The 226,629-nt window shown below is 60.9% G+C and carries 207 protein-coding genes, 1 tRNA gene and 5 pseudogenes (2 of these 213 running past the window's edge); 98 read left to right on the top strand and 115 right to left on the bottom strand.

The annotated features are described in order from the left end of the window. The 3 genes from PSH96_RS11625 to PSH96_RS11615 form a co-directional block, all read left to right on the top strand. Positions 1 to 639, top strand: the 3' portion of a protein-coding gene (locus PSH96_RS11625; protein ID WP_305459365.1) for a hypothetical protein. 591 nt of this gene lie to the left of the window's left edge; 639 of the gene's 1,230 nt are visible here — the last part of the coding sequence; its start codon lies off the left edge, out of view; the stop codon is at positions 637 to 639. Next, positions 620 to 1,045 (top strand): GNAT family N-acetyltransferase, encoded by a 426-nt coding sequence (locus PSH96_RS11620; protein ID WP_305459363.1) that lies wholly within the window; start codon positions 620 to 622, stop codon positions 1,043 to 1,045. The genes PSH96_RS11625 and PSH96_RS11620 overlap by 20 nt, the downstream gene beginning before the upstream one ends. A gap of 63 nt (positions 1,046 to 1,108) precedes the next feature. Beyond that, on the top strand, positions 1,109 to 2,002 hold the full coding sequence (locus tag PSH96_RS11615; RefSeq protein WP_305459361.1) for an AraC family transcriptional regulator: 894 nt from the start codon (positions 1,109 to 1,111) through the stop codon (positions 2,000 to 2,002). Here the strand turns inward: PSH96_RS11615 and PSH96_RS11610 are convergent. Together PSH96_RS11610 and PSH96_RS11605 are read right to left on the bottom strand one after the other, a co-directional pair. Then, complete coding sequence (locus PSH96_RS11610; protein ID WP_065931521.1) at positions 1,944 to 2,531, bottom strand: LysE family translocator; 588 nt, start codon at positions 2,529 to 2,531, stop codon at positions 1,944 to 1,946. The genes PSH96_RS11615 and PSH96_RS11610 overlap by 59 nt on opposite strands. A gap of 227 nt (positions 2,532 to 2,758) precedes the next feature. Next, the gene (locus PSH96_RS11605; protein WP_305459359.1) at positions 2,759 to 3,199 is read right to left on the bottom strand and encodes a helix-turn-helix domain-containing protein; all 441 of its coding nucleotides are present in this window, start codon (positions 3,197 to 3,199) and stop codon (positions 2,759 to 2,761) included. A 107-nt stretch (positions 3,200 to 3,306) separates the two neighbouring features. Here PSH96_RS11605 and PSH96_RS11600 point away from each other — a divergent pair, with 107 nt between their 5' ends. Beyond that, positions 3,307 to 4,005 (top strand): SDR family oxidoreductase, encoded by a 699-nt coding sequence (locus PSH96_RS11600; RefSeq protein WP_305459357.1) that lies wholly within the window; start codon positions 3,307 to 3,309, stop codon positions 4,003 to 4,005. 190 nt (positions 4,006 to 4,195) lie between these two features. Here the strand turns inward: PSH96_RS11600 and PSH96_RS11595 are convergent, their stop codons facing one another. The 3 genes from PSH96_RS11595 to PSH96_RS11585 form a co-directional block, all read right to left on the bottom strand. Next, positions 4,196 to 5,641, bottom strand: coding sequence for a mechanosensitive ion channel domain-containing protein (locus tag PSH96_RS11595; protein ID WP_305459355.1), 1,446 nt, complete (start codon positions 5,639 to 5,641; stop codon positions 4,196 to 4,198). A 298-nt stretch (positions 5,642 to 5,939) separates the two neighbouring features. Then, a complete protein-coding gene (locus PSH96_RS11590) occupies positions 5,940 to 6,806 on the bottom strand; it encodes a pirin family protein (RefSeq protein ID WP_305459353.1) in 867 nt (288 codons plus the stop codon). A 232-nt stretch (positions 6,807 to 7,038) separates the two neighbouring features. Beyond that, positions 7,039 to 8,241 (bottom strand): multidrug effflux MFS transporter, encoded by a 1,203-nt coding sequence (locus tag PSH96_RS11585; RefSeq protein WP_305459351.1) that lies wholly within the window; start codon positions 8,239 to 8,241, stop codon positions 7,039 to 7,041. A gap of 101 nt (positions 8,242 to 8,342) precedes the next feature. Here PSH96_RS11585 and PSH96_RS11580 point away from each other — a divergent pair, with 101 nt between their 5' ends. From PSH96_RS11580 to PSH96_RS11565, 4 genes are all read left to right on the top strand, one after another. After that, the gene (locus PSH96_RS11580; protein WP_305459350.1) at positions 8,343 to 9,449 is read left to right on the top strand and encodes an efflux RND transporter periplasmic adaptor subunit; all 1,107 of its coding nucleotides are present in this window, start codon (positions 8,343 to 8,345) and stop codon (positions 9,447 to 9,449) included. A gap of 2 nt (positions 9,450 to 9,451) precedes the next feature. Further along, positions 9,452 to 12,535: an efflux RND transporter permease subunit gene (locus PSH96_RS11575; protein WP_305459348.1), complete on the top strand. Its 3,084-nt coding sequence runs from the start codon at positions 9,452 to 9,454 to the stop codon at positions 12,533 to 12,535. Positions 12,536 to 12,681: 146 nt separating this feature from the next. Beyond that, positions 12,682 to 17,478: an RHS repeat-associated core domain-containing protein gene (locus PSH96_RS11570; RefSeq protein WP_305460045.1), complete on the top strand. Its 4,797-nt coding sequence runs from the start codon at positions 12,682 to 12,684 to the stop codon at positions 17,476 to 17,478. 25 nt (positions 17,479 to 17,503) lie between these two features. Continuing rightward, positions 17,504 to 17,902, top strand: a complete 399-nt coding sequence (locus PSH96_RS11565) for a hypothetical protein (protein ID WP_370694335.1) — start codon at positions 17,504 to 17,506, stop codon at positions 17,900 to 17,902. Positions 17,903 to 18,714: 812 nt separating this feature from the next. Here PSH96_RS11565 and PSH96_RS11560 read toward each other — a convergent pair. From PSH96_RS11560 to PSH96_RS11540, 5 genes are all read right to left on the bottom strand, one after another. After that, positions 18,715 to 19,944, bottom strand: coding sequence for a M20/M25/M40 family metallo-hydrolase (locus tag PSH96_RS11560; RefSeq protein ID WP_069785847.1), 1,230 nt, complete (start codon positions 19,942 to 19,944; stop codon positions 18,715 to 18,717). 47 nt (positions 19,945 to 19,991) lie between these two features. Next, positions 19,992 to 21,050, bottom strand: coding sequence for a diguanylate cyclase (locus tag PSH96_RS11555; RefSeq protein ID WP_305459344.1), 1,059 nt, complete (start codon positions 21,048 to 21,050; stop codon positions 19,992 to 19,994). Positions 21,051 to 21,129: 79 nt separating this feature from the next. Continuing rightward, positions 21,130 to 21,762 carry a LysE family translocator gene (locus tag PSH96_RS11550; RefSeq protein WP_017137772.1) on the bottom strand — a complete coding sequence of 211 codons (633 nt, stop codon included), beginning with the start codon at positions 21,760 to 21,762 and terminating at the stop codon, positions 21,130 to 21,132. A gap of 67 nt (positions 21,763 to 21,829) precedes the next feature. Further along, the gene (locus PSH96_RS11545) at positions 21,830 to 22,699 is read right to left on the bottom strand and encodes a sugar phosphate isomerase/epimerase (protein ID WP_305459341.1); all 870 of its coding nucleotides are present in this window, start codon (positions 22,697 to 22,699) and stop codon (positions 21,830 to 21,832) included. A 27-nt stretch (positions 22,700 to 22,726) separates the two neighbouring features. Next, a complete protein-coding gene (locus PSH96_RS11540) occupies positions 22,727 to 22,891 on the bottom strand; it encodes a rubredoxin (protein WP_016968943.1) in 165 nt (54 codons plus the stop codon). A gap of 158 nt (positions 22,892 to 23,049) precedes the next feature. Here PSH96_RS11540 and PSH96_RS11535 point away from each other — a divergent pair, with 158 nt between their 5' ends. From PSH96_RS11535 to PSH96_RS11520, 4 genes are all read left to right on the top strand, one after another. After that, positions 23,050 to 24,459, top strand: coding sequence for a PLP-dependent aminotransferase family protein (locus PSH96_RS11535; RefSeq protein ID WP_056857882.1), 1,410 nt, complete (start codon positions 23,050 to 23,052; stop codon positions 24,457 to 24,459). Positions 24,460 to 24,576: 117 nt separating this feature from the next. Then, the gene (locus PSH96_RS11530) at positions 24,577 to 25,317 is read left to right on the top strand and encodes a response regulator (RefSeq protein WP_056857883.1); all 741 of its coding nucleotides are present in this window, start codon (positions 24,577 to 24,579) and stop codon (positions 25,315 to 25,317) included. Then, entirely contained in the window at positions 25,314 to 26,621 is a 1,308-nt protein-coding gene (locus PSH96_RS11525) for an ATP-binding protein (protein ID WP_305459338.1), read from the top strand. The genes PSH96_RS11530 and PSH96_RS11525 overlap by 4 nt, the downstream gene beginning before the upstream one ends. Before the next feature lie 200 nt (positions 26,622 to 26,821). Beyond that, positions 26,822 to 27,904 carry an LLM class flavin-dependent oxidoreductase gene (locus tag PSH96_RS11520; protein WP_305459336.1) on the top strand — a complete coding sequence of 361 codons (1,083 nt, stop codon included), beginning with the start codon at positions 26,822 to 26,824 and terminating at the stop codon, positions 27,902 to 27,904. 147 nt (positions 27,905 to 28,051) lie between these two features. Here PSH96_RS11520 and PSH96_RS11515 read toward each other — a convergent pair whose 3' ends face one another. Both PSH96_RS11515 and PSH96_RS11510 read right to left on the bottom strand, forming a co-directional pair. Further along, positions 28,052 to 28,846: a class II aldolase/adducin family protein gene (locus PSH96_RS11515; RefSeq protein WP_065911077.1), complete on the bottom strand. Its 795-nt coding sequence runs from the start codon at positions 28,844 to 28,846 to the stop codon at positions 28,052 to 28,054. 1,164 nt (positions 28,847 to 30,010) lie between these two features. After that, the gene (locus PSH96_RS11510) at positions 30,011 to 30,916 is read right to left on the bottom strand and encodes a LysR family transcriptional regulator (RefSeq protein WP_305459334.1); all 906 of its coding nucleotides are present in this window, start codon (positions 30,914 to 30,916) and stop codon (positions 30,011 to 30,013) included. Between the two features lie 225 nt (positions 30,917 to 31,141). Between PSH96_RS11510 and PSH96_RS11505 the strand changes: the two genes are divergently transcribed. The 6 genes from PSH96_RS11505 (at position 31,142) to PSH96_RS11480 (ending at position 38,008) form a co-directional block, all read left to right on the top strand. Then, positions 31,142 to 31,753, top strand: a complete 612-nt coding sequence (locus tag PSH96_RS11505) for a cysteine dioxygenase (protein WP_305459331.1) — start codon at positions 31,142 to 31,144, stop codon at positions 31,751 to 31,753. Beyond that, positions 31,750 to 33,333, top strand: coding sequence for a rhodanese-related sulfurtransferase (locus PSH96_RS11500; protein ID WP_305459330.1), 1,584 nt, complete (start codon positions 31,750 to 31,752; stop codon positions 33,331 to 33,333). Before PSH96_RS11505 ends, PSH96_RS11500 begins: the two co-directional genes overlap by 4 nt. A 99-nt stretch (positions 33,334 to 33,432) precedes the next feature. Next, positions 33,433 to 34,407: an ABC transporter substrate-binding protein gene (locus PSH96_RS11495; protein ID WP_305459329.1), complete on the top strand. Its 975-nt coding sequence runs from the start codon at positions 33,433 to 33,435 to the stop codon at positions 34,405 to 34,407. A gap of 14 nt (positions 34,408 to 34,421) precedes the next feature. Further along, entirely contained in the window at positions 34,422 to 35,762 is a 1,341-nt protein-coding gene (locus PSH96_RS11490) for an LLM class flavin-dependent oxidoreductase (RefSeq protein WP_305459326.1), read from the top strand. Between the two features lie 121 nt (positions 35,763 to 35,883). Beyond that, the gene (locus PSH96_RS11485) at positions 35,884 to 37,047 is read left to right on the top strand and encodes an acyl-CoA dehydrogenase family protein (RefSeq protein ID WP_305459325.1); all 1,164 of its coding nucleotides are present in this window, start codon (positions 35,884 to 35,886) and stop codon (positions 37,045 to 37,047) included. A 13-nt stretch (positions 37,048 to 37,060) separates the two neighbouring features. Further along, entirely contained in the window at positions 37,061 to 38,008 is a 948-nt protein-coding gene (locus PSH96_RS11480) for a D-isomer specific 2-hydroxyacid dehydrogenase family protein (protein ID WP_305459324.1), read from the top strand. A gap of 133 nt (positions 38,009 to 38,141) precedes the next feature. On the opposite strand, the gene PSH96_RS11475 is transcribed toward PSH96_RS11480, so the two are convergent. The 5 genes from PSH96_RS11475 to PSH96_RS11455 form a co-directional block, all read right to left on the bottom strand. Continuing rightward, positions 38,142 to 39,023 (bottom strand): LysR family transcriptional regulator, encoded by an 882-nt coding sequence (locus tag PSH96_RS11475; RefSeq protein WP_236373760.1) that lies wholly within the window; start codon positions 39,021 to 39,023, stop codon positions 38,142 to 38,144. Positions 39,024 to 39,138: 115 nt separating this feature from the next. Beyond that, positions 39,139 to 39,756 carry an isochorismate family cysteine hydrolase YcaC gene (gene ycaC, locus PSH96_RS11470; protein WP_017137757.1) on the bottom strand — a complete coding sequence of 206 codons (618 nt, stop codon included), beginning with the start codon at positions 39,754 to 39,756 and terminating at the stop codon, positions 39,139 to 39,141. Between the two features lie 28 nt (positions 39,757 to 39,784). Then, positions 39,785 to 41,623 (bottom strand): amidohydrolase, encoded by a 1,839-nt coding sequence (locus tag PSH96_RS11465; RefSeq protein WP_305459321.1) that lies wholly within the window; start codon positions 41,621 to 41,623, stop codon positions 39,785 to 39,787. Further along, positions 41,620 to 42,210 carry an antibiotic biosynthesis monooxygenase gene (locus PSH96_RS11460; protein ID WP_056857895.1) on the bottom strand — a complete coding sequence of 197 codons (591 nt, stop codon included), beginning with the start codon at positions 42,208 to 42,210 and terminating at the stop codon, positions 41,620 to 41,622. Before PSH96_RS11460 ends, PSH96_RS11465 begins: the two co-directional genes overlap by 4 nt. A gap of 97 nt (positions 42,211 to 42,307) precedes the next feature. Beyond that, complete coding sequence (locus PSH96_RS11455; RefSeq protein ID WP_186617428.1) at positions 42,308 to 43,216, bottom strand: LysR substrate-binding domain-containing protein; 909 nt, start codon at positions 43,214 to 43,216, stop codon at positions 42,308 to 42,310. A 204-nt stretch (positions 43,217 to 43,420) separates the two neighbouring features. On the opposite strand from PSH96_RS11455, the gene PSH96_RS11450 reads away from it, so the two are divergent. Beyond that, positions 43,421 to 43,819 carry a helix-turn-helix domain-containing protein gene (locus PSH96_RS11450; RefSeq protein WP_305459318.1) on the top strand — a complete coding sequence of 133 codons (399 nt, stop codon included), beginning with the start codon at positions 43,421 to 43,423 and terminating at the stop codon, positions 43,817 to 43,819. A gap of 58 nt (positions 43,820 to 43,877) precedes the next feature. Next, the gene (locus tag PSH96_RS11445) at positions 43,878 to 46,640 is read left to right on the top strand and encodes a winged helix-turn-helix domain-containing protein (RefSeq protein WP_305459316.1); all 2,763 of its coding nucleotides are present in this window, start codon (positions 43,878 to 43,880) and stop codon (positions 46,638 to 46,640) included. On the opposite strand, the gene PSH96_RS11440 is transcribed toward PSH96_RS11445, so the two are convergent. Both PSH96_RS11440 and PSH96_RS11435 read right to left on the bottom strand, forming a co-directional pair. Further along, complete coding sequence (locus PSH96_RS11440) at positions 46,587 to 48,026, bottom strand: winged helix-turn-helix domain-containing protein (RefSeq protein ID WP_305459314.1); 1,440 nt, start codon at positions 48,024 to 48,026, stop codon at positions 46,587 to 46,589. The genes PSH96_RS11445 and PSH96_RS11440 overlap by 54 nt on opposite strands. A 147-nt stretch (positions 48,027 to 48,173) precedes the next feature. Beyond that, positions 48,174 to 49,124 (bottom strand): GlxA family transcriptional regulator, encoded by a 951-nt coding sequence (locus PSH96_RS11435; protein ID WP_305459311.1) that lies wholly within the window; start codon positions 49,122 to 49,124, stop codon positions 48,174 to 48,176. A gap of 179 nt (positions 49,125 to 49,303) precedes the next feature. On the opposite strand from PSH96_RS11435, the gene PSH96_RS11430 reads away from it, so the two are divergent. Further along, positions 49,304 to 50,026, top strand: a complete 723-nt coding sequence (locus PSH96_RS11430) for a pirin family protein (protein WP_305459309.1) — start codon at positions 49,304 to 49,306, stop codon at positions 50,024 to 50,026. A gap of 145 nt (positions 50,027 to 50,171) precedes the next feature. Beyond that, entirely contained in the window at positions 50,172 to 50,597 is a 426-nt protein-coding gene (locus PSH96_RS11425) for a hypothetical protein (protein ID WP_305459307.1), read from the top strand. A gap of 204 nt (positions 50,598 to 50,801) precedes the next feature. On the opposite strand, the gene PSH96_RS11420 is transcribed toward PSH96_RS11425, so the two are convergent. After that, positions 50,802 to 51,800 (bottom strand): quinone oxidoreductase, encoded by a 999-nt coding sequence (locus PSH96_RS11420; protein ID WP_305459305.1) that lies wholly within the window; start codon positions 51,798 to 51,800, stop codon positions 50,802 to 50,804. A gap of 102 nt (positions 51,801 to 51,902) precedes the next feature. On the opposite strand from PSH96_RS11420, the gene PSH96_RS11415 reads away from it, so the two are divergent. Next, on the top strand, positions 51,903 to 52,766 hold the full coding sequence (locus PSH96_RS11415; RefSeq protein WP_305459302.1) for a LysR family transcriptional regulator: 864 nt from the start codon (positions 51,903 to 51,905) through the stop codon (positions 52,764 to 52,766). Between the two features lies 1 nt (position 52,767). Here PSH96_RS11415 and PSH96_RS11410 read toward each other — a convergent pair whose 3' ends face one another. Continuing rightward, positions 52,768 to 53,724, bottom strand: a complete 957-nt coding sequence (locus PSH96_RS11410) for a GlxA family transcriptional regulator (RefSeq protein ID WP_305459300.1) — start codon at positions 53,722 to 53,724, stop codon at positions 52,768 to 52,770. Between the two features lie 106 nt (positions 53,725 to 53,830). Here PSH96_RS11410 and PSH96_RS11405 point away from each other — a divergent pair. Next, positions 53,831 to 54,367 (top strand): annotated as a pseudogene (locus PSH96_RS11405) (acyl-CoA thioesterase); the annotation flags it as partial. 47 nt (positions 54,368 to 54,414) lie between these two features. Here the strand turns inward: PSH96_RS11405 and PSH96_RS11400 are convergent. From PSH96_RS11400 to PSH96_RS11385, 4 genes are all read right to left on the bottom strand, one after another. Beyond that, positions 54,415 to 55,203, bottom strand: a complete 789-nt coding sequence (locus PSH96_RS11400; RefSeq protein ID WP_305459298.1) for an ABC transporter ATP-binding protein — start codon at positions 55,201 to 55,203, stop codon at positions 54,415 to 54,417. Further along, a complete protein-coding gene (locus PSH96_RS11395; protein ID WP_305459295.1) occupies positions 55,197 to 56,186 on the bottom strand; it encodes an ABC transporter permease in 990 nt (329 codons plus the stop codon). The genes PSH96_RS11400 and PSH96_RS11395 overlap by 7 nt, the downstream gene beginning before the upstream one ends. Beyond that, positions 56,173 to 57,231 carry an ABC transporter substrate-binding protein gene (locus tag PSH96_RS11390; RefSeq protein WP_305459293.1) on the bottom strand — a complete coding sequence of 353 codons (1,059 nt, stop codon included), beginning with the start codon at positions 57,229 to 57,231 and terminating at the stop codon, positions 56,173 to 56,175. The genes PSH96_RS11395 and PSH96_RS11390 overlap by 14 nt, the downstream gene beginning before the upstream one ends. Positions 57,232 to 57,384: 153 nt before the next feature. After that, complete coding sequence (locus PSH96_RS11385) at positions 57,385 to 58,716, bottom strand: LLM class flavin-dependent oxidoreductase (protein WP_305459290.1); 1,332 nt, start codon at positions 58,714 to 58,716, stop codon at positions 57,385 to 57,387. 195 nt (positions 58,717 to 58,911) lie between these two features. Between PSH96_RS11385 and PSH96_RS11380 the strand changes: the two genes are divergently transcribed. After that, on the top strand, positions 58,912 to 59,856 hold the full coding sequence (locus PSH96_RS11380) for an aliphatic sulfonate ABC transporter substrate-binding protein (protein ID WP_305459289.1): 945 nt from the start codon (positions 58,912 to 58,914) through the stop codon (positions 59,854 to 59,856). 78 nt (positions 59,857 to 59,934) lie between these two features. After that, positions 59,935 to 60,858, top strand: a complete 924-nt coding sequence (tal, locus tag PSH96_RS11375) for a transaldolase (protein ID WP_305459287.1) — start codon at positions 59,935 to 59,937, stop codon at positions 60,856 to 60,858. A gap of 191 nt (positions 60,859 to 61,049) precedes the next feature. On the opposite strand, the gene PSH96_RS11370 is transcribed toward tal, so the two are convergent. The 4 genes from PSH96_RS11370 to PSH96_RS11355 all read right to left on the bottom strand — a co-directional run bounded on the left by PSH96_RS11370 (position 61,050) and on the right by PSH96_RS11355 (position 64,163). Beyond that, entirely contained in the window at positions 61,050 to 61,406 is a 357-nt protein-coding gene (locus tag PSH96_RS11370; RefSeq protein WP_305459286.1) for a lysozyme inhibitor LprI family protein, read from the bottom strand. 13 nt (positions 61,407 to 61,419) lie between these two features. Further along, positions 61,420 to 62,604 (bottom strand): sugar transporter, encoded by a 1,185-nt coding sequence (locus PSH96_RS11365; protein ID WP_305459284.1) that lies wholly within the window; start codon positions 62,602 to 62,604, stop codon positions 61,420 to 61,422. Positions 62,605 to 62,715: 111 nt separating this feature from the next. Then, a complete protein-coding gene (locus PSH96_RS11360) occupies positions 62,716 to 63,078 on the bottom strand; it encodes a type 1 fimbrial protein (RefSeq protein ID WP_305459281.1) in 363 nt (120 codons plus the stop codon). Positions 63,079 to 63,164: 86 nt separating this feature from the next. Beyond that, positions 63,165 to 64,163 carry a bile acid:sodium symporter family protein gene (locus PSH96_RS11355; protein ID WP_056857922.1) on the bottom strand — a complete coding sequence of 333 codons (999 nt, stop codon included), beginning with the start codon at positions 64,161 to 64,163 and terminating at the stop codon, positions 63,165 to 63,167. Between the two features lie 85 nt (positions 64,164 to 64,248). On the opposite strand from PSH96_RS11355, the gene PSH96_RS11350 reads away from it, so the two are divergent. Then, positions 64,249 to 65,037 (top strand): helix-turn-helix domain-containing protein, encoded by a 789-nt coding sequence (locus tag PSH96_RS11350; RefSeq protein WP_305459279.1) that lies wholly within the window; start codon positions 64,249 to 64,251, stop codon positions 65,035 to 65,037. Between the two features lie 145 nt (positions 65,038 to 65,182). Here PSH96_RS11350 and PSH96_RS11345 read toward each other — a convergent pair whose 3' ends face one another. Further along, positions 65,183 to 66,196, bottom strand: coding sequence for an ABC transporter substrate-binding protein (locus PSH96_RS11345; RefSeq protein WP_065930233.1), 1,014 nt, complete (start codon positions 66,194 to 66,196; stop codon positions 65,183 to 65,185). A gap of 165 nt (positions 66,197 to 66,361) precedes the next feature. Here PSH96_RS11345 and PSH96_RS11340 point away from each other — a divergent pair, with 165 nt between their 5' ends. After that, positions 66,362 to 66,790 (top strand): hypothetical protein, encoded by a 429-nt coding sequence (locus tag PSH96_RS11340; protein WP_305459277.1) that lies wholly within the window; start codon positions 66,362 to 66,364, stop codon positions 66,788 to 66,790. A 134-nt stretch (positions 66,791 to 66,924) separates the two neighbouring features. On the opposite strand, the gene PSH96_RS11335 is transcribed toward PSH96_RS11340, so the two are convergent. The 6 genes from PSH96_RS11335 to PSH96_RS11310 form a co-directional block, all read right to left on the bottom strand. Continuing rightward, complete coding sequence (locus PSH96_RS11335) at positions 66,925 to 68,667, bottom strand: ABC transporter substrate-binding protein (protein ID WP_065930235.1); 1,743 nt, start codon at positions 68,665 to 68,667, stop codon at positions 66,925 to 66,927. A 232-nt stretch (positions 68,668 to 68,899) separates the two neighbouring features. Next, positions 68,900 to 69,172 (bottom strand): DUF2160 domain-containing protein, encoded by a 273-nt coding sequence (locus PSH96_RS11330; RefSeq protein WP_305460043.1) that lies wholly within the window; start codon positions 69,170 to 69,172, stop codon positions 68,900 to 68,902. Positions 69,173 to 69,183: 11 nt separating this feature from the next. Next, positions 69,184 to 69,984, bottom strand: coding sequence for a carbohydrate ABC transporter permease (locus PSH96_RS11325; RefSeq protein WP_003174634.1), 801 nt, complete (start codon positions 69,982 to 69,984; stop codon positions 69,184 to 69,186). Positions 69,985 to 69,994: 10 nt separating this feature from the next. Next, complete coding sequence (locus PSH96_RS11320) at positions 69,995 to 70,861, bottom strand: carbohydrate ABC transporter permease (RefSeq protein WP_017137728.1); 867 nt, start codon at positions 70,859 to 70,861, stop codon at positions 69,995 to 69,997. Further along, positions 70,858 to 71,955, bottom strand: a complete 1,098-nt coding sequence (locus tag PSH96_RS11315) for an ABC transporter ATP-binding protein (protein ID WP_177032265.1) — start codon at positions 71,953 to 71,955, stop codon at positions 70,858 to 70,860. The genes PSH96_RS11320 and PSH96_RS11315 overlap by 4 nt, the downstream gene beginning before the upstream one ends. Further along, a complete protein-coding gene (locus tag PSH96_RS11310) occupies positions 71,955 to 73,049 on the bottom strand; it encodes an ABC transporter ATP-binding protein (protein WP_305459275.1) in 1,095 nt (364 codons plus the stop codon). The genes PSH96_RS11315 and PSH96_RS11310 overlap by 1 nt, the downstream gene beginning before the upstream one ends. Positions 73,050 to 73,325: 276 nt before the next feature. Here PSH96_RS11310 and PSH96_RS11305 point away from each other — a divergent pair, with 276 nt between their 5' ends. Continuing rightward, positions 73,326 to 75,143, top strand: a complete 1,818-nt coding sequence (locus PSH96_RS11305; protein WP_305459273.1) for a sigma-54-dependent Fis family transcriptional regulator — start codon at positions 73,326 to 73,328, stop codon at positions 75,141 to 75,143. A 1-nt stretch (position 75,144) separates the two neighbouring features. Here PSH96_RS11305 and PSH96_RS11300 read toward each other — a convergent pair whose 3' ends face one another. The 3 genes from PSH96_RS11300 to PSH96_RS11290 all read right to left on the bottom strand — a co-directional run bounded on the left by PSH96_RS11300 (position 75,145) and on the right by PSH96_RS11290 (position 78,941). Beyond that, a complete protein-coding gene (locus tag PSH96_RS11300; protein WP_305459271.1) occupies positions 75,145 to 76,077 on the bottom strand; it encodes a FecR family protein in 933 nt (310 codons plus the stop codon). Next, positions 76,074 to 76,616 carry a sigma-70 family RNA polymerase sigma factor gene (locus PSH96_RS11295; RefSeq protein ID WP_065930239.1) on the bottom strand — a complete coding sequence of 181 codons (543 nt, stop codon included), beginning with the start codon at positions 76,614 to 76,616 and terminating at the stop codon, positions 76,074 to 76,076. Before PSH96_RS11295 ends, PSH96_RS11300 begins: the two co-directional genes overlap by 4 nt. Before the next feature lie 210 nt (positions 76,617 to 76,826). Then, entirely contained in the window at positions 76,827 to 78,941 is a 2,115-nt protein-coding gene (locus tag PSH96_RS11290) for a TonB-dependent receptor domain-containing protein (protein ID WP_305459269.1), read from the bottom strand. Positions 78,942 to 79,182: 241 nt separating this feature from the next. Here PSH96_RS11290 and PSH96_RS11285 point away from each other — a divergent pair, with 241 nt between their 5' ends. From PSH96_RS11285 to PSH96_RS11275, 3 genes are read left to right on the top strand one after another with little or no spacing between them, the layout of a single operon-like run. Beyond that, complete coding sequence (locus PSH96_RS11285) at positions 79,183 to 79,341, top strand: hypothetical protein (RefSeq protein WP_183144543.1); 159 nt, start codon at positions 79,183 to 79,185, stop codon at positions 79,339 to 79,341. A gap of 5 nt (positions 79,342 to 79,346) precedes the next feature. Then, positions 79,347 to 79,973, top strand: a complete 627-nt coding sequence (locus tag PSH96_RS11280; protein WP_056857934.1) for a helix-turn-helix domain-containing protein — start codon at positions 79,347 to 79,349, stop codon at positions 79,971 to 79,973. Between the two features lie 51 nt (positions 79,974 to 80,024). Next, complete coding sequence (locus PSH96_RS11275) at positions 80,025 to 80,534, top strand: hypothetical protein (protein ID WP_305460041.1); 510 nt, start codon at positions 80,025 to 80,027, stop codon at positions 80,532 to 80,534. Between the two features lie 240 nt (positions 80,535 to 80,774). On the opposite strand, the gene PSH96_RS11270 is transcribed toward PSH96_RS11275, so the two are convergent. Continuing rightward, positions 80,775 to 81,074, bottom strand: coding sequence for a hypothetical protein (locus PSH96_RS11270; RefSeq protein WP_305459266.1), 300 nt, complete (start codon positions 81,072 to 81,074; stop codon positions 80,775 to 80,777). 117 nt (positions 81,075 to 81,191) lie between these two features. Further along, positions 81,192 to 81,932 carry a hypothetical protein gene (locus tag PSH96_RS11265; RefSeq protein ID WP_305459264.1) on the bottom strand — a complete coding sequence of 247 codons (741 nt, stop codon included), beginning with the start codon at positions 81,930 to 81,932 and terminating at the stop codon, positions 81,192 to 81,194. A gap of 291 nt (positions 81,933 to 82,223) precedes the next feature. Between PSH96_RS11265 and PSH96_RS11260 the strand changes: the two genes are divergently transcribed. The 7 genes from PSH96_RS11260 (at position 82,224) to PSH96_RS11230 (ending at position 90,039) form a co-directional block, all read left to right on the top strand. After that, a complete protein-coding gene (locus PSH96_RS11260; protein ID WP_305459262.1) occupies positions 82,224 to 82,682 on the top strand; it encodes a (2Fe-2S)-binding protein in 459 nt (152 codons plus the stop codon). Next, positions 82,682 to 84,919, top strand: coding sequence for a molybdopterin cofactor-binding domain-containing protein (locus tag PSH96_RS11255; RefSeq protein ID WP_056857939.1), 2,238 nt, complete (start codon positions 82,682 to 82,684; stop codon positions 84,917 to 84,919). The genes PSH96_RS11260 and PSH96_RS11255 overlap by 1 nt, the downstream gene beginning before the upstream one ends. A gap of 16 nt (positions 84,920 to 84,935) precedes the next feature. Then, positions 84,936 to 86,273, top strand: a complete 1,338-nt coding sequence (locus tag PSH96_RS11250; RefSeq protein ID WP_305459260.1) for a cytochrome c — start codon at positions 84,936 to 84,938, stop codon at positions 86,271 to 86,273. Between the two features lie 510 nt (positions 86,274 to 86,783). Continuing rightward, positions 86,784 to 87,086, top strand: a complete 303-nt coding sequence (locus PSH96_RS11245; protein ID WP_305459259.1) for a hypothetical protein — start codon at positions 86,784 to 86,786, stop codon at positions 87,084 to 87,086. Positions 87,087 to 87,310: 224 nt separating this feature from the next. Continuing rightward, complete coding sequence (locus PSH96_RS11240; protein ID WP_305459257.1) at positions 87,311 to 88,258, top strand: ornithine cyclodeaminase family protein; 948 nt, start codon at positions 87,311 to 87,313, stop codon at positions 88,256 to 88,258. Positions 88,259 to 88,279: 21 nt separating this feature from the next. Then, positions 88,280 to 89,413, top strand: coding sequence for an FAD-binding oxidoreductase (locus tag PSH96_RS11235; protein WP_305459254.1), 1,134 nt, complete (start codon positions 88,280 to 88,282; stop codon positions 89,411 to 89,413). Then, on the top strand, positions 89,413 to 90,039 hold the full coding sequence (locus PSH96_RS11230) for a transcriptional regulator (protein ID WP_305459252.1): 627 nt from the start codon (positions 89,413 to 89,415) through the stop codon (positions 90,037 to 90,039). Before PSH96_RS11235 ends, PSH96_RS11230 begins: the two co-directional genes overlap by 1 nt. Positions 90,040 to 90,142: 103 nt before the next feature. Here PSH96_RS11230 and PSH96_RS11225 read toward each other — a convergent pair whose 3' ends face one another. Then, complete coding sequence (locus PSH96_RS11225) at positions 90,143 to 90,919, bottom strand: ABC transporter substrate-binding protein (RefSeq protein WP_305459250.1); 777 nt, start codon at positions 90,917 to 90,919, stop codon at positions 90,143 to 90,145. A gap of 211 nt (positions 90,920 to 91,130) precedes the next feature. Between PSH96_RS11225 and PSH96_RS11220 the strand changes: the two genes are divergently transcribed. The 12 genes and pseudogenes from PSH96_RS11220 (at position 91,131) to PSH96_RS11155 (ending at position 103,897) form a co-directional block, all read left to right on the top strand. Then, entirely contained in the window at positions 91,131 to 92,243 is a 1,113-nt protein-coding gene (locus tag PSH96_RS11220) for a serine hydrolase (RefSeq protein ID WP_305459248.1), read from the top strand. Positions 92,244 to 92,388: 145 nt separating this feature from the next. After that, positions 92,389 to 92,840, top strand: a pseudogene (locus tag PSH96_RS11215) (flagellar hook-basal body complex protein). A gap of 260 nt (positions 92,841 to 93,100) precedes the next feature. Beyond that, entirely contained in the window at positions 93,101 to 95,278 is a 2,178-nt protein-coding gene (locus tag PSH96_RS11205; protein ID WP_305459246.1) for a type VI secretion system Vgr family protein, read from the top strand. Positions 95,279 to 95,296: 18 nt separating this feature from the next. Continuing rightward, a complete protein-coding gene (locus PSH96_RS11200; RefSeq protein ID WP_056857956.1) occupies positions 95,297 to 95,743 on the top strand; it encodes a DUF6484 domain-containing protein in 447 nt (148 codons plus the stop codon). 16 nt (positions 95,744 to 95,759) lie between these two features. After that, positions 95,760 to 96,875, top strand: a complete 1,116-nt coding sequence (locus tag PSH96_RS11195; RefSeq protein WP_305459243.1) for a DUF2169 domain-containing protein — start codon at positions 95,760 to 95,762, stop codon at positions 96,873 to 96,875. Beyond that, entirely contained in the window at positions 96,872 to 97,909 is a 1,038-nt protein-coding gene (locus PSH96_RS11190; protein WP_305459242.1) for a hypothetical protein, read from the top strand. Before PSH96_RS11195 ends, PSH96_RS11190 begins: the two co-directional genes overlap by 4 nt. After that, a complete protein-coding gene (locus PSH96_RS11185) occupies positions 97,909 to 99,099 on the top strand; it encodes a PAAR-like domain-containing protein (protein ID WP_305459240.1) in 1,191 nt (396 codons plus the stop codon). The genes PSH96_RS11190 and PSH96_RS11185 overlap by 1 nt, the downstream gene beginning before the upstream one ends. Positions 99,100 to 99,344: 245 nt before the next feature. Then, positions 99,345 to 100,046, top strand: coding sequence for a hypothetical protein (locus tag PSH96_RS11180; protein WP_305459238.1), 702 nt, complete (start codon positions 99,345 to 99,347; stop codon positions 100,044 to 100,046). A gap of 42 nt (positions 100,047 to 100,088) precedes the next feature. Continuing rightward, positions 100,089 to 101,324 carry a TIGR02270 family protein gene (locus PSH96_RS11175; RefSeq protein WP_305459236.1) on the top strand — a complete coding sequence of 412 codons (1,236 nt, stop codon included), beginning with the start codon at positions 100,089 to 100,091 and terminating at the stop codon, positions 101,322 to 101,324. 239 nt (positions 101,325 to 101,563) lie between these two features. Then, the gene (locus PSH96_RS11170; RefSeq protein ID WP_305460037.1) at positions 101,564 to 102,313 is read left to right on the top strand and encodes a response regulator; all 750 of its coding nucleotides are present in this window, start codon (positions 101,564 to 101,566) and stop codon (positions 102,311 to 102,313) included. Continuing rightward, positions 102,310 to 103,371, top strand: a complete 1,062-nt coding sequence (locus PSH96_RS11165; protein ID WP_305459233.1) for an ATP-binding protein — start codon at positions 102,310 to 102,312, stop codon at positions 103,369 to 103,371. The genes PSH96_RS11170 and PSH96_RS11165 overlap by 4 nt, the downstream gene beginning before the upstream one ends. Positions 103,372 to 103,591: 220 nt before the next feature. After that, positions 103,592 to 103,897, top strand: coding sequence for a hypothetical protein (locus PSH96_RS11155; RefSeq protein ID WP_305459229.1), 306 nt, complete (start codon positions 103,592 to 103,594; stop codon positions 103,895 to 103,897). Between the two features lie 258 nt (positions 103,898 to 104,155). Here the strand turns inward: PSH96_RS11155 and PSH96_RS11150 are convergent, their stop codons facing one another. After that, on the bottom strand, positions 104,156 to 105,010 hold the full coding sequence (locus PSH96_RS11150; RefSeq protein ID WP_305459228.1) for a DNA/RNA non-specific endonuclease: 855 nt from the start codon (positions 105,008 to 105,010) through the stop codon (positions 104,156 to 104,158). Between the two features lie 408 nt (positions 105,011 to 105,418). Here PSH96_RS11150 and PSH96_RS11145 point away from each other — a divergent pair, with 408 nt between their 5' ends. Beyond that, complete coding sequence (locus PSH96_RS11145; RefSeq protein ID WP_305459226.1) at positions 105,419 to 106,315, top strand: LysR family transcriptional regulator; 897 nt, start codon at positions 105,419 to 105,421, stop codon at positions 106,313 to 106,315. 199 nt (positions 106,316 to 106,514) lie between these two features. Here PSH96_RS11145 and PSH96_RS11140 read toward each other — a convergent pair whose 3' ends face one another. The 3 genes from PSH96_RS11140 to PSH96_RS11130 form a co-directional block, all read right to left on the bottom strand. Next, the gene (locus PSH96_RS11140) at positions 106,515 to 106,814 is read right to left on the bottom strand and encodes a putative quinol monooxygenase (RefSeq protein ID WP_058421281.1); all 300 of its coding nucleotides are present in this window, start codon (positions 106,812 to 106,814) and stop codon (positions 106,515 to 106,517) included. Positions 106,815 to 107,053: 239 nt separating this feature from the next. After that, complete coding sequence (locus PSH96_RS11135; protein WP_305459225.1) at positions 107,054 to 108,124, bottom strand: FAD-binding oxidoreductase; 1,071 nt, start codon at positions 108,122 to 108,124, stop codon at positions 107,054 to 107,056. Positions 108,125 to 108,174: 50 nt separating this feature from the next. Further along, a complete protein-coding gene (locus tag PSH96_RS11130; RefSeq protein ID WP_305459224.1) occupies positions 108,175 to 109,029 on the bottom strand; it encodes a helix-turn-helix transcriptional regulator in 855 nt (284 codons plus the stop codon). Between the two features lie 158 nt (positions 109,030 to 109,187). Between PSH96_RS11130 and PSH96_RS11125 the strand changes: the two genes are divergently transcribed. Continuing rightward, on the top strand, positions 109,188 to 109,739 hold the full coding sequence (locus PSH96_RS11125; RefSeq protein WP_305459223.1) for a GNAT family N-acetyltransferase: 552 nt from the start codon (positions 109,188 to 109,190) through the stop codon (positions 109,737 to 109,739). On the opposite strand, the gene PSH96_RS11120 is transcribed toward PSH96_RS11125, so the two are convergent. Then, positions 109,703 to 110,194: a DUF2938 domain-containing protein gene (locus PSH96_RS11120; RefSeq protein WP_305459222.1), complete on the bottom strand. Its 492-nt coding sequence runs from the start codon at positions 110,192 to 110,194 to the stop codon at positions 109,703 to 109,705. The genes PSH96_RS11125 and PSH96_RS11120 overlap by 37 nt on opposite strands. A gap of 81 nt (positions 110,195 to 110,275) precedes the next feature. On the opposite strand from PSH96_RS11120, the gene PSH96_RS11115 reads away from it, so the two are divergent. Continuing rightward, positions 110,276 to 110,701 (top strand): helix-turn-helix domain-containing protein, encoded by a 426-nt coding sequence (locus tag PSH96_RS11115; protein WP_017137689.1) that lies wholly within the window; start codon positions 110,276 to 110,278, stop codon positions 110,699 to 110,701. 108 nt (positions 110,702 to 110,809) lie between these two features. Here PSH96_RS11115 and PSH96_RS11110 read toward each other — a convergent pair whose 3' ends face one another. After that, a complete protein-coding gene (locus PSH96_RS11110; protein ID WP_370694334.1) occupies positions 110,810 to 112,174 on the bottom strand; it encodes an ArnT family glycosyltransferase in 1,365 nt (454 codons plus the stop codon). A gap of 183 nt (positions 112,175 to 112,357) precedes the next feature. After that, entirely contained in the window at positions 112,358 to 113,143 is a 786-nt protein-coding gene (locus PSH96_RS11105) for a helix-turn-helix transcriptional regulator (RefSeq protein ID WP_305459219.1), read from the bottom strand. A gap of 96 nt (positions 113,144 to 113,239) precedes the next feature. On the opposite strand from PSH96_RS11105, the gene PSH96_RS11100 reads away from it, so the two are divergent. Next, positions 113,240 to 113,491 (top strand): hypothetical protein, encoded by a 252-nt coding sequence (locus PSH96_RS11100; protein ID WP_305459217.1) that lies wholly within the window; start codon positions 113,240 to 113,242, stop codon positions 113,489 to 113,491. Here the strand turns inward: PSH96_RS11100 and PSH96_RS11095 are convergent. Then, positions 113,445 to 114,293: a helix-turn-helix domain-containing protein gene (locus PSH96_RS11095; protein ID WP_305459215.1), complete on the bottom strand. Its 849-nt coding sequence runs from the start codon at positions 114,291 to 114,293 to the stop codon at positions 113,445 to 113,447. The two genes, PSH96_RS11100 and PSH96_RS11095, sit on opposite strands and share 47 nt — an antisense overlap. Before the next feature lie 126 nt (positions 114,294 to 114,419). On the opposite strand from PSH96_RS11095, the gene PSH96_RS11090 reads away from it, so the two are divergent. From PSH96_RS11090 to PSH96_RS11070, 5 genes are all read left to right on the top strand, one after another. Next, positions 114,420 to 114,608 (top strand): DUF1656 domain-containing protein, encoded by a 189-nt coding sequence (locus PSH96_RS11090; protein WP_305459213.1) that lies wholly within the window; start codon positions 114,420 to 114,422, stop codon positions 114,606 to 114,608. Between the two features lie 10 nt (positions 114,609 to 114,618). Continuing rightward, positions 114,619 to 115,527 carry an HlyD family secretion protein gene (locus PSH96_RS11085; RefSeq protein WP_305459210.1) on the top strand — a complete coding sequence of 303 codons (909 nt, stop codon included), beginning with the start codon at positions 114,619 to 114,621 and terminating at the stop codon, positions 115,525 to 115,527. Then, positions 115,527 to 117,437: an FUSC family protein gene (locus PSH96_RS11080; RefSeq protein WP_305459208.1), complete on the top strand. Its 1,911-nt coding sequence runs from the start codon at positions 115,527 to 115,529 to the stop codon at positions 117,435 to 117,437. Before PSH96_RS11085 ends, PSH96_RS11080 begins: the two co-directional genes overlap by 1 nt. A gap of 269 nt (positions 117,438 to 117,706) precedes the next feature. Continuing rightward, the gene (locus PSH96_RS11075) at positions 117,707 to 118,483 is read left to right on the top strand and encodes a hypothetical protein (RefSeq protein ID WP_305459207.1); all 777 of its coding nucleotides are present in this window, start codon (positions 117,707 to 117,709) and stop codon (positions 118,481 to 118,483) included. Between the two features lie 147 nt (positions 118,484 to 118,630). Beyond that, positions 118,631 to 119,086, top strand: a complete 456-nt coding sequence (locus tag PSH96_RS11070) for a GNAT family N-acetyltransferase (protein ID WP_305459205.1) — start codon at positions 118,631 to 118,633, stop codon at positions 119,084 to 119,086. Here the strand turns inward: PSH96_RS11070 and PSH96_RS11065 are convergent, their stop codons facing one another. Beyond that, the gene (locus PSH96_RS11065) at positions 119,087 to 119,572 is read right to left on the bottom strand and encodes a hypothetical protein (protein ID WP_305459203.1); all 486 of its coding nucleotides are present in this window, start codon (positions 119,570 to 119,572) and stop codon (positions 119,087 to 119,089) included. 261 nt (positions 119,573 to 119,833) lie between these two features. Here PSH96_RS11065 and PSH96_RS11060 point away from each other — a divergent pair, with 261 nt between their 5' ends. Then, the gene (locus PSH96_RS11060; protein WP_305459201.1) at positions 119,834 to 120,853 is read left to right on the top strand and encodes an alpha/beta hydrolase; all 1,020 of its coding nucleotides are present in this window, start codon (positions 119,834 to 119,836) and stop codon (positions 120,851 to 120,853) included. 12 nt (positions 120,854 to 120,865) lie between these two features. Here PSH96_RS11060 and PSH96_RS11055 read toward each other — a convergent pair. From PSH96_RS11055 to PSH96_RS11040, 4 genes and pseudogenes are all read right to left on the bottom strand, one after another. Then, a pseudogene (locus PSH96_RS11055) lies at positions 120,866 to 121,015 on the bottom strand (GABA permease); the annotation flags it as partial. A 71-nt stretch (positions 121,016 to 121,086) separates the two neighbouring features. Further along, complete coding sequence (locus PSH96_RS11050) at positions 121,087 to 122,454, bottom strand: glutamine synthetase family protein (protein ID WP_236369838.1); 1,368 nt, start codon at positions 122,452 to 122,454, stop codon at positions 121,087 to 121,089. A 72-nt stretch (positions 122,455 to 122,526) separates the two neighbouring features. Further along, a complete protein-coding gene (locus PSH96_RS11045; RefSeq protein WP_305459199.1) occupies positions 122,527 to 123,924 on the bottom strand; it encodes an aspartate aminotransferase family protein in 1,398 nt (465 codons plus the stop codon). A gap of 168 nt (positions 123,925 to 124,092) precedes the next feature. After that, entirely contained in the window at positions 124,093 to 124,884 is a 792-nt protein-coding gene (locus PSH96_RS11040) for an SDR family NAD(P)-dependent oxidoreductase (protein ID WP_305459197.1), read from the bottom strand. A 96-nt stretch (positions 124,885 to 124,980) separates the two neighbouring features. Between PSH96_RS11040 and PSH96_RS11035 the strand changes: the two genes are divergently transcribed. Beyond that, the gene (locus PSH96_RS11035) at positions 124,981 to 125,886 is read left to right on the top strand and encodes a LysR family transcriptional regulator (protein ID WP_017136660.1); all 906 of its coding nucleotides are present in this window, start codon (positions 124,981 to 124,983) and stop codon (positions 125,884 to 125,886) included. Positions 125,887 to 125,998: 112 nt separating this feature from the next. On the opposite strand, the gene PSH96_RS11030 is transcribed toward PSH96_RS11035, so the two are convergent. From PSH96_RS11030 to PSH96_RS11010, 5 genes are all read right to left on the bottom strand, one after another. Beyond that, a complete protein-coding gene (locus PSH96_RS11030) occupies positions 125,999 to 127,609 on the bottom strand; it encodes a gamma-glutamyltransferase family protein (RefSeq protein ID WP_305459195.1) in 1,611 nt (536 codons plus the stop codon). Positions 127,610 to 127,632: 23 nt separating this feature from the next. Further along, positions 127,633 to 128,412, bottom strand: a complete 780-nt coding sequence (locus tag PSH96_RS11025) for an amino acid ABC transporter ATP-binding protein (protein WP_065888097.1) — start codon at positions 128,410 to 128,412, stop codon at positions 127,633 to 127,635. Positions 128,413 to 128,414: 2 nt separating this feature from the next. Further along, entirely contained in the window at positions 128,415 to 129,191 is a 777-nt protein-coding gene (locus PSH96_RS11020; protein WP_003236553.1) for an amino acid ABC transporter permease, read from the bottom strand. A 12-nt stretch (positions 129,192 to 129,203) separates the two neighbouring features. Continuing rightward, positions 129,204 to 130,013, bottom strand: a complete 810-nt coding sequence (locus tag PSH96_RS11015) for an ABC transporter substrate-binding protein (protein ID WP_305459192.1) — start codon at positions 130,011 to 130,013, stop codon at positions 129,204 to 129,206. Positions 130,014 to 130,089: 76 nt separating this feature from the next. Continuing rightward, positions 130,090 to 130,758 carry a GntR family transcriptional regulator gene (locus tag PSH96_RS11010; protein WP_305459191.1) on the bottom strand — a complete coding sequence of 223 codons (669 nt, stop codon included), beginning with the start codon at positions 130,756 to 130,758 and terminating at the stop codon, positions 130,090 to 130,092. Between the two features lie 534 nt (positions 130,759 to 131,292). Between PSH96_RS11010 and PSH96_RS11005 the strand changes: the two genes are divergently transcribed. Then, complete coding sequence (locus tag PSH96_RS11005; RefSeq protein ID WP_305459189.1) at positions 131,293 to 132,354, top strand: aromatic ring-hydroxylating dioxygenase subunit alpha; 1,062 nt, start codon at positions 131,293 to 131,295, stop codon at positions 132,352 to 132,354. A 29-nt stretch (positions 132,355 to 132,383) separates the two neighbouring features. Then, positions 132,384 to 133,334, top strand: coding sequence for a PDR/VanB family oxidoreductase (locus tag PSH96_RS11000; RefSeq protein WP_305459187.1), 951 nt, complete (start codon positions 132,384 to 132,386; stop codon positions 133,332 to 133,334). A gap of 6 nt (positions 133,335 to 133,340) precedes the next feature. On the opposite strand, the gene PSH96_RS10995 is transcribed toward PSH96_RS11000, so the two are convergent. The 6 genes from PSH96_RS10995 to PSH96_RS10970 all read right to left on the bottom strand — a co-directional run bounded on the left by PSH96_RS10995 (position 133,341) and on the right by PSH96_RS10970 (position 141,412). After that, the gene (locus PSH96_RS10995) at positions 133,341 to 134,054 is read right to left on the bottom strand and encodes a GntR family transcriptional regulator (RefSeq protein ID WP_305459185.1); all 714 of its coding nucleotides are present in this window, start codon (positions 134,052 to 134,054) and stop codon (positions 133,341 to 133,343) included. A 55-nt stretch (positions 134,055 to 134,109) separates the two neighbouring features. Then, positions 134,110 to 135,852: an acyl-CoA dehydrogenase gene (locus PSH96_RS10990; RefSeq protein WP_305459184.1), complete on the bottom strand. Its 1,743-nt coding sequence runs from the start codon at positions 135,850 to 135,852 to the stop codon at positions 134,110 to 134,112. A gap of 35 nt (positions 135,853 to 135,887) precedes the next feature. Continuing rightward, the gene (locus PSH96_RS10985; protein ID WP_305459182.1) at positions 135,888 to 137,123 is read right to left on the bottom strand and encodes a thiolase family protein; all 1,236 of its coding nucleotides are present in this window, start codon (positions 137,121 to 137,123) and stop codon (positions 135,888 to 135,890) included. After that, positions 137,120 to 138,994 (bottom strand): feruloyl-CoA synthase, encoded by a 1,875-nt coding sequence (locus tag PSH96_RS10980; RefSeq protein WP_305459180.1) that lies wholly within the window; start codon positions 138,992 to 138,994, stop codon positions 137,120 to 137,122. Before PSH96_RS10980 ends, PSH96_RS10985 begins: the two co-directional genes overlap by 4 nt. A gap of 62 nt (positions 138,995 to 139,056) precedes the next feature. After that, on the bottom strand, positions 139,057 to 140,505 hold the full coding sequence (locus PSH96_RS10975) for an aldehyde dehydrogenase (RefSeq protein ID WP_305459179.1): 1,449 nt from the start codon (positions 140,503 to 140,505) through the stop codon (positions 139,057 to 139,059). Between the two features lie 76 nt (positions 140,506 to 140,581). After that, positions 140,582 to 141,412, bottom strand: coding sequence for a p-hydroxycinnamoyl CoA hydratase/lyase (locus PSH96_RS10970; RefSeq protein ID WP_017139056.1), 831 nt, complete (start codon positions 141,410 to 141,412; stop codon positions 140,582 to 140,584). A 213-nt stretch (positions 141,413 to 141,625) separates the two neighbouring features. Between PSH96_RS10970 and PSH96_RS10965 the strand changes: the two genes are divergently transcribed. Then, entirely contained in the window at positions 141,626 to 142,114 is a 489-nt protein-coding gene (locus tag PSH96_RS10965; RefSeq protein ID WP_305459177.1) for a MarR family winged helix-turn-helix transcriptional regulator, read from the top strand. 5 nt (positions 142,115 to 142,119) lie between these two features. Here the strand turns inward: PSH96_RS10965 and PSH96_RS10960 are convergent, their stop codons facing one another. Next, positions 142,120 to 143,445 (bottom strand): OprD family porin, encoded by a 1,326-nt coding sequence (locus PSH96_RS10960; protein ID WP_305459175.1) that lies wholly within the window; start codon positions 143,443 to 143,445, stop codon positions 142,120 to 142,122. Positions 143,446 to 143,748: 303 nt separating this feature from the next. On the opposite strand from PSH96_RS10960, the gene mhpT reads away from it, so the two are divergent. Further along, entirely contained in the window at positions 143,749 to 144,957 is a 1,209-nt protein-coding gene (gene mhpT / locus PSH96_RS10955) for a 3-(3-hydroxy-phenyl)propionate transporter MhpT (protein ID WP_305459173.1), read from the top strand. On the opposite strand, the gene PSH96_RS10950 is transcribed toward mhpT, so the two are convergent. The 3 genes from PSH96_RS10950 to PSH96_RS10940 all read right to left on the bottom strand — a co-directional run bounded on the left by PSH96_RS10950 (position 144,935) and on the right by PSH96_RS10940 (position 148,278). Continuing rightward, a complete protein-coding gene (locus PSH96_RS10950) occupies positions 144,935 to 145,882 on the bottom strand; it encodes a transporter (RefSeq protein ID WP_305459172.1) in 948 nt (315 codons plus the stop codon). The genes mhpT and PSH96_RS10950 overlap by 23 nt on opposite strands. Before the next feature lie 80 nt (positions 145,883 to 145,962). Further along, positions 145,963 to 146,730 (bottom strand): coniferyl-alcohol dehydrogenase, encoded by a 768-nt coding sequence (locus PSH96_RS10945; RefSeq protein WP_305459170.1) that lies wholly within the window; start codon positions 146,728 to 146,730, stop codon positions 145,963 to 145,965. Positions 146,731 to 146,802: 72 nt separating this feature from the next. Further along, a complete protein-coding gene (locus PSH96_RS10940; protein ID WP_305459168.1) occupies positions 146,803 to 148,278 on the bottom strand; it encodes a benzaldehyde dehydrogenase in 1,476 nt (491 codons plus the stop codon). Between the two features lie 270 nt (positions 148,279 to 148,548). Between PSH96_RS10940 and PSH96_RS10935 the strand changes: the two genes are divergently transcribed. Both PSH96_RS10935 and PSH96_RS10930 read left to right on the top strand, forming a co-directional pair. After that, entirely contained in the window at positions 148,549 to 150,303 is a 1,755-nt protein-coding gene (locus PSH96_RS10935) for a sigma-54-dependent Fis family transcriptional regulator (RefSeq protein ID WP_305459167.1), read from the top strand. Between the two features lie 98 nt (positions 150,304 to 150,401). Beyond that, positions 150,402 to 151,013: a TetR/AcrR family transcriptional regulator gene (locus PSH96_RS10930; RefSeq protein ID WP_305459166.1), complete on the top strand. Its 612-nt coding sequence runs from the start codon at positions 150,402 to 150,404 to the stop codon at positions 151,011 to 151,013. Positions 151,014 to 151,059: 46 nt separating this feature from the next. Here the strand turns inward: PSH96_RS10930 and PSH96_RS10925 are convergent, their stop codons facing one another. The 3 genes from PSH96_RS10925 to PSH96_RS10915 form a co-directional block, all read right to left on the bottom strand. Then, positions 151,060 to 152,163, bottom strand: coding sequence for a polyamine ABC transporter substrate-binding protein (locus PSH96_RS10925; RefSeq protein ID WP_305459164.1), 1,104 nt, complete (start codon positions 152,161 to 152,163; stop codon positions 151,060 to 151,062). Between the two features lie 40 nt (positions 152,164 to 152,203). Then, on the bottom strand, positions 152,204 to 153,541 hold the full coding sequence (locus tag PSH96_RS10920; RefSeq protein WP_305459162.1) for a hypothetical protein: 1,338 nt from the start codon (positions 153,539 to 153,541) through the stop codon (positions 152,204 to 152,206). A 117-nt stretch (positions 153,542 to 153,658) separates the two neighbouring features. Then, positions 153,659 to 154,921 (bottom strand): serine hydrolase, encoded by a 1,263-nt coding sequence (locus PSH96_RS10915; protein WP_305459161.1) that lies wholly within the window; start codon positions 154,919 to 154,921, stop codon positions 153,659 to 153,661. A gap of 487 nt (positions 154,922 to 155,408) precedes the next feature. Here PSH96_RS10915 and PSH96_RS10910 point away from each other — a divergent pair, with 487 nt between their 5' ends. The 6 genes from PSH96_RS10910 to PSH96_RS10885 all read left to right on the top strand — a co-directional run bounded on the left by PSH96_RS10910 (position 155,409) and on the right by PSH96_RS10885 (position 161,559). Then, entirely contained in the window at positions 155,409 to 156,134 is a 726-nt protein-coding gene (locus PSH96_RS10910; protein ID WP_305459159.1) for a gluconate 2-dehydrogenase subunit 3 family protein, read from the top strand. Between the two features lie 81 nt (positions 156,135 to 156,215). Next, complete coding sequence (locus PSH96_RS10905) at positions 156,216 to 157,994, top strand: GMC family oxidoreductase (RefSeq protein WP_305459157.1); 1,779 nt, start codon at positions 156,216 to 156,218, stop codon at positions 157,992 to 157,994. Next, complete coding sequence (locus tag PSH96_RS10900; protein ID WP_305459156.1) at positions 157,991 to 159,346, top strand: cytochrome c; 1,356 nt, start codon at positions 157,991 to 157,993, stop codon at positions 159,344 to 159,346. The genes PSH96_RS10905 and PSH96_RS10900 overlap by 4 nt, the downstream gene beginning before the upstream one ends. A gap of 59 nt (positions 159,347 to 159,405) precedes the next feature. Beyond that, positions 159,406 to 160,416, top strand: coding sequence for a LacI family DNA-binding transcriptional regulator (locus PSH96_RS10895; RefSeq protein ID WP_305459154.1), 1,011 nt, complete (start codon positions 159,406 to 159,408; stop codon positions 160,414 to 160,416). Between the two features lie 263 nt (positions 160,417 to 160,679). Next, on the top strand, positions 160,680 to 161,066 hold the full coding sequence (locus PSH96_RS10890) for a nuclear transport factor 2 family protein (protein ID WP_305459152.1): 387 nt from the start codon (positions 160,680 to 160,682) through the stop codon (positions 161,064 to 161,066). 43 nt (positions 161,067 to 161,109) lie between these two features. Then, entirely contained in the window at positions 161,110 to 161,559 is a 450-nt protein-coding gene (locus PSH96_RS10885; protein ID WP_305459150.1) for an SRPBCC family protein, read from the top strand. A 194-nt stretch (positions 161,560 to 161,753) separates the two neighbouring features. On the opposite strand, the gene PSH96_RS10880 is transcribed toward PSH96_RS10885, so the two are convergent. The 3 genes from PSH96_RS10880 to PSH96_RS10870 form a co-directional block, all read right to left on the bottom strand. Then, a complete protein-coding gene (locus PSH96_RS10880; protein ID WP_305459148.1) occupies positions 161,754 to 162,497 on the bottom strand; it encodes an SDR family oxidoreductase in 744 nt (247 codons plus the stop codon). A gap of 73 nt (positions 162,498 to 162,570) precedes the next feature. Next, positions 162,571 to 163,674 (bottom strand): alkene reductase, encoded by a 1,104-nt coding sequence (locus tag PSH96_RS10875; RefSeq protein WP_305459147.1) that lies wholly within the window; start codon positions 163,672 to 163,674, stop codon positions 162,571 to 162,573. Between the two features lie 51 nt (positions 163,675 to 163,725). Further along, entirely contained in the window at positions 163,726 to 164,307 is a 582-nt protein-coding gene (locus PSH96_RS10870; protein WP_305459145.1) for a TetR/AcrR family transcriptional regulator, read from the bottom strand. Between the two features lie 106 nt (positions 164,308 to 164,413). Between PSH96_RS10870 and PSH96_RS10865 the strand changes: the two genes are divergently transcribed. From PSH96_RS10865 to PSH96_RS10855, 3 genes are all read left to right on the top strand, one after another. Next, positions 164,414 to 164,749, top strand: coding sequence for a LysR family transcriptional regulator (locus PSH96_RS10865; RefSeq protein ID WP_305459144.1), 336 nt, complete (start codon positions 164,414 to 164,416; stop codon positions 164,747 to 164,749). Between the two features lie 109 nt (positions 164,750 to 164,858). Further along, entirely contained in the window at positions 164,859 to 165,491 is a 633-nt protein-coding gene (locus tag PSH96_RS10860) for a TetR/AcrR family transcriptional regulator (RefSeq protein WP_305459143.1), read from the top strand. 250 nt (positions 165,492 to 165,741) lie between these two features. After that, positions 165,742 to 166,413 carry an NAD(P)-binding oxidoreductase gene (locus PSH96_RS10855; RefSeq protein ID WP_305459141.1) on the top strand — a complete coding sequence of 224 codons (672 nt, stop codon included), beginning with the start codon at positions 165,742 to 165,744 and terminating at the stop codon, positions 166,411 to 166,413. Between the two features lie 60 nt (positions 166,414 to 166,473). Here the strand turns inward: PSH96_RS10855 and PSH96_RS10850 are convergent, their stop codons facing one another. Then, positions 166,474 to 167,055, bottom strand: coding sequence for a TetR/AcrR family transcriptional regulator (locus PSH96_RS10850; RefSeq protein WP_305460035.1), 582 nt, complete (start codon positions 167,053 to 167,055; stop codon positions 166,474 to 166,476). Between the two features lie 154 nt (positions 167,056 to 167,209). On the opposite strand from PSH96_RS10850, the gene PSH96_RS10845 reads away from it, so the two are divergent. After that, complete coding sequence (locus tag PSH96_RS10845; RefSeq protein WP_305459140.1) at positions 167,210 to 168,085, top strand: LysR family transcriptional regulator; 876 nt, start codon at positions 167,210 to 167,212, stop codon at positions 168,083 to 168,085. Positions 168,086 to 168,149: 64 nt separating this feature from the next. Here PSH96_RS10845 and PSH96_RS10840 read toward each other — a convergent pair whose 3' ends face one another. From PSH96_RS10840 to namA, 4 genes are all read right to left on the bottom strand, one after another. Next, positions 168,150 to 168,614, bottom strand: coding sequence for a nuclear transport factor 2 family protein (locus PSH96_RS10840; protein WP_235593080.1), 465 nt, complete (start codon positions 168,612 to 168,614; stop codon positions 168,150 to 168,152). A gap of 94 nt (positions 168,615 to 168,708) precedes the next feature. Next, the gene (locus PSH96_RS10835; RefSeq protein ID WP_305459138.1) at positions 168,709 to 169,728 is read right to left on the bottom strand and encodes an alpha/beta hydrolase; all 1,020 of its coding nucleotides are present in this window, start codon (positions 169,726 to 169,728) and stop codon (positions 168,709 to 168,711) included. A gap of 69 nt (positions 169,729 to 169,797) precedes the next feature. Next, complete coding sequence (locus PSH96_RS10830) at positions 169,798 to 170,181, bottom strand: nuclear transport factor 2 family protein (protein ID WP_305459136.1); 384 nt, start codon at positions 170,179 to 170,181, stop codon at positions 169,798 to 169,800. 74 nt (positions 170,182 to 170,255) lie between these two features. Then, positions 170,256 to 171,260, bottom strand: a complete 1,005-nt coding sequence (gene namA / locus PSH96_RS10825; protein ID WP_305459135.1) for an NADPH dehydrogenase NamA — start codon at positions 171,258 to 171,260, stop codon at positions 170,256 to 170,258. A gap of 149 nt (positions 171,261 to 171,409) precedes the next feature. On the opposite strand from namA, the gene PSH96_RS10820 reads away from it, so the two are divergent. Beyond that, complete coding sequence (locus PSH96_RS10820) at positions 171,410 to 171,805, top strand: helix-turn-helix domain-containing protein (protein WP_305459133.1); 396 nt, start codon at positions 171,410 to 171,412, stop codon at positions 171,803 to 171,805. On the opposite strand, the gene ggt is transcribed toward PSH96_RS10820, so the two are convergent. The 4 genes and pseudogenes from ggt to PSH96_RS10800 form a co-directional block, all read right to left on the bottom strand. Further along, positions 171,753 to 173,471 (bottom strand): gamma-glutamyltransferase, encoded by a 1,719-nt coding sequence (ggt, locus tag PSH96_RS10815; RefSeq protein WP_305460032.1) that lies wholly within the window; start codon positions 173,469 to 173,471, stop codon positions 171,753 to 171,755. The two genes, PSH96_RS10820 and ggt, sit on opposite strands and share 53 nt — an antisense overlap. Positions 173,472 to 173,717: 246 nt before the next feature. After that, the gene (locus PSH96_RS10810) at positions 173,718 to 174,977 is read right to left on the bottom strand and encodes a cation:dicarboxylate symporter family transporter (RefSeq protein ID WP_305459130.1); all 1,260 of its coding nucleotides are present in this window, start codon (positions 174,975 to 174,977) and stop codon (positions 173,718 to 173,720) included. 111 nt (positions 174,978 to 175,088) lie between these two features. After that, complete coding sequence (locus PSH96_RS10805; RefSeq protein ID WP_305459129.1) at positions 175,089 to 175,514, bottom strand: VOC family protein; 426 nt, start codon at positions 175,512 to 175,514, stop codon at positions 175,089 to 175,091. A gap of 287 nt (positions 175,515 to 175,801) precedes the next feature. After that, positions 175,802 to 176,327 (bottom strand): annotated as a pseudogene (locus tag PSH96_RS10800) (hypothetical protein). A gap of 102 nt (positions 176,328 to 176,429) precedes the next feature. Here PSH96_RS10800 and PSH96_RS10795 point away from each other — a divergent pair. Next, positions 176,430 to 177,305, top strand: coding sequence for a LysR family transcriptional regulator (locus PSH96_RS10795; protein WP_305459127.1), 876 nt, complete (start codon positions 176,430 to 176,432; stop codon positions 177,303 to 177,305). Between the two features lie 31 nt (positions 177,306 to 177,336). Here the strand turns inward: PSH96_RS10795 and PSH96_RS10790 are convergent, their stop codons facing one another. Further along, complete coding sequence (locus tag PSH96_RS10790; RefSeq protein ID WP_065931481.1) at positions 177,337 to 177,585, bottom strand: CsbD family protein; 249 nt, start codon at positions 177,583 to 177,585, stop codon at positions 177,337 to 177,339. Between the two features lie 494 nt (positions 177,586 to 178,079). On the opposite strand from PSH96_RS10790, the gene PSH96_RS10785 reads away from it, so the two are divergent. Continuing rightward, a complete protein-coding gene (locus PSH96_RS10785; protein WP_305459125.1) occupies positions 178,080 to 178,370 on the top strand; it encodes a hypothetical protein in 291 nt (96 codons plus the stop codon). 12 nt (positions 178,371 to 178,382) lie between these two features. Further along, positions 178,383 to 178,580, top strand: coding sequence for a hypothetical protein (locus tag PSH96_RS10780; RefSeq protein ID WP_305459122.1), 198 nt, complete (start codon positions 178,383 to 178,385; stop codon positions 178,578 to 178,580). Positions 178,581 to 179,092: 512 nt separating this feature from the next. Here PSH96_RS10780 and PSH96_RS10775 read toward each other — a convergent pair. From PSH96_RS10775 to PSH96_RS10755, 5 genes are all read right to left on the bottom strand, one after another. Beyond that, positions 179,093 to 179,168: transfer RNA gene (locus tag PSH96_RS10775), tRNA-Gly, on the bottom strand. Between the two features lie 63 nt (positions 179,169 to 179,231). Then, positions 179,232 to 179,792 (bottom strand): CDP-diacylglycerol--glycerol-3-phosphate 3-phosphatidyltransferase, encoded by a 561-nt coding sequence (pgsA, locus tag PSH96_RS10770; RefSeq protein WP_056858037.1) that lies wholly within the window; start codon positions 179,790 to 179,792, stop codon positions 179,232 to 179,234. Positions 179,793 to 179,824: 32 nt separating this feature from the next. Beyond that, positions 179,825 to 181,648 (bottom strand): excinuclease ABC subunit UvrC, encoded by a 1,824-nt coding sequence (gene uvrC / locus PSH96_RS10765; RefSeq protein WP_056858038.1) that lies wholly within the window; start codon positions 181,646 to 181,648, stop codon positions 179,825 to 179,827. A gap of 1 nt (position 181,649) precedes the next feature. Further along, a complete protein-coding gene (gene uvrY / locus PSH96_RS10760) occupies positions 181,650 to 182,291 on the bottom strand; it encodes a UvrY/SirA/GacA family response regulator transcription factor (RefSeq protein WP_003190387.1) in 642 nt (213 codons plus the stop codon). A gap of 151 nt (positions 182,292 to 182,442) precedes the next feature. Beyond that, the gene (locus PSH96_RS10755; RefSeq protein WP_305459120.1) at positions 182,443 to 182,808 is read right to left on the bottom strand and encodes a helix-turn-helix domain-containing protein; all 366 of its coding nucleotides are present in this window, start codon (positions 182,806 to 182,808) and stop codon (positions 182,443 to 182,445) included. Between the two features lie 81 nt (positions 182,809 to 182,889). On the opposite strand from PSH96_RS10755, the gene PSH96_RS10750 reads away from it, so the two are divergent. Continuing rightward, a complete protein-coding gene (locus PSH96_RS10750; RefSeq protein WP_305459118.1) occupies positions 182,890 to 183,129 on the top strand; it encodes a DNA-binding protein in 240 nt (79 codons plus the stop codon). Between the two features lie 35 nt (positions 183,130 to 183,164). Here the strand turns inward: PSH96_RS10750 and PSH96_RS10745 are convergent, their stop codons facing one another. Both PSH96_RS10745 and PSH96_RS10740 read right to left on the bottom strand, forming a co-directional pair. Continuing rightward, positions 183,165 to 183,611: an N-acetyltransferase gene (locus PSH96_RS10745; RefSeq protein ID WP_305459116.1), complete on the bottom strand. Its 447-nt coding sequence runs from the start codon at positions 183,609 to 183,611 to the stop codon at positions 183,165 to 183,167. 1 nt (position 183,612) lies between these two features. Next, complete coding sequence (locus PSH96_RS10740) at positions 183,613 to 184,362, bottom strand: carbon-nitrogen hydrolase family protein (RefSeq protein WP_305459114.1); 750 nt, start codon at positions 184,360 to 184,362, stop codon at positions 183,613 to 183,615. A 619-nt stretch (positions 184,363 to 184,981) separates the two neighbouring features. Here PSH96_RS10740 and PSH96_RS10735 point away from each other — a divergent pair. Beyond that, the gene (locus PSH96_RS10735) at positions 184,982 to 186,061 is read left to right on the top strand and encodes a 3-deoxy-7-phosphoheptulonate synthase (protein WP_305459112.1); all 1,080 of its coding nucleotides are present in this window, start codon (positions 184,982 to 184,984) and stop codon (positions 186,059 to 186,061) included. 122 nt (positions 186,062 to 186,183) lie between these two features. On the opposite strand, the gene PSH96_RS10730 is transcribed toward PSH96_RS10735, so the two are convergent. The 11 genes from PSH96_RS10730 to PSH96_RS10680 form a co-directional block, all read right to left on the bottom strand. Beyond that, positions 186,184 to 186,885, bottom strand: coding sequence for an NAD(P)H-dependent oxidoreductase (locus PSH96_RS10730; protein WP_305459111.1), 702 nt, complete (start codon positions 186,883 to 186,885; stop codon positions 186,184 to 186,186). 10 nt (positions 186,886 to 186,895) lie between these two features. Further along, positions 186,896 to 188,515 carry an ABC transporter ATP-binding protein gene (locus tag PSH96_RS10725; protein WP_305459109.1) on the bottom strand — a complete coding sequence of 540 codons (1,620 nt, stop codon included), beginning with the start codon at positions 188,513 to 188,515 and terminating at the stop codon, positions 186,896 to 186,898. Positions 188,516 to 188,517: 2 nt separating this feature from the next. Beyond that, positions 188,518 to 189,345 carry an ABC transporter permease gene (locus tag PSH96_RS10720; protein ID WP_305459107.1) on the bottom strand — a complete coding sequence of 276 codons (828 nt, stop codon included), beginning with the start codon at positions 189,343 to 189,345 and terminating at the stop codon, positions 188,518 to 188,520. A gap of 3 nt (positions 189,346 to 189,348) precedes the next feature. Continuing rightward, the gene (locus PSH96_RS10715; protein WP_305459105.1) at positions 189,349 to 190,308 is read right to left on the bottom strand and encodes an ABC transporter permease; all 960 of its coding nucleotides are present in this window, start codon (positions 190,306 to 190,308) and stop codon (positions 189,349 to 189,351) included. A gap of 165 nt (positions 190,309 to 190,473) precedes the next feature. Next, positions 190,474 to 192,060 (bottom strand): ABC transporter substrate-binding protein, encoded by a 1,587-nt coding sequence (locus PSH96_RS10710; RefSeq protein ID WP_305459103.1) that lies wholly within the window; start codon positions 192,058 to 192,060, stop codon positions 190,474 to 190,476. Between the two features lie 19 nt (positions 192,061 to 192,079). Beyond that, positions 192,080 to 193,687, bottom strand: coding sequence for a 5-guanidino-2-oxopentanoate decarboxylase (locus tag PSH96_RS10705; protein ID WP_305459101.1), 1,608 nt, complete (start codon positions 193,685 to 193,687; stop codon positions 192,080 to 192,082). Next, positions 193,677 to 195,785 (bottom strand): acetate--CoA ligase family protein, encoded by a 2,109-nt coding sequence (locus tag PSH96_RS10700; protein ID WP_305459100.1) that lies wholly within the window; start codon positions 195,783 to 195,785, stop codon positions 193,677 to 193,679. Before PSH96_RS10700 ends, PSH96_RS10705 begins: the two co-directional genes overlap by 11 nt. A gap of 18 nt (positions 195,786 to 195,803) precedes the next feature. Then, positions 195,804 to 196,964 carry an acyl-CoA dehydrogenase family protein gene (locus PSH96_RS10695; RefSeq protein WP_305459098.1) on the bottom strand — a complete coding sequence of 387 codons (1,161 nt, stop codon included), beginning with the start codon at positions 196,962 to 196,964 and terminating at the stop codon, positions 195,804 to 195,806. A gap of 31 nt (positions 196,965 to 196,995) precedes the next feature. Next, positions 196,996 to 197,787: an enoyl-CoA hydratase/isomerase family protein gene (locus tag PSH96_RS10690; protein ID WP_305459095.1), complete on the bottom strand. Its 792-nt coding sequence runs from the start codon at positions 197,785 to 197,787 to the stop codon at positions 196,996 to 196,998. A gap of 150 nt (positions 197,788 to 197,937) precedes the next feature. Beyond that, positions 197,938 to 198,576, bottom strand: coding sequence for a TetR family transcriptional regulator C-terminal domain-containing protein (locus PSH96_RS10685; RefSeq protein WP_069787296.1), 639 nt, complete (start codon positions 198,574 to 198,576; stop codon positions 197,938 to 197,940). Positions 198,577 to 198,617: 41 nt separating this feature from the next. Further along, positions 198,618 to 199,376, bottom strand: coding sequence for a class II aldolase/adducin family protein (locus PSH96_RS10680; protein ID WP_305459093.1), 759 nt, complete (start codon positions 199,374 to 199,376; stop codon positions 198,618 to 198,620). 132 nt (positions 199,377 to 199,508) lie between these two features. Between PSH96_RS10680 and PSH96_RS10675 the strand changes: the two genes are divergently transcribed. The 3 genes from PSH96_RS10675 to PSH96_RS10665 all read left to right on the top strand — a co-directional run bounded on the left by PSH96_RS10675 (position 199,509) and on the right by PSH96_RS10665 (position 203,168). After that, entirely contained in the window at positions 199,509 to 201,464 is a 1,956-nt protein-coding gene (locus tag PSH96_RS10675; protein ID WP_305459091.1) for an FAD-dependent oxidoreductase, read from the top strand. Continuing rightward, positions 201,452 to 202,030, top strand: coding sequence for a helix-turn-helix domain-containing protein (locus PSH96_RS10670; protein WP_305459090.1), 579 nt, complete (start codon positions 201,452 to 201,454; stop codon positions 202,028 to 202,030). Before PSH96_RS10675 ends, PSH96_RS10670 begins: the two co-directional genes overlap by 13 nt. 310 nt (positions 202,031 to 202,340) lie before the next feature. Beyond that, positions 202,341 to 203,168 (top strand): hypothetical protein, encoded by an 828-nt coding sequence (locus tag PSH96_RS10665; protein ID WP_305459088.1) that lies wholly within the window; start codon positions 202,341 to 202,343, stop codon positions 203,166 to 203,168. A 9-nt stretch (positions 203,169 to 203,177) separates the two neighbouring features. On the opposite strand, the gene PSH96_RS10660 is transcribed toward PSH96_RS10665, so the two are convergent. Beyond that, positions 203,178 to 203,573, bottom strand: coding sequence for a carboxymuconolactone decarboxylase family protein (locus tag PSH96_RS10660; RefSeq protein WP_058420656.1), 396 nt, complete (start codon positions 203,571 to 203,573; stop codon positions 203,178 to 203,180). A gap of 275 nt (positions 203,574 to 203,848) precedes the next feature. Between PSH96_RS10660 and dkgB the strand changes: the two genes are divergently transcribed. Continuing rightward, positions 203,849 to 204,667 carry a 2,5-didehydrogluconate reductase DkgB gene (gene dkgB, locus PSH96_RS10655; RefSeq protein WP_305459086.1) on the top strand — a complete coding sequence of 273 codons (819 nt, stop codon included), beginning with the start codon at positions 203,849 to 203,851 and terminating at the stop codon, positions 204,665 to 204,667. On the opposite strand, the gene PSH96_RS10650 is transcribed toward dkgB, so the two are convergent. The 8 genes and pseudogenes from PSH96_RS10650 to PSH96_RS10615 all read right to left on the bottom strand — a co-directional run bounded on the left by PSH96_RS10650 (position 204,664) and on the right by PSH96_RS10615 (position 213,795). Continuing rightward, complete coding sequence (locus PSH96_RS10650; RefSeq protein ID WP_305459084.1) at positions 204,664 to 205,086, bottom strand: chemotaxis protein CheY; 423 nt, start codon at positions 205,084 to 205,086, stop codon at positions 204,664 to 204,666. The genes dkgB and PSH96_RS10650 overlap by 4 nt on opposite strands. Before the next feature lie 134 nt (positions 205,087 to 205,220). Further along, positions 205,221 to 208,846 (bottom strand): annotated as a pseudogene (locus PSH96_RS10645) (transporter substrate-binding domain-containing protein). Between the two features lie 6 nt (positions 208,847 to 208,852). After that, positions 208,853 to 209,500 (bottom strand): response regulator transcription factor, encoded by a 648-nt coding sequence (locus tag PSH96_RS10640; protein WP_305459082.1) that lies wholly within the window; start codon positions 209,498 to 209,500, stop codon positions 208,853 to 208,855. A 260-nt stretch (positions 209,501 to 209,760) separates the two neighbouring features. Further along, entirely contained in the window at positions 209,761 to 210,477 is a 717-nt protein-coding gene (locus PSH96_RS10635; protein ID WP_056858056.1) for an MgtC/SapB family protein, read from the bottom strand. 574 nt (positions 210,478 to 211,051) lie between these two features. Beyond that, the gene (locus PSH96_RS10630) at positions 211,052 to 211,636 is read right to left on the bottom strand and encodes a GNAT family N-acetyltransferase (RefSeq protein WP_305459080.1); all 585 of its coding nucleotides are present in this window, start codon (positions 211,634 to 211,636) and stop codon (positions 211,052 to 211,054) included. Positions 211,637 to 211,649: 13 nt separating this feature from the next. Then, entirely contained in the window at positions 211,650 to 211,994 is a 345-nt protein-coding gene (locus tag PSH96_RS10625; RefSeq protein WP_305459079.1) for an FKBP-type peptidyl-prolyl cis-trans isomerase, read from the bottom strand. A 94-nt stretch (positions 211,995 to 212,088) separates the two neighbouring features. Next, a complete protein-coding gene (locus PSH96_RS10620; protein ID WP_017138992.1) occupies positions 212,089 to 212,709 on the bottom strand; it encodes a hypothetical protein in 621 nt (206 codons plus the stop codon). 117 nt (positions 212,710 to 212,826) lie between these two features. Then, positions 212,827 to 213,795, bottom strand: a complete 969-nt coding sequence (locus PSH96_RS10615; RefSeq protein ID WP_017138991.1) for a hypothetical protein — start codon at positions 213,793 to 213,795, stop codon at positions 212,827 to 212,829. Positions 213,796 to 213,966: 171 nt separating this feature from the next. Between PSH96_RS10615 and PSH96_RS10610 the strand changes: the two genes are divergently transcribed. The 3 genes from PSH96_RS10610 to PSH96_RS10600 all read left to right on the top strand — a co-directional run bounded on the left by PSH96_RS10610 (position 213,967) and on the right by PSH96_RS10600 (position 216,134). Beyond that, positions 213,967 to 215,463: a helix-turn-helix transcriptional regulator gene (locus PSH96_RS10610; protein ID WP_305459078.1), complete on the top strand. Its 1,497-nt coding sequence runs from the start codon at positions 213,967 to 213,969 to the stop codon at positions 215,461 to 215,463. 132 nt (positions 215,464 to 215,595) lie between these two features. Next, entirely contained in the window at positions 215,596 to 215,847 is a 252-nt protein-coding gene (locus tag PSH96_RS10605; protein ID WP_064451786.1) for a CsbD family protein, read from the top strand. 14 nt (positions 215,848 to 215,861) lie between these two features. Then, positions 215,862 to 216,134: a DUF1652 domain-containing protein gene (locus PSH96_RS10600; RefSeq protein WP_056858062.1), complete on the top strand. Its 273-nt coding sequence runs from the start codon at positions 215,862 to 215,864 to the stop codon at positions 216,132 to 216,134. A 119-nt stretch (positions 216,135 to 216,253) separates the two neighbouring features. On the opposite strand, the gene PSH96_RS10595 is transcribed toward PSH96_RS10600, so the two are convergent. After that, complete coding sequence (locus PSH96_RS10595; RefSeq protein WP_056858063.1) at positions 216,254 to 216,562, bottom strand: RcnB family protein; 309 nt, start codon at positions 216,560 to 216,562, stop codon at positions 216,254 to 216,256. A gap of 283 nt (positions 216,563 to 216,845) precedes the next feature. On the opposite strand from PSH96_RS10595, the gene PSH96_RS10590 reads away from it, so the two are divergent. The 4 genes from PSH96_RS10590 (at position 216,846) to PSH96_RS10575 (ending at position 221,892) form a co-directional block, all read left to right on the top strand. Further along, complete coding sequence (locus PSH96_RS10590; RefSeq protein WP_058420646.1) at positions 216,846 to 217,403, top strand: helix-turn-helix domain-containing protein; 558 nt, start codon at positions 216,846 to 216,848, stop codon at positions 217,401 to 217,403. A gap of 11 nt (positions 217,404 to 217,414) precedes the next feature. After that, positions 217,415 to 218,761 (top strand): glutamine synthetase family protein, encoded by a 1,347-nt coding sequence (locus tag PSH96_RS10585; protein ID WP_305459077.1) that lies wholly within the window; start codon positions 217,415 to 217,417, stop codon positions 218,759 to 218,761. A gap of 14 nt (positions 218,762 to 218,775) precedes the next feature. After that, positions 218,776 to 219,876 carry a DNA alkylation repair protein gene (locus PSH96_RS10580; protein ID WP_305459076.1) on the top strand — a complete coding sequence of 367 codons (1,101 nt, stop codon included), beginning with the start codon at positions 218,776 to 218,778 and terminating at the stop codon, positions 219,874 to 219,876. A 156-nt stretch (positions 219,877 to 220,032) separates the two neighbouring features. Further along, on the top strand, positions 220,033 to 221,892 hold the full coding sequence (locus PSH96_RS10575; protein ID WP_305460031.1) for a DUF3857 domain-containing transglutaminase family protein: 1,860 nt from the start codon (positions 220,033 to 220,035) through the stop codon (positions 221,890 to 221,892). Positions 221,893 to 222,025: 133 nt separating this feature from the next. Here PSH96_RS10575 and PSH96_RS10570 read toward each other — a convergent pair whose 3' ends face one another. Next, the gene (locus PSH96_RS10570) at positions 222,026 to 222,919 is read right to left on the bottom strand and encodes a LysR family transcriptional regulator (RefSeq protein WP_065911353.1); all 894 of its coding nucleotides are present in this window, start codon (positions 222,917 to 222,919) and stop codon (positions 222,026 to 222,028) included. Between the two features lie 129 nt (positions 222,920 to 223,048). On the opposite strand from PSH96_RS10570, the gene PSH96_RS10565 reads away from it, so the two are divergent. The 3 genes from PSH96_RS10565 to PSH96_RS10555 all read left to right on the top strand — a co-directional run. Continuing rightward, entirely contained in the window at positions 223,049 to 224,695 is a 1,647-nt protein-coding gene (locus PSH96_RS10565; protein ID WP_305459075.1) for a GMC family oxidoreductase, read from the top strand. A 65-nt stretch (positions 224,696 to 224,760) separates the two neighbouring features. Next, complete coding sequence (locus PSH96_RS10560) at positions 224,761 to 226,383, top strand: MFS transporter (RefSeq protein WP_305459074.1); 1,623 nt, start codon at positions 224,761 to 224,763, stop codon at positions 226,381 to 226,383. 171 nt (positions 226,384 to 226,554) lie between these two features. After that, positions 226,555 to 226,629, top strand: the 5' portion of a protein-coding gene (locus PSH96_RS10555) for a DNA topoisomerase III (protein WP_305459073.1). The gene runs 1,875 nt beyond the window's last position; 75 of the gene's 1,950 nt are visible here — the first part of the coding sequence; its start codon is at positions 226,555 to 226,557; its stop codon lies beyond the right edge, outside the window.

Below are 226,629 nucleotides of genomic sequence, written 5' to 3'. Positions count from 1 at the left end.
TCCGCCATATTCCCCGCCCTCCTGATCATCAAGGCGTATACCGGGGAAGACACGCCAGAGGCTGTCGGGCGGTTGATGACGCTGTCAATGTTCGCCGCCTGCATCGCCTTGTTGCCGGTGATCATTTTCTATTTCAGCAAGGCTGATCTGTTCAACCGCGTGGTTTTAACCTTGCTGGCAATCGTGGTCGTTGGCTTGGCGATTATTAATATGTCGCCAGGCAGCCCGGGGGCAATCGTTTACTCGGCAGCACAGCTCATGAAGGTTCGAGACCCTGTATCGGCCAATTTCATGCTGACAAAAACCTATGCCGCAGAAGATTTCGACAGCAAGGTGTGGGGCAGTGTCGAAAAAAGGCGCGGCCAGCCCGTGGTGTCAGCGTTCCCGCTGTTTTCCTTCGGCGATGTGCTGTTGTTGTGCCCAACCAGCCTGGTCGACAAGCAGCGCAAGGACTGGCCGCAAGCATCGGTTTACTGTGTGCTGACCCAAAGCAGCAACGCCATTCGCGTGCCGAAAAGAGAGACGCCAGCAGCGGCCCCGACCGCCAAGCAGGTAAAAAAAACCCGCAAAAGCCCGGCCAAATGTTCAGTGGTCGGCTCGCCTTCTGGAGCTTCCCACGATGCAGCCACCACGTGTTGAAATTAGCGACCAACCCAACCCCGAGGCCGAGCGCCTGCTGGGCGATGGCCTTGCCGCGTTCAATGAGGCCGTCACCGGCTGCAATGATCGTCGGCCGTTGATGGTGTTGCTCAAAGACCCGGACACTCAGCAGCTCCTCGGTGGCATCACGGGCAAAACCACCTTGGGCATGGCCTTCCTCGACCTGTTCCACTTGCCCGACGCCCTGCGCGGTTCGGGCCTGGGCAGCCAGTTGCTGCAGGCCTTCGAAGACGAGGCGCGGCGCCGGGGCTGCCAGCATGCGGTGCTGTACACCCTGAGTTTTCAGGCACCGGGGTTTTACGAGAAACAGGGGTGGGTGCGGTTGGGTGAAATACCCTGCCAGCCCGAAGGCAGCAGCCGGGTGTTTTTGTCCAAGCAGCTTTGAAGCTGACGACCCCGGCGGTCTGTGCAATGATCGCAACTCGTCTCAAGGGATGGAGCCACCGCCATGTCGCTGAACACCCCGCCTCACCCCGCGCACGCGCCACGCTTCTGGCGTGACGAGCGCTTGCCGTTCATCGAGGCGCGCACCATCGCCGACGGGCGCAAGGTCACTTACACCCGTCACGCCCACGAGCATTTTTCCATCGGCGCCATCACCAGTGGGCGCAGTTATTACCACTATGGCGCGCAGACCTTCGAGATCAGCGCCGGCACGGTGGTGTTGATGAACCCCGGCGATGTGCACGCGTGCAACCCGATCCACGACCAGCATTGGTCGTATCACATGATTTACCTCGACACGCCGTGGCTCACGGACCTGCAATACCAACTGGGCTTCAGTACCGAGCAGGGTTATCGGCCGTTCAATACCCCGCATACCCGCGACACTGTTTTGTATAACGGCCTGATCGAGCTGTACGCAATGCTGCTGGATGAACAGGCCGAGTTGCTGCAGAAAGAGAGTGCGCTGGTGAGTTATTTCACCGAGGTGCAGCAGCGCCTGAACCCGTCGTTGACGCCGCTGCGTGAGGTCAACCACAAGCTGGAGCGCGCCGCCGAGTACATCCGCGCGCACTGCACCGAAGCGTTGAAGCTGGAAGATATTTGCCTGGCGGCCGAGCTGTCGCCGTCGTACCTGATCCGCGCGTTCAAGCAGTATTACGGGCTCACGCCCCATGCGTTCCTGGTGAACCGGCGCATTCAGTTTGCCCGCACGCAATTGCGCAATGGCGAGCTGATCGCCGATGTGGCGCTGGCCGCCGGGTTTGCCGACCAGGCGCATTTTCAGCGCACCTTCAAACTGCATTTTGCCGCCACGCCGGGGCAATACCGCGACTTGCTCAAGCCATCAGCAAATAACCCACACTGGCCACCAGCAACGCGGCCATTGAGCGGTTGAACAGGCGCACACCTTGGGGGTTGCTCAAGTAGCGCCGCAAAAACGTGCCGGCGTAGGCCCAGCACGCCACCGACAGGTAGCAGATCACCAGGTACAGCGCCGCGAACAGCCAGACTTGGCGCGCATCGCCATCGGCCACGAACAAGCCCATACCCGCCACGCAGGCCAGCCAGGCCTTGGGGTTGAGCCATTGCATGATCGCGCCGTAGAGCATCGACGGCGCGGTGGCGGTGCCTTCGGCGTCAAGCCGGCCATCGTCGACCGCAAGTTTCCAGGCCATGTACAGCAAAAACGCGACCCCGCCCCACTGGATCAACTGGGTGAGGATCGGCCAGCGCACCAGCACTTCATGCAGGCCCAGGCCGATCAGCACCAGCAGCAAGGTAAAGCCCACGGCGGCGCCGAATACGTGTTTCTGGCTGGCGACAAAGCCAAAGCGCGCGCCCGAACTGAGCGCCACCACATTGACCGGGCCGGGAGTGATGGACGTGGCCAGAGCGAAGGCGGCCATGGAGATGATCAAGCTCATTGCAGTTCCTTTTGGTGATGCCGAGTGACGATGGCTTCACGGTAAAGGGCTGAACGGCGGTGGTATTGAAGAAAATGCCCCTGACGTATTGGAGACTTTGCCCGAGAGCGTTTCAGGTCGCCATGCCGCCTTTGTGGCGAGCCTGCTTATTGTGGCGAGCAGGCTTGCCACAACAAGCCTGCTCGCCACAACAGTCCATTTGCCACAGGTTCTGTGTAAATAGATACCTAGGCTAATGCCGCTGGCATCTGCGTGATGATGTCTTCCAGGCCCAGCACCCGGCCGTCTTCGGACACGATCTCAACCTTGCGCAGCGGCTTGAGCAAGCGCGCATCCAGCAAGTGGGTGCTGCCATCGGCCGGCTGCGTGAAGGTTTCGCCCCATTGCGCCAGGGTTACCAGCACCGGCATCAGCGCACGGCCTTTGTCGGTGAGTTGATATTCGCTGCGCGCACCCACTTCGCTGGTTTGCAGCAGGCCTTGTTCGACCATGTCCTTGAGGCGCGTGGCGAGGATGTTTTTCGCCACGCCCAGGTGTTTTTGGAAGTCACCGAAGCGCGTCACCCCGGCGTAGGCGTCGCGGATGATCAACAGCGTCCACCAATCCCCCACCACGTCGAGCGCGCGGGCGACCGGGCAACAGTCGCCTTCCAGGCATTTGCGTTTCATCGTCGGGCCTCCGGGCATGCTGAAATATTAGGTTGCATTATAGGACCAACAGGCCCAAGATAAAAACGGTTTCATTATTAAACCTAATTAGTCGCCTGGAGTGCATCATGGATATTCGTGGAAAAGTGGTGTTGGTTACCGGTGCCAATCGTGGCCTGGGCAAAGCGTTTGTCACCGCGCTGCTGGCAGCGGGTGCGGCCAAGGTGTATGCCGGTGCGCGTGACCCGGCCAGTGTGGATATCCCCGGCAGCACGCCGATTGCCCTGGACATTACCGACCCGGCCAGCGTGCAGCGCGCCGCCGAGCAGTGCGGCGATGTCAGCGTGTTGATCAACAACGCAGGCTGGCTCAAGTACGGTTCGTTGCTGGCCGAAGACAGTATCGAAAACCTGCAGCAGCACTTTGAGGTGAACACCGTCGGCACCTTGCGCCTGAGCCGCGCGTTTGCGCCGATCCTGGCCCAGCACGGTGGCGGCGCGTTGATCAATATCCTCTCGGTACTGAGCTGGCTGAGCCCGCCCGGCTCCGGCGGCTACAGCACTTCCAAGTCGGCGCAGTGGGGCCTCACCAATGGCCTGCGCGGTGAATTGCGCGAACAGAACACCTTGGTGATCGGCGTGCACCCGGCCTACATCGACACCGACATGGTGGCGGATGTGCAGGCGCCGAAAAGCACGCCGCAGGAAGTGGTGGCCATTACCTTGAAGGCATTGAGTGAAGACCGCGAAGAAGCGCTAATCACCGACATGACCCACGCGGTAAAAGCCTCGCTGTCCACCGACAGCCCGGTGTATTTGAGCCATTGAGCAAGCAGCAGTGCGTGCCGAACCCGGTGCGCATTTTCCAACTGAAACAACTCAGTCTGAATGTGGGAGCGGGCTTGCTCGCGAATACGGTGGGTCAGTCACCTTTGCATCGACTGACACACCGCATTCGCGAGCAAGCCCGCTCCCACATTTAGATCGCGTTACATCCCGACGATATGGCGTTACGGCCTCACAACCCGCGATTACGCAGCCATTGCAAAAAGCCTTTCTTGACCGGCACCACCGGCGCGTCCTGGGTCAGGACTTGCGCGGCGTGCAGGCGGAAATCCAGCAGCGCTTTCATCGCTTCGCTGATGTCATGCCGCGCGTCCAGGCAAGGTTTGAGGTATTCATTTTCGATGCGATACAGCGTGCAGAAGGTCTTGGCGGTAAAGTCCGCCAACGCCGCTTGCTCAGACAAAATACCCGACTCGCCAATCACTTCGCCCGGCCCCATGCGCCCGGCTTCGAACGTGTGGCCACCCTTGATCAACATCACCGAGACCACGCCGGATTCGACGATAAACAAATGGTCGCTGACCTCCCCGGCCGGCAGGATCATCTCGCCGGCGCGGTAGGTGTGAAGGGTCATGTTCTGGCTGAAGGTGTCTTTTTCTTCCTGGCGCAACGTGGAAAAAATCGACGAACGCTCCAGCAACGCCCGTGCAGGCGACATCAGCGGTGGCGCGCTGCTTTCGGTGGCCGACAGCACACCCACGCCCGCCGCTTGCAGGTGACGGAATGCCAGGTCGTAAAGCTGGTTACGCACTTCACGCTTTTGGCCCATGGCCGGCACGAACCCGCTGATCTCGTATTCCACACCGCCACTGGCGGAGGTCTTGAACGCCACACTGGGCGCGGGTTTGGCCAGCAAAGGGCGACAACCTTGCATCGCACGCTCCAGCGCTTCGATCACGGTTTGCGGGCGCGCATGCGGGCTGACTTGCAGGCTGACCGCCAGGCCGAACATGTCCGCCGGGCGTGAGAAGTTGATGATCTTGGCCTTGGCCGCCAGGGAGTTGGGGATCACCGCCATGCTGCCCTGGGAGGTTTGCAGGCGCGTGGCGCGCCAGTCGATGTCGGTGACGCGCCCTTCGGTGCCGTCGATGGAGATCCAGTCATCCACCTGATACGGCTTGGTGGTGTTGAGCACGATCCCGGAAAACACGTCGCTCAAGGTGCTTTGCAACGCCAGGCCGACGATGATCGCCACCGCGCCGGAGGTGGCGAGCACGCCCTTGACCGGCAGGTCGAGTACGTAGGCCATGGCGGCGATGATCGCAATCAAAAAGATCACCGCGCCCAGCAGGTCTTGCAACAGGCGCCCGCCGTGCCCGACGCGATTCATCATGACCGTGCCGAGCAATACCGTGAGGGTCCGCGCGGCAAACAGCCACCAGCCGATCTGTAACGCCGTGGCGGCCAGGTGCAAGGCGGTGTTGTCGCCATAGGGCGCGAGTTGCATGGGGTTCATGCCGTCGTTGAACAGCACGGCGCTGAACACCGCAAAGATCGCCAGGCGCGCCGCCAGTTTCCAGTTGGCGAGGTCGGCGGAAATAAGCCGCCACACGGCGATGTCGATAAAGATCAGCGCCACGGCGCACAGCATCGGGTGATCAGCGATAAATGAGGGCATCCAGGCGACTCCAGGGTGTGTGGCGAGAAGATCGCATGAATTGAAGTTAGCGGGTATAGCGCAGCACAAAATGTGTGTGGGCTTAATGTGGAAGCTGGTTTTGTGTGGGAGCTGGCTTGCCTGCGATGGCATCACCTCGGTTTATCAGTCATACCGAGGTGCCTGCATCGCAGGCAAGCCAGCTCCCACTCAGAGCCCGCTCACACAGGGGGTATGTGGCAAACCTTGGGTCTCGCGCTTGCTTGGCGCCAGTCAGCGCGTTATAGCGGGTGAACAGGTTGCGATAGTCCGGGGTGAATCAGTGATGCATCTGGCCGAACTGGCCGGACTGGAAGTCGGCAAAGGCCTGGTGAATCTCTTGCTCGGTGTTCATCACGAACGGGCCGTGGCCGACGATGGGCTCGTCGATGGGTTCACCGCTGAGCAACAGGAACATCACGTCGTTGTTGGATTCCAGCGCCAGCTGATCGCCGTCGCGTTCGAATAACGCCAGTTGCCCTTCGCGCACCAGTTCCTGGCCATTGACCTGCACCGTACCTTTGAGCACCACCAGCGCGGTGTTGCGCCCGGCGTGCAGGTCGAGGGTCACCGACTTGCCGGCATTGAGGCGCACATCCCACACGTCGATCGGCGTGAAGGTGCGGGCCGGGCCTTTTGCACCGGCAAACTCCCCGGCAATCAGGCGCAGGCTGCCGGCGTTGTCGGCCAGGGGCAGCGCCGGGATATCGCCGTCGAGAATGGTTTGGTAGCCGGCATCGGTCATTTTGTCCTTGGCGGGCAGGTTGACCCACAACTGCACCATTTCCAGCGCGCCGCCCTTTTGGGCAAACGCCTCGGAGTGGAACTCCTCATGCAGGATGCCTTTGGCCGCGGTCATCCATTGCACATCGCCTGGGCCGATGGTGCCGCCAGCGCCGGTGGAATCGCGGTGCTCGACTTCGCCCTTGTAGACGATGGTCACGGTCTCGAAGCCGCGATGCGGGTGCTGGCCGACGCCGCGACGGGTTTGAGTCGGGGTGAAATCGGCCGGCCCAGCGTGGTCCAGCAACAGGAACGGGCTGATGTGTTTGCCCATGGTGTCGTAGGAAAACAGCGTGCGAACCGGAAAGCCGTCGCCTACCCAATGGCTGCGTGGGCTGGTGTAGATACCGATGATGTTTTTCATGGTGTGTCTCCAAAGGCGTGAAAGCAGTGCATGAGCACAGCTTAAAACCGCCACCTTTACAGCGCTAGATGGCAAAAACAGCACGTAGCGTTCTATCTGGAGAACGACATGGCCTGATTCAACCACGGTTCAAATGTGGGAGCTGGCTTGCCTGCGATGCAGACACCTCGGTCTTTCAGTAGAAACGCGGTGATGCTATCGCAGGCAAGCCAGCTCCCACAGAAAAGCGCGGCTACGCCGCGGCCAGCACCGCCCGGCGCTGGCGCAGCAGCTGGAACGCCACAAACGCCGACACCGCAAAGCTCGCCTGGATCATGATCATCGGCGTGGCACTGCCATCGCGCAGCTGGCTCAACAACAGCCCACTGCACGTCGCGCCAAACATCTGCGAAAAGCCCATCAACCCCGCCGCCAGCCCTGCGCGATGGGCGTTGGGCATCACCCCGCCCGTCACCGAGCCCGGCAACACCAGGCCGCCGCCGAGGGTGACCAATGCCACCGGAATATCCAGGCCCAGCGTCGACAGGCCGAACAGCTCGTAAATCACCACCGCCAGAATCCCGCCGATGGCCACCAGCGTCACGCCCATTGACACAATGCGTTGCGGCCCCAGGCGCAGGATATTGCGCCGGGTGTAGGTAGAACCCACGATCAGCATCGACACGATCAGGCCAAAATTAAGCCCGTACTCCAGGCTGCTGAACCCTAGCAAGTTGATAAACACCGCCGATGAACCCGCAATCACCGCGAACATCGCGCCGTAGGTGCAAGCCAACGCCACCGCGTACGCCCGATACTGGCGGCCCTTGAGCAAATCCAGGTATTGCCCGCCGAGCGTGCGCCAATGCCCGGCCTTGGGGTCCAGAAAGTGATTGCTCTCGCGAAAGAACAGCAGCGCCAACACCAGCACCACGCTGCCGATCACCAGCGCCAGCACGATCGGCGCCTGCCAGCCCAGCAGCTTGATCAGCAACCCGCCAATCATCGGCGCCACCACGATGGCGTAGAGCATGCCGATCATGGTCAACGCCAGCGCCGGCCCCGCTTCAGCCTTCCACACATCGCGCACCACCGTGCGCGCCAACACCAACGCGGCGCAGGCGCCCAGGCCTTGCAGCACGCGGGCGGCAATGAACTGTTGAATGTCGCTGACCAGCAGCATCGACAGGGTCGCCAGCACATACAACGCCAGCCCGCCAAGCAGCACGGGGCGACGGCCGATGCGGTCCGACAGCGGCCCGAACAGCAACTGCCCAAGGCCAAAGGCGGCGACAAATGCCGACAACGCCAGCAACGCCGAACCCGCTGGCGCCGCCAGTGCCTGCTCGATAGCGCCCAGGCCGGGGATCAGCAATTGGGTCGAGACTTCACCGAGCGCGGTGAGCGCCACCAGTAAAAACAACAGGCTTCGCGACGGGGCCGGGGCGTTCGACATTAGGAATATCCGGGGGCTGGATTAATTTATATTTCGACCATAATATGAGCGAAAAATTATGTCCATAATTTTTTATCCATTGGCCACCCCTGGAGCCCGTCATGCCCCCTCTTCCCCTGCGTCTTCTCACGCCCCTGGCCCTGTTGATTATCCTCAGCGGCTGCAACAGCAAGGCCGACACCGCTGCTGAAGTGCCCCTGCCGCGTCCCGTTCTGGCCGCCAAGGTAGAAGCCGCCGGCACCCAGCAAAGCGCCTACACCGGTGTGGTCGCGGCGCGCACCGAAAGCGATTTGGGTTTCCGGGTCAGCGGTAAAGTCATCGAACGCAAGGTCGACCCCGGCCAGCACGTCGCCCGTGGTGACACCCTATTGGTGCTGGACATCGGCGACTTCGAACTGGCCCTGCGTTCGGCCAAAAACCGCGTCAACGCTGCCCAAGCGCAATTGCGCCAGCGCCGTGATGACGAAAACCGCTACCAGCGCCTGGCCAGTACCGGCGCTGTGTCGCGGCAGATCTTCGACCAGTCGGCGACCAACCTGCGCGTGGCCGAAGCCGAGTTGGCCGCGGCGCAATCGGATGCCAGCCAGATCGAAAACCGCCGCACCTACTCGGTGCTCAAGGCCGACGGCGACGGCATCATCACCGATGTGCGCGTGGATCGCGGCCAAGTGGTCGCCGAAGGCCAGATCGTGGCGCGCCTGGCCCATGACGGCGCCCGCGAAGCCATCGTCAACCTGCCGGAAAACCAGCGTGACCAAGCCGCGCAAAAAGCCCTGGCCTTCCCGTTCGGCGCACAGGACCAGGCCGTGACAGCCACGCTGCGCGAGCTGTCGGCCAGCGCCGACCCCACCACCCGCACCTACCGCGCACGCTACGTGCTGCATGGCGCCGTCGACCGTTTTGCCCTCGGCTCGACCATCACCGTGCGCCTGCAAGGCAATGGCCAGGCCCAGCAAACCCGCGTGCCCATCGGCGCGTTGCAGGATGCGGGGCAAGGCACCGGCGTGTGGGTGATCGGCGCGGACGACAAGGTCAGCTTCGCCCCCGTCAACGTGGCCAGCCTCGGCCAGGAAGACGCGCTGCTAGAGAGTGGCGTAACGCCGGGCCAGATCGTCGTCGCCCTCGGCGCGCACTTGCTGCACAGCGGCGACACGGTGCGCCTGCTGCCGGCCCAGACACTGGCCCTCAACCGTAAACAGGACCACTGAGCATGCGCGGCATCAACCTCTCCGAACTGGCGGTAAAGCACCGCGCCGTCACGCTGTTTCTGATCATTGCGATCCTCGCCGCCGGGATCTTCTCGTTCGGCAAACTGGGGCGCGCCGAAGACCCGTCGTTTACCGTCAAGGTCATGACCATCACCGCCGCCTGGCCCGGCGCCACCGCTCAGGAGATGCAGGAACAAGTCGCCGACCGCCTGGAAAAACGCCTGCAGGAACTGGACTACTACGACCGTGTAGAGACCATCGCCCAGCCGGGTTTCGTGTCGATGCGCATGACCTACAAGGAGTCCACGCGCCCCAGCGAGATCCAGGACCTGTTCTACCAGACCCGCAAAAAACTCAGCGACGAAGCGGCGAAACTGCCCAAAGGCGTGATCGGGCCGTTCTTCAACGATGAATATTCCGACGTGTATTTCGCCCTGTATGCGCTGGAAGCCGAACACCTGCCCCATCGCCAGCAAGTGCAGATGGCCGAAGACTTGCGCCAGGGCTTGCTCAACCTGCCGGGCGTGAAGAAGGTCAATATCCTCGGCGAGCAGGCGCAGCGGATCTTTGTCGAGTTCTCTTATGAGCGCCTGGCCACGTTAGGCATCAAGCCCGACCAGATCTTCGCCGCCCTCGCCGCGCAAAACGCGGTGGCGCCGTCGGGTTTTGTCGAAACCTCCGGCGCGCGTGCCTATATCCGTATCGACGGCGCCTTCGACAGCCCGGCGCTGATCGAAAACGTACCGCTGGAAGCCAACGGCCGCGTGCTGCGCATTGCCGATGTGGCGACCGTGAGTCGTGGTTATGAAGACCCGCCCAGCTACCGCATCCGCCATCAGGGCGACCCCGCGCTGATGCTGGGCGTGATCATGGAGAAACACTGGAACGGCCTGGAACTGGACAAAAGCCTCAAGGCCCAGGAAGCCAGAATCCAGGCGGACCTGCCGCTGGGCGTAAACTTCGCCAAGGTCTCCGACCAAGCGAAAAACATCAGCCTGGCGGTGAATGAATTCATGCTCAAGTTCTTCGTCGCCCTGGCCGTGGTGATGGTGATCAGCCTGTTGGCCCTGGGCTTTCGCGTCGGGCTGGTGGTGGCCGCCGCAGTGCCGCTGACCTTATCCGTAGTGTTTGTGATCATGCTGCTCACCGGGCGTGAATTTGACCGCATTACCTTGGGCGCGCTGATTATTTCCCTGGGTTTGCTGGTGGACGACGCGATCATCGCCATCGAGATGATGGTGGTAAAACTCGAAGAAGGGTTTGACCGGATTCACGCCGCCACGTTTGCCTGGAGCTCCACTGCGGCGCCGATGCTCACCGGCACCTTGGTGACCATCATCGGCTTTCTGCCGGTGGGTTTTGCGCGTTCCGGCGCAGGCGAATATGCCGGCAATATCTTCTGGATCGTCGGTTTTGCGCTGATCTCGTCCTGGCTGGTGGCCGTGGTGTTCACGCCGTACCTGGGCGTGAAGTTGCTGCCGCAGATCAAACCGGTGCCGGGCGGGCATGACGCGATTTACGCCGGCCGTTATTACCAGAAACTGCGCAGCCTGGTTGAAGCCTGCGTGCGCCAACGCTGGCTGGTCACGGGCCTGGTGGTCGGTGCCTTTGTACTGTGCGTGCTGGGCATGGGCGTGGTGAAGAAGCAGTTTTTCCCCAACTCCGACCGTTCCGAACTGATCCTTGAGGTGTACATGCCGCCCGGCAGCGCCTTCAAAAGCACCGAAGCGGTGGCGGCGCAGCTGGAAAAAGCCTTGCTGCAAGAGCCGCAAACCAGCCTGGTCGACACCTATGTGGGCGGCGGTGCGCCACGCTTTTTCCTGTCGCTGAACCCCGAACTGCCCGACCCGGCGTTTGCCAAGCTGATTGTGCAAACCCCGGACTCCCATGCCCGTGACGCATTGAAAGTGCGCATGCGTGAACGCATTGCCGCCGGTGAATTCCCGGCAGCGCGGGTGCGCGTCACGCAATTGCTGTTTGGCCCGCCGGTGCCGTTCCCGGTGGTGTTTCGTGTGTCCGGGCCGAACCTGGATGTGCTGCGCGGGGTGTCCGAAGACGTGCGCCGCGTCGTGGCGGCCAACACGCTGACCAAGGACGCGTTCCTCGACTGGGGCGAGCGCACCAGCGGCTATCGGCTGGTGCTGGACCAGGACCGCCTGCGCCTGCTGGGCTTCACGCCCAACGAGGTCAAATCCCAGCTCAACGCCTTGCTCAGCGGCAACCCGATCACCGAAGTGCGCGAAGGCAACCGCACCGTCTCGGTGGTCGCGCGCGCCCAGGGCAACCAGCGCGAAAACCTCGGCAACCTCAACAACATGACCCTCACCAACAGTGCCGGCACCTCGGTGCCGCTGGCCCAGGTCGGGCACTTCCAGGCGGTGATGGAAGAGCCGATCCTCAAGCGGCGCAACCGTGCAAGCACCGTGGAAGTGCGCGCCGACATCATCGACGGCGTGCAACCGCCCGACGTGGAAATGGCCGTGTACAAAGACCTGCAACCCTTGATCGCCAAGCTTCCCGCCGGTTACCAGATCGAGATCGGCGGCCCGGTGGAAGAAAGCGCCAAGGCCAACGTGGCGCTGGCGGCATTGTTCCCGATCATGATTTTGCTGACCCTCACGGTGATCATGTTCCAGGTGCGCTCGTTCGGCGTGATGTTCATGGTCTTCGCCACGGCGCCGCTCGGTTTGATTGGCGCGGTGCCGACCTTGCTGCTGTTCAACCAGCCGTTCGGCTTTAACGCGATTCTGGGCCTGATCGGGATCGGCGGCATTCTGATGCGCAACACGCTGATCTTTACCGACCAGATCCGCCAGAACCAGGACCATGGCATGGCGGTGCGCGAGGCGATTATCGAAGCCACCGTGCGCCGGGCGCGGCCGGTGATCCTCACCGCCTTGGCGGCGGCGCTGGCGTTTATTCCGTTGACGCTGTCGGTGTTCTGGTCGTCCCTGGCCTACGTGCTGATTGGCGGGGTGCTGGTAGGAACCGTGTTGACGCTGCTGTTCCTGCCGGCGCTGTGCAGCCTGGTGATTGGGCGGGAGCGCACGAAGGCCGTTGAAACTTCCCACGTAAACGCCGGATAAGCTCTACAGAGTTGTCCTGAAAACCTCTGCAAAGTCCTTCGCCTGATCACACAGTGCGAGGGATTGCAGATGGTTTTTCCGACTTACAAGGTTGTCTTTTGATCGCCGCCACCGGCCAGACCATTGGCCTGTTGGTGCTGGCGGCCATGGATTCGAAGACGCGGGACGTCGAGTCCGTTCTCGGCGATTTCAGACGCTGCCTCAATACCTACGATGCCTGGGCAGAAAGCTTTTTCAGCTTTTCAGCGCTGGACGTCGAACAGGTGTTCAAGGTCGGTGACGAAGTGGCGCTGGTGGCGCCGATCGACCGTTCGATCATTCCAAGCACTACCGTCGCCACCTGCCAGGCCAACGGTACGTTGACTCTGGTGCACATGTTCCAAAGCGCGCGCTTTGTGCCCATCGGCAATACGCCGGTGGTGCTGCAACGCGTCGCCCCCAACGGCGGCCCATTGGGCGAGCCGATCCACAAGACCATCGGCCCCAGCGGCATTCTCGAAATCACCGAGTGTGATCGCAACCAGCAGTACCGGGTCAATTTTTACCCCAACGTTTCCAGCGAACACTTCAAAGCGCTGTATGCCTCCTATCAGTCGGTGATCGCGCCGCTGGAAGGCTGGCTGCGCAGCGAGTGGAGCGGCACATTTGCACCACTGTGGCAGGACTACTCCGAGGCCAATGTCCTCAAGCGCTATCTCATGCTGGACCAGGCTTATGCCAAAGGGTTTGGCGAGGCGCTGTACTCACTCTGGGACAGCCTCAAGCAGCTGTTTGAGTGGCTTGCACACCCGCTGGACAACGCTGAAAAGCTGCTGAGTTACCTGTCCCAGGCCGAGTTTGAACAGCTGCTGAATGTCAGCGCCGAGGCGCTTGCAAAAGGCCTGTTGGTGCTCAGCGATGAGCCGCTGCTGTTTATCTACCTGTCGGCCATGGTCAGTTGGATGCGGTTGTTGCCGCCTGCCTACATGAACGAGTTGCTGGGTGAGATCAGCGCCGACGTGCTGATCAACCTGTTGCTGGCCCTGGCCACGGGCGGTATGGGGATTGCGATACGCATGAGCGCCCAGGTGCTGGGCGGCATCAAGTCTCGGCGTGCGCGTGAGTGGTTGGAGCGACTGGCCGGGCAATTCGGTAAATCTCGCTTGGGTGAGCATGTCGAGGCGGCCAAGCCGATCTTGCTGGGCAGTGGCCAGACGCCGATCAAGACCGTGCCGGTTGCCCCGTTGAAGGCTGGGGACCAGTTGGTTGCCAACCCCGTGCCGGCGGTGCGCGGCAAGACGCAACAGACCGCATTGGTGCGCCAGGAACCTGTGGATGATGTGCCGGCTTCGGGCAAGAACCTGAATGGCGATGCGGCGGCACCTGCGGACAAAACTGTCACCCACGGTTGCCCGGTGTCCATGGTTACCGGCGAGGAATTGCTGACCCTCACCGATGGCACGCTGGACGGGATTTTGCCGTTTGAATGGACACGGCTGTATCGCACCAGTGCGGTGGAAGTGGATTGCGGGCTTGGGTTTGGCTGGAGCCATTCGCTGGCGCACAGGCTTTCTGTTTCCGGTGAGTCGGTGGTGTGGACCGATCATGAGAATCGCCGCACTGAGTTTGTGCTGCCCTCCGCTGCTCGACCGGCGATTACCAATAGCTTGGCTGAAGCGGCGATCTATTTGGGTGAATTGCCCGATGAACTGGTGCTGGCCCAGGCGTCGCGGTTCTACCACTTTCAAGAGGGTGTGCTGACCGCCATCAGCGATGCATATGACAACCGGCTGCGAGTTTTTCACGATCGTTTGGGGCGGGTTGAGCGGCTGGATAACGGTGTGGGGCGCTCGCTGTTTCTGCGGTACGAGTTGGGCCGCATTGTGGCGGTGGACTATCAGGTTCATCGGGCCAAAGGGCATGAACCCTTCGAATGGGTGACGGAGCAGAAGGTTGTTTCCTACGCCTATGACGACCTTGGCCGACTGGTTTCCGCGACCAATGCTGTAGGCGAAAGCGAGGTTTATCGCTACGACGAGCAGCACGTCATTCTTGAACGCGGGCTGGCCGGTGGGGCGAGCTTCTTTTGGGCATGGGAACGGGCTGGCAAGGCGGCGCGGTGTGTTCGGCACTGGGCCAGCTTTTCGCAGATGGATACGCGCTATGCCTGGGGCGATGACGGCCGTGTCACGGTGCATAACGCTGATGGCAGCCGGGAAGTTTACGTCCACGATGACCGCGCACGCCTGGTGCAGCGCATTGATCCGGGCGGCGCTGAACACTTCAAATCCTATGACGCCAAGGGCCGGCTGACAGTTGAGCAGGATCCGCTCGGGGCGGTGACGGCGTATCAGTACGACGACGCCGGACGTTTGGTGGCGCTGTTTCCGGGGGACGATGAGCCGACGTCCTACGAGCATGACAACGGTTTCGTGCGGGTCGTAAGGCGTGGGCTCGCCGTTTGGAAATACGAGCGTAACGATCAGGGCGACGTCATTCGCAAGACCGATCCTGACGGCACTATTACGGACTACAGCTACAACAAATATGGGCAGCTGACGGGGGTTTGGTTTCCCGACAACAGTTGCCATCGGCTGGTCTGGAATGAGCGCGGGCAGTTGCTTGAGGAGCTGCTGCCCAATGGGGGTATCAAGCGTTATCGTTATGACGACCTTGGTCGGCAGGTTGCCCGCGAGGATGAACAGGGAGCGCTGACCCAGTATCAGTGGGACAGCGTGGGTCGGTTGATTCGCGTCGTACTTCCAGGCGGCGCAACACGCGAATACAGCTACAACGCCTACGGAAAAATCACCGCCGAACACGACGAACTCGGCCACGTCACCCGTTACGAATACGCCGACGGCCTGCACCTGATCAGCCGCCGTATCAACGCCGATGGCACCCACGTCAAGTACCGCTACGACAATGCGCGCCTGCTGCTGACCTCAATCGAGAACGAGGCAGGCGAAACCTACCGGCTCGATTACCACCCCAACGGCCTGATCCAGCAGGAAATCGGTTTTGATGGCCAGCGCACGGCCTACGTGTATGACCTCAACGGCAACCTGGCGGAGAAAACCGAACACGGCGACGACGGCAGTCAGCTCGTTACCCGCTACAAGCGAGACCACGCCGGCCGCCTCGTAAGAAAAACCCTGCCAGACGGCAATATTGTCGACTATGCCTACGACCGCCAAGGCAATCTCCTCAGCGTCAACGACGGCCACTGGGCGCTGGCCTACGAATACGATCCACAAAACCGCCTCACCGCCGAACACCAAGGCTGGGGCACTTTGCGTTATGGCTATGACGCCTGCGGCCAACTGCACAAACTGCGCCTGCCGGACAATAACCGGCTGGTGTTCAACCACGACAAAGGCGGCCACCTTTCCACCGTCGAACTGAACGGCGAAACCCTCACCTCCCACCTGTTCAAAACCGGCCGCGAACACCAACGCCAGCAGGGCCAGCTCCTCAGCCACTACCACTACGACGACCAAAACCGCCTGCACGCCCACGCCGTCAGCCAACAGCAACACACGCTCTACCAACGCCAATACGACTACGACAACACCGGCAACCTCACGCGCCTGCTCGACACCCGCAAAGGCGAACACCACTACCACTACGACCCCCTCGCCCGCCTGACCCGCGCCGATCACTCGCAAGACCTACAGGAACGCTTCGGCCACGACCCGGCCGGCAACCTGCTCATGCAAGACCGCCCCGGCCCGGACATCGTGGCCGGGAATCGGTTGATGATCCAAGGCGATCATCATTATGACTATGACGCCTTCGGCAATCTGATCCGCCAGCGGCGTGGCAAGGGCCATCAACTCGTCACCAAGTACCGCTACGACTGCCAGCATCGGTTGATAGGGATCACACAGCCCAATGGGCAAACCGCCAGCTATCGCTATGACCCGTTTGGGCGGCGGATCAGCAAAACGGTGGACGGAAAAACCACGGAGTTTTTCTGGCAAGGCGACAAGCTGGTAGCTGAACACCACGCGGATCGGCATCGCAGCTATATCTACGAACCAGACAGTTTTCGCCCGTTGGCACTGCTGGAAGGCTTTGGGCCTGAAGACACCAAGCCCTTCCACTACCAACTCGACCACCTCGGCACCCCGCAGGAACTGACAAACCCCGAAGGCGAAATCGTCTGGTCCGCGCACTACCGCGCCTATGGGGAAATAGCCCGTCTAGACGTCAGGAAAATCGACAACCCGCTGCGTTTTCAGGGCCAATATTTTGATGCGGAAAGCGGGCTGCACTACAACCGCCATCGCTACTACAATCCAGATATTGGTCGTTACCTGACGCCGGATCCGGTGAAGCTGGCGGGTGGGATTAACGCGTACCGGTATGTGCCTAATCCTACGGGGTGGGTGGATCCGCTGGGGCTGAGTAATTGTCCTGGCAGCGGTGGATGCAAACCCAATGCGACTGTAGAACCGCCCAAGCCAAACGTTGATGACGGAGTACCTGCTCTGCCTCACTTGGCGAGAGCTGAACGACAGGCAAGAATAGGTGAACTAACAGAGTCGAATGCCAAGCATAGAGTGTTGAGCTGGGAAAAAAAATACAACATGCATGCCACTGAAAAGCACGGCCCCGAAATACCAGACCACGCTTTAAAACAACGCTCTATAGACGGTACAAACCCAACCACAGGCAAGAAAGAGCCGATAAATTCAAGCTCTCAATTTAAAACTTGGAAAATGCAACTCCACGCTATAAACAAGGCCCTAGGTAAAATGCAGGGCGATTCGCCATCACCGACAGGTTTCGACAAACAGGGCAATCCTGTGGTTATAGTTGAATTGCCTGGAGCAGGTCGAGGTTACAAACCTAACAGCAAAAACCCAAAAAACCCAAAATATATAGAAAACATGGATAGAGCTGAAATCAGATTTGATAAAAACAACCCAACTCGACCATTCACCGCATTTCCTAAGTAAGCAGCCAATGTTGAAGTCTCCTTTCATGGACATACCCTACATTCCCAGCATTTCTCATATATTAGGAGCGCTATCGATTTACGACCTTGAAGACACCGTCGGCGAAGCACTATGGAAACATGATCCAAACGATGAAAAAGATAGAAAAACAATCATTATCGAGTTCATTTTAAAAGACCTAATGTATCTTTCTTACAGACATCGCTTCGTACTGATATCGACGCTCAAGGAAGCTCTAGATTCGCCTGATTTTAACTTCACTAGAGAATTTGAGAGTGATTATGACGAGTACATAACGATGGCCTGGGACGAAACAGAAATAGTAAACCCCCGCGGTTTCTTCGCAGACATTCACCGACTAGCCAACGAGGTATGGAAAGACGACCTCCAAAAAGCCAGCCTGGAAGACCCATCAACATGGTAGGCACACCACCTTTCTCACTGGCCCACTCCCCCTGTGGCGAGCGAGCTTGCTCGCGCTGGACCGCGAAGCGGTCCCAACGAGGGCGACGCGTTTTTCCTGGCATATCGGGGGTAACGGTTTTGGGGCTGCTGCGCAGCCCAGCGCGAGCAAGCTCGCTCGCCACAAAAACATCACTTACAACGAAAACCTCGCTCACCACAAAATAGCCTACGACGAATGAGTGTGGAAAATGCGACCTCCAAAAAGCCAGCCAGGAAGACCCATCAACATGGTAAGCACACCACCTTTCTCACTGGCCCACTCCCCCTGTGGCGAGCGAGCTTGCTCGCGCTGGACCGCGAAGCGGTCCCAATGAGGGCGCCGCGTTTTTCCTGGCATATCGGGGGTAACAGTTTTGGGGCTGCTGCGCAGCCCAGCGCGAGCAAGCTCGCTCGCCACAAAAACCTCACTTACAACGAAAACCTCGCTCACCACAAAATAGCCTACGACGAATGAGTGTGGAAAATGCGACCTCCAAAAAGCCAGCCTGGAAGACCCATCAACATGGTAAGCACACCACCGTTCTCACTGGCCCACTCCCCCTGTGGCGAGCGAGCTTGCTCGCGCTGGACCGCGAAGCGGTCCCAATGAGGGCGCCGCGTTTTTCCTGGCATATCGGGGGTAACGGTTTTGGGGCTGCTACGCAGCCCAGCGCGAGCAAGCTCGCTCGCCACAAAAACCTCACTTACAACGAAAACCTCGCTCACCACAAAATAGCCTAGCTTGCCAGCCACAAAGCCAGCTCACCCAGAGTAACCAGGTGAGCCGCCTTATTACCGCTTCGACAGCTCCATAATCATCCGACTCAACAAATAAACCCGTGGCGCCACGCTCTCCACCTCGGCATATTCCTCCGGCGTATGGATATTCCCACCCACAATCCCAAACCCATCCAACGTCGGCGTCCCGACCCCAGCCGACAAGCTCGCGTCTGCGGCCCCGCCGCTGCCTTCAATGGTCAACTTACGACCCAATTCGCCATAGATCCCCTGGGCAATCGCGACCAATTTGTCCGACTCCGGCGTCTGTGGCATCGGCGGCAGGCCGCGCAGCAGGCTGGTCTTCACTTCGGTGTCGGGGATCAACTTATTGGCTGACACCCGTGCCAGGTCTTTTTCGATTCGATCGAACTCTTCAGGCAGCGCTGCGCGCACGTCGGCTTTGGCGGTGGCTTGGTCGGGGATGACGTTGGTGCGGTCGCCGGCCTTGATCACGGTGAAGTTGATGGTGGTTTTCTTCTCTTCATCGCCGAGTTTGCCCAACTGCAGGATCTGGTGCGCCGCCTCCATCGCAGCGTTGCGGCCCAGTTCGGGGGCGACGCCGGCGTGGGCGGCTTTGCCTTTGACTTCGACCACCGCAGTGGCGCTGCCTTTGCGCCATACCACCAGGCCGTCAGCTGGGCGGCCGGGTTCCAGGTTCAAGGTTACGTCGTGGGCCTTGGCGGTTTTGCGGATCAGTTCGGAGGCGGCTTCTGAGCCGGTTTCTTCGCTGGCGTCGAGCAGGAAGGTGATTTGCGCGTAGTCCTTGAAGCCCTGGTTTTTCAGGACTTTGAGCGCGTAGATGCCGGCGACGATGCCGCCCTTGTCATCCATCACGCCGGGGCCGTAGGCGCGACCATCCTTGATATGAAACGGGCGCTCGGCGGCCGAGCCTTCCTTGAACACGGTGTCCATGTGCGCCATCAGCAGGATTTTGGCTTTGCCGGTGCCTTTGAGGGTGGCGATCACATGGCTGTTGTTGGCCGCTTTGTCCGGCACCAGTTCAATGCTGAAACCGAGCTGCTTGAGCTCATCCACGGCGATGTCGCGCACTTGGGTCAGGCCCGGCTCGTAGCCAGACCCCGAGTCAATATTCACCAGGCGCTCGAGCAGTTTCAGGGCCTCGGCCTTGTACTGTTCGGCATCCGCCTGGATTTGCTTGTGGGGTTCGGCGCTGTAGGCCGGCACGGCGAAGGACAAAGCCAGGGTGGCGGCCAGAAGGGTACGGGAGAAGGTGAAGAGCATGGACCGATCCTTGTTGTTGTGGGGAGGTGCTGCGCTACCCTACCCCACTAAACCGAGCGTAACCAACTGCCTTGCACCGAACTGACGCGGTTGCGCCCGCTGCTCTTGGCCTCATACAGCGCCTGGTCGGCATCGTTGAGCCAACGGGTGGAGTCGGCGTGCGCCGGCTGGTACAGCGCCAGGCCAATGCTCAAGCTGGCGCGCAGGGTCGGGTCTTGCGCATAGGCCAGTGCACTGAAGCGGTCACGCAAAGCGTCCATCACCTCGGTGGCGCGGTTGAGCGGCATGCCCGGCAAAATCACACAGAACTCGTCGCCACCATAGCGCCCGGCCAGGTCGGACGCGCGCAGGTTCTGGCGCAACACCTTGCTGAGTTGGCGCAGTACGATGTCGCCGGTGACGTGCCCGTAGGTGTCGTTGATGGTCTTGAAATGGTCGATATCGATCAGCGCAATGGCCGCGCCCACCTGTTCACGGCGGCAACGTTGAAACTCGATTTCCAGATGGTCCTTCCAGGCGCCGTGATTGAGCAGGCCGGACAGGCTGTCGGTGCGGCTCAAGGCCAATAACTCGCGCTTGTGGCGGGCCAGGGTCACGGCCTGGCGGTAGCAGATCCAGCCCAGCGCCAGGGGATACAGCATCAGGATCGGCAGGCACGCATACAACTGCGCCTCGCTGGTCACCGCGACAAACGCCGGCGCGAACAGCAGCAGCGCGGCGCCGATGCCCAGCCCCTGCGCCACCCAGCCGGCGAGCATAAAGCGCGGCCCGCCGATGGCGACGTTGTTCATGCTCATCATCGACAGCGTGGTCACGCTGGGCAGCGGGTTGAAGTGCATGGCACCGACCCAGAACCCGCCGCAAAACGAATCGAAGAGTAAATTACGCCGTTCGCTGCGCAGCGAGTTGCTCGCCCGGCGCGACCACTGGTAGGCCACGTGCGGCCACACAAAGGCGTTAATCAGCATCCAGGCCCACACCCACAGCGACGGGTGCAAGGGGTACATGCCAAAGACCACGCAGACAAAACCGAGCGTCAGCCCCAAGAGCCGCGATTTGAACAGGCGCGAAGCGAGCGGAAGTCCATTTCCTCCGGCGGCTGGCATGGTGGCGGCAATCCTGAATGATTGCCTGGAGTCTATCAGGGTAACGTCAAAGCGCCACTACTGCTTACCTGCTAATACTTCAGTGCGAAAACCCGCGCGCCAGCATCAAGGCAACACCCAATAGCAGCACCGCGGTGATCCGTTGCAACAGCACCCGGCGCTTGGGGTTTTCCAGCACGTGCTTGATACGCTGGCCGAAATAGCAGTACAGGCAGCCACTGGCAAACTGCAGGGTCAGAAACGTCAGCCCGAGGATGGCGATATCCGCCGCCGAGCTGTGCTCGCCTGCCCCTGCAAACTGCGGGAACACCGCGCTGAACATGATGATGGTCTTGGGGTTGGAAAACCCGGTGAGCAAACCCTTGCCGAACAGGCTGCGCGAGCCTTCCACGGCGCCGCCCTGGTTGATCGACACACCGCTGCTGGTCCACTGCTTGTAGGCCAGGTACAGAATATAAGCCACGCCGACAAACTGGATGGTCTGGGTAATGGCGAGGTTGCCCTTGATCAGTTCCGAAAAGCCTACGGCAAAGATCAGGATGGAAATCAGGTAGGACACACTCGCGCCGATCTGCGCCGGGATCGAGCTGCGCAAGCCGTCCTTCAAACCCAGGCTTAATAGCAGCAGGGTCATGGGGCCGGGGCTGAAGGTCATGGTGGCGCAAAACAGCAGGAAGTAGAGAAACGAAGACAGCGTTAACGCACTTGTCATGGGGCCAGAACCTTGGAGTGATAAAAACAACAACGGGGCGCGCTTAAAGCTCGCGCCCCTGGGCCTGTCAGGCGACGGCAATTTCAGTGGTCAGGGATTCGCGGTACATCAGCGCCAGGTCGGCCAGAGCGGCCTTGGCGGTCTGGTTGCGGGTTTCGAACGCCACCAGGCCCTTCCAGTTGGTTTCAACGATGGCCTGCACCACGTCGGCGTAATCACAGTTGCCGTCATGAATGCCGAAGTGCTGATCCTGCACGCCATTGTTGTTGCTGAAGGAAATGCCCTTGATCAAGTGGTGATACTTGCGCACCACTTCGGCCGGCAGGCCGTTCTCGATGTTGGCGTGGCCAGCATCCAGGAAGAAGTACACGTTGCCATGGGCCTGCAGGCGCTCGAACACAAAGGCGTATTCGGCCTCATGGGTAAAGATGTAGTGAAACGGCCGGTAGTTGACGTAGTTGGACAGGTTCTCCAGGTAGATATCCGTGCCCTTGGCCTCGGCGTAGCTCGCCAGTTCCTGGACCGACTTGAGGTAGTGTTCCAGCGCAACCTTCTTGGCCATCAGCACCATTTTTGGCTCGACGATGCAGCCGCCGTGGATGATCAACGGCGCGCCGAGGCGGCTGGCGATATCAATCTCTTTTTTCACGTAGTCCACCGCCGCCGCGCGGAACGCCTCGACATCACTGCCCAGCGGCGCCTTGAAGTTGCCGTGGAAGATCGGCGTGACGCCGGTGGCCGCGATTTGCGCCTGCAGGCTTTCAATGCGCGCATCGGTCCAGTCGTCGACCATCTCGCCGAACAGGCTGCCGTCGATGTACCAATGGGTGCAGTCGCCCTCGATGGCGGTTTGCAGGCCTTTTTCGGCGCTGAGGTATTTCTGGTGCGCCACGCCGGTGCAGAACGGTACGGTGGGGTTGATCAGTTTGCTTTCCATGGAGCGATTCCTTTCGTTGATGGAGGGTTAAAGTTCAATGGCCATGAAGTCGGCCTTGGTCACGCCGCAGTCAGGGCATGTCCAGTCTTCCGGCACCTCTTCCCAAGGGGTGCCAGCCGGGATTCCGTCCTCCGGAATACCCAATTCTTCTACGTACATAAAACCGCAGGGTGCGCACATATAAGTCTTCATGAGAATGCGAAATCCATTGCTCGCGTGTAAGAGACTTCGCCAATTTCCGGCGAGATGGCGCGCAGTCTAGGGCAGCGTCATTGCACAAGGCAGGTAAAGTGGTGCCTAATCCGGCCTAACTTCACCGGTAAAAGCACCGGCAAAGACAAGGAAGGTTTATGTTTGTATCCGCCATCGCTTTTGTGGAAGGCACGCCCAAGGTGCAGCAGATCGTCGACGCCTTCAGCCAGGCCATCGAGGGCGGTGAATGGGCACCCGGCAGCAAGTTGCCGTCGGTGCGTGAGCTGACCCAGACCCTGGGCGTCAGCAAGTTCACCCTCAACGAAGCGCTGGACCGCCTGCGCGGGCGCCACCTGCTGACCTCAAGCCAGGGCCGCGGCTATTTTGTGGCGATGGAAACCGCACGCCCGGCCGCCGCGACCTGGGTCGACCTGCTGCCCCAAGACCTGCTCAGCGTGCTGCGCCGCCCGCTGGTCACCGCCAGCGGCGAGCTGCGCCCCGGTGGCGGGCACTTGCCGGAGGACTGGTTGAACGGCGAGGCCATCCGCCAAACGATGCGCAGCGTGGTGCGTGCGCCGTCACTGCGAATTGCCGGCCTGGGCACACCGGCCGGGCTGCTGCCCTTGCGCCAGGCCCTGCAACAAAAGCTGCACGGCGAGGGCCTGTCGGTGCCGGTGGAACAGATCATCACCACACCCAACACCGTGCAGGGCCTGGACATGCTTATGCGCCTGCTCGCGCGCCCCGGCGACACGGTGCTGCTGGACGCGCCGTGCTACTTCAACTTCCACGCCAACCTGGCCCTGCACGGGGTCAAAGTGGTGACCATCGAGCGGCGCCCCGACGGCTTTGACTTTGCTGCCCTCGAACAGCTGCTGGCCGAACACCGCCCCAGCCTGTACCTCACCACCAGCGTGCTGCATAACCCCACCGGCCATTCCTTCAGCCCCGGCCAGGCGTTTCGCCTGCTGCAACTGACCCAGCAGTACCATTGCCACATCGTCGAGGACGACCTCTACGGCGACCTGCACCCCAACCCGCCGCCGCGCCTGGCCGCCCTCGCCGGGCTGGATCAGGTCACCTACCTGTCCGGGTTCTCCAAGATCCTCAGCGCCAACACCCGCGTCAGCTACGTGGTGGCCGCGCCGCAACTGGCCGCCAACCTCACCAACATGAAGCTGATGAGCGGCGGCGTGACCTCGGAGCTGTTCGAGCAAATCGTCTACCGCATGCTCAGCGAAGGCAGCTACGCCAAGCACCGCAAGCGTATGGTCCAGCGCTTGATGGAGTCTGGCGGGCGCGTCGAGCAATGGCTCAAGCGCTGCGGCTGCGAGCTGCCGATGGCGTATGAAGGCGGGATGTTTATCTGGGCGCGCCTGCCCGATGGGGTAAACGGTGAACTGCTGGCCCAGGAGGCGTTGAAACGCAGCCTGGTGCTGGCGCCGGGCGCGCTGTTCGGCTACGACCCGGCGCACCTCAATTCGATGCGTTTCAATGTCGCCCACACTGATGAGCCGCGCGCCCAGCGGGTGTTCGAGGCACTGTTGCTCAAGGCCGTGCGCCACTGATTTTTGCTTCGCCGTGTATCTGGTCAGCGCCAGATACACTGCAATACAAAGGGCACAAGGCAAAGCCTGCGGCGATGGCTAGACTGCGCCCCAAGAGTATTTAACGAGGAAGGCAGCATGGATCATGTCGATCACATTCTGATCGTCGATGACGACCGGGAAATCCGCGAACTGGTGGGCAATTACCTGAAAAAAAACGGCATGCGCACCACCGTGGTTGCCGACGGCCGCCAGATGCGCAGCTTCCTCGACACCACGCCCGTGGACCTGATCGTGCTGGATATCATGATGCCCGGCGACGACGGCTTGCAGCTGTGCCGCGAACTGCGGGTGGGCAAGCACAAAGCCACGCCGGTGCTGATGCTCACGGCGCGCAACGATGAAACCGACCGCATCATCGGCCTGGAAATGGGCGCCGATGATTACCTGGTCAAGCCGTTCGCCGCGCGTGAACTGCTCGCGCGCATCAACGCCGTACTGCGGCGCACCCGCATGCTGCCACCGAACCTGGTGGTGAGTGAAACCGGGCGGCTGATCCGCTTTGGCCGCTGGCGCCTGGACACCACCGCCCGCCATCTGCTCGACGAGGACGACACCCTGGTGGCTCTGAGCGGCGCCGAATACCGCCTGTTGCGGGTGTTTCTCGACCACCCGCAGCGCGTGCTGAATCGCGACCAATTGCTGAACCTGACCCAGGGGCGTGACGCCGACCTGTTCGATCGCTCCATCGACCTGCTGGTGAGCCGCTTGCGTCAACGCTTGCTGGATGACGCCCGCGAACCGGCCTATATCAAAACCGTGCGCAGCGAAGGTTATGTGTTTTCACTGCCGGTGCAAATCCTCGGGGCCGAGCAATGAAGCCATGGCGGGTTGGCTGGCCGCGCACACTGGCGTCCCAGCTGTCGCTGATTTTTTTGATCAGCCTGGTGTGTGCTCATGGGTTGTCATTCAGTGCGCAGTTCTACGAGCGCTACATCAGCGCGCGCACGGTGATGCTCGGCAATCTGGAAAACGACGTGTCCACCTCGGTGGCCATCCTCGACCGCCTGCCCGCCAACGAGCGCGCCAGTTGGCTGGCGCGTCTCGACCGGCAGAATTACCGCTACTTGCTCAACGCCGGCGAGGCCGGTGAACCGATGAGCAGCAATGACGTGCCAATGGCCGCCACCTCGATTGCGGACGCTCTGGGCGAGCACTACGCCCTGACCTTTCGCGATATTGCGGGCATCCAAAAACACTTCCAGGTGCACCTGACCCTGGCCGATGGCAACCCGATCACCCTCGACGTACGCCCCGCCGCCCCGACTGTAGCCTATTGGTTGCCGGTGGTGCTGGTGCTGCAACTGGCGCTGCTGCTCGGCTGCACCTGGGTTGCGGTGCGCCTGGCCGTGCGCCCGCTGACACGCCTGGCGCGTGCGGTCGAAACCCTCGACCCGAACGCCCACCCCACGCCCCTGGACGAAACCGGCCCGAGTGAAGTCGCGCATGCCGCCGCAGCGTTCAATGCCATGCAACAGCGCATTGCCGAATACCTCAAGGAACGCATGCAGATCCTCGCCGCGATTTCCCACGACCTGCAAACGCCGATCACCCGCATGAAACTGCGCGCCGAGTTTATGGATGACAGCGCCGACCGCGAAAAACTGTGGAGCGACCTGAGTGAAATGGAGCACCTGGTGCGTGAGGGCGTGGCGTATGCGCGCAGCGTTCACGGCGCCACCGAGGCCAGCCACCGCATTGACCTGGACGCCTTTCTCGACAGCCTGGTGTTTGACTATCAGGACATGCAAAAGCAGGTCAGCCTGCGCGGCAAAAGCGCGCTGATCCTCGACACTCGCCCCCACGCGCTGCGCCGCGTGTTGGTGAACCTGGTGGACAACGCCCTTAAATTCGCCGGCAACGCCGAGCTGGAAGTCGGCTGCGCAGCGGATGGGCAGCTGTCGATCAAGGTGTTGGACCGAGGACCGGGAATTGCCGAAGGCGAACTGGCGCAGGTGTTGCAGCCATTCTATCGGGTGGAAAGCTCACGCAATCGCGGCACCGGCGGCACCGGGCTGGGGTTGGCGATTGCCCAGCAACTGGCGGTGGCGATCGGCGGCTCGCTGACCTTGAGTAATCGGGCTGAGGGTGGCTTGTGTGCCGAGATTCGTTTAAGTTTTTAGCACACTGTTCTGTGGCGAGCAGGCTTGCCACATTGAATGCACAGCTTTAATAACATATACGCATGATAATTCTGTTTTTTTATAATTAGGTTAGAACCAACAGGCATTTTACAGACCCCGCCACTGCCCTTACTTTTGACCCGAGTGACCGACCCCACGCCCGGAGGAGGTGTTAATCGCGCAAACGACAAGGACAGACCATGAGCATCGAATTTATCGGTTACATCGGCGGCCATCACGCTTCCGAGATTCACCCGCGCAGCGGCCCTACCCTGCAACCGGATTACGTCGAAACCGTGGCCCGCGCCCACGAAGCGGCCGGCTTTGACCGCGCATTGGTGGCGTTTCATTCCAACAGCCCGGACAGCACGCTGATCGCCGCGCATGCCGCCAGCGTGACCCAAAAACTGCAGTTCCTGATCGCCCATCGCCCGGGTTTTGCCCAACCCACCCTGGCCGCACGCCAGTTCGCGACCCTGGACGTGTTCAACGGCGGGCGCACAGCCGTGCATATCATCACCGGCGGCGATGACCGTGAACTGCGCGCCGATGGCAGCCATATCGGCAAGGACGAACGTTACGCACGCACCGACGAATACCTCAGCGTGGTGCGCCAGGAATGGACCCATGAGCAGCCTTTCGATTTCAAAGGCACCTACTACCAGGTCGAAGGCGCGCATTCGACGGTAAAGTCGCCGCAGCAGCCGCATATCCCGCTGTATTTCGGTGGCTCTTCAGCGGCCGCGATTGCGGTAGCCGGCAAGCATGCCGACGTGTATGCACTGTGGGGTGAAACCTACGAGCAAGTGCGCGAAGTGGTGACCCAGGTGCGAGCAGAAGCGGCCAAGCACGGGCGCACGATTCGCTTCAGCTTGTCGTTGCGCCCGATCCTCGCAGAAACCGAGGAGCTGGCCTGGGCACGCGCCGAGACGATCTTGCAGCAGGCGACGGCACTGGCTGACAAACAGGGCTTCGTGCGCCGCGAGCCACCCAACGAAGGCTCGCGCCGCTTGCTGGCAGCGGCGGCGCAGGGTTCGCGCCTGGACAAGCGCCTGTGGACCGGGATCGCCGGGTTGCTGGGCGCGCAGGGCAACTCCACTTCATTGGTCGGCACCGCCGAACAAGTCGCGGAGGCGTTGCTGGACTACTACGACCTGGGTATCACCACCTTCCTGATACGCGGGTTCGACCCGCTCAATGATGCGATCGACTACGGCAAGCGGCTGATCCCACTGACCCGCCAGCTGGTCGCCGAGCGTGAACAGGCCAAACAGGTCGCCTAATCACACCACAAAACCCATGTGAGAGCTGATCAACTGTGGGAGCTGGCTTGCCTGCGATAGCGGTGTCTCAGTCGACATCAATCTTGACTGTTATACCGCCATCGCAGGCAAGCCAGCTCCCACAGGAGTTTGGCGTCAAGCATGGGTTCAGTTTTTGTAGTCGGTATCCGTACGCTCCAACTGCCGAATCAACGCATTCCAATGCCGCGCCACGCCCGGCCCTGCGCCATTGCTGAACACCTTGGCCTGCTCCTCCACCTTGGCCACCACCTCTGCCGGCGGGAAGATAAGCTCGGCATTGCCGCCTGCCTGCGCCGCGATCTGGATAGTGCACGCGCGCTCCAGCCCTTGCAGTTGCTGGAAGGCGTGTTCCACGCTGATGCCAGCAGTCAACAGCCCGTGGTTGCGCAAAATCATCACACTCTTGTCGCCCAAGTCAGCCACCAACCGCTCGCGCTCATCCAGGTCCAGCGCCACGCCTTCATAACCGTGATAGGCCACGCGCCCGGAGAACGCGATGGCGTGCTGGGAGATCGGCAGCAGGCCATCCTTCTGTGCCGACACCGCAATGCCGTCACGCGTATGGGTGTGCAACACCGCTTGCAAGTCATGGCGCGCGCCGTGGATGGCGCTGTGGATCACGTAACCTGCGTAGTTGATACCCAGGCCGGTCGGGTCGTCGACAATCGTGCCGTCGAGGTCGACCTTGACCAGGTTGGACGCGTTGATTTCATCAAACAACAGCCCGTAGGCGTTGATCAGGAAATGCTCATCCGGCCCCGGCACACGGGCGGAGAAGTGTGTGTAGATATGGTCGGTCCATTTGTACAACGCCGCCAGCCGATAGGCCGCCGCCAGCTTGACGCGCACCTCCCACTCTTCTGGCGTGACGCGCTGGCGGACGTTACTGGAAACACTGGAAAGCGAGGTGACGCTGCTCATGGCAAAACTTCCTGGATGGCCTTAAGGACTTCCAGTCAGCCTAGGGGATGGCCAAAAATAATAAAAAGCACATTTTAATCTAAGCTAATTATTATTTTTTTTTATGAAAAGGGTGGGGACTAGACGCGACCAATGTGGGAGCTGGCTTGCCTGCGATGGCGGCTTGTTGGTGGTGTACATATCCGTTATTTGGGTGATGGCGACTTAGGGTTCCGCCCTGACGGCGGGTCACTTTTGCAAGGACGCAAAAGTAACCAAAAGGTCCTCGCCCCAACACTCGGTGCCTCGCTGTGGCTCGGCATGCCCGCAATCCGACAGTGATTTGGGGGGGCGATTTCAGATCAAGATCAAAAGCGCAGATCAAAAGACCGCTGACTTCGTCATCGAAAAGGATTTAAGGGCCACTGCAACAGCAACAGCAACAGCAACAGCAACAGCAACAGCAACAGCAACAGCAACAGCAGAGCCATACTCGGTCAAAGGTGGGAGCTGGCTTGTCGAGTCGTCGCACCGCTGCGATGGCATCAACTTGGTGTACCTGACACACCAAGGTGTCTGCATCGCAGGCAAGCCAGCTCCCACAGAAAAGCAGCTCTTCAGTGCATGCAAATCCACAGCCGACCTCATATTCAAAACTGCATGCGATCAACTGTGGGAGCGGACTTGCTCGCGAAAGCGGTGGGTCAGTGACAGATGAATTGACTGACCCACCGCTTTCGCGAGCAAGCCCGCTCCCACAGTTAGACTATGTTGCATCAGGTAGACAGGCTGTTGCTTTGCACTTGATCTGGCTTTTGCTTCAACCACTCAGGTCGGCTTTCAGGCCGCCGTGCTGTAGATCTTGATCTTGATTTTGATCTGAGGCGCCCCGTCAACCACGATGGCCGAACGCAGGCTTGAATCCGTGGGTAACCCGGCAGGACGCCGGGTTAGCCGCGCTGGGCCAAGGATGGCCCATCGCGGCGGCCCACGGATTCAAGCCGGAGTGAGGGCATGCCGAGCCTAGGCGAGGCACCGAGTGGTGGGGCACAGACCTTTTGGTTACTTTTGGCTGGGCCGGCATTCCGGGCGTTTGCCAAAAGTGACCCGCTGTAAGAGCGGAACCAATAGAAGCCGTGACCGCAGCAACGGATATGTACACCGACAAACCGCCCCCCCTCAGCCTCAAGCAGCATTGCGAATCTTGTGCAACGACGCCGCCACCAGCGTCCCAAACGCATCCACCGGCCCCTGCAGGTTGCCCAGGAAGTGCGGGGAGATCAGCCACAAATCCATCACCGGTTTAAAGTCCTTGAGCGGCACCACTGCCAGTTGCTCAAGGTGCGCGCTGCGCTCCAACAGCGGGCGTGGCACCAGCCCCAGGCCCAGGCCGTCCGCCACCAGGCCCAGTTGCAACTCTGTGCCGAAGGTTTCCAGGTTCACCCGCAGCGCCAAGCCCTGGTCGGACAAGGTGCGCTGCAAGCCGGCACGGAAACCACAGCCATCCGGGTTGAGAATCCAGCCGCCCTGGTACACATCGGCCAACTTGCAGGGCTTTTTCGGCAGCTGTGCCTTGGCACACACCACCACCAGTTCCATCTTGCCGATGGACTCACCGACGATGTTGTCCGGGAATATCTTGCCCGCCGGAAACAACGCCACCGCCGCATCGAGCTCGCCGCGCTCGATCTTGCCGACCAGTTGGCTGCCCCACCCCGTGGCGACCTGGGCGCGCAAGTCGGGGTATTCGCTGCGCAGGTGCTTGAGCGCATCCAGCAGCACCACATCGCCGATGGTCTGCGGCACACCCAGGCGCAACACGCCGGTGGGCGGTGCATCGGTGGCTACCAGCTCACGCAAGGCATCCATCTCGCGCAGGATCAGCCGGCATTGTTCATACACACGGGTGCCGATCAGCGTAGGTTTGAGCGGCTTGGTGTTGCGGTCGAACAGCTCCACGCCCAGCGCCTGCTCGAAGTTCTGCACGCGGCGGGTGATGGCCGGCTGAGTCAACTGCAACGACTCCGCGGCGTGGCTGATGGACTGGCAACGAATCACTTCGACAAAGGCATCGATATCGTCAATTTTCATTTGGGCCGCACATAGAGAACAGTCATTAAGATGTGTGGCAAGCATAGTTGCCGCACGGCTGTCTGGATAGCCTGCGCTGTGATCGATAACGTCTAACGCTATTCAGACCGGTTCTAAATTACCTAAAGCTATAAGCTAATCATTAAAAAATAGCATATTAACTATAAACATTATGCTTATATAAACCCATCACGCCATCCCCATAACCGCCATGATGGAATTGCCATGACCCAGTCCCGACACCCCGAAAGACTCAGAGCCTTTATAGGCGCCCTGGCGGAACTGATCGACGGCAACCCACGCGAAGGCGACCTGTTGCACCGTGGCGGCAAGCTATTGGCGCAACTGGTCAGCCATGACGACTGGCTGCCCGACGAGTACGCCCAACCCGACCCCGAGCGCTACCAGCAGTTTTTGCTGCATGCCGATTCGCGCCAGCGTTTCAGCATCGTCAGCTTTGTCTGGGGGCCGGGCCAGCGCACGCCGATTCACGACCATCGGGTGTGGGGCCTGATCGGCATGTTGCGCGGTGCGGAGTTTTCCCAAAGTTTTGAACGGGCGCCCGATGGCAGCCTGGTGGCCGAAGGCACACCGGTTCAACTGCTGCCCGGCCAGGTTGAGGCGGTGTCGCCCAAAGTCGGTGATATCCATCAAGTCAGCAATGCCCACAGTGACCAGGTGTCGATCAGCATTCACGTGTACGGCGCCAATATTGGTGCCGTGCGCCGCGCGGTGTACCAGCCCGACGGCAGCGAGAAACTGTTTATCTCCGGTTATTCCAACGCCTACCTCCCGAACATCTGGGATTTGTCCAAAGATAAGAGCCCTGCCCTATGACCACCGTATCGAACCGCAGCTTCGCCCAGATTCGCCAGGCCCTGTTGGACCGTGAAGAAGTCGCCTTGGTCGACGTGCGCGAAGAAGCGCCCTTTGCCGAGTCGCACCCGCTGTTCGCTGCGAATATCCCGCTGTCCAAGCTGGAGCTGGAGGTGTATGCGCGCATTCCCCGTCGCGATACCCAAGTGACGGTCTACGACAATGGCGAAGGGTTGGCCGAACGTGCCGCCGCGCGCCTGATTGCGTTGGGCTACACCCAGGTCAGCCTGCTCGAAGGCGGCCTGGATGGTTGGCGCCGTGCCGGTGGCGAGCTGTTTATCGACGTCAACGTACCGAGCAAAGCCTTCGGCGAGTTGGTGGAGAGCGAGCGCCACACGCCGTCTTTGGCCGCCGAAGAAGTGCAGGCCCTGCTCGACAGCCAGGCCGATGTGGTGGTGCTCGACGCGCGCCGCTTCGACGAATACCAGACCATGAGCATTCCCACCGGCATCAGCGTGCCGGGTGCCGAACTGGTACTGCGCGCCCGTGAACTGGCGCCGGACCCGGCCACCCGCATCATCGTCAACTGCGCCGGGCGCACCCGCAGCATTATCGGCACGCAGTCGCTGATCAACTCAGGCATCGCCAACCCGGTATCGGCACTGCGCAACGGCACCATCGGCTGGACCCTGGCCGGGCAGAAACTCGCCCATGGCCAAGCGCGGCGCTTTGCACCTACCCGCGAAGAACACCGCCAGATCGCCGCACAGGATGCGCGCCGGGTGGCCGACAAGGCGCGGGTTGGCCGCGCCACGTTAGCCGACCTGCACAACTGGCAGCAGGCAGCGACCCGCACCACGTACCTGTTCGATGTGCGCACGCCGGAGGAATTCGAAGCCGGCCATTTGCCGGGCGCGCGTTCCACACCCGGCGGCCAGCTGGTGCAGGAAACCGACCATGTGGCCAGCGTGCGCGGAGCGCGCTTGGTGCTGGCCGATGACGATGGCGTGCGGGCCAATATGTCCGCCTCATGGCTCGCGCAACTGGGCTGGGAGGTGTACGTGCTGGACGACCTGCAAGCGGCGAACTTCAGCGAGCACGGGGCGTGGGTCGCGCCGGTGCCGGCGCCCTTGCAGGCCGAACTGATCAGCCCCCACACCCTGGCCGAGTGGCTGCCCCATGGCGACACGGCGGTGCTGGATTTCACCCCCAGCGTCAACTACGTCAAACGCCATATCCCCGGTGCCTTCTGGGTCTTGCGTGCGCAATTGCCCCAGGCCCTGGCCAAGGTGCCGCCCGCCGAACGTTATGTGCTGACCTGCGGCACCAGCCAACTGGCGCGCCTGGCGGTCGCCGAAGTCGAAGCCATCACCGGCAAGCCGGTGTTCCTGTTGCAAGGGGGCACGCTTAACTGGATCGCCGAAAAACTGCCGCTGGAAGAAGGCGAAACCCATCTCGCGTCACCGCGTATCGACCGCTATCGCCGCCCGTACGAAGGCACCGACAGCCCGAAAGAAGCCATGCAGGCGTATCTGGACTGGGAATTCGGCCTGGTCGACCAGCTGGCACGCGATGGCACCCACGGTTTCTACGTGATCTGAACCACCTTCACGCCTGCCCCACACCGGGGCAGGCCGCACCGACCCCTTGCCAGGCGGAGGTAACCCACACTTTTTCAATTTGCCTGGGATTTATCCATCATGGTCTTTAGCACGCCCTTCAAACACCTGCTCCTGAGCAGCGCCCTGGCCCTTGGCCTGATCAGCACTGCACACGCCGCCGACTTGCAACCGCTGCGGGTGGCCAACCAGAAATCCACGATCAAGGCGCTGCTGGAGGCCTCGGGCGAAACCAAAAACGTGCCCTATCAAATCCAGTGGTCGGAGTTCCCTTCCGCCTCGCCGCTGGGCGAAGCCCTGAACGCCGGTGCCGTCGATATCGGCGCCCTCGGCGATGCGCCGTATGTGTTCGCCTTGGGCGCCGGGGCCGCGCTCAAAGTGGTCAGCATCATTCACGCCGAAGGGCGCAACACCACCGCCCTGGTGGTGCCCAAGGACTCGCCGATCAAGACGGCCGCCGACCTCAAGGGCAAGAAAATCGTCACCGGGCGCGGCTCCATCGGGCACTACCTGGCGATCAGGGCCTTGGCCGGCGCGGGCCTGACGAGCAAGGATGTGCAATTCATTTTTCTGTTGCCCGCTGAATCCCGGCTGGTACTCGATAACGGCACCGTCGATGCCTGGGCGACATGGGACCCCTACACCACGGTGGTCACCTCACAAAGCCACGCCCGGGTCCTGGTCAGCGGCAAGCAGTTGTTGAGCAACCACCTGTATTTCGCCGCCACCAGCCAAGCGATCGCCGACAAACGCCCGCAACTGGATGACTTCGTGGCCCGCGTCGACCGTGCCTACGCCTGGGCCAATAAACACCCGGATGAATACGCCGCTGCCCAAGCGAAAATTACCGGCCTGCCCTTGGCAGTGCACCTGGAGGTGGCCAAAGACACGCAACTGAACCCCGTGGTGATTGACGACAGCGTGATCAAGGGCCTGCAAGCCACCGCCGACACCTATCAGCAAGAAGGCCTGCTGCCCAAGCGCATCGACGTGTCCCAGGGTTTCGACACCAGCTTTAACGCCGAACGTTTTCCCACTTCCCAAGCATCGCGCTAAGCAAGGAGCCGCCTATGAGCACGCCACGTCATCTGAAACTGGGCGCTATGGTCCACGGTGTCGGTCACGGCTGGGGCGAATGGCGCCATCCGCAGGCGCAACCGAATGCCAGTACCAACTTTGGCTTCTATAAACAACAAACTGAACTGGCCGAAGCGGCCAAGTTCGACTTCGTGTTTATCGCCGACAGCCTGCACATTCACGCCAAATCCAGCCCGCACTACCTCAACCGTTTCGAGCCGCTGACCATTCTCTCGGCCCTCGCCGCGTTGACCACCCATATCGGCCTGGTCGCCACCGTGACCGTCAGCTACACCGAGCCCTACCAGGTGGCGCGCCAGTTCGCCTCTTTGGACCATATCAGCGGCGGCCGCGCCGGCTGGAACGTGGTCACCTCGTGGCTGAGCGGCACCGCCGACAACTTCGGCAAAGCCGAGCACCCGCCCCACGCCGTGCGCTACCGCATCGCCAAGGAACACTTGAACGTGGTCAAGGGCCTGTGGGATTCCTGGGAAGACGACGCCTTTGCCTACAACAAGCAGAGCGGCGAATTTTTCACCCCCGACAAGCTGCACGCGCTGAACCACAAGGGCGAATTTTTCTCGGTCAAAGGCCCGCTGAACATCGCCCGCTCGCGTCAGGGCCAGCCAGTGATTTTTCAGGCGGGCACCTCTGAAGATGGGCGCAACTTCGCCGCCGAGCATTCCGATGCGATTTTTGTGCATGTGGAGACGCTCGAAGAAGGCAAGGCTTACTCGGCTGATTTAAAACGCCGCGCCAAGGGTTTTGGCCGTGATGCGGCGAGCCTGTCGATTTTGCCGGGCATTCGCCCGATTGTCGGGCGCGATGCCGCCGAGGTGGAAAGCCGTTATCAGCAGGCCGTGGACCTGGTCACCGTCGAAGATGCGATTGTGGCGCTGGGCCGCCCCTTCAACGACCACGACTTCAGCCAATACCCACTGGACGCCCCCTTCCCGGAGCTTGGCGACCTGGGCAGCAACAGCCAGAAAGGCGGTTCCGACCGTATCAAGCAACTGGCCAGGGACGAAGGCCTGACCCTGCGCGAAGTGGCCTTGCGCTTTTCGCGGCCCAAGCGCGATTTTGTCGGTACCCCGGAGCAGGTCGCCGATGCGATTCAAACCTGGTTCGAGTCCGGCGCCAGCGATGGTTTCATCATCAACTCGGTACTGCCGGATGGCTTGCAGTACTTCACCGAACTGGTGGTGCCGGTGTTGCAACAACGCGGGCTGTTTCGGCGCGAATACAACGGCCAGACCTTGCGCGACAACCTGGGGCTGGAGGTGCCGACCAATCGGTACAGCGTGATTGAAACACCCCTGAAAGCACGGGCTTAAACGCTATCCCCTGTGGGAGCGGGCTTGCTCGCGAATGCGGTGGGACAGTTACAGGTGAATTGACTGACCCACCGCATTCGCGAGCAAGCCCGCTCCCACATTTTTGACCGAGTACAGACTTATGACTCAACCGTCTTTACGCTCCGTGGAAGTCGCGCAATTCGACGCCCTGCTCGAACGCCTCAGCGCCGAGCTGGCCAGCACCGCGCACCTGTATGACGAAAGCGGCGCCTTCCCCCACGCCAACTTCAAGCAGCTGCATGAACATGGCCTGGTCGCCCTCACCGTGCCCAAGGCCCTGGGCGGTGGCGGCGCCAGCTTGGCGCAGGCGCGCAAAGCCATCAGCGCAATTGCCAGGGGCGAGCCGTCTACCGCGCTGATTCTGGTGATGCAGTACCTGCAGCACACACGCCTGCAAGACAGCAAAACCTGGCCACAGCACCTGCGCGTGCAAGTCGCCGAAGACGCCGTGCGCAACGGAGCGTTGATCAATGCGCTGCGCGTCGAACCCGACCTCGGCACCCCGGCCCATGGCGGGCTGCCGGCGACCACGGCGGTGCGCACCGCCGACGGCTGGCGCATCAGCGGCCGCAAGATTTATTCCACCGGCAGCCACGGCCTGAGCTGGTTCAGCGTGTGGGCGCGCAGTGATGATGCCGACCCGCTGGTGGGCGCCTGGCTGGTGCCGAAAAACAGCCCTGGTGTGAGCATCATCGACACCTGGGACCACCTGGGCATGCGCGCCACCTGCAGCCACGACGTGGTGCTCGATAACGTCCTGGTGCCGCTGGACCATGCCGTCAGCGTGAGCCCCTGGAGCGCACCGCAGCCTGAGCTGGATGGCGACGGGTTCCTGTGGATGTCGGTGCTGCTGTCGTCGGTGTATGACGCCGTGGCCCAGGCTGCGCGGGACTGGCTGGTGAATTGGCTGGAGCAGCGCAAGCCGTCCAACCTCGGCGCCGCGCTGTCGAGCCTGCCGCGTTTTCAGGAAACCGTCGGCCATATCGACACCCTGCTGTTCGCCAACCGCAGCCTGCTCGATGCCGCCGCCCAGGGCCACACGCCAGCCGCCAATGCGGCGCAGCTTAAATACCTGGTGACCGGCAATGCGATCCGCGCCGTAGAGCTTGCCATCGAAGCCTCGGGCAACCCTGGCCTGTCGCGCCATAGCCCGCTGCAACGGCATTACCGCGACGTGCTGTGCAGCCGCGTGCATACCCCGCAGAACGACGCAGTGCTGCAAGGTGTGGGTAAAGCGGTGTTCGCTCAACGTGCGCAACAGTGAATAAGGAACGCTCATGAGTCAGGTGATTATCGCCAGCCAGCTGGACGAAGACTACAACGAGGTACTGCGCGAACGCCTTGCCTCGATCCACCCCCAGGCCCAGGTCATCGGCGTGCCGGCCGGCGTGCCCAGCGACCTGCCGCCCCAGGCCAATATCCTGCTGCTGCGCCCGATCAACGTGCGCGGCTACACCGCGCCCGATACCCCGCCGCCGGGCTGGCCGTATGGCGCGCAATGGGTGCACCTGGTGTCGTCGGGCATCGACTTCTACCCGCAGTGGCTGTTCAACGGCCCGCCGGTGACCACCTCACGGGGCAGCGCCGCCGATAACCTTGCCGAGTTCGCCCTGGCGGCGATCTTTGCGGCGGCCAAGCATTTGCCGGCTATTTGGGTGAAGGATGCCCAGTGGACATTCACCGCCATGCGCCCGCTCAAGGGCAGCACATTGGGCATTCTCGGCTTTGGTGCGATCGGCAAAAGCCTGGCGCAAAAAGCCCTGGCCTTGGGGATCAACGTGGTTGCGCTGCGCCTGCGCCAGGCGCCCTTTGAGGTGGAACATGTTGAGGCCGCCAAGGACATCCACGACCTGTTCGCCCGCGCCGACCACCTGGTGCTGGCGGCACCGCTCACCGAGGCCACGCGGCATATTGTCGACCGTGATGTGCTCGGCAGCGCCAAGCCGGGATTGCACCTGATCAACATTGCACGCGGTGGTTTGCTGGATCAGGAGGCCCTGCTGGAAGCCTTGGATAACGGTCAGATCGGCCTGGCCTCGCTGGATGTGACCGAACCCGAGCCACTGCCGCCGGGGCACCCGTTGTACAGCCATGCGCGGGTGCGGTTGTCGCCGCATACCTCGGCGATTTCGACCAACAGCAAGCAGGAGATTGCCGATACGTTCCTGGCGAATCTGGAACGGTATGTGCAAGGTTCGCAATTGGCCAACCTCGCCAATCGCTGAGCCGGACACTCATCAAAAATGTGGGAGCGGGCTTGCTCGCGAATGCGGTGGGACAGCCAACACATGAATTGACTGATACACCGCATTCGCGAGCAAGCCCGCTCCCACATTTATTTTGTGTTGTGTCAGTGGGTCAGCAACCGCTAGCCAGGCGTTCGCGCAAAAACTCCACCAGCGCCTGCACTGGCCGCGAACTTTGCCGGTGCTGCGGGTACACCGCCGACAGGGTCAGGGCCTCGGGGGCAAAGTCGTCCAGCAGGGTTACCAAGCGCCCGTCTTTCAACGCCTCGGCAACAATAAAAGTCGGCAGGTAGGTCACGCCCAACCCGGCGATTGCGGTGTCGCGCAGCAATTCGCCATTGTTCACGCGCATGCGACCACTGACATTGAGCGCCTGCAACTTGCCTTTGAAGCGCCATTGCACTTGGCGGCCATGGCCATAGGGCAGGCAGTCATGATCAGCCAGGTCTTCGGGCTTGAGCGGCGTACCCCGGGCGGCGAGGTAATCAGGGCTGGCGCAATACACCCGCTGCACGCTGGCGATGCGCCGGGCAATCAGGGTCGAGTCTTCCAGCGTGCCGATGCGCAAGACCAGGTCGTAGCCCTCGCCGATCAGGTCCACCGGGCGATCACTCAAGTCGACCTCCACCGACACCTGCGGGTGGCGTTGCAGGAACTGCGGCAACAAGCAGCCCAGGTGGGCCATGGCAAACGACAACGGCGCGCTGAGCCGGATCGTGCCACGCGGTTCGCTGTTCTGGCCGGCGATGCCCTGCTCTACTTGCTCGACTTCGCTGAGCAGGCGCAAGGCCGATTCGTAGTAGCTCTGGCCGAGCGGTGTGACGTCCAATCGACGTGTGGAGCGATTGAGCAGGCGCACGCCCAGGCGGTCTTCCAGTTGGATCAGGCGGCGGCTGACGAATTGTTTGGACAAGCCCAATTGCTCGGCCGCGGCGGTGAAGCTGCCGGATTCCATGACCTGGCAGAACAGGCGCATGTCTTCAAAGGGGTTCATTGTCGCTTCTCGGTGGACAGTTGACTGGTTTATAGCCTGTCAGCCGCTACGACACAATCAAATGCAGGAGGGGCTTGCCCCTCCTACGGGGTTAATCTACCCCATCAAGGCCCGCTTACTTGGCCGTAAACGCCGAGTAGCTGTTCATCAGGTTACGGTAGTTGGGAATGCGCGGTGACAGCAGGTTAGCGAGGCCTTCCATATCGTTGCGCCAGTCAACTTGCAGTTCACAGGCGACAGAGAACCAGTTCACCAGTTGCGCGCCGGCGGCCGTCATACGTGCCCAAGCGGCTTGTTGCACGGTTTCGTTGAAGGTACCCGAGGCGTCGGTCACCACGAACACCTCAAAGCCTTCAGCGAGGGCGCACAGGGTCGGGAACGCGACGCACACATCCGTTACCACGCCGGCAATGATGATCTGCTTGCGGCCGGTGGCCTTCACGGCCTTGACGAAATCTTCATTGTCCCAGGCGTTGATCTGACCAGGGCGGGCGATGTAAGGCGCATCCGGGAAGAGTGCCTTGAGTTCCGGAACCAATGGGCCGTTAGGGCCACTTTCAAAACTGGTGGTGAGGATGGTCGGCAGGTTGAAGAACTTGGCCACGTCGGCCAGGGCCAACACGTTGTTCTTGAACTCGTTCGGAGAGAAGTCTTGCACCAGGGAAATCAGGCCGGTCTGGTGATCGACCAGCAATACAACGGCGTCATCTTTGTTCAAGCGCTTGTAAGTCATGGGTTAACTCCTTTGGGTGTTTTTAAAATCAGAAGGCAAAGCACGAGCAACCGAACGCGCCCCAGAAACCCTGGAAGTCGCTGACCGGCACGCTGGAAAGCCGCGCTTTTTCATGGCCGTGGGCATGCACGCCGCACGGTCCGCTGCATTGGTGAACTTGAGCTTGCACCGGTGAACCTGGGCGCCAGTGCCCCGGCACCTTGACCACCGGCGACCAGTCCGGCAGCACCGGCACTTGGGGCGGTGCGAAACCGTCGAAGTCACCGGCGCCGTACACCACCTTGCCGCCGACCACGGTCAGAACCGACTCGATCCATTTGATGGCTTCTTCATCCACGCTGAAGAAGTCCGCCGAGAGTGCCGCCACATCCGCCAACTGGCCGACCTTGATCTGGCCCTTTTTGCCCTGCTCCGAGGAGAACCAGGCGCTGCCGTGCGTGAACAATTCCAGCGCAGTGAGGCGCGGCAGGCCTTCGGCGTGCAGCTCCAGGCCGCCGACGGTGCGGCCGCTGACCATCCAGTACAGCGAAGTCCAGGGGTTGTAGCTCGAGACCCGCGTGGCGTCGGTGCCCGCCCCTACCGGCACGCCTTCGGCCAGCATGCGCTTGATCGGCGGCGTGGCTTCGGCGGCCTTGGCGCCGTAGCGCTCGACAAAATATTCGCCCTGGAACGCCATGCGGTCCTGGATCGCAATACCCCCGCCCAGGGCCCGGACGCGCTCGATGTTTTTCGGCGTAATGGTTTCGGCGTGGTCGAAGAACCACGGCAGACCATTGAACGGAATGTCGCGGTTGACCTTCTCGAACACATCGAGCATGCGCGAGATGGATTCGTCGTACGTGGCGTGCAGCCGGAACGGCCAGCGCTGCTCAACCAAATGGCGCACCACCGGCTCCAGTTCCTGCTCCATGGTCAACGGCAGGTCGGGGCGTGGCTCAAGGAAATCTTCGAAATCCGCCGCCGAAAACACCAGCATCTCGCCTGCGCCGTTGTGGCGCAGGTAATCGTCGCCCTGATGCAGGGTTACGCTGCCGGTCCAGTGCTTGAAATCGCTGAGTTCTTCCTTGGGCTTTTGGGTGAACAGGTTGTAGGCGATGCGCACCGTCAGCTGTTGGTCCTTGGCCAGTTGTTCAATCACCGCGTAGTCATCGGGGTAGTTCTGGAAACCACCGCCGGCGTCGATGGCGCTGGTGAGGCCCAGGCGATTGAGTTCACGCATGAACTGGCGGGTCGAATTGACCTGGTATTCCAACGGCAGCTTCGGGCCCTTGGCCAGGGTTGCATACAAAATCATCGCGTTGGGACGCGCCACCAGCATGCCGGTGGGGTTGCCGTTGCTGTCGCGCACAATCTCGCCGCCCGGCGGGTTCGGCGTGTCCTTGGTGTAACCGGCCACGCGCAGGGCGGCGCGGTTGAGCAAGGCACGGTCATACAGGTGCAGCACGAACACCGGCGTATCTGGCGCGGCCTGGTTCAACTCTTCCAGGGTCGGCATGCGTTTTTCGGCGAACTGGAATTCGTTCCAGCCCCCCACCACGCGCACCCATTGCGGCGTCGGCGTGCGATCGGCTTGATCCTTGAGCATGCGCAACGCATCGGCCAGAGACGGCACGCCTTCCCAGCGCAGTTCAAGGTTGTAGTTCAGCCCGCCACGGATCAGGTGCAAGTGCGAGTCGTTAAGGCCAGGGATCACGGTGCGGCCCTTGAGGTCAATGACCTGGGTGCCGCTGCCGCGCAGGGCCATGGCCTCGCCGTCGGTGCCGACCGCTACAAATCGGCCTTGGTGGATAGCGACCGCAGTGGCCCGTGGGTTTTCACGGTCCACGGTGTGGAACTGGCCATTGAACAGAATCAGATCGGCGTTCATAGGGTTTCCTTTACAGAGGCTTCAAGCCAGGGAGCGAACAGGCGGGTGGCGGCCGGCATCAGCAGGTACACCACCAGCAACACAATGGTCAGCGTCACCAGAAAAGTGGACACCACATAGTTGGACAGGAACGGGTGCAAGCGCAGGATCGGGCCCCAGATAAACGGCAGCAGCAGGGTTTGCGGCAGGATCACGCACAGGCTGACCACGGCCTGCTTCCAGCGCGGCGGCTTCGCGGCGCTGTCGGCCAGGGGCGCGAACCAGAACTCGTTGGCGGCACCGATTTCGGTTTTGTCGCCGTCGGCCAGCATCGGCGCCGCTTCAGCGATCAGCGCCTGGCGTTCGGGGGAGTCGAGCCAGCGTTGCAGCGCGTCGGTGGAGCGATAGCGCAAGACGCAGGTAAACAGCGCCTGCCCGCCCTGCTTGCCGCGCACCACATCCACACCGAGGTGGCCGGGGCGCTCGCCAGCGATGCGCACGATACGCCGCAGCCAGGCCTCGTAATCGGCTTCACGGCCGGCCTTGATCAGGTGTTTGACGACCAGGGTGACGACTTCGTCGGGGCTGGTTTCAGGTGTCGGGTCCATATGGTGTGTTTCCCCCCTGGAGAGTTGAGCGATGGGGGGAGTCTGGCGGGGAACGAGGGTCGGGAATTGGATGTTTGTGCTGTCTCGCCTGGCGCGCTCACGCCATACGCGCCATATGCTCACTGATGCGCGAGCGCAACCAGCGCTCCGCCGGGTCGTTGTCATGCACGCCGCTCCAGACCATCGACAATTCCGAGGCTTCAATCGCGAACGGCGGGTCCTCGGCGCGCAGCACGGTGCCTTCGGTCAAGGCACAGGCGGCGTAGTCGGGCACTGTGGCGATGATCTGCGTGCCCGCCAGCAGGGCGCGCAAGCCGCTGAACTGGGGTACCGCCAGCACCACCCTGCGCGCCCGGCCGATGCGGGCCAGGTCAAGGTCGATATTGCCGCTCAAGTCCCCCGAAAACGACACCATGGCGTGGGGCCGCGTGCAGTAGTCATCCAGTGTCAACGGCGCCGCACCGTCGTCGCCGCGCAGTACCTTGCAGGGAATGTCCCGCAGCTTCTTGCGCTTGGCATTCGCCGGCAGTTCGGTGGTGTAGCTGACGCCCACGGAAATCTCGCCGCTGGCCAGCAACGAGGACATCAACAGGTAATTGGCGCGGCGCACCACCACGATGATCCCCGGTGCCTCTTCGCGCAGCTGGCTGAGCAACGGCGGGAACAGACCGAACTCGGCATCGTCGGACAGGCCGATACGAAACACTGCGCAACTGGTGGAAGGGTCGAAATCCTTGGCGCGGCTGACTGCGCCTGAAATGGTGTCCATCGCCGGTTGCAGCTCCTTGAGTATGGCCACCGCCCGTGGCGTGGGCTCCATGCCGCGCCCGTTGCGCAACAGCAATGGGTCGTCGAACAAGTCGCGCAGGCGCCCGAGCGCGGCACTCACTGCCGGCTGGCCCATGAAGAGCTTTTCGGCGACCCGTGTCAGGTTCTTCTCGAACATCAGCGCCTCGAAAATCACCAGCAGGTTCATGTCGACGCGGCGCAGGTCGTTGCGGTTCATGGCGGTATCCAAACGGTTATCAGGCCGTCAGGTAAGCATGCCGGGCGGATCGCAGATTGCATGCCTGTGCTGTCTTTTTCGGGCGCGCACCTGGCGAAATTAACAACGATTAACTCGCCAGCCAGACGGCCCGGCGCCAAAAATACAGCGGTCTACACTGCACCCATTCACCGGGATCGCTCCCATCGACTACGGATAATTGTCATGGCCCGACTTGATGACTGTGCCCCCCGCTTTGGCGTCACCGGTGGCTTGTGCCCCCGGCGCGAGCGAATTGCCAAGCAACTGATCCTCGCCAACCTCGGCGAAAGCCTGGCGATTGCCGAGTTGGCGCAGGCCTGTGCGCTGTCGCGCAGCCATTTTTCCCGTGCATTCAAGTGCACCACCGGGCTGTCGCCCCAGGAGTGGATTCGCCAACAGCGCATTCAGCGGGCCAAGGAACTGATCACCGGGTCGTCCTTGAGCCTGACCCAGATCAGCCTGGAGTGCGGCTTTTGCGACCAGGCGCACTTCTGCCATATGTTCACACGCAGCGAGGGCGTGAACCCGATGACCTGGCGAAATCACCACATTCGTCAAAAATCACAGGGGGTTGCAGCCTAGTGGTCTGCACCTGCCTGGAATATGCTGGCCGGACTTTTTTTCAGAACAGGGGGCCAGCATGAGTGACCTCAGCGACCAGGCCGTGCATTTCGGTCCCTACCGTGTCCACCCGCGCCAGCGCCTGGTGCTGGAGGCTGGCCGCCCTTTGCGGCTGGGCCGGCCCGCGATAGAAATCTTGCTGATCTTGCTGGAACACGCCGGCAATGTGGTGAGCAAGCAGGAACTGATCACGCGGGTATGGCCCAAAACGGTAGTCGAAGACGGCAACCTGCGTGTGCATGTGGCCGCATTGCGCAAGGCTCTGGGCGATGGTCAGGTCGGGCAGCGCTATATCGTCACCGTCGCCCAGCGCGGTTACAGCTTTGTCGCCCCTCTGAGCATCGAACCGATGACCACAGCCATCGACGGTATTCCCCACAACCAGGGCCATAACCTGCCGCTGCGCCGTACGCGGATGATCGGCCGCCAGGTATTGATCGACGCGCTGGTGCAGCAACTGCCGCAGCAACGGTTCATCACCCTGACCGGTGCGGGTGGCATCGGCAAGACCACCGTGGCGCTGCGTGTGGCGGAATTATTGATCGGCCATTACCGCGACGGCATTCGCCTGCTGGATCTGGCGGCGCTCAGCACGCCGTCGATGATCCTGCCCAACCTGGCCGCCCTGCTCGACCTCGCCCCCAGCGAACATGAGCCACTGCTGAGCCTGGCCCGCAACCTGCACGCACGACAGTTGCTGCTGGTGATCGACAATTGCGAACACCTGCTGGACGACATCGCGCTGATCAGCGAAACCCTGCTGCGCCATGCGCCACAGCTGCACATTCTGGCCACCAGCCGCGAAGCCCTGCGTGCCGAGGGAGAGTATGTGCAGCGCCTGGAGCCGCTGGCCTGCCCACCCGCCACCGGCAACCGCGCCCAGGCCCTCGGCTACCCGGCGTTGCAACTGCTGATCGAACGCGCCATGTCGCACCAGGACAGTTTTGAGCTCAGCGAGGCAGAGCTGCCCCTGGCGATTGATATCTGCAAGCGCCTGGACGGCATTCCCCTTGCAATCGAATTGGTCGCCACGCAGATCGAGCGTTTCGGCTTGCCGGGCTTGCTGGTGCAAATGGAGGACAACCTGCGCCTGCTTAACCGCGGCCGGCGCAGCGACTTGCCCCGTCAGCAAACCTTGCGCGCCACGCTGGATTGGAGTTTTGACCTGCTCACCACCTGCGAACAGATTTGCCTGCGCCGCCTCGCGGTGTTTCGCGGCGGGTTCAGCCTGGCGAGCGCGGCGGCGGTAATCGCCGGTGAGCAGATCGTACCGGCCCAAGTGCTGGGCTCGATCAGCCAGCTGGTGGCCAAGTCGCTGCTCAACGTCGAGGCCGGCGATGATGAAATGGTCTATCGTCTGCTGGATATCACCCGTAGCTATGCCCTGGAAAAGCTCGCCCTTGCGGCTGAACTCGACAGCACACGCGAGCGCCATGCCGCGCGCTGTCTGGCGCTGATGGACCAGGCGCAGGAGGACTGGGAACTCACCCCCACCGAGCTGTGGATCAACCGTTATGCACCGTTGCGCGAGGACATCCGCGCCGCCCTCGACTGGGGCTTGGGCGAACACGGCGCGCACCTGCTGGGCATTCGCCTGACGGTCAGCGCCATGCCCCTGTGGCAAGAGTTGTCGCTGCTGCGCGAACATGGGCTGTACGTAAACCAGGCCTTGGCGCTGATGCTGCAATCGGACGCGCCCTGCACGCAGCTGACCATGCAACTGCAACTGGCACTGGGCAGCCTGTCCTATCACGCCCTGGGCGGCGCGCCGCAGACCATCGCTGCATTCGTGGCGGCCCGGCGCCTGGCTGAGGCGCTCCAGGACAATGGGGGCCAGTTGCGCGCCATCTCCGGGCACATGGCGGTCAACCTGTGTGCCGGCCACTACCATGAGGCGCTGCAGCAGAGCATACAGTTCGACCGCCTCGACCCGCGCACCGATCCGCTGCTGGACTTGAGTGCCCAACGCTTACGGGTACTGGCCCAGCATTACGCGGGCGACCAGGTCCTGGCCCTGCACAATGCCGAACAAGTGCTGCAGCGCATGGCCCACAGCGGCCATCTCAACCGTTTCACCCATGGCTTTGGCGTGCAATACGACCAGAGTGTGGCGTCGCTGACGGTACTGGCGCGCATCCTGTGGCTGCGCGGGTTTCCTGAGCGGGCCGCGCGAACGGCAAGCCAGGCGCTGGCGTTGGCGTTGCAGATCAACCACGGCACCTCGATCTGCTACACCCTGGCCCTGGCCGGCGTACCGATTGCCCACTACAACGGTGACAGCGACGCGGCGCACACGCTGCTGGCGCTGTTGCTGGAACACGCACAGAAACATTCGGCGCAGTTGTTCCACACCTGGGCGCGGCACTACGAGGGCACCGCCCCCCATGAGGCATTGCAAGGCCTGGGCCTGGCTCAGGACATACGGGTGACCTTCAATGCCACGCAGGTAGATGACAGGGTATTTGAGCGCGCCAGAAACGGCGCGGCCGGTTGGTGCACGGCCGAGATTCTCAGGGTGCACGCCGAGGCCCTGCCCGATCTGCGCACGCGCGAATCGCTGCTGCACGAAGCATTGGGCATGGCGCACGAACAAGGCGCACTGGCCTGGGAGCTGCGCTGCGCGACCTCGATGGCCCGCCTGTGGCAAAGCCAGGGCCGTGTGCGGGAGGCACGTGAGCTGTTGAATTCGGTCTATGGGCAATTTACCGAAGGCTTTGCCACCCAGGATCTAGTCCGCGTGCGCAGCCTGCTCGACCAGTTGCAGGACAAACGGCCGGCCTGAAAATGGCCCCAGGTAATGCTCATAGCCCTGCTGCAAACGCGCCACCTGCAACGGGTCACGCAGTTGCGCCAGGGCGTAGCTGCGCACACTGTTGAGCAGGCGATAGCGCCGCGGGCCGGGGCCGGGCTCGACCGCCAGGGCGGACGTCGCGGTCAGACGTGCCAGCAGGTAAGCCAGGTCGGCATGCGCAAGTTCAGTACCGGCCACCAGTTCGGTCAAGGCCGGCAACGTCACCGCGCTTTTGAACAGCGCCAATTGCAGGAACAGCCAACGCTGCGGCAGGCTCAGGCGTTGATACGTCCAATCCAGCGCTGCCGTCAGCGATTGATGGCGCTCGACCGCCGTGCGTCGGCCCCGCCTCAACACCTGCACGCCTTTGTGTAACTGCTTTTGCAACCCGCGTACTCCCAGGGCTTCAACCTGCGCCGCCGCCAGTTCCAGAGCCAGCGGGATGCCGTCCAGGCGCCGGCAGATATCGCGCAACGGCGCCAGGTCCTGAGACCGCACGACAAATCCCTGCTGACCGGCACGCGCCCGTGCCACGAACAATTGCAGGGCGGGATACCTCATGGCCTGCTCGACACTGCCCCAGTCAGTCGGCGTCGGCAACGCCAGCCGGGGTACGTGTTGTACCCATTCGCCGGGCACCTGCAAGGCTTCGCGGCTGGTCAGCAGCACGCTCACCTGTGGCGCTCTGGCTTGCAGCGTATGCACCAGGTGGCGGCAGGCACCCAGCAACAGATCGGCACCGTCGAGCACCAGCAGCAGTTGCCGGGCGGCCAATTGCTCGCACAGCGCATGGGCGCTGCCACAGGGTTGCAGGTGCAGGGTTTCGGTCAGATAGTCGAGCAACCGGGTCGGCGCCTGCACAGTTGCCAGGTCCAGCCACCACACGCCATCGCGGTAACGCGGCAACACCCGTTCGGCCAGGGCCAGCGCCACGCTGCTCTTGCCGATTCCGGCGCAGCCGGTGAGCATCATCAGCCGTTGGCCGCCCAGGCGTCGCACCAGGCTGCCCAGCAGTTCGTCGCGGCCGATCACCGGGCTGAGCCGTGCGGCCAGATTGTGCCGAGGCTGCGGTGCCGGTGACGGCGCCACGCAACAGTAGCCGCGTTGCGGTTCATTGAGGATATAGCGTTGTCCGTCCAGCGCACGACGCAGGGCGGCGATGTGCACGCGCAAATTATTGTCTTCCACCACGCTGTTCGGCCAGACCCGGCCGATCAAGGTGTCCTTGCTGACAAATTGCCCCGGCGCCTCCAACAGCACCGCGAGGATATCCAGCGCACGCCCACCCAATGGCACCGGCAGGCCGGTCTTGCTGACCAGGCGTTGATCGCGATGAAAGGTATAGGGGCCAAAGCTCACCGTGTGTGCATGGTTCATCTGCTGACAGCGCTGGAACACCCGGCCTTGGGCGTCTGCGCCTCCTTTCTAGGGGCCTGGGGCTATCTTGCCAGCTATGCGTGACAGGACAATGCTGGCACAGGGAGCGACACGGACAATCAGGGCAGCCAGACGGACATTCCGGCGTCAACTGAACTGTTGTCGGTACTGCGTGGGGTTAAGGCCGAGTTTTTCACTGAACAGAAAGCGCATATGCCGCACGCTGCCGAAGCCTGCGCGGAAAGCCACGGTCTTGAGCGGCAGGTCAGTGCTTTCGAGCAGGTGCCGGGCACGGTCGATGCGCGCGCCTTGCACAAAGGCCATGGGCGTCATCCCCACTTCTTTAGCGAACAGCCGCGCAAAATGGCGCGCGCTCATGCCCGCCAGCGCAGCCATGGACACGATGCTCAATGGCTGGTCCAACTGCGCCAGCACCTGGTTCTGCACGCGGGTGATCGGGGTTTCCAGCGGCGCGACGGCGGCAGTCATCGGGCTGAACTGCGCCTGACCGCCCTGGCGTTTCATCACCACCAGCAACACCTTGGCGACGTCGACCGCGACCTGCCGGCCATGGTCCTGGGCGATGATCGACAGCGCCAGGTCGATGCCGGCAGTGACCCCGCCGGAGGTAATCAAGCGGCCATCCTGCAAGTAAATGCGGTCGGTCTCGACGATGGCCTTGGGAAAGCCTTTGATCAAGCGGTCGGTGTAGTGCCAGTGCGTGGTGACGCGGTGGCCGTCGAGCAGCCCGGCGTGCCCCAGCACAAAGGCGCCAGTGCAGATCGAACCGAAGCGCCGTGCCCGTGGCGCTGCGGCTCGAAGCCACGGCAGCAAAGCCGGATGGCATTCGTTATAAGCGCCTGGCCCGCCGGGTACCAATAGAAGATCGTAGGCCTCGCCTGCCTGGTCCAGTGGCAGGTCGGCATGCACGTGCACGCCATTGGAGGCGCGCAGCGGGCCGGGCTCAGTGCCGATCGTCAGGATCCGATAATGCTCCGCTGCCGGCAGGTAGCGGTTGGCTATGGAAAACACCTCCAGCGGCCCGGCCATATCGAGCAGCAGGAAGTCTGGAAACAGCACCATGGCCACGGTTTTCATGAAGAGCAAGTCCATCGTAACGGGAGTCGGGACGGCATTATGGCACGCCCACACTGTCAACTAAAATGAGACATTAATTCAATTTTCAGCTTATTAATGAATCCATGGAAAACCATTAACCTTCTTCTCAACGCAAGCGCCCTGCATTTCGCAGCCTGCGCTCACTAGAGGACAAGATCATGCTGACCCTTCGCAAAGCCTCGGAACGCGGCGCCGCCAATCACGGTTGGTTGAAGTCGTTCCACACCTTCTCGTTCGCCAACTACTGGGATCCCAAGGAGCAGGGTTTTTCCGACCTGCTGGTGATCAACGATGACCGCGTCGCCGCCGGCAAAGGCTTCGGCCAGCACCCGCACCGCGACATGGAGATTTTCTCTTATGTGCTCGAAGGCGCCCTGGAACACAAGGACACCCTGGGCACCGGCTCGGTGATCCGCCCTGGTGACGTGCAACTGATGAGCGCCGGCAGCGGCGTGGCCCACAGCGAGTTCAACCACAGCCAGAGCCATGGCGTGCACTTCCTGCAGATCTGGATTGTGCCGAATGTGGTCGGCGCCGAACCGCGCTATCAGCAGGAGCACTTCAGCGCGGCGCAGAAACGCGGGCGCTTGCAATTGATCATCTCGCCGGAAGGCAGCGATGGCTCGCTCAAGGTTCGCCAGGATGCACGGGTGTATGCCGGGCTGTTCAACGGCGACGAAGCCACGACCCTGGACGTGCCGGCGGACCGCCATGTGTACGTGCATGTGGCCCGCGGCAGCGTCGAACTCAATGGCCAACGCTTGCAGGAAGGCGACGGCGCACGGCTGCGCAATGAACGGCAGATCCGCCTGAGCCAGGGCGACGACGCCGAGGTGCTGGTATTTGACCTGCGCCCTCAGGAACTGCCGCAGATGCCTTGAGCGCCTGCACGATGGCCCGCCAAAACGGGCCATCGCTGGCGTCGATAGTCACCATCAGCGCAATGAAGTTCTCTTAAAAAATCCAACGCGTACCATCAAACCCATACCCGGCAACACCCAACTACAACTCTCGGAGCACACCACCATGAAACGCCAACTCTTGCTTAGCCTCGCTTTCTCGGTACTGGCTGCCAACGCTTTTGCCCACCCGGTTGTCGCTGAAGGCGGCGCGGATCGCCTGCAAGGCAGCCACGTAGCCGAAAATGGTTCCGACCGCCTGCAGGAACGCCGTATAGCCGAAGGTGGCGCTGATCGCCTGCAGGAACGCGGCCTGGCTGAAGGCGGTGCTGATCGTCTGCAAGAACGTGGCCTGGCTGAAGGTGGTGCGGATCGTTTGCAGGAACGCGGCCTGGCTGAAGGCGGTGCTGATCGTTTGCAGGAACGTGGCCTGGCTGAAGGCGGTGCTGATCGTTTGCAGGAACGTGGCCTGGCTGAAGGTGGTGCTGATCGCCTGCAGGAACGCGGCCTGGCTGAAGGTGGTTCGGATCGTCTGCAGAGCAACCACGTATAACCCTCGCGGTTGGCGAGGCACCCCAAACCGGCCTGATCAGCCGGTTTTTTTTCGCCTGCGATCTGGCCATGTACCCCACCCAACTTCTGGTTAACGGGCTGTTGTGGCGAGCAGGCTTGCTAGCCACAACAAGCCCACTGATCACAACAAGCCCACTCACCCCAACAAACCTACTCACACAATCAAGCCTGCTCACCACACCCATCAGCGCAGATCGCGGTCCACCCACAACACCGCCTTGCCAATCTGCTGGCGTGCCTCGATGCGTGCGTGCACCTGTTGCACCGTCTCCAGGCTGTAATGGCCCTCGATCTCGACGCTCAACGCCCCTTCCAGCATCGCCGCGAACACCGCATTGGCACGCCGCTGCACGGTTGCCCCGTCGGCCATATGGTCGGCCAGCCGTGGTCGGGTCAAAAACAGCGAGCCCGCCTCGCCCAATTCAATCGGGTCCAGGTCAGTCAGCGAGCCCGACACGTTGCCATAATTGACGATCAAACCCCGCGTGCGGCAAGCGCGGAAACTCTCGCGCAAGGTGGTTTTGCCGAGTGAATCAAACACCACATCCACTCCGCGCCCATCGGTGGCTTGCAGCACCTGATCAGCAAAGCCGTCATAGGTCCAGGCCTGGTGGGCGCCGCGTTGCCGGGCAATCGCGCATTTTTCGGCGCTGCTGCCGGTGGTGAACACCGTCGCGCCCAACTGCCGTGCCATCTGCACCAGCAACTGGCCGATGCTGCCGGACGCCGCGTGAATCAGGCAGCTGCTGCCGGCCTGCAAGCGTGCCACGTCCTCAACCAGGTAGTGCGCGGTGCAGCCCTGAAACATCGCCGCTGCGGCCTGATCGAAGCGGATCGCCGTGGGGATCTGCGCAACTTTATCGGCGGGCACGTTGGCATATTCGGCATAGGCGCCCCAGGCAATGCACCAGGCCACCCGGTCGCCCACGGCCAAATGCTTCACGCCGGGGCCAACCTCAACCACCACGCCGGCGCCTTCCATGCCCAAGGTGCAGGGCAACCGCACCGGGTAAGTCATCGACGCAGCGTATTTGCCTTGGCGCGTATGAATATCCATGAAATTGATCCCGGCGCAGGCCACCTTGACCAGCACATGCCCCGCCGTGACTTGGGGCTTGGCCACATCATGGCGCAGTTGGGCGAGGTCGGGGCCGCCGTAGGCTTGCAGGGTGATGGCTTTCATCAGGGAACAACTCCGTTTGCACTGGGAAGCGGCCATGGTAAAAGGGATTATTCGGTTGGAATATTCCCCAATCTTTCCCAGCCTCTGTGCGGAAATAACCCGATGTTCGATTGGCAGGACCTCTACTACTTCACCGTGCTGGCGCGCACCCAGTCACTGTCGGCCGCCGCCCGCGAGTTGCAGGTGGAGCACGCTACCGTCGGGCGCCGGGTCGATGCGCTGGAAAAAGCCCTGGGCGTAAAACTGGTGGACCGCCTGCCCCGCAGCCGCCCGCTCACGGCGCAAGGCCTGGCCTTGGCGCAAGTGGCGGCGAGCATGGGCGATATGGCCACGCAGGTGATGCGCCTGTCGCGCGTGGCCTCCATCGAACTGGCCGGCACAGTGCGCGTCAGCTGCCCGCCCTCCATCGCCAATCACTGCATTGCCCCTCAGCTTGCGCGTTTACGCGCCCACTACCCGCAGCTGAATCTGGTGCTGATGCCGTCCACTCAACTGGCTGCGCTGGACAAGGGCGAAGCCGACATCGCCTTGCGCACCGTGCGCCCCGACGAAGCAGCCTTGGTGCGGCGCAAGGTCGGGGTGGTGCGCTTCGGCTTGTACGCCGCGCCTGCGCTCGAACATTTGCCGGCGGCGCAATGGACCTTCATCGCCTACGACCCCAGCCGCGATCACCTGCCCCAGCAAGCCTGGCTGCACCAACTGCGCGGCCCGCGCCCCGTGGTGTTTGCCGCCAGCGAGTTGATCACCCAGCAAATGGCCGCCCGCGCGCAGGTCGGCGCAGTGGTACTGCCCACCTTGGTGGGCGATGCCGACCCGCTGTTGATGCGGTTGCCCACGCCCAGCGACGGCCCGGCGCGTGATATCTGGCTGACGGTTTACCCGGATATGCGCCGCTCTGCGTCGGTGAAAGTGGTGATGGAGTTTCTGGTGGAATGCATTGAAGCGCAGGCGCAGCTACGTCGCTGATTCAGGCCGTGGCGAGGAATTTCTTGCGATACGCCGCCGGCAGCATCCCCACGCGCTGCTGGAACAGGCGGCGAAACGAATTACTGTCTTCATACCCCACCGCGTAGGTGATGCTTTCGAGGGTCATGCGCGTGGACTCCAGCATCTGCTTGGCCCGCTCCAGGCGCAGGGTCTGCACATATCCCACGGGCGTATAGCCGGTTGCTTCCTTGAAACGCCGCTTGAAATTGCGCACACCAAAGCCAAAGCGCCGCGCCACGTCGTCAATCACCAACGCCTGGGCAAAGTGCTGCTCCAGCCAATGCTGCACCCGCAGAATCTCGCCGTCACCGTGGTTCTTGGGCAACGACCACAGGGCGTACACCGACTGCTCGGTACGCACGCCGTCGATCAGCAGGTATTTGCCACAGGTATGCGCAAGCTCGGGTGAACCGAAGCGGCGGATCAGGTGCAGCATCAGGTCCATGGCCGCGCTGGCACCACCGCTGGTGATCACGCGGTTTTCTTCACACAGGATCTGCGCGTCCTCCAGGGTCACGTCGGGGTAACGGCGCCGGAACAGCTCGGCAAACGCCCAGTGGGTGGTAGCGCGCAAGCCTTGCAACAGGCCGCTTTCGGCCAGCAAAAAAGCTGCGGTGCACATCGATGCCAGCACCGCGCCCTGGGCATATTGCTCGCGCAACCACGGGCCGTAGGCAGGAAAGGTGGGCAACGCCTGCTTGAGGGTAAACAGGAAACCGGGGATCAGGACCAGGTCGGTGCGGCGCACCTGCGCCGCCGCGCACGCCACCTGCATGCACTGCCCGCTCCAAGTGGTGACGGGCTGGCCGTCCAGGGAGACCACCACAACCTCAAAGGGTGGGCTGTCGGCAAACAGATTGGCGGCGCTGAGCATTTCCAGGACCAGGGTGGCGTTGGCGGCAGAACAATCATCGGCCAGGAGCAAGGTAATGTGCATAAAAAACCTGTTTGCGCTTTTCGCATGTAATAAGTCATTTGCGCATCTACCTTAGCCGATTCCGGCTCCGTACAGTGCGGCTTCTGATCAACTGCCTGGCACGTGTATGAATCTCTGGTTTCGATTGCTGTTTATGTTGTTCCGTCGTCCCTGGCGCAAGCCCGTGCAGGCTTTGGACACCACGGTGGTGCGCATGCGCGTGTGGCCGCTTGATCTGGATATCAACCGGCACGTCACCAATGGCCGGTATTTCACCCTGGCAGACGTTGCGCGGATGGATTTTGTGCTGCGTACCGGCGCCTTCCGTGTGGCCCTGCGCAACAAGGCGCTGCCCGTCGTGGGCGACACCTGGGGCAAGTTCCGCCGCGAGCTGAAGCTGTTTGAAGTGTTCGAGGTACACACCCGCATGCTCGGCTGGGACCACAAATGGAGCCTGATGGAGCACCGTTTTGTCAGCCAGGGCCGAGTGGTGGGCGTGGTGGTGATGCGCGGTCTGTTCCGCTGCGCCGAGGGCACCCTGCCCCCGGCCGACTTTGTGCGCGAACTCGGCTTGGCCGAAGCATCACCGCCCATGCCGCAGTGGCTGAGTGACTGGGCAAAAAGTTGTGATGACATGAGCGTGCAGTTGCGGGCCGCGGAGCGCCCCAAGCGGCATTCCCACTCAGAGAGTGGGAACGATCAGACCGACAACTACCAGCTCTCCCCCAACCCCAACAACCCCAGAATCTGCCGGCGTAAATCCACCAGATAGGCATCATCGCGATGCCGAGGGTACGGCCGATCAATGGTCAACTGCGCCTGGATCTTCGCCGGGCGGTCGCTGAACACGATCACGCGGTTGGCCAGCAGCAGGGCTTCTTCCACGTCGTGGGTCACCAGCAGCGCCGTGTAGCCCTGGCGCTGCCACAGGTCGATAAGCTCCTTTTGCATGGTGATGCGCGTCAGCGAGTCCAGCTTGCCCAGGGGTTCATCCAGGATCAGCAGCCGTGGCTGGTTGACCAACGCACGGGCCAATGCCACGCGCTGGGCCATGCCGCCGGAAAGTTGCCGAGGGTAGGCGCGCGCGAAGGCGCTGAGGCCGACTTTCTCCAGGGCTTGATCGACCTTGGCCGAGTGGGTCTTGAGCAAGCCTTGAGCCTCCAGCCCCAGTGCGACGTTGTCCCACACGCGGCGCCACGGGTACAGGGTCGGGTCCTGGAACACCACCACGCGGCTCGGGTCGGGGCCGGTGATGGCGTGCCCGTCGGCCAGCAAACGCCCGGAGTCAGCCGGTTCCAACCCGGCCACCAGGCGCAGCAAAGTGGATTTTCCGCAGCCCGAAGGGCCCAGCAACGCCACACATTCACCGGGCGCCACCTCCAGGGAAACACGCTCCAATACCGGCAAATGCTGGCCGTCCAGTGCAAAGCCATGGCTGAGGTTCTCAATCCGCAGCGCCAGCCCCGACGAGGGTTGAACTGCCTGTGCCAACGCTACCATTTCATCGCTCCTTTCTGCCAGGCCAACAACCGGTCACGCACCAGGAACAACCCGGTGATCAACCCCGAACACGCCAGCGCCATGATCAACAGGGCCGCGTACATATTTGCGTAGGCGGCCCAACCCTGGGCCCACTGCAAGTACCAGCCGATGCCGGATTTAACCCCCATCATTTCCGCCACCACCAAGGTCGAAAACGAGGCACCCAAGCCCATGAACAAGCCGACAAACACGTGGGGCAACGCGGCGGGAATCGCGACTTTGAAAATCAGGAAGCCCGGCCTGGCACCCAAGGTGCGCGCCACGTCGTAATAAGCTTTATCGACACTCGCCACGCCGGACCAGGTCAGCACCGTGACCGGAAACCAGGTGGCCAGCGCGATCAGGAACACACTCGCGCTCCAACTGCTGGGGAACAGGAAAAAACACAGTGGCAGCAACGCTGTCGACGGCACCGGCCCGAGGATGCGCAGCACCGGGTGCAGCCAGTAGCCGATGCGCGTGGACCAGCCGATGGAGACGCCCGCGACAAACCCGGTGGCAGCGCCCAAAGCCACGCCCGAACCCAGCAGCAAGGCCGAATGCAGCAGGCTGTCAGCCAGGCGCGCATAGTCTTCGATATACACCGCGAGCAAGGCCTGGGGCGGCGCAAAAAACGGCACCGGCAGCAGCGCCAGCTTGGCGGTGAGCAGCTCCCAGATACCCAGCAACACGGGCAAGGCAATCAGCCAAGGCCCGGCGTTTTTCAGGCGCTGGCCGAGCCGCGAAAAACGCAGGCCCAGCACGCTCAACACAATGAACAGCGCAGCCACAGCCACGCACACATTGGCCAGCCCTTGGGTCATTGGCCAATTGCGTACGGCATTGGGCCAATAGCTGATCAACAGCGCCACGGCCACCCAGGCAGCCACCACCGTTGCGCCCTGCCAGCCGGCCTTGAATGCCAGGCTTGGGTTCAGGGTGGTTGCATCAACTGAAGACATCAGCGGTGATCTCCTTGGCAAACTCCACCGGGTCGGTGCCCTTGCTGATCACCTCGACGGTTTTCAGGTCCGTCACATAGGTGGTGATTTCCTGCGTCAATGCCGCGCCGACCGCATGGTGACCGTGGGTGTGATCGTGCAGGATCGCCTGCACTTCTTCTGTCGTAGTATTGAGCGCATAGGCCTGGAAGCCCTTGGCGACCTCTTCGGGGTGCTGCACGGAATAATCATGGGCCTCCAGAATCGCCTGGGTCAGCGCCGCGACCACGCGCTTGTCTTCACGTACCAGCTTGCCGGTGACGCCGACCACGCAGCAGCTGAGGTTGGCGTATTCCTCCACCAGGTTGGTGGACAATTCCCGCGCCACGCCGGACTTGATCAGGCGGTACATGAACGGGTCACTGCCGCTGACCGCCTGCACTTCGCCACGCTCCAGCGCGGTGCCCAGCAGGTCGGCCGGGTACAGGCGCCATTCGACGTCGCGCACCGGGTCGACGCCGTGCTTTTTCAGCAGGATCGAGAAGAAATTGCGGTCGGGGCTGGCCATGTCGGTGACGCCGATAGCCTTGCCCTTGAGGTCTTCGAGCTTATTCACGCCACCGTTCGCCGCACTGAGCAAGCGCAAGCAACCGCCGTGGGTGCCGGCCGTGAGCTTGACGTCAAAGCCTTGTTCCAGAGCCTTGAGCCAGCGCAGCGCCATGCCGATGCCGGCGTCCGCCTTGCCGGTGGCGATGGCTTCGAGCAGCACTTCGGTGGAGTTGCCGAAGTTGACCAGTTCCACATCGAGGTTATGTTGGGTGAAGAAGCCCTGCCCGTGGGCGATCACTACCGGCGCCAGGCACACAGCGTTGAGGTTGACCGCCAGTTTGAGCTTACGCGGCGCATCAAGGCGGATGAACTCACCGGTGCCTGCTGGTTCCGCAGGCGTGCCGTGCCCGGCGTGCTCGTCGGCCGTAAAGCCCAGGCTGGGCAGCGCCAGGCCGGCCATGGAAATGCCCGCTATGCCGAGCAAGCGGCGACGGGTCAAGTGATCGAAAGCAGCCATGCGCAATTCCCTTTTTAAATTGATGTACCCAATAAAAAACACCGCCGCCCTAATGTGGGAGCTGGCTTGCCTGCGATAGCGCAGTGTCAGTCAACAACGATGCAAACTGACCCACCGCTATCGCAGGCAAGCCAGCTCCCACATTCAGTGCATTCAGTGTGCGAGATCCGCCAGACCGAGGTGCTCACGCAGCGTCGAACCTTCGTACGCCGTGCGGAACAGGCCCTTGCGCTGCAAGTGCGGAATCACGCTCTCGACAAATTCGGTGAACGAGCCCGGCAAATACCCCGGCGAAATCACAAAGCCGTCGCAACCGCCTTGCTCGAACAGCTCGGCCAATTGGTCGGCGATCTGCGCGCCGGTGCCCACCAGTTGCGGCACGCGCACGCTGCTGGCGAAGATCCGGCCAAGCTGTTCCAGGCTCAGTTCGGGGCCTTGCATCAGCAGTTTTTCGGCGGCCGCCGCGTGGATCAGCGGCGACTGCGCCACCTCCGCCAAGGTGGCCGACAACGGGAACGGCGACAGGTCCACATTCAATTGCGAAGCCAGTGTCACCAACCCCAACTCCGGCCGCGCCAGGGCGTTGTGCTGGTCGCGCTTGGCGCGGGCTTCGGCTTCGCTGCCGCCAATAAATGGCATCACCGCCGTGAGTATTTTGCAGCTGTCGGCGGCGCGGCCTTGTTGCACCACCTGGGCGCGCACGTCATCGCGAAAGGCCCGCATGGCCGCCAAGTGCGGGTGAATGGTAAAAATCGCCTCGGCCCACCGTGCGCCAAAGCGCCGACCCCGCCCAGACGAACCGGCCTGGATCAGCACCGGCCGGCCCTGGGGCGAGCGCGGGATATTCAGCGGGCCTTCGACCCGGAACCACTCGCCCTGGTGTTGCACCGAGGTAATCAATGCCGGGTCGGCGAGCACGCCGCTTTCGCGGTCGAGCTTGAGCGCGTCCTTGCCCCAACTGTTCCAGAGTTTGAGCGCAACCTCGACAAACTCATCGGCGCGGTCATAGCGCAGGTCATGCTCCAGGTGCTTGGCCTTGCCGAACAGGCGCCCTTCGCTGTCATTCATCGAGGTGACGATATTCCACGCCGCGCGGCCCTTGGACAGGTGGTCCAAGGTGGCAAATTCGCGGGCAATGTGCGCCGGTTCGTAATAGGTGGTGGAACGGGTTGCGCCCAGCCCGAGCCTGGTGGTCTGGCCGACCAGGTACGACAGGATCGGCAACGGGTCCAGGCGCGTAGCGTCCTGCGCGCCATAGCGCAAGGCAAACTCCCGGGAGCCGCCCATCTGGTCGCCCACGGCCAGGCGATCGGCGAAGAACAGGAAGTCGAACAGGCCTTCTTCCACGACCTTGGCGATGCGCGTGTAGTACTCGGGGTCGAGGTAATTGCCGACGGTTTCCGGGTGGCGCCACACCGCATGGCTGTGCACCACCGGGCCGCTTAACAGGAAGGCTGACAAATGGATCTGGCGGCGTGTGGTCATAAAGCGTCTTCACGGGAAAGTTCGCTTTTGATTATATTAATCACGCACGATTATGAAAGAATCATATAACTCTATGGTTATGCCCGATTGGTCGGACGCTGCAAAAAGCGCCCTAAGCTCAGATCGAAAGAGTATTTATCGAATGCTTTTCATAACTTTAAGCTTGGCGCTATTTCGCTGAAGAACGAGCGCGCCATGTCTATTCGTCGTCCCCTCGCCGTGGTTATCGGGTTATTGGCTTTCTCCGTCGCGGTAAGTGCCGCGGCCCAGGAAACCGTGCGCATCGGTTACCAGAAATCCTCAACCCTGATCACCTTGCTGAAAACCCAGGGCACCCTGGAAAAAGCCCTCAAGGCCGACAATATTGACGTGAGCTGGCACGAATTCCCCAGCGGACTGCCGCTGCTTGAAGCGCTGAATGTGGGCAACGTGGACATCAGCGCCGACGTGGCCGACACCGTGCCGATCTTCGCCCAGGCGGCGCAGGCCAAACTCACCTACTTCGCCCAGGAAGCGCCCTCGCCATCGGCCCAGGCCATCGTGGTGCGCAAGGACTCGCCGATCCAGCAGTTGGCGGATTTGAAAGGCAAGAAAATCGCCGTGACCAAAGCGGCCGGCACCCACTATCTGTTGATCGCTGCCCTTGCTAAAGCCGGCCTGGCGTTCTCCGATATCGAACCGGCTTATCTGTCGCCCGCCGATGGTCGCGCGGCGTTCGAAAACAACAAGGTGGATGCCTGGGTTACCTGGGAACCCTTCCTCACCAGCGTGCAACGACAATTGCCGACACGCACGCTGGCCGATGGTGCAGGCCTTGCCAGCTACAAGCGCTACTACCTGACCGGCACGCCGTACGCCAAGGCGCACCCCGAGGTCTTGAAGGTGGTGTATGAGCAATTGGAAAAAGCCGGCCAGTGGGTGAAAACCCACCCGCAGGACGCGGCCAAAGTGCTGGGCCCGCTGTGGGGCAACCTGGATGTGGCCACGGTGCAAGCAGCCAATGCGCACCGCAGTTATCAGGTGCAGCCGGTGACGGTGGAGCAGTTGGGTGAGCAGCAGAAGATTGCGGATGCGTTCTTCAAGGCGGGGTTGTTGCCCAAGGCGGTGGACGCCAAGGATGTGGATACCTGGAAGCCTTAAAGCGCCCGGCGCGGTAAACAAGGTGCCCTGGAAGTGGTACAACAGGTGCCCTTGCCTCTTTCCTGGAGACCGCCGCTCATGACGTCCAAGCTCGAACAACTCAAGCAATTCACCACCGTGGTCTGCGACACCGGCGACCTGGAAGCCATCAGCCGCCTGCGCCCGGTGGATGCCACCACCAACCCGTCGCTGCTGCTCAAGGCTGCCGCCATCCCGGAATACGCCGAGCTGCTGCGCAATGCCGTGAGCCTGTCCAAAGGCAATGTGGACCTGGCCTGCGACCACTTTGCGGTGTCGGTGGGCGCGGGCATTCTCAAGGTGATTCCGGGGCGTATTTCCACTGAAGTCGACGCACGCTTGTCGTTCGACGAAGACGCGTTGTGGGCCAAGGCCAACCAGCTGATCGCCCTGTATGACCAGGCCGGTGTCGGCCGCGACCGCGTACTGATCAAGCTGGCCTCCACCTGGGAAGGCATCCGCACCGCCGAGCGCCTGGAAAAAGCCGGCATCCAGACCAACCTTACCCTGTTGTTTTCCTTCGCCCAGGCCCAGGCCTGCGCCGATGCCGGGGTGTTTTTGATCTCGCCGTTCGTGGGCCGCATCTACGACTGGTACCGCAAAAACACCGGCCTGGACTACACCGGTGCCGAAGACCCGGGCGTGCAGTCGGTGACGCGTATCTACAACTACTACAAGGCCAATAAAATCGACACCGTGGTGATGGGCGCCAGCTTCCGCACCTTGAGCCAGATCGAAGAACTGGCCGGTTGCGACCGCCTGACCATCAGCCCTGACCTGCTGCAAAAACTGGCTGACGATAACGGCGTGCTGCAACGCAAATTGGCGCCGGGCGCAGAAGGCGAAGCGCGCCAGCCATTGACCGAAGTTCAGTTCCGTTGGGCGTCGAATGAAGATGCGATGGCCACCGAGAAACTCGCCGAAGGCATTCGCCAGTTTGCGCGGGATCAGGAGAAGTTGGAGGCGGTGCTGGCTGCGTTGTAAGGGTCTAAAACCGCATGCGGTCAAATGTGGGAGCTGGCTTGTCGAATCGTCGCACCGCTGCGATGCAGGCTCCTCGGTGTGTCAGGTACACCGAGTTGAGGCTATCGCAGGCAAGCCAGCTCCCACAGAAAAGCCTGCTCGCCACAACAAGCCCGCTCCCGCAGGTTGCTTTTTTGCCTAGGATTGCTGGCTCAAAACGGCCCTTTCGTCATCACCCGCTCATCAATGAACGCGCGCAACATGCCGATCCGCTGCGTATAAGCAGTGCTCAGGCAACTGAATTTCGCCCCGCAGGCATGCCGCCGCTTGAGCCACTCGGCCTGCCCGTCCATCAACGAACCGCGCCCGCCCATGGCCATGAAGTGCTTGTTCAGGTCGTAGAGCAACGCCATGGTGACGTCCTGGTCGTTGAGGCTGACGTTTTTGCAGATGGTAATTTCGTCAGGTGCCCGAGCCTTGGCGCAGTCGAAACTGGCGGCAACGCTCGAAGGGCTGAGCAACAGCGCAGACACACTGGCAAGCATCGCGAAAACAGCAGGTTTGATCATCAATCGTTACTCCTCAGTTACGCACCACACCCGTCCCAAACTTGCGAATCGCCAGGCAATACCCGATCAACGCCACTGCCGCCAACGCCCCGCCCGCCACGCCGATCCAGGCGAAACCGAAGTGGCTGCCGACCCAGCTGCCCATCAGGGCGCCGCCGCCGATGCCGATGTTGTAGATGCCGGAGAACATTGCCATGGCCACGTCGGTGGCGTCCGGTGCCAGCACCAGCACCTTCGATTGCATCGCCAGGCCGAAGCCCATGATGGCCATGCCCCAGAAAATGCTCAGTACCACCAGGTACGACTCGGCGCCGCTCAAGGGCAGCATCAGGGTCAAGCAGGCCGCGAGCAGGAACACCGCGCTGACCACGAAAATATGCGGATTGAAACGGTGCACCAGGCTGAACAGCAGCGAGCCGATGATACCGGCGCCGCCGAACACCAGCAAAATCAGGGTCACGGCGCTACCGCCCAAACCGGCCACGCCTTCGACGAAGGGTTCGATGTAGCTGTAGGCGGTGAATTGCGCGGTGACGGTCATGGCAGTGAGCACGTAAAGCGCCACCAGTGCCGGGCGTTTGAACAGCAACGGCAGGCTGCGCAGCGAGCCGGAGTTCTGGCTCGGCAGCGGCGGCAGGGTGCGCGCCAGCCAGAACACCAGGGCGGCAGCGAACGCGGCGATCACCAGGAAGGTGGTGCGCCAGCCCATGGCTTCGCCGAGCAGGCGGCCCAGGGGAATGCCCAACACCATCGCAAGGGATGTGCCGGTGGCCAATAACCCAAGGGCTTGCACCTGCTTGCCTTCCGGCGCCAGGCGCACGGCCAGGGACGCGGTAATCGACCAGAACAGCGCGTGGGACAACGCGATGCCGATGCGACTGACCATCAGCAGGCCGAAACTGTTGGCGACGCTGGAGAGGATATGGCTGGCGATAAACAGGCCGAACAGCACGATCAGCAACTTGCGCCGCTCGACGTTACGCGTCAGCAGCATCACCGGCAGCGAGGTCAACGAGACGATCCAGGCATAGATGGTGAGCATCAGGCCGACGCTGGCGATGGGCATGTCGAAGCTCGCACCGATGGCGCTGAGCAGCCCCACGGGCACGAATTCGGTGGTATTGAACACAAAGGCGGCCAGCGCCAAGGCGATGACCGGTTGCCAATTGGCTTGGGGGGTGGCGGCTGAAATGCTCATTGGCGGGCGAGATACTCTGGCGATGATTCAACGGCTGCGCAGAACAGCGCCGCCGCCGAGCATTCTATAGGTTTCTTGGCCCGCTGTTGACGCGGATCGTCGCCCGACGGCTTAGGGCGAGGTCATGGTAATCACGTAGTTGCCCGACTGGATCGGCTTGCCGGCGGCGTCCACCAGCAGGTAACGCTGGTTGTAATAACGCCCGTCGCCGCTGTCTGCCACCAGCTTTACATGGGCGGCGTTGACGCTGGCCACTGGCGCCATATTGCGCACCTCCAAGCGACTGCCGCGATTGGAACTGGCACACCCGGTCAGCTCCATCACCGCGCCACTGCGCGCATTTGTCGCACAGCCAGGTTCGACGATGGCGCCGCGAAACTGAATGGTGCCCTGCCCTATGGTCTGCGCGGCACCACAGGCGCCCGCCCATAGGCAAAGCAGGCCGGTAAACAGCGAAATACCTTTAACGTTCATGCCGACACTCCTTATTGGGCTCTCAATAAGGAAGTCGTCCGCTCGGGCGTTAACTTGAGGTCAATCGCGCCAAGGTGTGCGCTGGATCACGGATCGACCTGACCCATCATCTCGGGGATGCTTTCCGGGCGCCTGGCATAGCGCTGCGCCAACGCCGCACAGACCATCAACTGGATCTGGTGAAACAGCATCAACGGCAAAATCAGCACGCCCATGGTCGCCCCGGCGAACAGCACCTGGGCCATCGGTACGCCGGTGGCCAGGCTTTTCTTCGAGCCACAAAACAGGATGGTAATGCGGTCTTCCTGGCTGAAGCCAAACGCCTTGCCCAGCACGGTGGACGCCACCAGCACCAAGGCCAGCAACACGCAGCAGGCGACGACCAGACCGCCCAGCTCCCACAGCGGGATCTGGTGCCAGATGCCTTCGTTGACCGCTTCGCTGAACGCGCCATACACCACCAGCAGAATCGAGCCCTGGTCGACGAACTTCAGCCAGGACTTGTTACGCCCCACCCACTCGCCAATCCAGCGGCGGGCGATTTGGCCCGCCACAAAGGGCAGCAACAGTTGCACGCTGATTTTCAGGATGGCGTCGACCGTGGAGCCGCCATCGCCATGCACGTTAAGCAGCAAAGTCACCAGCAACGGCGTGAGGAAGATGCCGAACAGGCTGGAAGCCGCCGCGCTGCAGATGGCTGCCGGGATGTTGCCGCGCGCCAGCGAGGTGAAGGCAATCGCCGATTGCACCGTGGCCGGCAGCGCACACAGATACAGCATGCCCATGTACAGGTCATTGCCGATCAGCGGCGACAGCAGCGGCTTGAGCGCCAGGCCCAGCAACGGGAACAGCACAAAGGTCAGGCTGAACACCAGCAAATGCAGGCGCCAGTGCCCGGCACCGGCGACGATGGCCTGGCGTGACAGCTTGGCGCCGTGCAGGAAAAACAGCAGCGCGATGGCCAGGTTAGTCACCCAGCCGAAGGCCACGGCGGTCTGGCCGCTGGCGGGCAGCAGTGACGCAAGGATCACCGTGGCGATCAGGGTCAGGGTGAAGTTGTCGGGTAGAAAACGCGGGCGGGTCATAAGCAAATCTTCCAGGGGTTGCCAAGAGCATCGCTGCGACTCTAACGTAACGGCTAGTTACCGACTAACGCCAATGAGCCAGTAAATGCCGCCTAAAGGACATGAGAAGACGGTTCGACGCAGTGTGCCCGGGCTTTCCAGCCTGCCACGCCCGGTGTATGGGCGCACCGAATCGCTGCCCAACCGCGCGCTGACCCGCCGGCACAGCCACCCGTGGGTGCAGCTGTCGTATGCGATTTCGGGTGTGCTGGAGATCCAGACCAGTGTCGGCCGTTTCGTCGCCCCGCCCCAGCGTGCCGTGTGGATTCCGGCGGGCGTGCCGCACCGGGTGTTCAGCTCACCGCACACGGAAATGCGCAGCCTGTACCTCGATTGCAGCGTCACCGCCTGGGCGGCCGAGCGTTGCCAGGTGCTGGAGGTGAGTAGTTTGTTGCGCGAGTTGATCCGCAGTTTCAGCGAGTTGCCGGTGGAATATGCCGTAGACGGGCCGGACGGGCGACTGGCCCAGGTGGTGCTCGACCAGCTTGCGGCCGCCCCCCAAGTGGATTTGATGCTGCCGTTGCCCCATGACCCACGGCTGCGGCAGATTTACCGCAGCCTGAACCTGCACCCGGAGCAGCAGACCACCCTGGGTGACTGGAGCCAGAAGCTTGGGGTCAGTGAAAAGACCCTGAGCCGGTTGTTTTTGAGGGATACCGGGCTGACCTTTCGCGCCTGGCGTCAGCGCCTGCGCTTGCTGAGCGCCCTGCCCGCGCTGGAGCAAGGCGAGCGGGTGACGGATGTGGCGCTGGGGTGTGGGTATGAGTCGACGTCGGCGTTTATCAATGCGTTTCGGCAGCAGTTTGAGTCTACACCGGGCGAATTCTTCCGCTGACATAACATGAGTAGGAGATCCAATTGTGGGAGCGGGCTTGCTCGCGAATACGGTGAACCAGCCAATGAATCTGTCGACTGACACACCGCATTCGCGAGCAAGCCCGCTCCCACACTTTGACTGTATTTCAATTCAAAAAAGGCGCTTAGCTGCCATCACCACCATGGGCCTCTTCAAAGAAGTAATCCTTCCAGCTCGCCGCCTTGTTCTTCAACACGCCCAATTCCTGCAACTTCTGCGCATAGATAAACGTACGCTGCGGCACGATGGTGAAGTCAATTTCCGGATCCTGAACAATTTTCTCCACCAGATCCAACGGCAGTTTGGATTCCTCTACGCGAATATACGTCTTGGCGGCCGCAGGCTTGTCAGCCTTGATGATCTTCTCGGCCTCCGCCAGCGCGTCATAAAACGCCTTGTAGGTCTTGGGGTTGTCATCGTGAAATTTCTGCGTGGTGTAGAGCACGTTGAACGACGCCTGCCCGCCAAGAATGTCGTAGGAACTGAGCACCTTATGCACGTTGGGGTTCAACAATTCCTGATACTGAAACGGCGGGCTGGAGAAGTGTGAGTTGATCTCCGAACCACCGGCAATCAATGCCGCCGTGGCATCCGGATGGGCCAGGCTGATGGAGATGTCGTCGAACTTCTTGAAATTGGCATCGCCGAACAGCTTGGCGGTCTCGATCTGCAAGGTCCGCGACTGGAAACCCACGCCGGCGGCCGGCACAGCGATGCGGTCTTTCTCGGTGAAGTCCTGCAGGGTCTTCACGTTGGGGTTATTGGTCAGCAGGTAATTGGGCATCGACCCCAGCGAGGCGATGGCCTTGACGTTCTGCTTGCCCTTGGTGCGGTCCCACAGCGTGAGCATCGGCGGCACACCGGCCGAGACCACATCCAGGGCACCCGCCAGCAGCGATTCATTCATGGCGGTGGCGCCGGAAATGCTGTTCCATTCCACCTGGATATCCAGGCCCTGCTCCTTGCCGTGCTTTTCGATCAGGTGCTGGTCGCGCACCACGTCGAGGATCAGGTAGCCGATACCGAATTGCTGGGCAATGCTGATCTTGCCTTCGGCCTGGGCGCCGGGGCTGAGCAAGGCACTCGCGGCCGCCAGGGACGCGGCCAACAGGGTCAGGGAGGAACGCTTGAAAGTCATGGGAATCTGCCGCGTTTTCGAGAAGGTGATAGAGCCTAGCGACGAATTTTAAGACTGGAAAAGAATATCGGGATCTATTGTTATGCTAATCATCCCCAAAATGCCGTATGGCTGTTATTGTGCCGCGCTTTGAAATACACCTGCCAACCTGCGAGGAAATAGCCGTTGAACACTGACGATAAAATGACTGGGGATCTGTTCGAGGTCGATAAGCGCCTGTCACTCAAGCCCGTGGTGGACTTCAACGCTTACCTGCGCAGCGCATTCGGCGATGGCCCGTGCACCTGCGTGCGCTGCACCGCCGCCAACGGCGACGAAACCGGCTACGCGTTCCAGCACACCTTCAGCTTTGACGGCAAACCCACGCACCGACGCTTCGCCTCAACGGCGGGCAGTGATGTGTTGATGGTGTTGAAGAAGGCGTGGTTGTCCTACACCAAGGCCGAGCTGCCGCTCAGTGGTGCGTTGGTGCTGGGGACGGTGAAAGAGTTTGTCGAACCGCAGTTGCACAAGCGTGTGGCGCCGCTGTTTTTGGCCAGTGGGTTGGTCAAGGATGTGGATGGGCAGTTGCAGGTTCAGCCGCAGGCCGCCTAACCTAGTGTTTACCTGCCCTTGTGGCGAGGGAGCTTGCTCCCGCTGGGCTGCGCAGCGGCCCCAAAAATGGGCCTGCTACGCAGGCCAGCGGGAGCAAGCTCCCTCGCCACAGGTACAGTGTTTCGGCCTATGGGTTATTTACGCGCCGCCTCCCACTGTTTCAACAGATCACCATAAGCCACGGTCTCGCCTTTAGGCTTCTCATTCGCCAGCTTGGGCTTCGGCGCACCCGGCTGGTCAAACCAGTATTGCGCATCCCGCTCCGGGTTCATTTTCGGGCCGCACACCGGCTGCACCTTGGAGCGCTCCAGGCGCGTCATGATCGCGTCCTGTTCCTTGGCCAGGTTGTCCAGCGCCTGTTGCGGGGTTTTCTCGCCGCTGGCCGCTGCGGCGATATTGCTCCACCACAGCTGCGCCAGGCGTGGGTAGTCGGGCACGTTGGTGCCGGTCGGCGTCCATTCCACCCGCGCCGGGCTGCGGTAGAACTCCACCAGCCCGCCAAGTTTCGGCGCCATGTCGGTCATGGCCTGGGAGTTGATGTCGGACTCACGAATCGGCGTCAGGCCAACGATGGTTTTCTTCAGCGATACGGTTTTCGAGGTCACGAACTGCGCGTACAGCCAGGCCGCGAGTTTCTGCTTCTCGGGCGTCGACTTGAGGAAGGTCCAGGAACCCACGTCCTGATAGCCTTTCTTCATGCCCTTTTCCCAATACGGCCCGACCGGCGACGGCGCCATGCGCCATTTCGGCGTGCCGTCGGCATTCACCACCGGCAGGCCCGGCTTGGTCATGTCGGCCGTAAACGCGGTGTACCAGAAGATCTGCTGGGCGATGTTGCCCTGGGACGGTACCGGGCCGGATTCGGAGAAGGTCATGCCCGCCGCTTCCGGTGGCGCGTAGGCTTTCATCCAGTCCACGTACTTTTGCGTGGCAAACACCGCGGCCGGGCCATTGGTGTCGCCGCCACGGGTGACGCTGGAACCCACCGGGTGGCAGTCCTCCACGCGAATGCCCCACTCGTCCACCGGCAAGCCGTTGGGCAGGCCCTTGTCGCCGCCGCCAGCCATGGAGAACCAGGCATCGGTGAAGCGCCAGCCCAGGGACGGGTCTTTTTTGCCGTAGTCCATGTGCCCATAGATGCGTTTGCCGTCGATTTCCTTGACGTCTTCGCTGAAGAATTTGGCAATGTCTTCATAGGCCGACCAATTCACCGGTACACCCAGCTCGTAGCCGTACTTTTCCTTGAACTTGGCTTTGAGGTCCGCACGTTCAAACCAATCGGCGCGGAACCAGTAGAGGTTGGCGAACTGCTGGTCGGGCAACTGGTAGATCTTGCCGTCCGGCGCGGTGGTGAACGAGATGCCGATAAAATCCTTGATATCCAGGGTCGGCGAGGTGAAGTCCTTGCCTTCGTTGGCCATCAGGTCGGTGATGGATTCGGTCTTGCCATAGCGAAAGTGCGTACCGATCAAGTCGGAATCGTTCACCCAGCCGTCATAGATATTCTTGTCGGACTGCATCTGGGTTTGCAGCTTCTCGACCACGTCGCCTTCTTGCAGCAAGTCGTGGGTCAGCTTGATGCCGGTGATTTCGCTGAAGGCCTTGGCCAGTACCTTGGATTCGTACTCGTGGGTGGTGAGGGTTTCCGACACCACGTTGATCTTCATCCCACGGAACGGTTCCGACGCCTTGATAAACCACTTCAACTCTTCGAGTTGCTGGGCTTCGGTGAGGGTGGATGGTTTGAATTCGCTGCCGATCCATTTTTTTGCGGCATCTTCATACGCATCGGCCCAGGCCGTCGCGCTCAAACCGCTTAAGGCCAGTACGGCGGCCAATGAAATGCTATGTCGCAGCTTATTGTTTTTATTCAACATAGAGACCTCCTGGTTAATTTCAAACGGGACTACGGGCACCACGCGCCTCTGAATCTCTGCCGGAACGCGCTTGTTGTGGCGAGGGAGCTTGCTCCCGCTGGAGTGCGCAGCACTCCCAAACCGATCACCGAGTTACAACAGATGTATCTCGAATTGCCATTTTGGGGCTGCTTCGCAGCCCAGCGGGAGCAAGCTCCCTCGCCACACAAGCTCGGGCCTGCACAGAACATGTCTAGCCCCAACGCATCACACTCAACAGCCATACCAGGGATAGCGCAGACGCCACCCAGATGCTCCAGTCGGTAACGCCGATCACCAGCAAATGCAGGTAGGCGCTGCCGAGAAGACCGATAAACAAACGATCACCACGGGTGGTGCTGATCGGCAAAAAACCGCGCCGAGGAATACTCGGCGAACGCAGTTCCCAGGTGGTCATGCCTGCCAGCAGCAGGCCAATCGCCACAAAGAACAGTGCGGTGGGGGTGGTCCAGGCCATCCATTCCATCATCGAACCCTCTAGACCCGGCCCAGGGCAAAGCCCTTGGCCACGTGGTTGCGAACAAACCAGATCACCAGCATGCCCGGCAAGATGGTCAACACCCCCGCCGCTGCCAGCACGCCCCAATCAATGCCGGAAGCCGAGACCGTGCGCGTCATCACCGCCGCGATGGGCTTGGCGTTAACCGAGGTCAAGGTGCGCGCCAGCAGCAGTTCGACCCAGGAAAACATGAAGCAGAAAAACGCGGTCACGCCGATACCGGAGCCAATCAACGGGATAAAAATCTTCACGAAAAACTTGGGAAAACTGTAGCCGTCGATGTAGGCGGTTTCGTCGATTTCCTTGGGCACGCCGGACATGAAGCCTTCCAGGATCCACACCGCCAACGGCACGTTGAACAGGCAATGCGCGAGCGCCACGGCGATGTGCGTATCGAACAGCCCGATGGACGAATACAGCTGGAAAAACGGCAGCAAAAACACCGCCGGCGGCGCCATACGGTTGGTCAGCAGCCAGAAGAACAGGTGCTTGTCGCCCAAGAAGCGATAGCGCGAAAACGCATAGGCCGCCGGCAGCGCCACGCTCAGGGAGATCACCGTGTTCAGGCTCACGTAGTACAGCGAGTTGAGGTAGCCGGTGTACCAACTCGGGTCGGTGAAGATCACCTTGTAGTTGGCCAGGGTAAAGTCCTGCGGAAACAGGGTCAGCCCGCCGAGGATTTCGGTGTTGCTCTTGAAGGACATGTTCAGCAGCCAGTAGATCGGCACCAGCAGAAACAGGATGTAGATCAGCAGCGGGATAACCTTGCGCTTGCTCATGTTGGCGGCCTCAGCGGTTGGCGTCGGAGTGGGTCATGGCGGTGTAGAACAGCCAGGACACCAACAGGATGATCAGGAAGTACACCAGGGAAAACGCTGCCGCCGGGCCCAGGTCGAATTGGCCTACGGCCATTTGGGTCAAGGTCTGACTGAGGAAGGTGGTGGCATTACCCGGCCCGCCGCCCGTCAGCACGAAGGGTTCGGTGTAGATCATGAAGCTGTCCATAAAGCGCAACATCACCGCGATCAGCAGCACGCTTTTCATCTTTGGCAATTGGATATGTCGGAACACCGCCCAAGCGGATGCGCGATCAATCCGCGCTGCCTGGTAGTACACGTCCGGAATCGCACGCAGCCCCGAGTAGCACAGCAGCGCCACCAGTGACGTCCAGTGCCACACGTCCATCACCAGCACCGTCACCCAGGCGTCCATGGTGTTGGCCGCATAGTTGTAGTTGATGCCCATTGCGTTAAGCGTCGAGCCCAACAGGCCAATGTCGGCGCGGCCAAAAATCTGCCAGATGGTGCCGACCACGTTCCACGGGATCAGCAGCGGAATCGCCAGGATGATCAACACCAGTGACGACCAGCGGCCCTTGGTCGGCATGGTCAGCGCGATGGCGATGCCCAGCGGGATTTCGATCAGCAGCACGCAGGCCGAGTAGATGAACTGGCGCAGCAAGGAATCATGCAGGCGCGGGTCGAGCAGCACCTGTTTGTACCAGTCGGCACCGACAAAGTAGCGGCTGGACTGGTCGAAAATGTCCTGCACCGAATAGTTGACCACGGTCATCATCGGGATCACCGCGCTGAACGCCACCAGCAGGAACACCGGCAACACCAGCCACCAGGCCTTGTTGTTCTGCACCTTGTTCATGGCTGCACCTCCAGCAGGTAGTCATCGGCGTACACCATCAACCATTGCGCGGGAAAACTGATGGAGGCTTTGCCTTCGGGTACCGGTTTGTCTTCGGCCAGGCGCACTTTCAACGGCGCGCCGTCGAGGTTGAGGGTCATGATCTTGTAGGTGCCGAGGTCTTCCACATGGACGACGTCGGCCTGCAGGGCGTCAGGGTTGTACTCGTCCCACACGTGGATAAATTCCGGGCGGATACCCACCTGCAGCTTTTTGTAGTCCGCCTCGCGCAGGCGCTGTTGCAAGGCCTCGGATAACGGCAGCAACGTACTGGCAAAGCGCACGCCACCGGCTTCGGCCTGCACCTCGATCAGATTCATCCCGGGGCTGCCGATGAAATAGCCGACAAAGGTGTGGCTGGGCCGCTCAAACAGCTCACGCGGCGTGCCGAACTGCACGATCTGCCCGCCATACATCACCGCGATTTTGTCAGCGAAGGTCGACGCCTCAAGCTGGTCGTGGGTGACGTAGACCATGGTGATATTGAACTGCTCATGAATCTGCTTGAGCTTGCGGCGCAGTTTCCATTTGAGGTGCGGGTCGATCACCGTCAGCGGTTCGTCGAACAGGATCGCCGACACGTCATCGCGCACCAGGCCACGGCCCATGGAAACTTTTTGCTTTTCATCGGCGGTGAGGTTGCGGGCTTTTTTGCTCAGCAGGGCTTGCAGGTCGAGGACTTCGGCAATTTCCTGCACCTTGCTGTGAATTTTCGCTTCGGCCATGCCCTGGTTTCGCAGAGGAAACGCCAGGTTGTCGAACACCGTCATGGTGTCGTACACCACCGGGAACTGGAACACCTGGGCAATATTGCGTTTCTCCGGGGTAAGGTCGTTGACCACTTTGGCGTCAAACAACACCTGGCCTTCGGACGGGCTGAGCAAGCCGGAGATGATATTGAGCAATGTCGACTTGCCGCAGCCCGACGGCCCGAGCAAGGCGTAGGCGCCGCCCTGCTCCCACACATGGTTCATGGCCCGAATGGCGTAGTCCTCAGGGCCATTGGGCGTAGGGCTGTAGCTGTGCGCGAGGTTCTGCAAATGGATCTCGGCCATCAGGCAACCCTCGCAACGCGGCGCCCGGGGGCCTGGACCAAACGGCCCTGGCCATCGAACACAAAGAGTTTATGGGTGGGGATATACACGCGGATCGGCGCGTCGACGTCGTACTCATGGACGCCCGGTAAGTGCAGCACCAACAAAAAGTGCTCGCTGCGCACATGCAGGAAGGTTTCCGAGCCGCTGATCTCGGCCACTTCCACGGTCACCGCCAGTTCCAGGTCATCGTCGTTGCTCGGCACCAGGCTGATATGGCTGGGGCGCACGCCAAACTGGAACTCGCCTTCGCCAATCGGGCGCAGATCCACGTTCAGCGGGAAGTGCACGACATTGGCAAAACTCACTTCATTGCCGCTGATACGCCCCGGCATCAGGTTGATCGGCGGCTCGGAGAACAGTTCGGCGGCCAGCACCGTCTGTGGCTGGTGATACACCTCGGCAGCCTTGCCGCTCTGGATCACCCGGCCTTCGTGCAGGATGGTGGTGGTGCCACCGAGGGCCAGCGCCTCGTTGGGTTCGGTGGTGGCGTAGATGGCAATGGTGTGGCGCGCCTTGAACAGTTCGCGCATTTCCTGACGCAGCTCTTCGCGCAGTTTGTAGTCCAGGTTCACCAGCGGCTCATCGAACAGGATCAGCTCGGCGTCTTTGACCAAGGCGCGGGCCATGGCCGTTCGTTGCTGCTGGCCACCAGACAGCTCCAGCGGGTGGCGCTGCAGGAACTTCTCGATGCGCAGCATCTGCGCGGTTTCCAGCACCTTGCTGTGGATCAGTTCGTTGGACACACCGGCCTGGCGCAACGGCGAGGCGATGTTTTCGAACACGGTCATGGTCGGGTAGTTGATGAACTGCTGGTAGACCATCGACACGTTGCGCAGGCGCACCGGCTTGTGGGTGACATCTACACCGTTCATCAGGATGCGGCCGCTGTCGGGCTTGTCCAGCCCGGCCATCAGGCGCATCAGGCTGGTCTTGCCGGACAGCGTGCGGCCGAGCAATACGTTGAAGGAACCGGCTTCAAAACGCAGGTTGGCGTCGTCGATCCAGGTTTGGCCTTCGACAACGCGGGAGACATGTTCCAGGGTCAATGACATGACACGCCCTTTTTATTATTGGAATGATTCTGGCCATTCGTAGCAGCGAGTTTCATGCCAGAAGTGGCAGGTGCTTGATCTGTAAGGAAATGGGCCGAACAGGATGTTCAGGCATGAACACAAATGAACAGCCAGCGCTGAACATCTGAACAGCGGGTGGGTTGACATTGAACAGTTCTGAACAACAATCATTGGGCGATGCCGCTCCCACATTTTGAACCTGTTTCTGCAGCCGGACTGTGCAAGCCCAATAACAATAAAAAGAAGGTCGCCCCCATGGCCGAACCCCTCGCACACGACACCCTTATCCAGGAATCCTGGCGCCGTTGCCGCGCCTTCGGCCTGGACCACCACAGCACCCCCAGCTTTGATCAACTGCCCGCCGAAGGCATCAGCCGGTTGCTCGAAAGCCAGCATTCGCTGGTGCAGACCACCCATCAGGAAGTGCTGCCCTACTACGAAAACATCCTCAGCAATTCCAACTGCCTGATCATGCTGGCCGACAATCAGGGCCAGGTGCTGACCTCGTGGGGCACCCAGCGTTTTATCGAGCCGAAGCTGGCGCGCGGTTTCAGTGCCGGCGCCAGCTGGATGGAGCGCGCCAGCGGCACCAATGCCATCGGCACCGCGCTGGCCTGTGCCCAGGCGGTGCATATCGAGCACGATGAACACTTCCTCAAGGCCAACCGCTTCATGACCGGTTCCGCGGCGCCGATCTTCGATGCCCAGCGCGAAATCATTGCGGTGCTGGATGTGTCCAGCGACAGCTACCTGCCGCCCTCCCACACCTTGGGCATGGTCAAGATGATGAGCCAGACCGTCGAGAACCGGCTGATCCTCAACCTGTTTCGCGGCGAGCATTTTCAACTGACCTTCAACACCGGCCTGAACAACCTCGACAGCCAGTGGGCGGGCTTGATCATTTTTGATGACAGCGGCCAGGTGCTGTCGGCCAACCGCCGCGCCGATAACTTGCTGGGCATCAGCCTGTCGCGGGTGCTGATCGACAGTTTGTTCAAGGTCTCGCTGCTGGAGTTGTTGAATCAACCCGAGGGCTTGCCGTTTTCGTTGCAGGCGGCGGGCCGCAATCGGTTCCAGTGTTTATTGAAGCGGCCGCAGAAAATGCCGGTGCAGGCGCGGGTCTTTGCTGAGCCCAAACCCAGCAAACCTGCGCCGATGACCATCCAGACCCTGCATTTTGGCGATGTGCGCGTGGAAAAGGCCGTGCGCCAGGCCGAGCGATTGCTGGAAAAGGACATTCCGTTGTTGATTCACGGCGAGACGGGCGTCGGCAAAGAGGTGTTCGTCAAAGCCCTGCACCAGGCAAGCTCGCGCAGCAAACAGGCGTTCATTGCGGTGAATTGTGCAGCGATCCCGGCCGAACTGGTGGAGTCCGAGCTGTTTGGCTATGAAAAAGGCGCCTTCACCGGTGCCAACCAGAAAGGCAGCATCGGCCTGATCCGCAAGGCGGACAAGGGCACGCTGTTTCTGGATGAAATTGGCGATATGCCCCTGCCAACCCAGGCCCGCTTGTTGCGGGTGCTGCAGGAGCGCTGCGTGCAGCCGGTGGGCAGCAGCGAGCTATTCCCGGTGGACTTGCGCATTATCTCGGCCACCAACCGCGTGCTGCGCGACTGGGTGCAGGCCGGGCGCTTTCGTGAGGATTTGTACTACCGCATCGGCGGCCTGACCCTGGAACTGCCGCCCTTGCGCGAGCGTACCGACAAACAGGCGTTGTTCCAGCAGTTGTGGCAACAGCACCGTGAGCCGACTCAATGGGCCGGGCTGAGTGCCGAAGTGTTGGCCTTGTTCGAGCAACACCCGTGGCCGGGCAACCTGCGCCAGGTCAGCAGCGTGTTGCAGGTGGCGCTGGCGATGGCCGAGGAGCAGCCGGTGCGACCGGAGCATCTGCCGGATGATTTCTTCGTCGACCTGAACGTGGCGGCGCCCTTGCCCGTCCATACAAGCGTGGAAGACAGCAGCGACCTGGCCCAGCGCCTGAAAGCGGCGGGCGGCAATATCTCCCACCTGGCGCGGGAACTGGGCGTGAGCCGCAACACCCTGTACAAGCGCCTGCGCCAGCACGAAGGTTGATCTAGCGCGGTGTGACCACCACCATCAGGTCGGTGAAGTACTCCACCCGAATCGGCAGGTTATCGGCCAGCGCCGAGAGCGCCGCCGCCGTGTCGTCGAGTTTGAACACCCCGGAAACGCGCAGGTTTTTCAACGCCTGGGCATCGAAGCGCACCAAGCCGTGGCGGTAGCTGGCCAGGGTTTGCAGCACCTCACTCAGCGGTTGGTCGTTGACCTTGAGCAGGCCACGGGTCCAGGCATCCGGGTCGGCGCTGGCGCTCGCCTGTGCAGGCCCCGCGTGGCCATGATCAAGAATCGCGCGCTGCCCGGCCGTGACCTTGACGCCCTCGCCCGTGTCGCCTTGGACCGCCACGGTGGACTCGATCACCGTGACCACGGTGCTGCCGTCCGCCGCACGCTTGACCAGATAACGCGTGCCCAAGGCCGTGGCCGTGCCTTGATCGGTGCGTACCACGAACGGCCGTTGCGCGTCCTTGGCCACGTCAACCCACAGCTCGCCTTGCAGCAGTTCGATCACGCGCTGGTGGCCGTCGAATTTTACGTCCACTGCCGAGTTGCTGTTGAGCTGCAACTGGCTGCCGTCTTCAAGGGCGACCTGGCGGCGCTCGCCGATGCCCGTGCGCTGGTCGGCCATCCACACCGGCATGTGCTGCACACCGACCCAGCCGCACAGCAATACGCCGAGCACACCCAAGGCCTGCACCCTGCGCGAACGTTGGGGCGCAAAGGCGCGATTCAGGGCGATGCGTGCCGGTTGCGCGGGCAACGTATCGAAGTCACCCCATAGCGAGCGCATACGCTCGATGGCTACGGCATGACGCGGGTCGGCCTGGCACCAGGTGTTGAAAGCGTGGCGCTCGGCATCGCTGACGTCTTCGTCGTGCAGCCGCGTCAGCCAATTCGCCGCTTGTTGAATGATGTGTTCGGAGTTCACGGCAACGGGTCCGCCCCGTATAGGCTGTGGTAGCAATGCACCAGCGCGGTGGACAGGTAGTTTTTGACCGTGCTGGATGACACCTCAAGGCGCGTGGCGATCTCACTGTAGGTGAGCCCGTCCAGGCGGCTTAACAGGAAGGCTTCACGGGTTTTCGCCGGCAGGCCGGCGAGCATCTCGGCGATACGCTCCAGGGCTTGCAGCGCCACGTGGATGGCGGCCGGGTCGGGCATGCCGGCGTCTTCACACTGCACCAGCAGGGCTTGCAGGTAGGCCTTTTCGATCCGGCGGCGCCGCGCGCCATCGATCAACAGGCGCCCGGCAGTGGTGGCGAGAAAGGCGCGGGGTTCCTTGATGGCCTGCGGATCGGCCAGCATCAACACGCGGATAAACGCATCGTGGGCCAGGTCGGCGGCGTAGTGGGAACAGCCGAGTTTTTTGCGCAGCCAGCCGTGCAACCAGGCATGGTGCTCGCGGTACATCGCCGTAAGGGTCTGCTGACGGGCGCAATCGCCCGGCGCGGCCGGAATGTCATGCATGCGCAAAAACTTCTCAAATGGGAAATATTACCAATTGCGCAAACAATGCCAGTAAAACGGCGACGGGGCAAGGGCCACTCGGGTGGACCGGATATCGTGGGCGGGCTTGTGTGGGAGCTGGTCTGTATGGATGCTGCCAGCTCCCACACAAACCAGCCCCCCACACAAGCCCTGCTCCCACAGTTTGACCTGGCTGACAGTTAAATTGGCTTAACGCCAGCTCCACGACACGCCGGTATAGATACCGCGCCCATCGGCCGGCGTAGACCGCGCCACATCCACCCCCTTGTCGTCATACCCCGGCGTGACGGTATTGGCATAACGCCGATTGGTGAGGTTGCGCAGATCAACCCAGGCTTGCCAGTCCTGTTTCGGCGCGTCATAGCCGAAAGTGGCGCCCAGCGTGGTGTACGCCGCCGCGTAGTAAGAGTTGGCGTAATCCACCGCCACCCGTGAAGCGTGCTCGGTGTTGAGGCTGGTGTAGAAACCGGTGGGGTGGCTGTAGCGCACTTGCGCCTGGTAGTAATGCTTGGGGATGCCCGGCAGGGTGTTGGCGCCGAAGCGGTCGTCGTCGCGGTAGTGGAAATCGCTGTAGGTGTAGGCCTGGCGCAAGGCCACCTGGCCATTGCGACCGCCGTCCCACAACGGGCTGAGCAGGCTCAGTTCCACGCCCTGGTGCACGGTGGGGCTGGCGTTGGCTTCGGCGACAACGGCGCTGCTGGTCTGTGTCTGCGCCTGGGTTTCCACCGTGAGCAGTTCGTGACGCACTTCGGAGCGGTACAACGCCAGGTCCCACTGACCAAACCATTGCTCACCGCGCCCACCGATCTCCAGGGTGGTGGCGGTCTGATTGCGCAAGCTCACGCCTTCGCGGGCCAGTCCGTTAGCGGGGCCGCCCGAAAAGTACTTGTTGGAACCCCAGATCATCGACCACGCGTGCGGCGGCTCGACCGAACGGCTGAGGTTACCGTACACCTGCAACTGCGGGGTGAAGTCATAGCGCAGGCCAATGCGCGGCGCATAGTCCCAATCATGCTGACTGAGCGGTGCCTGCCCTTCGGGGTAGCTGACCTGGGTTTCGCGGCGCGTGTAGATCGCCGCCAGTCCGGTGGTCAGCCACAGATCTTGCGCCAGTTCCAGTTCGTTGCCGATATGCAGCACCGTGTCGGAACCCAGGTAGCTGTAGTCGCGGGTTTTGGTGCCGGGGGCGTAATAGGTAGCCGGGTTGCTCGAAGGCACGCGCACATATTCCGAGGCGCCGTTGTTGGGCATCGCCTGGGTGGTGCGCAGGCCAACGGTGGTTTTACTGTCGTGGCCGAACCAACTGTCCTGGCGGATGTAGTTCAGGGTGCCGCTGACATCCGTGTAGGCGACTTTCAGGCGGTTAAGCCCTTCGCGCAAATCCATCGGGTAGTCGTGGTAGGCCAGCCCCACTTCGACACGGGAAGCGTCGTCGAGCTGCAAGGTGGTCTTGTTGGCGATCCAGGTCGAGCCCGGCTGCAGGCGTTTCGAGTCGCGGGCGGCGTTGAGGCGGTTGGCGGCGGTTGGGTCGTGGCTGATCTGGTAGCGCGTCAACTTGCCGGGGCTGTCGTTGGTGGTCTCGCGGTAGCGAAAATAGAAGCGCGTCTCCAGGTCCGGGTTGAAGCGGTAGCCAAAGTTGGCCGCGATGCCCTTGCCGGTGCCGGCGCTCTGGTGCTGGTAGCCGTCGGATTCGGAGTCGGTGAGGCTGATGTAGTAGTCGGCGTCGCCCAGCACCTGGCCGGAGCTGATTTCGCGCTGGGCATAACCGCGACTGCCCACTTCGTAGCGTACCTGCAACTTCGGCGCGTCATAGCCGGTATGCGTGACATAGTTGACCGAGCCACCCAGGGCCAGGGCGCCCTGGTCAAAACCGTTGGCGCCGCGCAGCACCTCGACGCGGCTTTGCCACAGCGGGTCCTTGAGTTCATAGGGCGTGCCGCCGGGGCCGGTGAGCGGCAAACCGTCGAGCATTTCATACAGGCCCGAGGCGTGGGAGCCGGGGCTGCGGTTCAGGCCCGAACCGCGGATCGACAGCTTCACCCCTTCATTATTTGCCGCCCTGGCGTAGACGCCGGCCTGGTACTTGAACACGTCTTCGTTGGTGCTGACGCGCCCCTGCTGCACGCTGCTCATATCGATGAAGTTGGTGCCGCCGGGCACGCTCTTGAGTTGCGCCTGGGCCACTTCGGCGGCGCTGGCTTCGCTGCTGGAGACCTCGACCGGGGCCAGTTGCAGGGTGTCGGCGTGCGCCAGTGAACTGAGGGTCAGGGCGGCAAACAGCAGTGGGGGTTGGCGCAACAGCATGGGTTAAATCCTTGGCATTCGGGGGCGTGACAAAGCCTGGGCCATCACGCGAACAGTGATGGGAAGCCAGGCAGGCTCACCAGGTCACGCTTAATTAACGGACCAGACCCTTCCCACAACAGCCTCGGACCGGGATTATTTTCTAAGTCCAAAATCGCATTAACACATGCAAACTCAGTATTTAAAGAAATAACCAGCACGCATTACTGTGGAGCCATTGAGTCGCCCACGAGATTTCCCCATGCAAACATCCGCCAGCGTTATTGACTTCACCCTTCACCGTAAACGCCGCCAGGCGCGCGCAGCGGCTGAGCTGATGTGGGCCATGTACGCAGCACGCGCGGGGCTTGCGGTGTTCACCGCCCAGGCCGCAACCGCCAGTGATACGCGCCGGGCGTAACGCCGATGAATTTTTTACAGGTACTGCCCGAATCAGCCGAACCACTGCCAAAACCTGCGATTGAGGATGACGACACCAGCCTGTGCGTGGCGCAGAACCTGCAACGTTTACGCAGTAAACGCCACCTCTCGCTGGACGGGCTGGCACGCGCGTGCGGCGTGAGCCGTGCGATGCTGGCGCAGATCGAGTCCGGGCGCAGCGTGCCGTCGATCAAGGTGCTGTGCAAAATCGCCAAAGGCTTGAAGGTATCGGTCGCGGCCTTTCTGGAAGACCGTGCCTTTGAAGGCGTCGAGGTGTTGCCGGCGCAACAGAGCAAACGCCTGGTGAGTGCCGACGGGGCATTCGTCAGCCGTGCGTTGTTTCCCTTTGATACCGCACGCCAATCGGAATTTTACGAAATCCGCCTGCGGGCACTCGGCGAGGAAGTTTCAGCCGGTCACGGCCCCGGCATTCAGGAAAACCTGGTGGTGGCCCAGGGCGTACTGGAAGTCAGCGTCAACGATGAGCGCTACTTGCTCTCCACCGGCGACTCGATCCTGTTCTACGCCGACCAGCCCCACCGCTACCGCAACCCGGCGGACAGCGAGGCGGTGGCATTTTTGGTGATCACCTACCCGGAACGCCTGGACTGAATGCAAAAAGCCCCGACAAGTCGGGGCTTTTTATTGGCGAGCGGTCAGCAGGTGCAGCACATCATCGGCATGCCGTTGCAGCTCATCATCATCGGCATGGCGCAGTCGTTCATCAGCGTGTTCATGAGCATGCAGCAGTTTTCCATCATGGCCATGCTCATGCCTGGCATCGGCATCATTTTGCACATCATGCTGTCGCTCATCAGGGTGCATTCCATCATGCACTTCATCATCGGCATCGACATGCCCATGGTCATCATCGGCATGTTCATGTCAGCCATCATCTTCATGGCATCGGCCGACATGCACAGCATCGACATGTTTGCGCACTGCATCATCATCGGCATGCCGCAGTTCATCATCATCGCCATCATCTCGGCGTTGGTCTTGAACTGCGCCATGTCCATACCGGCCGCCGGCTTCATGGTGCACATCATGGCATCACCCGCCATTTCGCACTTCATGGTCGCCATCATCATCGGCATGCCCATCATCGGCATCATTGGCATGGATGTGTTCATCGGCATCTGCATTGCGTTCATCATGTTCGAAACTCCGTAATCGACAGGAAATGGCTAAGTTCTGGCGCCGATTCTAGAGACACCGAGCGACGGCGCAAGACGACGGCAGAGCAGCACAAACGGCTGTTCGGGAGCTTGCTTGGGTGACCAAGACAGCGACGCTTTACGTGATAACAGACGCATCGCTGCAAAGACGTTTAAAGCCGCTACTGACACCGCATAAACGTCAGCATGGATATGCGATTAAAGCCTTGCGACCTCACTTAAGGAAATAAACGATCTAACCCGAGGGCAAAACCCGGTAATCGGTCTCGTCCGTCAGCGGTTCGATCGTGCGCATAAAGTCATCCGCCTCAGACCCCCTGGGGAAACTGAACCCCGCCATTTCATCGCATGCCAGGATCTCGGCCAGGGCTTTGCGTAACTGAGACTCCGCCGGCGAGTCACGCAGCAGTTTATGTGCGGTCAATAACACCTCGGCAGGAACGCCTTGGGCGCTTGCCACATCGATTACCGCAAAGAGAATAAATCGCAGGCGAACTTCGCGATCCGTAGGCCAAACCGTTTTACGCTTACCCAAGGTAGGCACTCATCCGTTGAGAAAAGCCCGAGGCTATTGCCCACCGAGGGGTGTTTCAAGCGTGGGGGCTTAAGATAGGCCGCTTCCTACACCTGAAAGGGAAATACCGTACCTACATTACTGCACCGGCAAGAAATTCATCAGCAGCAAACTCTGCGCATAGTTGAGCGCCACACGTCGGTAGCGTTCATCGAGCATCTGCGCGAGCAGGTCCAGGCGCGCAACCACTTTGCCGAACTCGACCGCAAAGCTGAGGTTGCTGCCCTCCTCCGATATCTCGTTGGAAAACAGCAGCAACACCCCGTTGGCGTCCTGGCGCTGGCTGAGCAGCCAGGTGGCTTTCTCGATATTACGTGCGGCGTTGCTGACAAACTGCGGGTTGATCGAGTCGGTCATATAAAACTGGGTGCGGCCGCCATGGGCGGTCACCAGCATGCTGCCGATCGCGTAGATAAACGCGCCGACCCGGTCGCCTTTAAAATCCGGGCTCAACGAGTAACTCAAGGCCGCGAGATCGCGCCGCTCGCCCAGTGCCGGCAGCGGTTTTTGCTGCTCGATGGCTTGGCGGATTTCGCGCGCGGCGCTCACCGCATCCGGGTAACCGGATTGGCGCCACTGGCTGGGGTTGCGCAGGTATAGCTTGCTCATCAACAGATACAGGCTTTGCAGGTTGTCGCGCATGCTCAAGGTTGCCATGCGGTCGACGCTGGTCTGAAAGAACTCATCGGGCCTGCCATTGCTGAACTGGCTGGCGATATCGCGGCCCTGCTGCTGGCTGCAACCGCTGGCAAACAGTGCCAAAAGAACCGCCAAAAACAACGGCCAGCGGGAGATACAAATATGTGACGTTCGATCCATCGGCACCGGGTCTGATTGTGCTGCCCACACTCTGAATGAGTGGGGTCGTGACAGGGGTAGATCAGGAGAATCAAAAAAAGTGCGGCGAGCCGGGTCGGATCAGAGGTTGCCTACGCGCCAGGTAGTGCATTCCTGCGAAATACTTGCCTGATCCTCCGACTTATCGACTGGTGGATAGATAGCTTTTGCGCCGTGGTCTAGAGTGCAACGATGGGCCACAAGTCCCACTCTTCTTATAAGAGCTCAAAAGAGCTCAGCACCACCCACCGATGATCAGCAGGTAAACCCGCCATGGAATTACGTATCAACCAAAAGACCTACCAGGTCGATGCCGACGCCGACACGCCGCTGCTGTGGGTGATCCGCGACGACCTCGGCATGACGGGCACCAAGTACGGCTGTGGCCTGGCCCAGTGCGGTGCGTGTTCGGTGCTGGTGGACGGCAATGTGGTGCGCTCCTGCGTTACCCCGGTGGCGGGTGTGGTCGGCCGCGAGGTCACGACCATCGAGGCCATTGAGGACGATGCGGTGGGCAAGCAGGTGGTCGCCGCCTGGGTCGAACATCAGGTGGCGCAATGCGGTTATTGCCAGTCCGGGCAAGTGATGGCGGCCACGGCGCTGCTCAAGCACACCGCCGCGCCGACGGTTGCGCAAATTGATGCCGCGATGGTCAACCTGTGCCGCTGCGGCACTTATAACGCCATCCACACCGCCATGTATGACTTGGCCAAGCAGAAGGAGCGCGCCTGATGAATACGCGCAACGAACTGCTGGATGTGGCCCTGGGCGACCCGGTCAACCTGTCGCGCCGACGTTTTCTGGCCAGCACCGCCGTGGGCGCACTGGTGATTGGTTTCGGCCTGCCGCTGGGTGGCGGCCGCGCCTTCGCGGCCACTGCCAACCCTACGGAGCGCGGCACGCAGGTGCCGGCGTTTCTCGAGATTCGCCCGGACGGCACGGTGCGCCTGCTCAGCCCCTTTATGGAAGGCGGCCAAGGCACCCACACCGCCATGGCGCAAATTGTCGGTGAAGAACTGGACGCCGACCCTGCCACCTTTGTCGTCGAGGCCGCGCCACCGGGCGATGCCTATGTGGTGATGGAAAACGGCATGCGCATCACCGGCGGCAGCATGTCGGTGCGCATGAGTTACCCGACCATGCGCCGCCTGGGCGCCCTCGCCCGCGCCATGCTGTTGCAAGCCGGCGCCGAGCAACTGGGCGTGCCGGTCGCACAACTGACCACCACCCCCGGCCGCGTAGTACACGCCGCCTCCGGCCGCTCGCTGGGCTACGGCGAACTGGCCAGCCGCGCCCTCGACATGCCGGTGCCTGACCCGTCCACTATCACCCTGCGCGACCCAAGCCAGTTCCGCTGGATCGGCAAGCCGGTCAAACGCCTGGATGCCTACGACAAATCTACCGGCAAGGCGCAATACAGCATCGACCTCAAGGTCGACGGCATGCTCCACGCCGCCGTGCAGCATGCGCCGCGCCTGGGCATGACCGTGGGCAGCCTGCGCAATCAGTCCCAAGTCGAAGCCATGAAAGGCGTGCACTCGGTGCATCAATTGCCTGGCGCCGTGGCCGTGGTGGCCGAGCGCTGGTGGCACGCCAAGCGTGCAGTAGAAGCTATTCAGGTCGAATGGCTGGAAGCCGCCGCCGACTCTACAGTGCGCGCCATGCCGGCGGACTTTTCCAGCGACAAATACCGTGACTTCCTCGCCGCCCAGCAAGGCCCGGCCCGCGACGAAGAAAACGAAGGCGACGTCAACGCCACATTGGCAAACGCCAAGACCAAGGTCGAAGCCACCTACCACAACCAGTACGTCAACCATGCCCAACTGGAGCCGCCATCGGCCCTGGCGCGCTATAACCCGGACGGCACGCTGGAAGTCTGGCTGCCGAACCAGGCACCCGACATGTTCCGCGCCGACATCGCCAAGCGCACCGGGCTGGACGTGTCGAAGATCACCTTGCATTCGCCGTTGCTGGGCGGTTTTTTCGGCAGGCACTTCCTGTACGACTCGGCCAACCCGTACCCGCAGGCCGTCGCATTGGCCAAGGCCGTGGGCCGCCCGGTCAAGTTGATCTGGAGCCGTGAAGAAGAGTTCCTGCGCGATGTATTGCGCCCGGTCGCGGTGGTCAAGTTCCGCGCGGCGCTGGATGACAAAGGCTTGCCGGTGGCCATCGAAGCCGTGAGCGCCACCGAAGGCCCCTCCGAGGCCATCGCCGGCAAACAGGGCGACAAAATCGACCCGACGGCCCTTGAAGGGTTGTCGGGCAAGTCCTACGCGATTCCCAACAAACGCATCGCCCAGATCTACGTCAAAGGCCCGACCATGCTTGGCTACTGGCGTTCCGTGGGCAACTCGCTGAATGACTTTTTCTACGAAGCTTTCCTCGATGAACTGGCCGACAAAGGTGGCCATGACCCGTACGAGTTGCGCCTGCACCTGCTGCGCGACAACAAACGCCTGACCACCTTGCTGCAAGCCGTGGGCGAGTTGTCCGGTGGCTGGAAGCGTGGCCCCTACACCGCCGAAGACGGCAGCCGCCGCGCCCGCGGCGTGGCCATGGCCTCGCCCTTTGGCTCGCACGCGGCGGTGGTTGCCGAAGTGTCGATCGAAAACGGCCAGGTCAAGGTGCATCACATCTGGGAAGCGATTGACCCTGGCAGCATCGTCAACCCGGCGATCATCGAGGCCCAGGTCAATGGCGCCGTAGCGTTGGGCTTGTCACAAACGTTGGTGGAAGAAGCGGTGTACGTGGACGGTAAACCACGGGCGCGCAACTACGACCTTTACCCGATCCTGCCACCCTCGCGGATGGCCAAGGTGCACGTAAAGATCGTCGAGAGCGGCGAAAAGATGGGCGGTATCGGCGAGCCGCCGCTGCCCGCAGTGGCGCCTGCCGTGGCCAATGCGGTGGCGCACTTGACCGGCCAGCGCATCCGCAGCCTGCCCTTGAGCCGCTACACCTTCGCCTGACCGACAAGGAACGCCCATGAACAACCAACGATTGGCTAGAACCGCTGGCTGGCTGGTGCTGGCCGGCGCAGTCGCCGCCGGCCTGCTGGCCTGGTACGTTACCCGTCAACCTGCTTCGCCGTTTGAACAGGCCAACGCCACCGCCGACCCGACACTGGTCAGCCGTGGCGAATACGTCGCTCGCGTCAGTGATTGCGTGGCCTGCCACAGCCTGCCGGGCAAGGCCCCCTTTGCCGGCGGCCTGGAAATGGCCACGCCGCTGGGCGCCATTCATGCCACCAATATCACGCCAGACAAGAACGTCGGCATCGGCACCTACAGCCTGGCTGACTTCGACCGCGCAGTTCGCCACGGCGTGGCGCCGGGTGGGCGACGGCTCTACCCGGCCATGCCCTACCCGTCCTACGTAAAACTCAGCGACGATGATATGCGTGCGCTGTATGCGTTTTTCATGCAAGGCGTGCAACCGGCCAGCGAGCCGAACATCCCCAGCAGCATTCCGTGGCCACTGAACATGCGCTGGCCTATCGCACTGTGGAACGGTGTGTTCGCGCCGACTAAAACCTATGCCGCCAAACCCGAGCAGGACGCGTTGTGGAACCGTGGCGCCTATATCGTCCAAGGCCCCGGCCATTGCGGCAGTTGCCACACGCCGCGTGGGCTGGCGTTTAACGAGAAGGCATTGGACGAATCCGGCGCGCCGTTCCTCGCCGGTGCCCTGCTCGACGGTTGGTATGCACCCAGCCTGCGCCAGGACCACAACACCGGCCTGGGCCGCTGGAGCGAGCCGGAGATTGTGCAGTTCCTCAAGACCGGCCGTAATAAACACGCGGTGGTGTATGGCTCGATGACCGAGGCGTTCAACAACTCCACGCAGTTCATGCAGGACGACGACCTGGCCGCCATTGCGCGTTACCTCAAATCGCTGCCGGGCGACCCGCAGCGTGACGGTTCGCCGTGGCAATACCAAGCGGTTGCCGCCGACGCCAGCGCCCCAGGCGCCCACACCTACGCCACCCGCTGCGCCTCCTGCCACGGCCTGGACGGCAAAGGCCAGCCGGAGTGGATGCCGCCTTTGGCCGGTGCCACCTCAGCCTTGGCCAAGGAAAGCGCCTCGGCAATCAACATCACCCTCAACGGCTCGCAACGCATCGTGACCGCCGGTGTGCCGGATGCGTACCGCATGCCAGCGTTCCGCGAGCAACTGTCCGACCAGGAAATCGCCCAGGTGTTGAGCTACGTGCGCGGCACATGGGGCAACAACGGCGGCGCGGTGGACGCTGCGGCGGTGAACAAGCTGCGCGGGCATACCGACCCGGCGAGCAGCAGCCCGATTATCCTGCACATGCGCTAACAATCCGCAACCCCGCCGGCCTGAACACAATCAAAACTGTGGGAGCGGGCTTGCTCGCGAATGCGGTAGGCCAGACACATAGATGCTGACTGACCCACCGCATTCGCGAGCAAGCCCGCTCCCACATTTGGTCGGTTCTGTCAGTTAGATCGTTCCCACGCTCCCGCTTGGGAACGATCTGTGGCGAGATTAGTGGCATTTGGTCATGGTTTTTAAAGGGCCAGCAGGGCGCGTCTCTTTAAATTGCAGGACGTTTCCTAGACAATCCTTGCCGCCTTGTGCCTGTTGGAATCGATGGCTAGTCTGCGATCCGTCACTGCTTATCAGTGATCGGGTTTAGTCGCTCGGGTCTTACATGGCGCATGGTCCTCCGTGAAGTTTTATGGTGGCTGTGCGTAGGGCGCCTTCGGGTGCGCCGGTTTTCCATGTGACCGGTCGACTAACCTGCGTACAGCTGCCACCCTCGTTTAGTCGCGACAAGTGTCGGCTCCAACCATGTGGAGTTACACCATGAAAAAAGTCGTCCCCGATCCACCCCGCAACACCACCAAAGACCGCGCCGCCTTCAACCGCGCCATTGACCATTACCTACCCTCCAACGGTGTTCAAATCGAAGATTTGAGCTTCGAAGACGCCCTGCTCTACACCGCCAGCTTGCTCGACAGTGCTTGCGCTACCGCACTCAATTGCGGTGATTTGCTGGCCAGCCCGCAGCGCGCGAAGATTCTGGCGGTGTGGCATTTGCTGGAGATGGCCAAGACCACCGTGGACCGTTCCATCGAGTGCCTTAAACCCACAGCCCCGCCTGCCTGAACACAATAAAAACTGTGGGAGCGGGCTTGCTCGCGAATGCGGTGGGTCAGACACATAGATGCTGACTGAACCACCGCATTCGCGAGCAAGCCCGCTCCCACATTTGCTCGGTTCTGTCAGTTGGACACCTGCGCTTGCCGGTGCACCCTAAATCTGTGCTTGGATATTGCTCTACAGAACTAAAAGTCCATAATGGACAAATTAGTTTATCTGCGGAGATTGCCATGTCCAGCACGCCTCTTGTCATAAATCAGGCCCAGGCCCGTGAATTGCTTGCCCAGGTCGATGTGCCCCACATCCTGCACAAGCTGTTCCGCGACCTGGCGGCCGGGCTGGCCGTGCAGCCGGCGCAACAGCTGGTGGAGTTCCCGTACGGGGCCGGCGACTTTATCAACTACCTGGGCGTGCTGGCCGACGAGGGCGTGTATGGGGTCAAGACGTCGCCCTATATCGTGCGCGAGCAAGGCCCGCTGGTGACGGCCTGGACCCTGTTGATGTCGATGCACACCGGCCAGCCGCTGTTGCTGTGCGATGCGGCCGAGCTGACCACCGCGCGCACCGCTGCCACCACCGCATTGGCGGTGGACGTGCTCGCGCCTGCAGCCGCGCGGCGCCTGGCGATTATCGGCAGTGGCAAGGTGGCCCAGGCGCACCTGCACTACGTGCGTAATCTGCGCGACTGGCAGCACATCCGCCTGTATTCACCGAGCCTGGGCCGTGCCAACGCCGACACCCTCGCCCACCTCAAAGGCCTGGACCCACGCCTGACCCTGGCCGACAGCTGTGACAGCGCCGTGGAAGATGCCGATGTGATCTTGCTGTGTACCTCATCGGCCGGCCCGGTGCTCGACCCGGCGCGTTTGCGCAAACCCGCGCTGATCACCTCCATCAGCACCAATGCGCCACGCGCCCATGAAGTGCCACCCGCCAGCCTGCGAGGTATGCACGTGTTCTGTGACTATCGCCAGACCACGCCGGGCGCGGCCGGGGAAATGCTGATCGCCGCCGAGCAATACGGTTGGGACAAGCGCGCCATGGTCGGCGACCTGCCGGAGTTGCTCTGTGACATGGCGCAGCGCCCGGAGTATGACCGCCACGTGTTTTTCCGCTCGATCGGCCTGGGCCTGGAAGATGTCGCACTGGCCAATGCCTTGTACCTAACCCAGCGCTAATCATTGTTTAAGGAGATGTTTATGAGCCATGCAGACTTCATCATCATCGGCGGCGGCATTGCCGGTGCATCCACTGGGTTCTGGTTGTCGCAGCATGGCAAAGTGTTGGTGCTGGAGCGCGAAAACCACCCGGCCTATCACTCCACCGGGCGCTCGGCGGCGCTCTATACTGCGGCCTATGGCACGCCGCAGGTGCGCGCGTTGACCCTGGCCAGCCGTGCATTTTTTGATAACCCGCCGGCAGGCTTCTGTGAACACCCTTTGCTGACGCCACGCGGGGAGATCACCGTGGACTTCAGCGGCGACCCGGCGGAACTGGAGCGCCAATACCAGAGCGCCAAGGCCACTGTGGCGCAGGTGGAACGGCTAAATGTCGATGAGGCGTGCGCACGCTTGCCGATTTTGCGTCGCGAAAAAGTCCACGGCGCCATCTTCGACCCGACCGCCAGCGACATCGACACCGATGCCCTGCACCAGGGCTATTTGCGCGGTATCCGCCGCCACCACGGCGAAGTGCGTACCGACAGCCATGTGCTGGGCCTGAGCCGTGACGCCGACGGCCTGTGGCAGGTGCGCACCCAGGACGCGACCTACACCGCGCCGATCATTATCAACGCCGCCGGCGCCTGGGCCGATCATATCGGCGGGCTCGCCGGCGCGGCGTCCATCGGCCTGCAGCCCAAGCGGCGTTCGGCGTTTATCTTCGCCGGGCCAGAGGGCGTCGACACGCATGCGTGGCCGATGCTGGTGGCGCTCGACGAAGCCTTCTACATGAAGCCCGATGCAGGCATGTTCCTCGGCTCGCCCGCCAACGCTGACCCGGTCGAACCCCAGGATGTACAGCCCGAAGAGCTGGATATTGCCATGGGCATCTACCAGATCGAAGAAGCCACCACGTTGACCATCCGCCGCCCGACCCGCACCTGGGCCGGGCTGCGCAGTTTTGTGCCTGATGGTGATTTGCTCGCGGGCTTTGACCCGCAGGTGCCGGGGCTGTTCTGGGTGGCGGCGCAAGGCGGTTATGGCATCCAGACCTCACCGGCCATGGGCCAGGCCAGCGCGGCGCTGGTGCGTGGCGCGCCTTTGCCGGAGCCACTGACACGGTTTGGCCTGGACGCTGGTATGCTCTCGCCCGTCCGCCTGGAGCCGCATTGATGAGCATTGCCGAACAAGAAAACGTTGTGCAGAACTTCCGGGCGATCGCCGATGCGATCGCCACGCTGTTCTTTCCCCACGCCGAAGTGGTGCTGCATGACTTGCGCACGCAAAAGGTCGATTACATCGCCAACAACCTGTCGAAACGGGCCATTGGTGACGACTCGTCGCTGGAGGACATGCTCAGCGATGACATCCGCGAAGTGAATATCGGCCCGTATGAAAAGCTCAACTGGGACGGCCAGAAAATCCGCAGCCTGAGCACGGTGTTGCATGACCACACAGGTCGTCGGCTGGCGGTGCTGTGTATCAACCTGAATATCTCGCTGTTCGAAAACGCCAAGGCGGCACTGGACCTGTTCCTGTCACCGAGCAAGCTGATCCCGCAGCCGGATTCACTGTTTCGTGATGACTGGCAGGAGCGCATCAACACTTTCTTGCATGCCTGGATGCGTGAGCGTCAGCTGAGCCTGAACCTGCTGACCCGCGACCATAAGCGTGAACTGGTGCTGGCGTTGCATGCCGAGGGCGCGTTCAAGGGCAAGAGCGCGTCGAACTATGTGGCGAATGTGCTGGGGATGGGGCGGGCGACGGTGTACAAGCACCTCAAGGAATTGAAGGGCTGAGCAACCCGTCTTGGAACACCGCTGATCAACTGTGGAAGCCAGCTCCCACACAAGCCAGCTCCCACAGTTGACCGAGTATGGCTCTACTGTTGCTGTTTCACGCTCAGTCGCCGTAGATATCGGACTTGAAATACTGCTGTGAAATCTTCTGATACTCGCCATTTGCGCGGATGCCGTCGATGGCCGTATTCAACGCGCTGACCAGTTCGGTATTGCCCTTTCGCACCGCGATCCCGGCACCCTCGCCCACGTATTTGGGGTCCTTGAGTTCCGGCCCGACAAACGCATAGCCCTTGCCGCGTGGCATCGACAGGAAGTCACTCAACGGGATGGTATCGGCAAAAATCGCATCCAGGCGCCCCGAGGCCAAATCCATGTAGATCTCTTCGTTATTGCTGTAACGCTTGACGTTGATACCCTTGGGCTCGAACACCTCGGTGGCATAGCGGTCGGTGGTGGTGGCGCGCTGCACGCCAATGGTCTTGCCCTTGAGGCTGGCGTACTGGTCATCCACCACCGCGCCGTCCTTCATCACCAGGCGCGACGAGGTGAAGTAATACTTGTGGGTGAAATCTACCGACTTCTTGCGGTCTTCGTTGATGGTCATGGACGACAGGGCCATGTCGATTTTCTTCACTTTAAGCGAAGGAATCAGGCCGTCGAACTCACCTTCCACCCACACGCACTTGACCTTCATCTGCGCGCACAAGGCGTTACCGATGTCGTAGTCGAAGCCGACGATCTTGCCTTCCTGGGTCTTGGAGGCGAACGGCGGGTAGGCCGCTTCAATGCCGATACGCAAAGTTTTCTCAGCGGCCAGCACATGGCTTGAAGCCAACAGGCCCAGGGCCAGTGCAGTGATCAGCGCGGGTTTCTTCATGGTCGTTATCTCGCAAGTTGTTGTTGGTTTGGCAAGCGTGAAGAAAGAAAGGCATAGGCTTTTTGTACTTATAATTCCATATTGGACTTTTGTGTATTGATCGTCAATCCGCCTGTTTCATCCACGCCGGCGCCATGAAATCTCCCATGAAGCTCCATACCCATTGGGTACACTGAGCGTCCAGAGACGGCGATAAAGGCTTGAGGTTTTTATGTTTCGAACCCTAACGGCGAGCATCCTGATGATGTCCTCTTCAATGGCTGCGGCGGTGGATGCAGCAGCCCTCAGCCGCGAACAAAGCATGGCCGTTGACCGCTATGTCGCCGCCGAAATGACCCGGCAGGGCTTGCCGGGGCTGGCCTTGGGGATTTATCGAAACGGCCGCGTCGTACTCGCCAAGGGCTATGGCCTGGCGAACGTCGAGCTCAATGTGCCGATGAGCGCAGACAGCGTGCTGCAGTCCGGCTCGGTGGGTAAGTCCTTCACCGCAACGGCGGTGATGATGCTGGTGGAGCAAGGCAAAGTCCGCCTGGATGACAGCATCATCGAGTACTTCCCCGAAGCGCCGGCCGGGTGGACGCCGATAAAGGTTGCCAACCTGCTATCGCACACCTCCGGCCTGCCCGCTTATGACACGCCGGCGCTGCAAAAGCCCGGCGGCCCACTGGACATACGCCGTGACTATTGCGAAGCCGAGTTGGCAGCAGCCCTTGCCACGTTGCCCTTGGACTTCAAGGCGGGTGACAGCTGGGCTTACCAAAACTCCAACTTTATGTTGCTCGGCATCCTGATCCACCGTGTCAGCGGGCAGCCGTATGGCGAGTTTCTGCGGCAGCATATTTTCACGCCGTTGGGCATGAGTGCGTCACGGGTCATTTCCGACCTCGATATCGTGCCGAACCGGGCGTCCGGTTACGAAAACGACGACGGCGTGCTCAAGAACCAGGAATGGGTGTCGCCTACGTTTAATGCCACGGCAGACGGCACGCTGTACTTCACCGTGCGCGATATCGCGCGCTGGGACCGCGCCCTCTATGGCGAAACCCTGCTGACCAAAGCCTCGCTGCAAAAAATGTGGACGCCCTACCCCTACGCCGGCAAGCAACACGCCGAGGGCTATGGGTTTGGCTGGGAAATCCGCTCGATCAACGGCCATCGGGTGGTCGAGCACGGTGGCGCCTGGCAAGGCTTCACGTCGCACCTCGCTCGGTTTATCGACGACAAGTTGACTGTGGTGGTGTTGACTAACCTCGATTCAGAACACAGCTACCCGGAGGTTATCGTGCGTGGCGTGGCCGGCCTGATTGAGCCTGAGTTGAAATAAGTGCGACGGGCACATTATTGCCCGCCTCCATCGTGGCTCCACAAAACCTCCCATGAAAGCGCACGTTGGTTGCGCACAATCGCGCTCACCCGTATGCCCCGCTGAGCGCGATTTGCCCGCAGAGCGCAACTTACCTGGAGAGCCCATGATTCCTGCCCTGTACGTCGCAAAAACCGGCCTGTCTGCCCAGGACACTCAGTTGACGACCCTTTCCAACAACCTGGCGAACGTCTCCACCACCGGGTTCAAACGTGATCGCGCCGAGTTCCAGGACCTGCTCTACCAGATCAAGCGCCAGCCTGGCGCGAAGTCGACACAGGACAGTGAGCTGCCATCCGGGCTGCAGTTGGGCACCGGTGTGCACATCGTCGGCCCCCAGAAAAACTTCAGTGCCGGCAGCTTGCAGACCACCGGGCAACCCTGGACCTGGCGGTCAACGGCTTCGGCACCGCCCTGCAACGCACGCTGGAAACGTCGAACGTGAGCACCGTCGAAGAGAGGGTGAATATGATCACCACACAACGCGCCTATGAAATGAACTCAAAAGTGATTTCCACGGCCAACCAGATGCTGGGCGCCCTCACGCAGAAGCTTTGATCACCCCTTGAAATGTGACCATGGACGGCACAGAGAAAGAACCCCCAGCAACACCGTTTTTTTCAGCTAAAGTCCTACGCAACGCGTCGGCAGCGTCCGACATGACAAACATGAATCGGCTGTTTCTAATACTCCACCTTTACGGGATGAACAGGATCTTCTGCATGCCCAAGGTGAGTCGCTGCCCGGCATGCATTCCCGCCAGCGGGACAAGGCGCTGCAATTTTTAAAGCCCGAACACGAGCCAAAGGAAGGCGTTCATGGCAATCACGCAAAACACCCGGCTGGCACAGGTCGACAGCCCTCTGGGCAACGATGTCCTGCTGCTGCAGAGCATGACAGGCAGCGAAGAGCTGGGGCGCCTATTCCACTATGAGTTGGAACTGACCTGCGAAGACCGAGCTATCCAGTTCGATCAGATACTAGGCAAGCCCATCGGCCTGACCCTGGAACTGTACGGCGGCGCCCAACGCTACTTCCACGGCATTGCCAGCAGTTGCCGGCAAAAAACCGGTCACGGCCAGTTTGCGGGTTACCGCGTCAGCCTGCGGCCTTGGTTCTGGCTACTCACGCGCACCTCGGACTGCCGGATTTTCCAGAACAAAACGGTGCCGGACATCATCAAGGAGGTCTTTCGCGACCTCGGGTTCTCCGATTTTGAAGACGGCCTGAGCGGCACCTACCGCGAGTGGGAGTATTGCGTGCAGTACCGCGAAACCAGCTTCGACTTCGTCAGCCGGCTGATGGAGCAGGAAGGCATCTATTATTACTTTCGCCATGAAAAGACCCGCCATGTACTGGTGTTAGCCGACGCTTATGGTGCCCACTCCACGGCGCCGGACTACGCCTCGGTGCCCTTCTACCCTGCCGACCAGCAAATGCGCGAGCGCGATCACTTCTACGATTGGCAAATGGCGCAAGAAGTACAACCCGGTTCGCTGGCGCTGAACGACTATGACTTTCAACGCCCGCGCGCCAGCCTGGAAGTGCGCTCCATTGTGCCGCGCAGCCACAGCAACGCCGATCATGCGCTCTACGACTACCCGGGCGAATACGTCCAGTGCAACGACGGTGAGCAATATGCACGAACGCGTATTGAAGCCATACACAGCCAGTTCGAGCGTGTGCAGTTACGCGGCTGTGCCCGCGGCCTGGGCTGCGGCCATCTGTTCAACCTGACCGGCTACGACCGTACAGACCAGAACCGCGAATACCTGGCGGTGCTCGCACGTTATCAAATCCGCCAGGACCCCTATGAAAGCGGGCAGGCAACCTTGGCCGAACAGTTCATCAGTGAGCTCGACTGCATGGACGCTAGCCAAGTCTTTCGCCCTCTCCCGCTCACCCCCAAACCCATCGTGCGCGGGCCGCAGACCGCCGTGGTGGTCGGCCCCGGTGGCGAGGAGATCTGGACCGACCAATACGGCCGGGTCAAAGTGCATTTCCACTGGGATCGCCACGACCACTCCAACGAAAACAGCTCCTGCTGGATTCGCGTGTCCCAGGCGTGGGCCGGCAAAAACTGGGGGGCCATGCACATCCCGCGTATCGGACAGGAAGTGATCGTCAGCTTTCTCGAAGGTGATCCGGATCGCCCGATCATTACCGGGCGTGTCTACAACGCCGAACAGACTGTGCCCTACGCGCTGCCGGCCAATGCCACCCAAAGCGGGGTGAAAAGCCGTTCAAGCAAGGATGGCTCACCGGCCAACTTCAATGAAATCCGCATGGAAGACAAGAAAGGCGCGGAGCAACTGTTCATTCACGCCGAGAAGAACCAGGACATCGAGGTCGAGAACGACGAAACCCACTGGGTCGGCCATGACCGCAGCAAGACCGTCGACAACGACGAGACCGTGCACGTCAAACACGACCGTACTGAAACCGTGGGCAACAACGAAACCATTACCATCGGGGTGAACCGTACCGAAGAAGTGGGCAGCAACGAGACCATCACCATTGGCGTCAATCGCACCGAGCAGGTGGGTAGCAACGAGACCATCACCATAGGCGCGGACCGCACGGAAACGGTCGGCGCCAACGAAAAAATCACCATCGTCGGCAACCGCACCGAAGACGTGGGCGGCAACGAGATCCTGCACGTCACGGGCAACCGTGGCGAAACGGTCATCGGCAACGAAGGCATCGGCATCAACGGTAACCAAAGCACCCTGATCGGCCAGAACGAATCCCGCGACGTCGCCCAGAACCGCTCCACGGGCATCAAGCAGAACGACACCCTGCACGTTGGCAAGCATTTTGTACTCACCGCCGGCGACTCCATCAGCCTGACCACCGGCGCGGCCAGCATCACCCTGAAGAAGGACGGGACCATCATGATTCGCGGCAAGAACATCACCCTTAACGGTTCCGGTGCCATCAGCCTCAAGGCCATCAAGAACGTGGTGATCAAAGGGCAGAAGATCCTGCAGAACTAGGACAGTGGAGGTACGTATATGACCGTTCAGCACCCGCTACCCACCCAGGCCCGTATCGACGCTGTGGTGATCGGCACCCTGCTCGATCTTCCGCACGCCGGTGCGCCCTTGGTCACCTATCCGGGTTGCCCGAGCCGCAGCGGCATCGTCGCGCGTTGCACCGCACGGCTGAGCCCGGCGGATATCGGCAGCCAAGTGGCGCTGATGTTCGAAGGCGGCGACCCGGCTTACCCGCTGGTGATCGGTCATCTGCTCAGCGCGCAGGCCTCAACGGCTCCCGTCGCCAGCGTACGGTTGGATGACCAGTGCCTTGCATTAAGCGCCGAACGCGAGATCGTGCTGCGTTGCGGCAAAGCCAGCATCACCCTGACCCGCGCGGGCAAAGTGATTATCCAAGGCGCCTACCTTTCCAGCCGTTCCAGCGGGGTCAACCGCATCAAGGGCGGCTCGGTGCAGATCAACTAGACAGGTATTCGGCCCTATGGAACTGCTCAACGCCAGCCAACTGATTGCGGCCTATACCCTGGGGATGGAGCGCGACGGCCGCGAATCCCTGGTCGTGGTGGCCAAGGGCACGTTCAACCTGCCGATGGACGGCCGCGCCGCGACCCTGGCGGACACCCAGCAACCGCTACTGATGGCCGACACCTTCCTCGGCGAACCCGGGCTCAGCGCGCCGCGCCAGGAAATGGACTTCGCCCCGGCCAAGCGCTTCTGCGATGTGCTGGTGTGTGGCAAGGCCTATGCACCCGGCGGGCGGCCAGTGACGCAGTTGACGGCGGGCATTCGGGTGGGGCGAATGAGCAAGGCCTTTTCGGTCCTGGGCCCGAGGCACTGGCAACCGGGGTTATTGGGTGTTTCGCCAAGCTCACCGCAGCCTTTTACCGAACAGCGCATCACCTACGACCAGGCCTACGGTGGTTCCCATCCAACGGTGAATGCCCCCCACCTGCGTGATTGCTACCTGGACAACCCCAGCGGTTGCGGCTGGTACCCGCGTGGCATGGACAGCGCGCATATCGTCGGCAGGCCAATGCCCAACACCGAGGAAGTGGGTAAGCCGATCGACAGTCACAGCGGCACCTTCCGCCCTATGGCCTTGGGCCCCATCGGCCGTAGCTGGCCGCAACGCGCCCGCTTCGCCGGTACTTACGACGATGCCTGGCTGGCCGACTGCTTTCCGTTTCTACCCGGGGATTTCGACCCGCGCTACTTTCAGGCGGCCCCTGAGGACCAGCAGATTGATCACCTGCGCGGCGGCGAAGATGTGCTGCTGCTAAACCTCACTGCCCAAGAGCACGCAGGCTTTCGTATCCCTGAAATGGAGGTGCCGGTGACCTTCTTCCTGAAAAAAGGCGGCCATCAGACGGTGTCGGCGGTGATCGACACGTTGCTGATCGACACGGACGCCGGCCAGGTGCAATTGACCTGGCGGGTGTCCCGTGTGCTACGGCGTAACGTGTTCGAGATTGCCCAGGTGCTGGTCGGCACCATGCCCACCGGTTGGTGGCGCGCCCGTGCACTGGGCAAGGACTATTACCCCTCGCTTGGCGCGTTGGTAAAAGCCAAACGTTCCCCCGAGGGGGCCCACGAATGAGCGCGCTGTGCATTATCGGCTCCGGCATGGTCAGCGCAGTTGGCCTCAGTGCACCGGCGAGCTGCGCGGCGATCCGCTGCGCCATCGACAATTTTCAGGAAACCCGCTTCATTGCCCGTGGCGGCGAATGGCTGATTGCCGCCAGCGTGCCGCTGGAACAACCCTGGCGCGGCCGCACCAAGTTGATCAAGATGGCCGCCCGCGCCATCGCCGAGGCACTGCAGAGCCGCCCCGAGGTCGATCCGCAAGCAACTCCGCTGCTGCTGGGGGTAGCGGAGGCCGAGCGCCCCGGTCGCCTGCCCGGGCTGGACCAGGGGCTGCTGCACGCCATCGAAGACGAGCTGGGCCTGCGCTTTCATCCTGCCTCCGAGATCATCGCCCAGGGTCGGGTCAGCGCCGCCGTGGCCCTGCTGAACGCGCGTGCGCTGATCTACCAGGGCCGCCATCGCCATGTGCTGATTGCCGGCGTCGACTCTTTCCTGAACGGTGCCACCCTGACCGCCTTCGAAGCACGCGAACGCCTGCTCACCGGTAAAAACTCCAACGGTTTTATCCCCGGCGAAGGTGCCGCCGCCGTGGTGCTGGCCGCCCCCGTTGCCAGCGAAACACCGCAATTGGTCTGCATCGGCCTGGGTTTCGGCCTGGAGCACGCCACAGTTGAGGCCGACGACATTCCGCTACGCGCCGAAGGCCTGACCCAGGCGGTCCGCGCCGCCCTGCGCGAAGCCGGCTGCGGGTTGGAGCAGATGGATTATCGGCTGACGGATATTTCCGGCGAACAGTATTACTTCAAGGAAGCCTCCCTGGCCCTGAGCCGGAGCCTGCGGGTACGCAAGGAGTTCTTCCACCTCTGGCACCCGGCCGACTGCATCGGCGAAGTCGGCGCCGCCATCGGCCCGGCGATGCTTGCTGTGGCACTGGCCGCCAGCCGCAAGGGCTACGGCGAAGGGCCGAACATCTTCTGCCACCTGGGCAACGACGCCGGCCAACGCGCCGCCGCGCTGCTCAGCTACCGCACCGTGGGGGCTGCCTGATGGCTAACCAAGTCTTTGCCAACAATATGGAAGTGTCCTGCAAGGCGGCCGACGGCAAGTCGATCGCGTGCTTTCCGGATGTCTGCTTCACTCCACCCTTGGCCCCGCCCACCCCGCTGGGCGTGCCCATTCCCTACCCCAACACCGGCCTGGCCAAGGACACGACCAAGGGCAGTCGGACGGTGAAGATCAGTGGTAAGGAAGTGATGCTCAAGGACCAGAGCCACTTCAAGACCAGCTATGGGGATGAGGCTGGCAATACGCCCAAAAAAGGCATCGTCACCAGCAAGATCAAGGGCAAGGTGTATTTCACCTCGTGGTCCATGGATGTGAAGTACGAAGGCAAGAACGTGGTGCGCCACATGGACCTGACCACCCACAACCATGCCTCCCAACCAGGTAATACCGTGCCCTGGCCCTATATGGACCGGATGGCACTCGCCAACGAGACAGCCCAATGCGAAAGCGAGAAAAAGCAGGCGCAAACGGCTTGCAAGGACACCCCACAGGACAAGTTCTGCCCGGATATCGGCCCGCTGCGCACGGCGAGCAAAGCCAGGCAAGCCGCCAAGCGTGTAGCAGGCGACGGGTTTAAAGGCGACCCTGACTACCAACGCAAACACGCCGCCGTCCAAAGCGAGTATGGGTCCTTGGCAAAAGCCATCAACGATGACCCTTGCCAGCGGGCAATGCGCTGTTTTCTCGCCCCCTACAGGCCCAACAAATGTTGCCCGGGGCAAACCGGCGACCACCTTATCGACTCGGCGTCCTTTACCGAAGGGCCGGCCTTTACGGGCCAACCCCGACACCAGCACCCGACAAAAGCCGGGTGGAGCAAATACAAGACCAACAAAGCCCCGGTGATGTGCGCCGAGGGGCCGAATCAAACCACCGCCACCCATGGCCAGTTGCATACCCGGCGCGGGGTGGTGGCGTTGCAGGAGGCGGATGCCAACGGTGAATGGCCAAGAGCCAAGGCAACGGAGACAGGGGCGCTGGCTGCCAAGAAAACTTTTCCGGACTCTGATTGTTCACAGGAGTGTTTGGAAGCTCAGTTGAACACGTATCACGACAAAGCGAAGGACCCGGGCAAAGAGCGGCCGATCAACGCCTGTGCGTCGATGACCAGTGATCCACAACAGCGCGCCAAGGCTATGTCCGAGATGCGCCCTAGCAGCCCCAGCCCTTAATTTATTCACATCAGGAAACCAACATGGACCCTCAAGACCCAGGATTCAGCGGACTCAGCATTACTACTGGAGTCGTTCGCCGCTCAGACCTCTGTTATTTTATTGCTACACACGACGCAGCTATAAGCGAAGGTTACGCAGATTCGATACTGTTCACTCTGTATCTTGGAACCGTGTACGCAGGCACAGTGCCATGGCTCGCATGCTCCGGATCGGTTTGCCAAGTGCCGGCGGAGCGTTTCCTGATGCTGGGCACCGATGGGTCGGTAGAAGCCAGCGGTGGCGGCACTAAAAACGAAGAATCCATCGCCACCTGCGGCGTAGACCCAAAAAAACGCGGCCCTCTGCGCGAAATCCGTGGCATCGCAAAAGGTCGAGCCTACGCCGTAGGCACCTGCCGGCAAGCCTACCTTCGCGAAGGTGAAGATCAGTGGCGCTGCATTGACCAGAGCGCCCAGGTCGGTGACACCCCGATCACCGACACCAGCTTTGAATCCATCGATGGCTTCAGCGAACAGGAAATCTATACCGTCGGCTGGGAAGGCGAAATCTGGCAGTACGACGGCGCCCTCTTCACCCAGCGCAACAGCCCGACCAACCTGGCACTTTACAAAGTTCGCTGCGCGCCGGACGGTTTTGTCTACGCCTGCGGCCAGCTCGGCACCTTGCTTCGGGGCCGCGACGATCAGTGGGAAATAATCGAACATGAAAGCACCCGTGAAGACCTCTGGGGCATGGAAGTTTTCGATGGGCAGGTGTACGTGTCTTCCACCCATTTCGTCTACCGGCTCGAGGACGACAAGCTCACGCCGGTGGATTTCGGCGATGACGTTCCACAGACCTGCTATCACCTGAGCGCAGCCGACGGGATCATGTGGTCCATCGGGCCCAAGGATGTGATGCAGTTCGACGGTTCAAGCTGGACGCGGTGCCTGCGCATTGACTAACCCGACGCCAGCGGCCTGCCCCTGCACAAGGACCGGCGACAGATGAACACACTGCCCGTGGTGCTTGACCTTCACGTCGAAGAAGCGAGTTTTCTCGCGGTCCTGCGTGGCTACGCTTTACACGCGCCGCATTACGACCTGGACGACCTGCGCAAACTCGACGACCGCATCGGCGCACACCTGGACGGCTTGCGTATCGCCGGACCCACCGGCTTGGACACATTAGTGGCCCAGCTCGACCCACAGGCGATTGGCGAGCTGTTCGCCAGTACGGTGCTGGCGTTCGAAGCGAACAATGCGACCGTGCTATCGCAGCTCGGCGCGCACGTGAGAAGCGCTGTGGAAACGCAGCGCGGTTTTCTGATGGCCCTGGGGTGGCTCGACTGGGCGCACATAGCGCCCTGGATCGACCGTATGCTCGCCACCCCTGAGCCGCTGTTCCGCCGCCTCGGCTTGGCCGCTTGCGGCATGCATCGCCACGACCCCGGCCCCGCCTTGCTGAACGCGCTGGCGCATGCCGACCCCGGCGTGCTGGCACGGGCTGCCCGGACGGCCGGCGAACTGCGCCGGCACGACCTGCTGCCGAGCCTTCGTGCCCACTGCCTGCATCAGGATCCAGCCACGCGCTTCTGGGCCAATTGGGCCAGCGCACAGCTGGGCGATGAGCACGCCCTGGAGCCCCTGCGACAGTTCGCCGAGCAGCCGGGTGAGTTTCAGTACCGTGCGCTGTGTGTGCTGCTGGCCTGGCAAAAGCGCGAGTTCAGCTTCGCAGGGGTCCGCCAATGGGTGCAGCACCCCGAGCAGCGCCGCATCGGCATCCAGGCCTTGGGGCTGCTGGGCGATCCGGTCAGCGTGCCATGGCTGATCGAGCAGATGAGCGAGCTGCCGTATGCCCGCGTCGCCGGTGAAGCCTTCAGCCTGATCACCGGCGCTGACTTGGCGCTGCTCGACCTGGAACTGCAAGACCCGCCGGATTTCGATGCCGGCCCGAACGACGACCCCGAGGACGCCAATGTGCGCATGGACCCCGATGAGAACCTGCCCTGGCCCGACCCGCAGGCAATCACTGCCTGGTGGCAGGCCCATGGCCGTAATTTTGCGCCGGGTGTCGGCCATATACTGGGGCTGGCGCACAGCGAAATCAGCTTTCACCAAGCACTTGCCCTAGGCCAACAACGCCAGCGTATTGCCGCCGCCTGTGGCCTCGCCCGCTTTCGGCCGACCGACGTACTGTTCCCCACCAGCGCACCGGCCTCGCGGCAAAAGAGGCTGTTGTGAGGCTAACCCGCCGATAAAACCTTAATTGCAACAATTATTGGCTGTCTCCATCGTCTCTCCACAAAACCTCCCATAAAAGCGCACGTTTGTTGCGCACAATGCACCGACCACGGTCGAATGGCATCTCCCAGAGGCTATGATCAACGCTTGAACACGTGGCCACGGACGGCAGCTACGACACGGCAGATAACCGCGAGCACAGGGATGCGACGGCGCGCGACCTCTTCACCGAGCAGACCATGAATGATTTTCCCGTTGCATCGATGCCCCGAGCCGACAACGCCCGCGAAACCCAGGCGCTGGTGTTGATTGCAGAAGACGAGCCAGAGATCGCCGACATTCTGATTGCCTACCTCAAACGCAGCGGCTTTCGCACCGCCCACGCACGTGATGGCCAACAGGCGCTGGACATGCACCTGGCGCTCAAGCCGGAGTTGATGTTGCTGGATGTGCTGATGCCCCACGTGGATGGCTGGCAAGTTCTCGCGCAAGTGCGCCAGCGCGGCCATACGCCGGTGATCATGCTGACCGCGCAAGATCAGGACATGGACAAGCTGATGGGCCTGCGCATCGGCGCCGACGACTATATCGTCAAGCCGTTCAACCCGGCCGAAGTGGTGGCGCGTACCCAGGCGGTACTGCGCCGCTCCATCGCTTATCGCGGCCACGCCTGCCCCACGGTACTGCGGGTGGATGCGTTTGAAATCGACCTTGAGAGCTACGAAGCCACGGTGTCGCTGGCCGGGCGACGAGTGCCGCTGGCCTTGACCGTCACCGAATTCAGGCTGCTGGCGCAACTGGCCAAGGCGCCGAAACGGGTGTTCAGCCGTGCCGAGCTGCTGGCCCAGTGTTTACCGGAAAGCGACAGCCTGGAGCGCACGGTCGACAGCCATATCAGCAAACTGCGGCGCAAGCTCGAAGACCTCGGCGTGCAGGGTGTGCCCACCTGTATCCGTGGCGTCGGCTACCGGTTCGGGAGCGTGGTGTGAAAGGGCTCAATGGCCTGAGCCGCCAGATTATCTTGTCGATGTGCGCCGTGGTGCTGTGCGTGATCGCCCTGGCGGTGATCGGCTCGTATATTTTTTATGCATTGCTATGGACCTACTGGCCGCTCACCGACGCCGAAGTGGATGCCTGGCTGCCGGCCAAGGCTGAATGGGTGTGGATGGGCCTGACCACGTGCGTGAGCCTGGCGGTGGGCTCGATTGTGGCGCTGAAACTGTCGCGGCGCATTCTGATGCCGCTCAATTCCGTGGCCGAGAACCTGCGCAAACTGGCCGACGGCGACCTGGACGTACAGGCGGTTGCCGGTGACCAGTCGATCGGCGAAGCGGCGATCCTGGTCAATGACTTCAACAGCATGGCCAAACGCTTGCAGCGCATGGCGCAGGAGCAAGCGTTCTGGAATGCCGCCATTGCGCATGAACTGCGCACGCCACTGACTATTCTGCGCGGGCGCCTGCAAGGGTTGGCCGAGGGTGTATTCGAACCCGACACCGCGCAGTTTTACAGCCTGCTGGGCCAGGTCGAAGGCTTGACGCGCTTGATCGAGGATATGCGCGTGGTGGGCCTGGCCGACAGTGGCTACCTGGAACTCAACCTGCAAGAAGCCGACCTGGCGACAGGCATCGAAGACGATGTGCGCTTGTTTGAACCGAGCCTGGTGGCCGCAGGTTTTGTGCTGCAACTGGACCTGCAACGCCGCACCCTGCGTTGCGACCCGGCGCGCATCCGCCAGGCCTTGCTGGCCCTGCTGGATAACATTCGGCGGCACGCGACACCGGGCAATGTCATCGTGCACCTGAGCACCCGCGACGGCTTCAACTACCTGCGTGTGCGCGATGACGGCCCCGGCATCGACGAAGGTTTTGCCACGCGCCTGTTTGACGCCTTCCAACGCGGGGAAAACTCCCGCTCACGCGCCCAGGGCGGCAGTGGCCTGGGCCTGGCCGTGGTACGTGCCATCGCCCTCGCCCATGGCGGCGCAGTGACCTGCCGGCGCATGGAAAACGGCGGCACGCTGTTTGAACTCAGTTGGCACGTTTGATTGAGCGAGGCACGGCGATGCGTATGTTTTTTTGGCTGTTAAAGCGCCCGCCCCGTTACCGGCACTTTGTTTTATTGGACGCAAGGCAGGTGTGTATTGCGTTTAAAAGCTGCCGCACAAAACCCGCCGGCAAGCATTGGGTAGAAGTTGAACGGGTCAACCTGTCTTGGCTGGGAACCATGCTCCCAAGCTGCGCCCGTACTATTGAGGGAGGGTAAACATGAGCAATGACATATCCCGACTCGAAGCCTCGTTAAGGCTGCACACGGCCCGTTTGAAAAGGTTGCAGCGCTTCTGGGTGCCCCTGCAACGTCGTGCCCCCAAGTGGGTGCTGGCACTGTGGATTGGAGGCGTCTGCATATCGCTGGCCAGCCAGTGTTACGAGCACTGGCTGGTGACCGCGCCGATGATCTGCGCATTGATCGTGGCGGAAATCATCGTCGATGAGCGGCAAATGACGCTGTTATTGCGCGTCGACCAGGTGCGCGACTTGCTCCGCGAGGCGCGCAACCGTTTCCTGTGCTGATCAGCGCAGGTTCCTGGCGAGCCCTTGCGCAATCATCGTAGTCAATTTTGATCAGCAGATTCTTCAGGTCCTGGAACTACGACTGGACTATGTAAAGGCCGAGCGAAGCCGACAGTAAAGGCCAGTATCTGCACCGGTAACCTGTGGCGAGGGAGCTTGCTCCCGTTGGACTGTGCAGCAGTCCCTTTTTTCAGGGCCGCTTCGCAGCCCAACGGGAGCAAGCTCCCTCGCCACAGAAGCGATACTGATCCTTAACTATTACAACGCTTGCTTGCACCCAATGCGCCCCGGCAACTGCCCTTGCCTGGCCTTCAACGCGGCCTGCACCGCCTGCGGCAAACCACTCCAGAATGTCAGGCCCGAGCGCTCTTCGATTTGACTCACGGGCACCTGGTAATCGCAGAAATTGGCGCCCTTGGGCGTTTCCTGGTTCATCACGAACGAGGCATACATGCCGCCTTCAGGCGAGCTGCCGACGAAGATGATTTTCCAGTAGCCACTGGGAATGGTGTGCACCTTGTTCGTGCCCGGCAGCGTGCCGACAAAATGCTCATACAGCGGCCCGGTGGCAACATACACCGCGTCGACTCCCGCCTGCTTGCTCAGGTTGCGCTCCTGGTCTTCCAGGTGCGCCCACGGCCCCTGGTTGAGGTCGGACTTCTGTGGCGTGATGTTCGAGAGGTAATTGAGGCTTTGCCAATCCGCCACGCCCGCCATCGAGGCCAGGTTGGCCTGATGGCCGCGGTCGACTTTGAGCGCGACATTGGCGCCGTTGTAATCCACCGGGTCGAGGGTTTCGCCGGCCGGGATGTCCGGGTCGGTCTGCCAGTCGCGCGCGCGCCCGCTGGCAGGGGTGGTCTTGGTGATTTTGTACGACACCCAGTTGGCAAACTTGGTCGAACCGTTGTTGTTCAGGGTGTACGCCTGGCGGTTCAGCGTCAGTGGGCTGCCGCCGCTGGGGCAGCCGACCGAGCAGTTGTCGAACTGCCAGGCCTGTTGGGGCTGGGCTTGGGGGGTGATGGCCGACTCACGGGTTCTGTCCGGTGTGGTACAGGCGGCAACCAGCGGGATCAACAGAAACGCTAAGTGTTTGGACTTTATACTTCCTTGCATGGTGTAGCTCCTTGGGTATAGCAACTTGGGCGAATCAATGACAAAAGGTCTCTCGGCGGCTGCGATCCATCGCAAGCCGACATAAACATTAAACCACTTAAACATTTCAAATTGTGTACAGGTTTCAGGGGACGCAAAAAAGCCGGTCACGCCGGCGAAAAGGTGACGATCGAGAGCAACGTACTGAGCAAATATTTCATGGACCGGTTTTCAATCCATGCGCGGTCAAGCCCGCCCCCACACTCAGATCGCGTTACATCAGGTTGCTGCTCTGCTTTTGATTCGTTGGTGAGGATCACGTCAATGCAGGCGATTGGACGCACAGGCCTTACAATGAGAGGGTCTGCTGCGGGTGCAGGCACGGGCACTTATCATGACCGCTCACTTATTCCCAGGCTGGGGCTTTAAATGGACATCAAGCAACTCAAATTCCTGATCGCGCTGGAGCAGACTCGGCACTTCGGCCAGGCGGCTGCGCGCTGCCATATCACCCAGCCGACCCTGTCGATGCGCCTGCGCAATCTGGAGGATGAGCTGGGCCTGGAGCTGGTCACCCGTGGCCAGCGCTTCGAAGGTTTCACCCAGGCCGGCGAGCGCGTGCTGGCCTGGGCCAGAACCCTGCTCGCCGCCCATGACGGTTTGTTTGCCGAAGCGGCGGCGTGTCGCGGGCAGTTGGTGGGCAGCCTGCGCCTGGGGCTGGTGCCGCTCAGCGGGTTCAACTCGATCAGCTACATCCAGGGTCTGTCCCAGACGTTTCCAGAGCTCAAGTTCAGCCTGTCGTCGATGAGCTCGGACAAGATCATCGAAGCCCTGGGCACCAACCAACTGGACTTGGGCGTGTGCTACCTGGACCACGTAAACCCCAATTACCTGGAGGTTTTCGAACTGGGCGAAACCCGCGTCGGTCTGCTGTACGACACGCGCCACTTCCAGTTCGAAGGCACCGAAATGAGTTGGGAAGATGCCGCGCAATTGCCCCTGGGGATGATCAGCAATGGCATGCACTATCGAAAATCCATTGACTTGAGCTTCCGCAGCCGGGGCCTGGACCCGCAGCCCATTCTCGAAAGCGATTCGACCTATCAGCTGTTCCAGGCGATCCACGAAGGGTTTTGCTGCGCGATCATGCCGCTGGACAGCGGCATGGAAAACCCGATCGAGAACCTCGCCTTTATCAACTTGCCGGACGCCAGCGTGCTTGCGCCGTTGGGTTTGGTGATGCGCAAGACCGAACCGCGCTCGGCCATCGCCGAGAAGTGTTTTGCCCACGCCAAACAAGTGTTTGCCGCCAAGGACACGCACTGACGCGAAAGGACGACACTCTCACTGTGGCGAGCAGGCTTGCCCTGCGCTGGGTGGCGAAGCCGCCCCAATTCAGGCGACTCGGTGAGTCAGTCGTAACCTGATGGGGCTGCTGCGCAGCCCAACGCAGGGCAAGCCTGCTCGCCACAGGCCCAGCGTCGCATCACGGTTATGTCGATAACTGTGCAAGATAACGAATGGCTCAGTTCGACACTTGCTCAAGGAAGATCAGTTGCAACGGCTCGCTGAGCAAATCGTCGGCCGTGGCTGCAAATTGCTTGAAATACGGCGTGGCAAAATGTGCATCGAGGGCCGCCTGGTCCTTGAACGCTTCACGCATGTAGAAGGTGCCGGGCGCGTCGCGCAGTTCAAACAGCACATAGTCGAGGTTACCGGGCTCGGTGCGCGTTGGCGCAACCAGGGCCAGCAAGCCGTGTTTGAGGGCCTGCTGTTTGCCAGGTTTGGCTTTGAGTACGGCGATGGAAACCAAGGGTTTTGGCATAGGGGTCGCTCCGTCAGGGGAATGGCTCGCACAACCTGCAATCAACAGCGCAAGCAGCGTCACACCGATCGAAGTGATGGGGGTTTTAAAGACCATGTTGATAAACGCCGCAGGTGGTTAAGGAGAACCCCAGCGTAATGAAACCCCGGTTGCGTCAGCCATCCGCACGGGGCACATAGACTTTCAATGGAATATTGAAAGTGACTTGAACAGCAGATGACGGCACAGGGTTCTGACGCTCACACCCGAAAACGCAGCGGCCGAACGTTGCTCAGCAATGGCGAAGCCACCCCGGTGATCAGTTCTTCGCTCAACAGCCGCGCCAAGGTGGGCGCCAGGGTCAAGCCTGGATGGGCGCTCAAGATATACAGCCTGCCGTCGTCGCCCGCTGGCCCCACGATAGGCAGGCCGTCGTCAGACAGCGGCCGCCACCCTACCGCTACGGACTTCAGCGCTATGGATTGCGCACCGTTCAACTGCCCACGAATCGCGTCGAGGGCTCTGAGCCCAATGGCAGCGGGGCCATTTTCCGGCGTATCGTCGATGTAGTCTTCAGCCGCAATCAAGGTATGCGTGTCGCCCTGACGAGCCTCCATTTCGGTGTTCGAAACAATGCCATTGAGCAGTGCCTTCGCCACTTCAAACGTCAGCAGAATCGCCGGGGACGGTCGAATGGGCAGATGCAGGTTTTGATCAGCCAAAAGCTCAAGCACTCCCAAGCCCGCAGCCAGTACCGTTTTATTGCCATACCGATTGCCTGCCTGGGTATGGACGCCGACAACCTGGCCATTTTCAACGAGCAACTGGCGCACTGCGCAGTCGCGAACAACCCGTGCACCAAAACCTTCAGCGGCCAGAACCAGGCACTCAATGGCTTCGACCGGCGAGATGACCCCTGCCGCCTGCGTACAGCAGGCTTGAAGAGGCGGATCAGCAAGGTTGGGCTCAAGTGCTCGGATTTCACTCTGCGAAACAGTACGAGATTGAAGGGCAGAAAGGCTCAGGCCCGCTGCTGATGTTTGGAGATTCTCCAGGCGCAGGCCATAGGTCAACTCTGCACACCAACGCAACGGGAACGACGGCAACGCAGCCTGAAGGTGGTGATAATCATCTATCACGCTTTGCGCCAAATGCTGCACGGGTTGGATCAATGCACTGGCATTGATCCAACCGAAGGCGTGGCCGCTGGCACCGCTGGCAGGCCGGGCCTCTTCAATAAGCATCACGCGCTGCCCGGCACGGGCGCAGTAATAGGCCAAAGCCGCACCATGAATGCCGGCGCCCACAATAATCAGATCGTATTGGTTCATTAAAACGACTTCCTTGCCTGGCACTGATTACTGCTTCCCCGGGCTGCAGATCAGCCCTGCCCGTTTGCCGCATGCTGATGCCTGCGATAGCCGGAAAGTGAAACCCCGGTTTGACGCTTGAAGTAGCGGCACAAGTACGACGCATCGGCGAAGTTGAGAGCGTCCGCTACACGACCAATCGCCAGGTTACTGTATGAAAGAAGCGCCTTGATCTCCAGCGTGACCTGCCGATCGATCAAGCCCTTGGGGCTGTCATTGAAAAATGCCTTGGTCAGCTGCGACAGGTAGAACGGCGTGATACTCAGCGCATCGGCGTAGAACTGTACCTCTCGATGACGGGTGCAATGTTTGCCGATCAACTCCCAGAAGCGCCAGCTGAGCATTTCCTTGCGGCTGAACGCCCAGCCTCCCGTTGGCTGGGCGGGAAGTTGTTCGGCGATTTTCAGGAAAAACGTCTGCAACTGGTTGCGCAGCATGATGTGCCGATAAGTCGGACAGCTGCGTGCGATGTCGCGCATCTGTGCGACCCAACCCGCTATCAGCGGCCTGTCGTACTGGGTGGGCACGCAGTGAGGATGGTCGTGCAAAAACACAAACAAGGGGTTTGGCAATGGGTAGGCCACCTCCGTTGCAAAGCGTTTGGGTATCAGGCAAAAAAATACGTTAAACCCACGTGAGCGGCGTTTGAACAAGGCAATCGTGTCCTCAGCCAGTACCACCACGTCACCGCGCCGCACCGCATGCTCTTTGAAATTCAGCGTGAAGCGCGCACGGCCGCAGAGGCACACCAGCACGGTCAGGTACGCATGGCCGAAAGCGAGCGGCAGCCCCAGCCCTTCGGCCAGTGTGGTCTCCCCCATTCGTAGCGGGTCGTCGGGGGCAGAAAGTTTCGGTATGTGATGCATTGAGCCTCAGTGCTGCAACCTGCAAGAGCGTAAATCCTATCACCAGCGGACACGGGAGTTTCGATAAGTACCGAAATCGCCAAGGTACTGGCGTGTACCGATCAGCCGCCTGTCACCTAGGCTGTGCCAAACGAACCCATCGCTGACGGACACAGGCCATGCCACTGAACACACAACGACTCTTGCTGCGCCCCTGGCAAGACACAGACGCCGCCGACCTTTACGAATATGCCCAGGACACCCGTGTCGGTCCCATCGCTGGGTGGCCGCCGCACACCAGTGTGCAGAACAGTGCCGAGATCATCCGCACCGTTTTCAATCACCCAGAGGTCTACGCCGTCGAACTCAAAGAGAACCGCCGCGCGGTGGGCTGCGTGGGTATCCTGATCGGCAGCCACAGCAACTTTGAGATCAGCGAGCGTGAAGGTGAAATCGCCTACTGGATCGGCGTGCCGTACTGGGGCAAAGGCCTGATCCCCGAAGCCGTGCGGGAAGTGATGCGGCACGCCTTTGAAACCCTGCGCCTTGAAGCGCTCTGGTGTGGTTACTTTGCCGATAACACCCAGTCCTGTAGCGTTCAATCGAAGTGTGGCTTTCGCGTTCATCACACCGAGGAAAACCGATACAACGCCTTCTTCGACGATTATCGGACCGAGCACATCAGCCGTATCACTTACCAGCAGTGGCTGGAACATACTCCAGCCAGATAAAGCCCCACGCCGAACACCGCATGACTGATCAGACTGCGCAGGCAGTTCTTGCCCGGCGTGGGTGTCTTGGAGGAGGCAAACCCCGCGCCCATGGCAGGTTGTATTACACACAGCGGGACAGCCACGGTGGCGATACCCAGCACCAATGCCGGCGTGAGTGTGGGCGCCTGCAACCAGGCGACTCCTTCGATCCCCACCAGCAACAGCGCAAACACAATCCCGGTGACGTAGTGCGCGATCCAGCCCAGCGCGACCTCGCCCCGCACGGGCGCCGCTTGGGCAATGCTGCGATGGGTAAACTGTCCTTGGCACGCATGCCCGACCCAGCGCCCCACGAAGGCGAAATTCAGCGTGGGCACCTTGAGCGCCTTCATCAACAACATCCACATATCCATCACGAGCGTCGCGCCGCCCCCTAACAAAATTACCTGTGCAATCACGTGCAGCGATGCCATACCGACCTCTTATTCATGGACCCATTTAACCTGCGCAGGCATCATAGAAGTTGAAGTCAACTTCAAGTCAAGGGTCTGCCAATGGATATCACTGAGGTGGTCAAACGCACGGGCGTGCCGGCTCACACCTTGCGTTTTTATGCGAAGAAAGGGCTCATCACCTCCATCAGCCCGCCCGGCGCTCGCCGTCAGTTTGGCGCGGCGGTGATTGAGCAGTTGGCGGTGATCGCCCTCGGCCAGGCGGGCGGCCTGTCGCTGGACGAGATACAGGCCATGCTGTCCCCCAATGGCCAGGCCACAGTGGACAGAACGCTGCTGCTGGCCAAGGCCGATGAACTCGACGCGACGGTCAAACAACTGCAAGCCATGAGCCGCGGCTTGCGCCACGCTGCGGCCTGCCCTGCTCCCGACCACGCGCAATGCCCGAATTTTCGTCGGTTACTCGACATTGCCGCCGCAGGGGCCTTCAAGCGTGCCAGGCACGCGGGCGCGAGCCTGACACGTTAGTGTTCACTTGACCCATCCGATGCTCGACTGAGGTGGGCGCGTGACGTTGATGTTTGGCTTGATTCCGGGTCTGGCTGCGATAGCAACATGCCCTACCAAAACCACGCTCTACCAAAACCAATAGGGCAGAAACTTGGGGGTCGGCTCATCGGCCAACTCGAGGTGGTAAGTAATCGAATTAAAGAAGAACATATCCAGGACCAGGAACGCGGCAGCACCAAAACACAACAGCACGAACTCCCGTTGTGGATGTGCATAAAACCGTAACTGTATCCAGGGCCGAATGACAATAAGGCCGATCAACCCTGCACACGCGCCAAGATAGTTAGGCCGCAGCGGCGTGGCTGCATACAGGCCATAAATAAAGGCAAGTAACAACAGGCCCAGACCGACCACAGGCAAGTTGAGGCAGAACCTCAGCAACTTGTCGCGGGTACTTGCAAAGCGCTGGCTGCGATCCACGAAGATATAGGCGGCCAATAATGAAATCGCCGGCGTAATCGAAAGGATGTAACGCGCTTTCTTGGAACTTGGGAGGGTGAACAGTACGATCACCACCAACAGCCATCCCGTCAGGTACAGCAGCAGTTGAGTGGCCGGCGCCGGCGAGCGCTCAAAGAAGTGTTTGCCCTTCTTGATGATTACGTTCAACGCAATAAAGGCAGTGATGCCATAGCTGAGCAAACCTGCGGAGAAGTAGAAGTAATAACGCGGCGCGTGATCGGCGCCAAAGCGCCCCAACCCTTGCATGACCAGCACCTCTTGCAGGAAAGCCTGCCCACCTTGCAGGTAGGCCGCGCAGCTCAGCACCGCAATGCCTGCGGCCAGCACCAGGCCCGCGAGCAGGCAGAACACCAGCAACAGGCGCCACTGTCGACTTAACAGATAATACGAGGCGACCACGCCCGCCGGGCCGATCAGGCCAATAGGGCCACGAAAGGCAAAGCCCAGCGCCAGGCCCAGGAGTACCGGCAGCAAGTGAAAGCGGTACGGGTGCAGTTGGCCCGCATAGGCCAGGTAAAAACACATCACGGTGAACAGCGCCGGATAGATGTCCAGCGCCAAGGAATTCACGCCGTCCAGGAATGACCAGGTAAACAGCGCAAAGACCACCGCAAAGGCGCCCCATTTTTTTTCATGCAAGGCGCCCAGCTTGTAAATAAACACCAGCATCAAGGCGGCCGCCACGCAAAAAGGCAGCCCCATCGACAGGATGGATACACGCCCGAACGGCAAGGAAACCAGGTACACAAGCAGCGTATTGAGCACCGTGTAATCAGGGTATGGTTGCAGGTCATCAGCAATGGGAAACAGGGTCACGCCATGGGCGAGCATGTACTCGGCAAAGTCGACAAAGCGTGTGGTGTAGTTGAGCACGGCCGGTTTGTATTGCAGCGCAGCGAATACAATAAACGCCACTATAAATATAGATGAACAGGGCTTGTTTACAGCCAGTTCCTTTAGCCTTTTCATGCACGCCTGCTGCCTGTCGAAAACGCGCAGGCTAGCATGTTGTTTTTTCGCTCATCCAGACTGCAAAGGTAAAGAGTTGTAAAGGCTATACGCTCTATTTATTCAGTTTAATTCGGCCTGAACATCAGCTGAATAACCATCAATAAAAGTGCAAACTGCTAACTTCAGGCATTGATTTTTTACTTATAAACGCTCATGCGCCGTGAAGTAACGCCCAGGCGTCACCCCAAACGTGCGGCGAAACAGTGCGATAAAAGCACTGACGTTGTCATAGCCCAACTCCAGCGCCACACGCGTGACCGGCACACCCGCCGCCAGCCTCTCCAGCGCACGCAACATACGCACGCGCTGGCGCCACGCGGTGAAACTGAACCCCGTTTCCAGCACAAACCGACGCGTCAGTGTGCGCGGGGCGATGCCCGCCCAGGCCGCCCATTCCTGCAGGTGACGCTCGTCGTCCGGGCAATCGGACAGCGCCTGGGCGATCTTGCGCAGGCGCGCATCCTGAGGCATCGGCAAGCCCAGGGTCACACGTGGCAAGGTCCGGATCTCATCCACAATCACCCCGGCCAGGCGCAACTGCGCAGCGTCCAGCTGAGGGCTCTGCCAGGCGGCAGCGCGCATCAGCGCCTCGCGCAAAAGTCCGGAGATTGTCAGGACGCAAGGCGTATCCGGCAGCTCGACACAGCCCTGCGGCGACACGTAGACACTCCACCCCGCGAAGGGGCCGTGGGAGCGCGCGCCATGGGAGATATTCGGCGGGATCCACACCGCATGGGTCGCCGGCACCACCCACTGGCTGGCCCCGGCGTCCACCGATAACAAGCCGTGGCGTGTGCCCAGCAACTGCCCACGCGCATGGCAATGGCGCTCGGTGATACGCGGTTCAGCGTCCACTCGGACCACGGCGACAACCAGCGGGTCATCGGCAGCCGTTAATACCGAAGGGGGAATCAGCGGAGCGGACATGAGTGGCCTTGATGAACTATTGATTGTCTTCAATAGCGTACCCAGGCCACTTTGGCGCGTCTATAGTCGCAGCCTCAACTCCCAGGAATACACCGCATGCGCGCCGAAGAACTGTTGCCCGATAACCAGAATCAGACTGAACGCCACGGCGTTGTCATCCGCAAAGGCAGTGTGGGCGCCTTTCTGGTGAATGCCCGGGCCTGGTGTGACCCAAACACCGATGCACAGCAGCGAACCATCGCCGAGCAGGACCTGCTGGCGCTGCTCCCTGCATTACGTGCGCTGGGGCTGTTCGAGGTGTTCAAGGTTCGAGACCCGCAGTTGCAGCGCCTGGTGGATCAGTATTGAACGCACGACTAGCGGGCTGCGTACTGCGGATGTAACGTGCCGGCGGTGAACCCAGGGTCTTGCGAAACATACTGATAAACGAGCTGACCGACTCATACCCCAGCGCCTCGGCGGTGCGCTGTACCGACTCGCCTTCGGCCAGGCTCTGCAAGGCCACGATGATTTGCCATTGCTTGCGCCACTGGCCAAATGTCAGCCCGGTTTCACGCTTGATCAACCGCGCCAGCGACCGCTCGCTCATCGCCACTTGATGTGCCCAATCGGCCATGGTGCGGCGGTTTTCCGGGGCCTGCGCCAAGCTGCGCGCAATAGCGCGCAGTTGAGTCGAAGCCGGCAGCGGCAGGTACAGCTGTTCCGAGGGCGCCTGCTCCAATTGTTCGAGCAGTACGTTGGCCAAGCGTGCGGTCGCACTGTGAGCCGGATAATCCTGCTCCAGGCTGCCCAGGTGCTTGATCAACTCCAAAATCAACGGCGACAACACCAGGGTGCAGCATTTTTGCGCCAGCGCGGCGGCCCCCGGCTCAATGAATAAAAACCCGACTTTGCCGTTGGCGGTGATGCGGTTGCTGTGCGCAACCTCGGCCGGAATCCATACGCCGAACCCTGTCGGTACCATCCACACGCCATCCTCTACGGTGCACACAATCGCGCCATGATAGGCCACCACCAGTTGGCCTTTACGGTGGCGGTGTACAGCGTATTCGGCGTTGTGGCGCTGGGTACCCAGCATCATCGCGACTGCGGGCTGATGCAGCGCATCAAATTCAAACTGTTCAACCGTGTAGAGCGTGGTTTCGTCCATTAGCTGCCACTCGCGTGTCCGAATTTGATTATAAGTTGGCAGCATACTCAATATCGGCACACTTGAGCATTCCTTACCATCGTCAACAGGGCCTTCAGCGTGAAGGCCGATGGCGAGACTCACGCAATGCTCAGCGAAATCACGATTGCCAACCTCTACCTGCCGCCTTTCCTGCTCTACCTGGGCACTGCCGCGCTGATTTACGCGGCGCTCGAACGCCTCCTGCGAGGCTGGCTGGATTGGACCTGGCACCCCAGCCTGACGCGGTTCTTTGTGTCCGTGATCGTCCTTTCAATACTGGTAGTGAAGCTGTGAGGACCACGCCATGACGCTCGATAGAATCCTCAAGAGGCTGGTGACCCTTGGGCTTGGGCTGCTTGCTGTATTTTTCTGCACCCAGTTGTGGCGTGCCTATGTGCTGGCGCCCTGGACACGCGACGGGCGCGTCAGCGCGCAGGTCATACGCATTGCGCCCGAGGTGTCCGGCCAGGTCGAACAGTTGCAGGTGGGCGACAACCAGTGGGTGGCCAAGGGTGCCTTGCTGTATCAGATCGATCAGCGCGCCTACCTGCTGGCCCGGCAACAGCGCACGGCCGAGCTGGCCCAGGCGCGCAGCGTGTTCGAGCAGCGCACCGCGCAGTTCAGGCGGCGCCAGCAACTCGGGGACGCCATTGCGCGGGAGCAGACCGACAATGCCGCCCAGGACCTGGCCGTGGCCAAAGCGCGGGTGGACGCGGCCCAGAGCCAGTTGGCCCAGGCGCAGCTGGACCTGGCGCGCACCACCCTTCGTTCACCCGTCGATGGTTATGTAACCCAGCTGCGCTTGCAACCGGGGGATTACGCGGTGGCGGGCAGCACCAATATCTATGTGGTCGACAGCCACAGTTTCTGGGTTAGCGGGTATTTCGAAGAGACCAAGCTGCCGGGCATTCGGGTGGGTGCGCCAGCGTCGATCAAGCTGATGGGGTTTGCCCCGCTGCTTACAGGGCATGTCGCCAGTATCGGTCGCGGGATTGCCGACGGTAACGAGTTGCGCAGCGACAGCGGCTTGCCCCAAGTGGCGCCGACGTTCAGCTGGATACGCCTGGCGCAACGCGTGCCGGTACGCATTGAACTGGACAGCGTGCCAGCGGGTGTGGAGCTGGCGGCCGGCATGACCGCCAGCGTCGAAGTGACTGAGGCCGGTGCCGAGCCGCATTGGCGACTGACTCGCTGGCTGCAGGAGTACCTGTGATGACGGGGCCGGTGGCGCGCATGTTGGCCGTACTGCCCGGGGTGTGGACGCCCGGCTCGTCGGGTTACGTGTTTCGCAGCCTGGCGGCGGCCTCACTGGCGTTATGGCTGGGCTTGCACCTGCACCTGGACGCACCCTTCTCGGCCACGTCGACCGTGTTACTGCTGATTCATCCGCTACAGGGCGCGGCGGTTGGCAAAGGCCTCTATCGGGCGCTGGGCACCGGGCTGGGGCTGATCGCGGCGGTGTTTCTGACGGGTTTGTTTGCACAGAAGATGTTGTTGTTCATCCTCGGAATCGGGCTGTGGCTGGGGCTGTGTGTCGCCGCCATGACCTTGCTGCGGCACTACCACGCCACCGCGGCCGTGGTCGCCGGCTACACCGTTTGCCTGGCGCTCGGCCCGGCGATCGTCGCCCCGGCCCAAGCTTTTGATCATATCGTCACACGGGGATCGGCAGTGGCGCTGGGCGTGTTGAGCTTGAGCCTGGTGGCCACGCTGTTCGGGCGCAAGACGGTCGAGCAGCAACTCAAGCAGGTGCTTGGGGATGTCTGCGCTCGCACGCTGCGGTTGCTGGCGGCTCACTATAGCGGTGAACGTGAGACCTCTACGGCTGAGCAAGGCCAACTCGGAATCGATATCGGCAAGGTGGATGACCTGCTCGGGGTTGGTCGAGGTGAGTCACAGCTGATCCGCACCCAACTGTCGACCCTTCAGGCCGGGTTGGCGTATTTGCATGCCGCCGTCCTGCACAGCGTGCCGACCTGTGCGCCTGCTTTACCGGCGTGTATTCACACGGGCCAGGCGCTGCAGCAAATGGCCGAAGCCCGCCCGGACTTTTTCACGACCGCCGCGCAGGTCAAGGCCTTGCAAGACCGCCTTGAGGATGAACCTGAACACCCCGCGCAGTTGAGCGAGCCACTGGCGGACCTGTCCAGCGCCCTGGAGTGCTTTGCCTGCCTTGAGCGCACCACCCCTGCCCCCGCCCGTGCGGTCGGTTTCCATCGCCATTATGGCGATGCACTGCACAATGGCATTCGCGCGTTGGTCGCAACATTGGCCACCGCCGCCGTCTGGTACCTCACGGCCTGGGACCAGGGCCCGTCGTTGCTGGCGGTTTTGGGCCCCTATTGCACCTTGCTGGCGGCCACTGCGGCGCCCACTCGCGGCGTTGCGGCGTTCTTCAAGGGCACGCTTTACGGCGTATTGGCGGCGACGGTGTGCAAGTTTTTATTACTGCCTCACATCAGTGGCGTCGCGCTGCTCATCGTCGTACTGAGCCTCTTCTGGATCATCGGTATTCAGGCCACCACCCGGCCGCGACACGCGTTTCAGGGCATTGCCTACCTGGTCACCTTTAACACGCTGGTCAGCACCGGCGGCACAGCTCAATACGACTTCATCGACTTTGCCAATCAGGCGCTCGCGTGGCTGGTGGCACTGGCGATTTGCCTGTTGGCGTTCCAGCTACTGCCCAGAAACGCCGAGCGCCACGTGCGCGCAATAAAGCGCGCCGTTCACGCCAGCACCCGACAATTATTGCGCGATGGCGCACGCCTGGACCTGCTCAAGTGGCAGGCCCGGCAACAACACCGGATCGTGTCGTTGCAGGCGCTGGCCGGCCCGGATGCCCCAGCGGTTCACGGGGCCGGCTATCTGTCACTGCAACTGAGCCGAAGCCTGCAACGGCTGCAAGCCCAGGCCCGGCATCTGCCACCCGGCACACCCCTCGCACGCTGCGCACAAAGTGGCGCCCGGCGCTTGTCCCGGTTTGCCGCTCACCCTGCGCTCAATGCCCTCCAGGCCCGACGCACAGCCCACGCATTGACGCGTCTGGGCGCACGCGAACTGGCGGGTTGCTACCAGGATGCGGCCGATCTACTGGCGCAATACGCGCGTGCGGATAGTTAAGCGTTCGAGCTGACAATCATTGACCCGTGGCGAGGCAGCTTGCTCACGTTGGACTGCGTAGCAGGCCCATTTTTGGGGCCGCTTCGCACCCCAGCGGGAGCAAGCTTCCTCGCCACAGTTGCGAAGCGACAAAACCCGAACTACTGTTTATCTATACAGCATTCGGTGCACGCTTATGCTGTAGAAAAAATAGCGCTATGACGGCGGTCATGCGCGTCGGGCCATGTCGACCCACACCCAAGCACGCACATTACTTAAGGATGAGTATCATGAATGACGACTTGCAGCAGTCAGGCTCTACCACAACCACCCAGGCCACGGTCTCGCAAGAGCAGATCAAAACCGGCAGGGTCCTGGATTTCACCTGGGCGCCTAACGCCAACACCACCAGCACCATCGTCTCGGCAGACTACATCGACTACCAGGTCGATACCTCCCAGGGCAGCCCTACGGGCGATAGCCACTCCATTGCCCGGTTTACCTATGCCCAGGGCAAAGGTGGCGGCCAGATCAGCACACTGTTTCTGGAAGAGTTACGCGCCGGTGTGCGTGCCAACACCCGGATCGGGCTGATGGTCGGGCGCAAATGGGCGCTGGACCCCAGCACGGACGTCTCCGGCAGCATCGGCACCTATGTGCTGGAGCAGTTCGATGACATGCGCGCCAGTGTCAACTATGTCGACACCTTCGCGCGCGTCTTCGCCGACCCCAGGATGGTCACTTACCACGCCGGGGGCCACGTGCACACCAGTGCCTCGATCACGGCCAGCAGGCCTTTGACCATGGCCGATTCAGGCAAGTCGATCCTGGTGATCAGCAACACTGACGTCACACTCACCCTGGGTGACGATGTGACTGAAGGGTTCAAGGCCACGCTGATCCAGGCGGGTGCCGGCAAGATCAACATTGCGACATCGGCCAGCCACACGCTTTACAGCAACGCAGGGGTGCGAACAAACACGCTCAATCCACTCGATGAGCTGGAAGTCAGTACCTTCCCGGCCGGCCCGGTATTCCTGGCGTTCCGCGTCAGGCCTGGCGCTTGACACGCTGACAGCAAAGCGCTGGCCAGGGAGGCGTTCAAGGCCAGCGCTACCTGTATGCCGCTGATGCACTTGCCTATGGTACTTTTTTGAGCACTGCAAACGCCTTCAACACTTACACCTTACCCATTCGCTCCGACGGTGATTCCAATGCCCCAAGACCGACACCCGCCGGCCCCTGAAAACCGGCTAATCCGCCAGGCCAAGCCTGATGACGTACGCGCCCTGGTGGAGTTGGACGCCTACGCCACAGCCCACGCTCATCGGCGCGTGTTTATCCATGACGCGGTGATTAGCCAACGATGCCTGGTCGTCGTCACGGCCGGTGAATGTGCGGGCTACCTGGTGTTGACTGATGAGTTTTTCAGCTACGACTTTGTTGCGCTGGTGGTCGTGTCGCCGATGCATCAACGCCAGGGTCTGGCGCTGCAATTATTGGCGGGCGCAGAAGCATTGTGCAAAACGCCCAAGTTGTTTGCGTCAACCAATGCCTCCAACCTGGCGGCCCAAGCCATGCTCGCCAAGGCCGGGTTTATACCGAGCGGGCGAATCGAGAACCTTGATGATCATGACCCTGAGATTGTGTACGTAAAATTCATAAGATGATCAACGAGCCGCCCCAGGCCGGCCAAAACCTTCCCCGTAACCTCCCAGTGACCAGCCGTAGGCCAGGTTACGTTCTGGGTCTATGACCAGGTAATAGTCGTACCCTGCATCGTGGCAACTATGGAAACTTGCTCGGCCTGACGCCTGTACATCCTTCAAACCACGGAAGAACTCTTCAATCTCGTAGACCCATCGGGACCTCGGCAGGCGCAATTGGTCGGCCAGCAGTTCGCTACATTCCTCGGGTGGCCTATTGGAAGCACTCGCGTAACTAAACCAGACCTCATTCGTATCAATATCATGTGTTTCACGTATGCCAACTGCCGACGCTGGCAATTGGCTGGGCAACCACCGCCCTTGCCCTATCGCGCCGGCATCGAGCGCCGCCGCATAGGATTCGTAGCGGCTTGATGAAATGTCCAATCGCCCGCAGGCCAACAGGGCCAGTGGAACGAACAGGAAAAATAGTTTTATCCGCAAAAGCATTCAGCGACTCCACACAAAAACAAAGAGGACGGCGCAACCCTGTAAGCATGCGGCCAACCTACCCTCATGATCCTGATGCGATAGGCAACGGTAACCACCAAAAATAGGCGCAGCGATGCTAAAACACCTGACGTGGCGACCGTTCAACATCGTATCTGTATGACATGAAGGCATTCTCAGAGGGGAACAAACGGCGAAACATACCGCTCAGTATAGTGTTGCCGCTTCGCCTCTACCGGCCGGCAAGCAGGAGGATAGCCTTTGTCCACTTCCACGCTGACTTCGCGTGTTTACAGCACGCCCCGCCATACCACGCACTATCTGGAGTCGGGCCCGGCCGATGGGCCGTTGATGATATTTCTGCACGGCTGGCCCGAGCTCAGCCTGATCTGGCGCGCGCAAATCGAAGCGTTCGCTGCCCAAGGCTGGCACTGCGTCGCACCCGACATGCGCGGCTATGGCGGCTCCTCTGCGCCCTGCGCCCTCAATGCCTACACCCTTGAACACATCGTGGCCGACATGGCAGAGCTGCATGACCATCTCGGTGGCGCACCCGCCATTTGGGTGGGCCATGATTGGGGCAGCGTGGTGGCAGGTGAACTGGCCGCCCATCAACCGCAGCGCAGCCGTGGCGTGGTGCTGGTGTCGGTGCCGTACTTCCCGAGCACCAATGCACTGCCCACGCTCGTCCCGTTGGTGGACCGAACGCTCTATCCGGTGGACCAGTATCCTGATGGTCAATGGGATTACTACCGCTACTACAACACGCACTTTGCGAGCGCTGTCGCTGATCTTGATGCGGATAAAGCCGCATCGCTGGCGTCTATTTATCGACGCGGCGACCCGGCGAACATCACCAAGGTGGCATCAAACGCGCAAGTGACCCGCAAAGGTGGGCGGTTTGGCGAGGCGCATCGGGCGCCACCCACCCAACCAGACGTTGCGCTCTGGCCGCAGGCGGACTTCGCTGCACTGGTGCACAGTTTCGAAGCGCATGGTTTCCGCGCGCCCTGCGCGTGGTACCTGAACGACGATGCCAATATCAACTATGCGCACCGAGCGACCGATGGCGGCCGCCTGTCATTGCCCGTGCTGTTTGTGAACGGCGACTACGACCCGATGAATACCATCAAGGGCAATCGGTTGGGCGACCCCATGCGTGCGGCTTGCGCAGACCTCAGCGTAACCAGCTTGCCCGGTGGGCATTGGTTGCCGGTGGAGTGCAAGACCGAACTGGTTGAGGTCATAACTACCTGGCTGCAGAGTAGAAATTTACCGTAATCCCTAAAACAGGATTACCAGCACCACCAGCAGGCCGGAAAACAGGTAGGCCAGCATCACCGCCGGGCCCGCGGCCGCAATGGCGTGCCCAGACCCGACAAACAACCCTGCGCCGATAATCCCTGCAATGGAGAGCATGGTGACGTGACGCGGCTTGAACCCTGCGCCAGCTCAATGCCAGACCACTGCTACCCTCCAGCAGCCCATTTTAAGACGCGCTGACGGGCCAACATTTATGCGTGAGTGAGGTACCAGCGCCAGTCCTGTTCTCCGACTTCAGCATTGAATTGACGGAACTCGCGCCACTTGATCGCCAGGAACACCTTCAGAAACTCAGCGCCCAGCGCCTCACGTGCCCAGGTTGAACGTTGCAATGCCTGCAACGCTGTCAGCCAGTCGGTGGGTAGAAAATCGGTCGCCTGTTCATAGCCATTCCCCACAATCGCCGCGCCGGGATCGCTTTCATGCGTGATGCCGTAGTGAATGCCCGCCAGTAACGCGGCAGCGGCGAGATAGGGGTTGGCATCGGCACCGCAAATGCGGTGTTCGATGTGCCGACTGAGTGCAGGGCCGCCGGGCACGCGGAACGAAACTGTACGGTTGTTGACGCCCCAACTTTTAGCCAGCGGCGCGTAACTACCGGTCTGGAAGCGTCGATATGAATTGGCGTGGGGGCAAAATATCGCCAGCGAGTCAAACAAGGTCTCCATCATCCCGCCGATGGAGTGCCGCAACAGTGGCGTGCCCTGTGGGTCTTCGCTCGCATACAGATTATTGCCGTGCTCGTCGGCAAGGCTGACGTGCAGGTGCATACCGCTGCCGGCCTGATCGCTGAATGGCTTGGCCATGAAGCATGCTTGCAGCCCATGTTTGTTGGCCACACCCTTGACCAGGCGTTTGTAGCGTACGCCTTCATCAATGGCCTGGAGTGCGTCGAACCGATGCTCCAGTGTCAACTCGACCTGGCCTGGCGCGTATTCGGATATCGCCGTACGTACCGGCAAGCCCTGCAGCGCGCACGCCGCGTAGAGGTCATCAAGAAACGGTTGAAGCTGCTCCAGCTCGTAAACGCCATAGACCTGTGGTGCAACAGGGCGTACGCCATTGGCCTGCAACGCCGGCTGCGGCCGACCGTTGACGTCGCGTTGTCGGTCCAGCAGGTAAAACTCCAACTCAACCGCCATGACCGGATGCAATCCATCGGCTTTCAGCCGCTCAATGGTGTTCACCAGTACGTGGCGCGGGTCCGCCGGTGCGGCGGGGATACCTTGGGTCGGGTGCATGCTCACCTGCACTTGACCGGTGGGGTTGGTGCGCCAGGGTTGCAAGGTCAGGCTTCCCGCCAAGGGGTATGTCCAACAATCGGCGTCAGCAACCTCCCAGACCAAGCCTGTGTCTTCTACGTCTTCACCCTGCACGGTCAAGGCGAGAATGGAACTTGGCAATGGCCGACCATTTTCGTAGATCGCCAGCAGTTCGTCGCGATGCAACAGTTTGCCCCGTGGAACGCCATTCGCGTCGATAAGGAACAACTCGATGCTCAGCACTTCAGGGTGGGCGGCCAGATAATCCAGGGCCTCTTTTTTATCCGCAAATTGCATGTCAAACCTCTTAGCGCTCATTCAAGCGACTGGCAGTATTTAAGAACAATGGCGTTTTCAGACGTGCCGTTATCAAGCGATAACCCGCGCGCCAGGCAGGGCAAGCAGCGTGGTCAGCGCGTTATCCAACTCAGCGATCAGCCTGTCGATATCCGCGTCACGTGTTTGCGGACAGCACAGGGTCATGTTGTGAAAAGGCGTGATCAGAATTCCGCGATTGATCAGATAGAGATGCAGCGCCATTTGGAGGCTGTCGTGAAAAGCCGCCTCGGCTTGCGCGCCTGTTCTTGGCGGTGTGGCACAGAATTGAAATTCACAACGCGCGCCCAACTCTGTTACCGACCAGTTCAGTTGGTGCCGCTTGAACAACGCTCGAAACCCCTGGGCCAGCCTTGAGGCCAGCGCCAGCATGTGCTCGTAGGCAGACTCGGTCATGACCGCTTCGAGACTGACGCGCATGCAGCGCATCGCCAGTGCGTTGGCCGACAGCGTCGTTCCCATGCCGCTATGGCCATGCCCGCCGCTCTCTTCGCTGATGGTCTTCTGGACGTCGCGCATGGCCGAGGCGACTGGCTCGCTAACGCCAAACACCGCGCAAGGCACGCCACCTGCAATGGGTTTACCCACCACGAAAAAGTCGGGTTTCAAATCCCACTGGCGCGTGCATCCACCGAGGCCGGTGGAAATAGTGTGGGTTTCATCAATGACCAACAGGCTGCCATATTTAAGGGTCAGCTCTCGACACTTTTGCATGAACCCCGGATCCGGCAGAACCATGCCAATGTTCGTCATCGCCGGCTCGCACATCAGTGCGCACACATCGCCCTGAGCTAAAGCTGCCTCCAGTGCGGCGACATCGTTGAAGGGGATGGATCGACTGTATTGGCTCAAGTCGTAGGCTTGGCCCACTAGGCCTGAACGGTGCACTGTCTTGCCGTCGCGGTAGCGCACCATCACGTCATCCACGGTGCCGTGGTAGCAGCCATCGAACACCAGCAAGACCTTGCGCTGGGTGATAGCGCGCGCCCAGCGCAGCACATAACGGTTGGCATCAGTCGCATTGGCGGTCACTTGCCAGTAAGGCAGCTCGAATCGCTGAGCCAGCAACTCGCCGCAGACCACCGCGTCTTCGCCCGGCAACATCGTGGTCAAGCCATTGTTCGCCTGTTCGGCTATGGCGCGGGCAATAGGATCAGGTGAATGGCCAAACATCGTACCGGTGTCGCCGAGGCAAAAGTCGATGTATTCATGCCCGTCAACGTCGGTGAAGCGCGCCCCTTTGGCACGCTGGACGAAGAGCGGCGAAGGCATCGACCAATCGCTCATCCAGTGCATGGGCACACCGTTGAACAGATTCGCCTTGGCGCGCTCGGCCAGCGCCAGTGAAGTGGGGTTGTTTTCTATAAACCGGGCACGCTCGGAGGCGGTAAAAGCAGCAATCGCTGATTCACTAATTCCACTTTTCGACATGATCAATACCCCATGTTAATTATCAAGTTAATTAAAAATTCGTTGCTCAATGACAGCCGGATACGGCTCAAAGAACTCAACTGTTCCTTGATACATCGCGCTTTTATAAAGCTCGGTTATAGCCCCCCGCCCACCATCGTGATTGAGCGCGCTGGAGCGTATTCAAACTTAATAATCGCCGTGAGGGGCTTTGTTCTCGACCAGACAGTTCCCGCCATCCACCACAAGGACTTCCCCTGTGATGTAACTGGCGTCAGGCGATGCCAGAAATGCAACCGCCGCCGCCACTTCGCGGGGGCTGCCTGCGCGCCCTATCGGGGTGAAGCGCCCTGCCTCGGCCTCAACGGGGGTGGTTGAGCCCGTGGTGATCCAGCCGGGGGCCACGCTGTTGACGGTAATCCCCTGCTTGGCGACTTCAAGCGCAAGCCCCATGTTCATGCCCACCATCGCGGCCTTGGCGGCGCTATACGCGGCTTCCCCCGGATTGCTCCCGCGGGTGCCCGTGGTGGAACTGATATTGACAATGCGCCCGTAACTTCTCGCCTTCATACCGGGCAACACGGCTCGGGTCAGCAGAAAGGCAGTGGTCAGGTTTCGGGCCAGTGAAAGGTTCCAGTCATGCAGTTCCATCGACGCCAATTCCGAGAAAATCTCAGGGCTGCCGTGCATGGACATACCGGCATTGTTCACCAGAATATCGACCTGCCCCCAGACTGACTCTGCCCAGAGGCTGAAGTCTCGCACCTGACTTTCATCGGTAAGATCAGTGGGCCTGCCTTCAACTTCAAACCCTTCAAGGCGCAGCTCTTTAACCCGATCCACAATGCGGTTGCTGCTGGCAGTGATGATCAACTTCGCCCCGGATGCACCTAGCCTGCGAGCAATAGCCATGCCGATGCCGGATTCACTCCCGGCACCACTGACGAGTGCAACATGCCCTCTCAATTGCATATCCAACATGGCGTGCCCCACGTATTTAATGTGAAAGAGAGTAGAAACTAGGCGAATAAATCTGATACATAAAGACAATCATCATCAGAAAATCTGACAACTCCCATGGCATTTACCAGTGAGTCACTTAAAATTTTCCTCTCGGTCATCGACAGCGGATCCTTTTCGGCGGCGGCGCGAAAATTAGGCCGGGTACCCTCGGCCGTTAACATGGCGGTGTCGCAGCTTGAAGCAGAGTTGGATTTGTTGCTTTTTGACCGATCAACTCGCAAAGCCATTCCTACGGCCGCCGCCAAGGCACTTGAGCCCCAGGCACGACAGGTCGCAAGCCAGATAAACCTGCTGGATGCGCATGCCCTCCAGTTGCATCAGGGGTTGGAGGAGCGCCTGGTCTTTGCGATGGCGCCGGAGTTGCAAACAGGCGTATGGAATCGTCCGCTGTCGATTATCGCCAGGGAGTTTCCCACACTGGAAATCGAGATCCGCTCCGCGTCCCATCCGGAGGCAATGCGCATGCTCCATGAAGGGCGTGTGCAGTTGGCACTTGGATTTGAACGACCAGGGCTTGATGAGCGGGAAACATTTCTTGAAGCGGGGAGCCAGCTGTTAGTAGCGGTTGCTGCTCCAGACCACCCTGCGGCCGCCGGCAAGAAAAGCCCCTTGAGCGAGGAGCAACTGGTCAACGTTCGGCAGATCATCGTCGCCACAGGAGGACCTGCAGACTCTGACCCGCGTGTTGTGCTGTCACGGCGGATTTGGCACAGCGACAATTATCTGGCCACGCTGGACCTGGTGCAGCAAGGATTGGGTTGGGCTTATCTTCCAAAATCGCTGGTACACCCTCTCATCACGTCAGGCGCATTGACAGAGGTGGTGTTTGACTACATGCCGAGTCAGATGCGGTTATGGGTCGATATCATTTGGGTAAAAAATCGGCCCCTGGGACTGGGCGCGCTTCGTTACCTGAGCCTGATACGCGAAATTACACAGGGCGAGCCTCGTCGTATTTGATGAGTAAAAGTGCAGATTGAGGCTTGCGGCGGCGCCCACTCGCCGTCGCGAAGATCAAACAACTCATCCCCCCGTCATTATTAGCCGTCTGGCTCAGCGCTTGTGTAGCCGCTCACCAAACCGCGATATGTGAGTCTGCCCTTGGCTCAGTGCCCCCGCACAACACGCCGGTGGCCGGGTCACGCAGGATGATCTGCCCACGCCCGTAGTCGGTCAGGTCGCTGTCGGTCTGCACCTTGTGCCCGCGCCGCGCCAGCGCATTGACCAGGTCGCGGGACGCGCCGTGTTCGATGCCGACCTTCATGTCGCCCAGCCATTGCCAGCGCGGTGCGTCGAGGGCCGCCTGGGGGTTGAGGCCGAAGTCCACCAGGTTCATCACCATCTGCACATGGCCCTGGGGCTGCATATAGCCGCCCATCACGCCGAACGGTCCAAGGGCCTGGCCGTCCTTGCTGAGAAAACCCGGGATGATGGTGTGGAAGGTTTTCTTGCCCGGTGCCAGGCAATTGGAGTGGGACTCATCGAGGCTGAATTCCTGCCCGCGATTCTGCAAGGCGAGGCCGCTGTCGGGCAGCACCACGCCGGAGCCGAAGCCGTGGTAGTTGCTCTGGATGAACGAAACCATATTGCCTTCGGCGTCGGCGGTCGCCAGGTACACCGTGCCGCTGGCATGGGGGGCGCCGGGTTTGGGCGGCTGCGCCTGCTCGCCGATCTCGCCACGGCGACGGGTGCTGTAGTCGTCACTCAGCAGGTCGGCCACCGCCACGCGCATGTGCGCAGGGTCGGTGATGTAATGCAGGCCGTCGCTGTAGGCCAGCTTCATGGCTTCCAGCTGGCGATGCCAGGTTTGCTGGCTGTCGCGGTGATCGAAGTTGAAGCCTTCGAGGATCTTCAGCGCCATCAGTGCAACCAGGCCCTGGCCGCTCGGCGGGATTTCCCAAACATCCACGCCCCGGTAATTGATATGGATCGGCTCCACCCACTGCGCGCGGTAATCCTTGAGGTCGCTGGCGCGCAGGTAACCACCGCTGGCGCGCGAATGCGCATCCAGGCGCTCGGCCAGAGCGCCGCGATACAGGCTTTCGCAGCCGGTGGCGGCGAGTTCTTCCAGAGTACGGGCCTGGGCCGGGTTGCGGAAAATCTCGCCGGCCTGGGGCGCGCGCCCGTCGATGAGGAAGGTGTCGAACCAGGCTTGCAGCACGTCATCGCGGTACGGGCTGAATTCGTTCAAGGATACCTGCCATTGATGGGCGACCACCGGCGACAACGGGAAACCGTCGCGCGCCAGGCTGATGGCCGGCTGCAGCACATCTGCAAACGGCAATTTACCGAAGCGTTTGGACAACTCGGCCCACGCCGACGGGCAACCGGGCACCGTCACCGAGGTCCAGCCGTACAGCGGCATCTGTTGATGCCCTGCCGCCTTGACCGCCTCGATACTCAAGGCGGCCGGCGCATGGCCGTTGCCGTTCAGGCCATGCAACTGCCCCTTGCACCACACCAGCGCAAAGGCATCGCCACCCAGTCCACAACCGGTGGGTTCTACAACGGTCAGCGCAGCGGCGGTGGCGATGGCGGCATCAATGGCATTGCCGCCCTTTTGCATGATTTCGATGCCGGCCTGGGACGCCAGCGGCTGGGACGCCGCGACCATGCCGCGACGGGCAAATACGCTCTGGCGTTGCGACGGGTAGGGGTATTCGTGAGCGGAGAATTTCAACATGGCAAAGGCTCTTCAAAAATAGGTCATAACACGCGGCTGAGAAACGCCCGGGTACGCGGATGGCTGGGACGGCTGAAAATCTGCTCCGGCGGCCCTTGCTCGATTAATTCGCCCTGGTCGAGCACCACCACGCGGTCGGCCACTTCACGGGCAAAGCCCATTTCGTGGGTGACCACCACCATGGTCATGCCCTCCTCGGCCAGCTCCTTCATCACCTGCAGCACTTCGCCGACGGTTTCCGGGTCGAGGGCGCTGGTGGGTTCGTCGAACAGCATCGCCTGGGGTTTCATCGCCAGCGCACGGGCAATCGCCACTCGTTGCTGCTGGCCACCGGAGAGCATCGACGGATAGTGGCTGGCCTTGTCCGCCAGGCCGACCCGCGCCAGCAAGCCCCGAGCCTGTTCCAGCGCCTGGGCACGCGGTACGCCGAGCACCTGGATCGGCGCTTCGATGATGTTTTCCAATGCAGTCATGTGCGGGAACAGGTTGAAGCGCTGGAACACCATGCCGATGTCGCGGCGCTGACGGGCGATGTTGCGCTCCGAATCACGTACCAGGCTGCCATCGGCGCGTTCGCGATAGCCCATGGCACGGCCGTTGACGCGAATGCGCCCGCCCTGGATGTCTTCCAGCAGGTTGATGCAGCGGATAAAGGTGGTCTTGCCGGAGCCGGAGGCGCCGATCAGCACCACTACTTCGCCGCGCCGCACTTGCAGGGAGATGCCCTTGAGGATCTGCAACTCGCCGAACGACTTCTGGATATCCTGTGCGTCAATGATCAGCTCTTCACTTTGGTGCGCCATGGTTAACGTCCCCTCAGCAGTTTCAGGGTGCTGCGACCGAACATGCGGCTGGCGGCCGGAGGTGGCGCCGAAGGTCGATCGGATTGGCCGAAACGGTTTTCGAGCCAGCGTTGGAAAAAGCCCCACAGCGTGGTCAAGGTCAGGAAGTAAATCGCGACGACCAGGTACAACTCGAATACGCGAAACGTCGCCGAGGTCACCATCTGCGTGCTGAGCAACAACTCCTGCACGCCGATCACACTCACCAGCGTGGTGTTCTTGAGCATCACATTGAACTCATTGCCCAGCGGCGGCACGATCACCCGAAACGCCTGGGGCAACACAATGCGCCGCATCAGTTTGCCGAACCCCATGCCCAGGGAACGCCCGGCTTCGTACTGGCCCTTGTCCACCGCGCCGATGCCGGCGCGGATGATTTCGGCCATGTACGCGCCTTCATTCAGGCCCAGGGCGATGATCGCCGCCTGGATATTGCCGGGGATGATCAGCCCGAACAGCTCGATGTCCTCGAAGCGGAAGATCCCGCCCGCTGCCAGTGCGGTGTACAAAAACACGATCTGCACCAGCAGCGGCGTGCCGCGCATCAGCCACACATAAAGGCGTACCGGCAGGTGCAGCAGTGGGTTCTTCGACAGGCGCAACAGCGCGGCCGCCAGGCCCAGCGCACAGCCGAGCAGCATCGCCAGCACGCTGATCAGGCAAGTCAGCCACAACCCGGTGAGGTAGACCCCACTGGGCTGCAGCAGGTATTGCCAGAACACATCCCAATTGAAATTCATCGTGGTAGAACCTCAGTCAAGTGAGTCGCTGCTGACATGCCATTTGTTGAGCAATTGCACATAGCTGCCGTCGCTGCGCATGTCGCTGATGATCTGCTGCACGGCGGCGGTCAGTTGCGGGTCGTCCTTGCGCATGCCCAGGCCGGTGAGGATGCGGCTGAATGCAGGTACCCCTTCCTGGAACAGCTCCGGGGCCATCGCCGCGTAGTAACCGGCGGTTTCCACAGTGGTGCCATAGGCGTCGACCTGGCTGATGCGCAGTGCCTGGAACGCATCGGTGTCGGTGTTGTAGACCACCAGTTTCATCGGTGGCTTGCCGGCCTTGGCGAGGCTCTCGTTCTGGGTATCGAGCAGGGCCTTGATGGTAGAGCCGTTGAGCACCGCCACCTTGCGCGTGGACAGGTCATCCAGGGTCTTGATGCCTTTGGGGTTACCCTTGGGCACCACCACCGCCTGGCTGGAATACATGTAGTTGACGATGTCGATCACCTGGCGCCGCTCGGGCTTGTCGAACAGTTGGTCGGCGATCATGTCGCACTGCTGGGCAAGCAGCGCCGGCACCAGGCCGGAAAACGGAATGACCCGCCATTGCACGGTTTTATTGCCCAGGCGCTTGGCGATTTCCAGGCCCAGGTCGACGGTGAGCCCACGCGGTTTCTGGGATTCGTCGAAGGACACCAGGGGCGGTGAATCCATCCCCGAGCAATAGGTGAGTTTGTCGACGCTCTTCAGGCGCTCAGGCACCTGGACTGCGGCGCAGGCCCATTGCGTACAGAGACCCATGGTTACAGCCACCAGCAAGGCGCGGTGTTGTTTATGCATGACCAGACACTCCACTTCGTTAAATAACGGGGCAGGAATCAACGCCTAAACATGGGCGGGTTGGGACCCGCCTCTTTTATTTTTCCAATTGCAGAAATTGAATCAGCAGCGGCACGGTGCCTTCGATGTGTTCGCGTACCACAGCTTCGGCACCGGCGGCGTCACCGGCGCGAATCGCGTCGAGGATTACGGCGTGTTCCTGGCGCGCGCTGAGGGGTTTTTCGCTGTGCTGCAGCCACAAGCGCATGGGCGCTTCCACCAGCGAATACAACGCCGAAATCTGCTTGAGCAAGCGTGGCCGACCGCTGAGCCCGCACAGGTATTCGTGAAAGGCACGGTGGCAACGGACCCACGCGGCGCTCTCGTCGCGGTAGTCATCCATCTCGTCCAGCAGCCGCTCCAGAGCCGCCATCTGGCGCTCACCGATACGGCTGACCGCGACGCGCACCGCCAGGCCTTCCAGTGCGCTGCGCATCTCGAACACCTCGTGCAGCTCAGCGATATCCAGGCCGCTGACGATCGCACCGCGATTGGGCCGCAGCGTCACCAGGCCCTGGGCGTCCAGGCGGCGGAATGCCTCACGCACCGGCATGCGGCTCATGCCGATTTCGCTGGCGATATCCTCGGCGATCAGGCGATCGCCCTTGCGGAAACGACCGCCGCAGATGGCGTCGAGGAGGAAGTTGTAGGCCTCCTCCTCGGCAGTGAGGGGCTGGCGGTCAACGTAAGCGGGGGCAAATTGCATTGGCAGCCTCTTTGTATTTTTGTATCCAATTATCCACGAATACAAAAAAGCATAACGCGTGCCAACACCTCGCGCAGAACATTACTCATTGATTTAAATGAAGTCTTCCGTTTGGGTGGGGAGAATTGCGCAAAGCGGGTAAAGCGATTTGCTACTAAATGACGCAGCAACTTCCCATTTCTGCGCAAGAAAGTAGCGGATGTCCGTTGAAGGGCCGGGTGACGCCTGATGATCTACACAGGGTATTTGGCAGCATGCGAATTCAACCTATCCAGGGCAATCACGGAATTGAGCAGGATCAACAGCCTCTGTACGTGAGGTCGGATCCAATGAGCAAATCAAGTCATTTGGCAGGCCTTTTTTTCTGCCATCAGCGCACCAAACCCCTCCCGCTTAATGGATCCAGTAAAATCGAATCGATCGATAATCGCCCAAAACAATCTTAAAATTACTGGCCTACATATTGACTCACAGCAGCTCTAGAAATTTAATGGATCCATTAAACAAAAATAATTAATCAACCAGAGAGTCGCCATGTACCCCAAAAACACTTGGTACGTCGCCTGCACACCCGATGAAATCGCCCAAAAACCCCTGGGTCGGCAGATCTGCGGTGAAAAGATGGTGTTTTATCGTGGCCCGCAAGGCAGCGTCGTCGCCATCGAGGACTTCTGCCCCCATCGCGGCGCACCGCTTTCACTGGGTTATGTCGAAAATGGCAACCTGGTTTGCGGCTATCACGGCCTGGTCATGGGGGCCGACGGCAGGACTGTCGAAATGCCCGGGCAGCGGGTGCGTGGTTTTCCGTGCAACAAGACCTTTGCCGCGGTTGAACGCTATGGCTTTATCTGGGTATGGCCCGGCGATCAGGCCCTTGCCGACCCGGCACTGATTCATCACCTGGAGTGGGCAGTGAGTGACCAGTGGGCGTACGGCGGCGGGCTGTTTGATATCCAGTGCGATTACCGCCTGATGATCGACAACCTGATGGACCTGACCCACGAAACCTACGTCCACGCTTCCAGCATCGGCCAAAAGGAAATCGATGAAGCGCCGCCCGTCACCACGGTTGAAGGCGACGAAGTCATCACCGCCCGGCACATGGAAAACATCCTGGCTCCGCCGTTCTGGCGCATGGCCCTGCGCGGCAACAACCTCGCCGACGATGTGCCGGTGGACCGCTGGCAGATCTGTCGCTTCACCCCGCCAAGCCATGTGCTGATCGAAGTCGGCGTGGCCCACGCCGGCAAGGGCGGCTACCACGCAGCGCCCGAACACAAGGCGGCAAGCATCGTGGTCGACTTCATCACCCCGCAAACCGAGACCTCGATCTGGTATTTCTGGGGCATGGCGCGCAACTTCAACCCTCAGGATGAGGCGCTGACCGCCAGCATTCGTGAAGGCCAAGGGAAGATTTTCAGCGAAGACCTGGAGATGCTTGAACGTCAGCAGCAGAACCTGCTGGCCCACCCGCAACGCAACCTGCTCAAGCTGAATATCGATGCCGGCGGCGTGCAGTCGCGCAAAATCCTGGAGCGACTGATTGCCAAGGAACGCACCCTCGAACCACAACTGATCACGACCACCACCGCCTGAATGGCGCGACAACTCTGCGAGGACCGAACATGATCGATGTGGTGGTGGTATCCCGTAATAACGAAGCCCAAGATATTTGCAGCTATGAACTGGCCAGGGTCGATGGCCAGCCGCTGCCCGCCTTCAGTGCCGGCGCGCACATTGACGTGCATCTGCCGGACGGGCTGGTGCGCCAGTATTCGCTATGCAATCACCCCGAGGAGCGTCATCGCTATCTGATCGGCGTACTCAACGACCCGGCTTCTCGCGGCGGCTCGCGCAGCTTGCACGAGCAGGTACACGAGGGCGCCCACCTGACGATCAGCGAACCACGCAATCTATTCCCCCTCGCCCATGAAGCACGACGCAGCCTGCTGTTCGCCGGCGGCATCGGCATCACCCCGATCCTGTGCATGGCCGAGCGCCTGGCCCATGCAGGTGCCGACTTCGACCTGCATTATTGTGCCCGCGCCAGTGAACGTGCGGCGTTTGTACAGCGGCTCAAGACGTCGCCGTTTGCCGAGCGCGTGTTCCTGCATTTCGATGAGCAGCCCCACACGGCCCTCAAGACTGCCGAGGTGCTGGCTGCGCCCGCAGACGATGTGCACCTGTATGTCTGCGGCCCCGGCGGTTTCATGCAACACGTGCTCGACAGCGCGCGGGCGCAAGGCTGGCAGGAGGACTGCCTGCATCGCGAGTACTTCTCGGCGGCACCAGTGGACAACAGCCTCGACGGGAGCTTTTCGGTGAAGCTCGGCAGCAGCGGCCAGGTCTTCACGATCCCCGCCGACAAGACCGTGGTCCAGGTCCTGGAAAGCCAGGGCATCGAGATTGCCGTGTCCTGCGAACAAGGGATCTGTGGCACCTGCCTGACCCGAGTGCTGGACGGTATCCCAGAGCACCGCGACCTGTTCCTCACCGAGCAGGAACAGGCGCTGAACGACCAGTTCACGCCCTGCTGCTCACGCTCGAAAACCCCACTGTTGGTGCTCGACATCTGAACCGTGTCACGACGCGGGCAAAATCACCTTCATGCGCGCGTCGGCGGTGGCTGAACTGAAGATCTCGGCATAACGCAACGTCGCATTGGCGTGTTCGCGCATGATGGCTTCGGCGCGCGCGCCCTGGCGATTGACCAGGGCATCGAACACCGAGTGATGCTGCATGTGGGCATAGTTGAAGCGCCGGTATTCACGAGCCATGTCCTCACGATCTACCGCCAGCGCGGTCACCGATGCGAATGGCAGGTGATCATTGCGTGCCAGCGCATCGGTGATCGCCGGGTTGTGGCTGCCCTCCACAATGACCTGGTGAAAGCGCATGTTCAGGTCGTGGTAAACCTCAAGGTCATCTTCGGTCACGTAGCCTTTGTCGAACAGTTGGTCGCCTTCCACCAGGCAGCGCTCCAGCGCCGCACGCGCCGCGTCGGAAAGACCATGCTCGGCGGCTTGCCGCGCAGCCAGGCCTTCCAGCACACCGCGCACTTCGACGGCGCCGGCAATGTCACTGGGGCTGACCGACCGCACCTGATAGCCGCGCCCGCCAAACGGCACCAGCAGCCCTTCCTGCTCAAGGGTACGAAACGCCATGCGCACCGGCATGCGCGACACACCAAAGCGTTGCGCCGTAGGGGTTTCCATCAGGCGCTCCCCCGCCACCAACTCACCGTTGGCAATCATCTTGCGCAGTGCAACCAGCACCAATTGACCGGGCTTACTCATCCAGGCAACTTCCAGAAAACGTGGCCTGCCATAGTACCGCAAGCATCCGATCCCGTCAGACGAACGCCAGCGCGGCGCGCGCGCCCTCTATGGCACCCAGGTGTTGCGCCAGCCGCGACGGCAGGTAATCGAAAAAGAACCCGGCGCTTTGCAGCTTGGCGGCACGCAATGGGTCATCTTCGGGCAATGCCCTAGAGACCCGCGCTGCCCGCGCCCAGGCAAAGGCCAGCAACGCCACGCCACAGAGCTGGAGGAAATCCGGCGCAACCCGATAGGGGTATTCACTGTCTTCCTTCGCGCGTTCACGCACGGCGCTCACCACACTGGCCAGCGCGTCGCACAGACTGCCCAATGCGCGGGAGAACCCTGCGCACTCGACAGACTGCACGCCCTGCCCGGCCTCGGCACGCAACTCGGCCAGCAGCAGGCCAAAGGCTCGACCTTCATCCCCCAGCACTTTGCGCAGCAACAGGTCATTGGCCTGGATCTCGTTACTGCCCTCGTAGATCATCGCGATGCGGCTGTCCCGCAGGGTTTGCTCGATGGCGAACTCGGTGACATAGCCGTAACCGCCAAATACCTGCAACGCATTGCTGGCCTGGCGAAAGCCCTGCTCGGTGAAAAACGCCTTGATGATGGGCGTCAGCAAAGGCGCCAACTGAGCCGCCGAGGAGTCCCGGCTGTGCTCGGCCTGATCCAGCAGGTGCGCCGCCCAATAGCCGATGGCACGCATACCCTCGCTGGTGGTGCGCAGCTCCAGCAACACGCGGCGCATGGCCGGGTGATAACGGATCGGGTCAGCGGCCTGGGCCGCCACGTCTTCGGGCCTTGATGGTGCACGCATCTGCACACGCTCGGCAGCGTACTGCCGGGCATTCTGCCAAGCCGCCTCGACATGCCCCAGGCCTTGCAGGCCGACATGCAGGCGCGCCGAATTCATCATGACGAACATCGCCGCCAGGCCCTGATTGGCATCACCGATCAGCCAGCCTTGGGCGGCGTTGAATACCAGGGAGCAGGTGGCGCTGCCCTTGATGCCCATCTTGTGTTCGATACCGTCGCAATGCACACCATTGGCCCGGCCATCGTCCAGCTGCTTGGGTACCAGGAACAGTGAAATGCCGCGACTGCCCGGCGGCGCATCGGGCAGGCGCGCCAGCACCAGGTGCAGAATATTGGCCGTGAGGTCATGCTCACCGCCGGAGATAAACAGCTTGCTGCCGCTCAAGCGATAGCTGCCATCCGCCTGGGGTTCAGCGCGACAGCGCAGCAAACCGACATCGCTGCCAGCCTGGGACTCGGTCAGGCACATGGTGGGCAACGCCTGGCCACTGACAATCTCCGACAGGTAGCGTGCCTGCAGCCAAGGGTCGGCGTGAGTCTTGAGGCACAGGTAGGCGCCGTGGGCGATCCCGGTGTACATGGCCCAGGCATGGTTGCTGGCGTAGAGCATCTCTTGCAGCGCCGCCTCGAGCAGCTGCGGCAGGCCCTGCCCGCCCTGCTCTTCGGCGCACGCCAGCGCCGGCCAGCCACCCTCGACGTAAGCACGATAGGCCTCGACGAAGCCGTCCGGGGTGCTGACCTGGCCCGCCTGCCAGCGGCAGCCCTGGCGATCACCGTGGCTGTTCAACGGCGCCAGCACGCCCTGGCTGAAGCGTGCCGCCTCTTCCAATACTTGTAATGCCAGCGGCAGGTCGAGGGCCTCGAACGCCGGGTTGCGCCGCCAGCTGTCGGGCGCCTGCAACCAGTGTTCGAGGACAAATTGCATATCGCGCAGGGGCGCCTCATAGCTCCACATCGGGACACCTCATCGACTAAAAAAGAATCACGCACTCAGGCGCGAAAAGCAGGGTTCTCGATCAGCAGCGCCATGCCCTGCCCGCCGCCCACACACGCCGCGGCAATCCCGTAGCGCAGGTTGTGCTGACGCAGTTGTCGGGCCAGGGACATGACCAGGCGCAGGCCCGTGGCAGCCAGTGGATGCCCCAGTGCCAGCGAGCCGCCCTGGACGTTGAGGCGGGTGCTGTCCAGCTCAAGTTCATGGGCCACCGCCAGCACTTGGGCGGCCTGGGCTTCGTTGATCTCGAAGCGGCCGATGTCATCCAGATTCAACCCACTGCGTTGCAGCAGCAGACGAATCGCCGGCGCCGGGCCGATGCCCATGAACTCGGGGGCCACGCCGACCACCGCGCTGGCCAGCAACCGCGCCAGGGCTGGCCGCGTGCAGGCCGAGGCGCGGCCCACCAACGCCGCCGCCGCGCCATCCACCACGGCACAACTGTTGCCGGCGGTTTGCACGCCGCCGGGATGCACGGCGCGCAAGCGTTTCAAGCTTGCAAGGTCGGTGGGCCGAGGGTGGCTGTCCTCGCTGACGGCACCGGTCCGACGCGCCAGGCTGATGCCTCTGGGCTGGTATCCCTCAAGCTCGAATACCTGGTTATCGACCGCCACCACCTCGTCAACCCAAGCGCCGTCACGCTGCGCCTGCAACGCTCGCTGGTGGCTGGCGCAGGCGTAGCGGTCCACCGCCTCGCGGCCCAGGCCATAACGGCGCGCCAGGTTGTCGGCCGTGGCGATCATGTCCAGGCCCGGGGCCGGGTCGTACAGGGCTTCCCACAGAAAATCCTTGAACTGGACCTCGCCGCCAAGACGAAACCCGCCCCTGTGGGTGTAAGCCGCGATGGGGTTGCGCGACATGGATTCACTGGCCACACACAAGGCCAGTTGCACGCCGTCCCGCAGTTGCCCGGCAGCCTGGCGCAACAGTTCGAAACCGGTGGCGCAGATGCGCTGCACCCCCAGTGCCGGGACCGCTTGCGCCACCCCGCTGTACAAGCCGATATGCCGTGGCAGCAAGTAGGCATCGAAACTGGCCTGGGCCATGGAGCCGGCCAGAACGCTGTCCACCGCCTGCGGTTCAATACCGGCCCGGGCCATTACCTCACGGCCTACCTTGATCCCCAGGTCGATGGGTGAAACCTGAGACAGTGCTCCACCCAGGTCAATCCAGGGGGTGCGCACGGCCTCGAAAATCGCCACATCGGCAAATGCCGAATACTGCCCGTTCAAGGTTTCGGCTCGGCGCGCAGGATCGTCGCCTCTTCGCCGCGATACAACGCCTCGACCTTGGCCGCGCGCCATTGCAGCACGGCGCGCTGGTTGATCGAACCTTTGTCGGTGATTTCCCCACGGTCGATGGACGCCGGCTCGTCGAGCAGGGCAATCCATTCCAGGCGACTGGCATTGCCGGTGGCCCCGCGATTGAGGCGTTGCAACCAGTCGCCGAACCACTGGCGCACCGGCGCACTGCCGAGCACGTCGGCGTCGCTGGCGGCGGCGTCCAGGCCCGCCAGCCGACGGCATTCGTAGAGCCTGGGGAACACCAGTGCTCCGAGGCACTCGCGATCGGGCGCGGCAATCACCAGGTCCTGCACATAGGGCGAGCCGTCGAGCACCGCGCGATTGCGCAACGGACCCACGCTGACAAACACCCCGGAAGACAGCTTGAAATCCTCGGCAATTCGCCCATCGAACATCAGGCCCAGTTGCGGCTGCTGAGGGTCGGCGAGCTTGATCGCGTCTCCTGAACAGTAGAACCCCTGCTCATCGAACACCTCGGCGGTTTGCTGGGGCGCCCGCCAGTATCCCGGCATGATATGCGGCCCGCGAAAGCGCCCTTCGAACTTGCCGTCCACCGGTACCAGGCGCACCTCGCAGCCCGGCGCGGGCAAACCGATATAGCCGGCCATGGACAACGGCCCGGTGGTGAAGGTGCAGGACGGCGCGGCTTCGGTCATGCCCAGCCCGGCCATCATGCGGATGCGTTCACCGCAGTGCTGTTCGGCCACCCGATCGAGGCGATCCCAGATACTTTGGGACAGGCCGGCGGCGGCGAAGAAGAACAGTTTCATCCGCGCAAAAAAACGCTCGCGCAACTCGGCGTCCTGTTCCAGGGCGTTGACCAGCTCTTCCCAGCCCTTGGGCACCGTCAGGTAAGCCGTGGGCGAAATCTCCTTGAGGTTGCGCAAGGTCTGGGCAAAACCCTGGACCGTGGGCTTGCCGTCGTCCAGATAAAAAGTGCCACCGTTGTAGAGCACGATGCCGACGTTGTGGCTGCCGCCAAAGGTGTGATTCCACGGCAGCCAGTCCACCAGCACCGGAGGCTCCTCACCGAACACCGGAAACGTCTGCAACAGCATCTGCTGGTTGGCGCAGAGCATGCGCTGGGTGGTGATCACGGCCTTGGGCAATTTGGTCGAGCCCGAGGTGAAGAGAAACTTGGCGATGCTGTCGGGACCGGTGGCATTGAAGGCCTGCTCGGCCTCAGCGCCCCCCGACGTGTGCAGCAGGCTGGCGAAGCTTATCTGGCTGCGCCCGGGCACTTGGCCGCGCACGCAGATCAACGGGGTTTCGGCCGGCAATACGGCCTCGATCGCACGCTGGTAGGCCGCTGCATCGCTGACGAACACCAGCCCGGGTTGCAGCAGGTCACAGACATGCCGCAGCTTGGCGAAATCCTGGGACAACAACGCGTACGCCGGCGAGACCGGGCAGTAGGGAATACCGGCGTACATGGCGCCGAGGGCGACCTGCAAATGCTCGATGTCGTTGCCGGACAGCAAGGCCAACGGCTTGTCCGCCGACAGCCCGTAGCTGAGCAGGCTCTGGGCAATTGCGCGCACGCTGTCGAGCATCTCGCGGTAGCTGACACGGCGCCAATCACCACCGGCCTGGCGTGCCGCGATAAACGTCTGCTCGGGCCGTACCCGAGCCCAATGCACCAGGCGATCGAGCAGGCGCGCCGGCAACTCGGCCAGGGGTTCCAGGGAGCGCATGTGCAACACGCCGTGTTCTTCAGTGACCGCCACTGGTGCGTGGCCGATGGAGACCTCGCGGTATCGCGGTGCGGGCTGGGGTTGCGGTCGGAATTCGGAACTCACAAGGGTGTCCTCCAGCAAGGCGGATCACAGCCGCCTTGTTATTGTTATGTCGCAGCAACTGCTCAGATCGGGTAATGCCGTGGCCCGTTCTGCAAGGTCACCCAGCGCAATTGCGTGAAGTGCTCAATGGACGCCTTGCCACCAAAGCTGCCGTACCCACTGGACTTGACCCCACCAAACGGCATCTGCGCCTCGTCATGCACGGTCGGGCCGTTGATATGGCAAATACCCGACTCGACCCGCTGCGCCAGTGCCAGCGCGCGCCCGGTGTCGCGACTGAAGATCGCCGCCGACAGGCCGAACTCGGAATCGTTGGCCAGGCGCAACAAGGCTTCATCACCCTCACCACGCAGCAGGACGGCCACCGGGCCAAAGGACTCTTCGCGGTACAAGCGCATCTGTTCGCTGACGCCATCGATCAGGGTCGGCTGCAGGATGCTGCCCTCCAGTTGGCCGCCCACCACCAGCCGCGCGCCCTTGGCCAGGGCATCGTCGATCAGGGCCTTGATGCGTGTGCCGGCGCTGGCGTCCACCAGGGAACCCAGTACCGAATCCGCCGCCACGGGGTCACCCGCACGCAGGGTCGCGACCTTGGCCGCCAGCTTGGCAACGAAGGCATCGGCGACCCTGGCATCGACGATCAGGCGTTCGGTGGACATGCAAATCTGGCCCTGGTTGAAATAGGCGCCAAAGGCCGCTGCCGCCACAGCCGCGTCAAGATCGGCATCGTCGAGCACCAGCAACGGTGCCTTGCCACCCAACTCCAGCAAGGCCGGCTTGAGGTGACGGGCCGAGAGTTCGCCGACAATCCGCCCAACATGGGTCGAGCCGGTGAAATTGACCCGCCGCACGGCCGGGTTGGCGATCAACCGCTCGACAATCGCGGCGGCATCGGCCGGGGCATTGCTGATGACGTTGACCACGCCATCGCCCAGGCCGGCGTCCTGCAATACCTGGCCGATCAGGCGGTGCACCGCCGGGCTCAGCTCCGAGGCCTTGAGCACCACGGTGTTACCGCAGGCCAGCGGCATGGCGATGGCGCGCGTGGCGAGGATGACCGGAGCGTTCCACGGCGCGATGCCCAGCACCACACCGCAAGGCTGACGCAAGGCCATGGCGAAACTGCCGGGGACATCGGAGGGGATCACCTCCCCCGTAATCTGGGTGGTCATCGACGCCGCTTCGCGCAGCATATTGGCCGCCAGACGCACGTTGAAGCCATACCAGTTGGCCATGGCGCCGGTCTCGCCGGCGGCGGCGATGAATTCGCTGCTGCGCGCCTGCAATTGCTCGGCAGCGTTGAGCAAGCGGGTGCGGCGTTCGTTGGGCGCCAGCGCCGCCCACGCGGGGAACGCGGCGTGGGCGGCGGCGACCGCGGCGTCGGCATCTTCCAGGGTCGCCGCAGCCACCCGCGAGACCACTTCACCGGTCACCGGGTTGCGACGCTCGAAGGTTCGACCGTCGCGGGCGGGGCACGACTGGCCGCCGATCAACAGGGGCACGTCCAGCATGGTGATTCCTCTTTATTGTCTTTATCGGGAATACGTTCAAGCAGGGTACAACGGCGCGGCCAGGCGGCCGCGCTCTTCAGCGTTTATAGGCCTGCAGGCCAGGCTTGATGCTCTTGTCGTCGAGGAACTGTTTCATGCCCTGCTCGCGACCGCCTTCGGTGTCGAGCAGGCGCGACTGGTCGAGCTTGGCGTAGAGGTAATCCTCGTTCTGCTCCCAGGTCAGTTCACGGCAGCGCTTGAAGCCATGCTTGGCCGCACGCAGCACCACCGGGTTTTTCTCCAGCAGGTTGCGCGCCAGTTCGATGGTCACTTCGCGCAGTTGAGCCAGGGGCACGCTTTCGTTGACCAGGCCCATTTGCGCGGCTTTCTGCCCGCCAAAGGTCTTGCCGGTCATGATGTAGTACAGCGATTGACGATGGCCTACGGTGTCGGCCATGGCCTTGCTCACCAGGTTGCCCGGCGGGATGCCCCAGTTGATTTCCGAGAGGCCGAAGGTCGCTTCGTCGGCGCAGATCGCCAGGTCGCACGCCACCAGCGGGCTGAAGCCACCGCCGAAGCACCAGCCATTGACCATGGCGATGGTCGGCTTGGCGTACATGCGCAGCAGCTTCCATTGCCATTGCGAGGCTTCGCGGCGGATTTTTTCCTGGAGGATTTCCGGGCCGGCATCCACTTCGCGGAAGTATTCCTTGAGGTCCATGCCCGCCGTCCAGGCTTCGCCCGCTCCGGTGAGGACCAGCACGCCGGCGGCAGGGTCCTGCTCGAGGGTTTCCAGGACGTCGATCATTTCCCGGTTCAGGGTCGGGCTCATGGCGTTGCGTTTTTCCGGACGATTGAGAATGACCCAGGCAATGCCTTCTTCGATCTCAACCTTGACTGTGGTCCAACGGCCTTCGTAATTGCTCATGGCGGTACGCTCTTGTTCTGGGTGTGAAGATGATTCGAAATTAAACCGCAAATATAGTTATGTCAATTAACTATTAATCTTAATAACCAATATTTTTCCTGCTTAAAACCCATGCGTTGCAGGCGCTGTGAAAACCCGGCATAGCCATAGCGCGCCAACACCGGCAAACTAGATAGCCTTATTAACCTGCACCTTTTGAGGATTGCACTGCCAATGGCCAAGCCTTCCAACATCGCCACCGCCAGCCAGGCCCTGCCCGACAACGACGAGGTGCGGCCGCCGCTGGATTCAGCCCTGGACGATCTGATCGGTTACGCCATGCGCCGCGCCCAGCTCAAGCTGTTCCAGAACCTGATCGGCCGGTTGTCGGACCACGACCTGCGCCCGGCGCAGTTCTCGGCCATGGCGATCATCGAGCAGAACCCCGGGCTGATGCAGGCCGACCTGGCACGCGCCCTGGCCATCGAGCCGCCCCAGGTGGTGCCGTTGCTGAACAAGCTGGAAAGCCGCGCCCTGGCCGTGCGGGTACGCTGCAAGCCGGACAAGCGCTCCTACGGGATCTTCCTCAGCAAGAGCGGCGAAACCCTGCTCAAGGAACTCAAGGCGATCGCCGCCCAGAGTGACCTCGACGCCACGGCCGCCCTCGACGGCCAGGAACGTGAAGAGCTGCTGCGCTTGCTGAAGAAGGTCTACCAGGACTGATCGGCCTACCAGAGCGCCACGGTGTAGAGCACCAGGAAACGGGTCTGGTTTTCATCGCGAAAGGCAGCGCCGCTCGGGAAGTCATTGCGGTAGATCGACTTGCGCGCCATGAATCCGACGTTCTTCAGCGGACCGCTCTGAATCACATACCCCAGTTCCATCTGGAACTCGCGCTCCTTGCGATCCTCGGCGTTCAACGCGGCCAATTCGATGTGGTCGCCACGCACATAGCGCAGCCGAGTCTTCAGCCCCGGCACACCCGATGCCGCGAAGTCATAGTCGTAGATGGCTTGCCAGGTGCGCTCCTTGGCGTTGAGAAAGTCCGAGCTCATGGTCAGTTCGCTCATGCCCATCAACTCCGTTCCCGAGATATAGGGCGTGGCCGTCTCCCCGCTTGAGTGCATGTAGCCAAGGCTGACGCGATGGCCGCCCAGGCGATAGCCAAACAACGCCGAGAGGTTGCGGTTATCCACCCTGCCCGCCTTGGCACTGCCATCATCACGGCTGAAAAAACTGCGCAGGTCGCTGGTGAGCACGCCATCACCCACCGGCAAATTGTGCAGCAGCGCCAGAGTGTCTTGCTGGTAGAGGTCCGCGATCTGCGCGTGATAGACCCGCAGGCTGAGGTCTTTGTTGACCTGGTAATCACCGCCGACGTAAGCCAGGTGCGAGGTGGTGGCGGTGGCGTTGAAGCGCCGGTTGGGTGAGGCGATGGTCATGGCCTGGTAGTCGGTGGAGTCGCGTTTGTTGATGCGGTCGATATAGCCCGTGTTGAGGGTCAGGCCATCGATGTCCTTGGAGCTCAACGTGGTGCCGCGAAACGTTTGCGGCAGCAGCCGCGACGGACTGGCAAAGGCAAACGGCAGGAAGATCGACACATCGCCGGCCTTGACCGTGGTTTGGGCGAACCGCAGTTTGGCGGTTGGGGCCAGGCGCGAGTACTCGTCGGCGGCGCGCTTGTCGCTGGCCGACACCGGCAACAACTCGGTACCGCTGCGGTCCGGCGAAGAGTCGAGCTTGACCCCCATCAACCCTCGGACATCCAGGCCAAAGCCCACCGGGCCAGGGGTGTAACCCGATTCCAGGTTGAGGATGAACGCCTGGGCCCATTCCCGTGCGGCGGTCTTCGCACCGTCGTCCTTGTAGTCACGGTCCAGGTAGTAATTGCGCAAGGTCAGGGTGCCGTGGCTGTCGTCGATAAAGCCGGCAGCCCACAGCGAACCGGGCAGCACGCTCAAGGCCAGCAATGCCATCAGCCGGCATGGAGTGTTGTTCGACACACAGGAGACGGACGCCACGGCAACGGCGTCCTCCATAGGGAGTTCTGGCATGTTCGATGTCCATTTTTGTTGTTATTGGGTTGGCACACGCTCGGGCCTGTCAGCCTCGCGAGCCAAGAATGGAAACAGCCGACGGTACTCGTCAACCGCAAATGACCGATAATCGAACATTAATAAAGCTATCTATTTTTTAGCCATGAACAAACAAGTATCTCAATTTATTGATTTTAGTGACTTTATTCTGTTTTTTTACTGATATTATTCCACGATTCATTTTTTAGTTATATTTGTTATCTTAATCTTCAGCAGCCACTCAAGCTCGCCACCACAACAAAAACAACAATGAGGTTTGCCATGGACAGTCCATCGCGTCGTTCGACGCTGACTATTGCGTTGTGCTTTATCGTTGCGCTGATCGAAGGGTTCGATCTGCAAGCCGCCGGCACTGCCGCCGCCGGGTTACGTCAAACCTTCGCCCTGGATCCGAAGATGCTCGGCTGGGTGTTCAGCGTCGGCATCATCGGCCTGCTGCCGGGGGCGTTCTTCGGTGGCTGGGTTGCCGACCGGATCGGGCGCAAGAAAATCCTGGTCAGCGCCGTGCTGCTGTTCGGGTTGTTTTCCCTGAGCACCGCATTTGTCGAGAGCTACTCAAGCTTGTTGCTGGTGCGTTTTCTCACCGGCCTGGGCCTGGGCGCCGCGTTGCCCAACCTGATCGCGCTGTGCGCCGAAGCGGTGAGCGAACGCAACCGTGGCACGGCCATTAGCGTGATGTACTGCGGGGTGCCGCTGGGGGGAGCATTGGCCGCGCTGGTGGCGATGTTTTCCAGTGAGCACTGGCAGACTACGTTTATTATCGGCGGCCTGGCGCCCTTGCTGGCCGTGCCGTTGATGATCCTGCTGCTGCCTGAATCCAGTGCCTTTCGCCAACAGCTCGACAACCCCCACGGCGCCCGCCCCTCCACCGGCCAGGCGCTGTTCGGCGAAGGTCGCGCACGTACCACGCTGGCTTTGTGGCTCAGCTACTTTTTCACCTTGACCGTGATGTACATGCTGCTTAACTGGCTGCCGTCGCTGTTGCTGGAACAGGGTTTCAGCAAACCCCAGGCGGGCATGGTGCAGATGCTCTTCAATATCGGCGGTGCTCTGGGTTCACTGCTCGGCGGCGTGCTGCTGGACCGCTGCAATGCCGTCAAAGTGGTGCTGTCGGTGTATGCCGGATTGCTCGCGGCGTTGGCCGGGGTCGGGTTGTCGGTGGGCATTGTGCCCATGGCCATCGCCGGTTTTGCCGCCGGCTTGTTCGTGATGGCTGCGCAGTTGGTGCTGTACGCCTCGGCACCGCCCTCGTATCCCACCTCAGTGCGTGCCACCGGCGTCGGTGCTGCCGTGGCCGTGGGCCGCCTGGGTTCGGTGGCCGGGCCGCTGGCGGCCGGGCAACTCCTTGCGGCCGGCGCCGGCACCGCGGGGGTACTGCTGGCGACGTCCCCCGGGGTGGTGATTGCCGCACTGACCATCATCAGCGTGATGGTGCGTACGGCACCAACTAGAACTTATGCAGCCAATTGAGCACCAGTTTGTTGCCCTCGGTGCGGTTCTGCGCCTGCTGTTCAAAGTAGGCGTTTACCGATAGCACCTCTTCCTTGCTGAACGCATAGACCAGGCCTGGGCCAATGGCCCAGACCTTTTCCCGGCGCCCGCTCACGGCGTGCCCATCAACCTGGGTGTCGGTGATCTGCTTCAACCAATAGCCGTTGACCCCTACGCTCAGTTGCTGACTCAAGGCATATTGCAGCGTCAGGTTGGCATGCAATGCCTGGCCGGCCTGGGTATCGGAAACGTCCCCGAAGCCAGCCTGCGGATCATCATTCTTGCCATTCCACAGGTACATGAAACGCCCGCTCGCCGACCATTTCGGGCTCAACCAGTACGTCGCCGCGTAATACGGGTTGAATGACCAGAAGTTGCTGCCGGGGTTGATCGAGCGATTGCGGTCATAGGCCCCCACCGGGATCGAGACATCAGCCTCCACACGCTGGGTCAACAGCGGGCTGCCATCGGCGCGGTTCAGGGTTGGCAATTGCAGAAAGGCACCCACCGTCAGGTCACCGAAGCCCGCACGGGAACTCAGCGCCGCATTGTTCAACCCGTCGTCGACATTTACATGGGCCAGGGAGGTGTTGATCAAGGTGAAGCCGGGCATCGCGCCATTGGCCAGGGGTTGGCCGACGTAGATGATCTGCGTGGTGGGCGCCACCACTTCCAGGTCCTGCCTGGGCAGCGCCAGCTTGTTGCCGTGGGCATCATTGAAACGGCTGGAACGGGAGTACGTCAGGTACTCCTCCAGGTACCAGCCGGGGCCGGCCGGCGCTGGCGAGCCGTCGTAGAAACTGGTGGTGCCGAGGTTGAGTCCGGGCAGGTCGTAAGCATGTGCAGTCGATGTCAGTGCGACAAATGTCGTGGCCGCAACCGTCCGCAAGATAGGCTTGAGCATCTTGTATGTCCTGTATTTTTGTTGTTGTTCAAGACTCCCGGCACGAGGGGCCGCACCGGGATTTATCGCGGTGGCAGGCCCTACACGTAGGTGGCGGCCAACCCGCCGTCCACCGGCAGATTGACCCCGTTGACCCAGCGCGAAGCATCCGAGCAGAGGAAGGCAATCACCGCCGCCACCTCATCGGCCAGGGCTGGGCGGGTCATGCGCTGGCTGTCCTCGGCCACCCGCTGCGGCCCGAGCATGCTGACGAAATCGCCGAGAATCGGGGTAAACACCGGCCCCGGCGCCACGCAGTTGATACGCACCGAGTGATCGCGAAACCAGCCCTGGGATTGTTGGAAGCTCCACACGATCAGCGCCTCCTTGAAGTATTGATAACAGCTGGCCTGCTCCACCGGATTGGCCGCCAGCCACTGCTGCCCGGCCTCGAAGCTGTGTATCGCGGCCAGCGCCTTGTGCAGCTCCAGCCGTTGCGGCCATTGCGCACCAAGCACCGAGGCGACATTGACGATGCTGCCGCCCGCCGGCATGCGTGGCAGCAGCGATTGCGTCAGGTGCCGCAGCCCCAGGTAATTGACCGTGGCCACCGCTTGCACGGGCGCCGTACCGGGCACCCCGGCGATGTTGCACAGCCCGTGAACCCGCGCGGGCAGGCGCGCCACCAGCGCATCAATGCTGACAGGGTCACCCAGGTCAGCCTGGAAGAAGCCATCCAGGGTCAACTGCGGTTCATGGCGATCCACACCGATCACCGTGGCGCCCTGGAAACGCGCGAGCCGCGCCAGTTCGGCGCCAATGCCGGAAGCGACACCGGTAACAATCAGGATTTTGTTGTGCAGGTTCATGTTCAAGCCCTCTTATTTTTGTATAGGCATGGGTGTATCAAAGCGATGAGCCAGACCCAAAACGGCCACGGCTCAGAATGGATAGACAGGCGGAGTATTTTTCACCGTGACCCACTGCCACTGGCTGTACTCGTCCCAGTCGGCCGGCCCGCCGACGCTGCCGCCGTTGCCGGAGGCACCGCGCCCGCCGAACGGGTTGATGCATTCGTCGGCCACGGTCTGGTCGTTGATGTGCAGCAGGCCGCAGTCCAGCCGCTCACCGATGGCCATGGCGCGCCCGACCGACGGCGAGATGATGGCGGCCGAAAGGCCGTACTCCGTGCGGTTGGCCAGTTCGATCGCTTCCTCGTCGCTGGAGAAACTGACCACCGTGGCCACCGGGCCGAACAGTTCTTCCTCAAAGGCGCGCATGCCCGGACGTACGCCACTGAGCACGGTGGGCTGGTAGAACAACCGGTCATAGTTGCCGCCCGCTTCCAGCCGTGCGCCGGCCTGCAGGCTGTCAGTGACGATCTCGTGCACGCGCTGCAGTTGCCGTTGGTTGATCAACGGGCCGAGCGCCGCTTCACCCTGGGCGGCATTGCCCACCGTGAGCACCCGGGCCTTGTCCACAAGCTTGCGGGTGAGGCTTTCGGCGATGGATTGATGCACGAGAATCAGCCCGGTCGCCATGCAGATTTGCCCCTGATGCAGCCAGGCGCCCCAGGCTGCATTGCTCGCGGCCAGGTCGAGGTCGGCGTCTTCGAGAATGATCAGCGGGTTTTTCCCGCCCAGCTCCAGTGCAACCTTTTTCAGGTGTCGACCGGCCACTTCAGCGACTTTGCGCCCCGCCGCCGTGGACCCGGTGAACGCAATCATCCGCACATTCGGATCGCGGCACAGCGCTTCGCCCGCCGGCGCCGCGCCGGGCAGCACCTGCAGCAGGCCCTTGGGCAAGCCCGCCTCTTCGAACAGCCGGGCAATGAGAAAGCCCCCGCTGACCGGGGTCTGTGGGTCGGGTTTGAGCACCACTGCATTGCCTGCCGCCAGCGCCGGGGCCACTGAACGCAGTGACAGCACCAGCGGGAAGTTGAACGGTGAAATCACCCCGACCACGCCGTGGGGCTGGCGCCGTGCATAGGACAGTCGGCCTGCTGCACTGGGCAGCACCACCCCGTGAGGTTGGGACAACAGCCCCGCCGCCTGATGCAGCAGCACAATCGCTTCACGCACTTCGTGCTCGCCCTTGAACAACGCGCCCCCGGTTTCCCGGGCGACATACAGCGCCAGCTCGGCGAAGGACCGCTGGGCCAGGTCCGCCGCTGTGCGAAATACCTCGGCGCGCTCCCGTGGGCCCAACGCAGCCCAGGCCGGCTGCGCCAGGGCCGCGCTGCGGCAGGCGATGGCGATGTCGGCCGCGTTGGCCATGGCGCAGCGCATTAGAGGTTCGCCGGTGGCGGGTTCAATCACGTCAATCACAGATCCCGACACGGGAATCCAATCGCCGTTGAACAGGCATTCGGACGCGATGGCCCGCTGTAGAAAGGGGGTGGTTTCAGACACTGGCATTGGCAACTCCGGTTCTTGTAATTGTCATCGTCTGCACAGGGTGCAAACGCCGCATCCCGTCTTGAGCAAAGGCTGTGCCGCTTGCACGCAACGGCGCGTACATAAACCGGCGAGGGCTCTGGGTCGGGGGCTGCCACGCAGCGTTCACACGCCTGGGGCGTTCACCCGCAAAAAACCCGGGCTCTGCCACTTGTTCAATTGATAAGGTTATGTTTTATAACTATCTGAGCAGTTGCTCATATCGATCACTCGCTTTGCAGGGGCATAACAATGACTAATCCCCACAGCGCGCTGCCCGACGACCGGGTGGCCACCGCGCCCAACCCTTCGCGTGGCGACAGTCGCCAACTCAGTGACAGCAGCTCGCCCACCACCGCGGAACTGGCCGACTGCCTGTTCTTTTCCCCTGAAGACGGGCGCATCTGGCTCAACGATCAACGCATGTTGTTGCTGCACAGTTCGTCGTTCGGCGCCCTGCGCGCCGAGGTCATCGAGCGCCTGGGACTGGACCAGGCCCGGGGCCTGTTCACCCGCACCGGTTATGCCTCCGGCGCACGGGATGCGCGCTTGATCCGCGAGCGCTGGCCACAGGCCGATGCCGCCGCGGTGTTTCGCGCCGGGACTCACCTGCACACCCTGGAAGGCATGACCAAGGTCGAACCGCTGCACTTCAAGTTCGATGCCGACTCGGGGTTCTATGAAGGGGAATTTCTCTGGCACCACTCGTGCGAAGCCGATGAACATGTGGGGGCCTACGGCATCGGCCAGGACCCTGTGTGCTGGACCGAAACCGGCTACGCCATCGGCTTCGTCAGTGGCCTCTTCGGGCAAATGGTGATTTTCCGCGAAGTGGAATGCCGTGGCATGGGCCATCGCCGTTGCCGCGTGATTGGCAAGACGGCCGAGCAATGGGGTGATGTCGAGCAGGACCTGCGCTACCTGAATGTGTCCCAGGCCGTCACTGGCCCTGCCACCCCCGCGCTCGCAAGCCCCGTAGCCAGCAGTGGCGGAGCCCGCCAGCCGCAACCGTTGGTGGGCGCCAGTGCCGCGTTCAACGCGGCGATGCAAGCGCTGCAAAGGGTTGCACTGACGCCCGCGACGGTGCTGATCAGCGGTGAGTCCGGCGTGGGCAAGGAGATGTTTGCGCGCCAGCTGCACCAGCTCAGTCGTCGCCATGACAGCCCGTTTGTGGCACTCAATTGCGCCGCCATCCCGGATAACCTGGTGGAGGCCGAACTTTTCGGTGTCGAACGCGGCGCCTATACCGGCGCGACGCACTCGCGCCCCGGGCGATTCGAACGGGCCCAGGGTGGCACCTTGTTCCTGGATGAAATCACCAGCCTCAGCCTGCCCGGGCAAAGCAAGTTGCTGCGAGCCTTGCAGGAACGGGAAATCGAACGGGTCGGCGGGGTGCGCGGGATCAAGGTGGATGTGCGCGTGGTGGCCGCCACCAATATCGACCTGCGTAAAGCGGTGGCAGACGGAAGCTTTCGCGAAGACCTGTTCTACCGGCTGAATGTCTACCCCATCGCCCTGCCCCCGCTGCGTGAACGCCGGGACGACATCCCGCTGCTGATCAATGCGTTCCTGACGCGCTTCTGCCAGGACTACGCCCGGACCCCGGCAGGCCTGACCATGCGCGCCCTGAAGACGTTGCTGCGCTACGACTTCGCGGGCAATGTGCGCGAGCTGCAAAACCTCATCGAGCGCGGCCTGATCGCCAGCGATGAAGGCCAGGCCATTGACCTGGTGCATCTGTTTCGCAACGAACCGATGCCCGCCGAGCCCTATGGCCTCGACGACCAGGGCGGCCTGTCAAATACCGCGCAGGCGCCGCGCTCGACACTGCTGGATACCCTCGACCCGTTGGACCAGGGGGTTTCCATCGAAGGCCTTGAATCGCGCCTGATTACTGAAGCGTTGCAACACAGCGCCGGCAACCTGGCCGCGGCCGCCAGGCTCGTGGGGCTCAGCCGTGCTCAATTTGCTTACCGTATGAAGAAGCACCAGCGGCAAACCCCTTGAGTGGCAATTAGTGCTTTAAAAGCTTTACCCAATTAAGTATTTTGCAGGGGTATGGGGCCGACACGCGCCCCTCTTTTTATTCGTGACAAGGATCTCCTGTGAGTGGACTGCGTGAACGTCAGAAAGCCGAGCGCCGGCAAGCTATCAGTAAGGCCGCGGTCGAACTGTTTGAGCGCCAGGGTTTCCAGAACACCACCATCGAACAGATCGCCGGCCAGGCCGGAGTGTCGCCGCCGACGGTGTTCAAGTACTTCGGCAACAAGCAGGAAATCATCCTGGAGATCCTGCACCACGCCGATCAACGCGCGATCAGCGACACCCGCAGCCTGATCCACCAAATAGACGACCCGGTCGAAGCGCTCTGCCACCTGGAACGCCTGCTCACGGGCTATGCCCTGGAAGTCATGCACCCCAGCCTGTGGCGTGAACTGCTGCCGCTGATTCTGTTCGGCGCCAGCAATGGACTGCCCGAAGGCTACCGGGCCATGAACGATGCGCTCAGGGCCGAAATCAGCGAACTGCTGCGCGAGTTGCAACGGGCCGGCAAGCTGCGCCCGCAACTCGATGTGGAATTGGCCGCGTTCCTGTTGAACGACTATTCGCACCTGCAACTGTTCAGGCTGGTGAACCAGGAACACCCGGATATCGAGGCGCATTCCCTGCAGGTCAGGCGTATCACCGAGCTGGTGTTTTACGGCATGCAGGCCTGATTGCCTCCCCAGTCGAGCCCGGCGCGCACGCACCGGGCCACACTGATCAGCGGTTGCTCTTGATGGCGGTCCAGGTGCGGGTACGGATGCGCTCCGTGGCAGCCGGGATCGGCTCCAGGGCGAACAGGGTCTTGCGCGCTTCGTCCGGCACATACATGTTGGGGTCGTTGCGGATGCTGGCATCCACCAGCGCGGTGGCGTCCTTGTTCGGGTTGGGGTAGCCGATCTTGTTGCTGATGCGCGCAATCACGTCCGGGCGCAGGATGTAATTGATGAACGCATGGGCCTCCGCCGGATCGGGGGCCTTGGCCGGGATCATCATCACGTCGGACCACATCGGCGCGCCTTCCTTGGGCAGTGCCATCTCGACCTTGACGCCCTTGCCGGCGGCATCTGCCAGTCGTGTGGCCAGTGCGACACCGCCGGACCAGCCCACGCCCACACAGATATCACCGTTGGCCAGGTCCATGCCGTAGCGCGACGAGTTGAAGTAACTGACGTAAGGGCGAATCTTCATCATCACGGACTGGGCTTGCACATAGTCCTCACGCTTCTGGCTATTGGGGTCGAGGCCCTTGTAGTGCAAGGCAATCGGCAGGATCTCGTTGCCGGCGTCGAGGAAACCCACGCCACAACTGGCGAGCTTGGCGAGGTTTTCTTCGTTGAAGATGATGCCCCAGCTGTTCATCTGCACGTCGGGCCCCAGGGCTTTGCGCACTTTGTCGACGTTGTAGCCGATCAGTGTGGTGCCCCACAGGTAAGGCACGGCATAGCGGTTGCCTGAGTCACCTGCGGTTTCCAGGGTTTGCATGAATTGCGGGTCCAGGTGCAGCCAGTTGGGCAACTGCTTGCGATCCAGCGGTTGCACGGCCCCGGCCGTGATCAAGCGTCCCAGGTTAGCGGAGCCGGGAAACACCACGTCATACCCGGAGTTGCCCGTCAGCAGCTTGGACTCCATGGTTTCGACGCTGTCGAACACATCGTAAATCGGGCGAATGCCGGTTTCCTCCTGGAAACTCTTGAGCACTTCGGGTGGCAGGTATTCGATCCAGTTGTAGATCCGTACGGTTCGTTCTTCAGCCAGGCAAAAACCACTGATGAGCAACGAGGCGACAGCGCCCAGCACGGTGTTACGCAAAAATCTGTTCATGACCAAAACACTCCAGCGCGGCCGCGATGGCTCGCAGCACTTAATAGCGGTAGGTGAAATACAGTTCCAGCGCACTGAACATCTGGTCGTTGCCGAACACCTGTTTGGCGGCGGCCAGTGGCTTGACCCAGTTGTAGGACAGCGACGTATAGAACGACGGCGTGGGTGTCCAGTCGAGGAAAACCACACTTTCGTCAGCAAAGCGCCGGTCGCTGACCGGTGCGCCCAGGTAGTTTTTCTCATCCAGCCAGAACTGGTAGTGAATCGCGCCGAGGGTCAGGGTTTCGTTGAGGTGGGTCTTGAGGGAGAACTGCTGGACGTTTTCGTTGCTGTTGAACAACAGGTAGTTGCCGACCACGTCCCCGACCAACCACGTGCTCCAGTCGACGAAGCCTTTGCTCAGTGGGTCCCAGGCTTTTTGCCGGTTGTCGGTGAGGTTGTCGTCGCCGGAAAAGCTCGCGTAGCGGTAGCCAAGGACCGGCGTCAGCGGCAAGGTGTTGAAGGCATAGTCGGCCTGGGCATACCAGGCGTTGGCAGCGTAGTCGAATCCCTCTCCGCTGCCGCGCTCCAGCGCGTACTCGGCATTCAGCGTCAGCGCCTGTACGCCAGGCACCTTGGCGTTGAGTGCCCGCAGGTTGTACACCTGCATCCCGTCCCGGCGGCGCGGGAGCGTGCTGCCTCTGGGGCCAAGGGCATTGACCTTCATGGCCATGGCGCCGAGCATCACCTGGTCGTCGAGGTTGTAATCCACATTGACGCCGTTCATGCGGAAATCGCCCAAGTCATCATCGGTGCGCAAGGTGAAAGCCTGAGACTTCAGCGCGCCATGATCCCAGGCGAGGATCGCCGAATCCCTGAAGGCGGTTCGCGGGCCGAGCCAGTAAGCGCCATCCTTGGACTGGTCGAGGTTACCGTCCATGACGATGAACCCCGTACCGATCATGTAGTTCTGGCGGCCGGCGGTGAGCTTCCACTCGCCGGCGCGAAAACCGCCATAGCGTTCTTCGGCTGCGGCCTTGCCATCGGAGCTGCGGCTGAAGCCACCCGCGTCGCCGTCGCCGAATGTGCTCGCCGCCACCAGGGAACCGCCCGCGAGCAGGCTGAAATCCGGTTGCAACGCATACTCCAGTTTAACCCCCGGTTTTACGTAGACCTCTTGCCAGTTGATCCGGGCGCCGCCGTTTTTACCGTTGCGCGCATCGACCTGGCCGCTGCCGAAGTTGACACCACGGGTAAACAACGTCGCCCCGCCTGCGGTCAGATTGACTTCGCCCTTCAGATCGCCGTCCTCAAAGGTGTAGCCCGCGAATGCAAAGTGGGTGGTCAAGGGTAAGCCGACCGCCAACAGCGCTCGAGAGAAACGCTTGGTGAATACCATAAGAAGCTCCTGTGGAATTATTGTTGTTACAGGGCAGTCAATGGCGACGCAGGGCGCCGCCAACACCTGGGCAAGCCAGGTGAATAGAACGCAAAACTCTTATTTTTTTGGCGTGGGTCAGTGGCTCAAGTGGGCGGCGATCGCGCGCAGCATGCGCACGCTGTCGGTATCGAACGGGCTGACCGCATCGGTAAGCGAAGACTGCTTGACGATCACTACGCCGGACGGCTTGTCGACGAACAGGTACTGGCCGTGAATACCCCCGGCCATCAGGGCCTGGCTGTGGTCGTTGAACACGTACCACTGGCTTCGATAGGATGCACCGGGCGTCCAGCGGGAGAACTCGGCATTTAGCGCGTAGATAGCCGGGTCCGCACCGGCGGTGATACGGGCCACAGTCTCGGGCGACAGCAGCTCAACACCAGCGTGGCGACCGTCGTTGGCCAGCAGGCGACCGAAACGCGCCATGTCTCTCAAAGTGGCGCTGAAGCCCGCCCCGGCCACGTTACGGCCCCAGGGATCGGCCAGGAAATAGCCGTCGCGCTCGCACCCCAGGCGCCCCCAGACCTCCTCCAGCATCTGACTGCAGGCCTTGCCCGAGGCACGTTCCATGACCCACGCCAAGGCTTCGGTGGTGGCCGTCACATAATGGAAAAAGCCCCCGTGGCTGCCGCGTTTCTTGAGGGATGGCAAGTACTGGTACAACGATTCGAACTGCGCGTACTGCGCCGGTGCGGGTTGAAAGCCGCAGGCATAGCCGTACTGCGAGCTTTCTGAATTGGGGTCGTCATACACTTCGCTATAGTCGATGCCCACCGCCATATCGAACAATTGGCGCACCGTCGCATCGCCAAATGCGCTGCCCGCCAGTTCAGGCACGTAGTAAGCGGCCGGCCGCTCGGGCTTGAGCACGCCGCGCGTCACCAACTGTTCACCCAAGGTACCGATCAGCGACTTGGTGACCGAGAACATGATGTGCCGGTCACAGGCGCGCTGACCGTTGAAGTAGCGCTCGTACAACACCGTGTCACCCTGCATCACCAAAAAGGCGTCCGTCTGGCTGGCGACGAGATGCTCGATCACACGGATGCCCAGCCCACTCTCACTGTCGAAACACAGCTGATCCAGCGCGCGCGGGGCCTCCTGGAGCTGACCGGCAGGCCCTGGCCCCGCCGACACATCAATGCTGGGGCGCAGTCGAGACAGATGACGGAACCCCCATTGATTGAAGGGCGCGCGCATCCAGTTGTTCCACGTTACCCGGTGTTCCGGCGCGGCGGGAAAACCCTGCATCAGCAGCGGGGCCACGCGAGTGGCCAATGAAGATTCATTGGCCACGACGTAAGAAGTCGCGAGGGAGAATTGGGCTTTATGACTCATCGGGATAACCCTGAAGATGACTCTGCATGAAGCAGATGCAGAGAAATAATTACCCCGTATAATATTTTAGTCAATAAAACTTTTTACCATGAAAATAAATTTCCTTGCACGTAGTGCTTGCCAAGCCTTCAGGCGATTTGGATCGACAATGTTCATACCGCACCTTTGAATTGGCAGATGTCAGTGGGTTGAGGCTGATTATTCTTATTAAATCCAATTGGCTGTCAGCTTCTCATCGCAGGATAAAAACAATTTATTTATCAATAGATTGGCGCTTCTCTTGCGTCGATAATTTGAGGGTTTCACGTCAAAAGTTTTAATAGCGCGGTCATTTGACGCACCCTAAACTCCCCTCTCGAAACATTCTGAATCACCCCGCTCGTTCTTCTTGCGCCGCCCATGTTCGTGTGATTGCCGCTGGCCCCAAGCCCTGCGGGCGCTGCCGTGCGCGCATGGGAAACGTGCCTGAGCCTCTAAGGAACCCCCCATGCAGCGCAGAGACTTCTTATCATCGGCCATCGCGCTGGCGGCTGCGTCGACATTACCCGTTGCACGCGCCGAAGAAATCACCGGTGGCCAACCCTGGGCACCGGGCACGGCCAGCCTGCCAGCGTTGCCCAGCGTACGTCAGGGCGGCCTGGCGTTCTTCAATCAACATGAATTCCAGACCACTGAAGCGATTGCCGAACGGTTGATCCCAACGGACGCGCTGTCCATCGGCGGCAAGGAGGCCGGCTGCGCGACGTTTATCGACCGCCAATTGGCTGGTGACTACGGCAAGGGCGCCACGCTGTATCGGCTGGGACGTTTCGTCAAAGGTACGTACGAGCAAGGCACACAGTCGGCACTCACCCCCGCCGACCGCTGGCGCAAGGGCCTGGTGGCGATTGACGAATACAGCCAGGCGCAGTTCGGCAAACCCTTCCTGCAACTGCAAGGCGAGCAACAGGACCAGGTGCTGCGCAGCTTCGAAAAAAACGCGGTCAAGGTGGGTCCGGAGTTTGACGACGGCGCCAGGGAGATCTTCGAACAAGTACTGGCCAACGTGCGTGAAGGCTTCTTGTCCGACCCGATCTACGGCGGCAACAAAGGCATGGCGAGTTGGAAAATGCTCGGTTTCCCAGGTGCGCGCTATGACTTCCGTGACGTTATCGCCAAGAAGGGCCAGAAGCTCAACATCATCCCCACCAGCCTGATCGATAACACGCTCTGATCCACCAGAACACTTGAGTGATGAGGCCTTGCCATCATCGCCGACTGACCGTGATTTGCTGTAACGAAGAGGAATTCCCGAATGGCCAATGTACGCCCCAAAGTCGACGCAGTGATTGTCGGCCTCGGCTGGTGCGGCTCGCTGATTGCCGAAGAACTGACCCGCGCCGGGCTGAATGTGGTCGCCATCGAGCGTGGCCCGTGGTTCGAGACCGCCACTGACTTCCCGCCCTCGGTAGACACCGACGAACTGCGCTGGGACACCCGCCGCAGCATGCTGCTGCCGCCCGCCATCGAGACCACCACGTTCCGCAACAACCGTTCGCAAACCGCCCTGCCGACCCGCGACTGGAGCATGAACGAACTGGGTTATAACGTCGGCGGCTCGGGGACACATTGGGCCGGCATGGCGTGGCGCTTCCTGCCGTTCGACTTCGAGCCATACAGCTTTACCCTCAAGCGCTACGGCAAGCAGCAGATTGAAAAAGGCCTGATCGTGCAGGACTGGGGCGTCACCTACGACGACCTAGAACCCTTTTACGAGCGCTTCGAACGGATCGCCGGCGTATCGGGCAAAGCCGGCGTGTTGAATGGCGAGAAGATCGACGGCGCGAATATCTTCGAAGGCAACCGCAGGAGTGAATTCCCGCTACCGCCGCTGGCCACCACGCGTCTGACCGACCTGTTTACCGACGGCACCAAAAAGCTCGGGCTGCATCCGTTCATGGTACCTGCCGGCCAGGCGTCGCAGGCCTATACCAACCCGTTGGGTGTGCGCATGGGGCCCTGCACCTATTGCGGTTACTGTCTGTATTACGGCTGCGGCAATTTTTCCAAGTCGAGTCCCAATGCCTGCGTGATCCCTGCATTGATGCAACGCAGCAACTTTACCGTGCTCACCGAGTCGGCCGTGCTGCGTGCCAACCTCGCCGAAGACGGCAAGACCGCCACCGGCGTGAGCTACCTGGACCGCAATAAAATGGAATGGGAGCAACCTGCAGACATTGTGATTTTCTCGGCATTCCAGATGCAAAACGTGCGTTTGCTGCTGCTGTCGAAAATCGGCATGCCCTACAACCCCGAAACCCGCACCGGGGTCGTGGGCCGAGCCTATAGCTTCCAGACCGTGTCCGGGGCCAACCTGTTCTTCGAAGACGAACAGCTCAATCAGTACATTGGCGCAGGTGCCCTCTCCGCCCAGGTAGACGACTATAACGGCGACAACTTCGACCACACCGGCAAGGACTTTATCGGCGGCGCAGGGATCCTCGTGGTCGCCCGTGGCGCGCGCCCCATCGGTAACGCCGATGCAGTACCGCCAGGCACGCCACGCTGGGGCAGCGAGTGGAAAAAGGCCTATAACCATGCGTTCCAGAACGGCACGTTCATCTTCAACCAGGGCACCAGTTTTTCCCACGACGAATGCTACCTGGACCTGGACCCGGAATACCACGACGCCAATGGCGACCCGTTGATTCGCGTGACCTTCGACTACAACGAGAACGACCGGCGCATGGCCCGGTTCACCGAAGAAAAGGCCGTTGAAATCGGCAAGGCCATGGGCGCAAAAATCGTCAATGGCTTTGATGCCGCTGCCGTCAACTACGGGCCGTATTTGCCGTCCAGCGACCACACCATCGGTGGCGCGGTCATGGGCCTGGACCCAAAAACCAGCGTACTCAACCGCTATCAGCAGAGCTGGGATGTACACAACGTATTCGTGCTGGGCGCCTCGTCGTTCCCCAACAACGCCGGCTACAACCCCACCTCGACCATCGGTGCGCTGAGCCTGTGGACAGCCAAGGCGATCATCGATCGGTACCTGGCCAAACCCGGGCCACTGGTGGAGATGCCAGCATGAGCCCACGCCTTCGCATGGCCCTGACGGCCACCGCCGTATTGTCTCTGGGCTCAGCCATCGGTTTGTACGGTGCATTAGGTGTTGCCGATGCAGCCGACAGCATTGCTCAGCCCGGCCAGCAGTCCGACAGCAGTGCAGGTATCAAGGCACCCGCTACCCAGGCCCAGGAGGACCCGGCAGTGACGCGCGGTCGCTATGTGGCCATCGTCGGTGACTGTGCGGCCTGCCATACCGACCCGCACCACGGCAAACCGTTTGCCGGTGGTTACGCACTGGAAACCCCGTTCGGCAAATTGCTCGCCAGCAACATCACCGCCGACAAAAACACTGGCATTGGTGCCTGGACTGAACAGGAGTTCACCCGTGCAGTGCGCGAAGGCAAAGGCCGGCACGGTGAAAACCTGTATCCGGCGATGCCCTACAACGCCTACGTCAAAGTCAGCGACCAGGACATGCGCGACCTGTGGGCCTACATGCAGACAGTGCCGGCGGTGGACAACGAAGTCGTGTCCAACCAACTGCCGTTTCCGTTCAACATCCGCCTGATGATGATGGGCTGGAACCTGTTGTTCTTTGATAACACGCCGTTCGAACCGGTGGCAGGTGCTACCGGGCAAATCAATCGCGGGGCCTACCTGGTCGACGGCCTGGGGCACTGTGCAGCTTGCCATACGCCGAAGAATTTCCTCGGCGGTGACAAGGGCGGCGCGTACCTGCAAGGTGGCGAACTGGCCGGCTGGCATGCACCGCAAATCACTGGCAACCCCTACGTCGGTATCGGCGGCTGGAGTGATACGCAAGTGGTGCAATACCTCAAGACCGGCAGCAACCACGTGGCGGTAGCATCCGGGCCGATGGCCGAAGCGGTCACCAACTCGACCCAACATATGCGCGACGAAGACTTGTACGCCATCGCCGCTTACCTTAAAACCCTGCCGGGCTCGGATACCCGCAGCCCGCGCCCACTCAACGCCAGCGATAAGACCCTGCAGCAAGGCGCCAATGTGTATTCGGCAAACTGCTCCGCGTGCCACAACAGCGATGGCAAAGGCATCAATCAACTGGCTTCGAGCCTGGCCGCCAACCCCGGCGTTCAGGCTGAAAATGCACAGAGTTTGATCACCACCGTGCTGGAAGGCGGCCGTGGCGCGGTGACCCTCGACAACCCCACCAGTGGCGCCATGCCCAGCTTCGCGTGGAAACTGTCGGACCAGCAGATTGCGGCAACGCTCACCTACATCCGCAACAGCTGGGGGAATGCCGCGCCGCAGGTGAGCGCCAGACAAGTTGCCGAGGTGCGCGAGGCGCGCAAATTGCCGGCGCAATTGAGCGCGGACGGAACCTCTCACTGACGCCGTATCGGGCCTGCCGGTACACTCACAGGCCCACCCCTCACAGGAAGCGTGCTTGCATGAGCAGCCCCCTCAAGCGTCACGGTCTGATGAAGGTCGCAGAATTGGCGGGCGTCAGCCTGAGCACCGTAGACCGAGTGCTCAATGACCGTGGCAAGGTGTCCGATGTCAAACGGCGCAAAGTCCTTACCGTCGCACGCGCCCTGGGGATCCGCCCGGGCCTGCCTGCGCCATTTACCGGCCCAATGATTGTCGATGTGTTGCTGAGCGACAGCGCAACCGACCACTTCAAGCGCCTGGCTGCAGCCTTCGAGCGCCAAGCCCAACGCCTCAGCGCCCACCTTACACTGCGCCATCAACGCTGGGCGGAGGGAGCACCGCAACAACTGCTCGACGCCTTGCGCAAACCGCGTTCCAGACGCCACGGCATGATTGTGATCGCCCCTGACACCCCCTCCGTGCAGCAGGCGTTGAATGCCATTGTGCAGGGCGGCACGCCCACGGTTTTGCTCACCAGCAACCTCACCGATGTGCAAGGCGCTGTGTATGTCGGCATCGACAACCACGCCGCCGGGCGCAGTGCCGGACGGTTGATGAGCCAGTGGATGGGCCAGCGGCCAGGGGTGGTATTGCTGGTGGTCAACTCACTGGCTTTTTTTGCTCACCAGGAGCGCGCCAAAGGCTTTCTCGACGTGATGGCTCAGCATGCCCCCGACACGCGCGTCATCGGCCCGGTGGAGTGCTTCGACGACGATGAACTCACTCGCGCAGCCGTCGCGCAATGCCTTGCAGATCACCCTTTGGCGGGGCTATACGACACCGGCAGCGGCTCGCTGGGGATTCAGGCGGCCGTGGCCCAGGCAAATATCCACCCCGTGTGGATCGGTCATGAGGCCAGCCCATTGCATACAAGCCTGCTGCGCCAGGGCGTGATGTCGCTGGTACTGGATCAAGACCCCGAAGGCCAGGTGCAAGCCTGTATCGATTACCTGTTGCATCAGCAGGGGATAATCGATGCGCCACCCGTACTGCCGCTGGCGATGAAGATCGTTATCGACGAAAACCTCTGACCTCCCAATCTCCCCGCTCTGCCAACCAGTCTCAATCAATACGCCTGCCGGGTGCCGCTCACGTTGAGACGTCCTGATCGTCGGCAGACAACTTTCAATAAACCCCTATAACGAAACGGCCGCCAGAAAGCAGCCGTGCGGCACCCCCGAGGGCGGCTTCGCCCATCGCCGCCCCGTTAATGGCAAATGCCTTGACACTTAACATAGTGATCACTATAGAATGATTTAAATATGTAGCGACCACTATGCAAAGGAGTTTGACCATGAGCAAAAACATCAAAGCAGTACCGACCCAGGACTACAACGCCGTTGTCGCTGTAGCCCAGCAATACGCAGACGGCCTGCGTGCCGGCAGCCCGGAAGTTCTGGAGCAGGCCTTCCACAAGCAAGCGGTGATGTACGGCTTCACCAACGGCAAACTGTTGGGCGGTCCGATCAGCAACCTGTTCGACTTCGTTCGAACCCATGGCAAGGCCCCGGATATCAGCACACGTCTGGATGTGCTGGCGATCACCCCGACCACTGCCGTGGTGCGTGTGGACATGGAAAAGGACGCGATTGGCGCCGACTACAACGACTACCTGACCCTGATCAAAATCGACGGTACCTGGAAGGTGATCGCCAAGGTGTATCACCAGTTCGAAGGCTGAGCCGAACGGCCTGAACGCAATGCTGTTTCTAAGGTGATGAATCATGGCAAAAGTTGAATACAGCGCCGTTGTCGACGGCGGCGCCGAACGCGTTTGGGATGTACTCAAGCGCTTCGGGGAAATCAGCCAGTGGCACCCGGCGATCCTACAGAGCGTCATCGAAGGCGGTCAGCCGGACGGTCTGGTTGGCTGCATTCGTCGGCTGACGTTGCAGGACGGCGCCGTTCTGCGCGAGCAGTTATTGTCGGTAGACGCGGTGAATCTGCAGTTTTCCTATCGCTTCGTTGAAGCGCCACTGCCCGTCGACAATTACGTGTTGAGCGTGCGATTGATCCCGCTGTCCGGCGAGCAAAAAACTGTGATCCTGTGGTCTGCGACCTTCGACACGCGAGAGCCTGATCCTCAGGGGCAATGGACCTCAACCATCGAGTCGCTCATCGTCGGCGGTCATGAAAGCCTTCAGGTTTACCTGAACCCTACCGCCACCGCGTGAATGTGCCTTACCCCGCTCCAGCAATGGGTGCGGGGTTTAATTCTTCTCGATTCACGATGCACGAACACATTGCCGAAGTGCCGCTTGAAAAAGCCTGTCGGCGGATCAACCAGCGCCTCACCGCCAGCGCCTGTAGCGCCCAGGCAGACGGCGTTGCGCCAGTGCCTGAGCCGGGTGATTTCAACGCTTGTGGCTTACCAATCCTGACGGGTCGGCGAGATGATCAAGTCGTTGACGGTGACGTTTTCAGGCTGATTCAGTGCATACACCACTGCGCGGCCAATATCGTCCGGCGAGATCGCGATTTTATTCAGCTCTTGAGCCGCTTTACGGCCTGCCGGGTCGGTGACTTTATCGGCCCAACCGGTGTTGATCACACCTGGGCTGACCGTGTTGACACGGATGCCGTGCTGCACGCCCAGCTCTTTGCGCATTGATTCCGTCATGGCCTGTACAAAGAATTTGGTGGCGCTGTAGATACCCGCAGCAGGCCCGACCTGATGACCGGCGACCGAGTCCATATTCAGGATCTGGCCCGACTTCTGTTTCAGCATGAACGGCAACACCGCGGCGATACCATGCAGGTAGCCTTTGATGTTCACGTTGATCATCTTTTCCCAATCATCGGTGGCCAGGTCGACCCAGTTGGAAAACAGCATCAAGCCTGCGTTGTTGATCAGGATATCCACCGAACCGAACGTGTCCTGGGCGAATTGCGCGAGCGCTTTCATATCCTCAGGGTTGGTCACGTCGCTGACGCGACCTACCGCATCACCGCCCGTGCCTTTCAGCTCGCTGACGATGGCATCCAGGCCTTGCTGGTCCAGAGCTGCTGCGACGATTCGAACGCCTTTCTCCGACAAGGCACGTGCCGACGCAGCACCCAGGCCAGACGATGCGCCAGTGATGATCGCGGTTTTATTCTGCAGATAGTTCATGGGCGTTCCTCTCGTTGGTGACTGCCCGTCTGTGCGGGCAGTTTTTGCGGTTATCGCGGATATACAGGGGGGATCAATAATTGCCGACGGGCCAGTCGGTGTAGCCCTTCGCGCCGCCGCCGTAATACGACTCGCGCGGTGCGATGGTCAGTTCGGCGCCACGACGCAAGCGCTCAACCAGGTCCGGGTTGGAGATAAACAGGCGGCCAAACGCAACGGCGTCGATCTTGCCTTGGGCGCGACGTTCAATAGCCATGTCCAGGTCGTAGTTGTTGTTGCCGATGAAAGGCCCGTTGAACTGCGCGCTCAATGCGTCCATATCGACGCCTTCCGGCACTTCTCGCGAGGTGGCGGTAGCGCCTTCGACGAAGTGCAGGTAAGCCAGGTCGAAGGCGTTCAACTGCTGGATCAGGTAGCCGTACATCGCCATGACATTGCTGTCGGGCGGCGTGTTGCCGGCGTCAGGCGTGACCGGCGACAGGCGGATGCCAACACGGTCATTGCCCCAGATCTTGACGATCGCTTCGGTGACTTCCAGGGTCAGGCGCGCACGGTTCTCGATAGAACCACCGTACTGGTCGGTGCGATGGTTGGTCGAATCCCGCAGGAACTGATCCAGCAGGTAGCTGTTGGCCGAGTGAACCTCAACCCCGTCAAAACCAGCCCGCTTGGCATTCTCGGCAGCACGTTTGTACTGCTCGATGATCCCCGGGATCTCATCGGTTTCAAGCGCCCGCGGCATCGACACCGGAACGAAGCCGTGGGTGGTATAGGTGTCGCCTTCAGCCTTGATCGCAGAAGGTGCGACTGGTGCGGCACCGTCAGGTTGCAGCTCGACACTGGAGAACCGCCCCACATGCCATAGCTGGCTGACGATCTTCCCGCCGGCGGCATGCACGGCATCCGTGACTTTCTTCCAACCGGCAACCTGCTCTTCGCTCCAGATGCCAGGTGTGGCCGCGTAACCGCGGCCTTGCGCGGAAATATTGGTGGCCTCGGCGACGATCAAGCCCGCCGTGGCGCGTTGAGCGTAATACTCGGCGTGCAGCTCGTTGGGGATGCCATCTTCGGCATAGCGGCTACGGGTTACAGGTGCCATCAAGATACGGTTGGCGAGTTTCATCGCGCCCAGATTGATGGGCATGAATAAGTCGGTACGCGTGGCGTTGTCTGTCATGATTGACCTCGATTAAATAGACCGGTCGTCTAGTAGATTGATAAAAAAAAGCTACGACAAAAGTCGCTTTGCCAGAGTCAGGGAGGTTTCGAAGGCGTCGTCGCGCTTGCCGATCTTCATCATCAACGAAGCGCCGAGCCAAACTTGATAGAGCGATTGCGCAAGCGTCGCGCTGGGCGCTGTGGACGTGATCGAGCCATCGACAAGCCCCTGCTCGATACAGCGCTCAAGCTTGGCGTGGATGGCCTGCGTACCTCGGTCGAGCACCAGGCGCATGCCCTCCGAGAGGTCACAGACCTCGGCGCCCAATTTGACCACCAGGCACTTGTCGGTAGGCAAATCGGAGCACTGGGTTTGCGCCCAATACTGGAAGTAGCTCAACAACCTTTGCGCGGCAGGTGCAGAGCCCATCAACAGCGTGTCAACCGTTTCCAGGTAGTCGGAAAAGTACTGCTCAAGCAACGCCTGACCAAACTCTTCCTTGGATTTGAAGTAATGGTAGAACGATCCTTTCGGCACGCTCGCCGCTGCCACCACCTCAGCCAAACCTACGCTGGTATAGCCTTTGTGCGTCATCAATGTCCTGGCGACATCCAGGATATGCTGGCGTGTTTCAGAATGATGCTTTTTCATAATGCCGCCACTCTAATTAATACTAGACCGGTCGTCTAGTAAATTTTAGAATATCCTCACGTTCTACGACCAACGGCGAACGACGACAAATGACAGGGTCAAGCCCATGAACACCCCTACTCCCACGTCTACGTTCAACATCGAATGCCTTGCGCAATTCAACCTCAATTGCCTGGTAATCTTCGCTGCGCTTTACCAGGAAAAAAGTGTCACCAGGGCGTCCGAGCGTTTGAATATCGGACAGCCCGCGGCCAGCAACAGCCTGTCCAAGCTCAGGCTGATTTTTCAGGACCCACTGTTTTTTCGCCGAAACGCAGAGATGGTGCCCACTGCAGTTGCCGATGATATTGCCAAGCATGTAATACCGCTATTGAGCGGTATTGGCGAAGTGCTTGAACGCTACAACGTACCGCCCTGTGTGCAGGCGTCAGGGTCGATCTGAACTCTCAAAATTGCGCTGCGCAATCGAAAAGTTCATTTTGTGTATCATTAGGGCAGAAATCTCTTCCAGGCATGTTCGTCTGGCGATACACCCCAAGGTGCTACGCTCAATGACTGATTCCACCCTAATCCCTGTTCCTCGTGCAAAAGGGCGCCCGCGTGCATTCGACCGCGACGAGGCTCTGCTGCGTGCACTGGCAGTGTTTTGGAAGCGTGGCTACGAGCCGGCCTCTGTGGCGGAATTGTGTTCAGCGATGAGCATCAGCCCTCCCAGCCTGTACGCGGCGTTTGGCAACAAAGCCAAATTGTTTCTGGAAGCGGTTGCCTACTACGAAGCGACCTTCTGGGATGCCACGTGGGAGCGCATGGACACCGAGCCGGACATCGTGCGCGCCATCAGCGACTTCTTTCACACCTCAGCCTCGATCCTGACCGAACCCGAAGCCCCCTGCGGATGCATGGTGGTACTCGCGGCGGTCAATGTTTCCGACGATGCGGGTGAAGTCACCGCAACCCTCAAGGCCCTGCGTCAGGAAGGCCGCGATTACCTGCAGCAGCGCCTGGATCGCGCGGTGGAGCAAGGTCAGCTCAAACCGAACACCAACACTCGCTTGCTCGCCGCGGCCTTGAATACATTGCTCGAAGGCATGTCTCTGCAGGCGCATGACGCGGCCAGCCGAGAAGATCTGCAAGGCATCGGCGCAACAGCCGTCGCGATGCTGAGCCCTTCCCTCTCAACGTGACCAAACCCGGCGCTGCATTCAAACAAGCTGTTCACACGCGGCCTTGATGCGCGCGCACGCCTGCTCCAGCAGCACCGTGGAGGTCGCAAAGGAGATGCGCAAATACCCCTCCAACCCAAACGCACTGCCCGGCGCTTGACACATTCTGTAGTGACCAATATAAAATGCAGCTCAACATGCATTCGTCAATACCGTTTGCAGGTTCGCTTGAGCGGGCCAATTTTGAAACATCGCCTGATCTGGAGGAGCTATGCACTCGGTTTTTATCGTCGGTGGTTCGGGTAAAGTGGCCCGAAGCCTTGCTCGACAACTGGCAAAACAAGGCCATCAACCACGTTCGTTGTACCGGCATGCGGAACAGGCCGAGGAGCTCGAAGCGCTCGGCGCCAGCCCCGTTGCCGGTAACTTGCTTGAGCTCGACACCGAGTCGCTGGCCAAGCTGATGGCGGGCAGTGATACCGTGGTCTTCGCGGCCGGTGCCGGTGGTAAGGGCGGCGCGCAGATGACAAATGCCATCGACGGTCATGGCCTGGAGCTGTCTGTAGCCGCGGCTCAGTTGGCGGGTATTCGGCGCTTCATTCTGGTCTCGGCGTTCCCAGAAGCATCACGTGGCAAATCGGTTTCCGAGACCTTCGAAAATTACATGGCCGTGAAAAAACGCGCCGACGTGCACTTGGCCGCAACCGATCTCGACTGGGTCATCCTGCGCCCAGGCACCTTGCTGGACTCACCCGGAACGGGCAAGGTCCGTGCCGGCCTCGCTATCCCCTATGGTGACGTACCGCGCGACGATGTCGCCGCAGCCTTGTTGCAGATCATCGAACAGCCCGGCGTGAGTCGCGTGATCATCGAACTGACCCAAGGCACCACGCCGGTCACCGAGGCTATCCAGAGCTTTACGCGCAATTGCTCTCAGGCATGAACGAACCCGTGACATTCATGTGGTGCCATCGAGCAGCATGGCCAAGCCGGCCGAGCGACACTAAGCCAACAAACGTCGGCTCATATCAAGCGCAGCGTCAAAAGGCTCGCGTGTTCTATTGACCTTGACCAGCAATGAAGCGCCCAACCACATCTGGTAGAGCGCTTCAGCCAATGTTGCTGAGTCAACGGATGCACTTATGGAGCCATCCGCTTTACCCTGCTCAACACAACGACTCATCCGCTCGATGATCAGGGCCGTACCCTTCTCAAGCACGCCACGCATGTTTTCGGACAGGTCACACACTTCCGCACCCAATTTGACCACCAGGCATTTTTGATCAGTGTGATCAAACGCCTGCGTTTCGGCCCAATAGCGTAGATAGATCAGCAGCCGTTCGGCGCCGGAGCCCTCGCTCGCCAATTGCACATCGACCCTGGTGAGGTACTCCTCGAAGTACTCTTCGAGCAGCGCCTGGCCAAACTCATCCTTGGAACGGAAGTAATGGTAGAACGACCCTTTCGGCACACCCGCGGCCGCGAGCAACTCGGTAAGGCCGACGGCGGTGTAACCTTTTTGGGTCATAAGCGACCTGGCGACATCAATGATGTGCTGGCGCATATCTTGGGTGGGCTTCTTCATAATGCGGCGCATGCTAGCAAAAAAATCGCTCAAGCGGCAGGCGCCTGATGAAGCCCCTGCCGCTTGTAAACCTGTGTCGCAAGCAGATGTACGCAATGTTTAAGCGACAAAAATATAAATATATTTACCCGCAAAACATAATTATTATTTGGGAATGATCAAAGAACTGAAAACACTTATCGCGGTGGCGAGAGAAGGTACGTTTGCCGCTGCCGGCAGCAAAATCGGCCTCACTCAAGCCGCCGTCAGCGCCCAGATGCAGCGCCTTGAAGCAGAACTGGGCGTGGAGTTGTTCGACCGTATTGGTCGCTCCGCCCAGCTCAATCAAATGGGCCGACAGGTTTTGTTGCAGGGCCAGGAACTGGTGCGCCAGTTCAAGGATCTGGGCACGGCATCAGTGGACCTTCCCGCCAATGTTTTGGTGACCATTGGCGCGATTGCTTCGGTTCAGCGCTCCTTCTTACCGGATGCCCTGGCAGAATTTCACCAACGCTCCCCACAGTGCAGGACGCGAGTCCTTCCAGGGCTGTCAATGGAATTGGTAAACCAGGTCGATTCAGGTGAAATCGACATGGCGGCGATCATCCGTCCACCCTTCTCTCTTCACAGCGATCTACGCTGGACAACCCTGGCACGCGAACCGTATCGGCTGATTGTCCCGATTGATATGCCAGGCGAGGATTGGGCTGAGTTGGTATCAACCCAACCCTTTATCCGCTATGACCGTTCATCCTTCGGCGGACGTCAAGTCGATCGGTTTCTGCGACAAACTCATTTTTCTTTACATGAAGTCTGCGAACTCGACGAACTGGATGCAATCGTCAAACTGGTTGCCAACGGCGTCGGAGTCGCTTTGGTGCCAGAAACAGCCACCCGTAAAGAATGGCCTGCGCAGATACGTGCAATCGATCTGAAACAACGTACATTCCATCGCGATATTGGTTTGGTGCACCGCGCACGCCGCGGCCTGACTGAGCCAGTGAAACTACTGGCTCAACTGATTACCGAGTATGCAGTGAAGAAGAACTAGATGAGTGCTGACGCGTACTGAGTGAAGTTCATCTTTGATTTCGAACTTGAATTCAGCGCTGCCCTTACTCGCCAGGCGCTTCATGGGTTTGGAAAATCTTGCTAACGACCGTCCACTTGCCTTCCACTTTCAGCAGTTGGAAGAAGTCGGTGAAAGAGAGACCGGACATGCCGTTGGCGTCAATGCGAGCACTCGCGGCATTACCGACGATTTCAATACGGGTAATGGCAGCCTGCGCATCCGGAGATGGGCGAAAACCCTTGTCAATCCCCTCGAACAGGATTGGAATCGCGCCGCCTTCCAGCTTGCCATCGGCACCGACGCTGTACATCGTCGCCTGTTCATTGAAAGCAGGTTTCATGATACTGCTCTTGGCCTGCTTGCAACCCTCAATATACGCGTCAAGCACCCTGGTGATCGCTTGATAGTCTTCTACATATGTAGCTTTGCTGACTGTTTTACTACTGACCAATTGCGGACTGCTCGGTGAGTTGTCTGCGTGAGCCAGCGCGCCGACGCTCGAAATCAAGCCGACAAAAAACAACTGTTTAATAGATATAACTTTCATTTAGTCGCTCTTCACAAGGAGTGTAATTATTGAGCTGTGCTCATGTTTTTTTAAATTACTTGCTCAGGTGGGTCTTGAGTTCCTCAGATGCCTGCGCAACTGCGCTGCGCGGCGTCGGCAGCTGGCTGAACGCGTTCGACAGCCCGAAGTCGTGAATCATGCCGTTGTAGCGAACGGTCTTCACAGGTACACCTGCAGCGTCGAGCTTGCGGCCGTAAGCCTCAGCTTCATCGCGCAGGACATCGAATTCGGCAGTCTGGATCAGCGTCGGCGGCAAGCCCTTCAACTGTTCGGTCTTCGCCTGCAGCGGCGAAGCGTAAATCTGCTTGCGTGCCTCGGCGTCGCGCGTGTAATTGTCCCAAAACCACACCATCAAGTCCTTCGTCAGGTAATAGCCGCTGGCAAATTCCTTGTACGACGGCGTGTCGAAGTTGGCATCTGTTACCGGGCACAGCAATACTTGCGAACGCAGTGTGGGCCCACCCTTCTCGTTGGCCATCAAGGCAACCACGGCGGCAATGTTCCCACCTGCGCTGTTGCCCACTACGGCGAGGCGCGCGCCATCTACCTTGATCTCTTCGCCATGCTCGGCAACCCATTTTGTCGCGGCATAGGCTTGTTCGGTAGCCTCGCCATAGGCTGCCTCTGGCGAGAGGCTGTAGTTGACGAAGACCGCCACCGCACCCGAACCTGCCACCAGGTCACGCACCAGCCGTTCATGAGTTGGGAAGTCGCCCAACACCCAGCCGCCACCATGGAAATACATGAACGCGGGCAGGGTCTTCTGCTGGCTACCGACCGGGCGCACGATGGTCAACTTCAGATCGCTGCCGTTGACGCGTATCGTCTTCTCGCTGACTTCAGCTGCAGGCAAGGCCACTTGGGCAGCAGCCTGGGCACCCGCCAGCGCGGCACGAGCATCGACCGGCGTCATGGAGTCGAGGGTCGGGACACCTTCAAGGGATTGCAAGAGTTTCGCCGTGTTGTGCTCAACTCCAGGGTACGAGGCGGCGCAGGCAGTACCGGGCGCAAGTGTAACGACGGTAAGAGCGAAAGCAGAGGTAAGGGTTTTCATGACGTTTCCATTTGTATGGCTGAGTGCCGTAGAGCAATCAGCTACAGAAGACTCAAGGACGACAGAGGTTCAAGGCGCGACGTGGGTATGAAAGATCTTGCTGACGACCGTCCACTTGCCTTCAACTTTCAACAAATGGAAAAAGTCCGTGAAGGAAATGCCTGACATGTCATTGGCGTCGATGCGTGCGCTAGCCGCCGTACCGACGATCTCAATGCGCACGATGGCTGCCGGTGCGTTCGGAGATGGGCGAAAGCCCTCATCAATCCCCTTGAACAGGATTGGAATTGCGCCGCCGGCCAGCTTACCGTCGCCATCGACGCTGAACATGGTCGCTTGCTCATTGAACGCAGGCTTCATGATGCTGCTTTTGGCTTGCTTGCAGCCCTCGATGTACGTGTTCAGCACCTCGGTGATGGCTTGGTATTCGTGTACGTAAGTAGGTTTGCTCATGGTTTTTCTCCTGCATCATTGGATGGGATTGAGGACTGGCACCGTCCCGCCGCCCGCTCGGGGCGCGGACTCATTCAGGCTTTGGTATCAAGCCAAACAGAACCGTAACGCGTGTAGGCAGCAGGAATCTCAATGACTTCTTTCAAATCATCTGCTGCAGTGCGCACCCAGAATGGATCACGCAACATTTGCCGCCCGACAAACACCAGATCAGCGCGGCCGTTTTGCAGGATTTCTTCGGCCTGACGACCACTCTGGATGACACCCACCGCACCCGTCGCAATATGCAGCTCATTGCGCAGCAACTCAGCGGCCGGTACTTGGTAGCCTGGGTAGGTCTGAACCTTGATCATCTTGATGCCGCCGGAGCTGCAGTCGATCAGGTCCACGCCCTGCTCTTTCATCCAGCGACCGTATTCAAGGAATGACTCGGGGGTGTTTCCGCCTTCGGCGTAATCAGAGCTGGAGATACGAACAAACAGAGGACGATCGCCCCAATGGGTTTTGACTTCCTCCAGCACTTCGCGCAGGAAGCGGTAGCGACGCTTGGCATCACCGCCATATTCGTCGTCGCGGGTATTGGCGAGTGGCGAGAGGAACTCATTCAGCAAATAACCATGCGCGGCATGGATCTCAAGCACATCAAAGCCCGCTTCACTGGCGCGTCGTGCGGCATCGCCATAGAGCTTCACCAAACCCGGAATTTCGTCAGCCGCGAGCGCGCGAGGCACAGGGCTGGTTTCCGTGAACGGGATAGCCGACGGCGCAATGTGAATAAGGTTGGGCAGGTCAGCATTGCGCCCCGCATGGCCGATCTGAGCACCGGCTTTGGCACCAAAGCTGTGAAGCAGTTCGGTCAGCGCCTTCAAGCCGACGACGTGCGCGTCACTCCAGATACCGAGGTCGCCGGCGCCGATACGACCATCGGCGTGCACTGCCAGCGTCTCGGGGAAAATCAGTGCCGCCTGACCCAGGGCGCGAGCGCCGTAATGCACTCGGTGCCACTCGGTCACAAAGCCATCATCCGCAGCCATGTGCATGCACATAGGTGACATGACCACGCGGTTTTTCAGTTTCATGCCTTTTATTTCATGAGGGGAAAGCAACAAGCTCATATTCAGTATTTCCGTAGTGGTCGATACGGAATGATGTTAGCCTACGCACAACATACGCGTAAGTACGCACATTTTTGTGCGGTAGGCACATTTTTTATACCAAGGGAGTTCCTGTGAAAAAATGCATCCCACAGAATGAAGTTGAAGCATTCGCTTGCCCTGTCTCCTTTACCGTCGATGTCATTGGCGGGAAATGGAAGTCGCTGATCCTGTTCCATCTGATGTCCGGAACAAAGCGCTTCAACGAGTTGCGCCGGCTGATCCCCGATGTGACGCAGCGTATGCTCACCTTGCAACTCAGAGAGCTGGAGACTGACCGGGTTATCCATCGCGAAATCTACCGTGAGGTGCCGCCCAAGGTTGAATATTCGCTCACAGAATTAGGCAACACGCTGGCTCCATTGATCAGTGCGATGCGTGAATGGGGAGCGGTGCATGAAGATGCAATCCTGGCGTTCAGGCGCGCCGAAGCCGATGCCAATCCACTTGAATCGCTCGCCCGGCTTTAGGCTTTTTGCCAATGGATGTCACGCCCCTGCCCCTGGGATCAGACACGGGCTCAGGCACGCCATGCTCAACGCGAATTGCCTGAATATCACCGTTGAAGCCCTGGTTAGCCAGGTAGTAGCCAGCGACGTCAAGGTCTGCCGCCAGTTGCCCGGAAATCGGCGCATAGGGCTCCCAGAAGATCGTATTGGCAGGTAGCAACTGGTGGTGAAAACGCATCGCCCCCACCGCATCTTTCAGCCCCAGGTGGAAGTCATACACGTTACTGACAACCTGGAAGATGGATGTGAAAATCCGCGAGCCACCCGGTGTACCAATGACCAGGGCGACCTTGCCATCCTTCAGGAAAATCGTCGGTGTCATTGACGACAATGGCCGCTTTCCGGGTTCAATGGCATTGGTGTCGGTGCCGACGACGCCCATCTGATTGGGCACCCCCGCCAGCGCCGAAAAGTCATCCATCTCGTCATTGAGCAAAATGCCGGTTTTTTTCGCGACGACGCCAGAGCCGAAAAAGCCATTGAGCGTGTAGGTGTTGGAAACCGCGTTGCCCCACTTGTCGACGATTGAAAAGTGCGTGGTCTGGGGTTTTTCCGGTGATTCAATATTGATGCCGGCGACGACCTTATCGGTGTCCGAAGGCACCGACAAATTGACCTGCGACGCACGGCCTGCCAAGTAGTGTTCGTCGATCAACTCATGCACCGGCACGGCGTAAAAATCCGGATCTCCCAGGTACTGCGCCCGATCAGCAAACACCCGCTTCTCGATCTCCGCCACCAGATGCATGTAGCGCGCGGAATTGAGCGGCACGCCCTTAAAATCCTCGCGACGCATTTCTTTCATCTTCAATAGTTGCACCAGCGCAACCCCACCGGAGCTGGGCGGTGGCGCGGTGATTATCTGGAAGCCGTTCCAATTGGCTTGTATCGGTGCACGCCAAACAGCTTTGTAGTCGGCGAGGTCTTGTGCGCTGATCAGGCCACCATTGGCACTCATATCGGTCACGATCAGCGCAGCGGTTTTACCCGCGTAAAAGCCTTTCGGTCCCTGCGCGGCGATGCGCTTGAGTACCGCCTCCAGTTCAGGCTGCTTGAAGTGGTTACCCGCCTGCAGCTGACCGAAGTGTTCAGCGAAGTTGGTTTTACCGGCGAAGCGTTTTTCGTTTTCGCTCTTGGCGCTACTGGCCAGCGCTTCATCAACAACGAAGCCATGGTGCGCATAGCCAATGGCTGGCTGGATCAGCTGCGACCATTTGAGCTTGCCAAAGCGTTTGTGCGCCTCCCACATACCGGCGACCGTGCCGGGCACGCCCACGGACCGGTGGCCGATCACACTGCCTTGCGCCTGATCTGCCGCAATGACTTTTTTACCCGAGCTGTCGACGAACATGTCTCGGGTCGCTTTTTGCGGCGCACGTTCGCGATAATCGAGAAAATAGGGTTTGCCTTTGTAATAGACGGTCATGAAACCGCCGCCGCCGATGTTCCCGGCTTCTGGGTAAGTCACGGCAAGGGAAAATGCAACGGCAACGGCCGCATCTACGGCATTCCCGCCTTTGGCAAAGATCGCATTGGCGGTGTGCGCAGCAAATGGGTCAGGCACGGCCAGCGCACAATGTGTTAACGCCGTACGTGGGCTGGCGGTCGCCAGTTGATAAGTACCCATAAGTAGCAACACCACCCATAGCACGACGCAGCGACGCGTGCGGTAAAACACCGATTTCTTGTACATAGACCACCTGTTTTTTTTATAAATAATGGCAGCACAGTGGCAACTGACAGGGCGTGATTCGCTACATGAACCGCACACCCAAGTGCCTGAAAAGAATCAACACGCAACAACTTTTTATTGATTTACCAGCCAAAAAAAAGCCCTCGACGCGATTAACGTAGAAGGCTCTTGTGTCACTGATTAAGCGTTAGGTTCGACCCCGACAGAGCGTTTGCGCTCCAGGGGCGTTTTCTCCCACTTGGCGATGACCAGTGGGGCTATCGCATTACCCAGCACATTCAAGGTGGTGGTGCCGCTGTCGATGATCCGGAAAATCCCGGCGATCAACGCAACCCCTTCCAGCGGCAGCCCGGCAGATGCCAGGGTGGCCGACAGAATGATGATGGCAAACCCAGGCACACCCGCGGCGCCCTTCGACGTCAGCACCATTGTGACCACCAGCAAAATCTGCTGAGTCAACGACAGATCAATGCCATAGAGTTGGGCAATGAAGATTGTCGCCACACCAAGGAAGATCGAAGCACCGTCCAGGTTAAACGCATACCCCACCGGCACCACGAAGCTGACGATGCGCCGAGGCACGCCGTAGGCTTCCAACTTGGTCATCAACTGCGGCATGACCGCCGCAGAGGCTGCGCTGGAGAAAGCCAGAATCAGCTCGTCACGGAAGTACTTGATCAACTTGAAAACGTTTTCGCCGATCAGGTAGCAAATGCCGCCGAGCATCACCAGCGCAAAGGTGATCAGCGCCAGGTACACCACCCCGATCAACTTGAGCAACGGCAGCAACGAGGCAAATCCGAAGGTCGCCACCGTAGCGCCGATCATGCCGAATACACCGATCGGTGCGTAGGCCATGACAAACGACACGACTTTGAACATGGCATCGGAGAAGCCCTGCACCACCGCAATAACCGGTGCGCTCTTCGCTTTAGGCAAGGTATTCAACGCCATACCCAGCAACACGGCAAAGAACAGCACCGACAGCAACTTCGCTTCTGACATCGCGACAATCACGTTATCGGGCACGATGTTTTGCAGGATGATCAGCGCGCCTTTCGAGGGTTCCATGTGCACGGCAGCCGCGTTATGGGCGATCCCCGCGATTTCGGTGCCTTTACCCGGCTCGAACAGATTGGCGAAGCACAAGCCGAGCACGATGGCGAGACTGGTGATTGCAAAGAAGTAGATCAACGACCTTGCGCCCATGCGCCCAAACGATTTGTTATCTCCGCCCCCGGCAATGCCGAGGATCATGCAGCAGAAAACAATCGGCACGACGACCATCTTCATCATCTTGATGAAGATATCACCGAGTGGTTTAAGAATTTCGGTACTGACCCACACTTGATTTTCCGGGTGGGTATTGAAATACCAACCCACGAGCACGCCAAGCAACAGCCCGGCAACGATTTGCCAAACTAAGGGGATACGTTTCATGTCTAGCCTTTTTGTTGGAATGAAAGGACTGCTTTAAGCAGTAGCTAGATTCATGAGCTTCCAGCTCATTTATGTTTGCCCGGCGCACTCTATTGCGTGCGCCAGTTTTTATTATTTAGCGAAGAGCTGGCTCATATCCTTGAACGCCTTGAACTCCAGTGCATTGCCGCACGGGTCGAACAGGAACATCGTGGCCTGCTCGCCGACCTGGCCCTGGAAGCGAATGTAGGGTTCGATCACAAACTTGGTCGCGCGCGCTTTCAAACGTTCGGCCAGGGCTTCCCATTGCGCCCACTCCAGGATGATGCCGAAGTGCGGAACCGGTACGTCGTGGCCGTCTACCGGATTGCTGCGCACGCTTTCCTGCGAAGCAGTCTTGGGATGCTCGTGGATGACCAACTGATGGCCGTAGAAATCGAAGTCGACCCACTGGTTGCTGGAACGACCTTCGCAAAGACCGAACACCTCACCGTAGAAGTGACGTGTAGCGGCCAGGTCATACACAGGGATTGCGAGGTGAAAAGGAGAAAGACTCATCAGGACTCCGATAACAATTTTTTATTGGTTTGTGGTGCCGGACACCGTGGTCGCTGCCCGACGACTTTTTTGAAGGTGGATTTATGCTAAAGCCGCACCACCTTAAAAAAAATCAATATAAATTTTTCACAAGCACAATTTTATTTTGTTAATAGAAGCGTTCTGCTCACTGCTCCCAGCCTGCCATCGCGCACCGCCGCGCCAGCCTTCAACCACGACCTTCACGTCAACATCGGTTGAGATCTGCACAGCCAGAAAGCGTCGAACTGGACGGCTGAGGTCGGCGTTTAATTCAACTCGCGACCTTTGATACGGGCAAGCGGCGCCAGCAGCGATGGGTCGAAGGGGTCGGGCGCACGGCCATCGAGCAACCGTTGCAGCAGGTCAGAATTGGCCAAGGCAGCTTTGCCAACGGCGATAATATCTGCGCCCGCCTGCAGGGTTTGTTCAACGCTGGGCGAGTCCTGCACGCCGCCATTGGCGATCAACGCGACACCGGGCGCATAACGGCGAGCCAGCGTTACCAGGCTTGCCTCGTTACCGGGGAAGGCCGGCTGCCAGGCTCGATGCTCCGTCACATGGATGAAGTCGACACCAGCGTCAGCCAGGCTGCCGATCGGTGTAGATCCCTTCCGTGATGATCAAGCCAAAACCGCCACGGGCAAAACGTTCGTAATATCGGGCCATTGCAGGCGTGGCATTGCCGTTCTCACTCACACTGACGCGTGTCATGGGTGCAAGCGCCATGCGATTTTTCAGTTTAAGAGCGCCCATATCGAATGGAGTTACACTGCGCAGGTTTAGTGCTGTCATGATTTTCCCTCACTTATTCGCCAGCCATGGCGATAAGCGCGGCAATAGCCCATTAGAAGCGCACACTTGCAATAAGGCGCCTTAACGGAAAAGGTTATTACCATGCAAATTCCCGAGATAGAGGTGTTCGCCAACGTCGCCATCAGCAGCAGCTTGTCCGAGGCCGCGCGACGGCTTGGGTTATCGGCGATGACCGTCTCACGACGCCTGGCGGCCCTGGAAAAAGACTTGGGTGTGCGCCTGGTACACCGCACTACGCGCTCCGTCGCACTCACGCCGGAAGGCGAAATGTACCTGCCTTACGCAAAGACCATGCTCGAGGCGAACCAATCGGCACGGGCCACGTTGAAATCCAGCACAGGCAGTGCCAGCGGCACATTGAGGGTCACCGCGCCCAGCGTCTTTGGCCAAACCGTTATCATGCCGCTGCTGCCAGCGCTGCTGGCTGACAACCCAACCCTAAAGGTCGACCTGACATTATCGGACAGCATCATCGACATCGCCGGGCTCGGCATTGATGTGGCCATCCGCATCGCCACGTTGCGCGACTCAACATTGGTGGCGACCCACCTGGCACCCAACCCACGCATCGTCTGCGCAAGCCCGACTTACCTGGCGCAATGGGGCACACCGGCGGTGCTGGATGACCTCAACCATCATCAGTGCATCGCGTTGCACGGCATGCCCTACTGGCCGTTCACCAAAAACGGTGACGCTGTAACTTATCGCGCTCACGGCAGTTTCTCAGCCAACAGCGTCGAGGCGGTGCGCACGGCGAGCAAGCAGAACTTGGGCTTGGCGATGTTGACATACTGGGACATCAGAAACGAACTTGCCGAAGGCTCCCTGGCCCTTGTCACATTGGCGGATCCGGTACCCGAGCAACGGTCCATCACTGCGGTGCTTGCGACACGTCAGCATGTTCCGCGCAGAGTACGCGTGTTCGTTGAGCACCTGGAACAAGCGCTCAACAGATGAAAGGAGCCGCGACAGAATCGCGGCGTATGACTCAGCGGCGCAGGAGACGGTCCAGCACCAGCAGCGCTACTGCACCGATTGCAAGCGCAGCAACGGGTTTCTCTTTTACGAACGTAGACACGCTGTCCAGTGCGTCGCCGTAACTCTGGGTGAGCTGACCAGCAACCTGCCGACCCGCACCTTCAGCTTCCAGCCTCGAATCACCGAACAATTTCCCAACGGCGCCCTGGGCTTTGCCGGCAAGTTTTTCTGCAACACCTTCGACTTGTTCACTCTTCATAATTCACCACACCTTAGCGCGTAATAGGTAGATAACTCAGGTCGACCTGAGCCACGGCAATCTGCACAGCGTTAGGGGGATGGGCATTATGATTAGTTCAAAATTGATGAGGTTCCGAATCTGCGCGCACTGCGCCTACTTTGCGCATGTTGCAGGAATACGAGGTGCTCTCACTCGTGGACTTCAATGGTTTTGCGCATAAGCGAAAAAAGATGCCGAAGCATCTATTCAGTCAATCGAAGGCAAAAAAAAGCCACTCGTTAGAGTGGCTTTTTCTTTGTGTTAGGAGCGGGAAACGAGACGAAGAAAACCACTCTATCTCCTTGAAAATCCTTATTTTTTGTTAAAAAAACGGCGTTTCAATGGGCTAATTTTGTACCGCTTCGCGGCCGCTGGCAATTCCTCTCGTCAGCCCGGTCTGCGGCGGGTGTCAGTCAGGTCCGAGAGGGTTGTGCGGGGGTCACCGACAGCGGATTCTGAAAAAGTCGCTTGGGATGAAAAAGTGCGGCGGCCACCTGCACCAGCTCAACCTCAATGGCCGGGTGATCTGCGATTTCGAGCGAGACGCGCTGCACGAGGAAGTGCCGCGCACCCAGGGCGCCCTGCACAATCACACCTCTATCCAGCCTGCCTTGAAAGATCGCTCCTACACCTTCTCCAAACACTTCCGACGGCCCCCTCTGAAATACCCAACAGTCACGAAAAATGACGAGCCCTTTTCTACAATAAACGTTATGTATTCAGTTGTCCTGGGCAAGAAGCCCACGTTTCCATTCATCTCATGAAGAACTTGGATCATGCTGAATACCTCATTTTTCCCCTCATTACGTACCGCCATCGGTACAGCCCTGCGGCCCCGACAACTCAATCGAGAAGAAGAGCGCCTGGTCCACTACTACCGTTGCTTGTCGGAACAGGATCGTGAAGCGGTGCGCTGCCTGATGTTTGCGGTCAGGGAAACCCACGAGGTGAACACCCTCACCCATAAAAAGTGACACCGGCATGGGTCAGCGAACGATGAAGTACCTGCGGGTCGGACATCTAGCCGGCAGCCTGTCGCCAACACCCTCGCGATGGATTTTCCTAGCCATCCAGAGCATGCCTGCCGCCCTCATAGGCAACGCCATTACGCGCGTGATTGTGACCTCGCCGTCGAAACGTTCTACCTTGCTAAAGTACGAAGCCCCCATCGCCGTGAGGATCTGCATCTTCCCATGCCTGCCTTCGTCACCCTCCAGCCTCGATTTCCCTTCGGTGGCCTGACCTTCTCCCGCTGTGTGGACGCCCTGATCCGACAGGATTTGCTCGACCCGCTGCCCTATGTACGTCGGCACATTGCGGCGACTGGGGCGATGCGCGAGCGATCACTTTATCTCTAGACTTGTTTGCACCGGATCACCTGGACTCCAGCGGTTGTATGCAAAAACAAAAAAAGACGCCGAAGCGTCTATTCCTTAAATTCCAGGCAAAAAAAAGCCACTCGTCAGAGTGGCTTTTTCTTTGTGTTTGGAGCGGGAAACGAGACTCGAACTCGCGACCCCGACCTTGGCAAGGTCGTGCTCTACCAACTGAGCTATTCCCGCGTCTTGGTGGTGTGCATTCTATAGAATCCAGAACCCCCGTCAACCCCTTGATTCAAAAAAGTTTTATTTCTTTTCAACGGTGGTGCGCAGATGCGGCCAGGCAGCGCGCAAATACTGAAGCATGGACCACAAGGTCAGGCCGGCGGCGATCAGCAGCAAAGCGTAACCAATCAGCACCCACATCGAGAAGTCCGACGGGTTGGCCAGCAAAATCACCAGCGCAAGCATTTGCGCGGCGGTTTTCCATTTGCCCATGTTGGAAACGGCCACGTGGGCGCGGGCGCCGATTTCGGCCATCCATTCGCGCAGGGCCGAGACGACGATCTCGCGGCCGATGATCACGGCGGCCGGCAGGGTCAGCCACAGGTTGCCATGTTCCTGCACCAGCAGGACCAGGGCCACGGCGACCATGAGTTTGTCGGCCACAGGGTCGAGGAACGCGCCGAATGGCGTGCTTTGCTCCAGGCGGCGTGCCAGGTAGCCATCGAGCCAGTCGGTGGCGGCAGCGAAGGCAAACACCGAACTGGAGGCGGCGTAGCTCCATTCGTAGGGCAAATAGAACAACAAAATGAAAATCGGGATAAGCAGGACGCGTAGAACGGTGATCAGATTAGGGATATTCATCGGCACAACTGGCTACGAGGTGAGAAGGCATTCTATTCGCTGTGCAGACTTGCATAAATCAATTCTGCGAGCTTTTTACTGATACCGGGTGCTTTGGCTATTTCGTCAATGCTGGCACGGGATAGCTCTTGCAAGCCACCAAAATGTTTAAGCAGGTCGCGACGGCGGGTCGGGCCAACGCCTGCCACCCCTTCCAGCGTTGAGGTTCGCCGGGTTTTGCCACGGCGGGCACGGTGGCCGGTAATGGCAAAGCGGTGAGCTTCGTCGCGGATCTGTTGAATCAGGTGCAGCGCGGGTGAGTCGCCCTTCAAAGTGAACTCATGGGCGGCATCATTCAAGTACAACGTCTCGAAACCGGCCTTGCGCGTGGCGCCCTTGGCCACGCCAAGCAGGATCAGGTCAGGCACCGCCAGTTCGTTGAGCACGTCACGGGCCATGGACAACTGGCCCTTGCCGCCGTCTACCAGCAGGATATCGGGGAGCTTGCCCTCGCCGTCCTTGAGTTTGCTGAAGCGTCGTGTGAGCGCCTGGTGCATGGCAGCGTAGTCATCGCCGGCAGTGACGCCTTCGATGTTGTAGCGCCGGTAATCGGACTTGATCGGCCCTTCCGGCCCGAATACCACACAGGAAGCCACGGTGGCTTCGCCGCTGGAGTGGCTGATGTCGTAGCACTCCAGGCGCTGGGGCGGTTCATCCAGGTTAAGGACTTCGGCCAGGGCATCGAAACGTGCGGCAACGTGCTGACGATTGGCCAGGCGCGCGCCCAGGGCCTGTTCGGCATTGGTCACGGCCAATTGTTGCCAGCGCGCGCGGGTGCCGCGTACACGGTGACTGATGTCCAGCTCACGGCCGCGCAATTCGTGGATCGCCTCGATGAGCGTGGGGAAGTCCTCATGCACCACGTTGACGATCAGTTCGGACGGCAAGTCGCGCTCGGGGCTACTCACGTAGTACTGGCCAAGGAAGGCCGCCATGACTTCGGCCACTTCCTCGTCGATACCGGTCTGCGGGAAGAAATTCTTGCTGCCCAGCACTCGCCCGCCACGCACGCTGATCAGGTGCACGCAGGCGCCGCCGGGGTTGACGAAGGCGGCGATCACGTCGACATCACCGGTGCCCCCTTCCATGCTTTGCTGGTCCTGCACGCGGCGCAACAGCGAGATCTGGTCGCGCAGCTCGGCAGCCCGTTCGAAATCCAGGGTGCTGGCGGCCTGTTCCATGGCGCCTGAGAGTTCATCGGTGAGGGCATTGCTGCGCCCTTCAAGGAACATCACCGAATGGCGCACATCTTCGGCGTATTCCGCCGGTTCAACCAAGCCGACACAGGGCGCCTTGCAACGCTTGATCTGGTATTGCAGGCACGGCCGCGTGCGGTTCCTGTAGAAGCTGTCTTCGCACTGGCGCACAAAAAAAGTCTTTTGCAGCAGACTCAGGCTTTCGCGAATCGCACCGGCGCTCGGGTACGGGCCGAAATACTTGCCCTTGGCCTTCTTCGCGCCTCGGTGAATACTCAGGCGCGGGAAGTCACCGTCGGACAAATACACATAGGGGTAGGATTTGTCGTCACGCAGCAGGATGTTGTAGGGCGGCCGCCATTCCTTGATCAGCGTCTGCTCCAGCAGCAGCGCCTCGGTTTCATTGGCAGTGATGGTGGTTTCAACCTGGGCGATACGCGCCACCAGCGCGGCGGTTTTCGGCGCCAGCCCGGTCTTGCGAAAGTAGCTCGCCAGGCGGTTCTTCAGGTTCTTGGCTTTGCCCACGTAAAGCAGGCGTGCCTCGCTGTCGAACATGCGGTACACGCCAGGGCGGCCACTGCAGGTTGAGAGAAAGGCACTCGGATCAAACGGTGTGGTCATGTCAGGCGCTGGCGTCCACCATGCCGTGGCGTACCGCGAGCAGGGTCAATTCAACATCACTGCTGATGGCAAGCTTCTCGAAAATACGATAGCGGTAGGTGTTGACGGTTTTAGGCGACAGGCACAGCTTGTCGGAGATCGTCTGGACTTTCTGGCAGCCGACAATCATCAAGGCGATCTGGATTTCCCGCTCCGACAACGCATCAAACGGCGAGTCGCTGGTAGGCTGGAACGATTTGATCGCCAACTGCTGGGCAATCTGCGGGCTGATATAGCGCTGGCCGGCAAATACCAGGCGTATGGCTTGCACCATCTCGGCCAGGCCTGCGCCCTTGGTCAGGTAGCCGGCGGCTCCCGCTTGCAGAAGCCGGGTAGGAAACGGATCTTCCTCGCACACAGTGACCACCACGACCTTGATGTCCGGATGGCTGCGCAGCAATTTTGTCGTGGCACCAAGACCGCCAATCCCGGGCATCTTGACGTCCATCAATACCACATCGGGTTTCAACTCCCGGGCCTTGATCAGGGATTCCTCCCCCGATTCGGCCTGGCCGACTACTTGCAGGCCATCGATGTCAGCCAGCATTCGTGTAATGCCCGTACGAACGAGATCATGGTCATCGACTACTAGCACCCTAATCAAGCAGACACCTCGCGATATGGTCTTATAGGTTGCTGAACACCTTAGCAAAAAACCAAGGCGCAGACCTAGCTGCTAGCGTCATATATATAGAGTTTCAACGCGATAAGGCTGCCCGTCGGATGACGAGCAGCGCTGTTTCCTGGGTAAAAGGTCAGGAATCCTGGGCTTGCGGTTTGATTTTCCCATTCAACGCGACTGAATGTTCGGCCAGGGTGGATGTCAGGCGGCGGATTGCATCCTGGTCTTCCTTGAACATGGCGCGATAATCGACCAACACCTTCTCTTCGATCTGGCTGAGGTTTTCCAATTGAATCGGCGTGGCATTGCCGGTCAGCACATACAAGATGTCCACGCCTTTTTCGGCTACCCGTGACAGATAATCGGCTTTAGGCGCTCGCCCTCCATTTTCATATTTGCCCTGGGCATTGGCCTCAACCCCTCCAATTTCACCAAACACTTTTTGCGACAGCCCAAGTCGCTCTCTTTCCTGCCTTAAACGCGAACCGATTCCACTCATTTGGATGTATCATCCTATCTGGCACACCCCAAGAGGTGACACATTCATCTCGTTTTACACAAACTTGAACGGTTTTGAACTATGCCCGGAATCCGTACTGCCGCACAAGCCAAGGCTTGGCTGGAATATCAAGGAAAGTCAGTTCAAGCGTTCGCACGTGAACATGGTGTTGATCCGGCCACCACGTATCAAGTGCTCGCTGGGCGTAAAAAGGGACGGCGTGGGGAAGCCCATAAAGTAGCGGTCCTGCTGGGCATGAAAGAAGGGATTATCGTGGATGAGCCCGTGGCTCAACACCGCGATCCAAGCAGCGTGTCCTGAGCGCAGTATGCGCTTATTCCTACGCTGTGCTTGATTTAGTCAACAGCGCCAGCCTGACACTCGCGCTCCATGCGCCAAAAGCAATCCTCCTCCCCGACAATGCTCAAACCCTGGCGCTGATACAGGCGCTTCGCCGGATTGGTCTTGAACACCGTCAAGCGTAAAAGGCCCAAGCCCTGCGCGTGCGCCTTGAGCACCATCTGCTGCAACACCCAACTGCCCGCGCCCTGTTTACGACAGCGCTCAAGCAGGTGCAATTCGCGAATATAAAGCGCCCGGTTGTCACGGCTGACGCTGATAAACCCCATCACGGCTTCACCCTGGCAAATCAGCCAGTTTTCACGCGAAGCCCAGGCGACATCAAAGCCATGGTCAGACCACAACAGATCGTACTGCAGGTAGTAGCGATTCATGGCTTCATGGGTCAGCGTTCGCGCGAATGGCAGGTCACGGTCCGTCGCCGCGCGCAGGTGAAAACCCATTTCAGAGGGCTACGACTTGGCCAGTCCAATGCTGGCCGTCGCGACGCCCAATCACCAGGGCCTCGCCAATGCCCGGTGCGCCGGCAAGCAGGCGCCCATCCGCAGTCCAGATAGCGCTGCGCCCTGCACAGGTATAGCCGCCGGACGGACCACCATGGTTGGCCATCAGGACCAGCATGCGATGCTCGGCGGCATACCCCTGAAGCAGCGTGCTGTCGGTTGCGTACCCGCCTTCGCTGATCAGCACACCGGCGGCGTACACCGTAGCACCGGCCTCTGCTGCCAGACGCGGATGGCTGGCGTGGGAAAAATCCGCACAGACCGCCAGTGCAATCCGATCATCCGCCCATTCGAGTGCTGCGCCGCCCTGCCCTGCGACAAACGCCACCTCTTCGCCCGGGTGCAGATGTTGCTTGGTGTAGACCGCCAGCGAACCGTCCGCGCCCAGCACCAGGGCTGCGACAAACACACCCGTCTCGGGTGCCAGACGAATCGGCATGCCCACCACTGCGGTCATTCGCAGTTCCTGCGCCATCTCGCGCAGCGGTGCGAGCAACGCGTCCTCGGGAGCAATCGCCAGTTGGGCTGCCAGGGCCGGCTCATAGCCGGTCAACGACAGTTCCGGAAACACCAGCAATTGCACGCCCTGCTCCGCCGCTGCCTGCATAAACGCCAAATGCCGCTGGAGGTTGGTCGGCACGTCGCCGGCGATGGAGATGGTTTGAGCAGCGGCAAGGGTCAAGGCAGTCATGGTCGCGTCCTGGCAATCATTATTAACGTGTGAACAGCATATCGGTACTCACCCCATAGCCGTAAGTAGGTCACGCGATAGAAATTACTGATTGAACCCACACGCGTGCCTCTAGTAAGCTCCCCTCATCATTTGGAGACACACCATGTTGCAACTCACCCACACTCAGGTTTGCCCTGCTGCCAGCGCCCCGCGCTCGGTGTCGGCTACCCGTGTGAGCGGTTTGAGCGCACTGGTCAGCTTTTATTTTGGGTATTGGTTTAGCCACTGGCGCGCCTGATACCTGAAATCGGCGCCCACTACTCAAGGGGTCGCCTACCAGAGAAATCTAACCCCCGGTCGGCTCCCCGACCGGGGGTTTTGTTTTTTCAGGCCCCAATAATTCTGCTTCACACCGAACACTAAAAGGACTCACGACATGAACTACGCCACCTATTACCGTTACGACACTTCGACTGCATGGCGATTTAGCAAGCTCCGTTCGGGACAGCCTGCCGCCTCCGATCGGTCACCTATTGGTGGCAAGCCAACACACGTAGCCAATACGGCCAATTGTCGAACACCCCAGTAGGGCAGAGCGTGCGGGAACAGCCCGCCGCTTGCCCAGGAAGCCTTGAATATGAACTCTGCCACCGCCGCCTTGCCTGTTGCCAACCTGTCCAGCGCCAATGAAGCCCTGACCCAGCGCCTGCCCAGCTCGCTTGAGCTTAAGCACCAGTTGCCTCTGAGCCCGTTCCTGAATGAACAGATCCACGCCCATCGCCAAGCCGTGCGCGCCATCCTCAATGGCCAAGACTCGCGTTTGCTGGTGATTGTCGGTCCGTGCTCGATCCACGACCCCGAATCAGCCATGGAATACGCGCGCAACTTGAAGAAGCTCGCGCTGGAAGTCAGCGACCAGATGCTGCTGGTAATCCGCGCCTACGTCGAAAAACCGCGCACCACCATCGGCTGGAAAGGCCTGGCCTACGACCCGCACCTGGATGGCAGCGACGACATGGCCGCCGGCCTCACGCTGTCGCGCGAACTGATGCGCGAGATGCTGCGCCTGGGCTTGCCGGTCGCCACCGAGCTGCTGCAACCCATGGCCGCCGGCTACTTCGATGACCTGCTCAGCTGGGTCGCCATCGGCGCACGCACCACCGAATCGCAGATCCACCGCGAAATGGCCAGCGGCCTGGGCATGCCGGTCGGCTTTAAAAATGGTACCGACGGCGGCGTCGCGATTGCCTGTGATGCGATGCGCTCAGCGTCCCACCCGCACCGTCACTTCGGGGTGGACAGCCAGGGCCATCCGGCGATCATCCAGACACCGGGCAACCCCGACACGCACCTGGTATTGCGCGGCGGTCATCGTGGGCCGAACTACGATGCGCAAAGCGTGGCGCAGGTGAAGCACGACCTGGCCAAGTCCAAGGTCGCGGCGCGCATCATGGTCGATTGCAGCCACGCCAACAGCGGCAAAGACCCGCTGCGTCAGCCGGCGGTGTTCAACGACGTGCTGCAACAGCGCCTGCAAGGCGATACGTCGCTGATCGGCATGATGCTCGAAAGCCACCTGTTCGAAGGCTGCCAACCGTTGAGTGCGTCGATGAAGTACGGGGTATCGGTGACCGATGGTTGCCTGGGTTGGAGCGGCACCGAGCAATTGCTGCGCAGTGCGGCTGAGCGCCTCCGCCAGCAACACATACCCGACTGACAGAAGAAGGTGAAAATGTGGGAGCTGGCTTGCCTGCGATAGCGGTGTGTCAGGCTACAACTTTATAGCTGATGCACCGCCATCGCAGGCAAGCCAGCTCCCACATTTGAATATCGTTGCGTTCAGAACAGTGGATACAACGCCTCATCAAACTGCGCCAGCTTCGGAAATACCAAGGGCTGCTCATCCGCCAGCCCTTGCAGCCGCTGTTCATATCCCAGCAGAAAATTTTGCCGCGCCTCGGCACTGATATACGGCACATGCCAGGCCACAAACGGCGCCAGCACGTCATACCCGACATACGCCAAAGTGCCGCGCAGAATCGGTCGCAGCATCTCCTCCAACGGCCCGTGAATTGCACCCTCACCAAACATATGCTCGCGCCCGCCCAAGGTCACGGTGACGAGCGCGCGCTTGCCCGCCAGCCCGCCCTGATCGTAAAAACGCTTGCCGCCGTAACACACGCCGGACACCAGCACCCGGTCGATCCAGCCCTTGAGCATGGCCGGTGCCGAGAACCAGAAGATCGGGAAGTTGAGGATCAGCAGGTCGGCCCACAGCAGCTTGTCCAGTTCGCCCTGGATGTCCGCCGCAATCGACTGATTTTTCACGCCCAGGCGCTGCTCCAGGGCATACACCAGATAATCCGGATTCTCCCGCGTGGAAAAGTCAGCGGCCGATGCCACCGGGTTCCACTGCATGGCGTACAGGTCGCTGACCTGCACTTCGTGGCCCTGGCTTTGCAACGTGCTGAGCGCCTGATCGCGCAGCGCTGCGGTAAACGACTGCGGCTCAGGGTGAGCGTGAACAATCAACACCTTCATGTGCATTCCCTCAAACAGTGGGCGCCGCCCGTTGGGCCAGCAAATGGTCGAGCCAGTCCGGATCCATTTCCGGTTCCGATGAAAACAACAGGTCGGTGTAAGCCTGGTACGGCGGGGTAAAAATCGCGCGGCGGCTGCCGTGGTCGACCACCCTGCCCCGCTGCATCACCAGCACCTCGTCGGCAATCGCCCGCACGGTAGCCACGTCATGGGTGATAAACAGGTAGGCCACGCCCAACTGCTGCTGGATTCGGTTGAGCAGTTTCAGCACGCCCTCGGCCACCAGTTGATCAAGGGCCGAGGTGACTTCATCGCAGATGATCAGTTGCGGGTCGGCCGCCAAGGCGCGGGCAATGCAGATACGCTGCTTTTGCCCGCCCGATAATTCACGGGGCTGGCGCTGCATGAACACCGCCGGGTCCAGTTCAATCATCTCCAGCAGCTCGGCGACCCGCGCGCGCATCGCCTTGCCCTTGAGGCCCAGGTAAAACGTGAGCGGCCGGCCGATGATATCGACGATGCGCTGGCGCGGGTTCAGTGCGGTGTCGGGGATCTGGTAGATCATCTGGATGCGCCGCAATTGCTCCTTGCTGCGCCGCCGAAAGTCCAGCGGCAGCGCCTCGCCGTCATACAGCACCTGCCCTGCCGTCGCTGGCAGCAGCCCGGTAATCAAGCGCGCGGTGGAGCTTTTGCCGCTGCCGGACTCGCCGATCACCGCCAGGGTCTGGCCGCGATACAGCGTCATCGACACCTCATGCAGCACCGGCTGCTGCCCATAGCTGGCGCTGGCCTGGCGCACCTCCAGCAACGGCACCTGCGCCACCGGGCATGCCTTGGGCTCGGTGCGAAAGCTGCGCACCGCCCACAGCGATTTGGTGTAGTCCTGCTGCGGCTGGCTAAGCATGCTGCGGGTGTCGGCCTCCTCCACCCGCATGCCGTGGCGCAGCACCATGATGCGGTCGGCCATCTGCGCGACCACAGCTAGATCGTGGCTGATATACAACGCGGCGCTGCCGAAGGTCTTCACCGCGTCGCGGATCGCCGCCAGCACTTCGATCTGGGTGGTGACGTCAAGGGCGGTGGTGGGTTCGTCGAAGATAATCAAATCCGGATGACAGGCCATGGCCATGGCCGTCATCACCCGCTGTAACTGCCCGCCCGAGACTTGATGCGGGTAGCGTTGGCCAATGGTCTCCGGGCTGGGTAAACGCAGCACGCGGTACAGCTCCACCGCTTCGCGCTCAGCCTGGGCGCGACTGATGCCGCCGTTGATCACCGCCGTTTCCACATGCTGGTCGATCAGGCGATGCGCCGGGTTGAATGAAGCCGCCGCGCTTTGCGCCACATACGCGATGCGCAGGCCGCGCAGCTTGCGCAAGGCTTCTGGCTTAGCCTGCAGCAACTCAATGCCATCAAAACACACCGAACCGCCGATGATGCGGCAGCCGTCGCGCGCATAGCCCATCGCCGCCAGCCCGAGGGTGGATTTACCCGCCCCGGACTCACCGATCAGCCCCAGCACTTCACCGCGCTGCAAGGTCAAATCAATGCCCTTGATCAACGGGTGCCAGGCATCCTCGTAATGCCCTTGCACCTGCAGGTTGCGGATTTCCAGCAATGGCCTGTCCATCCTCAACCCTCCTTCAGGCCGCTGGATTTATGCAGCATCCAGTCGACGACAAAATTCACACTGACGGTGATCAACGCCACCGCCAACGCCGGCAGCAAGGGGCTGATGTCGCCGAAGGTGATCAGCACCGCGTTGTCGCGCACCATGCTGCCCCAGTCGGCGGTGGGCGGTTGAATGCCCAGGCCGAGGAACGACAGCGCGCTGATAAACAGGAACACAAAACAAAAACGCAGGCCGAATTCGGCAATCAGCGGCGCCGCGGCATTGGGCAGCACTTCGCGGGTGACCAGCCACCACAAGCCTTCACCGCGCAGCTGCGCGGCTTCGACAAAATCTTGCACCACCACGGTCATCGCCACCGCGCGGGACAAGCGAAACACCCGCGTAGAGTCCAGCAGCGCAATCACCAGCACCAACGAGGTGGCGTTGGTGCCGACCACGCTGAGAATCAACAAGGCAAAAATCAGCTGCGGGATCGCCATAAGGATATCCACCACCCGCGATAACCCCTGGTCGACCCAGCCGCCCTTGATCGCCGCGACCAAACCGCTCAAACCACCGAGCAGAAACGCCAGCGTCGTTGTCAGGAAGGCAATGCCCAGGGTATTGCGCGCGCCGTACACCAGACGGCTGAACATATCGCGCCCCAGGTTATCGGTGCCCAGCAAAAACTGGCCGCTCCAGGGCGCGAAGCCTTCGCCCACCACCTGGGTTTCGCCATAGGGCGCCAGCAGCGGCGCCAACACCGCCACCGCGACGTACAACAGGATAATCAGCAGGCCGAACTTGGCGCTCAACGGCGCCCGGGCCACTTGGATCAACAGGCTCATGGCTTACCCCTTGGGATGCATCAGGCGTGGGTTGCTGGCGATGGACAGCACATCCGCCCCGGTATTGAGCAGGATGTAAGTGGCGGCAAAGATCAGGCTGCACGCCTGCACCACCGGGATGTCACGTTTGGACACCGAGTCCACCAGCAGCTGGCCGAGACCTGGATAGACAAACACCACCTCGACCACCACCACACCCACCACCAGATACGCCAGGTTCAGCGCCACCACATTGACGATCGGCGCCAGCGCATTGGGCAGCGCGTGCTTCCAGATAATCCGCGCTTGGCTGATGCCTTTAAGCCGGGCCATCTCGATATACGGGCTGGCCAACAGGTTGATCAGGGAGGCGCGGGTCATGCGCATCATCTGCGCGATCACCACCAGACTCAGGGTGGCCACTGGCAGCACCGAGCGCTCCAGAAGCGTGCCGAACGTGGCATCCGGCGCCAGGTTGGACAGGCTGGGAAACCAGCCCAGCTTCACCGAAAACACCAGGATCAGCAGGTACGCGACAAAGAACTCTGGAAACGACACCGCGCTCAACGCCGTGGTGTTGAGCAGGCGATCGAACCAGCTGTTACGGTACAACGCCGCCAGCATGCCCAGCACCAGTGCGGTGGGCACCGACACCAACGCCGCCAGGGCGGCCAGGCTCAAGGTGTTGCCCAGCCGCGCACCGATCAGCTCGGCGATGGGCCGCTGGTTGGCCAGTGACGCGCCCAGATCACCCTGCAACAGGCGCAACAGCCAGTGCGCAAAGCGCGTCAGCGGCGGCAGATCCAGGCCCAACTGCGCGCGAAACGCGGCGATGGTTTCCGGCGTGGCCGACTGGCCGAGCATGGCCTGGGCGATATCGCCAGGCAGCAGGCTGACGGCGAGGAAGATGATCACCGAGACGGCGAACAAAGACAGTACGCCGAGGGCCAATCTCTGGAGGACCAGTTTCAACAGACTATTCATATTCGGTTCTCATGGGCTGGGCATTTTCCTGAAGGCCACACACGACCAATGTGGGAGCGGGCTTGCTCGCGAATGCGGCGTGTCAGTCAACACAAATGCAGACTGATCAACCGCATTCGCGAGCAAGCCCGCTCCCACATTTGATTTGCGGCGTTTCTGAAACTTTCATGCCTGCCACCACCGCTCAATCAAACGCAACCCATCCAGCTCTCCATAAGGCGCCGTCAGCGGCCCGTGACTCACGCGGTTCGAACGCGCCGCCACGGAGCTGGCGAACAGCGGCACAATCGCGCCGCCGTCATCGCGGCACAGGGCCTGCATTTCGTTGTACATCTCTTGGCGCAGCGGCGCGTTCATCTCGCCACGGGCGGCGGTAAGCAGTTGGTTGAAGCGTGGGTTGTCCCAGTGGGTTTCGTTCCAGGCTGCACCTTTGGCATAGCCGATACTGAACATGCGGTCGGCGGTCAGGCTGCTGTACCAGAACGAAGTGGTGAACGGCTGCTTCATCCACACATTGGAGAAGAACCCGTCAGCCGGCTCGCGCACCACGTCAATGTCGATACCGGCCTGGCGCGCCTGCTCCTTGAACAGCACCGAGGCGTCCACCGCGCCGGTATAGGCGGCATCGGAGGCTTGCAGGCGGACCTTGAGTGACTCCACACCGGCTTTGCGCAGGTGAAAGCGTGACTTGTCCGGGTCGTAAGCGCGCTGCTCCAGGGCGGCGTTGATAAAGCGGCTGCCGGGCTGAATCGGATGGTCATTGCCCACCAGGCCGTAGCCGTGCAATACCGAAGCCAGCAAGGTTTCGCGGTTGATCGCGTGCTTCATCGCCAGGCGGATGTCGTTGTTCTTGAACGCGTTGCTGTCGCACAGCATCGGGAAGGTGTAGTGCTGGGCGCCCTTGGTTTCTTCAATCACAAGGCTCGGGTTGCGCTTGAGCAAGGCCACGGTTTTCAGGTCGACCTTGTTGATCACATCCACTTGCCCGGTCACCAGCGCATTGACCCGCGCCGCGCCGTCGGCGATGGCCAGCAACTCGGCGCTGGCGAAGTGTGCACGGCCGGTTTTCCAGTAATCGGGGTTGCGTTCCAGGTCCATGCGCACGCCGGGTTCAAAGCTTTTCAGGCGGTAACCGCTGGTGCCCACGCCGGCCTGCCAATCGGCGGCACCGTCCTTGGCGGGCATGATCACCAAGTGGTAATCGGCAACGACATAAGCAAAGTCGGCATTGCCGGAATGCAGCTCGAACACCACCGTATCATTGCCCTTGGCGCTGACACTGGCGACGTCGCCGAGCACGGTCTTGGCCGCCGACGTGGAGTCTTTGCTCAGGTGGTGATTGATCGACGCCACCACGTCCTCGGCGCTGAGGCTTTTGCCGTTGTGGAAGGTCACGCCCTGGCGCAGGTGGAAGGTCCACACGCGGGCATCCGGGGTGGACTCAAAGCGTTCGGCCAGTTCAGGGATCGCGGTGCCGTCGACGGCGATTTCGGTCAGCGTGTTGTACACCGCCGAGAAGCCGACGAAGGTGAAGGTGTCGACCCAGGAGCCGGGGTCGCGGGAATCGGTGGTGCTGCCGCCGGCCAGGCCCAGGCGCAGCACGCCGCCGGCTTTAGGTGTCGCCTCTTCGGCAAACGCGTGCAGCGGCAGGCCCATGGAAAACGCTGCCGCCACTGCACCTGCCACGGCGCTGTGTTTGAGGAAGTCCCGTCGGTGCATCGCTTGAGTCATTTTGTTGTTGTTTTCGCTCATGGTCTTGCTCCTCTAAAGGTCAACAGGCACAGGCATGTTTCAGCTCGATCAAGGTCACGCCATTGCGTTTGAAACCGTTGCGCAAGTCCGTCTGCAACTCATCCAGGTTTTTGGGCCGGTTCACGGTGCAGCCAAACGCCTGGGCAAACAGCGCGAAATCCGGGTTGCGCGGCAGCACGCCGATGGGCTCGATATCCAGGTTGAGCATGTCGTCGCGGATCTGGCCGAGGGCGTCGTTGTTCCACAGCAGCACCACCAGCGGGCTGTTCAGCTCCTCGACAGCCGTGGCCAGCTCTTGGGCGGTGTAGAGAAAGCCGCCATCGCCCACCAGCACCAGGCCCGGGCGCAGCGGCGCGCCGAACTTGGCGCCAATGCCGGCGGGCAAGCCATAGCCCAAGGTGCCGTAGCCGGTGGGGTGCAGCCAACTGCGCGGGGCGCGGCTGCGGTAGGCGTAGTTGCCGGTGTAGGCCAACTGGGTCATGTCGCTGCTGATAAAGGCGTTAGCGGGCAGCTCCGCCTCGATGCGGTCAAAAATGGCCTGGTGAATGGACTGCAAAGGGCCGTGCCCCAGCTCCACTGCCTCAAGTAATCTCGCGACCTGTTGGCGTGCCGCATCGGCATTTCGCGGTGCTGGCGGCAGATGCTCGAGCAAGGCCAGCAAGGTCTGTTGGGCATCGCCTTTGAGCGCCACGGCGCAGGGGTAGAAATCGTTGAACTTGCGCGGGTCGATATCGATGCGCAGCAGTTCGCCGGTGATGGGCAAGCGTTCGCGCCAGTAATCGGTGTCGGCCATTTCCGTGCCCACGGCCAGCACCACATCCGCCTCGCTGATCAGCTGCCAGCCGGGTTCCACACACAGGGTGGCACCGGCATTCAACGGGGCATTCACCGGCAGTAAACCCTTGCCGGCCACACTGCTGAAAAACGGCGCCGCCAACAGCGTGCTCAAGCGCTGCAAGGCCTCACCCGCCGCCAGCGCGCCGCCACCGCCAATGATCATGGGGCGCTTGGCCGCCGCGAGCTTGGTCACGGCCTGCTCCAGCGCGTCGGCCGATGGCAGGCCGCGCCCCGGACGCCGCACGACTTCATGGCTCCAGTCGCGCTTGATCGGCGCTGCCAGCACATCCAGCGGCACCGAAATGTGCACCGGCCGTGGGCGCTCGCTGTCGAACACTGCATAGGCGCGGGCGATCAATTCGGGCAAATCCTCGGCACTCAAGGCCACCGCCGAAAACGCGGTGATCGGCGCGGTGATGGCGCGCTGGTCCTGGGTTTCGTGCAGGCTGCCCCAGCCTTTGCCGAGGCTGGCGGTGTGATTGACGCTGGAGATCACCAGCATCGGGATCGAGTCGGCGTAGGCCTGGCCAATCGCTGTAGCGGCATTGGTCACGCCGGGCCCGGTGATCACAAAACACACGCCCGGTTTGCCGCTGACCCGCGCATAGCCGTCGGCCATAAAACCGGCGCCCTGCTCGTGGCGCGTCAGCACATGGCGAATGCCACTGCCGGGCAAGCCGCGATACAGTTCCAGGGTGTGCACGCCAGGAATGCCGAACACCGTGTCGACGCCATAATGGGCCAGCAACCGCACCAGCGCCTGGCCGCCGGTCAGGGTCTTATCTTGCATGTTCATCTCCTAGGCGAATCAACGCATCCACCGCGAGCGTGCCGTGGGCATTGACCAACAATGGGTTCACATCCAGCTCCAGCAACTGCCCGGCGTTGGCGCAGGCGTAGTCGGCCACCGCGCGAATGGCCGCCACCAGCGCATCCATATCCGCCACTTCACGCCCGCGAAAACCTTGCAGCAAGGCCGCGCTGCGCAGGCTGAGCACGGCGTTGCGAATCGCCTCATCGGTAGTCGGCAGCAGCAGGCTGCGGCTGTCTTTGAGCAACTCCACCAGGACGCCACCGGCGCCAATCACCAAGGCCAGGCCAAAGTCATTTTCGCGCTTGATGCCCACGATCAACTCGGCCAAGGGCTTGGTAGCCATGGCCTCCAGCAGCAGCTGGTCGAAGACCACGCCCGGCGCATAGGCGGCAATCTGCCCGCGCATTTGCACAAGCGCGGCGGTCAGGGCGAACCCATCCTGCAGGTTGAGCGCGACGGCCCCGGCTTCGGTTTTGTGCGGCAGGTCGGTGCTGACGGCCTTGAGCACCAACGGGTAGCCCAACAGTTTGGCGTCTGCGATGGCGCGCCCTGGCGTGCTCAGCACCGCCGCAGGCGTGCTCAAGCCAAAGGCGCGCAAGGCCTGTTTGGACGCCCACTCATCCAGCGCCAGGCCATGGCCCGCAAGCGGCTGCGGGCACAGCGGTGCAAGGATCGACTCGCCGCGCTCGAGCAACACACGGCGATGGTTTTGATAGTCTGCAATCCGCCCCCAGGCGGCGAGTGCATCTTCCACGCCTTGCAGCGCGGCAATGCCGTGGGCATGCAGGCGTTCGCGGGCATGGGCCGGCAGTAATTCGGGAAAGGCCGAGGTGACAAACCCGGTTTTGCCATGGCGGCTGAGCGCGGCGCAAAACAGCTCCAGCAACAGGTCGCATTCCTTGCGCTCGCCGGTAAATTCGGCCGGGTAATCCAGCACCAGCATCGCCGCATCGGCATCGGTGCGCAGGGCCGTCTCGAGCATGCGTTCGAGCGCTTCGCGGTCGCCCCAGATGGCGGTGGTGAAGTCCAATGGGTTGACCAGGTTGGCGTAGCTGGGCAGCACCTGCGCCAGCTCGGCGCGCTGGCCTGCGTCGAGTGTCGGCAAGGCCAGTTGGTTGCACTCGGCGTAGTCGGCAATCAACCCCGCGTCGCCGCCGGAACAGGCCAGTGCGATCAGGCCATTGCCGCCAGGTAGATTGCCGCAGGCCGCGGCTTTCAAGGTTTCGACAAAACTCACCGGCCCGCTCACCCGGATCACGCCCAGCCGTGCAAACAGGCTGTCGTACAGCGCATCGGAACCGGACAGCGAACTGGTGTGACTCAAGGCCAACTCGGCGCCGATCTGCGACATACCGGTTTTCAGCGCGATAATCGGGATGCCTTTTTCCAGCGCCTTGTGCGCCGCACGGGCAAACCCCGGCACATTCTTCAAGCCTTCCAGGTGCAGACCGATGGCGGTCACGCGCGGCTCATCGAGCAGCACGTCCATCAACTCGGCAACCCCCAACTGTGCCTGGTTGCCTACCGACGCCATATAAGCAATGGGCAGCGAGCGGTCGCTCATCGACAGGTTGTAGGCGAAGTTGCCGCTCTGGGTGAGCACCGCCACGCCCTTCTCTACCGCCTTGCCGCCGTGGGCCACCGGCCACAGCGCGGCGCTGTGCAAGTAGTCCAACAGGCCGTAGCAGTTGGGGCCGAGCAAGGCCATGTCGCCCGCCGCTGAAATAAGCTGCTGTTGCAAGGCCGCACCACTGACGCCCGTTTCGGCAAACCCCGAGGCATAACAAATGGCGCCGCCGGTGCCGATGGCAGCGAGTTCGGCCACACAGGCCAAGGTCAGCTCACGGTTAGTCGCGATAAACACCGCATCCGGGCCGTAAGGCAAATCGGCAACCCGACGCACACACGGGATGCCGTCGAGGCTGTCATGCTGCGGGTTGACCAGCCACATCGGCCCGGTAAAACCGCCGTCGGCGCAGCGCTTAAGGGCGCGGGCCATGCTGCGCCCGCCGACAAAAGCCAGGTGCCGGGGCGCCAGCAGGCGCTTGAGGTTGTCGCGAATAGCCTGGGACATAAGCGTTCTCCGCGCCGATCAGCGCAACAACGGCCGCAACAGTTCACGGGCAATAATGTGCCGCTGGATTTCCGACGTGCCTTCCCAGATCCGTTCGATCCGCGCGTTACGCCAGATGCGCTCCACCGGCCCTTCGTCCATCAAGCCCATGCCGCCGAAAATCTGCACGGCTTCATCGGCCACCTTGCCCAGGGTTTCACTGGCAAACAGCTTGGCCATGCCGGCCTCGCCATCGGTCATGCTGCCCTGGTCCATCTTCCAGGCGGTGTGCAGGGTCAGAAGCTCGGCGGCGCGAATCTGCGTGGCCATGTCGGCCAGCTTGAAACTCACACCCTGGTAGGTGCCGATGGGCTGGCCGAACTGCTTGCGGTCCGCCGCCCATTGCAGCGACACGTCCAGCGCACGCTGGGCCTGGCCGACACAGTTGGCAGCCACCATCACCCGGCCGGCGGTGAGCCAGGCATTGGCCACGTCCCACCCCTTGCCGACTTCGCCCAGCACTTTGGAGGCGGGCACGCGGCAGTCGTCGAAGAACATTTCATAGGTGTGATAACCGCGGTTACTCACGCACTTGGGGCCACGGCGGATGGTCATGCCAGGCGTATCGCGATCGACCAGGAATGAGGTCACCGCATTGCGCTGGCGGCCGTTGTGTTCGTAGGTGTCGGTCACGGCAAACACGATGGCAAAATCGGCGTGGCCGGCGTGGCTGATAAAGTGCTTGCTGCCGTTGATCACAAAGTCATCGCCGCTGCGCACAGCGCGGGTCTTGATCGCGTTGGCGTCGGAGCCGGCGCCGGGTTCGGTCAGCGCAAAGCAGTCGATTTTCTTGCCTTGCACGCACGGCAACAGGTAGTCCTCGACCTGCGCGCCGGTACAGGCCATCAGGATCTTCGACGGGCGCGCGACAAACACATGCAGTGCCCACGAGACCTTGGACAGCTCGCGTTCGATCAACGCCTGAGACAGGTAATCCAGGCCACCACCGCCCACCTCTTCGGGCATGTTGAAGGCATAGAAACCGGCCGCGACAGCCTTGTCGCGAATCTGCGCGGCCAGCTCGGGCGAAACCGCGTCGGCGCGGTCCACCGCTTCCTCATGGGGCAGCAGTTCCTTGGCAACAAAGCTGCGTACCGCGTCCACCAACATGTCTTGTTCTTGGCTGAGTTGGAAATTCATGGCGCTACCTGTGTGGGCTTCCTGTGTGGGCTTAGCGACCGGAGAAAACCGGCAGGCGTTTTTCCATCGAGGCACGCAGCGCTTCGGCGCCGTCGTCGCTGCGCCCGCACAACAGCCCGGCGGCCAGTTCGGCCTTGAGCTGTTCAGGCAGGCTGCGCCCGGCGCCTTCGCGGATCAGGGTTTTGGTCTGGGCGAAGGCGAAGGTCGGGCCGTTGGCCAGGCGCGTGGCCAGCTCGCTCGTGTGAGCATGCAGATGCTCATCAGCGACCACTTCGCCCACCAGCCCGGCGGCCAGTGCGCGCTCGGCGCTCCACAGCTCATCGAGGAACAGCAGGCGCTTGGCTTGCTCGCTGCCGATCAGGCGCGGCAAGTGCCAGCTGGCGCCAGCGTCCGGCGAATACGCCATGCGGGTGTAGCCGGCCTTGAAGCGCGCCGATTGGGCGGCGATACGCAGGTCGCAGCACACGCTCAGGTCCATGCCGGCGCCGACGGCGGTGCCGTTGATCGCAGCAATTGTAGGTTTGTCGAGGGTTTGCAGGCGGGTCATCAGGCCGTGAGCGGTTTCGGTCCAGCCGTAGGTTTCCAGGGCGCCGCGGGACTCGGCGTCGGCCCATTCAGCCAGGTCGGCACCGGCGCAGAAACTGCGGCCGCAGCCGGTGAGCACCACCACGCGCACACCGGGGTCGGTGTTGAACGCGTCGAGCACGGCATGCAGGTGTTTGAGGGTTGGGATGTCGAGTGCATTGCGCTGCGGGCCACGGTTGAGCGTGATCCAGGCAACGCCTGCTTGCACCAGAGTGAGCACGGGCGAATCGGTAGTCATGGCTTCCTCGAATTATTTTAATTGGCGTGAGGGGTGCGACATGACGAGATACTAAACGAGTGTTCAGCAATGAGGCAATCGGCAAACTGCAAATTTTTTCAGGGCGAAAAAAAACGCTCGAAATGAGCGTTCAGGCGCTGAAGCGCAGGCTCAGGCTTTGAGCTGGTAGCGCGCGCGACCACCGCCTTGCAGGCCGTCGACCCAGGCTTCGCAGATCTGGATGCCCTGCTGCGGCGTGAATGTGCCGGGGTTGAGCCCCGACTCCAGCCACAACCCATCGAGCAACGCGCTCAAGCCGATGGCGGCCAAATCAGCATCGAATTGCTCCCAGCCTTCCTCTTTGGCCATGTCCGCCAACGCCGATCGCATGATGGTGCGGTACTCGCCGTAGGAATGCTCGTGGGCCTGGTTGATCGCCGGCGCAGTCTTGACTGCGCCCCAGAACACCAGCCAGGCATCCAGCAATTGCGGGTCGAGCAGCTCAGCCGAAAAGGAGCCACGAAACAGCGCCGACAAACGCTCACGCGGCTGCGGCGGCGCCTTGGCCATGGTTTCGCGCAACAGGCTCATGACTTGGGCGGTGATGGTGCGATAGGCCTCGGCCACCAGCTCATCCTTGCCCGAATAGTGATGGCTGATCAGCCCGACCGACACCCCGGCCTCGGCGCTGATCTTGCGGATCGAAGCGCCCTGGAAACCGTCACGCTTGAGGCACGTCAGCGTCGCCTGGACCAGATTGGCCTTGCGCAATTGCGGCTCCATGCGGGAGAAACGCGATTCCTGGGTCATGGGGCGGTGTCCTTCGGTTGAGTCGGCTGCACGACTCTACCTCAGTCGCGGTAACCGGGCGACACCCGATCCAGCATCCGCAGCAACGCCGCCCATGCCAGTTGCATGGCATTCACATCGGTCAGCTCGCCCGCCTCCAACGTTCGGTTGGGGTTATTGAATTGCTGCTCGGTGTAAGCGCAGACCTCAGCCGACGGCAGGACCAGCTTGCCGCAGGCCTGGGCGGCGATCTGAATATCGCAGGCCTTGTCCAGGTAATACATGCGCAGAAACGCCTCACTGACCGTCGCGCCCACCGTCAACAAACCGTGGTTGCGCAGCATCAGCACCGGCTTGTCGCCGAGGTCCTGCACCAGCCGGCGCTGCTCGTCCATGTCCAGGGCGATGCCTTCGTAGTCGTGGTAAGCCACCTTGCCGTAGAACTCCATCGAGATCTGATTGACCGGCAACAAACCGCACTCCAGCGCCGCCACCGCGCAGCCGGCACGGGTGTGGGTATGCAGCACGCACTGGGCATCTTCGCGAGCGCCATGAATGGCGCTGTGAATGACAAAACCGGCCGGGTTGACGGCATAAGCAGAAGGTTCGACCGCCTGCCCGTCCAGGCCGATCTTGACCAGGTTGGAGGCGGTGATTTCATCAAACATCAGTCCATAAGGATTGATTAAAAAATGATGTTCCGGCCCGGGAATACGCACCGAAATATGCGTGAAGATCAGGTCGCTCATGCGGTAGTGCGCGATCAATCGATAGCAGGCCGCGAGCTCTTCGCGCAGTTGCTGCTCGGTGGAGTGAGTCATTTTTATTCTCCAGGCACGGGGTGGGTGAAGGCGACGCTAATCCAGCCACCAGTAAAAAAACAAGTTGATTTTTTACTGGCGCTCGCCTCTTACTAGAAAAATAACAATAACAGCGCCTGGAGTATCCGCACCATGTCGCCACCTGCCTTCGCGCACCTGTTCGAACCCTTGGTACTGCGCGGCAAACGCCTGAAGAACCGCATCATGTCCAGCGGGCATGACACTTCGATGCCGACGGATAACCGCGTCAATGCGCAGTTGATCGCCTATCACCGTGCGCGCGCCGAAGGTGGTGTGGGGCTGATTGTGTTGCAGGTGGCGGGCGTGCATGACAGTGCGCGGTACACCTCCCATGTGCTGATGGCCACCGACGACGAATGCATCGACGGCTATCGCGAGCTGGCTGATATTTGCCATGCTCAGGGCACCGTGGTGCTGTCGCAAATCTTCCATCCGGGCCGCGAGATCATGGAGTCGGCAGACGGGTTGCTGGCGGTGGCGTACTCGGCGTCGGGAGTGCCCAATGAACGGTTTCGGGTGATGCCTCGGGCGCTTGACCAGGCGATGATCGATGAGATCGTCAGCGGTTACGCAGCGGCGGCCAGGCGCTTGCATCAGGCGGGAATTGATGGCGTGGAAGTGGTCGCCAGCCACGGCTACCTGCCCGCGCAGTTTCTTAACCCGCGGGTTAACCGGCGCACCGATGGCTACAACGGCGTGCTTGAACAGCGCCTGAGATTCCTGCGGGAAATTATTGCCGCTGTGCGGGCCGCGACCGACGCGCAGTTCATCATCGGCCTGCGCATTTCAGCCGATGAGCGCGACAGCGAAGGCCTTACCGAAAGCGAATCCCTGGAGGCCGTGCAGCACCTGCAAACGCAGCTGGATTATGTGCATATCGTCGCCGGCACCTCGGCGTCCACCGGCGGCGCGGTGCATATCGTGCCGCCCATGGCCATCGCCGCCGCGTACCTGGCCGATGCGGCCGCGACGTTCAAGGCCAGCCTGTCGATACCCCTGTTTGTCACCGGGCGGATCAACCAGCCGCAGGAGGCCGAGCTGATCCTGGCACGCGGCCAGGCCGATGTGTGCGGTATGACCCGCGCACTGATCTGCGACCCGCTGATGCCAGCCAAAACCCTCGAAGGCCGCGCCGAGGATGTGCGCGCGTGCATCGCTTGCAATCAGGCCTGTATCGGGCACTTTCACAAAGGCTTGCCCATCTCCTGTATCCAGCACCCCGAGACGGGGCGCGAGCTGCAATTCGCTCACCTGCAACCGACGCTGAAACGCCGTCGCATCATGGTGGTCGGCGGTGGCCCGGCCGGCATGAAAGCGGCCGCTGTAGCCGCGCAACGCGGCCACGACGTGACCTTGTTTGAAGCCAGCGCACAGTTGGGCGGGCAAGTGTTATTGGCGCAGCTGCTGCCACGGCGCAGCGAATTCGGTGGCGCCAGCACCAACCTGCAACGGGAGATGGCGCTGGCAGGCGTGCGTGTGGTGCGCAATACCCGTGTCGACCGCGCCCTGGTGGTGCAGGAGCAACCCGACCACGTCATCATCGCCACCGGCGCCGAACCCTATTGGCCGGCGTTCGAGCGCGGCGGCGAGCTGCAAGTAGTGGATGCCTGGCAGGTGTTGCGCGGTCAGGTCACCTTGGGCCGTTCGGTGGTGGTGGTCGACTGGCGCTGCGACTGGATCGGCCCCGGCATCGCCGAGCGTCTGGTGCGCGCCGGCCATCAGGTGCAACTGGCGGTCAATGGCACGCATTGCGGGGAAAACCTGCCGCTCTATGTACGCGATCAACTGGCGGGCGAGCTGCACCGCCTGGGCATTCCCATCATCCCTTATGCGCGCCTCTACGGCTGCGACGACAGCACGGTTTACTTGCAACACAGCGCCAGCGGCGAACCGATGCTGCTGGAGAATATCGACGGCCTGGTGTTGTGCCAGGGCCATCAGCCGGTGGACACTCTGGGCGCGGAGCTTGCGGGGCTGGTGCCCTTTGATCGCATCGGCGACTGCCTGGCGCCGCGCACCGCCGAAGAGGCGATCTACGAAGGACTCAAGGTAGCGTGGAAACTCTGAACGACGAACCGCAGCCACTGTTTCTCGGCACCCGCATTCGCGGCCTGCGCAAGGCACGCGGCCTGACGCTGACCGAACTGGCGCAACTGAGTGAATTGACGGCCGGCTATCTCAGCCAGTTGGAGCGCAACCTGGCGTACCCATCGATCCCGGCGCTGTTCAATATCGCCCGCAGCCTGGGCGTGACTATCCAGTGGTTTTTCGCCAGCGAGGCCGCCCCTGCCCCAGCGGATGAAGGCTACGTGGTACGCAAGAACAATCGTCAAAGCATCCGTTATGAAGATGGCATCGTCGACCAACTGCTGACGCCGTTGCCCAACCACCAACTGGAGATGCTGCACGCATGCTTTCCACCCGGCACCTACAGCCAGCAAAGCTACAGCCATGAAGGCGAAGAAGCCGGTTATGTGTTGAGCGGCACGTTTGAGCTGTGGGTCGGTGAGCGGCATTTCCGGCTGGCTGAAGGCGACAGTTTCAGCTTTGCCAGCAGCGAGCCGCACCGGTATGGCAACCCGGGCAAGGTAAATACAGTGGTGATCTGGGTGATTACCCCCCCGACATTTTAGGCCGCCAGCGCAAATGCAGACGTTTCCTACAGGAACCGACGACAGTGGCGCGGCTTGCCATCAGTGGTGAGGCGCCCTGTCGCTTGCTATAAAAATGGCTACTTCTTTTCGAGGTTGTCGCCATGTCTTTATTGCATGTGTTGTTTGGGAAACCGACTCAGGATGATTGGGATCGAGTAAGGGATGTCAAATCCCGTAAAACCTGGAAGCTCGTACGTGGAGGCATCGGCCTGGACATCGATGAGGTTATTGCGTCAGAGGGTTACAAGGACGCTGTGCGCCAAGTACAAAAAATGGAGTCCGATCATTCATGGGCCTGCTGATCATTGTGCCGTTACTGGTCAGTGGCTATCTGGTCTGCCTCAGGCACCCGTTTTTCTACTTGCGCCTGCACCGTTTCCAGGGACAACTGCTTTACCTGCAGGTAGCCAGGCTCGGCATGCTCTGCCTGATCGTTGCCACGTTTTTAAGTGCTGCCCTGCTGACGTTGTCAAAACAAACGGCCTTTATCGCAGGGCATGAAGTGGCCGCAGACTACAGCCAAAAACTGGGTACGCTATTGGTAGAACTCGACATTGCCAATGAGAAAAACTGCACGCTTTGGGTTTTCATGTTGCAGGCGGGTATGACCGCTCTGGCGATTCCCTTTTTCTGGGCAAGGCTTTATGTACGCATGAAGAAGAGAATGCTGAAGCTTAAAACCGACACGCAGCTCTACCACGTGCTTTCGCTGGGTATTCTTGAAGGCACGCCATTCAAGCTTTTATTGAGAGAATCCATCGTCAAGTGCGTGCCGTGCATGTTCAGTTTGAGCGACAGGAAGGTCTATGTCGGGATTGTATTGTTCGCAGGCACCCCCTCGGAGTCCGAAGGCATTGGCCTGGGGTTCAGCCTGGTGCCCATACTCAGTGGTTACCGCGACAAGGACACATTGGAGGTCACGCTCCACACTCACTACTGCGCTATAAACCGCCCCAGGCCGATCCTGCTGGTTCAGGAAAACGTCGTGTCGGCCACTCGCTTTGACTTCACCACATGGACCCGTTCCCAGTCCCGCAGAAGCCGAAAGGCGCAGCAGGGGCAGTTCCATCACCACCGCCCTGCGCGCCCGGTAGAAGCCTCGCGCATCTGCGCATGAGGTTGGGTATCACGGCCACTTGAACATATCGTCCACCGGCACACGGTAGCCGGTAGCCAGGCGATTGGTCTCGTTGGCCATGCCGACCACGGCCTGCAACTCGCCAAACATTTCGTCGGTCATGCCGGCCTTGCGTGCGGCGGCGGTGTGGGAGGCGATGCAATACGGGCAATTGTTGGTCACGCTGACCGCCACATACAGCAACTCCTTGGTCAGCGGGTCGAGTGCTCCCGGTGCCATGATTTCCTTGAGGCTTTCCCAGGTGCGGCGCAATGTCGGCGGGTGGGCAGCCAGGCATTTCCAGAAGTTGTTCACCTGGTCGACCTTGCGTGTTTGCATGATGTCGTCGTAAACCGCACGCACTTCAGGGCTGGCGTCGGCGTATTCGGTGAGGTGTTGGGTCATGGTCTTTCCAAGGCTGGCATAGAGCATTCTGGAATACCGCGCCGCACCCACTGCTGGCAAGTGAAGCCGCTAAGCGTCGGGTGGCAAAGTTGACCAACGGTCATGCGAACCCTTGCTGCAGTGAACGAGCGTGCAAGGCCCCGCCACCTCGCCACAGCAAGGCCATGGGTATTCGTGATTTGTGGTTAAGAGTCCTTTTCGCAATGGACGGTTTTTCCGAGTGAACGACGGGCGGATACTCGACTCCATTGTTCACACCTCTTCTGGAGTTACTGATGTCTACCCCAACCCCAAACGTCCCCGCCTTCGGCCTCGGCACCTTCCGCCTGCAAGGCCAGGTGGTGATCGATTCTGTGAGCACAGGCCTGGAACTGGGCTACCGCGTCATCGACACCGCGCAGATCTACGAGAACGAAGCCGATGTCGGCCAAGCCATTGCCGACAGTGGCATAGCGCGTGATGAACTGTTTATCACCAGCAAGATCTGGATCGCCAATTTCGCCGAAGGCCAGTTGATTGCGAGCCTGCGCGAAAGCCTGCGCAAACTCAAAACCGATTATCTCGACCTGACGCTGATCCACTGGCCCTCGCCGGAAGACCAGGTGCCGGTCGCCGAATTCATGGGCCAGTTGCTGGAAGCCAAGCGCCTGGGCCTGACCCGCCAGATCGGCATTTCCAACTTCACCATTGACCTGATGAAGCAGGCAATCGCTGCGGTGGGTGCCGAGAACATCGCCACCAACCAGATCGAGCTCCACCCCTACCTGCAAAACCAGAAGGTTGTGGATTTCGCTACCGCCCAGGGTATCCAGATCACTTCGTACATGACCCTGGCCTACGGCGAAGTGCTCAAAGACCCGGTGATCCAGCAGATCGCCGAACGCCATCAAGCCACACCGGCGCAGGTCACGCTGGCCTGGGCCATGCAATTGGGTTACGCGGTGATCCCGTCGTCGACCAAACGCGCCAACCTGCAAAGCAATCTCGAGGCCCTGCACCTGACCTTGAGCGCAGCCGACATGGCGCAGATTGCAACCCTGGAGCGTGGCCACCGTTTGACCAGCCCCAAGGGCATTGCGCCGAAGTGGGACTAAACCCCGGCCAGTGGTTTGCGCGATAACTCCCGCAGCCATGGCAACACCCGCAGGCCCGTCGTGGCCTCGGGTGGGTCGATGATATCCATGAAGTGTTCAAGATTGACGTTGTCCGGCACACCCGGTAACCGCACCAGCACGGCAGACTTTGTACCCATCGACCTGCCCAGGTCCTGATGGTCATAGAGCAGCACATGCCGCACCTGCGGCTGCGGCCTGCAAGCCTGCTGCGCCAGCCCCGCATTAATGATCAACACGTCGAAGGGTTCGGCCGGGATCGCGGTGAGTATCTGGACTTCCTGGTAGGTCTGCACCGGCACAATTCGGTGGTACCCCAATTGATTGAGCATTTTTTCGATATACAGTCGTTGCAGGTGTTGTTCATCGGCAATCAGGATGGTCAGTGCTTTGTTCGGCATGGCGAACCCCTGGGCTGGCAGCGCTCGTCAGTGAGCGTCACCCATTTTCCAGACATATACCGAAGACAAAATCAGGCATATTCCCCCTTCATGTAGGAGTTCTCCCAAATCCACCGAATGCCCCTCAACGGCGGTCAGAGCTGCTTGCAATAAGCATCCATGCGCTGGTGCAAATCAGCAATCGCCGCGTCTATCGCTTTAACCGCCACGGCCAATGCACTGCGCTTCTGCCGCTCACACACCGCCTCCAATGTTTCGCAACAGGCGATCAACGTCTCAGCCTTGACCATTCGCGCCCCTCCTTTAACGCGGTGCGCAAGTTCGTGCAGCTCGCCAAAACTGTGCTGGCGTAGGGGCAACGCCAATATCGCACGGTCCACCTTAAGGCTGTCGAGCAAGGCGCCCAAAAGCTCCTTGAGCGCGGCGCTATCGTCCCCTGTCACCACGGTCAAAGCCTTCAAATCAAACCCCGGCTCAGCGTCGGGTGACCCAGGCCCGAGCGCACAGGCGCTCAGCGCCGAGCGCAAGTCCTCAAGCCCGGCAGGCTTGAACAGGCAACCATCCATGCCCGCCTGCCGGCAGCGCTCGGTTTCTTCGGGCTGGGCATTGGCGGTAAAACCCAGCAGCAGGCAGGCGTGCAAGCCTTGCTCATGCTCTTGCGCACGGATTTCACGCGCCAAGGCATAGCCATCCTTGAGGGGCATGTTGCAATCGGTGATCACCACATCGGGCCGCTGGGTTTGCCAGCGCTCCAAGCCCTGGACGCCGTCTTCGGCAGTGCTGATGCGGTACCCAGAAAGCTCAGTTGCCGGGCCAGCAGCAGGCGATTGGCCGGGTAGTCATCTACCACCAGAATGTCCAACACACGCACGGGCCGGGTGGGTGCCGGCGTGGCCGGAACCTCGTGTGTTATTGCCGCAGTGGTAGCCAATGTGAGTGCCACGTCTACCCGCGTCCCCTGCCCCAGCGTACTGCTCAACTGCAGCTTGCCCGCCATCATTTCGCACAGCGTGCGGCTGATCACCAACCCCAGGCCCGAACCGCTGCGCGCCGATTGCTCGGTGTTGCTGCCCTGGATAAACGGGTTGAACAGCCGCCGCTGGTCCTCGGCACTGATGCCTATGCCGGTGTCTTCTACCCACAAGGTGAGGTTCAATTGGCCGAGGTCCGATGCCAACCCGCAACGCCCGCCCAAGCGCACCCGGCCCTGGTCGGTAAACTTGATGGCATTGCTCAGCAGGTTGGACACCACCTGCTTGAATCGCAACGGGTCGATCAACACCGCGCGATCCATTTGCGGGTCAAGCTCGACTTGCAGCGCCAGGCCCTTAGCGCGCGCCAGCCCTTCAAATACCCGTGCCACCGACGTCAACAGTTCATGCAGGTTGGCCGGTTCAAGGGCTAATGACAGATGGCCGGACTCGATTCGGGCAATATCCAGAATGTCGCCGATCAGCTCCAGCATGCCATGGGAGGCCACCGAGGCCACTTCCAGGGCATCGCGGTCGGCACGCCCTTGTTCGGCGTTGGCCAGCGCCAGCTCAATCATGCCGATCACCGCATTCATGGGGGTGCGGATTTCGTGGCTCATGGTCGCCAGGAACGTGGTCTTGGCACGGTTGGCGGCGTCAGCGTCCTCCTTGGCCTCCTGCAACTGGCCCAGCAAGCGCTGGCGCTCGCTCACATCAATCCAGCCGGCAATCATGCCCACGACGTTCTCGTCGCCATCACGGTACGGCAGCATCCAGTGGTAAATGGTCAACACCTTGCCCGCAGGCAACCTGAGCACCCGATCATGAATCTGCGGCTCGCCCCGCTCCATCAAACGCAGATAATCCTCATGGAATGACTCGGCCTGCGGCGGGTTGCCGGTGTCGGTTTCGATCACCGTCTTGCCGATCACCGTTTCAAGCTTGAAGCCAAACACATCCAGGTAAGCGCTGTTGCACGCCATCAGCCGGCCCTGGCGATCACGCACGTAGATGGGGTGGGGCGTACCGTCAATCAGCACGCCCATAAAGCGCATCTGGTCGCTCAATGCCCGTTCGGCCTGAGCGCGCTTGCGTATCAGGCTGCGCAGGTAAATCGCCCACCCCAGGGTGATCAGCAGCAATACCGCCGCCAGGCCGAACCCTTGGATAATCGTGCTGCGGTGGCGCAGCCAATGGTCTTCGATGATCACATCGGTGCGCCATTGGCTGATCAGTTCATCCATTTCCTGGGGCGGGATGCTCAGCAACGCCTTGTCCAGTATCGAGTACAGCTCCAGCTGACCCCGATTGACCCCGAACGTCATACGCACGGGTTCAGAGCCGACGGTGCTGGTGACGTGCAAGCGGTCGCGGTACTCAAGGGCGATCAGGTAACGCGCATAGATCAGCGAACTGACGGCGCCCTCGGCACTGCCGCTGGCTACAAGGGCCATGGCATCCGTAGGGTTCTTCGCCTCCACAAACTGGATGCCGGGATAGTCGCGATTGATGACTTCACGCAGCGCGTTGCCGCTGGGGATTGCCAGGCGTTTACCCAGCATATTATCCAGGGTCATGGTGCCAGGCATGTCGGTGCGGGTGACCAGCACCAGCGGATTGGTCAAATAGGGCCGGGTAAAGCGCACCTGGTCAGAACCTTCGATGCTGGGCGTGACCACCGCCATCATGTCCGCCCGGCCCGAACGAACCGCCTCGATTTGCTGGGGCATCGCGCCCCCTGGGACCACATCGAACTTCAAGCCGGTGCGCAGGCTGATCCGGGATAAAACGTCCGCACTCAAGCCCTCTGATTGCCCCTGTGCCGTGAAGGATGCCAACGGCAGCATCTGGTCGGACGCCACCACCCTCACCCGTGGGTGTTTTTCCAGCCAGCGTTGCTCGCTGGTACTCAGGTGCAGTCGCTCAGCCCCCAGGACACCAAGATTGCCAGCACTCCAACGGCGCACGATATCCAGCTGCTGGTTAGTCGGGATCGACCTCAGCGCGCTGTTGATAATGCGCAGCAAGCGGATATTGTCCCGGCTCACCGCAAACGCAAAGGCGTTGGACTCCAAGGTAGAAAAGTCCGCCAGCTGTACATTGTTGAGGTGGTTGCGGTTGATCTGGTAGTGCGCGGTGATGGCATCTCCGAGGTAGACATCGGCACGGCCAAAGGCCACGGCGCCGATGGCTTCGAAGACCGACGCAAACAGCTCCACATGGGCCTTGGGGTAAAACGCCTCGACCACATCGGGCGGCATATAGTGATAAAGCATTGCCACACGCTTGCCGGCCAGGTCGACACCCAGGGACTGGGTGTCTCCGGTACGGGTAACCAGGACGGGTTGATCATTGGCATAGGAGCGCGACAGGACGAGTTGTGGGTCCCCCGCTTCAAACCCGTTGGCCGAACCCAGGAAATCGATGGAGCCCTGCTTGAGCGCTTCGATCACCTCATCACGCGTGTCATAGCGGCGCACTTCAACGCTGACGTTAAGCGCCTGGGCAAGCAACTTGGCATAGTCGGCGGTGATACCTTCCAGTTCATCGTTGTTGTTGGTCAGTTCGAAAGGCCCGTAATCGGGCGCGGAAACCCCCATCCATAGGGTGCGCCGCTCACGCAGCCAGTGCCAGTCAGCGTCCCCCAGTACCACGGGCGCGTCATTCCCATTGAGGCTGGAATGCCCCAGCAACCGCAAGGTCTGCGGCTCATCAAGGGCAACAGCGAGCAGCGGCAGCAGGCTCAGCGACACCGTCAGGATGAACCGTCGAACCAGGGCCGGGATCATGTCGAATCAGATCAGACAATTGCGCTGGGCAAACTTGGCCATGTGCACCACAGAAGACATCCGCAACTTCTCCTTGAGTCGACACTTGTAGGTACTGATGGTCTTGTGGCTCAGCAGCATATCCTGGGCAATCTTGTTGTTGGTGTAACCCAACGCCAACATCCTCAATACGGCCAGTTCGCGATCCGAAAGCGAATGCACCAGTTCTTGCTCGGTGGCCTGCAAATCGTCACGGCGCACCGAACTGCTTGGCAGGCTGGGGAAACAGTTGTAGTTGGACATCACCGCCTTGATTGCTTTTTGCAGCTCTTCCAGCTCTCCGGTCTTGGCAACAAACCCCATGGCTCCGGCACGCATGCACCGGGTGGAAAAAAACTCCGGCGGATACGACGTCAATACCAGAATCTTGCAGGGCGCACCCAGCGCCTTGACGCGGGCGATCACCTCCAGCCCACCCAGTTTTGGAATGGCCAAGTCGAGAATAATCAAGACGGGGCACCATTCTCTAACCTTCTGAAGCGCGTCCGCCCCCGTGCCGGCTTCCTCAATGTCAGTGAAGCCTTCGCACTTGAGCAAATACCTGACAGTTGCCCGTATAAACGGATGGTCGTCCACGATTAATACTTTGTTCCCACTAACTGACGCTTTGCTCATATCACTACCCTGAGAAGATAAGTACCTTACACATCACGTGCGACACAGGTACCTGTGAGAAATGACAGTGCCGACCAGTGGCACTGCCTTCACTCAGGTGGCCCCTTCGATCGAAGTCATGCCGAGCACATGTAGCCGAACCGTGACCACCGGCTAGCTGCAAGTGCGCAACCTTAACAACGAAATAACGTATTGACCGAAGGGGGAATCCCAATTATGTGTAGGACTTTTCCTCGCAAAACAGCGTTTGCGCACGTTTCTCAGTCGGTGGTGCTCGGGCTCCAGAACGCCTGCACGACCAGGCTCGATGTGGAAATACGCGCCACCAGCGCGTCCAGTTCGTCACCGTCTACCGAGGTCGCGGCCAGGGTGGCCTCGATTTCCACTTCTTCGCTGCCGAACGGCCGCACATCAACGTCGCTGGCGGGGTAGTTGCAGCGCGCCAGTTCGGCTTCCAGCAGCACCATCACCGCCTGTTGCTGGCTGCGCCGGGCGATGACATAGAGGATGTTGGTGACCTCCGCCGACACCACGTCCAGTGGCTGGCGGTTGATGTTATTGACGATCGGCCGCAGCAAGGTGTTGGCCGCCAGCACAAACAGGGTGCCCAACAGCGCTTCAAGGATCAGATCAGCCCCCGCACACGCCCCCACCGCCGCCGAAGCCCAGAGTGTGGCGGCCGTGTTGAGCCCACGCACGTTGCCTTCTTCGCGCATGATCACGCCAGCGCCCAAAAAGCCGATGCCCGACACCACGTACGCGACCACTCGCACCGCGCCCTCCGCGCCGCCCAGGCGGTTGGCCATGTCGACGAAGATCGCCGCGCCCACTGCCACCAGCACGTTGGTGCGCAAGCCCGCCGTACGCTGGCGGTACTGGCGCTCGAAGCCGATCAAGCCACCGAGGATAAACGCCGCGGTGAGGCTGACCACGGTATCGACCAAGGAGTTGAGGTTGATGTTGTTGATTGCCTGCATAAGAAAAATCTCCATGACTGCTGCGCATGCCAGAAACCTTCGTGCAGGTACGACCGACTGCACCGCGCCCGTTGTAAAGGCACAGTCAGCTTGGCCCGCCCGCCGTAAAAGGCAGGCGCGTGCGTAGCATCTCAAGTGATTTGAGGTGCTGGTCAGCGTCGATGAGAGGGATGCAGGCAGGTGCCAGGACTGGCCGCTGCCGGAATGCCGCTTCTCGCTTTTTGAGGCGAGACAACGGCATCAGGAAAAATGCGCGTTACCTTGCCAAGTAGGTGCCGGTTACCGAAACCGGCCGACGACTGTCGCTCGAACAAGTACCCACTGAGGGTCTCCGCTATTGATGAAAACGCGCGGAGTTTACCCCGCGTTTTCGAGGGAGTAAACCGTAGGAGAATTTACCGATGGCGTTTGAATGGATCGTTCAGGGTGAGTTCAGGAACTGTTTTTTTGGCCACGCCTAAGACCAAATGTGGGGGCTGGCTTGCCTGCGATGGCGCAGTGTCAGGCAATAAAACTCCAGCAGACATACCGCTTTCGCAGGCAAGCCAGCTCCCACAGGAACTGTGTACGTCCGTTATGACGGCATATCGGGCCGATCCCGCTCAACCAGTTTCAGGTAATCATGCAGTTGCCCGCCGGCGACGGGCTTGACCTGAATCGACACCCTGTTCACCTGCCGTCCCATCCTGATGCCTTCGCGCGTGCGCACCTGCACATACCCAAGCTTGGGCCAGAAGCGCTCGGCCTTGGTATTGCCGACCACCACCGTCAACCGCAGCCACTGGGCACCGTTGCTCACCGCCCAGGCTTCAAGATCGGCATGCAATTGTCGCGCAAACCCGGTGCCATGCAGGCGCGTATGCACCAGTAGCAAACCGATATGCCATACGCCGACGGCCAGCAGATCTGCCGCGATGTTCACCACGGCAACCCGTTGGTCCTGCGCATCGCGATAACCCAACCAGTACATCCGGCTGCAATGCCAACCTGCAGGCAAATAGCCCTGCAACGCTTCGTGCGCTTCGGTCGGTGATGCCGGTTCACCATTGACCGCGATGAAATACTCGGGTGCCTGGTCAAAAAAACACTGCAGTTCACCCGCGTCGCCGTCGTGCAGCTCAACCACCCGAATACCTTCGAGTGAGCAACCAACTTCCATGTTTATTTGCCCTTTAATCGTCGCGCGTCAGCACTTCCAGCAACTCGATTTCAAAACGCAGATTACTGTTGGGTTTGATATGCGCGCCCATCGAACGCTCGCCATAAGCCAGGTGTGCCGGCACAAAAAGCGTGCGCACGCCGCCGACCTGCATGCCCATCAAGCCCAGGTCCCAGCCCTTGATCACGCGCCCGGTGCCGATCACACACTGGAACGGCTTGCCGCGCTCCCAGGACGAATCGAACACGCTGCCGTCTTCGAGGGTGCCGGTGTATTGGGTGGTGATCAGCGCACCCTTGACCACGGTTTTGCCGGTGCCCTGGCGGGTGTCGGTGATCTGGAGTTCATCGTTGCTCATGGGGCTCTCGTTGGATGAGTCAGGGCTGGGGTTTTCCCAGAATAGAGTGAGCTTGGCAAGTGCGCCCTCGCTACACCCTTATGCCGATCATTCATTACAACCAATGCCAGAACCGGCTCCAGAACCCGCGGCCCAGATCATCCTTGCAACGCGCATATTGCGCCGCGTACATCTGCGAGCGCGCCTGCACCTTGCTCGCCACCGGCGGCAGCCAGGCTTTGGCCGCATAGGTGCGCTGGCGATAGCCGCCCCAGCCTTCGTGGTAGTTCAGGTATTGGCCGTAGGCGTCGTATTTGTACACGCCGTTGATGGTGTAGGTCTTGTCCATGTACCAACCCACAAAGTCGATGGAGTCGTCGAAATCCTGACGGCTCGCACCACTGCGGCCGGTGCTCTTGCGGTAGTCGTTCCACACTTCATCCTTGGCCTGGGAATAGCCTTCGGCAGTCGACACGCGCCCCCACGGGATAATCCATAGCAGATATTTGCGCGGGGTCTTGGCATCCTGGCGAAAGCCCGACTCTTGATACATGATCGCGAACGGCACCTGGATCGGCACGCCCCAGCGCTTTTGCGTGACTTTGGCGGCGTCGTACCAGTCGTCTTTTTCACGAAAGATGCCGCAGATGTCGTTTGGCGTGCGTGGCGGTGAAGTACCGCACGCCGCCAGCAGTGAAGTGAGTAATAACAGCCCGACAGCTTTGCCTGCGCTCAAAGTGCACCTTTGCGTGATACGCGTAAAAAGCCGGTATTTTACGCATTCATTCGGGCGCAGGGGGTAGCGAGTTATCCCCAGCGCCCACAGGCGGCATCCATGCCGCACATGCTCAGCTTAAGCCAACGGCACGCGACGCGTGGTCAGTGCGGTACGACCCACAAAGAAGCTCAACGCCGCACCCAACAGCAACATGGCCAAGGTGCTCCAGGCTGCGCGGGACAGCTGTTTAGCCGCCACTTCACCGGCTTCACGGGCTTTCTGCTCGGCTTGCTGCTTCAGCTCATCAACCTTCTGCATGGCTTGCTGATAAGCCTGGGCATAGTTGTCGACGATCTGGGTGGCTTCAGCTTTGCTCTTGCCGGTACGGGCGGCCACGATGTTGACCAGCGCGTCTTTGTCCGCTGCATTCAACGCAGGCTCGCCTGAAGCTTTGACGCGTTCGAACCACTGTTTCAACTCATCACCGGCCTGGGCAGGGTTGGTCGCGGCGTCCTTGGCCGATTGCTTGCCGTCGGCGGCGGCCTGGTCGGTTTTCTGCTCGACGTTGGCCGGGTCCAGCTCAGGCTTGCCGCTCTGCTTGAGCAAGGTGTCGAGTTGGCCTTGCAGGCTGTTCCAATCGAGTTGGATACCCTGCTCGTTCAACTGCTGCTTGATGCTATTGCCGATCCCAGGCGCAGCAGCGGCGATACCACTGCCGGCGGCGGACAAGCCTTTACCCACCACATTACCGGCGGTGCCGACCACGCTGGCGGCCAGACCAGCCAGCAGCCAGGTGGTGAGCAAGGTGGTAAAGGTCCAGGTCAATACGCCGTGCAAGCCGCCACGGTCCGGTGCAGTGCGCCCGGCCACAAAGGCGCCGAGGCCGACAGCCACCAGGGTGGAAACAAACAGCCAGATCCCTGCACCGGTGCCGAAGCCGCTCAGGGGGTTACCCGCTTCCATCGGGTTGACGGCACTCGCGCCAATGGCCGTGCCCAGCACGCTGAGCACCAGGTAGGTCACCAGGGCAATTGCACTGCCGGCCAGCACAGAGCTCCAGGACACGCGAAACGGTGAACGGTTGGTTTCATAGACAGTTGTCATGATTAATCCTTTGAGTGGTTGACCGTTGCAGTCTGGCGAGCGCGTTGCCGGTCGTCCCCGCTCAAATGCACCAGAGCCTCTGGTGCATTCGCACCCCGCAGTGGGCACTTTGTATGCACTATCCTGATGCCTGGGTGTCGTACCCTTCATGCGCCCACCCCCGGAGAGATCATGACCCAGGACGTTCTTGCCAAAGAAACCAACCGCCGCCAATTGCAACAGATCATCTCCGGGTTATCGGACGGTGTGATCCTGGCCGAAGTCGACCAGACCATTCTGTGGGCCAACGAAGCCGCGCTGGCCATGCACGGGGTCAGTGAGGTCGAGCAGCTCGGCGCCAATACCGAGCAGTACGCCAAGCGCTTTGCCTTGCGCTATCGCAACAACCATCCCTTGCCGCTGGACAGCTACCCGCTTAGCCGAGTAGCAGCCGGTGAAGAATTCAGCGATGTGGTGGTGGAAGTCACCCCCGCCGACGACGAAGGCCGCCGTTGGGTGCACCGCTTGCGCAGCCTGGTGCTGACGGACGCCCACGGCGAACCGGAGCTGTTGGTGCTGATCCTCAGCGACGCCACCGAGTGGGCCAGCGCAGAACAACGCTTCGAGAAAACCTTCAACGCCAACCCGGCGCCTGCGGTGATCTGCCGCCTCAGCGACCTGCGCTACATCAAGGTCAACCAGGGTTTCCTGGAGATGACCGGTTACAACCGCGATCAGGTCATCGGCAAATCCGTCTATGAACTGGATGTACTGGAACACGCCGATCGCAAGGACCTCGCCATTCAGCGCCTGGGCGAAGGTGCGACCATCCCGCAGATGCAGGCTGAACTGCGCCTGCCCGAAGGCGGCAGCAAACTGGTGATCGTCGCCGGCCAGCCGTTGGACATGAACGAAGAAGACTGCATGCTGTTTTCCTTCACCGACCTGGAGCCACGGCGCAAGGCAGAAATCGCCCTGCGCCAGAGCGAAGAACGGTTCGCCAAATCCTTCCGCCTGACGCCGGTACCCACCTTGGTATGCAACGCCGCCAACCGCCAAGTGGTGGATATCAACGAGGCGTTCATGAACATTACCGGCTACACCAGTGAAGAACTGATCGGCAAGAACGTTGAGGATATCAACTTCATCGACAGTGCCCCTGCCTGCACGCAGCTGTTCACCACCCTGGAAAACGCCGGCAATCTCGAAGGCCAGGACCTCAAGGTGCGCAAGAAAGGCAACGAGGTGATCGACTGCGTGGTCTCCGCCGACACAGTGAGTATCGAGGACGTGCCCTGCTACCTGCTGGTGCTGATGAACATCACCGAACGCAAACGCTCGGAGCTTGAGCTGGTGGCGGCCATTGAGGAAGTGATGCAGGACGCCTCCTGGTTCAGCCAGACTCTGATCGAGAAATTGGCCAACGCCAAGAGCGTCAACAGCCCCAACCTGCCGAACGTGGCCTTCACCGACCTCACCGCCCGTGAGCGTGATGTGCTGGGTCTGATCTGCGAAGGCCTGGCCGACAAAGAGATTGCCTCGCGCCTGAAACTTGCGCCCAACACGGTGCGTAACCATGTGGCCACGGTGTACTCCAAGCTCGGCGTGCACAGCCGCAGCGCGGCCATTGTGTGGGCCAGGGAGCGTGGCTTGTTTGCCGGCGAACTGCGCATCAAAAGCAAACCATAGAGTGCAAATGCACTAGTGCGACCAGTGCAAATTCGCCTTATTCCATCGCAGCACGCTGCTTAACCTTGAAGAGTGGGCACAGGGCCTAGGGCCCCGTGCCGAAATGGTTTGATCTCTTCCAAGGAAAGCACGATGAAAAGCGAACAAGTCAAAGGCGCCGTAGAGAAGGTTGCCGGCAAGGCCCAGGGCTTTATCGGCGACCTCACCGGCGATGAACAATTGCAAGCTGAAGGCGTGGCCCGCCAGGCCGCAGGTCAACTGCAGCAAACGTACGGCGACGCGCTGGACACTGTGAGTGATTTCGCCAAAAACAAACCCCTGGCTACCGTGGCTGTCGTCGCCGGTATCGGCCTGCTCGTGGGCCTGCTGTTGCGTCGTCGTTGAGGAGGCCGAGGCCCATGTTTACCCTCTCTCAATTGCGCAACTGCATCGAAGAAGGTTTGTCGCCCTTGACCTGCGAGTTCACCCTGTGCCGGGACGCGTCACTGACCCTCAAGGTCTACGACGCCGAGACCGGCCGGGTTGACCTGGTAGTCACAGGCATCAGCACCAACCGACTGCAGACCCCGCAAGAAGTAGCCAAGATGGTTGAAGAGTTGCGCTACGAACTGCAGAGCAACAACGTCGGCAAGCTCACGCTGGATGATTTTGCTTCAACGACGACCCAGTAAAAATGCAGGCGGGCTGATATCCAGGCGGACCTGGGTGAGGTCGAGGCCGACGTGATGGGTGAGGTAACGCGACCAGGATGGCCGGTTACCTTAATGCGTTATCGAGGAAAACACACCGATCAGCGCTTGACGGGAGTGATCTCGAGAATGGTGCCGTTGGTGGTTTTGAGCAGCACAAACTTGTCCCCCACCCGTGCCCATTGGCTGTCTGCCTCTGGCTGCTTGAGGCCACGTTTTTTCCAGTCGCTGACCGCCGATTCCTTGCGCATCAGGATATCCGGGGCGCGGTCACCCTCTTTCAAATCCCGCGTATTGATGCTCGAAGGCTGCACGGTTTCCTGAGGTGTATCACCGGCCTGCACGACAAAGCTGGCGGTGGACAGCCCAGCGGTGAGCAGCAGGCAAGCGGCTAGGGTCTTGGACTTCATGGGTGCTCCTTCAATGAATGATGCGTACCCAGGTTCCGACCGCAGGCGCATGGAATCATTCAAGTTTGTATCTTTCCTGTGGCGAGGGAGCTTGCTCCCGCTGGGCTGCGCAGCAGCCCCAAAAAGGCTGGCCGAGTAACACCTGAACCAACGCGGTGGATCGATTGGGGCCGCTTCGCTGCCCAGCGGGAGCAGGCTCCCTCGCCACAAAAGCTGTGCCACATCCATTGCCAGCATGAAATAAATCCTGTAATTTTTCATGAAATTTCTCGACATTAATTTCATGAATCAACAACAAGAGCTCGACGCACTGGCCGTCCTCATCCACGACCTGCGCAAGCACAAGAAACTCACCCTCGCCCAACTCGCGCAAAAAATCGAGCGTTCGGTGGGCTTTGTGTCTCAAGTCGAACGCGGCCTGTCGCGCCCTACCGTGGCCGATCTCACCGCCATCAGCCACGCCCTCGATGTGCCCACCACCTATTTCTATAGCCTGCCCAAACCCAAGGCGGTGGATTGGGTCACGCGCCCCAACGAGCGGCGCACGGTGTATTACGCCAATGGCATCACCGACATTCTGGTGTCGCCCAGCATGCACGGCGCGTTTTCGATGCTCGACAGCCTGTTGGCGCCCGGTGCCAACAGTGGCGAGCAAACCATGAGCGACCGCGCCGAGCAGGCCGGTTTTGTGCTGGAGGGCGAGTTGACGCTGTGGGTGGAAGGTGAGACTGACCCGGTCACCCTCGGCCCTGGCGACAGCTTCCACCTGGCCAGTTTTGCCCATTGCCGCTACGCCAACCTGACTGATCTGCCCGCCCGCGTATTGTGGGTTTACAACTAGGAGCAACACCCGTGAAAAGCCAATCCTCCACGTTGCTGGCCGAAGTACGGACCTTTCGCCAGAACCACCCCGAGGTGCGTTACGTCGACCTGATCGCCCTGGACATTCCGGGGCATTTCTACGGCAAGCGCTACCCTGTGGAGATGCTTGAAAAAGTCGCCGCCGGCAGCCCGCTGAAGCTGCCGCAAAACGCCGTGCTGCTGGGCGCTCAGGGCGGGCTGTTCAAGATCGGTGATTATTGCTTTCACGACGGCGACCCGGATGCCAACCGCCGCCTGGTGCCAGGCACGCTCAAGCCGGTGAGCTGGGAAGCGCAGCCGCTGGGGCAGATGCTGATCACCTCGGATGGCACCGAAGCGCCGATTGAATTCGAACCACGTGAAGTGCTGGCCAAGGTGCTGGAACGCCTGCAGCACAAGGGCATTCACCCGGTAGTGGCGTTTGAGCTGGAGTTTTACCTGCTCGATAAAAAACTCGACGACGGCCTGCCGCAATTTGCCCGCGACCCGTTGAGTGATGACGCTGACGACCAGCCCAACCTGCATATCGAGCGGCTGTCGCGCTTCAGTGAAGTGCTCGACGACATGGCGCAAACCGCCCAGGCCCAAGGCATCGACATCACGGTGATCACTGCCGAACTCGGCCCCGGCCAGTTCGAGATCAACTTCGGCCACTGCGACGACGGCCTGCGCGCCGCCGACTGGGCCGCGCTGTTCTGCCGCAGCACGCGTGGCGTGGCACTCAAGCACGGCTACCGCGCCAGCTTTATGGCCAAGCCTTACCTGCAATTTCCCGGCAGCGGCATGCATGTGCATGTCAGCCTGTATGACGGCGCGGGCAATAATTTACTCGCGGCGCACCAGCAGCAACCGCTGCGCCACGCGGTGGCCGGTTGCCTGCAATTGCTGCCGCACTGCATGCCGATCTTCTCGCCCAACCACAACGCCTTCCGCCGCTTGGGTGGCACCGTGAACGCGGCCACTCGCGCCAGCTGGGGCTTTGAAGACCGCGATGCGTGCGTGCGCATTCCCGAATCCGACCCGCGCAACCTGCGCATCGAACACCGCCTGGCCAGCGCCGATGCCAACCCGTACCTGGTGCTGGCAGCGATCCTGGCAGGCTTGGAGCATGGCCTGGAAGCCGGGCAAGAACCCATCGCGCCGCTGAACGAGGACCGTAACAGCGGCGCCGACTTCCCCCTGGAAATGCTCGACGCCGTGCGCGCCATGCAGCATCAAGCGGTAGTGCGCGATAAGCTGGGCGCCGAATTTATCGACGTGTACTGCGAAAACAAACGCCAGGACCACCTGGCCTTTCAACAAGAGATCAACGCGCGGGAATACCGCTGGTTTCTCTAGCCCTGGAATCACCGATGACCGACCAAAGCGCCCCGGCTCTCAAGGAAATCTTCAACGTCGAACGCCTGCAACACATTGCCAGTGAAATGACGGCGGTGTACCCGGCGTTTGACGCCAAAGGCTTTCTAAAGCACGCCAACGCCGGGCTGGCCGAGTTGTCGGTGATGCAGCGCATGGCGCGGGTCAGTGAGAGCCTGCATGCGGTAATCTCACTGGATTACGCGCACACCCTCAAGCTGCTGTATGCGCTGGCCCCGCGCTTGAACAGTGCATTTGTGTGCCTGTTCCTGCCGCACTACGTGGCCAGTTACGGCCTGAATGACTTCAAGCGCTCCATGGCCGCGCTCAAACACTTCACCGTGTTTGGCTCGGCCGAGTTCGCCATTCGCCCGTTCTTGTTGAACGACTTTGAACGCACCCTGGCCGTGATGCAGCAGTGGTCGCTGGACGCCAACGACCATGTGCGTCGCCTTGCCAGTGAAGGCTCGCGCCCTCGCCTGCCCTGGTCTTTTCGCTTGGCGGCGGTGCAGTCCAACCCGCAGCTGTGCGCCTCGATCCTGGATAACCTCAAGGCCGACAGCAGCCTGTATGTGCGCAAGTCGGTGGCCAATCACCTCAACGACATCGCCAAGGACCACCCGGACTGGGTGCTCAGCCTGATAGAAGGCTGGAACCTGGACAACCCGCACACCGCCTGGATCGCCCGGCACGCCTTGCGCAGCCTGATCAAGCAAGGCAATCCCCGCGCACTGACGATCATGGGCGCCGGCGCCAGGGCCGAGGTCAACATTCACCATCTGAAAGTCACACCGGCCGTGATCAAACTGGGCGAGCGGATCAACCTGTCGTTCAGCCTGGAATCCACCGCCACCGCCGCGCAGAAGCTGGTGGTCGACTACGCCATCGACTACGTAAAAAGTGCCGGCCATAGCGCGCAGAAAGTGTTCAAGCTCAAGGCCTTTACCCTGGGCGCAGGCGAACATCACGCCATCCGCCGCGAACAACATATCCGTGAGTTGACCACGCGCAAGCATTACGCGGGCAAGCATTGGGTGCATGTGCTGGTGAACGGCGAAAAGCTCGCCAGTGCCGAATTTGAACTGCTAAAACCCTGACATAAATCAAACAAAAGGCTCTAGCACGGGCCTTTCAGACACATTTATTGTCAGACAATCCTGGCTTTTGTTGTTGCGACCCATTATCATCCGGCGCCTTCTCACTACCCATCGGGTAGTTGTTCCACTGTGTCACCCGAGGCGCCCATGTACCGTTTGTACCGTTTTTCGTTTCAAAGCCCCTTGCTTGCCCTGAGTCTGGGGCTGGTTTCCCACGGTGTCAGTGCCGCCCTGCAACCCATGGCCGAAGCCCCGCTGGCCAGCGACACCGAGCTGCACTGCCACTTCAACCGCGACGCCAGCACCGACTGCACCACCACCCAGCACTACACCATCCTCAAGCCCAGCGGCCGCGAAATGCTCTCGCGCATCGACTTCGATTACTCCGAAGGCGACACCTTTGAAGTGATCAGCGCGCAATCCACCCAGCCGGGCGCCAAGCCGGTCGCGCTGGACGCCGCGCAAATCGACACACGCACCGCGCCCAACCCGGACCAGGGCTTCAGCCGTGACAAACAAACCTCCCTGGCCTTCCCGAACCTGCGCGTAGGCACGCAAATTCGCTACACCGTGCGCGAAGGTCGCGCCGCCAAACCGTTGGTGACCCAGTTTCACTACGCAATCATGTTTGGCCCCAGCGCATTCCGGCGCGACCACGTCAAAGTGCGCTTTACCGCCGAACGCCCGATCCAGTGGCGCAGTGAGTTGTTCGACGGTTTCAAAGTAACGGCATCCGCCAACGGCAAGACCCTGGACGTGGTGCAAAAAAAGCCGACCTATCTCAATTACATCAACGAATCCTCCAGCGCCGCGCTGCAACGCGTCCCGCGCCTGGAAGTGGGCAGCGCCCTGGACCGCCAAGCGTATTTCGGTGATTTCGCCCAGCGTTACAACCAGATCCTCGGTGCCAACCTGCCCGCGCAGGCGGCCGCTGCCGTAGCCGCCGCACGCGACCTGGCGCCGGCACAACAGGTCGAAGCGCTGATGCAGCACATCAACGACCACTACCGCTACCTGGGCGACTGGCGCGCTACCGAGCGCGGTTATGTGCCGTTCAACCTGGCGGAAATCGAGCAGCATGGTTATGGCGACTGCAAAGACCTGGCGATCCTGCTGACCGCAATGCTCAAAGCCAGCGGCATCAAGGCCGAGACCGCCTGGGTCAGCCGTGGCGACGTAGCGTTCTCATTGCTGATCCCTGGCACCAACGCGGCGAACCACGCCATCGTGCGTGCCGAAGTCGACGGCCAGGTCTGGTGGCTCGACCCGACCAACCCGGTGTTCGCCCCCGGCCAGACCATGCCCGACATTCAGGACCGCTGGGTGCTGGTCAATGATGCTCAGGGCCAGGTACGCGAAGAACAGATCCCGCTGGAACGCCCGGAAACCACCCTGCGCCTGGACAAAAAAGTGCACTTCGACAAGCAAGGCAATGGCGCCACCCAGGCCACCATCACCTTCAGCCGCCTGCCGCTGATGCAAATGAGCGTCGCCGATCGCCAACAAGGCACCACCGCCACCGACCAGAACATCTGCGGCAACTTCGGCAACGAAATCAGCGACTGCACAATCACCCGCCCACCCACCGCCTTCGTGGTGCATGACGGCTACACCGTCAACGCCAGCATGAACGACCAGCGCGCGCTGGAAAAGCTCGCGAACGACTACGTCTACACCGACGAGTCACTCAAAGGCCGCTGGGATGGCTTCATCAACTACCGCCGCCATGATCAACAAGCCGACCTTTACCTGGGCAACCCCGAAACCTACGACTACCGCTTCACACTGACCGGTGGGCAGATGGAAAAAGCCATCCCCGGCTGCCAGGTGCGTTCGCCGTGGTATGACCTGGATCTGGACGGCAAGCTTATGGATAACGGGCTGCAATATCACTATCGCCTGAGCCAGAAAACGCGCTGGCTGACCCATGCGGAAGTCGCCAGTGAAGCATTCGGCAAAATGATAAAAGAGGCGCGGGCGTGTGCCGAGCAGGTGCATCAGGTGGTGAAGCTCTAATAACTCACTGACACAACACCGACCCAATGTGGGAGCTGGCTTGCCTGCGATTGCAGTGTGTCATTCAACAAATAAGTTGACTGACAGGGACTCATCGCAGGCAAGCCAGCTCCCACATTTTTATCCGGTTTCTTCAGTGAGTTTCGCCGAGCAGCAACCCCTGCTCCCGCGCGCACAACTCCACCACATAATCCCACAACACCCGCAACCGCACCGACTTGTGCAGCTCTCGGCGCGAGCTGATCCAGTAGCTGCGCTGGATGCTTTCTGCCGGCAGCAATGGCACCAGGTCCGGGTCGCCGGCGGCCATGAAGCACGGCAACACTGCAATCCCCAACCCCGAACGCGCCGCCTGGTGTTGAGCAATCACGCTGGTGCTGTGAAAAACCACCTTGGGGTTGCGGCAAAAGCTGCTGAGGAACTTGAGTTCCTGACTGAACAGCAAGTCATCCACGTAATCAATCCAGGCATGGGCGGCGAGGTCTTCACGCTTTTCGATCGGCGGGTTGCGCGCAAGGTAGGCACGGCTGGCGTAGAGCGCCAGGCGGTAGTCGGTGAGTTTGCGCGTGACGAGTTGGTCGACGCTGGGGCGCTCGAGGTGGATGCTGATTTCCGCTTCACGGTTGAGAATGCTCACAAAGCGCGGCACCGCCACCAGCTCCACTTCCAGCCCCGGATAACGCTCGAACAGCCCACCCATGCGGCTGGCGAGGAACATCACGCCCAACCCCTCGGCCACGCCGAGGCGGATCTTGCCCAGCGGCGCAGCGGAATGGGTGAGTTCGTCTTCGGCCAGCAACGCGACGTTTTCCATGGCCTCGGCGTGCTTGAGCAGCGCTTCTCCGGAAGGCGTCAGTTCGTAGCCTTGGGCATGCTGCACGAACAGCGCGGTGCCAAGGCTCTTCTCGATGGCCTCGATATGCCGGGCCACGGTGGCGTGCGTGGTTTTCAGGCGCTGCGCAGCGGTGAGCAGGCGGCCACTGCGTTGCAGCTCAAGAAAAAACCGCAGGTCATTCCAGTCGAACATGTCGCCTCCAATGCGAGAGCCTGAGCCGCGCTGTTTAAAAACGCACAGCAGCTGGGTAAAAACTAACATTTTTAAGACGAAAACTAACAACTAGGATGGGGCCAATAAGAAAAACAAGCGAGACCTCAGATGCCCATTGCAACTGCTGAATACGATTACATCGTCGTAGGCGCCGGCCCCGCAGGCTGCCTGCTGGCTAATCGATTGTCCGCCAACCCCGCCCACCGCGTGCTGCTGCTCGAAGCCGGTGGCCGCGACAATTACCCCTGGATCCACATCCCCGTCGGTTACCTGTTCTGCATCGGCAACCCGCGCACCGACTGGTGCTTCAAGACCGAAGCCCAGGAAGGCCTGCAAGGCCGTGCGCTGAGTTACCCACGCGGCAAGGTGCTGGGCGGCTGCTCGTCCATCAACGGCATGATCTATATGCGTGGCCAAGCCCAGGATTACGACGGCTGGGCCGCCGCTGGCAACCCCGGCTGGGCCTGGAAAGACGTGCTGCCGCTGTTCAAACAGAGCGAAAACCATTTTGCCGGCGGTTCGGAATTTCACAGCGACGGCGGTGAGTGGCGCGTGGAGCAACAGCGCCTGCACTGGCCGATTCTCGATGCTTTCCGCGATGCCGCGGCGCAAAGCGGCATCGCACCGATCAGCGATTTCAACCAGGGTGACAATGAAGGCTGCGGCTACTTCCAGGTCAACCAGAAGGCCGGGGTGCGCTGGAACGCGGCCAAGGCGTTTCTCAAGCCGATCCGCCAGCGCCCCAACCTCACCGTGCTGACCGAAGTGGAAGTCGATCGCGTGGTGCTGGAAAACGGCCGCGCTTCGGCCGTGGTCGGGCGCCAGCATGGCCAGCAATCAAGCTGGAAAGCACGCAAGGAAATCGTCCTGTGCGCCGGCTCCGTCGGCTCGCCGAGTATCTTGCAACGCTCTGGGATTGGCCCATCCAATGTGCTCAAGCCATTGGGCATCAACGTGCTGCATGAACTGCCGGGTGTCGGTGGCAACCTGCAGGACCACCTGCAACTGCGGCTGATCTACAAGCTGGAAAACGCACGCACCTTGAACCAGATCGCCGCCACCCTGTTGGGCAAAATGGGCATGGGCCTGCGCTACCTGTATGACCGCAGCGGCCCATTGTCGATGGCGCCCAGCCAGCTCGGCGCCTTCGCCCGCTCCGGCCCGGAACAGACATCAGCCAACCTTGAATACCATGTGCAGCCACTGTCCCTGGAGCGTTTTGGCGAGCCGCTGCATGCGTTCCCGGCATTTACCGCCTCGGTCTGCGACCTGCGCCCGCAAAGCCGTGGCCGCATTGATATTCGCTCGGCCAACCCGGCAGATGCACCCCTGATACGGCCCAACTACCTCAGCCATCCCGAAGATTTGCGCGTAGCCGCCGATGCGATTCGCCTGACCCGGCGCATTGTCGCCGCACCGGCCCTGAGCCAGTTCAAGCCGGTGGAATACCTGCCGGGCGACGCGCTGCAAACCGAAGAACAGCTGCATGAAGCCGCTGCACGCATCGGCACGACGATTTTCCACCCGGTGGGTACTTGCCGCATGGGCGATGACAACGATGCAGTGGTCGATGCCCAACTGCGCGTGCATGGCGTGCCGGGCCTGCGCATTGCCGATGCCTCGGTGATGCCACGCATTACATCCGGCAACACTTGCTCACCTACACTGATGATTGCGGAAAAAGCAGCGCAGCTGATGCTTTCGCCGAACACAAGGAGTCTCGCCCCGCAGAGAGAAACGGTTCATGCAATCTGAATAGCGGCGCCGCACCCGGCGCCGACAGTGGAACAACAATAAATAATCACTGTGAGGGATACCCGATGTCAGAACATGCTCAACCCCTGGGCTCGGCCGTCAAGGCGAGCACCGGCAGCGAATCAAGGAAAGTCATCTTCGCCTCGTCTTTAGGGACGGTGTTCGAGTGGTACGACTTTTTCCTCTACGGCGCCCTGGCGGCGGTGATCAGCAAGCAATTCTTTGCCGGGGTGAATGACACCACGGCGTTTATCTTTGCCTTGATGGCCTTCGCCGCAGGCTTTGTGGTGCGGCCGTTTGGCGCGTTGGTGTTCGGCCGCCTGGGCGACATGATCGGGCGCAAGTACACGTTTTTGGTCACCATCATCCTCATGGGCGTGGCGACCTTCTGTGTCGGGCTGTTGCCGACCTATGCCAGCATCGGCATTGCGGCGCCGATCATTCTGATCGTGCTGCGCATGCTGCAAGGCCTGGCGTTGGGCGGCGAATATGGCGGCGCAGCCACTTATGTGGCCGAGCACGCACCGGCCGGCAAACGCGGCCTGCACACCAGCTGGATTCAATCCACCGCCACCTTGGGCCTGCTGCTGTCGCTGCTGGTGGTGCTGGCTTGCCGTTACTTCACCGGCGACCAGTTCGAAGTGTGGGGCTGGCGCATTCCGTTCCTGTTCTCCATTGTGCTGCTGGGCATTTCCACCTGGATCCGCATGAGCCTGCATGAGTCGCCGGCATTCCTGAAAATGAAAGAGGAAGGCAAGGCGAGCAAGTCGCCGATCCGCGAATCCTTCGGCAAATGGGAAAACCTCAAGGTGGTGCTGATTGCGCTGTTCAGCATCAACGGCGGGCAGGCAGTGACCTTCTACGCCGCGCAGTTCTACGTGCTGTTCTTCCTCACGCAGTTCCTGAAGATGGACCCGGCCCTGGCCAATATGCTGCTGATCATCAGCGTGGTAATCGGCGCACCGTTCTTCATCCTGTTTGGCTGGCTGTCGGACAAGGTTGGGCGCAAACCGGTGCTGATGCTCGGCTTGCTGCTGGCCACCGCGCTGTACTTCCCGATCTTCAAAGGGCTGGCGCACTACACCAACCCGGCGATGGACCAGGCCAGCCACCAGGCGCCGATCACCGTATTGGCCGACCCGGCCACCTGCACCTTCCAGTTCGACCCGGTAGGCAAGGCGCGTTTTGACAGCCCGTGCGACAAGGTCAAGACCTTCCTGGTCAAGCAAGGTCTGCCATACAGCAGCGCCGCCGCGCCAGCCGGCAGCCCGGTGCAGGTGAGCGTGGGTGATGTGCGCATCGACGGTTACGACGAAGCGGCCCTGCGCGGCGCGGTGACCCTGGCCGGCTACGCGACGTCGGCGGATGTGGCGCAGGTCAACAAGGTGATGGTGGTGGTGCTGATCGTGGTGCTGATCCTGATCGCCGCCATGTGCTACGGCCCGCTGGCGGCGCTGATGGTGGAACTGTTTCCGACGCGTATCCGCTACACCTCGATGTCCCTGCCCTACCACATCGGTAACGGCTGGTTTGGCGGGTTCCTGCCGACCGTGTCGTTTGCCTTGGTGGTGTACACCGGCGATATCTTCTACGGCCTGTGGTATCCGGTGGTGGTGACCGGGGTGAGCTTGATTGTGGGGTTGTTCTGCCTGAAAGAAACCAAGGACGTGGATATCAATAACAACTGATCCTCAGAACGCTGAAGATCCCCTGTGGGACCTGGCTTGTGTGCAAGCCAGCTCCCACATTTTGCTGTGTGGTGCCCATACAAATTGCTGTACATCCATACAGATAATGGTTGCTCAATTGCCTTTGACTGAGCATCCTGCAAGGCATCGACCCGATTTGATGTGATGACCATGCGGCTGTACCTCTGTGAAAAACCCTCCCAGGCCAAGGATATCGCGGCCGTGCTCGGCGCCAGCCGGCGTGGC

It is taken from the genome of Pseudomonas sp. FP2338, assembly GCF_030687515.1.
Taxonomy (GTDB): Bacteria; Pseudomonadota; Gammaproteobacteria; order Pseudomonadales; family Pseudomonadaceae; genus Aquipseudomonas; species Aquipseudomonas salomonii.
Note: the sequence above shows the minus strand (reverse complement) of the source record. Positions and strands in the feature narration are given on the sequence as shown.

What these genes read in the sequence shown, in the direction of transcription:
- PSH96_RS11620 (WP_305459363.1), top strand. Translation starts at nt 620, where the DNA reads ATGCAGCCACCACGTGTTGAAATTAGCGACCAACCCAACCCCGAGGCC.
- PSH96_RS11615 (WP_305459361.1), top strand. Translation starts at nt 1,109, where the DNA reads ATGTCGCTGAACACCCCGCCTCACCCCGCGCACGCGCCACGCTTCTGG.
- PSH96_RS11610 (WP_065931521.1), bottom strand. Translation starts at nt 2,531, where the DNA reads ATGAGCTTGATCATCTCCATGGCCGCCTTCGCTCTGGCCACGTCCATC.
- PSH96_RS11605 (WP_305459359.1), bottom strand. Translation starts at nt 3,199, where the DNA reads ATGAAACGCAAATGCCTGGAAGGCGACTGTTGCCCGGTCGCCCGCGCG.
- PSH96_RS11600 (WP_305459357.1), top strand. Translation starts at nt 3,307, where the DNA reads ATGGATATTCGTGGAAAAGTGGTGTTGGTTACCGGTGCCAATCGTGGC.
- PSH96_RS11595 (WP_305459355.1), bottom strand. Translation starts at nt 5,641, where the DNA reads ATGCCCTCATTTATCGCTGATCACCCGATGCTGTGCGCCGTGGCGCTG.
- PSH96_RS11590 (WP_305459353.1), bottom strand. Translation starts at nt 6,806, where the DNA reads ATGAAAAACATCATCGGTATCTACACCAGCCCACGCAGCCATTGGGTA.
- PSH96_RS11585 (WP_305459351.1), bottom strand. Translation starts at nt 8,241, where the DNA reads ATGTCGAACGCCCCGGCCCCGTCGCGAAGCCTGTTGTTTTTACTGGTG.
- PSH96_RS11580 (WP_305459350.1), top strand. Translation starts at nt 8,343, where the DNA reads ATGCCCCCTCTTCCCCTGCGTCTTCTCACGCCCCTGGCCCTGTTGATT.
- PSH96_RS11575 (WP_305459348.1), top strand. Translation starts at nt 9,452, where the DNA reads ATGCGCGGCATCAACCTCTCCGAACTGGCGGTAAAGCACCGCGCCGTC.
- PSH96_RS11570 (WP_305460045.1), top strand. Translation starts at nt 12,682, where the DNA reads ATGGATTCGAAGACGCGGGACGTCGAGTCCGTTCTCGGCGATTTCAGA.
- PSH96_RS11565 (WP_370694335.1), top strand. Translation starts at nt 17,504, where the DNA reads ATGGACATACCCTACATTCCCAGCATTTCTCATATATTAGGAGCGCTA.
- PSH96_RS11560 (WP_069785847.1), bottom strand. Translation starts at nt 19,944, where the DNA reads ATGCTCTTCACCTTCTCCCGTACCCTTCTGGCCGCCACCCTGGCTTTG.
- PSH96_RS11555 (WP_305459344.1), bottom strand. Translation starts at nt 21,050, where the DNA reads ATGCCAGCCGCCGGAGGAAATGGACTTCCGCTCGCTTCGCGCCTGTTC.
- PSH96_RS11550 (WP_017137772.1), bottom strand. Translation starts at nt 21,762, where the DNA reads ATGACAAGTGCGTTAACGCTGTCTTCGTTTCTCTACTTCCTGCTGTTT.
- PSH96_RS11545 (WP_305459341.1), bottom strand. Translation starts at nt 22,699, where the DNA reads ATGGAAAGCAAACTGATCAACCCCACCGTACCGTTCTGCACCGGCGTG.
- PSH96_RS11540 (WP_016968943.1), bottom strand. Translation starts at nt 22,891, where the DNA reads ATGAAGACTTATATGTGCGCACCCTGCGGTTTTATGTACGTAGAAGAA.
- PSH96_RS11535 (WP_056857882.1), top strand. Translation starts at nt 23,050, where the DNA reads ATGTTTGTATCCGCCATCGCTTTTGTGGAAGGCACGCCCAAGGTGCAG.
- PSH96_RS11530 (WP_056857883.1), top strand. Translation starts at nt 24,577, where the DNA reads ATGGATCATGTCGATCACATTCTGATCGTCGATGACGACCGGGAAATC.
- PSH96_RS11525 (WP_305459338.1), top strand. Translation starts at nt 25,314, where the DNA reads ATGAAGCCATGGCGGGTTGGCTGGCCGCGCACACTGGCGTCCCAGCTG.
- PSH96_RS11520 (WP_305459336.1), top strand. Translation starts at nt 26,822, where the DNA reads ATGAGCATCGAATTTATCGGTTACATCGGCGGCCATCACGCTTCCGAG.
- PSH96_RS11515 (WP_065911077.1), bottom strand. Translation starts at nt 28,846, where the DNA reads ATGAGCAGCGTCACCTCGCTTTCCAGTGTTTCCAGTAACGTCCGCCAG.
- PSH96_RS11510 (WP_305459334.1), bottom strand. Translation starts at nt 30,916, where the DNA reads ATGAAAATTGACGATATCGATGCCTTTGTCGAAGTGATTCGTTGCCAG.
- PSH96_RS11505 (WP_305459331.1), top strand. Translation starts at nt 31,142, where the DNA reads ATGACCCAGTCCCGACACCCCGAAAGACTCAGAGCCTTTATAGGCGCC.
- PSH96_RS11500 (WP_305459330.1), top strand. Translation starts at nt 31,750, where the DNA reads ATGACCACCGTATCGAACCGCAGCTTCGCCCAGATTCGCCAGGCCCTG.
- PSH96_RS11495 (WP_305459329.1), top strand. Translation starts at nt 33,433, where the DNA reads ATGGTCTTTAGCACGCCCTTCAAACACCTGCTCCTGAGCAGCGCCCTG.
- PSH96_RS11490 (WP_305459326.1), top strand. Translation starts at nt 34,422, where the DNA reads ATGAGCACGCCACGTCATCTGAAACTGGGCGCTATGGTCCACGGTGTC.
- PSH96_RS11485 (WP_305459325.1), top strand. Translation starts at nt 35,884, where the DNA reads ATGACTCAACCGTCTTTACGCTCCGTGGAAGTCGCGCAATTCGACGCC.
- PSH96_RS11480 (WP_305459324.1), top strand. Translation starts at nt 37,061, where the DNA reads ATGAGTCAGGTGATTATCGCCAGCCAGCTGGACGAAGACTACAACGAG.
- PSH96_RS11475 (WP_236373760.1), bottom strand. Translation starts at nt 39,023, where the DNA reads ATGAACCCCTTTGAAGACATGCGCCTGTTCTGCCAGGTCATGGAATCC.
- ycaC (WP_017137757.1), bottom strand. Translation starts at nt 39,756, where the DNA reads ATGACTTACAAGCGCTTGAACAAAGATGACGCCGTTGTATTGCTGGTC.
- PSH96_RS11465 (WP_305459321.1), bottom strand. Translation starts at nt 41,623, where the DNA reads ATGAACGCCGATCTGATTCTGTTCAATGGCCAGTTCCACACCGTGGAC.
- PSH96_RS11460 (WP_056857895.1), bottom strand. Translation starts at nt 42,210, where the DNA reads ATGGACCCGACACCTGAAACCAGCCCCGACGAAGTCGTCACCCTGGTC.
- PSH96_RS11455 (WP_186617428.1), bottom strand. Translation starts at nt 43,216, where the DNA reads ATGAACCGCAACGACCTGCGCCGCGTCGACATGAACCTGCTGGTGATT.
- PSH96_RS11450 (WP_305459318.1), top strand. Translation starts at nt 43,421, where the DNA reads ATGGCCCGACTTGATGACTGTGCCCCCCGCTTTGGCGTCACCGGTGGC.
- PSH96_RS11445 (WP_305459316.1), top strand. Translation starts at nt 43,878, where the DNA reads ATGAGTGACCTCAGCGACCAGGCCGTGCATTTCGGTCCCTACCGTGTC.
- PSH96_RS11440 (WP_305459314.1), bottom strand. Translation starts at nt 48,026, where the DNA reads ATGAACCATGCACACACGGTGAGCTTTGGCCCCTATACCTTTCATCGC.
- PSH96_RS11435 (WP_305459311.1), bottom strand. Translation starts at nt 49,124, where the DNA reads ATGAAAACCGTGGCCATGGTGCTGTTTCCAGACTTCCTGCTGCTCGAT.
- PSH96_RS11430 (WP_305459309.1), top strand. Translation starts at nt 49,304, where the DNA reads ATGCTGACCCTTCGCAAAGCCTCGGAACGCGGCGCCGCCAATCACGGT.
- PSH96_RS11425 (WP_305459307.1), top strand. Translation starts at nt 50,172, where the DNA reads ATGAAACGCCAACTCTTGCTTAGCCTCGCTTTCTCGGTACTGGCTGCC.
- PSH96_RS11420 (WP_305459305.1), bottom strand. Translation starts at nt 51,800, where the DNA reads ATGAAAGCCATCACCCTGCAAGCCTACGGCGGCCCCGACCTCGCCCAA.
- PSH96_RS11415 (WP_305459302.1), top strand. Translation starts at nt 51,903, where the DNA reads ATGTTCGATTGGCAGGACCTCTACTACTTCACCGTGCTGGCGCGCACC.
- PSH96_RS11410 (WP_305459300.1), bottom strand. Translation starts at nt 53,724, where the DNA reads ATGCACATTACCTTGCTCCTGGCCGATGATTGTTCTGCCGCCAACGCC.
- PSH96_RS11400 (WP_305459298.1), bottom strand. Translation starts at nt 55,203, where the DNA reads ATGGTAGCGTTGGCACAGGCAGTTCAACCCTCGTCGGGGCTGGCGCTG.
- PSH96_RS11395 (WP_305459295.1), bottom strand. Translation starts at nt 56,186, where the DNA reads ATGTCTTCAGTTGATGCAACCACCCTGAACCCAAGCCTGGCATTCAAG.
- PSH96_RS11390 (WP_305459293.1), bottom strand. Translation starts at nt 57,231, where the DNA reads ATGGCTGCTTTCGATCACTTGACCCGTCGCCGCTTGCTCGGCATAGCG.
- PSH96_RS11385 (WP_305459290.1), bottom strand. Translation starts at nt 58,716, where the DNA reads ATGACCACACGCCGCCAGATCCATTTGTCAGCCTTCCTGTTAAGCGGC.
- PSH96_RS11380 (WP_305459289.1), top strand. Translation starts at nt 58,912, where the DNA reads ATGTCTATTCGTCGTCCCCTCGCCGTGGTTATCGGGTTATTGGCTTTC.
- tal (WP_305459287.1), top strand. Translation starts at nt 59,935, where the DNA reads ATGACGTCCAAGCTCGAACAACTCAAGCAATTCACCACCGTGGTCTGC.
- PSH96_RS11370 (WP_305459286.1), bottom strand. Translation starts at nt 61,406, where the DNA reads ATGATCAAACCTGCTGTTTTCGCGATGCTTGCCAGTGTGTCTGCGCTG.
- PSH96_RS11365 (WP_305459284.1), bottom strand. Translation starts at nt 62,604, where the DNA reads ATGAGCATTTCAGCCGCCACCCCCCAAGCCAATTGGCAACCGGTCATC.
- PSH96_RS11360 (WP_305459281.1), bottom strand. Translation starts at nt 63,078, where the DNA reads ATGAACGTTAAAGGTATTTCGCTGTTTACCGGCCTGCTTTGCCTATGG.
- PSH96_RS11355 (WP_056857922.1), bottom strand. Translation starts at nt 64,163, where the DNA reads ATGACCCGCCCGCGTTTTCTACCCGACAACTTCACCCTGACCCTGATC.
- PSH96_RS11350 (WP_305459279.1), top strand. Translation starts at nt 64,249, where the DNA reads ATGCCGCCTAAAGGACATGAGAAGACGGTTCGACGCAGTGTGCCCGGG.
- PSH96_RS11345 (WP_065930233.1), bottom strand. Translation starts at nt 66,196, where the DNA reads ATGACTTTCAAGCGTTCCTCCCTGACCCTGTTGGCCGCGTCCCTGGCG.
- PSH96_RS11335 (WP_065930235.1), bottom strand. Translation starts at nt 68,667, where the DNA reads ATGTTGAATAAAAACAATAAGCTGCGACATAGCATTTCATTGGCCGCC.
- PSH96_RS11330 (WP_305460043.1), bottom strand. Translation starts at nt 69,172, where the DNA reads ATGGAATGGATGGCCTGGACCACCCCCACCGCACTGTTCTTTGTGGCG.
- PSH96_RS11325 (WP_003174634.1), bottom strand. Translation starts at nt 69,984, where the DNA reads ATGAGCAAGCGCAAGGTTATCCCGCTGCTGATCTACATCCTGTTTCTG.
- PSH96_RS11320 (WP_017137728.1), bottom strand. Translation starts at nt 70,861, where the DNA reads ATGAACAAGGTGCAGAACAACAAGGCCTGGTGGCTGGTGTTGCCGGTG.
- PSH96_RS11315 (WP_177032265.1), bottom strand. Translation starts at nt 71,955, where the DNA reads ATGGCCGAGATCCATTTGCAGAACCTCGCGCACAGCTACAGCCCTACG.
- PSH96_RS11310 (WP_305459275.1), bottom strand. Translation starts at nt 73,049, where the DNA reads ATGTCATTGACCCTGGAACATGTCTCCCGCGTTGTCGAAGGCCAAACC.
- PSH96_RS11305 (WP_305459273.1), top strand. Translation starts at nt 73,326, where the DNA reads ATGGCCGAACCCCTCGCACACGACACCCTTATCCAGGAATCCTGGCGC.
- PSH96_RS11295 (WP_065930239.1), bottom strand. Translation starts at nt 76,616, where the DNA reads ATGCATGACATTCCGGCCGCGCCGGGCGATTGCGCCCGTCAGCAGACC.
- PSH96_RS11290 (WP_305459269.1), bottom strand. Translation starts at nt 78,941, where the DNA reads ATGCTGTTGCGCCAACCCCCACTGCTGTTTGCCGCCCTGACCCTCAGT.
- PSH96_RS11285 (WP_183144543.1), top strand. Translation starts at nt 79,183, where the DNA reads ATGCAAACATCCGCCAGCGTTATTGACTTCACCCTTCACCGTAAACGC.
- PSH96_RS11280 (WP_056857934.1), top strand. Translation starts at nt 79,347, where the DNA reads ATGAATTTTTTACAGGTACTGCCCGAATCAGCCGAACCACTGCCAAAA.
- PSH96_RS11265 (WP_305459264.1), bottom strand. Translation starts at nt 81,932, where the DNA reads ATGGATCGAACGTCACATATTTGTATCTCCCGCTGGCCGTTGTTTTTG.
- PSH96_RS11260 (WP_305459262.1), top strand. Translation starts at nt 82,224, where the DNA reads ATGGAATTACGTATCAACCAAAAGACCTACCAGGTCGATGCCGACGCC.
- PSH96_RS11255 (WP_056857939.1), top strand. Translation starts at nt 82,682, where the DNA reads ATGAATACGCGCAACGAACTGCTGGATGTGGCCCTGGGCGACCCGGTC.
- PSH96_RS11250 (WP_305459260.1), top strand. Translation starts at nt 84,936, where the DNA reads ATGAACAACCAACGATTGGCTAGAACCGCTGGCTGGCTGGTGCTGGCC.
- PSH96_RS11245 (WP_305459259.1), top strand. Translation starts at nt 86,784, where the DNA reads ATGAAAAAAGTCGTCCCCGATCCACCCCGCAACACCACCAAAGACCGC.
- PSH96_RS11240 (WP_305459257.1), top strand. Translation starts at nt 87,311, where the DNA reads ATGTCCAGCACGCCTCTTGTCATAAATCAGGCCCAGGCCCGTGAATTG.
- PSH96_RS11235 (WP_305459254.1), top strand. Translation starts at nt 88,280, where the DNA reads ATGAGCCATGCAGACTTCATCATCATCGGCGGCGGCATTGCCGGTGCA.
- PSH96_RS11230 (WP_305459252.1), top strand. Translation starts at nt 89,413, where the DNA reads ATGAGCATTGCCGAACAAGAAAACGTTGTGCAGAACTTCCGGGCGATC.
- PSH96_RS11225 (WP_305459250.1), bottom strand. Translation starts at nt 90,919, where the DNA reads ATGAAGAAACCCGCGCTGATCACTGCACTGGCCCTGGGCCTGTTGGCT.
- PSH96_RS11220 (WP_305459248.1), top strand. Translation starts at nt 91,131, where the DNA reads ATGTTTCGAACCCTAACGGCGAGCATCCTGATGATGTCCTCTTCAATG.
- PSH96_RS11205 (WP_305459246.1), top strand. Translation starts at nt 93,101, where the DNA reads ATGGCAATCACGCAAAACACCCGGCTGGCACAGGTCGACAGCCCTCTG.
- PSH96_RS11200 (WP_056857956.1), top strand. Translation starts at nt 95,297, where the DNA reads ATGACCGTTCAGCACCCGCTACCCACCCAGGCCCGTATCGACGCTGTG.
- PSH96_RS11195 (WP_305459243.1), top strand. Translation starts at nt 95,760, where the DNA reads ATGGAACTGCTCAACGCCAGCCAACTGATTGCGGCCTATACCCTGGGG.
- PSH96_RS11190 (WP_305459242.1), top strand. Translation starts at nt 96,872, where the DNA reads ATGAGCGCGCTGTGCATTATCGGCTCCGGCATGGTCAGCGCAGTTGGC.
- PSH96_RS11185 (WP_305459240.1), top strand. Translation starts at nt 97,909, where the DNA reads ATGGCTAACCAAGTCTTTGCCAACAATATGGAAGTGTCCTGCAAGGCG.
- PSH96_RS11180 (WP_305459238.1), top strand. Translation starts at nt 99,345, where the DNA reads ATGCTGGGCACCGATGGGTCGGTAGAAGCCAGCGGTGGCGGCACTAAA.
- PSH96_RS11175 (WP_305459236.1), top strand. Translation starts at nt 100,089, where the DNA reads ATGAACACACTGCCCGTGGTGCTTGACCTTCACGTCGAAGAAGCGAGT.
- PSH96_RS11170 (WP_305460037.1), top strand. Translation starts at nt 101,564, where the DNA reads ATGAATGATTTTCCCGTTGCATCGATGCCCCGAGCCGACAACGCCCGC.
- PSH96_RS11155 (WP_305459229.1), top strand. Translation starts at nt 103,592, where the DNA reads ATGAGCAATGACATATCCCGACTCGAAGCCTCGTTAAGGCTGCACACG.
- PSH96_RS11150 (WP_305459228.1), bottom strand. Translation starts at nt 105,010, where the DNA reads ATGCAAGGAAGTATAAAGTCCAAACACTTAGCGTTTCTGTTGATCCCG.
- PSH96_RS11145 (WP_305459226.1), top strand. Translation starts at nt 105,419, where the DNA reads ATGGACATCAAGCAACTCAAATTCCTGATCGCGCTGGAGCAGACTCGG.
- PSH96_RS11140 (WP_058421281.1), bottom strand. Translation starts at nt 106,814, where the DNA reads ATGCCAAAACCCTTGGTTTCCATCGCCGTACTCAAAGCCAAACCTGGC.
- PSH96_RS11135 (WP_305459225.1), bottom strand. Translation starts at nt 108,124, where the DNA reads ATGAACCAATACGATCTGATTATTGTGGGCGCCGGCATTCATGGTGCG.
- PSH96_RS11130 (WP_305459224.1), bottom strand. Translation starts at nt 109,029, where the DNA reads ATGCATCACATACCGAAACTTTCTGCCCCCGACGACCCGCTACGAATG.
- PSH96_RS11125 (WP_305459223.1), top strand. Translation starts at nt 109,188, where the DNA reads ATGCCACTGAACACACAACGACTCTTGCTGCGCCCCTGGCAAGACACA.
- PSH96_RS11120 (WP_305459222.1), bottom strand. Translation starts at nt 110,194, where the DNA reads ATGGCATCGCTGCACGTGATTGCACAGGTAATTTTGTTAGGGGGCGGC.
- PSH96_RS11115 (WP_017137689.1), top strand. Translation starts at nt 110,276, where the DNA reads ATGGATATCACTGAGGTGGTCAAACGCACGGGCGTGCCGGCTCACACC.
- PSH96_RS11110 (WP_370694334.1), bottom strand. Translation starts at nt 112,174, where the DNA reads ATGAAAAGGCTAAAGGAACTGGCTGTAAACAAGCCCTGTTCATCTATA.
- PSH96_RS11105 (WP_305459219.1), bottom strand. Translation starts at nt 113,143, where the DNA reads ATGTCCGCTCCGCTGATTCCCCCTTCGGTATTAACGGCTGCCGATGAC.
- PSH96_RS11100 (WP_305459217.1), top strand. Translation starts at nt 113,240, where the DNA reads ATGCGCGCCGAAGAACTGTTGCCCGATAACCAGAATCAGACTGAACGC.
- PSH96_RS11095 (WP_305459215.1), bottom strand. Translation starts at nt 114,293, where the DNA reads ATGGACGAAACCACGCTCTACACGGTTGAACAGTTTGAATTTGATGCG.
- PSH96_RS11090 (WP_305459213.1), top strand. Translation starts at nt 114,420, where the DNA reads ATGCTCAGCGAAATCACGATTGCCAACCTCTACCTGCCGCCTTTCCTG.
- PSH96_RS11085 (WP_305459210.1), top strand. Translation starts at nt 114,619, where the DNA reads ATGACGCTCGATAGAATCCTCAAGAGGCTGGTGACCCTTGGGCTTGGG.
- PSH96_RS11080 (WP_305459208.1), top strand. Translation starts at nt 115,527, where the DNA reads ATGACGGGGCCGGTGGCGCGCATGTTGGCCGTACTGCCCGGGGTGTGG.
- PSH96_RS11075 (WP_305459207.1), top strand. Translation starts at nt 117,707, where the DNA reads ATGAATGACGACTTGCAGCAGTCAGGCTCTACCACAACCACCCAGGCC.
- PSH96_RS11070 (WP_305459205.1), top strand. Translation starts at nt 118,631, where the DNA reads ATGCCCCAAGACCGACACCCGCCGGCCCCTGAAAACCGGCTAATCCGC.
- PSH96_RS11065 (WP_305459203.1), bottom strand. Translation starts at nt 119,572, where the DNA reads ATGCTTTTGCGGATAAAACTATTTTTCCTGTTCGTTCCACTGGCCCTG.
- PSH96_RS11050 (WP_236369838.1), bottom strand. Translation starts at nt 122,454, where the DNA reads ATGCAATTTGCGGATAAAAAAGAGGCCCTGGATTATCTGGCCGCCCAC.
- PSH96_RS11045 (WP_305459199.1), bottom strand. Translation starts at nt 123,924, where the DNA reads ATGTCGAAAAGTGGAATTAGTGAATCAGCGATTGCTGCTTTTACCGCC.
- PSH96_RS11040 (WP_305459197.1), bottom strand. Translation starts at nt 124,884, where the DNA reads ATGTTGGATATGCAATTGAGAGGGCATGTTGCACTCGTCAGTGGTGCC.
- PSH96_RS11035 (WP_017136660.1), top strand. Translation starts at nt 124,981, where the DNA reads ATGGCATTTACCAGTGAGTCACTTAAAATTTTCCTCTCGGTCATCGAC.
- PSH96_RS11030 (WP_305459195.1), bottom strand. Translation starts at nt 127,609, where the DNA reads ATGTTGAAATTCTCCGCTCACGAATACCCCTACCCGTCGCAACGCCAG.
- PSH96_RS11025 (WP_065888097.1), bottom strand. Translation starts at nt 128,412, where the DNA reads ATGGCGCACCAAAGTGAAGAGCTGATCATTGACGCACAGGATATCCAG.
- PSH96_RS11020 (WP_003236553.1), bottom strand. Translation starts at nt 129,191, where the DNA reads ATGAATTTCAATTGGGATGTGTTCTGGCAATACCTGCTGCAGCCCAGT.
- PSH96_RS11015 (WP_305459192.1), bottom strand. Translation starts at nt 130,013, where the DNA reads ATGCATAAACAACACCGCGCCTTGCTGGTGGCTGTAACCATGGGTCTC.
- PSH96_RS11010 (WP_305459191.1), bottom strand. Translation starts at nt 130,758, where the DNA reads ATGCAATTTGCCCCCGCTTACGTTGACCGCCAGCCCCTCACTGCCGAG.
- PSH96_RS11005 (WP_305459189.1), top strand. Translation starts at nt 131,293, where the DNA reads ATGTACCCCAAAAACACTTGGTACGTCGCCTGCACACCCGATGAAATC.
- PSH96_RS11000 (WP_305459187.1), top strand. Translation starts at nt 132,384, where the DNA reads ATGATCGATGTGGTGGTGGTATCCCGTAATAACGAAGCCCAAGATATT.
- PSH96_RS10995 (WP_305459185.1), bottom strand. Translation starts at nt 134,054, where the DNA reads ATGAGTAAGCCCGGTCAATTGGTGCTGGTTGCACTGCGCAAGATGATT.
- PSH96_RS10990 (WP_305459184.1), bottom strand. Translation starts at nt 135,852, where the DNA reads ATGTGGAGCTATGAGGCGCCCCTGCGCGATATGCAATTTGTCCTCGAA.
- PSH96_RS10975 (WP_305459179.1), bottom strand. Translation starts at nt 140,505, where the DNA reads ATGCTGGACGTGCCCCTGTTGATCGGCGGCCAGTCGTGCCCCGCCCGC.
- PSH96_RS10970 (WP_017139056.1), bottom strand. Translation starts at nt 141,412, where the DNA reads ATGAGCAATTACGAAGGCCGTTGGACCACAGTCAAGGTTGAGATCGAA.
- PSH96_RS10965 (WP_305459177.1), top strand. Translation starts at nt 141,626, where the DNA reads ATGGCCAAGCCTTCCAACATCGCCACCGCCAGCCAGGCCCTGCCCGAC.
- PSH96_RS10960 (WP_305459175.1), bottom strand. Translation starts at nt 143,445, where the DNA reads ATGCCAGAACTCCCTATGGAGGACGCCGTTGCCGTGGCGTCCGTCTCC.
- mhpT (WP_305459173.1), top strand. Translation starts at nt 143,749, where the DNA reads ATGGACAGTCCATCGCGTCGTTCGACGCTGACTATTGCGTTGTGCTTT.
- PSH96_RS10950 (WP_305459172.1), bottom strand. Translation starts at nt 145,882, where the DNA reads ATGCTCAAGCCTATCTTGCGGACGGTTGCGGCCACGACATTTGTCGCA.
- PSH96_RS10945 (WP_305459170.1), bottom strand. Translation starts at nt 146,730, where the DNA reads ATGAACCTGCACAACAAAATCCTGATTGTTACCGGTGTCGCTTCCGGC.
- PSH96_RS10940 (WP_305459168.1), bottom strand. Translation starts at nt 148,278, where the DNA reads ATGCCAGTGTCTGAAACCACCCCCTTTCTACAGCGGGCCATCGCGTCC.
- PSH96_RS10935 (WP_305459167.1), top strand. Translation starts at nt 148,549, where the DNA reads ATGACTAATCCCCACAGCGCGCTGCCCGACGACCGGGTGGCCACCGCG.
- PSH96_RS10925 (WP_305459164.1), bottom strand. Translation starts at nt 152,163, where the DNA reads ATGAACAGATTTTTGCGTAACACCGTGCTGGGCGCTGTCGCCTCGTTG.
- PSH96_RS10920 (WP_305459162.1), bottom strand. Translation starts at nt 153,541, where the DNA reads ATGGTATTCACCAAGCGTTTCTCTCGAGCGCTGTTGGCGGTCGGCTTA.
- PSH96_RS10915 (WP_305459161.1), bottom strand. Translation starts at nt 154,921, where the DNA reads ATGAGTCATAAAGCCCAATTCTCCCTCGCGACTTCTTACGTCGTGGCC.
- PSH96_RS10910 (WP_305459159.1), top strand. Translation starts at nt 155,409, where the DNA reads ATGCAGCGCAGAGACTTCTTATCATCGGCCATCGCGCTGGCGGCTGCG.
- PSH96_RS10905 (WP_305459157.1), top strand. Translation starts at nt 156,216, where the DNA reads ATGGCCAATGTACGCCCCAAAGTCGACGCAGTGATTGTCGGCCTCGGC.
- PSH96_RS10900 (WP_305459156.1), top strand. Translation starts at nt 157,991, where the DNA reads ATGAGCCCACGCCTTCGCATGGCCCTGACGGCCACCGCCGTATTGTCT.
- PSH96_RS10895 (WP_305459154.1), top strand. Translation starts at nt 159,406, where the DNA reads ATGAGCAGCCCCCTCAAGCGTCACGGTCTGATGAAGGTCGCAGAATTG.
- PSH96_RS10890 (WP_305459152.1), top strand. Translation starts at nt 160,680, where the DNA reads ATGAGCAAAAACATCAAAGCAGTACCGACCCAGGACTACAACGCCGTT.
- PSH96_RS10885 (WP_305459150.1), top strand. Translation starts at nt 161,110, where the DNA reads ATGGCAAAAGTTGAATACAGCGCCGTTGTCGACGGCGGCGCCGAACGC.
- PSH96_RS10880 (WP_305459148.1), bottom strand. Translation starts at nt 162,497, where the DNA reads ATGAACTATCTGCAGAATAAAACCGCGATCATCACTGGCGCATCGTCT.
- PSH96_RS10875 (WP_305459147.1), bottom strand. Translation starts at nt 163,674, where the DNA reads ATGACAGACAACGCCACGCGTACCGACTTATTCATGCCCATCAATCTG.
- PSH96_RS10870 (WP_305459145.1), bottom strand. Translation starts at nt 164,307, where the DNA reads ATGAAAAAGCATCATTCTGAAACACGCCAGCATATCCTGGATGTCGCC.
- PSH96_RS10865 (WP_305459144.1), top strand. Translation starts at nt 164,414, where the DNA reads ATGAACACCCCTACTCCCACGTCTACGTTCAACATCGAATGCCTTGCG.
- PSH96_RS10860 (WP_305459143.1), top strand. Translation starts at nt 164,859, where the DNA reads ATGACTGATTCCACCCTAATCCCTGTTCCTCGTGCAAAAGGGCGCCCG.
- PSH96_RS10855 (WP_305459141.1), top strand. Translation starts at nt 165,742, where the DNA reads ATGCACTCGGTTTTTATCGTCGGTGGTTCGGGTAAAGTGGCCCGAAGC.
- PSH96_RS10850 (WP_305460035.1), bottom strand. Translation starts at nt 167,055, where the DNA reads ATGAAGAAGCCCACCCAAGATATGCGCCAGCACATCATTGATGTCGCC.
- PSH96_RS10845 (WP_305459140.1), top strand. Translation starts at nt 167,210, where the DNA reads ATGATCAAAGAACTGAAAACACTTATCGCGGTGGCGAGAGAAGGTACG.
- PSH96_RS10835 (WP_305459138.1), bottom strand. Translation starts at nt 169,728, where the DNA reads ATGAAAACCCTTACCTCTGCTTTCGCTCTTACCGTCGTTACACTTGCG.
- PSH96_RS10830 (WP_305459136.1), bottom strand. Translation starts at nt 170,181, where the DNA reads ATGAGCAAACCTACTTACGTACACGAATACCAAGCCATCACCGAGGTG.
- namA (WP_305459135.1), bottom strand. Translation starts at nt 171,260, where the DNA reads ATGAAACTGAAAAACCGCGTGGTCATGTCACCTATGTGCATGCACATG.
- ggt (WP_305460032.1), bottom strand. Translation starts at nt 173,471, where the DNA reads ATGGGTACTTATCAACTGGCGACCGCCAGCCCACGTACGGCGTTAACA.
- PSH96_RS10810 (WP_305459130.1), bottom strand. Translation starts at nt 174,977, where the DNA reads ATGAAACGTATCCCCTTAGTTTGGCAAATCGTTGCCGGGCTGTTGCTT.
- PSH96_RS10805 (WP_305459129.1), bottom strand. Translation starts at nt 175,514, where the DNA reads ATGAGTCTTTCTCCTTTTCACCTCGCAATCCCTGTGTATGACCTGGCC.
- PSH96_RS10795 (WP_305459127.1), top strand. Translation starts at nt 176,430, where the DNA reads ATGCAAATTCCCGAGATAGAGGTGTTCGCCAACGTCGCCATCAGCAGC.
- PSH96_RS10790 (WP_065931481.1), bottom strand. Translation starts at nt 177,585, where the DNA reads ATGAAGAGTGAACAAGTCGAAGGTGTTGCAGAAAAACTTGCCGGCAAA.
- PSH96_RS10785 (WP_305459125.1), top strand. Translation starts at nt 178,080, where the DNA reads ATGAAAAAGTGCGGCGGCCACCTGCACCAGCTCAACCTCAATGGCCGG.
- PSH96_RS10780 (WP_305459122.1), top strand. Translation starts at nt 178,383, where the DNA reads ATGCTGAATACCTCATTTTTCCCCTCATTACGTACCGCCATCGGTACA.
- pgsA (WP_056858037.1), bottom strand. Translation starts at nt 179,792, where the DNA reads ATGAATATCCCTAATCTGATCACCGTTCTACGCGTCCTGCTTATCCCG.
- uvrC (WP_056858038.1), bottom strand. Translation starts at nt 181,648, where the DNA reads ATGACCACACCGTTTGATCCGAGTGCCTTTCTCTCAACCTGCAGTGGC.
- PSH96_RS10755 (WP_305459120.1), bottom strand. Translation starts at nt 182,808, where the DNA reads ATGAGTGGAATCGGTTCGCGTTTAAGGCAGGAAAGAGAGCGACTTGGG.
- PSH96_RS10750 (WP_305459118.1), top strand. Translation starts at nt 182,890, where the DNA reads ATGCCCGGAATCCGTACTGCCGCACAAGCCAAGGCTTGGCTGGAATAT.
- PSH96_RS10745 (WP_305459116.1), bottom strand. Translation starts at nt 183,611, where the DNA reads ATGGGTTTTCACCTGCGCGCGGCGACGGACCGTGACCTGCCATTCGCG.
- PSH96_RS10740 (WP_305459114.1), bottom strand. Translation starts at nt 184,362, where the DNA reads ATGACTGCCTTGACCCTTGCCGCTGCTCAAACCATCTCCATCGCCGGC.
- PSH96_RS10735 (WP_305459112.1), top strand. Translation starts at nt 184,982, where the DNA reads ATGAACTCTGCCACCGCCGCCTTGCCTGTTGCCAACCTGTCCAGCGCC.
- PSH96_RS10730 (WP_305459111.1), bottom strand. Translation starts at nt 186,885, where the DNA reads ATGAAGGTGTTGATTGTTCACGCTCACCCTGAGCCGCAGTCGTTTACC.
- PSH96_RS10725 (WP_305459109.1), bottom strand. Translation starts at nt 188,515, where the DNA reads ATGGACAGGCCATTGCTGGAAATCCGCAACCTGCAGGTGCAAGGGCAT.
- PSH96_RS10720 (WP_305459107.1), bottom strand. Translation starts at nt 189,345, where the DNA reads ATGAGCCTGTTGATCCAAGTGGCCCGGGCGCCGTTGAGCGCCAAGTTC.
- PSH96_RS10715 (WP_305459105.1), bottom strand. Translation starts at nt 190,308, where the DNA reads ATGAATAGTCTGTTGAAACTGGTCCTCCAGAGATTGGCCCTCGGCGTA.
- PSH96_RS10710 (WP_305459103.1), bottom strand. Translation starts at nt 192,060, where the DNA reads ATGAGCGAAAACAACAACAAAATGACTCAAGCGATGCACCGACGGGAC.
- PSH96_RS10705 (WP_305459101.1), bottom strand. Translation starts at nt 193,687, where the DNA reads ATGCAAGATAAGACCCTGACCGGCGGCCAGGCGCTGGTGCGGTTGCTG.
- PSH96_RS10700 (WP_305459100.1), bottom strand. Translation starts at nt 195,785, where the DNA reads ATGTCCCAGGCTATTCGCGACAACCTCAAGCGCCTGCTGGCGCCCCGG.
- PSH96_RS10695 (WP_305459098.1), bottom strand. Translation starts at nt 196,964, where the DNA reads ATGAATTTCCAACTCAGCCAAGAACAAGACATGTTGGTGGACGCGGTA.
- PSH96_RS10690 (WP_305459095.1), bottom strand. Translation starts at nt 197,787, where the DNA reads ATGACTACCGATTCGCCCGTGCTCACTCTGGTGCAAGCAGGCGTTGCC.
- PSH96_RS10685 (WP_069787296.1), bottom strand. Translation starts at nt 198,576, where the DNA reads ATGACCCAGGAATCGCGTTTCTCCCGCATGGAGCCGCAATTGCGCAAG.
- PSH96_RS10680 (WP_305459093.1), bottom strand. Translation starts at nt 199,376, where the DNA reads ATGACTCACTCCACCGAGCAGCAACTGCGCGAAGAGCTCGCGGCCTGC.
- PSH96_RS10675 (WP_305459091.1), top strand. Translation starts at nt 199,509, where the DNA reads ATGTCGCCACCTGCCTTCGCGCACCTGTTCGAACCCTTGGTACTGCGC.
- PSH96_RS10665 (WP_305459088.1), top strand. Translation starts at nt 202,341, where the DNA reads ATGGGCCTGCTGATCATTGTGCCGTTACTGGTCAGTGGCTATCTGGTC.
- PSH96_RS10660 (WP_058420656.1), bottom strand. Translation starts at nt 203,573, where the DNA reads ATGACCCAACACCTCACCGAATACGCCGACGCCAGCCCTGAAGTGCGT.
- dkgB (WP_305459086.1), top strand. Translation starts at nt 203,849, where the DNA reads ATGTCTACCCCAACCCCAAACGTCCCCGCCTTCGGCCTCGGCACCTTC.
- PSH96_RS10650 (WP_305459084.1), bottom strand. Translation starts at nt 205,086, where the DNA reads ATGCCGAACAAAGCACTGACCATCCTGATTGCCGATGAACAACACCTG.
- PSH96_RS10640 (WP_305459082.1), bottom strand. Translation starts at nt 209,500, where the DNA reads ATGAGCAAAGCGTCAGTTAGTGGGAACAAAGTATTAATCGTGGACGAC.
- PSH96_RS10635 (WP_056858056.1), bottom strand. Translation starts at nt 210,477, where the DNA reads ATGCAGGCAATCAACAACATCAACCTCAACTCCTTGGTCGATACCGTG.
- PSH96_RS10630 (WP_305459080.1), bottom strand. Translation starts at nt 211,636, where the DNA reads ATGGAAGTTGGTTGCTCACTCGAAGGTATTCGGGTGGTTGAGCTGCAC.
- PSH96_RS10625 (WP_305459079.1), bottom strand. Translation starts at nt 211,994, where the DNA reads ATGAGCAACGATGAACTCCAGATCACCGACACCCGCCAGGGCACCGGC.
- PSH96_RS10615 (WP_017138991.1), bottom strand. Translation starts at nt 213,795, where the DNA reads ATGACAACTGTCTATGAAACCAACCGTTCACCGTTTCGCGTGTCCTGG.
- PSH96_RS10610 (WP_305459078.1), top strand. Translation starts at nt 213,967, where the DNA reads ATGACCCAGGACGTTCTTGCCAAAGAAACCAACCGCCGCCAATTGCAA.
- PSH96_RS10605 (WP_064451786.1), top strand. Translation starts at nt 215,596, where the DNA reads ATGAAAAGCGAACAAGTCAAAGGCGCCGTAGAGAAGGTTGCCGGCAAG.
- PSH96_RS10600 (WP_056858062.1), top strand. Translation starts at nt 215,862, where the DNA reads ATGTTTACCCTCTCTCAATTGCGCAACTGCATCGAAGAAGGTTTGTCG.
- PSH96_RS10595 (WP_056858063.1), bottom strand. Translation starts at nt 216,562, where the DNA reads ATGAAGTCCAAGACCCTAGCCGCTTGCCTGCTGCTCACCGCTGGGCTG.
- PSH96_RS10590 (WP_058420646.1), top strand. Translation starts at nt 216,846, where the DNA reads ATGAATCAACAACAAGAGCTCGACGCACTGGCCGTCCTCATCCACGAC.
- PSH96_RS10580 (WP_305459076.1), top strand. Translation starts at nt 218,776, where the DNA reads ATGACCGACCAAAGCGCCCCGGCTCTCAAGGAAATCTTCAACGTCGAA.
- PSH96_RS10570 (WP_065911353.1), bottom strand. Translation starts at nt 222,919, where the DNA reads ATGTTCGACTGGAATGACCTGCGGTTTTTTCTTGAGCTGCAACGCAGT.
- PSH96_RS10565 (WP_305459075.1), top strand. Translation starts at nt 223,049, where the DNA reads ATGCCCATTGCAACTGCTGAATACGATTACATCGTCGTAGGCGCCGGC.
- PSH96_RS10560 (WP_305459074.1), top strand. Translation starts at nt 224,761, where the DNA reads ATGTCAGAACATGCTCAACCCCTGGGCTCGGCCGTCAAGGCGAGCACC.